This is a genomic window from Paeniglutamicibacter sulfureus, assembly GCF_030512175.1.
Classification (GTDB): domain Bacteria; phylum Actinomycetota; class Actinomycetes; order Actinomycetales; family Micrococcaceae; genus Paeniglutamicibacter; species Paeniglutamicibacter sulfureus.
In genome coordinates, this window is the sequence record NZ_JAULBL010000002.1 from 2,638,438 (window position 1) to 2,868,423 (window position 229,986).

The 229,986-nt window shown below is 66.3% G+C and carries 204 protein-coding genes, 7 tRNA genes and 1 riboswitch (2 of these 212 cut by a window edge); of the genes, 102 read left to right on the forward strand and 109 right to left on the reverse strand.

Features of this window, described 5'->3' with window-relative positions; genetic code table 11:
- The 13 genes from Q2T94_RS18645 to pyrR form a co-directional block, all read right to left on the reverse strand.
- Positions 1-1,839, reverse strand: partial view of a primosomal protein N' family DNA-binding protein gene (locus Q2T94_RS18645; RefSeq protein WP_302266123.1) — the 5' portion only. Its footprint begins 210 nt before the window's first position; the window shows 1,839 of its 2,049 coding nt (coding positions 1-1,839); its start codon is at positions 1,837-1,839; the stop codon falls past the left edge of the window.
- A gap of 167 nt (positions 1,840-2,006) precedes the next feature.
- Positions 2,007-3,212 (reverse strand): methionine adenosyltransferase, encoded by a 1,206-nt coding sequence (metK, locus tag Q2T94_RS18650; protein WP_264268950.1) that lies wholly within the window; start codon positions 3,210-3,212, stop codon positions 2,007-2,009.
- 161 nt (positions 3,213-3,373) lie between these two features.
- Positions 3,374-4,663 (reverse strand): bifunctional phosphopantothenoylcysteine decarboxylase/phosphopantothenate--cysteine ligase CoaBC, encoded by a 1,290-nt coding sequence (gene coaBC, locus Q2T94_RS18655; protein WP_302266124.1) that lies wholly within the window; start codon positions 4,661-4,663, stop codon positions 3,374-3,376.
- A gap of 114 nt (positions 4,664-4,777) precedes the next feature.
- Positions 4,778-5,041: a DNA-directed RNA polymerase subunit omega gene (gene rpoZ / locus Q2T94_RS18660; protein ID WP_217387924.1), complete on the reverse strand. Its 264-nt coding sequence runs from the start codon at positions 5,039-5,041 to the stop codon at positions 4,778-4,780.
- 86 nt (positions 5,042-5,127) lie between these two features.
- Complete coding sequence (gmk, locus tag Q2T94_RS18665; protein ID WP_264268952.1) at positions 5,128-5,706, reverse strand: guanylate kinase; 579 nt, start codon at positions 5,704-5,706, stop codon at positions 5,128-5,130.
- An 11-nt stretch (positions 5,707-5,717) separates the two neighbouring features.
- A complete protein-coding gene (gene mihF / locus Q2T94_RS18670; protein WP_264268953.1) occupies positions 5,718-6,053 on the reverse strand; it encodes an integration host factor, actinobacterial type in 336 nt (111 codons plus the stop codon).
- Between the two features lie 403 nt (positions 6,054-6,456).
- Positions 6,457-7,320, reverse strand: a complete 864-nt coding sequence (pyrF, locus tag Q2T94_RS18675; RefSeq protein WP_302266125.1) for an orotidine-5'-phosphate decarboxylase — start codon at positions 7,318-7,320, stop codon at positions 6,457-6,459.
- Positions 7,313-10,657, reverse strand: coding sequence for a carbamoyl-phosphate synthase large subunit (gene carB, locus Q2T94_RS18680; protein ID WP_302266126.1), 3,345 nt, complete (start codon positions 10,655-10,657; stop codon positions 7,313-7,315). The genes pyrF and carB overlap by 8 nt, the downstream gene beginning before the upstream one ends.
- Positions 10,657-11,850 (reverse strand): glutamine-hydrolyzing carbamoyl-phosphate synthase small subunit, encoded by a 1,194-nt coding sequence (gene carA, locus Q2T94_RS18685; RefSeq protein ID WP_302266127.1) that lies wholly within the window; start codon positions 11,848-11,850, stop codon positions 10,657-10,659. Before carA ends, carB begins: the two co-directional genes overlap by 1 nt.
- Complete coding sequence (locus Q2T94_RS18690) at positions 11,847-12,404, reverse strand: PH-like domain-containing protein (RefSeq protein ID WP_302266128.1); 558 nt, start codon at positions 12,402-12,404, stop codon at positions 11,847-11,849. The genes carA and Q2T94_RS18690 overlap by 4 nt, the downstream gene beginning before the upstream one ends.
- On the reverse strand, positions 12,405-13,739 hold the full coding sequence (locus tag Q2T94_RS18695) for a dihydroorotase (protein ID WP_302266134.1): 1,335 nt from the start codon (positions 13,737-13,739) through the stop codon (positions 12,405-12,407).
- Between the two features lie 31 nt (positions 13,740-13,770).
- A complete protein-coding gene (locus Q2T94_RS18700; protein WP_264268959.1) occupies positions 13,771-14,751 on the reverse strand; it encodes an aspartate carbamoyltransferase catalytic subunit in 981 nt (326 codons plus the stop codon).
- Positions 14,748-15,338 carry a bifunctional pyr operon transcriptional regulator/uracil phosphoribosyltransferase PyrR gene (pyrR, locus tag Q2T94_RS18705; RefSeq protein ID WP_264268960.1) on the reverse strand — a complete coding sequence of 197 codons (591 nt, stop codon included), beginning with the start codon at positions 15,336-15,338 and terminating at the stop codon, positions 14,748-14,750. The genes Q2T94_RS18700 and pyrR overlap by 4 nt, the downstream gene beginning before the upstream one ends.
- A gap of 94 nt (positions 15,339-15,432) precedes the next feature.
- Between pyrR and Q2T94_RS18710 the strand changes: the two genes are divergently transcribed.
- On the forward strand, positions 15,433-16,656 hold the full coding sequence (locus Q2T94_RS18710; protein ID WP_302266135.1) for a PrsW family intramembrane metalloprotease: 1,224 nt from the start codon (positions 15,433-15,435) through the stop codon (positions 16,654-16,656).
- A 120-nt stretch (positions 16,657-16,776) separates the two neighbouring features.
- Here the strand turns inward: Q2T94_RS18710 and Q2T94_RS18715 are convergent, their stop codons facing one another.
- The 17 genes from Q2T94_RS18715 to Q2T94_RS18795 all read right to left on the reverse strand — a co-directional run bounded on the left by Q2T94_RS18715 (position 16,777) and on the right by Q2T94_RS18795 (position 35,282).
- A complete protein-coding gene (locus Q2T94_RS18715; protein ID WP_264268962.1) occupies positions 16,777-16,929 on the reverse strand; it encodes an MFS transporter small subunit in 153 nt (50 codons plus the stop codon).
- Complete coding sequence (locus Q2T94_RS18720; protein ID WP_302266136.1) at positions 16,930-18,327, reverse strand: OFA family MFS transporter; 1,398 nt, start codon at positions 18,325-18,327, stop codon at positions 16,930-16,932.
- A gap of 241 nt (positions 18,328-18,568) precedes the next feature.
- Positions 18,569-18,979 carry a transcription antitermination factor NusB gene (nusB, locus tag Q2T94_RS18725; protein ID WP_264268964.1) on the reverse strand — a complete coding sequence of 137 codons (411 nt, stop codon included), beginning with the start codon at positions 18,977-18,979 and terminating at the stop codon, positions 18,569-18,571.
- Positions 18,979-19,539, reverse strand: coding sequence for an elongation factor P (efp, locus tag Q2T94_RS18730; RefSeq protein WP_264268965.1), 561 nt, complete (start codon positions 19,537-19,539; stop codon positions 18,979-18,981). Before efp ends, nusB begins: the two co-directional genes overlap by 1 nt.
- Before the next feature lie 179 nt (positions 19,540-19,718).
- Complete coding sequence (locus tag Q2T94_RS18735) at positions 19,719-20,390, reverse strand: tetratricopeptide repeat protein (RefSeq protein ID WP_302266138.1); 672 nt, start codon at positions 20,388-20,390, stop codon at positions 19,719-19,721.
- Entirely contained in the window at positions 20,387-21,478 is a 1,092-nt protein-coding gene (aroB, locus tag Q2T94_RS18740) for a 3-dehydroquinate synthase (protein ID WP_264268967.1), read from the reverse strand. Before aroB ends, Q2T94_RS18735 begins: the two co-directional genes overlap by 4 nt.
- A 194-nt stretch (positions 21,479-21,672) precedes the next feature.
- Complete coding sequence (locus tag Q2T94_RS18745; protein ID WP_302266139.1) at positions 21,673-22,215, reverse strand: shikimate kinase; 543 nt, start codon at positions 22,213-22,215, stop codon at positions 21,673-21,675.
- Entirely contained in the window at positions 22,212-23,414 is a 1,203-nt protein-coding gene (aroC, locus tag Q2T94_RS18750) for a chorismate synthase (RefSeq protein ID WP_302266140.1), read from the reverse strand. Before aroC ends, Q2T94_RS18745 begins: the two co-directional genes overlap by 4 nt.
- Positions 23,415-23,446: 32 nt before the next feature.
- Positions 23,447-24,361 carry a shikimate dehydrogenase family protein gene (locus Q2T94_RS18755; protein WP_302266141.1) on the reverse strand — a complete coding sequence of 305 codons (915 nt, stop codon included), beginning with the start codon at positions 24,359-24,361 and terminating at the stop codon, positions 23,447-23,449.
- Positions 24,358-26,466, reverse strand: coding sequence for an endolytic transglycosylase MltG (mltG, locus tag Q2T94_RS18760; RefSeq protein ID WP_302266142.1), 2,109 nt, complete (start codon positions 26,464-26,466; stop codon positions 24,358-24,360). The genes Q2T94_RS18755 and mltG overlap by 4 nt, the downstream gene beginning before the upstream one ends.
- Positions 26,467-26,638: 172 nt before the next feature.
- On the reverse strand, positions 26,639-27,151 hold the full coding sequence (gene ruvX, locus Q2T94_RS18765) for a Holliday junction resolvase RuvX (RefSeq protein WP_302266143.1): 513 nt from the start codon (positions 27,149-27,151) through the stop codon (positions 26,639-26,641).
- A gap of 17 nt (positions 27,152-27,168) precedes the next feature.
- A complete protein-coding gene (gene alaS / locus Q2T94_RS18770; RefSeq protein WP_302266144.1) occupies positions 27,169-29,850 on the reverse strand; it encodes an alanine--tRNA ligase in 2,682 nt (893 codons plus the stop codon).
- 150 nt (positions 29,851-30,000) lie between these two features.
- Entirely contained in the window at positions 30,001-30,234 is a 234-nt protein-coding gene (locus Q2T94_RS18775; RefSeq protein WP_264268974.1) for a hypothetical protein, read from the reverse strand.
- 110 nt (positions 30,235-30,344) lie between these two features.
- On the reverse strand, positions 30,345-30,716 hold the full coding sequence (locus Q2T94_RS18780; protein ID WP_264269198.1) for a DUF948 domain-containing protein: 372 nt from the start codon (positions 30,714-30,716) through the stop codon (positions 30,345-30,347).
- A 158-nt stretch (positions 30,717-30,874) separates the two neighbouring features.
- Entirely contained in the window at positions 30,875-31,501 is a 627-nt protein-coding gene (gene rpsD, locus Q2T94_RS18785) for a 30S ribosomal protein S4 (RefSeq protein WP_264268975.1), read from the reverse strand.
- Between the two features lie 242 nt (positions 31,502-31,743).
- Positions 31,744-33,312, reverse strand: a complete 1,569-nt coding sequence (locus Q2T94_RS18790; protein ID WP_436836840.1) for a replication-associated recombination protein A — start codon at positions 33,310-33,312, stop codon at positions 31,744-31,746.
- 263 nt (positions 33,313-33,575) lie between these two features.
- Positions 33,576-35,282 carry an HNH endonuclease signature motif containing protein gene (locus tag Q2T94_RS18795; RefSeq protein ID WP_302266145.1) on the reverse strand — a complete coding sequence of 569 codons (1,707 nt, stop codon included), beginning with the start codon at positions 35,280-35,282 and terminating at the stop codon, positions 33,576-33,578.
- 190 nt (positions 35,283-35,472) lie between these two features.
- On the opposite strand from Q2T94_RS18795, the gene dtd reads away from it, so the two are divergent.
- Positions 35,473-35,913 carry a D-aminoacyl-tRNA deacylase gene (gene dtd / locus Q2T94_RS18800; protein ID WP_264268977.1) on the forward strand — a complete coding sequence of 147 codons (441 nt, stop codon included), beginning with the start codon at positions 35,473-35,475 and terminating at the stop codon, positions 35,911-35,913.
- Between the two features lie 129 nt (positions 35,914-36,042).
- Here dtd and Q2T94_RS18805 read toward each other — a convergent pair whose 3' ends face one another.
- The 3 genes from Q2T94_RS18805 to hisS form a co-directional block, all read right to left on the reverse strand.
- The gene (locus Q2T94_RS18805; RefSeq protein ID WP_264268978.1) at positions 36,043-36,369 is read right to left on the reverse strand and encodes a PadR family transcriptional regulator; all 327 of its coding nucleotides are present in this window, start codon (positions 36,367-36,369) and stop codon (positions 36,043-36,045) included.
- A 454-nt stretch (positions 36,370-36,823) separates the two neighbouring features.
- A complete protein-coding gene (aspS, locus tag Q2T94_RS18810; protein ID WP_302266146.1) occupies positions 36,824-38,626 on the reverse strand; it encodes an aspartate--tRNA ligase in 1,803 nt (600 codons plus the stop codon).
- 226 nt (positions 38,627-38,852) lie between these two features.
- Positions 38,853-40,199, reverse strand: coding sequence for a histidine--tRNA ligase (gene hisS, locus Q2T94_RS18815; protein WP_302266147.1), 1,347 nt, complete (start codon positions 40,197-40,199; stop codon positions 38,853-38,855).
- A 264-nt stretch (positions 40,200-40,463) separates the two neighbouring features.
- On the opposite strand from hisS, the gene Q2T94_RS18820 reads away from it, so the two are divergent.
- The gene (locus tag Q2T94_RS18820) at positions 40,464-42,116 is read left to right on the forward strand and encodes a DUF349 domain-containing protein (protein WP_302266148.1); all 1,653 of its coding nucleotides are present in this window, start codon (positions 40,464-40,466) and stop codon (positions 42,114-42,116) included.
- 174 nt (positions 42,117-42,290) lie between these two features.
- The gene (locus tag Q2T94_RS18825) at positions 42,291-42,935 is read left to right on the forward strand and encodes a type IV toxin-antitoxin system AbiEi family antitoxin (protein WP_302266149.1); all 645 of its coding nucleotides are present in this window, start codon (positions 42,291-42,293) and stop codon (positions 42,933-42,935) included.
- Positions 42,936-42,959: 24 nt separating this feature from the next.
- Here Q2T94_RS18825 and Q2T94_RS18830 read toward each other — a convergent pair whose 3' ends face one another.
- From Q2T94_RS18830 to Q2T94_RS18875, 10 genes are all read right to left on the reverse strand, one after another.
- A complete protein-coding gene (locus tag Q2T94_RS18830) occupies positions 42,960-45,251 on the reverse strand; it encodes a RelA/SpoT family protein (RefSeq protein WP_302266150.1) in 2,292 nt (763 codons plus the stop codon).
- Between the two features lie 243 nt (positions 45,252-45,494).
- Positions 45,495-46,478, reverse strand: a complete 984-nt coding sequence (gene secF, locus Q2T94_RS18835) for a protein translocase subunit SecF (RefSeq protein WP_264268984.1) — start codon at positions 46,476-46,478, stop codon at positions 45,495-45,497.
- A complete protein-coding gene (gene secD / locus Q2T94_RS18840) occupies positions 46,471-48,204 on the reverse strand; it encodes a protein translocase subunit SecD (RefSeq protein ID WP_264268985.1) in 1,734 nt (577 codons plus the stop codon). The genes secF and secD overlap by 8 nt, the downstream gene beginning before the upstream one ends.
- Before the next feature lie 223 nt (positions 48,205-48,427).
- Positions 48,428-48,883 carry a preprotein translocase subunit YajC gene (gene yajC / locus Q2T94_RS18845; protein WP_302266151.1) on the reverse strand — a complete coding sequence of 152 codons (456 nt, stop codon included), beginning with the start codon at positions 48,881-48,883 and terminating at the stop codon, positions 48,428-48,430.
- 175 nt (positions 48,884-49,058) lie between these two features.
- Positions 49,059-50,117 (reverse strand): Holliday junction branch migration DNA helicase RuvB, encoded by a 1,059-nt coding sequence (ruvB, locus tag Q2T94_RS18850; protein ID WP_302266152.1) that lies wholly within the window; start codon positions 50,115-50,117, stop codon positions 49,059-49,061.
- Positions 50,118-50,126: 9 nt separating this feature from the next.
- Positions 50,127-50,747, reverse strand: coding sequence for a Holliday junction branch migration protein RuvA (gene ruvA, locus Q2T94_RS18855; RefSeq protein ID WP_264268988.1), 621 nt, complete (start codon positions 50,745-50,747; stop codon positions 50,127-50,129).
- A 122-nt stretch (positions 50,748-50,869) separates the two neighbouring features.
- On the reverse strand, positions 50,870-51,478 hold the full coding sequence (gene ruvC, locus Q2T94_RS18860) for a crossover junction endodeoxyribonuclease RuvC (RefSeq protein ID WP_302266153.1): 609 nt from the start codon (positions 51,476-51,478) through the stop codon (positions 50,870-50,872).
- Between the two features lie 9 nt (positions 51,479-51,487).
- Complete coding sequence (locus Q2T94_RS18865; protein ID WP_264268990.1) at positions 51,488-52,243, reverse strand: YebC/PmpR family DNA-binding transcriptional regulator; 756 nt, start codon at positions 52,241-52,243, stop codon at positions 51,488-51,490.
- Positions 52,244-52,245: 2 nt separating this feature from the next.
- Entirely contained in the window at positions 52,246-52,917 is a 672-nt protein-coding gene (gene pdxT, locus Q2T94_RS18870; RefSeq protein ID WP_302266154.1) for a pyridoxal 5'-phosphate synthase glutaminase subunit PdxT, read from the reverse strand.
- A gap of 135 nt (positions 52,918-53,052) precedes the next feature.
- On the reverse strand, positions 53,053-54,315 hold the full coding sequence (locus Q2T94_RS18875) for a CapA family protein (protein ID WP_302266155.1): 1,263 nt from the start codon (positions 54,313-54,315) through the stop codon (positions 53,053-53,055).
- 79 nt (positions 54,316-54,394) lie between these two features.
- Between Q2T94_RS18875 and Q2T94_RS18880 the strand changes: the two genes are divergently transcribed.
- Both Q2T94_RS18880 and Q2T94_RS18885 read left to right on the forward strand, forming a co-directional pair.
- Positions 54,395-56,416, forward strand: coding sequence for a M3 family metallopeptidase (locus tag Q2T94_RS18880; RefSeq protein WP_302266156.1), 2,022 nt, complete (start codon positions 54,395-54,397; stop codon positions 56,414-56,416).
- A complete protein-coding gene (locus tag Q2T94_RS18885) occupies positions 56,413-57,168 on the forward strand; it encodes a GNAT family N-acetyltransferase (RefSeq protein WP_302266157.1) in 756 nt (251 codons plus the stop codon). The genes Q2T94_RS18880 and Q2T94_RS18885 overlap by 4 nt, the downstream gene beginning before the upstream one ends.
- A gap of 1,653 nt (positions 57,169-58,821) precedes the next feature.
- On the opposite strand, the gene Q2T94_RS18890 is transcribed toward Q2T94_RS18885, so the two are convergent.
- The 4 genes from Q2T94_RS18890 to thrS form a co-directional block, all read right to left on the reverse strand.
- Entirely contained in the window at positions 58,822-59,256 is a 435-nt protein-coding gene (locus tag Q2T94_RS18890; protein WP_302266158.1) for a hypothetical protein, read from the reverse strand.
- A 432-nt stretch (positions 59,257-59,688) separates the two neighbouring features.
- Positions 59,689-60,603, reverse strand: a complete 915-nt coding sequence (gene pdxS, locus Q2T94_RS18895; RefSeq protein WP_264268996.1) for a pyridoxal 5'-phosphate synthase lyase subunit PdxS — start codon at positions 60,601-60,603, stop codon at positions 59,689-59,691.
- 292 nt (positions 60,604-60,895) lie between these two features.
- Positions 60,896-61,504 carry an HIT family protein gene (locus Q2T94_RS18900; RefSeq protein WP_264268997.1) on the reverse strand — a complete coding sequence of 203 codons (609 nt, stop codon included), beginning with the start codon at positions 61,502-61,504 and terminating at the stop codon, positions 60,896-60,898.
- A 5-nt stretch (positions 61,505-61,509) separates the two neighbouring features.
- Positions 61,510-63,513 carry a threonine--tRNA ligase gene (gene thrS / locus Q2T94_RS18905; protein WP_302266159.1) on the reverse strand — a complete coding sequence of 668 codons (2,004 nt, stop codon included), beginning with the start codon at positions 63,511-63,513 and terminating at the stop codon, positions 61,510-61,512.
- Between the two features lie 286 nt (positions 63,514-63,799).
- On the opposite strand from thrS, the gene Q2T94_RS18910 reads away from it, so the two are divergent.
- Both Q2T94_RS18910 and Q2T94_RS18915 read left to right on the forward strand, forming a co-directional pair.
- Positions 63,800-64,051: a hypothetical protein gene (locus tag Q2T94_RS18910; protein ID WP_302266160.1), complete on the forward strand. Its 252-nt coding sequence runs from the start codon at positions 63,800-63,802 to the stop codon at positions 64,049-64,051.
- 54 nt (positions 64,052-64,105) lie between these two features.
- Positions 64,106-64,558: a carboxymuconolactone decarboxylase family protein gene (locus tag Q2T94_RS18915; protein ID WP_302266161.1), complete on the forward strand. Its 453-nt coding sequence runs from the start codon at positions 64,106-64,108 to the stop codon at positions 64,556-64,558.
- On the opposite strand, the gene Q2T94_RS18920 is transcribed toward Q2T94_RS18915, so the two are convergent.
- Together Q2T94_RS18920 and Q2T94_RS18925 are read right to left on the reverse strand one after the other, a co-directional pair.
- Positions 64,555-65,205: a LuxR C-terminal-related transcriptional regulator gene (locus Q2T94_RS18920; RefSeq protein WP_302266162.1), complete on the reverse strand. Its 651-nt coding sequence runs from the start codon at positions 65,203-65,205 to the stop codon at positions 64,555-64,557. The genes Q2T94_RS18915 and Q2T94_RS18920 overlap by 4 nt on opposite strands.
- Positions 65,193-67,157 carry a sensor histidine kinase gene (locus tag Q2T94_RS18925; RefSeq protein WP_302266163.1) on the reverse strand — a complete coding sequence of 655 codons (1,965 nt, stop codon included), beginning with the start codon at positions 67,155-67,157 and terminating at the stop codon, positions 65,193-65,195. Before Q2T94_RS18925 ends, Q2T94_RS18920 begins: the two co-directional genes overlap by 13 nt.
- 154 nt (positions 67,158-67,311) lie before the next feature.
- On the opposite strand from Q2T94_RS18925, the gene Q2T94_RS18930 reads away from it, so the two are divergent.
- Positions 67,312-68,052 (forward strand): hypothetical protein, encoded by a 741-nt coding sequence (locus Q2T94_RS18930; protein WP_302266164.1) that lies wholly within the window; start codon positions 67,312-67,314, stop codon positions 68,050-68,052.
- A 163-nt stretch (positions 68,053-68,215) separates the two neighbouring features.
- On the opposite strand, the gene Q2T94_RS18935 is transcribed toward Q2T94_RS18930, so the two are convergent.
- Entirely contained in the window at positions 68,216-68,593 is a 378-nt protein-coding gene (locus Q2T94_RS18935) for a glyoxalase superfamily protein (RefSeq protein WP_302266166.1), read from the reverse strand.
- A gap of 216 nt (positions 68,594-68,809) precedes the next feature.
- Between Q2T94_RS18935 and Q2T94_RS18940 the strand changes: the two genes are divergently transcribed.
- The gene (locus Q2T94_RS18940; RefSeq protein ID WP_302266167.1) at positions 68,810-69,919 is read left to right on the forward strand and encodes an ATP-binding protein; all 1,110 of its coding nucleotides are present in this window, start codon (positions 68,810-68,812) and stop codon (positions 69,917-69,919) included.
- Positions 69,920-69,937: 18 nt separating this feature from the next.
- Here Q2T94_RS18940 and Q2T94_RS18945 read toward each other — a convergent pair whose 3' ends face one another.
- The 3 genes from Q2T94_RS18945 to Q2T94_RS18955 all read right to left on the reverse strand — a co-directional run bounded on the left by Q2T94_RS18945 (position 69,938) and on the right by Q2T94_RS18955 (position 75,589).
- Complete coding sequence (locus Q2T94_RS18945) at positions 69,938-73,510, reverse strand: DNA polymerase III subunit alpha (protein WP_302266168.1); 3,573 nt, start codon at positions 73,508-73,510, stop codon at positions 69,938-69,940.
- Positions 73,511-73,770: 260 nt separating this feature from the next.
- Positions 73,771-75,135, reverse strand: coding sequence for a dihydrolipoyl dehydrogenase family protein (locus Q2T94_RS18950; protein WP_302266169.1), 1,365 nt, complete (start codon positions 75,133-75,135; stop codon positions 73,771-73,773).
- Positions 75,136-75,277: 142 nt separating this feature from the next.
- The gene (locus Q2T94_RS18955; protein WP_217387869.1) at positions 75,278-75,589 is read right to left on the reverse strand and encodes a hypothetical protein; all 312 of its coding nucleotides are present in this window, start codon (positions 75,587-75,589) and stop codon (positions 75,278-75,280) included.
- Between the two features lie 204 nt (positions 75,590-75,793).
- Between Q2T94_RS18955 and Q2T94_RS18960 the strand changes: the two genes are divergently transcribed.
- Positions 75,794-76,234 (forward strand): VOC family protein, encoded by a 441-nt coding sequence (locus Q2T94_RS18960; RefSeq protein WP_302266170.1) that lies wholly within the window; start codon positions 75,794-75,796, stop codon positions 76,232-76,234.
- Positions 76,235-76,279: 45 nt separating this feature from the next.
- Entirely contained in the window at positions 76,280-77,002 is a 723-nt protein-coding gene (locus Q2T94_RS18965; protein WP_302266171.1) for an AAA family ATPase, read from the forward strand.
- A 50-nt stretch (positions 77,003-77,052) separates the two neighbouring features.
- On the opposite strand, the gene Q2T94_RS18970 is transcribed toward Q2T94_RS18965, so the two are convergent.
- Together Q2T94_RS18970 and Q2T94_RS18975 are read right to left on the reverse strand one after the other, a co-directional pair.
- Complete coding sequence (locus tag Q2T94_RS18970; RefSeq protein ID WP_264269010.1) at positions 77,053-77,223, reverse strand: hypothetical protein; 171 nt, start codon at positions 77,221-77,223, stop codon at positions 77,053-77,055.
- Between the two features lie 86 nt (positions 77,224-77,309).
- A complete protein-coding gene (locus Q2T94_RS18975; RefSeq protein WP_367281559.1) occupies positions 77,310-78,044 on the reverse strand; it encodes a DUF1206 domain-containing protein in 735 nt (244 codons plus the stop codon).
- Between the two features lie 221 nt (positions 78,045-78,265).
- On the opposite strand from Q2T94_RS18975, the gene Q2T94_RS18980 reads away from it, so the two are divergent.
- From Q2T94_RS18980 to Q2T94_RS19010, 7 genes are all read left to right on the forward strand, one after another.
- A complete protein-coding gene (locus tag Q2T94_RS18980; RefSeq protein WP_007273072.1) occupies positions 78,266-78,841 on the forward strand; it encodes a hypothetical protein in 576 nt (191 codons plus the stop codon).
- Between the two features lie 72 nt (positions 78,842-78,913).
- Complete coding sequence (locus tag Q2T94_RS18985) at positions 78,914-79,450, forward strand: dihydrofolate reductase family protein (protein WP_007273071.1); 537 nt, start codon at positions 78,914-78,916, stop codon at positions 79,448-79,450.
- Between the two features lie 222 nt (positions 79,451-79,672).
- Positions 79,673-80,014 carry a hypothetical protein gene (locus tag Q2T94_RS18990; protein ID WP_302266172.1) on the forward strand — a complete coding sequence of 114 codons (342 nt, stop codon included), beginning with the start codon at positions 79,673-79,675 and terminating at the stop codon, positions 80,012-80,014.
- Positions 80,011-80,340 carry a transcriptional regulator gene (locus Q2T94_RS18995; RefSeq protein ID WP_007273069.1) on the forward strand — a complete coding sequence of 110 codons (330 nt, stop codon included), beginning with the start codon at positions 80,011-80,013 and terminating at the stop codon, positions 80,338-80,340. The genes Q2T94_RS18990 and Q2T94_RS18995 overlap by 4 nt, the downstream gene beginning before the upstream one ends.
- Before the next feature lie 45 nt (positions 80,341-80,385).
- Entirely contained in the window at positions 80,386-80,688 is a 303-nt protein-coding gene (locus tag Q2T94_RS19000) for a hypothetical protein (RefSeq protein WP_007273068.1), read from the forward strand.
- Between the two features lie 115 nt (positions 80,689-80,803).
- Positions 80,804-81,529: a VIT1/CCC1 transporter family protein gene (locus tag Q2T94_RS19005; RefSeq protein WP_007273067.1), complete on the forward strand. Its 726-nt coding sequence runs from the start codon at positions 80,804-80,806 to the stop codon at positions 81,527-81,529.
- A gap of 176 nt (positions 81,530-81,705) precedes the next feature.
- Positions 81,706-81,912: an MGMT family protein gene (locus Q2T94_RS19010; RefSeq protein WP_436836850.1), complete on the forward strand. Its 207-nt coding sequence runs from the start codon at positions 81,706-81,708 to the stop codon at positions 81,910-81,912.
- Here the strand turns inward: Q2T94_RS19010 and Q2T94_RS19015 are convergent.
- The 4 genes from Q2T94_RS19015 to Q2T94_RS19030 form a co-directional block, all read right to left on the reverse strand.
- Entirely contained in the window at positions 81,909-82,259 is a 351-nt protein-coding gene (locus Q2T94_RS19015; protein ID WP_264270628.1) for a hypothetical protein, read from the reverse strand. The two genes, Q2T94_RS19010 and Q2T94_RS19015, sit on opposite strands and share 4 nt — an antisense overlap.
- Before the next feature lie 127 nt (positions 82,260-82,386).
- The gene (sucB, locus tag Q2T94_RS19020) at positions 82,387-84,150 is read right to left on the reverse strand and encodes a 2-oxoglutarate dehydrogenase, E2 component, dihydrolipoamide succinyltransferase (RefSeq protein WP_302266174.1); all 1,764 of its coding nucleotides are present in this window, start codon (positions 84,148-84,150) and stop codon (positions 82,387-82,389) included.
- Positions 84,151-84,296: 146 nt separating this feature from the next.
- Complete coding sequence (gene lpdA, locus Q2T94_RS19025; RefSeq protein ID WP_264270630.1) at positions 84,297-85,676, reverse strand: dihydrolipoyl dehydrogenase; 1,380 nt, start codon at positions 85,674-85,676, stop codon at positions 84,297-84,299.
- Between the two features lie 303 nt (positions 85,677-85,979).
- Entirely contained in the window at positions 85,980-87,494 is a 1,515-nt protein-coding gene (locus tag Q2T94_RS19030) for a leucyl aminopeptidase (RefSeq protein ID WP_302266176.1), read from the reverse strand.
- Between the two features lie 407 nt (positions 87,495-87,901).
- Here Q2T94_RS19030 and Q2T94_RS19035 point away from each other — a divergent pair, with 407 nt between their 5' ends.
- The 4 genes from Q2T94_RS19035 (at position 87,902) to Q2T94_RS19050 (ending at position 92,976) form a co-directional block, all read left to right on the forward strand.
- A complete protein-coding gene (locus Q2T94_RS19035) occupies positions 87,902-88,837 on the forward strand; it encodes a proteasome assembly chaperone family protein (protein ID WP_302266177.1) in 936 nt (311 codons plus the stop codon).
- Positions 88,837-90,156: an MFS transporter gene (locus Q2T94_RS19040; protein ID WP_264270633.1), complete on the forward strand. Its 1,320-nt coding sequence runs from the start codon at positions 88,837-88,839 to the stop codon at positions 90,154-90,156. Before Q2T94_RS19035 ends, Q2T94_RS19040 begins: the two co-directional genes overlap by 1 nt.
- 144 nt (positions 90,157-90,300) lie before the next feature.
- Positions 90,301-91,458, forward strand: coding sequence for a DUF4192 domain-containing protein (locus tag Q2T94_RS19045; protein ID WP_302266178.1), 1,158 nt, complete (start codon positions 90,301-90,303; stop codon positions 91,456-91,458).
- A gap of 294 nt (positions 91,459-91,752) precedes the next feature.
- Positions 91,753-92,976: an RNA polymerase sigma factor gene (locus tag Q2T94_RS19050; RefSeq protein WP_264270635.1), complete on the forward strand. Its 1,224-nt coding sequence runs from the start codon at positions 91,753-91,755 to the stop codon at positions 92,974-92,976.
- A gap of 198 nt (positions 92,977-93,174) precedes the next feature.
- Here the strand turns inward: Q2T94_RS19050 and Q2T94_RS19055 are convergent, their stop codons facing one another.
- A complete protein-coding gene (locus Q2T94_RS19055; protein WP_264270636.1) occupies positions 93,175-93,399 on the reverse strand; it encodes a DUF7455 domain-containing protein in 225 nt (74 codons plus the stop codon).
- 199 nt (positions 93,400-93,598) lie between these two features.
- Here Q2T94_RS19055 and Q2T94_RS19060 point away from each other — a divergent pair, with 199 nt between their 5' ends.
- Positions 93,599-95,704: a DNA gyrase/topoisomerase IV subunit B gene (locus tag Q2T94_RS19060; protein ID WP_302266179.1), complete on the forward strand. Its 2,106-nt coding sequence runs from the start codon at positions 93,599-93,601 to the stop codon at positions 95,702-95,704.
- 73 nt (positions 95,705-95,777) lie between these two features.
- On the opposite strand, the gene Q2T94_RS19065 is transcribed toward Q2T94_RS19060, so the two are convergent.
- Together Q2T94_RS19065 and Q2T94_RS19070 are read right to left on the reverse strand one after the other, a co-directional pair.
- The gene (locus Q2T94_RS19065; RefSeq protein ID WP_264270638.1) at positions 95,778-96,740 is read right to left on the reverse strand and encodes a M56 family metallopeptidase; all 963 of its coding nucleotides are present in this window, start codon (positions 96,738-96,740) and stop codon (positions 95,778-95,780) included.
- 23 nt (positions 96,741-96,763) lie between these two features.
- Positions 96,764-97,138 (reverse strand): BlaI/MecI/CopY family transcriptional regulator, encoded by a 375-nt coding sequence (locus tag Q2T94_RS19070; protein ID WP_217389836.1) that lies wholly within the window; start codon positions 97,136-97,138, stop codon positions 96,764-96,766.
- A gap of 204 nt (positions 97,139-97,342) precedes the next feature.
- Here Q2T94_RS19070 and Q2T94_RS19075 point away from each other — a divergent pair, with 204 nt between their 5' ends.
- Genes Q2T94_RS19075 through cydC form a run of 3 tightly spaced genes read left to right on the forward strand, consistent with a single transcriptional unit; the run spans position 97,343 to position 103,343 of the window.
- A complete protein-coding gene (locus Q2T94_RS19075; RefSeq protein WP_302266180.1) occupies positions 97,343-98,917 on the forward strand; it encodes a cytochrome ubiquinol oxidase subunit I in 1,575 nt (524 codons plus the stop codon).
- A 29-nt stretch (positions 98,918-98,946) separates the two neighbouring features.
- Positions 98,947-99,969: a cytochrome d ubiquinol oxidase subunit II gene (gene cydB / locus Q2T94_RS19080; protein ID WP_302266181.1), complete on the forward strand. Its 1,023-nt coding sequence runs from the start codon at positions 98,947-98,949 to the stop codon at positions 99,967-99,969.
- A gap of 23 nt (positions 99,970-99,992) precedes the next feature.
- Entirely contained in the window at positions 99,993-103,343 is a 3,351-nt protein-coding gene (gene cydC, locus Q2T94_RS19085; protein WP_302266182.1) for a thiol reductant ABC exporter subunit CydC, read from the forward strand.
- An 88-nt stretch (positions 103,344-103,431) separates the two neighbouring features.
- Here cydC and Q2T94_RS19090 read toward each other — a convergent pair whose 3' ends face one another.
- Together Q2T94_RS19090 and Q2T94_RS19095 are read right to left on the reverse strand one after the other, a co-directional pair.
- Complete coding sequence (locus tag Q2T94_RS19090; RefSeq protein ID WP_302266183.1) at positions 103,432-106,113, reverse strand: Ig-like domain-containing domain; 2,682 nt, start codon at positions 106,111-106,113, stop codon at positions 103,432-103,434.
- A 796-nt stretch (positions 106,114-106,909) separates the two neighbouring features.
- Complete coding sequence (locus Q2T94_RS19095) at positions 106,910-109,567, reverse strand: DNA gyrase/topoisomerase IV subunit A (protein WP_302266184.1); 2,658 nt, start codon at positions 109,565-109,567, stop codon at positions 106,910-106,912.
- Positions 109,568-109,692: 125 nt separating this feature from the next.
- On the opposite strand from Q2T94_RS19095, the gene Q2T94_RS19100 reads away from it, so the two are divergent.
- From Q2T94_RS19100 to Q2T94_RS19110, 3 genes are all read left to right on the forward strand, one after another.
- The gene (locus Q2T94_RS19100; protein ID WP_302266185.1) at positions 109,693-112,395 is read left to right on the forward strand and encodes a bifunctional acetate--CoA ligase family protein/GNAT family N-acetyltransferase; all 2,703 of its coding nucleotides are present in this window, start codon (positions 109,693-109,695) and stop codon (positions 112,393-112,395) included.
- 71 nt (positions 112,396-112,466) lie between these two features.
- Entirely contained in the window at positions 112,467-113,144 is a 678-nt protein-coding gene (locus tag Q2T94_RS19105; RefSeq protein ID WP_302266186.1) for a DUF5998 family protein, read from the forward strand.
- Between the two features lie 24 nt (positions 113,145-113,168).
- Positions 113,169-114,350, forward strand: coding sequence for an alkaline phosphatase family protein (locus Q2T94_RS19110; RefSeq protein ID WP_302266187.1), 1,182 nt, complete (start codon positions 113,169-113,171; stop codon positions 114,348-114,350).
- Positions 114,351-114,434: 84 nt separating this feature from the next.
- Here the strand turns inward: Q2T94_RS19110 and sepH are convergent, their stop codons facing one another.
- Positions 114,435-115,529, reverse strand: a complete 1,095-nt coding sequence (sepH, locus tag Q2T94_RS19115) for a septation protein SepH (RefSeq protein WP_302266188.1) — start codon at positions 115,527-115,529, stop codon at positions 114,435-114,437.
- A gap of 331 nt (positions 115,530-115,860) precedes the next feature.
- Between sepH and Q2T94_RS19120 the strand changes: the two genes are divergently transcribed.
- Positions 115,861-116,169 (forward strand): DUF4193 domain-containing protein, encoded by a 309-nt coding sequence (locus Q2T94_RS19120; RefSeq protein WP_264270648.1) that lies wholly within the window; start codon positions 115,861-115,863, stop codon positions 116,167-116,169.
- A gap of 90 nt (positions 116,170-116,259) precedes the next feature.
- On the opposite strand, the gene Q2T94_RS19125 is transcribed toward Q2T94_RS19120, so the two are convergent.
- On the reverse strand, positions 116,260-116,790 hold the full coding sequence (locus Q2T94_RS19125) for a DUF3093 domain-containing protein (protein WP_367281560.1): 531 nt from the start codon (positions 116,788-116,790) through the stop codon (positions 116,260-116,262).
- Between the two features lie 155 nt (positions 116,791-116,945).
- On the opposite strand from Q2T94_RS19125, the gene dut reads away from it, so the two are divergent.
- Genes dut through Q2T94_RS19145 form a run of 4 tightly spaced genes read left to right on the forward strand, consistent with a single transcriptional unit; the run spans position 116,946 to position 119,440 of the window.
- Positions 116,946-117,416: a dUTP diphosphatase gene (gene dut, locus Q2T94_RS19130; RefSeq protein WP_264270650.1), complete on the forward strand. Its 471-nt coding sequence runs from the start codon at positions 116,946-116,948 to the stop codon at positions 117,414-117,416.
- Positions 117,417-117,464: 48 nt separating this feature from the next.
- Entirely contained in the window at positions 117,465-118,247 is a 783-nt protein-coding gene (locus Q2T94_RS19135) for a DUF3710 domain-containing protein (protein WP_302266189.1), read from the forward strand.
- 22 nt (positions 118,248-118,269) lie between these two features.
- Entirely contained in the window at positions 118,270-118,659 is a 390-nt protein-coding gene (locus tag Q2T94_RS19140; protein WP_302266190.1) for a hypothetical protein, read from the forward strand.
- Positions 118,660-118,714: 55 nt separating this feature from the next.
- The gene (locus tag Q2T94_RS19145; protein WP_302266191.1) at positions 118,715-119,440 is read left to right on the forward strand and encodes a DUF3159 domain-containing protein; all 726 of its coding nucleotides are present in this window, start codon (positions 118,715-118,717) and stop codon (positions 119,438-119,440) included.
- A 116-nt stretch (positions 119,441-119,556) separates the two neighbouring features.
- On the opposite strand, the gene Q2T94_RS19150 is transcribed toward Q2T94_RS19145, so the two are convergent.
- Together Q2T94_RS19150 and Q2T94_RS19155 are read right to left on the reverse strand one after the other, a co-directional pair.
- Complete coding sequence (locus tag Q2T94_RS19150) at positions 119,557-120,225, reverse strand: potassium channel family protein (RefSeq protein WP_302266193.1); 669 nt, start codon at positions 120,223-120,225, stop codon at positions 119,557-119,559.
- Positions 120,225-120,908 carry a potassium channel family protein gene (locus Q2T94_RS19155; protein ID WP_302266194.1) on the reverse strand — a complete coding sequence of 228 codons (684 nt, stop codon included), beginning with the start codon at positions 120,906-120,908 and terminating at the stop codon, positions 120,225-120,227. The genes Q2T94_RS19150 and Q2T94_RS19155 overlap by 1 nt, the downstream gene beginning before the upstream one ends.
- 159 nt (positions 120,909-121,067) lie before the next feature.
- On the opposite strand from Q2T94_RS19155, the gene Q2T94_RS19160 reads away from it, so the two are divergent.
- From Q2T94_RS19160 to Q2T94_RS19175, 4 genes are all read left to right on the forward strand, one after another.
- Positions 121,068-123,116 carry an APC family permease gene (locus tag Q2T94_RS19160; RefSeq protein WP_264270656.1) on the forward strand — a complete coding sequence of 683 codons (2,049 nt, stop codon included), beginning with the start codon at positions 121,068-121,070 and terminating at the stop codon, positions 123,114-123,116.
- On the forward strand, positions 123,113-124,465 hold the full coding sequence (locus Q2T94_RS19165; RefSeq protein ID WP_302266195.1) for a class I SAM-dependent RNA methyltransferase: 1,353 nt from the start codon (positions 123,113-123,115) through the stop codon (positions 124,463-124,465). The genes Q2T94_RS19160 and Q2T94_RS19165 overlap by 4 nt, the downstream gene beginning before the upstream one ends.
- A 180-nt stretch (positions 124,466-124,645) precedes the next feature.
- Complete coding sequence (gene acnA / locus Q2T94_RS19170; RefSeq protein ID WP_302266196.1) at positions 124,646-127,351, forward strand: aconitate hydratase AcnA; 2,706 nt, start codon at positions 124,646-124,648, stop codon at positions 127,349-127,351.
- Between the two features lie 290 nt (positions 127,352-127,641).
- Positions 127,642-128,178, forward strand: coding sequence for a hypothetical protein (locus Q2T94_RS19175; RefSeq protein ID WP_302266197.1), 537 nt, complete (start codon positions 127,642-127,644; stop codon positions 128,176-128,178).
- Between the two features lie 107 nt (positions 128,179-128,285).
- Here Q2T94_RS19175 and Q2T94_RS19180 read toward each other — a convergent pair whose 3' ends face one another.
- On the reverse strand, positions 128,286-128,714 hold the full coding sequence (locus Q2T94_RS19180) for a low molecular weight phosphatase family protein (RefSeq protein ID WP_302266198.1): 429 nt from the start codon (positions 128,712-128,714) through the stop codon (positions 128,286-128,288).
- A 204-nt stretch (positions 128,715-128,918) separates the two neighbouring features.
- Between Q2T94_RS19180 and dxs the strand changes: the two genes are divergently transcribed.
- From dxs to Q2T94_RS19195, 3 genes are read left to right on the forward strand one after another with little or no spacing between them, the layout of a single operon-like run.
- Complete coding sequence (gene dxs, locus Q2T94_RS19185; protein ID WP_302266199.1) at positions 128,919-130,886, forward strand: 1-deoxy-D-xylulose-5-phosphate synthase; 1,968 nt, start codon at positions 128,919-128,921, stop codon at positions 130,884-130,886.
- The gene (locus tag Q2T94_RS19190) at positions 130,883-131,482 is read left to right on the forward strand and encodes a ribonuclease FAU-1 family protein (protein WP_302266200.1); all 600 of its coding nucleotides are present in this window, start codon (positions 130,883-130,885) and stop codon (positions 131,480-131,482) included. Before dxs ends, Q2T94_RS19190 begins: the two co-directional genes overlap by 4 nt.
- A 13-nt stretch (positions 131,483-131,495) precedes the next feature.
- The gene (locus tag Q2T94_RS19195; protein WP_302266201.1) at positions 131,496-132,068 is read left to right on the forward strand and encodes a hypothetical protein; all 573 of its coding nucleotides are present in this window, start codon (positions 131,496-131,498) and stop codon (positions 132,066-132,068) included.
- 76 nt (positions 132,069-132,144) lie between these two features.
- On the opposite strand, the gene Q2T94_RS19200 is transcribed toward Q2T94_RS19195, so the two are convergent.
- On the reverse strand, positions 132,145-132,801 hold the full coding sequence (locus Q2T94_RS19200) for a maleylpyruvate isomerase family mycothiol-dependent enzyme (RefSeq protein WP_302266202.1): 657 nt from the start codon (positions 132,799-132,801) through the stop codon (positions 132,145-132,147).
- 368 nt (positions 132,802-133,169) lie between these two features.
- A complete protein-coding gene (gene argG, locus Q2T94_RS19205; RefSeq protein WP_264270665.1) occupies positions 133,170-134,597 on the reverse strand; it encodes an argininosuccinate synthase in 1,428 nt (475 codons plus the stop codon).
- A 192-nt stretch (positions 134,598-134,789) separates the two neighbouring features.
- On the opposite strand from argG, the gene Q2T94_RS19210 reads away from it, so the two are divergent.
- The 9 genes from Q2T94_RS19210 (at position 134,790) to Q2T94_RS19250 (ending at position 144,081) form a co-directional block, all read left to right on the forward strand.
- Positions 134,790-135,764: an aldo/keto reductase gene (locus Q2T94_RS19210; RefSeq protein ID WP_302266465.1), complete on the forward strand. Its 975-nt coding sequence runs from the start codon at positions 134,790-134,792 to the stop codon at positions 135,762-135,764.
- Positions 135,765-135,767: 3 nt separating this feature from the next.
- Positions 135,768-136,862 (forward strand): nucleoside hydrolase, encoded by a 1,095-nt coding sequence (locus tag Q2T94_RS19215; RefSeq protein WP_264270666.1) that lies wholly within the window; start codon positions 135,768-135,770, stop codon positions 136,860-136,862.
- A gap of 101 nt (positions 136,863-136,963) precedes the next feature.
- Positions 136,964-137,770: an ECF transporter S component gene (locus Q2T94_RS19220; RefSeq protein ID WP_302266203.1), complete on the forward strand. Its 807-nt coding sequence runs from the start codon at positions 136,964-136,966 to the stop codon at positions 137,768-137,770.
- Between the two features lie 10 nt (positions 137,771-137,780).
- Positions 137,781-138,539 (forward strand): energy-coupling factor transporter transmembrane component T family protein, encoded by a 759-nt coding sequence (locus tag Q2T94_RS19225; protein ID WP_264270668.1) that lies wholly within the window; start codon positions 137,781-137,783, stop codon positions 138,537-138,539.
- Positions 138,536-139,993, forward strand: a complete 1,458-nt coding sequence (locus Q2T94_RS19230) for an ATP-binding cassette domain-containing protein (RefSeq protein ID WP_302266204.1) — start codon at positions 138,536-138,538, stop codon at positions 139,991-139,993. Before Q2T94_RS19225 ends, Q2T94_RS19230 begins: the two co-directional genes overlap by 4 nt.
- A gap of 118 nt (positions 139,994-140,111) precedes the next feature.
- Entirely contained in the window at positions 140,112-140,756 is a 645-nt protein-coding gene (locus Q2T94_RS19235) for a DUF6431 domain-containing protein (RefSeq protein ID WP_302263213.1), read from the forward strand.
- A gap of 86 nt (positions 140,757-140,842) precedes the next feature.
- A complete protein-coding gene (locus Q2T94_RS19240; protein WP_302263214.1) occupies positions 140,843-142,360 on the forward strand; it encodes a DDE-type integrase/transposase/recombinase in 1,518 nt (505 codons plus the stop codon).
- Positions 142,357-143,169 (forward strand): ExeA family protein, encoded by an 813-nt coding sequence (locus Q2T94_RS19245; protein WP_302263215.1) that lies wholly within the window; start codon positions 142,357-142,359, stop codon positions 143,167-143,169. Before Q2T94_RS19240 ends, Q2T94_RS19245 begins: the two co-directional genes overlap by 4 nt.
- Positions 143,170-143,424: 255 nt before the next feature.
- Complete coding sequence (locus Q2T94_RS19250; RefSeq protein WP_302266206.1) at positions 143,425-144,081, forward strand: hypothetical protein; 657 nt, start codon at positions 143,425-143,427, stop codon at positions 144,079-144,081.
- 42 nt (positions 144,082-144,123) lie between these two features.
- Here Q2T94_RS19250 and Q2T94_RS19255 read toward each other — a convergent pair whose 3' ends face one another.
- From Q2T94_RS19255 to msrB, 10 genes are all read right to left on the reverse strand, one after another.
- Positions 144,124-144,606, reverse strand: a complete 483-nt coding sequence (locus tag Q2T94_RS19255; RefSeq protein WP_302266207.1) for a Rieske (2Fe-2S) protein — start codon at positions 144,604-144,606, stop codon at positions 144,124-144,126.
- Between the two features lie 93 nt (positions 144,607-144,699).
- Complete coding sequence (locus Q2T94_RS19260) at positions 144,700-145,110, reverse strand: Rieske (2Fe-2S) protein (protein ID WP_302266208.1); 411 nt, start codon at positions 145,108-145,110, stop codon at positions 144,700-144,702.
- Between the two features lie 163 nt (positions 145,111-145,273).
- Entirely contained in the window at positions 145,274-147,406 is a 2,133-nt protein-coding gene (locus Q2T94_RS19265) for a 3-hydroxyacyl-CoA dehydrogenase NAD-binding domain-containing protein (protein ID WP_302266209.1), read from the reverse strand.
- A gap of 4 nt (positions 147,407-147,410) precedes the next feature.
- Positions 147,411-148,649: a thiolase family protein gene (locus Q2T94_RS19270; RefSeq protein ID WP_264270674.1), complete on the reverse strand. Its 1,239-nt coding sequence runs from the start codon at positions 148,647-148,649 to the stop codon at positions 147,411-147,413.
- A 145-nt stretch (positions 148,650-148,794) separates the two neighbouring features.
- Positions 148,795-150,111, reverse strand: coding sequence for an HRDC domain-containing protein (locus Q2T94_RS19275; RefSeq protein WP_264270675.1), 1,317 nt, complete (start codon positions 150,109-150,111; stop codon positions 148,795-148,797).
- 63 nt (positions 150,112-150,174) lie between these two features.
- Complete coding sequence (locus tag Q2T94_RS19280; RefSeq protein WP_302266210.1) at positions 150,175-150,789, reverse strand: DUF3000 domain-containing protein; 615 nt, start codon at positions 150,787-150,789, stop codon at positions 150,175-150,177.
- 106 nt (positions 150,790-150,895) lie between these two features.
- Positions 150,896-151,957, reverse strand: coding sequence for a threonine aldolase family protein (locus Q2T94_RS19285; protein WP_264270677.1), 1,062 nt, complete (start codon positions 151,955-151,957; stop codon positions 150,896-150,898).
- Positions 151,958-151,996: 39 nt separating this feature from the next.
- Complete coding sequence (locus Q2T94_RS19290; RefSeq protein WP_264270678.1) at positions 151,997-152,725, reverse strand: SDR family NAD(P)-dependent oxidoreductase; 729 nt, start codon at positions 152,723-152,725, stop codon at positions 151,997-151,999.
- Positions 152,726-152,766: 41 nt separating this feature from the next.
- Positions 152,767-154,140 carry a DUF6421 family protein gene (locus Q2T94_RS19295; protein ID WP_302266211.1) on the reverse strand — a complete coding sequence of 458 codons (1,374 nt, stop codon included), beginning with the start codon at positions 154,138-154,140 and terminating at the stop codon, positions 152,767-152,769.
- Positions 154,141-154,341: 201 nt separating this feature from the next.
- A complete protein-coding gene (gene msrB, locus Q2T94_RS19300) occupies positions 154,342-154,770 on the reverse strand; it encodes a peptide-methionine (R)-S-oxide reductase MsrB (RefSeq protein WP_302266466.1) in 429 nt (142 codons plus the stop codon).
- 121 nt (positions 154,771-154,891) lie between these two features.
- Here msrB and Q2T94_RS19305 point away from each other — a divergent pair, with 121 nt between their 5' ends.
- The gene (locus Q2T94_RS19305) at positions 154,892-156,145 is read left to right on the forward strand and encodes an alpha/beta hydrolase (protein ID WP_302266212.1); all 1,254 of its coding nucleotides are present in this window, start codon (positions 154,892-154,894) and stop codon (positions 156,143-156,145) included.
- Here the strand turns inward: Q2T94_RS19305 and ybaK are convergent.
- The 3 genes from ybaK to Q2T94_RS19320 form a co-directional block, all read right to left on the reverse strand.
- A complete protein-coding gene (gene ybaK / locus Q2T94_RS19310) occupies positions 156,142-156,648 on the reverse strand; it encodes a Cys-tRNA(Pro) deacylase (protein ID WP_302266213.1) in 507 nt (168 codons plus the stop codon). The genes Q2T94_RS19305 and ybaK overlap by 4 nt on opposite strands.
- 76 nt (positions 156,649-156,724) lie before the next feature.
- Entirely contained in the window at positions 156,725-157,174 is a 450-nt protein-coding gene (locus Q2T94_RS19315) for a SufE family protein (RefSeq protein ID WP_264270682.1), read from the reverse strand.
- Positions 157,171-158,088: a sulfurtransferase gene (locus Q2T94_RS19320; protein WP_264270683.1), complete on the reverse strand. Its 918-nt coding sequence runs from the start codon at positions 158,086-158,088 to the stop codon at positions 157,171-157,173. Before Q2T94_RS19320 ends, Q2T94_RS19315 begins: the two co-directional genes overlap by 4 nt.
- Before the next feature lie 293 nt (positions 158,089-158,381).
- Between Q2T94_RS19320 and Q2T94_RS19325 the strand changes: the two genes are divergently transcribed.
- Together Q2T94_RS19325 and zapE are read left to right on the forward strand one after the other, a co-directional pair.
- Positions 158,382-159,776, forward strand: a complete 1,395-nt coding sequence (locus Q2T94_RS19325) for an IS1380 family transposase (RefSeq protein WP_302265605.1) — start codon at positions 158,382-158,384, stop codon at positions 159,774-159,776.
- Between the two features lie 250 nt (positions 159,777-160,026).
- Positions 160,027-161,064 (forward strand): cell division protein ZapE, encoded by a 1,038-nt coding sequence (gene zapE / locus Q2T94_RS19330; RefSeq protein ID WP_264270684.1) that lies wholly within the window; start codon positions 160,027-160,029, stop codon positions 161,062-161,064.
- Positions 161,065-161,211: 147 nt separating this feature from the next.
- Here zapE and Q2T94_RS19335 read toward each other — a convergent pair whose 3' ends face one another.
- The 8 genes from Q2T94_RS19335 to Q2T94_RS19370 all read right to left on the reverse strand — a co-directional run bounded on the left by Q2T94_RS19335 (position 161,212) and on the right by Q2T94_RS19370 (position 163,840).
- Positions 161,212-162,408: a benzoate/H(+) symporter BenE family transporter gene (locus Q2T94_RS19335; protein WP_436836841.1), complete on the reverse strand. Its 1,197-nt coding sequence runs from the start codon at positions 162,406-162,408 to the stop codon at positions 161,212-161,214.
- Between the two features lie 105 nt (positions 162,409-162,513).
- Positions 162,514-162,735, reverse strand: a complete 222-nt coding sequence (locus tag Q2T94_RS19340; protein WP_264270685.1) for an antitoxin — start codon at positions 162,733-162,735, stop codon at positions 162,514-162,516.
- Positions 162,736-163,096: 361 nt separating this feature from the next.
- Positions 163,097-163,172 (reverse strand) — tRNA-Gly (locus tag Q2T94_RS19345).
- A gap of 34 nt (positions 163,173-163,206) precedes the next feature.
- Positions 163,207-163,278: transfer RNA gene (locus tag Q2T94_RS19350), tRNA-Val, on the reverse strand.
- A 154-nt stretch (positions 163,279-163,432) separates the two neighbouring features.
- A tRNA-Gly gene (locus Q2T94_RS19355) sits at positions 163,433-163,505 on the reverse strand.
- A gap of 34 nt (positions 163,506-163,539) precedes the next feature.
- Positions 163,540-163,611: transfer RNA gene (locus Q2T94_RS19360), tRNA-Val, on the reverse strand.
- A 23-nt stretch (positions 163,612-163,634) separates the two neighbouring features.
- Positions 163,635-163,705, reverse strand: a tRNA-Cys gene (locus Q2T94_RS19365).
- 62 nt (positions 163,706-163,767) lie between these two features.
- Positions 163,768-163,840 (reverse strand) — tRNA-Gly (locus tag Q2T94_RS19370).
- Between the two features lie 209 nt (positions 163,841-164,049).
- Between Q2T94_RS19370 and Q2T94_RS19375 the strand changes: the two genes are divergently transcribed.
- From Q2T94_RS19375 to ribH, 10 genes are all read left to right on the forward strand, one after another.
- Positions 164,050-164,901 (forward strand): PD-(D/E)XK nuclease family protein, encoded by an 852-nt coding sequence (locus Q2T94_RS19375; RefSeq protein ID WP_302266214.1) that lies wholly within the window; start codon positions 164,050-164,052, stop codon positions 164,899-164,901.
- A 118-nt stretch (positions 164,902-165,019) separates the two neighbouring features.
- Complete coding sequence (gene def / locus Q2T94_RS19380) at positions 165,020-165,595, forward strand: peptide deformylase (RefSeq protein WP_264271830.1); 576 nt, start codon at positions 165,020-165,022, stop codon at positions 165,593-165,595.
- The gene (gene fmt / locus Q2T94_RS19385) at positions 165,592-166,530 is read left to right on the forward strand and encodes a methionyl-tRNA formyltransferase (protein WP_302266215.1); all 939 of its coding nucleotides are present in this window, start codon (positions 165,592-165,594) and stop codon (positions 166,528-166,530) included. Before def ends, fmt begins: the two co-directional genes overlap by 4 nt.
- Positions 166,527-168,080 carry an RsmB/NOP family class I SAM-dependent RNA methyltransferase gene (locus Q2T94_RS19390; RefSeq protein ID WP_302266216.1) on the forward strand — a complete coding sequence of 518 codons (1,554 nt, stop codon included), beginning with the start codon at positions 166,527-166,529 and terminating at the stop codon, positions 168,078-168,080. The genes fmt and Q2T94_RS19390 overlap by 4 nt, the downstream gene beginning before the upstream one ends.
- A 50-nt stretch (positions 168,081-168,130) precedes the next feature.
- On the forward strand, positions 168,131-168,802 hold the full coding sequence (gene rpe, locus Q2T94_RS19395; protein ID WP_302266218.1) for a ribulose-phosphate 3-epimerase: 672 nt from the start codon (positions 168,131-168,133) through the stop codon (positions 168,800-168,802).
- Positions 168,803-168,823: 21 nt separating this feature from the next.
- Positions 168,824-168,969: riboswitch (FMN riboswitch) on the forward strand.
- A 154-nt stretch (positions 168,970-169,123) separates the two neighbouring features.
- On the forward strand, positions 169,124-169,825 hold the full coding sequence (pnuC, locus tag Q2T94_RS19400) for a nicotinamide riboside transporter PnuC (RefSeq protein ID WP_264271826.1): 702 nt from the start codon (positions 169,124-169,126) through the stop codon (positions 169,823-169,825).
- Entirely contained in the window at positions 169,825-170,877 is a 1,053-nt protein-coding gene (gene ribD, locus Q2T94_RS19405) for a bifunctional diaminohydroxyphosphoribosylaminopyrimidine deaminase/5-amino-6-(5-phosphoribosylamino)uracil reductase RibD (RefSeq protein ID WP_302266219.1), read from the forward strand. The genes pnuC and ribD overlap by 1 nt, the downstream gene beginning before the upstream one ends.
- An 11-nt stretch (positions 170,878-170,888) precedes the next feature.
- Positions 170,889-171,521 carry a riboflavin synthase gene (locus tag Q2T94_RS19410; RefSeq protein ID WP_302266220.1) on the forward strand — a complete coding sequence of 211 codons (633 nt, stop codon included), beginning with the start codon at positions 170,889-170,891 and terminating at the stop codon, positions 171,519-171,521.
- Positions 171,518-172,801 (forward strand): 3,4-dihydroxy-2-butanone-4-phosphate synthase, encoded by a 1,284-nt coding sequence (ribB, locus tag Q2T94_RS19415; RefSeq protein ID WP_264271823.1) that lies wholly within the window; start codon positions 171,518-171,520, stop codon positions 172,799-172,801. Before Q2T94_RS19410 ends, ribB begins: the two co-directional genes overlap by 4 nt.
- Entirely contained in the window at positions 172,798-173,280 is a 483-nt protein-coding gene (ribH, locus tag Q2T94_RS19420; RefSeq protein ID WP_264271822.1) for a 6,7-dimethyl-8-ribityllumazine synthase, read from the forward strand. The genes ribB and ribH overlap by 4 nt, the downstream gene beginning before the upstream one ends.
- Before the next feature lie 115 nt (positions 173,281-173,395).
- Here ribH and Q2T94_RS19425 read toward each other — a convergent pair whose 3' ends face one another.
- On the reverse strand, positions 173,396-173,689 hold the full coding sequence (locus Q2T94_RS19425; RefSeq protein ID WP_302266222.1) for a hypothetical protein: 294 nt from the start codon (positions 173,687-173,689) through the stop codon (positions 173,396-173,398).
- Positions 173,690-173,894: 205 nt separating this feature from the next.
- Between Q2T94_RS19425 and Q2T94_RS19430 the strand changes: the two genes are divergently transcribed.
- The 5 genes from Q2T94_RS19430 to Q2T94_RS19450 all read left to right on the forward strand — a co-directional run bounded on the left by Q2T94_RS19430 (position 173,895) and on the right by Q2T94_RS19450 (position 177,726).
- Positions 173,895-174,506 carry a DNA methyltransferase gene (locus Q2T94_RS19430; RefSeq protein WP_302266223.1) on the forward strand — a complete coding sequence of 204 codons (612 nt, stop codon included), beginning with the start codon at positions 173,895-173,897 and terminating at the stop codon, positions 174,504-174,506.
- A 417-nt stretch (positions 174,507-174,923) separates the two neighbouring features.
- Positions 174,924-175,187, forward strand: a complete 264-nt coding sequence (locus Q2T94_RS19435) for a phosphoribosyl-ATP diphosphatase (protein WP_264269195.1) — start codon at positions 174,924-174,926, stop codon at positions 175,185-175,187.
- A gap of 110 nt (positions 175,188-175,297) precedes the next feature.
- Positions 175,298-176,146: an ATP phosphoribosyltransferase gene (hisG, locus tag Q2T94_RS19440; RefSeq protein WP_264269194.1), complete on the forward strand. Its 849-nt coding sequence runs from the start codon at positions 175,298-175,300 to the stop codon at positions 176,144-176,146.
- Positions 176,147-176,213: 67 nt separating this feature from the next.
- Entirely contained in the window at positions 176,214-176,984 is a 771-nt protein-coding gene (gene hisF, locus Q2T94_RS19445) for an imidazole glycerol phosphate synthase subunit HisF (RefSeq protein WP_264269193.1), read from the forward strand.
- On the forward strand, positions 176,959-177,726 hold the full coding sequence (locus Q2T94_RS19450) for a GNAT family N-acetyltransferase (protein WP_302266224.1): 768 nt from the start codon (positions 176,959-176,961) through the stop codon (positions 177,724-177,726). Before hisF ends, Q2T94_RS19450 begins: the two co-directional genes overlap by 26 nt.
- Here Q2T94_RS19450 and Q2T94_RS19455 read toward each other — a convergent pair.
- Entirely contained in the window at positions 177,723-178,292 is a 570-nt protein-coding gene (locus Q2T94_RS19455; RefSeq protein WP_302266225.1) for a TetR/AcrR family transcriptional regulator, read from the reverse strand. The genes Q2T94_RS19450 and Q2T94_RS19455 overlap by 4 nt on opposite strands.
- A 160-nt stretch (positions 178,293-178,452) precedes the next feature.
- Here Q2T94_RS19455 and Q2T94_RS19460 point away from each other — a divergent pair, with 160 nt between their 5' ends.
- Positions 178,453-180,456, forward strand: coding sequence for an amidase (locus tag Q2T94_RS19460; RefSeq protein ID WP_302266226.1), 2,004 nt, complete (start codon positions 178,453-178,455; stop codon positions 180,454-180,456).
- 22 nt (positions 180,457-180,478) lie between these two features.
- Here the strand turns inward: Q2T94_RS19460 and Q2T94_RS19465 are convergent, their stop codons facing one another.
- Positions 180,479-181,111 carry a TIGR03085 family metal-binding protein gene (locus Q2T94_RS19465; protein WP_302266227.1) on the reverse strand — a complete coding sequence of 211 codons (633 nt, stop codon included), beginning with the start codon at positions 181,109-181,111 and terminating at the stop codon, positions 180,479-180,481.
- A 38-nt stretch (positions 181,112-181,149) separates the two neighbouring features.
- Positions 181,150-181,539 carry a response regulator transcription factor gene (locus Q2T94_RS20620; protein ID WP_367281568.1) on the reverse strand — a complete coding sequence of 130 codons (390 nt, stop codon included), beginning with the start codon at positions 181,537-181,539 and terminating at the stop codon, positions 181,150-181,152.
- A 218-nt stretch (positions 181,540-181,757) separates the two neighbouring features.
- Between Q2T94_RS20620 and hisI the strand changes: the two genes are divergently transcribed.
- The 11 genes from hisI (at position 181,758) to pyk (ending at position 197,013) form a co-directional block, all read left to right on the forward strand.
- A complete protein-coding gene (gene hisI, locus Q2T94_RS19470) occupies positions 181,758-182,159 on the forward strand; it encodes a phosphoribosyl-AMP cyclohydrolase (protein WP_264269188.1) in 402 nt (133 codons plus the stop codon).
- A gap of 46 nt (positions 182,160-182,205) precedes the next feature.
- Positions 182,206-183,765, forward strand: a complete 1,560-nt coding sequence (locus Q2T94_RS19475; protein WP_302266228.1) for an anthranilate synthase component I — start codon at positions 182,206-182,208, stop codon at positions 183,763-183,765.
- Positions 183,762-184,367, forward strand: coding sequence for a Trp biosynthesis-associated membrane protein (locus Q2T94_RS19480; RefSeq protein ID WP_302266229.1), 606 nt, complete (start codon positions 183,762-183,764; stop codon positions 184,365-184,367). Before Q2T94_RS19475 ends, Q2T94_RS19480 begins: the two co-directional genes overlap by 4 nt.
- A gap of 113 nt (positions 184,368-184,480) precedes the next feature.
- On the forward strand, positions 184,481-184,732 hold the full coding sequence (locus Q2T94_RS19485) for an HGxxPAAW family protein (protein ID WP_302266230.1): 252 nt from the start codon (positions 184,481-184,483) through the stop codon (positions 184,730-184,732).
- Positions 184,733-184,734: 2 nt separating this feature from the next.
- Positions 184,735-185,565 (forward strand): indole-3-glycerol phosphate synthase TrpC, encoded by an 831-nt coding sequence (trpC, locus tag Q2T94_RS19490; RefSeq protein WP_264269184.1) that lies wholly within the window; start codon positions 184,735-184,737, stop codon positions 185,563-185,565.
- Between the two features lie 63 nt (positions 185,566-185,628).
- Positions 185,629-186,909 (forward strand): tryptophan synthase subunit beta, encoded by a 1,281-nt coding sequence (gene trpB / locus Q2T94_RS19495; protein ID WP_264269210.1) that lies wholly within the window; start codon positions 185,629-185,631, stop codon positions 186,907-186,909.
- Complete coding sequence (gene trpA, locus Q2T94_RS19500) at positions 186,906-187,700, forward strand: tryptophan synthase subunit alpha (RefSeq protein ID WP_372342875.1); 795 nt, start codon at positions 186,906-186,908, stop codon at positions 187,698-187,700. The genes trpB and trpA overlap by 4 nt, the downstream gene beginning before the upstream one ends.
- Positions 187,697-188,728, forward strand: coding sequence for a prolipoprotein diacylglyceryl transferase (gene lgt / locus Q2T94_RS19505; protein WP_302266232.1), 1,032 nt, complete (start codon positions 187,697-187,699; stop codon positions 188,726-188,728). The genes trpA and lgt overlap by 4 nt, the downstream gene beginning before the upstream one ends.
- A gap of 646 nt (positions 188,729-189,374) precedes the next feature.
- The gene (gltB, locus tag Q2T94_RS19510; protein WP_302266233.1) at positions 189,375-193,979 is read left to right on the forward strand and encodes a glutamate synthase large subunit; all 4,605 of its coding nucleotides are present in this window, start codon (positions 189,375-189,377) and stop codon (positions 193,977-193,979) included.
- Entirely contained in the window at positions 193,972-195,429 is a 1,458-nt protein-coding gene (locus tag Q2T94_RS19515) for a glutamate synthase subunit beta (RefSeq protein WP_264269180.1), read from the forward strand. Before gltB ends, Q2T94_RS19515 begins: the two co-directional genes overlap by 8 nt.
- A 66-nt stretch (positions 195,430-195,495) precedes the next feature.
- Positions 195,496-197,013 carry a pyruvate kinase gene (pyk, locus tag Q2T94_RS19520; RefSeq protein ID WP_264269179.1) on the forward strand — a complete coding sequence of 506 codons (1,518 nt, stop codon included), beginning with the start codon at positions 195,496-195,498 and terminating at the stop codon, positions 197,011-197,013.
- A gap of 85 nt (positions 197,014-197,098) precedes the next feature.
- Here pyk and Q2T94_RS19525 read toward each other — a convergent pair whose 3' ends face one another.
- Positions 197,099-197,506, reverse strand: coding sequence for a RidA family protein (locus Q2T94_RS19525; protein ID WP_302266234.1), 408 nt, complete (start codon positions 197,504-197,506; stop codon positions 197,099-197,101).
- A gap of 375 nt (positions 197,507-197,881) precedes the next feature.
- Positions 197,882-197,962: transfer RNA gene (locus tag Q2T94_RS19530), tRNA-Leu, on the reverse strand.
- Positions 197,963-198,119: 157 nt separating this feature from the next.
- Between Q2T94_RS19530 and Q2T94_RS19535 the strand changes: the two genes are divergently transcribed.
- The 4 genes from Q2T94_RS19535 to Q2T94_RS19550 all read left to right on the forward strand — a co-directional run bounded on the left by Q2T94_RS19535 (position 198,120) and on the right by Q2T94_RS19550 (position 200,107).
- Positions 198,120-198,740 carry an ANTAR domain-containing response regulator gene (locus Q2T94_RS19535; RefSeq protein WP_264269177.1) on the forward strand — a complete coding sequence of 207 codons (621 nt, stop codon included), beginning with the start codon at positions 198,120-198,122 and terminating at the stop codon, positions 198,738-198,740.
- 180 nt (positions 198,741-198,920) lie between these two features.
- Positions 198,921-199,229, forward strand: a complete 309-nt coding sequence (locus Q2T94_RS20625) for a hypothetical protein (protein ID WP_310287915.1) — start codon at positions 198,921-198,923, stop codon at positions 199,227-199,229.
- 193 nt (positions 199,230-199,422) lie between these two features.
- A complete protein-coding gene (locus Q2T94_RS19545) occupies positions 199,423-199,629 on the forward strand; it encodes an aldose epimerase family protein (RefSeq protein ID WP_302266236.1) in 207 nt (68 codons plus the stop codon).
- Between the two features lie 49 nt (positions 199,630-199,678).
- Positions 199,679-200,107 (forward strand): VOC family protein, encoded by a 429-nt coding sequence (locus tag Q2T94_RS19550; RefSeq protein WP_264269174.1) that lies wholly within the window; start codon positions 199,679-199,681, stop codon positions 200,105-200,107.
- Positions 200,108-200,125: 18 nt separating this feature from the next.
- Here Q2T94_RS19550 and Q2T94_RS19555 read toward each other — a convergent pair whose 3' ends face one another.
- Entirely contained in the window at positions 200,126-200,746 is a 621-nt protein-coding gene (locus Q2T94_RS19555) for an L-threonylcarbamoyladenylate synthase (RefSeq protein WP_302266237.1), read from the reverse strand.
- A 347-nt stretch (positions 200,747-201,093) separates the two neighbouring features.
- Here Q2T94_RS19555 and Q2T94_RS19560 point away from each other — a divergent pair, with 347 nt between their 5' ends.
- From Q2T94_RS19560 to Q2T94_RS19570, 3 genes are all read left to right on the forward strand, one after another.
- The gene (locus Q2T94_RS19560; protein WP_302266238.1) at positions 201,094-202,299 is read left to right on the forward strand and encodes an inorganic phosphate transporter; all 1,206 of its coding nucleotides are present in this window, start codon (positions 201,094-201,096) and stop codon (positions 202,297-202,299) included.
- Complete coding sequence (locus Q2T94_RS19565) at positions 202,299-202,538, forward strand: hypothetical protein (RefSeq protein ID WP_264269171.1); 240 nt, start codon at positions 202,299-202,301, stop codon at positions 202,536-202,538. The genes Q2T94_RS19560 and Q2T94_RS19565 overlap by 1 nt, the downstream gene beginning before the upstream one ends.
- Positions 202,539-202,685: 147 nt before the next feature.
- Positions 202,686-203,249 carry a dihydrofolate reductase family protein gene (locus Q2T94_RS19570; protein ID WP_264269170.1) on the forward strand — a complete coding sequence of 188 codons (564 nt, stop codon included), beginning with the start codon at positions 202,686-202,688 and terminating at the stop codon, positions 203,247-203,249.
- Here the strand turns inward: Q2T94_RS19570 and Q2T94_RS19575 are convergent.
- Positions 203,246-203,815, reverse strand: a complete 570-nt coding sequence (locus Q2T94_RS19575; RefSeq protein WP_302266240.1) for a P-loop NTPase family protein — start codon at positions 203,813-203,815, stop codon at positions 203,246-203,248. The two genes, Q2T94_RS19570 and Q2T94_RS19575, sit on opposite strands and share 4 nt — an antisense overlap.
- Positions 203,808-204,326 (reverse strand): hotdog fold thioesterase, encoded by a 519-nt coding sequence (locus Q2T94_RS19580; protein WP_264269168.1) that lies wholly within the window; start codon positions 204,324-204,326, stop codon positions 203,808-203,810. The genes Q2T94_RS19575 and Q2T94_RS19580 overlap by 8 nt, the downstream gene beginning before the upstream one ends.
- Before the next feature lie 85 nt (positions 204,327-204,411).
- Between Q2T94_RS19580 and polA the strand changes: the two genes are divergently transcribed.
- The 5 genes from polA to rpsA all read left to right on the forward strand — a co-directional run bounded on the left by polA (position 204,412) and on the right by rpsA (position 212,269).
- Positions 204,412-207,042: a DNA polymerase I gene (gene polA, locus Q2T94_RS19585; protein WP_302266468.1), complete on the forward strand. Its 2,631-nt coding sequence runs from the start codon at positions 204,412-204,414 to the stop codon at positions 207,040-207,042.
- Positions 207,042-208,346, forward strand: coding sequence for a GNAT family N-acetyltransferase (locus tag Q2T94_RS19590; protein WP_302266241.1), 1,305 nt, complete (start codon positions 207,042-207,044; stop codon positions 208,344-208,346). Before polA ends, Q2T94_RS19590 begins: the two co-directional genes overlap by 1 nt.
- A gap of 53 nt (positions 208,347-208,399) precedes the next feature.
- Complete coding sequence (locus tag Q2T94_RS19595; RefSeq protein ID WP_302266243.1) at positions 208,400-209,695, forward strand: GNAT family N-acetyltransferase; 1,296 nt, start codon at positions 208,400-208,402, stop codon at positions 209,693-209,695.
- Positions 209,696-209,699: 4 nt separating this feature from the next.
- Positions 209,700-210,620: a polysaccharide deacetylase family protein gene (locus tag Q2T94_RS19600; protein WP_302266244.1), complete on the forward strand. Its 921-nt coding sequence runs from the start codon at positions 209,700-209,702 to the stop codon at positions 210,618-210,620.
- A gap of 182 nt (positions 210,621-210,802) precedes the next feature.
- On the forward strand, positions 210,803-212,269 hold the full coding sequence (rpsA, locus tag Q2T94_RS19605) for a 30S ribosomal protein S1 (protein ID WP_264269164.1): 1,467 nt from the start codon (positions 210,803-210,805) through the stop codon (positions 212,267-212,269).
- Between the two features lie 157 nt (positions 212,270-212,426).
- Here rpsA and Q2T94_RS19610 read toward each other — a convergent pair whose 3' ends face one another.
- The 3 genes from Q2T94_RS19610 to Q2T94_RS19620 all read right to left on the reverse strand — a co-directional run bounded on the left by Q2T94_RS19610 (position 212,427) and on the right by Q2T94_RS19620 (position 214,685).
- Positions 212,427-212,693, reverse strand: a complete 267-nt coding sequence (locus Q2T94_RS19610; protein WP_302266245.1) for a hypothetical protein — start codon at positions 212,691-212,693, stop codon at positions 212,427-212,429.
- Positions 212,686-213,984, reverse strand: a complete 1,299-nt coding sequence (locus tag Q2T94_RS19615) for a S8 family peptidase (RefSeq protein WP_302266246.1) — start codon at positions 213,982-213,984, stop codon at positions 212,686-212,688. The genes Q2T94_RS19610 and Q2T94_RS19615 overlap by 8 nt, the downstream gene beginning before the upstream one ends.
- A gap of 131 nt (positions 213,985-214,115) precedes the next feature.
- Positions 214,116-214,685, reverse strand: coding sequence for an isochorismatase family protein (locus Q2T94_RS19620; RefSeq protein ID WP_264269161.1), 570 nt, complete (start codon positions 214,683-214,685; stop codon positions 214,116-214,118).
- A 106-nt stretch (positions 214,686-214,791) separates the two neighbouring features.
- On the opposite strand from Q2T94_RS19620, the gene Q2T94_RS19625 reads away from it, so the two are divergent.
- Complete coding sequence (locus Q2T94_RS19625; protein WP_302266248.1) at positions 214,792-215,583, forward strand: PIG-L deacetylase family protein; 792 nt, start codon at positions 214,792-214,794, stop codon at positions 215,581-215,583.
- A 30-nt stretch (positions 215,584-215,613) separates the two neighbouring features.
- On the opposite strand, the gene Q2T94_RS19630 is transcribed toward Q2T94_RS19625, so the two are convergent.
- The gene (locus tag Q2T94_RS19630) at positions 215,614-216,753 is read right to left on the reverse strand and encodes a class I SAM-dependent methyltransferase (protein ID WP_302266249.1); all 1,140 of its coding nucleotides are present in this window, start codon (positions 216,751-216,753) and stop codon (positions 215,614-215,616) included.
- Positions 216,750-217,424, reverse strand: a complete 675-nt coding sequence (locus tag Q2T94_RS19635) for a YigZ family protein (RefSeq protein ID WP_302266250.1) — start codon at positions 217,422-217,424, stop codon at positions 216,750-216,752. The genes Q2T94_RS19630 and Q2T94_RS19635 overlap by 4 nt, the downstream gene beginning before the upstream one ends.
- Before the next feature lie 63 nt (positions 217,425-217,487).
- On the opposite strand from Q2T94_RS19635, the gene coaE reads away from it, so the two are divergent.
- The 6 genes from coaE (at position 217,488) to Q2T94_RS19665 (ending at position 223,851) form a co-directional block, all read left to right on the forward strand.
- Complete coding sequence (coaE, locus tag Q2T94_RS19640) at positions 217,488-218,096, forward strand: dephospho-CoA kinase (RefSeq protein ID WP_302266252.1); 609 nt, start codon at positions 217,488-217,490, stop codon at positions 218,094-218,096.
- A complete protein-coding gene (locus tag Q2T94_RS19645; protein WP_302266253.1) occupies positions 218,068-218,439 on the forward strand; it encodes a hypothetical protein in 372 nt (123 codons plus the stop codon). The genes coaE and Q2T94_RS19645 overlap by 29 nt, the downstream gene beginning before the upstream one ends.
- An 8-nt stretch (positions 218,440-218,447) precedes the next feature.
- Entirely contained in the window at positions 218,448-218,909 is a 462-nt protein-coding gene (locus Q2T94_RS19650; RefSeq protein WP_302266255.1) for a hypothetical protein, read from the forward strand.
- Positions 218,910-218,956: 47 nt separating this feature from the next.
- A complete protein-coding gene (gene uvrB / locus Q2T94_RS19655; protein WP_302266257.1) occupies positions 218,957-221,059 on the forward strand; it encodes an excinuclease ABC subunit UvrB in 2,103 nt (700 codons plus the stop codon).
- A 360-nt stretch (positions 221,060-221,419) separates the two neighbouring features.
- Positions 221,420-222,451, forward strand: a complete 1,032-nt coding sequence (locus Q2T94_RS19660) for a TerC family protein (RefSeq protein ID WP_377700379.1) — start codon at positions 221,420-221,422, stop codon at positions 222,449-222,451.
- 86 nt (positions 222,452-222,537) lie between these two features.
- Positions 222,538-223,851, forward strand: coding sequence for an MFS transporter (locus Q2T94_RS19665; protein WP_302266258.1), 1,314 nt, complete (start codon positions 222,538-222,540; stop codon positions 223,849-223,851).
- Here the strand turns inward: Q2T94_RS19665 and Q2T94_RS19670 are convergent.
- Entirely contained in the window at positions 223,848-225,131 is a 1,284-nt protein-coding gene (locus Q2T94_RS19670; protein WP_302266259.1) for an alpha/beta fold hydrolase, read from the reverse strand. The two genes, Q2T94_RS19665 and Q2T94_RS19670, sit on opposite strands and share 4 nt — an antisense overlap.
- Positions 225,128-225,607, reverse strand: a complete 480-nt coding sequence (locus Q2T94_RS19675) for a GNAT family N-acetyltransferase (protein WP_302266260.1) — start codon at positions 225,605-225,607, stop codon at positions 225,128-225,130. Before Q2T94_RS19675 ends, Q2T94_RS19670 begins: the two co-directional genes overlap by 4 nt.
- A 115-nt stretch (positions 225,608-225,722) precedes the next feature.
- Here Q2T94_RS19675 and Q2T94_RS19680 point away from each other — a divergent pair, with 115 nt between their 5' ends.
- Positions 225,723-226,577, forward strand: coding sequence for a metal-dependent hydrolase (locus tag Q2T94_RS19680; protein WP_302266262.1), 855 nt, complete (start codon positions 225,723-225,725; stop codon positions 226,575-226,577).
- 56 nt (positions 226,578-226,633) lie between these two features.
- On the opposite strand, the gene Q2T94_RS19685 is transcribed toward Q2T94_RS19680, so the two are convergent.
- Positions 226,634-229,165, reverse strand: coding sequence for a DEAD/DEAH box helicase (locus Q2T94_RS19685; RefSeq protein WP_302266264.1), 2,532 nt, complete (start codon positions 229,163-229,165; stop codon positions 226,634-226,636).
- A 52-nt stretch (positions 229,166-229,217) separates the two neighbouring features.
- Between Q2T94_RS19685 and Q2T94_RS19690 the strand changes: the two genes are divergently transcribed.
- Positions 229,218-229,986: the 5' portion of a trans-aconitate 2-methyltransferase gene (locus Q2T94_RS19690; RefSeq protein WP_264269148.1), read on the forward strand. It continues 20 nt past the right edge of the window; only the first 769 of its 789 coding nucleotides appear in the window; the start codon lies at positions 229,218-229,220; the stop codon falls past the right edge of the window.

The window sequence follows — 229,986 nt, forward strand, 5'->3', positions numbered from 1 at the left end:
GGCGGTCGCCGCGGGCCCCTTGACCATGGCGGTGCGCACGGCCGGGGGCAGGCCCAGGGTGCGCCGCTCATCGAGTTCGGCCTCCGCGTAGGCCGCGGCGTCGAAGCGCACCAGGGCGCGCATCGGCTCGCCCGGTTCCCCGGCAACCACCACGGTCCCGCCGCCCGGACGGCCGTCGGCCGCATCGCGCCCGCGGGCCAGGTGCGCGGCACCCATCCAGCGGTTGAGTACTTCCTCGCCGGTGCGCAGCCCTTCGCGGGCCATCATCCGGTCCCCGTCCAGCAGCAGCACCGCCGCGTACCCGTCCTGGGCCACCGGCTCGGCACCCGGGGTTGCCACGACCAGCGCCGGGGTCGCAGGCACGGTGTACAGCGGCTTGGCCCCGGTGGCGGCGACTACCTTGACATGGGGAAAGGCGCGGCCCAGTTCCTCGGCGGTGCGGTCCGCGCCGATGGATGCGGCGCGCAGGCGCATGAATCCGCACTCCACGCAGTTCCAGGGGTTTGCCACCAGTCCGCACCAGCCACAGGCCGGCGCCCCGCGGGCATCGTCAAGGGCCAGCGGGCCGTTGCAGGCGGTGCAGCGGGCGGGGGTGCGGCAACGTTCGCAGCGCAGCGCGGGCATGAACCCGGTCCGTGCCACCTGCACCAGCACCGGCCCGTGGGCCAGCGCCGCCTTGGCCTCGCGCCAGGCTGCCGCGGGGAGCCGGGCAGCGTGCAGCAGCGGGTCCCGGTCGGCCTCGAATTCGTCGGAGGCGGCGATGACCCGCGGCGCGTGGGCGCGCAGCAGTTTCCGCTCCGCGACCAGTTCGGCGGCCCAGCCGCTGCGGATCAGCCGCTGCGCCTCGGCGCTTCGCCCGGGAGCAGCAAGCAGCAGGCCGGCGTTCTCGATCCCGCACCGCAGCAGCAGCACCTCGCGTGCGTGGTGGTACGGGGCGCGCGGCTCGGCGTGGGAATTGTCGGCATCGTCCCAGATGATCGCCAGGCCCAGGTCCTTCACCGGGGCGAAGGCGGCATTGCGGGTGCCGACCACCAACCGGGCCTGCCCGCGGGCGACACGCAGGAAGTTGCGGTAGCGGGGGGTCGCGCCGTCCTCGGCGCTGAGTCGGGCGTAGCCGTGGTCGCCGATGCGCTCATCGAGGGTGGCGCAAAGCCGGGTGAGGTCACGGGCGTCGGGGACAACGATGAGCACGCCGCGTCCGGAGGCCAGGGTCAGTTCGGCGGCCTCGAGCAACAGCGCCGGCCAGTCCCCGGGCCTGTTGGGCACCGCCGAGAGCACCGCGCGCGGCGCTCCCCCGGTCCGCAGCGCCTGGGCGTAGTCCGCCCCGCCGTGGTACTCCGAGAGCAAGGCGGCGGAGGGTTCGACGGGCCCGTCCGGCGACGGTTCCTCCGCCGGGGATTCCCCGACGGCGTATTTCTCGGTCTCGACCCTGGCCATGCGGGCAGGGACGGCCGAGCGCAGCACGTCCCAGACCCCGCCGGCATAGCGTTCGGCCACGGCGCGGGCCACTGCAAGCACCGGGGCGGAGAGGACAACCTCCGGTGACACCACGGTGCGCAGCGGCTGCAGCTTGATCCCGGGATCGGAGTGCTCGAGCCTTTCGGCGAGGAGACCCGCCAGTTCCTGCCCGCCAAAGCGAACCTTGACCCGGACCCCGGGTTGTGCCGCCTCGTCGAGCTCGGCCGGCACCAGGTAGTCGAAGGGGCGGTCCAGGTGCGGGACGGGGGAATCGATCACGACCCGGGCGACGGGCAGTTCCTCGGCCATGTTGGGGATGCCGGGCAGCGGGGATGACAGGTCAAAGCCCGCCAACAACGATGGTTGGGCCGAGCGCTCCATGCACCGCACCTCCCCTTTACCCGCCTTGAGAATTACCCTACCGTCGACATCCGGCCACCCTTGGCCAGCCCGGTCGAAACGCGCTTAACCGAAAATCGGGTGCCGCATCGCCTTGCGGGCGCGGCACCCGATTCCCGCAAAACGTCTACGGGCCGGAGAATCGCCCCTTAGGCGTTGAAGTACGCCTTGAGGGCGTCGACGCGGTCCAGGTTTTCCCAGGTGAAGTCGGCCTCCTCACGGCCGAAGTGGCCGTGCGCGGCCGTCTTCTGGTAGATCGGGCGCTTGAGGTCTAGGTCCTCGATGATGCCCAGCGGGCGCAGGTCGAAGATCTCATTGATCGCGGCGGTGATCTTGGCCGGGTCGACGGTCTCGGTGCCGAAGGTCTCCACGTACAGGCCTACCGGGCGAGCCACGCCGATGGCGTAGGCGACCTGGACCTCGACGCGTCGTGCCAGGCCGGCCGCGACCACGTTCTTGGCCACCCAGCGCATGGCGTAGGCGGCCGAGCGGTCGACCTTCGAGGGATCCTTCCCGGAGAAGGCGCCGCCGCCGTGGCGGGCGTAGCCGCCGTAGGTGTCGACGATGATCTTGCGGCCGGTCAACCCGGCATCGCCCACCGGCCCGCCGATGATGAAGGGGCCCGAGGGGTTCAGGATGATGCGGGTCTCGGAGGTGTCAAGCTCCGTGCCGGCAAGCACCGGGTTGACGACCTCTGCCAACAGGCCGTCCTTCAAATCCTCCAGCGAGAACTCGGAGGCGTGCTGGGAAGAGACCACGATGGTCTGCACGGAGACCGGCTGGTCCCCGTCGTAGCCGATGGTGACCTGGGTCTTGCCGTCGGGGCGCAGCAGCGACAGCGTGCCGTCCTTGCGCACCTGGGTGAGCCGCTCGGAGAGGCGGTGCGCCAGGTGGATCGGGGTGGGCATCAGCGTCGCTGTCTCATCCGAGGCGTAGCCGAACATCAGGCCCTGGTCGCCGGCGCCCTGCGCGTCGCGCGGATCCACGGCGGTGCCCTCCCGGACCTCCAGGGAGTTGAACACGCCGTCGGAGATTTCCTGGGACTGCTGCCCGATGGACACCGACACGCCGCAGCGCGCACCGTCGAAGCCGTTGGCCGAGGAGTCGTAGCCGATGTCCAGGATGGTGCGGCGGACGATCTCCGGGATCTCCACATAGCCGTCGGTGGTCACCTCGCCCGCCACGTGCACCAGTCCGGTGGTGGTCAAGGTCTCCACGGCGACCCGGGAGTTGGGGTCCTGGGCCAGCATGGCGTCGAGGATGGCATCGGAGATCTGGTCACAGATCTTGTCCGGGTGGCCCTCCGTAACCGATTCGGAGGTGAAGAGGCGGAGCTGCGGGGATTCTAAAGTCACTGTGCCACTCTACCGGTAACAGCACACGCCGCATCGATCAGCGGATCGTCGAGGTCATGTGGAAGTGGCCACACCGTCATGATGACAATTCGTGGCGCACCGCGGCGCTTCATGACGCCGCGCGGAAGCAAACTTGACTCTTTTCCCGGCCGCCGGGGCCGTCAGTGCCGCCGGGCCGGGGCCAGCGCCCGTCCCACCGCTTCGATGACGGAGGCGGCCACTTCGTCCTTCGACCCGGAGGCGTGCACCGCGGCGGCGCCGTCGGCGAAGAGGATGGTCACCGAGTTCTCGTCTGTCCCGAAGGCCAGGTTCTCCCCCACCTCGTTGACGACGAGCATTTCACAGCCCTTGCGCTTCAGCTTCGCCGCCCCGTACTCGAGCACTCCCGCCTCCGCATCGCCGGTCTCCGCGGCAAAGCCCACGATCAGTTGCGGCAGGTCGCCGGCGCTGCCCGCGGCGGTGCGGTCGGCAACCAGCGTGGCCAGGATGTCCGGGTTGCGCACCAGGGTGATCACCGGGTCGGCGTGGTCGTCGGACTTCTTGATCTTCGAATCCACGTATTGGGCAGGCCGGAAGTCGGCGACAGCTGCGCTCATGATCAGCGCATCCGCGCCTCGGGCGGCCTCGGTGACGGCCACCTGCAGCTGTCGGGCGGTGGAGGCCGTGCTGAGTTCGACGCCGGCAGGAGCCGGCACATCCATGTGGGCGGCGATGAAGCGGACGGTGGCGCCGGCGGCCAGTGCTGCCTTGGCCAGGGCGATGCCCTGCCGGCCCGAGGAGCGGTTGCCCAGGTAGCGCACGGGGTCCAGCGGCTCGCGGGTGCCTCCGGCAGAAATCGCGACGATCTTCCCGGCCAGCGGAGAGGCGGCCCCTGCCGCCAGGTCCACCGCACCCGCCGCGTCGGGCAGGGACGCACCCGGCGTTCCTTCCAGATACGGCCCGAGGGCCGCGAAGATGTCCTCGGGCTCGGGGAACCGGCCGGCACCGGAGTCCTTGCCCGTCAGGCGTCCGACGGCGGGCTCGATCACGTGCACGCCGCGGCTGCGCAGCAGTGCCACGTTGGCGACGGTGGCGGGGTGCTCCCACATTTCGGTGTGCATGGCCGGGGCCATGACCACCGGGGCGCCGGTGGCCAGCAGCGTGCCGGTGAGCAGGTCGTTGGCCATCCCGGCGGCGGCCCGTGCCATGACGTCCGCCGTGGCGGGTGCGATGACCACCAGGTCAGCTTCCTGCCCGAGGCGGACATGGTTGACGGTGTCCACCGCCTCGAAGACGCTGGTGCGCACCGGGCGTCCGCTCAGCGCCTCCCAGGTCGCAAGGCCAACAAATTCGAGCGAGGCCGCCGTGGGGATGACGTCGACCTGGTGGCCGGCCTCTTTAAACAGCCGTAGCAGCAAAGCTGCCTTGTAGGCGGCGATCCCTGCGGATACACCTAGGACAATGCGCTTCACTGCTACCACCGATGCGTTAGTGCGTCGCGCCGGCCCGGGGGTGTGTGGCCCGTTACGGCCGCATCTCCCGGGTGCGCCGGCACCCACGCGTTGTAATCGTTTGCGGCCGAGTGGCTACTCGGCGGCTTCCTCGATCTTCGAGACGTTGAGCATGCCCTCGTTGATTTCGCGCAGGGCGATGGACAACGGCTTTTCGTTCAGGCGGGTGTCGACCAGCGGGCCGACGTACTCGAAGAGGCCTTCGTGCAGCTGTGCGTAGTACGCGTTGATCTGGCGTGCGCGCTTGGCGGAGTTGATCACCAAGGCGTACTTCGAATCGGTGGTGGTCAGCAGCGAGTCGATGGACGGGCTGATGATGCCTTCAAGGTTCGTGTTCACGAAGCCTCCAAATAACTAGATGGTGGATCAAGACGTAAGGGGGTACTGCATCCGCCGGGACGCGGCGGGTCTTGCATAAAAGTTTTTTAGCGTGCGTGCGGGGTCAGCCCCATGAGGGTCACCAGCTCGTTTGCGGCCCGCGAAATGTCGTCGTTGACGATGGTCACGTCAAATTCCGATTCCGCGGCAAGTTCCAGTTTAGCGGTTTCCAGCCGGCGCTGCTGCTCCTCGGGGGTTTCGGTGCCGCGGCCCACAAGTCGGCGCACCAATTCCTCCCAGCTGGGAGGGGCCAGGAACACGAATGTCGCGTCCGGCAAATTCTCTTTCACCTGGCGTGCGCCCTGCAGGTCGATCTCCAGCAGCACCCGCTTCCCCGCGGCCACCGCCTCCTGGACCTTGGTGCGGATGGTGCCGTAGCTGTTCTGGCCGTGCACGACTGCCCACTCGAGCATTTCCCCGTTTTCAACCAGTTCGCCGAACTTCTCCGGACCCACGAAGAAGTAGTGCACACCGTCGACTTCGCCCGGGCGCGGGTTGCGCGTCGTGGCGGAAACCGAGAGCCACACCTGGGGATAGTTGTCGCGAATGTAGGTGGAGATCGTTCCCTTCCCTACGGCCGTGGGACCGGCGAGGACTGTGACCGCGGGGTGGGGGCTAACCGTCATGGTGTGCTTCGTTACTCTTTCGTTTTGGGTGGCGATTGCTGGAAATGATCCACCAATGCGATGCGCTGTTTGCGCCCCAGCCCGCGCAGGCGTCGGCTGGGTGAGATGCCTAGTCTATCGATAAGCGTGTGGGCGCGGATTTCGCCGACGCCGGGGACCGACTCCAGCAGGTCCATGACCCGCAGTCGTCCGATGGCCTCGTCGTGGGGAACCAGGTCCAGAAGTTCATTGATGCCCAGCTTGCCGGCGCCGAACTGGTTCTTGATTTCGGCCCGGCGCGTGCGGGCCGCCAACGCCTTTGCCCGTGCGCGAATACGGTCCTCGTCTGAGAGTTCTCGCAGTACCATGCCTTTTGCCGCCGTTCCATCTATTGGGTCAAGCACCAGGGCAACAAGCCCTGAACTGAAGATAACTAATGATGGGCCTCGATGCAATGGTTAATCGCGCTGTGGCTACCGCAAATGCGTGAACGAGTGGCAAATTCCGGTCGTGGGGCGGGTTACCGGGACACGGGTGTAAGCAAGATCATCCCGCAATCTTCTCCCGGGGTCCGATGCGCGCCCCACATGCACCGATGTGCCACTCGCCCGGCGCCGGGACGGATCAGGCCACGGCCGGGTCTGGCCTGGCCGTTTCGCCCGTCCCCGAGGTGCCCCGAAGTGGACGACAATGCCCCCGGCGCGACCCCCTTGGGGGGTGCGCCGGGGGCATTGACCTGGTACCGATGCCGGTTGCAGGGGCGTCCCGTGGCTAGAGCAGCGAATCCCGGGTTGCCGCGGCGGCGTCGCGCAGGGCTCCGGCGTCGGGACCGGCCTTGAGTACGTCGCGGCTGGAGGTGCCGAGCACCTGCGGCCAGAACGCGCCGAACGACGCCTTCATGTCCGCACCCGTTGCGCCCTGGGCGCCGAGGCCCGGTGCCAGGATCGGGGCGTTGGAGGCGGCCAGGTCGATGCCCAGCTCCTCCAATGCCGCGCCCACGGTGGCGCCGATGACCAGTCCGGTGGACCCGAACGGGGTCGCGCCGGCATTCTCGGCGGCCACCTGTCCGATGATGCCCTTGGCCACGGAGTCGGCGCCGCCGACGTGCTGCACGGACTTGCCTTCCGGGTTGGAGGTCAGGCCCAGGACGAACACGCCGCGGCCGGTGGCCGCAGCGAGGTCAAGGGCGGGGCGCAGCGACTCGTAGCCCAGGTACGGGCTCAGCGTCACGGCATCGGCAGCCAGCGGGCTGCCCTCCCCCAGCCAGGCATCCGCGTAGGCGGCCATGGTGGAGCCGATGTCCCCGCGCTTGGCGTCGGCGATGGACAGGACGTGGCCCTGGGCGCACAGCGCCAGGGTTTCCTCCAGCACCGCCAGGCCGCGCGAGCCGTGGCGTTCGTACAGCGCCACCTGCGGCTTGAGGGCCGCGACGTGCCCGGCCAGGGCCTCGACGACGGAAAGCGAGAAGCTGCGCAGCCCGTGCACGTCATCCCCCAGCCCCCAGGCCGCCAGCAGGCCGGGGTGCGGGTCGATGCCCACGCACAGCGGACCGTGCTCGGCCATGGCAGCCGCAAGCCGCTGCCCGAAGGGGGCGCGGGCGGCAGCCGCGGCCGCCCGCGCTTCGGCGCTAGGCATTCGCGCCATCCCGATTCACCGCGGCCGCCGCGGCGTTGGCCTCGGCAATGCCGGCGGCCTGCAGGGTCTTGGCGTGCTCCTGCAGCGAGGTGACGGTCCACTCGAAGTGGCGCATCGCATCGATCGCTTGGATCGCGGCGCCGAATTCGGCCACCGTGGTGATGATCGGGGTGCCCACCGAGACGGCCGCGGCGCGAATCTCGTAGCCGTCCCCGCGTGCCTCGCCGCCCGAGGGGGTGTTCAGTATCATGGCGATCTCCCCCTCGGTGATCAGGTCGACGATGTTGGACTCGCCCTCGGCCGAACCCTCGCGCACCTTGCGGACCACGGTGGAGGGGATGCCGTTGCGGCGCAGCACCTCGGCGGTGCCGCCGGTGGAGATGATCTCGAACCCGATGTCGGCCAGGTGCTTGACCGGGATCACGATGGAGCGCTTGTCGCGGTTGGCGACCGAGACAAAGACCTTGCCCTTGGTCGGCAGCGGGTTGTTGGCAGCGGCCTGGGACTTGGCGAAGGCCGTGTCGAAGTACTTGTCGATGCCCATGACCTCGCCGGTGGAGCGCATTTCCGGGCCGAGCAGCGAGTCGACGACCTTGCCCTCCGGGGTGCGGAACCGGGCGAAGGGAAGCACTGCTTCCTTCACCGAGACCGGGGCGCCATCGGGCAGGTTGGCGCCGTCGCCGGATTCGGGCAGCATCTTGTGCACCGAGCGCAGGTGCGCGATGGACACGCCGACCCCGATCATCGCCGCGGCCTTGGCCAGCTGCACGCCGGTGGCCTTGGAGGTGAACGGCACGGTGCGGCTGGCGCGCGGGTTGGCCTCAATCACGTAGAGCACGTCGGAAGCCAACGCGAACTGGATGTTGATCAGCCCGCGCACGCCCACGCCCTCGGCGATGGCTCGGGTGGCTTCGACCACGCGGTCGCGCACGTCCCGGCCCAGGGTGATGGGGGGCAACACGCAGGCGGAGTCGCCGGAGTGGATGCCGGCTTCCTCGATGTGCTCCATGATGCCGCCGACGTAGAGGTCCTTGCCGTCAAAGAGGGCGTCGACGTCGATCTCGATGGCGTCCTCGAGGAACCTGTCCACCAGCACCGGGTGGTCGGCCGTGATCTCGGTGGCGTTGGTGATGTAGCGGGCGAGGTTGGCCTCGTCGTACACGATCTCCATGCCGCGCCCGCCGAGCACGTAGCTTGGGCGGACCAGGACCGGGTAGCCGATCTCGTCGGCGATGCGCTTGGCTTCCTCGAAGGAGACGGCGGTGCCGTTCTTCGGGGCGATCAGGCCTCCGGCATCCAGCACGCGCTGGAAGGCGCCGCGGTGCTCGGCCAGGTCGATGGCCTCCGGGGAGGTGCCCAGGATCGGCACGCCGGCGTCTGCCAGTTCCTGCGCGAGCTTCAGCGGGGTCTGCCCGCCGAGCTGGACGAACACGCCCAGCACGCCGCCGGTGGATTCCTCCGCGTGGATGACCTCCAGCACGTCCTCGAGCGTCAGCGGCTCGAAGTACAGGCGGGTGGAGACGTCGTAGTCGGTGGAGACGGTTTCCGGGTTGCAGTTGACCATCACGGTCTCATAGCCGGCATTGCGCAGCGCCATGGTGGCGTGCACGCAGGAGTAGTCGAACTCGATGCCCTGGCCGATGCGGTTGGGGCCCGAGCCCAGGATAATCACGCTGGGCTTCTCGTGCAGCGCGACCTCGGTCTCCTCGTCGTAGGAGGAGTAGTGGTACGGGGTGAAGGCCTCGAACTCGGCCGCGCAGGTGTCAACGGTCTTGAACACCGGCCGGATGCCCAGCGCGTGGCGGATCCCGCGGACCACGGCCTCGGACTTGTTGGTCAGCGTGGCGATCTGCGCGTCGGAGAAGCCGTGGCGCTTGGCTTCGCGCAGCACGTCCTCGTTGAGGTCGGGATTGGAGCGGATCATCGCGGCGGTCTCGTTGATCAGCACCAGCTGGTCCAGGTACCACGGGTCGATCGCCGTCTTCTCGAAGACCTGCTCGATGGACGCCCCGCCCAGCAGGGCGCGCTGCACGTTGTACAGGCGTTCGGTGGAACCCTTGACCGAGTCCTCGAGCAGCTTCTCGATCTCGAAGTCCATCGGCTTGTTGAACGCGATCTCGGACCCCTTCTGCTCCAGGGAGCGCAGGGCCTTCTGCAGGGCCTCGGTGAAGTTGCGGCCGATGGCCATGGCCTCGCCGACGGACTTCATCGTGGTGGTCAGCGTGGCGTCGGCCGCGGGGAACTTCTCGAACGCAAAGCGCGGGACCTTCACCACGACGTAGTCAAGGGCCGGCTCGAAGGCCGCGGGCGTCTTGAGCGTGATGTCGTTCGGGATCTCGTCCAGCGTGTAGCCCAGCGACAGCTTGGTGGCGATCTTGGCGATGGCAAAGCCGGTGGCCTTGGAGGCCAGCGCACTGGAGCGCGAGACGCGCGGGTTCATCTCGATGACCACGATGCGGCCGGTGTCGGGCTCGATGGCGAACTGGATGTTGCAGCCGCCGGTGTCAACGCCCACCTCGCGGATGACAGCGATGGAGATGTCGCGCAGGCGCTGGTACTCGCGGTCGGTCAGCGTCATGGCCGGGGCCACGGTGATCGAGTCGCCGGTGTGCACGCCCACGGGATCGAAGTTCTCGATGGAGCAGATGACCACGACGTTGTCGTTCTTGTCGCGCATCATTTCCAGCTCGTACTCCTTCCAGCCCAGGATCGACTCCTCCAGGAGCACCTCGGTGGTCGGCGAGTACTGCAGGCCGGCGCCGGCGATGCGGCGCAGGTCCTCGGCGTTGTAGGCCATGCCCGAGCCCAGTCCGCCCATGGTGAAGGACGGGCGCACCACCACGGGGTAGTTCAGTTCCTCGACCGCGGCAAAGGCCTCGTCCATGGTGTGCACGATGACGGACTTGGCCGATTCGGCGCCGCAGCGCTCCACGACGCCCTTGAACTTCTCGCGGTCCTCGCCGAGCTCGATGGCCTCGATGTTCGCGCCGATCAGCTCGACGTTGTACTTTTCCAGCACACCTGCCTTGTCCAGGGCGATGGCGGTGTTCAGTGCGGTCTGTCCGCCCAGGGTCGGCAGGATCGCGTCGGGGCGCTCCTTGGCGATGATCTTCTCCACGACCTCCGGGGTGATCGGCTCGACGTAGGTGGCGTCGGCGAACTCCGGGTCGGTCATGATGGTGGCGGGGTTCGAGTTGACCAGGATGACCCGCAGGCCCTCCTCCTTGAGCACCCGCAGCGCCTGGGTGCCGGAGTAGTCGAACTCGGCTGCCTGGCCGATGACGATCGGCCCGGAGCCGATGACCAGGACTGACTTGAGGTCTTCGCGCTTCGGCATTACTTCTCTCCCTGGGTGGATGCGGTGGCGGCGGTGTTCTTGGCCGCGCGCATGTTGGTGATGAACCTGTCGAACAGGTGGCTGGCGTCGTGGGGTCCGGAGGCCGCCTCGGGGTGGTACTGCACCGAGAAGGCGGGGATGTCCAGGCAGGCCAGGCCCTCGACGACGGAGTCGTTGAGCGAGATGTGGGACACCTCGACGCGGCCGAAGCGCTCCAGCGGGGCGTTTGCTGCGCCCTCGCGGGGTGCGTCGACGGCGAAGCCGTGGTTCTGGCTGGTGATTTCCACCTTGCCGGTGGCCTTGTCGAGCACCGGCTGGTTGATGCCGCGGTGGCCGAAGCGCAGCTTGTAGGTGCCGTAGCCCAGGGCGCGGCCCAGGATCTGGTTGCCGAAGCAGATGCCGAAGTACGGGATCTTCGCGTCGAGCACCTGGCGGACCAGTTCCACCTGGGTGGCTGCCGTGGCCGGGTCGCCGGGGCCGTTGGAGATGAACACGCCGTCGGCGCCGAGGGCCGCCACGTCCTCGAAGGTGGCGTTGTGCGGCAGCACGTGGACGCGCACCCCGCGCTCGGCGAAGCGCTGCGGGGTCATCGACTTGATGCCCAGGTCGATCGCGGCGATGGAGAACAGTGGTTCTCCGGCGAAACCGTGGTCCTTGGGCTCGACGGTGTATGCCTCCTTGGTGGAGACCAGTGCGGAGAGGTTCTGTCCCTCCATGGACGGCTGGGCATTCACTGCCGCCACCAGCTCTTCCACGGACGCCTTGGCGGCGTCGCCGGAGAAGATGCCGGACTTCATGGCGCCGCGGTCGCGCAGGTGGCGGGTCAGTGCTCGTGTATCGACCTGCTGGATTCCCACGACGTCGTAGGCCCGCAGTTCCTCGTCCAGGGTGCGCTGGGCGCGCCAGTTCGAGGGGCGGCGCGCGGCGTCGCGGACCACGTAGCCGGCGGCCCAGATGCGGTTCGATTCGGCGTCGTCGTCGTTGACCCCGGTGTTGCCGATGTGCGGGAAGGTCTGCACGATGATCTGGCGGGCGTAGGAGGGGTCGGTGAGGGTCTCCTGGTAGCCGGACATGCCGGTGGAGAAGACCGCTTCGCCCAAGGCGGTGCCGATGGCGCCGTAGCTACGGCCGCGGAAAACCCGTCCGTCTTCGAGCACCAAGAGGGCTTGCTCGGTTCCCTGTACTGCTGTCACTGGTTTTCCTTTGTTTCGGCGGGTGGTTGCGTGTCGTTGGTTCCGGTGCCTGCCAGCGCGGCGATCCGCGCGGCGAGGTCCGGGAGTTCTTGGTGGTAGCGGGGGCGGAAGCCGGTGTCCACGGCCATGGTGCCCAGCATCCAGCTGATGACCAGCAGGCCGTCCTTCTCCACGAATTTCCCTGCCATGCCGCTGGCCCGGGAAACCCCGGTCAGGTCGTGGGCGGGGATGAAGAGGTCGGATGCCCCGCGGCGGGCCAGCAGCACGCCGGCAGCGTGGATGGACAGGTCCGCGTTGGTGCGGATGCCCAGCCGATGCGCGGCGATGCGGTCAAGCCAGTCCCCGGCCGTGGTGGTGCACACGTAGATGCCCTCGGCACTGTCCCCGAGCTGCGCGCCCAGGGCGGGGGCGCCGTCGGCGTCCTCGGGAACCGGGCCCGGCGCCGGCACGGATGCCTGGCGGCGCAGGCGGTTGCGCCAACCCAGCAGGATCAGCGCCACCATCAGCACCACGATCGCCAGGGTGATGACCACGGCTGCGGTGTACTGGCCCATCTAGGCGGCCTCGGTGGGCCGCGGGGTGTTCAAAGCTCCGCGCAGCACCGTGGGGTGGCCGTGGAAGAACACCGCGGTGACCTTGCCCGGGAGCGTGAGTCCCTTGAACGGGGAGTTCCGACCCTTGGTGGCCATCGCGAACGGGTCGACAACCCAGCGCGCGTCGGCATCCACGATGGTGATGTTGGCGGGTTCGCCCACGGCCAGCTCGCGGCCCTGGTCGGCGACGCGGCCGATGGCCGCCGGGGCGGTGGAGGTGATGCGGGCGAAGTCGGCCCAGGTGATCATGCCGGTTTCGATCATGGTGTGCTGCACCACCGAGAGCGCGGTTTCCAGGCCGGTCATGCCCATGGCCGCGGCGGCCCACTCGCATTCCTTGGCCTCGGAGGGGTGCGGTGCGTGGTCGGTGCCGATGACGTCGATGGTGCCGTCGGCCAGTCCGGCGCGCAGCGCCATGACGTCTGCCTCGGCCCGCAGCGGCGGGTTGACCTTGTAGACCGGGTCGTAGCTCTTGACCAGTTCGTCGGTGAGCAGCAGGTGGTGCGGGGTGACCTCGGCGGTGACATTGACCCCGCGGGACTTGGCCCAGCGGATGATTTCCACGGACCCGGCGGTGGAGACGTGGCAGATGTGCAGGCGGGAGCCCACGTGTTCGGCCAACAGCACGTCGCGGGCGATGATCGACTCCTCGGCAACGGCCGGCCAGCCGGCCAGGCCGAGCACGGCGGAGACCTCGCCCTCGTTCATCTGGGCCCCCTCGGTGAGCCGGGGTTCCTGGGCGTGCTGGGCGACGACACCGTCGAAGGCCTTCACGTATTCCAGGGCGCGGCGCATGATCAGCGGGTCGAAGACGCAGATGCCGTCGTCGGAGAAGACGCGGACCTGCGCGCGGGAGTCGGCCATTGCGCCGATTTCCGAGAGTTGGTCACCGGCCAGGCCCACGGTGACAGCACCGACGGGGCGCACATCGACCCAGCCCGAACGCTTGCCCAGCGACCAGACCTGCTCGACGACCCCGGCGGTGTCCGCCACGGGGTTGGAGTTGGCCATGGCGTGCACGGCGGTGAAGCCGCCCAATGCGGCGGCGCGCGTGCCGGTTTCCACGGTCTCGGCGTCCTCGCGGCCGGGTTCGCGCAGGTGCGTGTGCACATCGACCAGGCCCGGCAGGGCGATCTGGCCGGCGGCCTCGATGACCGTGGCGGTGGCGGCCGCTGCGTGCGTTGCGGCGTCGGTGCCGAGGGCGACGATGACGCCGTCCTGGATCAGGATGTCGCTGGCTTCGTGGCCCAGCGGCTTGGCGCCGCGGATGAGATAGGCATTGGTGGTGGTGCTCATGAGGATTGGCTCCCGTTTCTTGACAAGTTCTTTAGAGGCCGGCGGGACGCTGCTGGTCCCCCGATAGCAATAGGTACAGCACGGCCATGCGCACCGCGACGCCGTTGGCCACCTGGGCCAGCACCGTGGAACGCGGCGAGTCGGCGGCCGCCGAGGAGATTTCCAGGCCGCGGTTCATCGGGCCCGGGTGCATGATGATGGTCTCGGTCCCGGGTTGGGCGTCGAGCGCCGCCAGCCGGGCGTCGTCGAAGCCCCAGAGGCGCGAGTATTCGCGGGTGTTGGGGAAGAAGGAATCATGCATCCGCTCGCCCTGCACGCGCAGCATCATCACCGCGTCGACGCCGCCGGCCAGCGTGGCATCCAGGTCGTAGCTGATGGTGCACGGCCAGGCGTGCGAGCCGTGCGGCAGCAGGGTCGGCGGGGCCACCATGGTGACCTCGGCGCCCAGGGTGCGCAGCAGCCAGAGGTTGGAGCGGGCGACCCGGGAGTGCAGGATGTCCCCGACGATGGCGATCTTCATGCCGGCCAGGTCGGCCCCGAGCGAGCCCTCACCGCGGACCTTGGACCAGTGGGCGCGCAGCGTGAACGCGTCGAGCAGTGCCTGGGTGGGGTGTTCGTGGGTGCCGTCCCCGGCGTTGACCACCGGTGCGTCAATCCAGTCGGTGGCGGCCAGGCGGGCCGGGGCCCCGGAGGCGCCGTGGCGGATGACCACCGCGTCCGCGCCGATGGCCTGCAGGGTCTGTGCGGTGTCCTTGAGCGATTCGCCCTTGGAAACCGAGGAGCCCTTCGCGGAGAAGTTGATCACGTCGGCGCTCAGGCGCTTGGCAGCGGCCTCGAAGGAGATGCGGGTGCGGGTGGAGTCCTCGAAGAAGAGGTTGACCACGGTGCGGCCGCGCAGCGCCGGAAGCTTCTTGACCTCGCGGGTGCCCACGGCGGCCATTTCCTCGGCGATGTCAAGGATGCGGATCGCGTCGGCGCGCGAGAGATCAACGGTGGAGAGCAGATGTTTCATGCGTGGGCCTCGATGACGACCTCGTTGTTGTTCTCCCCGTCGACCTCGGAAAGGTGCACGCGCACCTTTTCGGTGGTCGCGGTGGGAAGGTTCTTGCCGACGTGGTCGGCGCGGATGGGAAGTTCACGGTGGCCGCGGTCAACCAGCACCGCCAGGCGGACGATGCGCGGGCGGCCCAGGTCGGCGATGGCGTCCAGCGCGGCGCGGATGGTGCGTCCGGAGTACAGCACGTCATCGACCAGCACCACGACCTTGTCGTCGATGCCGCCGGCCGGAAGGCGCGTGGGCACCGGGGTGCGGGTGGTGGAGTGGCGGAGGTCGTCGCGGTACATCGTCACGTCGAGCTGTCCGGTGATTGCGGCTGCGTCCAGGCCCGGCTCGGTGGCACTGATGCGCTGCGCCAACCGCTGGGCCAGGGGGAAGCCGCGGGAGGGAATGCCCAGGAGCACCAGGTCTGCCGTTCCCTTGTTCGCCTCGATGATTTCGTGGGCGATGCGGGTGATGACCCGATCGATGTCTTCGCTGGAGAGGACAATCCGGGCACTGACGGGCGCCGTGGCACGGGCATGGTTCTGCTCGTTGCTCATGTGCGGCCTCCTTCCCCGCCTCACTGGACGGAATTTAAAGGTTGCTTGCTCCATCAAAATTAGCACAGCGGGTGCTCCACGTAGGATTTGAGACATGCGCGTTACCTCACAGCCCCCGGAGCCCTCCCCCAACCCCGCACTGCACGATCCATGGACCGGCAGCGCCGCCCCGGGCTCCATGCCCTTCCAGCCGCGGCCCGGCGGCGCCCCGCCAACCCGCCCCGGGGGCGTCGTCACGCTGGCCCTGGTGGTGTGCACGGCAGTGCTGTTGGCCGTCGCCTGGTTCCTCTCCGGGGTCTTCGGATCCGGCACGGTGCTGTGGCTCGGCGCCCTGGCGATGGTCCCCCTGGCACTATGCCTGCTGGGGCTGCGCTGGGTGGATCGCTGGGATCCGGAACCGCGCGCACTGTTGGCCCTGGGCCTGTTGTGGGGCGCGGGCGCCTCGGTGGCCGGGTCGCTGCTGGTGGGAGACGTGTTCATGGAGCTGTTCTTCGACCCGGCCGGACGGCTTGGGATGGACCTCTTCGGCGCGGTGGTGCAGGCGCCGATCGTGGAGGAGCTGGCCAAGGGCGCCGGTGTGCTGCTGATCTTCTGGATCAACCGCGCGCATTTCGACGGGCCCATTGACGGGATTGTCTACGGCGGCATTGTCGGCGCCGGCTTCGCGTTCACCGAGAACATCCTCTACTTCGGCTCCAGCTATGCCGAACCCGGGGCGCCGGGCGAACTGGCAACGGTTTTTGTGCTGCGCGGGCTCTTCTCCCCCTTCGCCCACGTGATGTTCACCGCCTGGACGGGTTTTGCCCTGGGGCTGTGCGCCGAACGCGGCAGGCGGGGCAGGTGGCCGCTGTATCTGCTGATGGGCCTTGTCCCGGCGATGATCGGGCACTTCCTCTGGAACGGCGGGGTTGGCATCTTCTTCGCCGACTTCCTAAGCTTCTATTTCCTGTTGCAGGTTCCCCTGTTCATGGCCGCCGTGGTCGCCGTGGTGCTGTTGCAGCGGGCCGAGCGGAAGCTGACGCTGCGGCGCCTTGCCGACTACCGGGATGCCGGGTGGTTCACCGACGCGGAGGTCGAGATGTTTGCCACTCCCGCGGGCCGGCGCCGGGCCAGGCAATGGGCGGCAGGAATCGGCCGGAGCCGCCACATGAAGCAGTTCACCACCACCGCGATGAACCTTGCCGCGGTTCGCCAGCGGATCGTTGCAGGCCACGGCTCCGGAACGGACCTGGCCCGCGAGACTGCGCTGCTGCACCAATCCCACCGGCAACGGGCACAGCTGCTCATCGGCCCATTCTCCGGGTCCGCGGGACGGTAACCGGGGAACGGGAAAGGCGGTGGATGCCCGGGCATCCACCGCCGCCATTTCCCGGGCCCACCCGGCTTCTCCCACGCCTCTGGACGTCCGGCATGCGGCGTCTGGCTATTGGAAGAGTGTCTATTGGAAGAGCTGGCCCACCCGCGAGAGGGTGGTGATCACCCCGTAGGCCAGCGGCACGCCTACCAATAGCCAGCCGAAGACCAGCCGGCCCACGGCCGGGTTCACCGGAACGTCCGCTGCATCGATGTGATCGGGCTGTTGCGTCGGCATCTAGGCTCCCTTGGTGGTGGCGGGGGCGAGTTCTTCGCCCGGCTCGTGGAATTTCGGATCCACCGGCTTGATCAGCGTGGTGGCGATGAAGCCGATGACCAGCAGCACCACCATGGTCAGCAGCACCGGAAGATAGTTGTGGGCACTCATGGTGCCCGGTTTGCCCTGCAGGTCCAGCAGCCCGTTGACGATCAGCGGCCCGGCGATGCCGGCTGCCGACCAGGCGGTGAGCAGGCGCCCGTGGATCGCCCCGACCTGGAAGGTGCCGAAGAGGTCCTTGAGGTAGGCGGGTGCGGTGGCGAAGGAGCCGCCGTAGAAGCTGATGATCACCACCGCCATGGCCACGAAGAGCAGCATCGAGCCGCCCCCGAAGAAGGCGAGCACCACGTAGAAGAGTGCGCCGATGCCGAGGTAGACCATGTAGATGCGCTTGCGGCCGATCACATCCGAGGTGCTGGACCAGATAAAGCGCCCGGCCATGTTGCCGATGGAAAGCATCCCCACGAATCCGGCTGCGACCGCCGCATTGACAGCGGAGTTCCCGTCGACGCCGCGGAAGAAGTCCTGGATCATCGGGGAAGCCTGTTCGAGGATCCCGATGCCGGCGGTGACGTTGAGGAACAGCGCCGTCCAGACCAGCCAGAAGCTGCGCGTCTTGATGGCGTTGGCAGCAGAGACGTGGCCGGTGGTGACCATGGCCGAAGACTTGGTCTTGGAGTCGTCCCAGCCGCGCGGCTTCCAGCCCGGTGCCGGGACGCGGATGTTGGCGACCCCGTACATCATCACCACGAAGTAGACCACGCCCAGGGTCAGGAAGAGCTTGCCGACCGAGGCGCCCGAGGCGATCCAGTCGGCACCGTCGCTGACCGGGTCGAAGCCGTCGAAGGCCTTGAGCAGCGCGGTGGACATGGGCGAGGCGATCAGCGCGCCGCCGCCGAAGCCCATGATCGCCATGCCGGTGGCCATGCCGGGGCGGTCGGGGAACCACTTCATGAGCGTGGAGACCGGAGAGATGTAGCCGATGCCCAGCCCGATGCCGCCGATGACGCCGTAGCCCAGGTAGAGCAGCCAGAGCTGCCCGGTGAAGATGCCGGCCGCGCCGACCAGGAAGCCTGCACCCCAGAAGGAGGCGGCAACGAACATCGACTTGCGCGGTCCGCTGCGCTCCACCCAGGTGCCCATGAAGGCGGCCGAGAGGCCCAGCATCACGATGGCGATGGAGAAGATGACGCCGATGGCGGTTTGCGAGACCTCGAAGTGGCCGATGAGTGCAGATTTGTACACGCTGGTGGCGTAGGCCTGGCCGATGCACAGGTGCACCGCCAGGGCCGCAGGCGGGATCAGCCAGCGGTTGAAGCCCTCAGGTGCGAGGGAACGGGGGCGGTCAAGCCAATTCAATGGTTTCTCCTCTGGACGCGGGGGGTGATGCCGGGGACCGAACCAGGCAGTTGCCGGTTTCCGTGGCCCAAGCACACAGTGTGGCACATTTCACCTCCCCCGTGTCACTGCCCACGCCGTGCGCCCTGCGCTGCAGGTTGTCCGTTGACGCGGCGCATTGCCGCTTAACGGCAGCGGCCGGCGGGATGCCCGATTGCTTCGGGATCCCGCCGGCCGGCGGTGCTGGAGAAGAGTTGCGCGACTAGGCCAGCAGCGTTGGCTTCATCTGCTGGATGCGTCCGAGCAGGCCATTGACGAACTCCGGGGACTCGTCGGTGGACAACTCGCGGACCAGCGCAACGGCCTCGGCCACGGCAACGCCGTCGGGCACGTCGTCGTTGTACAACAACTCCCAGGTGCCGATGCGCAGCGCGGTGCGGTCCACCGTGGGCATGCGTTCCAGGGTCCAGCCCTTGGAGTAGGAGGAAAGGACCTCGTCGATCCTGTCCAGCTCGCTCATGACACCCTCGATGAGGGTGACGGTGTACTCGTTGATGGTGATGTCCGTGGCTTCACGGCGCAAACGCATGGCTGCCAGGGGCGAGACATCGCGTTGTTCGGCTTCGAAAAGGATGTCAAGTGCCCGGCGGCGGGCCTTGGCGCGTGCGCTCACTAGGAGACACGCCCCAGGTAATCGCCGGTGCGGGTGTCAACCTTGACCTTGGTGTTCTGCTCAACGAAGAGCGGCACCTGGATCTCGACACCGGTCTCCAGCGTTGCGGGCTTGGTGCCCGCAGAGGAGCGGTCGCCCTGCAGGCCCGGCTCGGTGTAGGTGATCTCGAGGACGACCGAGGCCGGCAGCTCGATGTAGAGCGGGGAGCCTTCGTGCATGGCGATGGTGGCGGTCTGGCTTTCGAGCATGTAGCCGGCCTGGTCGCCGACGACGGTGCCCGGAACCGTGATCTGGTCGTAGTCGCTCAGGTCCATGAACACGAAGTCTTCGCCGTCCTGGTACAGGTACTGGTAGTCGCGGCGGTCAACGGTCGCGGTCTCGATCTTGGCGCCGGCGTTGTACGTCTTGTCGACGACCTTGCCGGTGAGCACGTTGCGCATCTTGGTGCGCACGAAGGCGCCGCCCTTGCCCGGCTTCACGTGCTGGAAGTCAATGATGGTCCAGAGCTGGCCCTCGATCTTGAGGACCTGTCCGTTCTTGATGTCAGTGGTTGATGCCACGATCTACTCTTCTTCCGTATGTCGCCCGGGGCCCGCAATGCGCACGAGGCGCTGGGCGGACGGAGGTCGCTGCCAGGCGGCGACCTCAGGCGTGTTGTCAAAAATCCAAGATTAAGCTTAGCGCACGACTCGGCGCTGCGGGTTTCCCCGCGGTAGTGATTTTCCGGACGCCGCGCTTCCTAGCCTGCCGCGGGGGGCTGCAGCGCAATCGCTGCGGTGGCCGGTGCCGGGTGCTGGGCAGCTGCATTCACCGCCGCCGGATGCGGGGCATCGGCGCTTCCGGCGGTCTTCGCAGTGTGTTCCAGCACCGATTCCAGGCAGGCGCGCGAGGACTCGATGAGGTGCGCATCGGCATCCGCTGCGGTGCGCAGGTCCAGGGCCTTGCGGAAGCGGTTGGCCGCTGCCAGCACGTCCCCGCTCTCGACGTAGGCGAAGCCCAGGTGCTGCTGCAGGATCGACTCGTGCTCGGTGTCCTTGAACTCGGTCAGCAGTGCGCGCAGCCGGTTCACGGCCCGGGGCGCGTCGCCTGCAGCGCGGGTCAGCGAGGTGTCAAGCACGCGCATGGCGAAGTTCTGCGGGTCGATGAACCGCGTCTCGGCAACCAGTTCGCTCGCGGCGCGCAGCTCGCCCTTGGCCAGCAGCACCACCACCTGGGAACTGGGGTCACCGGTTCGCAGGACTTCCTCGGCAAGCTCGGCGTCGAAGATCTCGTGGCGCATCAGGGTGGGGTTCAGCCGCACCCCGGGGATCCCGGATTCGATGTTTTGCCGCGGGGCGCTGGCCAGTCCGCCCTCGGGCACCTGCAGCAGTGCCTCGGTGTGGGTCAGGTCCATGTGCGTGGCGGTGCTCATTCTGCAATCTCCTGGTAGGCGGCGAACAAGAGGGAGGTGTCCGGGACATCGAGCATGCGCGGGCGGCCGATGCCATCAAGGACCACGAAGCGCAACAGGTCCCCGCGGGTCTTCTTGTCCCGCCGCATCCCGTCGAGCAGGGTCTGCCAGCGGTCCCCGCGGTAGGTGGTGGGCAGGCCCAGGGTCCGGAGGATGGACAGGTGGCGGTCCGCAACCGCGTCGGAGGTGCGTCCCACGCTGCGGCCCAGCTCGGCGGCGAAGGCCATGCCGATGGACACCGCAGCGCCGTGGCGCATCGAGTAGCGTTCGGCCAACTCGATGGCGTGGGCCAGGGTGTGCCCGTAGTTCAGGTATTCGCGCTCCCCGGATTCGCGCAGGTCGTTGGAGACGACCTTGGCCTTCACCGCGATGGCGCGTTCGATGAGTTCGCGCAGGCGCGGGGAGGTGGCGTCGGTGGCGTCGGCCGGGTCTTCCTCGATGAGCTCGAGGATGCGCTCGTCGGCGATGAAGCCGCACTTCACGACCTCGGCCAAGCCGGTGACCAACTCGTTCTTGGGCAGGGTGGACAGCGTGTCCAGGTCCACCAGCACGCCGGCTGGCGGGTGGAAGGCGCCGACGAGGTTCTTGCCCTCGGCGGTGTTGATCCCGGTCTTGCCGCCCACCGCGGCATCGACCATGCCCAGCAGGGAGGTCGGGATGTGGATGACCTTGGTGCCGCGCAGCCAGGTGGCGGCCACGAAGCCGGCCAGGTCGGTGACAGCGCCGCCGCCGACGGCGACGATGGCATCCGAACGGGTGAAGTCGTTCTTGCCCAGCACCTGCCAGCAGAAGGAGGCGACCTCGATGTGCTTGCCCTCTTCGGCGTCGGGGATCTCGGCGCTCATCGCGCCGTAGCCGGCGGCCTCGAGCTCGTCCTTGACGATGTCGCCGGTGGCACGCAGGGCGCGCGGGTGGATGATGAGGACCTTCTTGACACGCTCGCCCAGCAGGCCGGGCAGGCGGCCCAGCAGGCCGTTGCCCACGATCACCTCGTAGTTCTCGGCAGGAGCCGATCCGGTGACCTGAATCGTCGTGGGTGCTGGGTTCATCGTTGGATCCTCCAAAGTGCTGCGTAGCGCGCCGGGGCCGAACTCCGCTTGCGCGGTGCTGCTGCTGGCCTTCGGCGCGAGAGTGAAAACGCGTCACCCCGTCATCGCGGGTGACTGGCTAGCCGTGCTCGGGGCGCGTCGTTGCGTCCGTTGCCAAACTTAAGCGTACGTGTTGAGGCCTGCCAGATGGGGTTTCAGTGTCCGGCATCACGGTAGGCAGTGAGGATGGACTCGGCGATTTCCTCCGTCGTCCGCCCCCTGGTGTCGATGCACATGCTGGCCGTGGCCTCGTAGAGTCCGCGGCGCTGGGCAAAGATCCGGATCCATGATTCCAGCGGGGAGTCGCCGAGCAGCGGCCGGGTCAGGTCGGCCCCGATGCGCGGGGCGACCGTGGCGGCATCGGTGAGCAGGTACACGCTGAATCCCGTGGCGATGACCGCCCGGTTTTGGGCCGAAAGCACTGCGCCTCCCCCGGTGGCCACGACGGCCGGCGCGGCACCCTCGGCCGCGCCGTCGCCACGCCGGGCGGGGCGCACGGCATCGGCCAGTGCCTGGGTCTCGAAGCGGCGGAATCCCGCTTCGCCGTGGGCGGCGAAGATGTCGGGGATCGGGCCGTGGGCGGCGATGACGCGCGCATCGGTGTCGACCAGGGTGCTGCCCAGAAGGCGCGCGAGGATCGCCCCGATGGCACTCTTGCCACTGGCCATCGGCCCGATCAGGAAGATCGGGGTGCTCATGGAAGGCGGACCGACCCCAGGGTCTGCGGGATGGCCCCGAGGTAGTTTTCCAGGTTCCGCTTGACCTCGGTGAGCGAGTCGCCGCCGAACTTTTCCAGCATGGCCTGGGCGAGCACCAGGGCGACCATGGCCTCGGCGACCACGCCGGCGGCCGGGACCGCACAGACATCAGAGCGCTGGTGGTGCGCGGTGGTTGCCTCGCCGGTGGCGGTGTCGATGGTGCGCAGCGCGCGCGGGACGGTGGCGATCGGCTTCATGGCCGCGCGCACGCGCAGCACGTCGCCGATGCTCATGCCGCCCTCGATGCCGCCGGCCTTGTTGCCCGAACGGTCGATGACGCCGTCTACCCCGCGCACGATCTCGTCGTGGGCGGCCGAGCCGCGGCGGGAGGCGGTGAGGAAGCCGTCGCCGACCTCCACGCCCTTGATCGCCTGGATGCCCATGAGGGCACCGGCAAGGCGCGCGTCCAGGCGGCGGTCCCAGTGCACGTAGGAACCCAGGCCCGGGGGCAGGTTGTAGGCCAGCACCTCGACGATGCCGCCGAGGGTCTCGCCCTCCTTGTGGGCGGCGTCGACCTCCGCGACCATGGCCTCGGAGGTGTCCGCGTCAAAGCAGCGCAGCGGATCGGCATCCAGCGCGCGCACGTCGGCCGCGCGCGGCAGCCGGGCACCTTCCGGGGAGGCGACGCTGCCGACCGAGACGGTGTGGGAGACCAGTTCGACGCCCAGCTGGGCCAGGAAGTTCGCGGCCACCGAGCCCAGCGCCACGCGGGCGGCGGTCTCGCGGGCCGAGGCGCGCTCGAGGACCGGACGGGCGTCGTCGAAGCCGTACTTCTGCATGCCGGTGAAGTCGGCATGTCCGGGGCGCGGGCGGGTCAGCGGCGCGTTGCGCGCCATCGAGGCCAGTTCCTCGGGGTCCACCGCGTCGGGGTTCATGACCTTTTCCCACTTGGGCCACTCGGTGTTTCCCACCTCGATGGCCACCGGGCCGCCCTGGGTGATCCCGTGGCGCACCCCTCCCATGAAGGAGACCTGGTCCTGCTCAAACTTCATCCGGGCACCACGGCCGTAGCCCAGGCGCCGGCGCGCGAGGGCATCGCGCACATCCTGTGAAGAGATGGCAATGCCCGCGGGCAGTCCCTCGATAATTCCAACCAATGCGGGGCCGTGTGATTCGCCCGCCGTCAACCAACGCAACATGTACTCCATCCTGCCATGTCCCCGCGCTCCGATTAGGGCCGGGATAGGCCCACTGCGTCGCACATCACATTTGTGACGTGGCGCCAGTCGGCGTCCTGAATTCCTGAAAAGTACTTGACCTGCTCCACGCCCTGGTGCACCAGCATCGACATTCCGGACACGACGGTGCCGCCGGCAGCCTCCCAGGCGGCGGCGATCGCCGAGGGCCACGGGTCGTAGGCGACATCCAGCAATACGGCACCGGGGGCCAGCACGCCTGACCGAACAGGGGTCAGGCCAAGACCCAGCGGGGAGATAAGCGTGTCCGCGGCATTGGCGGGAAGTGTTGAGATGACTGACCCGTAGTCAGCCAGCCGGGCCGCGGCATCTGCAACTTCGACCGTGGCGCAGGCCAAGCCGAGCGTTTCGGCCAGGACCAGTGCGGCGGCGGCGCGCTGCGGGTTGCGGACCACCAGGTCCACGTGGGTGTACCCGAGCAGGGCGCAGGCTTCCAGCGCCGCCAGTGCGGTGTTGCCGGCACCCAGGATCGCGGCGCGGGGATTCTCCCGGGGCGCGTCGTCGCCACGGTGCGCGGGAAGGACATCCTCCATCGCACGCACGATCCCGTCGACGTCGGTGTTGTGCCCGGTCAGCCGAACGGAGCCGGCAAGGTGTTCGACCACCACGGTGTTCAGCGCACCCAGGCGCAGCACGCGCTCCGAGAGCACGTCCAAGTGCGGGATCAGCGCCGCCTTCAGCGGCATGGTGACAGAGACGCCGACCCAGCCGGGCTCCGTGCGCAACCGGGCAGCAAATGACCCGGCTTCCTGCGGGAGCATGTCGATCGCGGTGTAGTCGATGTCCACTCCCAGCGCCCGGTAGGCCGCCGAATGCAGCAGCGGGGAGCGGGAGTGCCCGATCGGGTGGCCGAGCACCGCCGCACGGCACGCGGCCGCGGCGGAACTCACTTGCAAACGTCCGTGTTGGCGGCGCACCAGGCGCGGAATTCATTCTGGTTCACGCGGTGTTCGGCGTAGGTCTTCGCGAACTTCGTCTCTCCGCTGTTGGTGTCCACCGTGACCCAGTAGTAGAAGTCGTTCGGCGTCGGGTGCGCCGCTGCCTTGATGGCCGAGTCTCCCGGGGAACCGATCGGCGTCGGCGGCAGGCCCTTGTGGATGTAGGTGTTGTAGGCGTTGCCCGCATCCTTCTTTTCCGCTTCGGTCATTTGCAGGCTGTACCTGTCCAGCCCGTAGATCACCGTCGAGTCGACCTGAAGCAGGCCGTTGGTCTCGGTGTTGTTGGTGTGCAGGCGGTTCTCCAGTGCCCCGGCCACGGTGCCGTAGTCGTTGGGCCGCGCCTCGGCCTGCAGGATGGAGGCGACTTGCAGCACGTGGTATTGCTGGGCGGCGTCGGTGATTCCGTTGTCAATCAGCGTCTTGGCGGTCGCATCGACCATCGCCTTGAGCACCGTCTTGGAATCGGTATCCAGCGGGAACCGGTATTCACCGGGGTGCAGGTATCCTTCCAGGTTGGGGACATCGGCACTGATGCCGAAGGCCGCGGGGTCCTCGGCGAGTCGCCGCAGTTCGTTGAGCGGCAGGTCGGTGGCCTCGGAAATATCCTCCAGCACCTGGTTCATGCGCGTGTTCTGCTTGATGGCCACGTAAGAGACCTTCGCGGCAGGTTCGCCGATCAGGATCTCGGCTGCTGACAGTGCCGGCATTTCGCGACGCAGCTCGTAGGTGCCCGGGTGGATCTCGCGGCTCTCGGCCTCCACCAGTTGGATGGCCTCGAGGAAGAGCTTGTCGCTGGCCACGATCTCCCGGCTTTCGAGTTCACGGCCGATTTGCTGGGCCCCCCAGCCGGATTTCACCTCGAAGGTGACTGCCTCGCCACCGGGCGCCGGAAAGTCCGGGGGACTCAGCCGGTCCAGGACTCCCTGAAGGAAGATCACGACGCCGAAGATGGCCGCGAAGAAGCCAAGGAGCACCGAGAACACGATCCAGTTGCGGCGGCGGCGGCGGGCCTTGCGGACCTGGGGGTCTGTCGCGGTGGAGGTCAGGAACAGGTTTTGGCGAGCGAACGGCTCGGCGGGGTCGACTGAGTTGTACCCCGGTTGAACGTGCCGGTCCACGGGTGCCTCGTCGACTCCGTCGTGGCGGGATTCGCCGGTGTGGTCGGCCTGCTCGGAGTGGGGTTCCGGATCCTCGTGGGAGGAATCCGCCACGGCGGCGTTTTCCGGCCTGCCCGCTGGCGCGGTCATTGTCGCGCCCATTGTCGCTGGCCGGGTTTCCCTGGCGGCAGGATCCGTTTTCACGACGGGGGGCTTGGAAGGGGGCGGGGGCGGAACCAGGGAATCGGCCGGGGCAGGAACCTTGGCCGGGGATGAATCGGGGACCTCTGCGATGTTCCGGCTCGCGGGCGGCTCCCGCCGCTCGGTTTGGTCAAAGGGCGTGTTCCGGGCGGGGTTGGCCTGATTACGGTCTTCCGCCGGCGGCGCGGCGGCAGCCGAAGCGGGGGTAATGGCACTTCGGGCGGCTGCCGACCTGTCGCGCAGCGGCGCCGCGTTGGCGCGAAGGGTCTGGCGGACGCGTTCTGCGGCGGCGCGCTGGGCCTCGATGGCCTCCTTGCGCGCACGCTGGGCACTCTGGGTCCGTGCCCGTTGGGCGGCGTCAAGAGCCTTGGTCCGCTCCCCCTCGGCCAGCACCCGGGCTTCCTCAAGTACCCGGAGTCGGGTTTCCTCCGCTTGCACCGCGTCCGTGGCCGCCTTGGATTCGGCTTTGGCCTTGGCGGCCTCATCGGCAGTGGTCGCCGCCCGGGATTCCGGATCAGGGGCCGCGCCGTGGTGGTGGGCCGAGCCATGGCGGTCGGGTTCCCGGGAGACGCTTCCGGCACCAGTCCTCGGGCCCGTGGCGGGCTCCGTGGATTTCCGCCGGCCAGTTTCCTGCTCCGGGACGGGGGGCTTTGCCGCACTGCGAGTGCGATCTTCCTCTTCGCGCGCGGCACGTGCTGCACGCCGGGGCGATACCCCGGATTCGCGGCGCGGAGAATCGTTGAACGATTCGTTAGTCATGCGGTATTCTCCCATGCCCGCAGGCAACGTAGTAGCCGAGGGGCGACGCAGGCCCACTTCTTCAGCCGATTGAGATCTCATGCGATCGTAACCCAAAGCGGGGTTTTCGGGCAGTACATCGCGGTCGTCGGGCCTTGCCGGCCCCTGGCCGGGGGCGGCGCCTCGTCCCGGCTCAGTCGTCATCGCCAGTCCCCTGGATGTCGGGCGCCGCCAGCTGCCCCGGAGAGTGCTGGCCGTTGCGGCGCATTTCGAGGACCTGCTGGAGGATCTCCACCGCGGCGACCTGGTCAACGACTGCGCGGTGCTTGCGCCCGTCGAGTCCGGCTTCGTGCAGGGAACGGTGCGCACTGACGGTGGTCAGGCGTTCATCCACCAGTCGCACGTCCACGCTAGAACCGGAACGCATAAGCGCATTCGCCAAATCACGGGCATAATCACGCGCCATCGTGGTGGAAGCGGTTTCCCCGCCCGACATCGAGCGCGGCAGGCCCACAAAGATTTGTGCGGCCTCCCGCTCGGCGGCCAGCTTCACCAGTACGTAGATGTCACTGGACTTCTTCACGTCGCGTTTCAGCGTCTTGACCGGGGTGGCGAGCATCCCGTCGCGGTCGCTGGCCGCGACGCCGACGCGGGCCATGCCCACGTCGACGCCAAGCAGCACCCCGGGACGCGGGGTCGGTGCCAAGGGGCCGGGCGCCGAGGCTATGACAGCTCCTGGATCGAGCGGACCATGGCGTCAAGCGCCTCGGCGATCTTGGCCACGTCCTGGCCGCCACCCTGTGCCACGTCGTCCTTGCCGCCGCCTCCGCCGCCAAGGATCTTGGCCGCGGTGCGCACCAGGGCACCGGCCTTGGCACCCTTGGTGCGGGCCTCGTCGTTGGTTGCGACCAGTACCAGCGGGCGGCCGTTGGCCGCGCCGGCCAGCGCCACGGTGGACGCCTCCGAGCCAAGGCGGTCCCGCAGGTCGAGGGCCAGGGTGCGCAGGGCTTCGGCCGAGGGGACCTCTCCGGCATCGTGGGCCAGGACCTTGATCCCGTTGATCTCCCGTGTCTTGGCCACCAAGGCGCCCGCCTGGGCTGCAAGTTGCGCGCCGCGGAGCTTCTCGATTTCCTTTTCGGCGGTGCGCAGTTTCGCAACCGTGTCGGAAATGCGCTCGTTGAGCTGTGCGGCGGGGACCTTGAACATCGAGGAAAGCTCGGACACCAGGGCGCGCTCGGCAGCACCGTGGCGGAAGGCCTCCATGCCCACCAGTGCCTCGACACGCCGGTTGCCCGAACCCACGGAGGCTTCGCCCAACAGCGTCAGCGTGCCGATCTGCGCGGTCGCACCCACGTGGGTGCCACCGCAAAGCTCACGGCTCCATGCGTCGTTGATTTCCACCATGCGCACGGTATTGCCGTACTTCTCGCCGAACAGGCTCATGGCACCCATGGCGCGGGCCTCGGCCAGCGGCATGACGTTGGTGTTCACCTGGTGGTTGTTGCGGATGGCCAGGTTCACGACCTCTTCGATCTCGTTGCGGGCAGCTGTGGAGAGCGCCTCGGTCCAGGAGAAGTCAAAGCGGAGGTAGCCGGCCTTGTTGAAGGAACCGGACTGCAGGGCGTCGGGGCCCAGGATCTCGTGCAGTGCAGCATGGACCAGGTGGGTGGCGGAGTGCGCCTGTTCCCCGGAGTGGCGGCGTTGGCGGTCGACCTCGGCCAGCACGCTGGCGTTGGCGGGCAGTTCGCCCTCGCGCACGATCGCCTGGTGCACGTTCAGCCCGCGGATCGGGGCCTGCACGTCGAGCACCTCGAGCACGAAGCCGTCTCCGGTGATCAGTCCGACGTCGCCGGCCTGTCCGCCGGCCTCGGCGTAGAACGGGGTCTCGTTGAGAACCAGTTCGATCTGCTGGCCCTGTTCGGCCACCTCCACCAGGGAGCCGTTGTGCACGATGCCGCGCACGGTGGATTCGCTGGTCAGTTCCTCGTAGCCGGTGAAGATGACGTCGCCCGCATCGTGCAGTTGGGTGAAGACGGTCAGGTCGGCGTGGCCGGCCTTCTTTGCCTTGGCGTCCTTCTGCGCGCGGGTGCGCTGTTCGTTCATCAGCTCGCGGAACCTTGGCTCGTCAACGGCCAAGCCCGCCTCGGCGGCGATTTCCAGGGTGAGGTCGATCGGGAAACCGTAGGTGTCGTGCAGTGAAAACGCGTCCTCACCGGAGAGCGAGCCGCCCTTGGACTTGGAGACCTCCAGTGCCTCTTCCAGGCGCGTGGTGCCCGAGGCGATGGTGCGCAGGAAGGCACGCTCCTCGGCGTACGCGATGCGGGCGATGCGCTCGAAGTCGGTTTCGACGATCGGGTAGACGCCCTTCATGGCGTCGCGGGAGACCGGCAGGAGCTCGGGGAGCACCGCGGTTTCCACGCCCATCAGGCGCATGGCGCGAACGGCGCGGCGGATCAGGCGGCGCAGCACGTAGCCGCGGCCTTCGTTGCCCGGGGAGACGCCATCGGAAATCAGCATCAGCGAGGAACGGATGTGGTCGGCGACCATGCGCATGCGCACGTCGTCGGCGTGGTGCGGGTCTGCGGGATCCTCGGTTGAGGTGTATGCCTTGCCCGAGAGCTCAGCTGCCTTGTCGAGCACCGGACGGACCTGGTCGGTCTCGTACATGTTCTCGACGCCCTGCAGGATGAGCGCGAGGCGCTCGAGTCCCAGGCCGGTGTCGATGTTTTTCTTGGGCAGTTCGCCCAGGATCTCGAAGCTGTCCTTGCCGGTGCCCTCGCCGCGCTGGTACTGCATGAACACGAGGTTCCAGATCTCGATGTAGCGGGTATCGTCGGCCTCCGGGCCGCCCTCGATGCCGTACTCGGGTCCGCGGTCATAGAAGATCTCCGAGCAGGGACCGGCGGGGCCTGGCTGGCCGGTGGACCAGTAGTTGTCGGCCTTGCCCATTTTCTGGATGCGCTCTTCAGGGATGCCGATCTTGTCGCGCCAGATTTCCAGCGCCTCGGTGTCCTCGTGGTAGACGGTGATCCACAGCTTCTCGGCAGGCAAGCCGTAGCCGCCGTCCGCGACGGAGCTGGTCAGCAGCTCCCAGGCGTAGGAAATCGCGCCTTCCTTGAAGTAGTCCCCGAAGGAGAAGTTGCCGCACATCTGGAAGAAGGTGCCGTGGCGCACCGTCTTGCCGACCTCTTCGATGTCGCCGGTGCGGATGCACTTCTGCACCGAGGTGGCCCGGCTGAAGGGCGGCTCCTCGCGGGCGGTCAGGTACGGGATGAACGGCACCATGCCGGCGACGGTGAACAGCAACGACGGGTCGGAGGAGACCAGCGAGGCGCTGGGAACCGCGGTGTGGCCCTTCGACTCAAAGTAGTCGACCCACCGGCGTGCAATTTCCTGCGATTTCATCGTTCCTCTTCGATCCCTTCGTGCTTACGGGCGCTGTGCTCGGGTGTGGCGTACACGTGCCGCTCCCCCGGGGCCTATCGGCCGGGGAACCGCGTGGTGCCGGGAACCCCCATGGCGGAGGCGACCGGCACGCGTGCCACGAAAATAAGTCTAGTGGTGGCTTGGGCCGGGTGTTTCATCCAGGCCCAGGGCCTGGCGCAATTCCGTTTCGCGTTCATTCATGCCGGTGCGGAAGGCCTCGGCCAGTTCCTGCAGCGAATCGCCGATGCGCCCAACGGTGCGGTTCAGTCCGTCGGAGCTGGCAAGATCCCTGGCTTGGCCGAGCTTGCGGGCGGTCAGGACGCCGACGCCGATTCCGATGCCGACCCAGAATAGTTTCTTCATCTGCGGTTTCCTCGTTTCGTGGATGGTTGGTTCGTGCCCTGCCTGGTGCTGCTGCATGGCACGTACCGGCAGGCGGCCGCGACCGGTGCCCTCGTTGCCGCGGGCAGGAATCAGCGCGAGCGTCGTCCCTTGCCGCTCGGCTTGGTGTCGAGGACCGAACGGACCCCGGCGGTAAATGCCGCGACCTTGATCAGCGGCCTCCCGACGGTGGCTGCGGTCAAGGAGGACAAGGCGCTGATGTTCGCCGATGCGTCGGAGACGTGCGAGGTGATGCCGTCGACCTTGCGCAGCTGGTCGTTGGTGGTGGCCACGGTACTGGTGACCTCGGTCAGCAGCGGGGTGGTGCCGTCGGAGACGTCCTTCACTGCGGCGCGGAGCTCATCGAACACCTTGCCGAGCTTCCAGATGGGGATGGCAAGCAGTGCCACCAGCACGGCAAAAACGCCTGCCGCGATGAGTCCGGCGATATCCGACCCTGTCATGTGCTTTTCCTCTACGGTTGGTGACATGTGCTTTTCCACCTTACCGAAAGGTTGGCGATAGCACGGAACCGAAACGTCTTGGATAACACGAAGCCCGCGGCGCGTGGCCACGGGCTTCGTGTTGCAAGCTCAATTCGTTGGGCGTGAACCCGACGGATTTAGCGTGCGTAGTACTCGACGACGAGGTTCTCTTCGCAGGTTACGGGAACCTCGGAGCGTTTCGGCTTGCGGACGAGCTTGGCCTGAAGGGCTTCAAGCTTGACGTCCAGGTAGGCCGGAACGGCGGGGAGAACATCGCGGTGGGCGCCTGCAGCGGCGATCTGGAACGGGCCCATCTTTTCGCTACGCTCGTGAACGTGGATCAGCTGACCCTCGGACACGCGGTACGACGGACGGTCCACGCGCTGGCCGTTGACCATAATGTGGCGGTGCACAACCAGCTGACGGGCCTGGGCGATGGTGCGGGCGAAGCCTGCACGCAGAACCAAGGCATCCAGACGCATTTCCAGAAGGGCAACCAGGTTTTCACCGGTCAGGCCCGCAGTGCGCTTGGCTTCTTCGAAGGCACGGGTCATCTGTGCTTCGCGGATGCCATACTGGGCGCGCAAACGCTGCTTTTCGCGAAGACGCACTGCGTAGTCGCTGTCCTGCTTCTTGCGGGCACGGCCGTGCTGGCCCGGACCGTAGGGACGACGCTCCATGTACTTTTCAGCTTTGGGAGTCAGGGCAAGGCCGAGGGCTCGCGAGAGGCGAACCTTGCGGCGGGCACGAGTGTTGTTAGCCACGAGTGTCCTTATCTTTTGTGAGCGGCTGTCATTGGGTCTGGCCTCCATGATGGAGAGTTGTGGGAAGCCGCTTCCCTATTCACTACAACTGCCACATTGCGCACCGTCCGAGACCGGGGTTTCGGATGGTGTGCAGTTGGACAGCTTGCCAGCCAAGGATCAATCCTACCACCGCCGCCAAACCCAACGTTAACCTTCGGAGGGTGGCGGGCATGTGAGATCTGTCCGCTGCCCACGATCGATTACTTGGTCCGGCGGTCCTTGGCCCGGATGATTCCGCGGATGCGTTCAACTCGCTCACCGATGGAACGTTCGGCCCCGTTGGCGGTGGGCTTGTAGTAATCGACCCCCAGCAGGTCATCGGGTGCATATTGCTGGGTGGCCACCGAATGCGGGGCGTCATGCGAATACTGGTAGCCCTTGCCGTGACCCAGCCCTTGGGCGCCGGCATAGTGGGCGTCGCGCAAATGCATGGGCACTCCCCTGCCGCGGCCGGCCCTGACATCCGCGACGGCGGCGTTGATGGCGTTGTAGGCGGCGTTGGACTTCGGAGCCGTGGCAAGGTGCACGACGGCGTGTCCCAGGATGAGCCGGGCCTCGGGCATGCCGATGAGCTGAACGGCCTGGGCCGCGGCGACGGCCGTCTGAAGGGCGCTGGGATCGGCCATGCCGATATCCTCCGACGCGCTGATCATGATGCGCCTGCCGATGAAGCGCGGGTCTTCCCCGGCCTCCAACATCTTTGCCAGGTAGTGCAGGGCCGCATCCACGTCCGAACCGCGGATGGACTTGATGAAGGCACTGATGATGTCGTAGTGCTGGTCCCCCGCCTTGTCGTAGCGCTGCACCGCTGCGTCCATGGCGCGTTCGGTGTGCTCGATGGTGATGATGATCTGGCCAGTGGGACTCAGTCCACCGGCGTCACGGTCTCCGTCGCTGGTCTCGGCTTCCAGGCCACTGGCAGTGTCAGGATCCTGCGGTGCTCCGGGGGGTTCCTCCGCCGGGCCCTTCCCCGGCTGTGCGTCCGAAGGTTCCCCGGCGGATTCCGCCTCCGACTTCTGCGCGGTGCGGCGGGCCAGCAGTCCGTGTGACTCGGCGGCGCTCCAGGCCACTGCGGCGGCGGCCTCAAGGGCGGTCAACGCCCGGCGCGCATCCCCTCCGGCCATGCGCACCAAATGGTCAAGTGCCGCCGGGTCCAGAACCAGCTCGTCGTTGAATCCGCGTTCGTCGGCCAGGGCGCGAGTGATGAGCGCGGCAATGTCACCCTCCACTAGGGGGCGCAGCGTCAGTAGCAATGAGCGCGAGAGCAACGGGGAGACGACGGAGAACGACGGGTTTTCCGTCGTTGCCGCGACAAGTACGACCCAGCGGTTTTCCACCCCCGGCAACAGGGCGTCCTGCTGGGCCTTGTTGAAGCGGTGGATCTCGTCAAGGAACAGGACGGTGGTGAAGCCGCGCAAGTCGCGGTCCTCCAACGCCTGGTCCATGACGCGACGGACGTCCTTGACTCCGGCGGTGATGGCGCTGAGCTCGACGAAACGGCGGCCCGGGGCACGGGCAATCACGTGGGCGATGGTGGTCTTTCCGGTGCCGGGCGGACCCCAGAGGATGATGCTTGAGGGCCCGGAGGGGCCCGGCCCGTCGATGCCTGCCAGTTGGCGCAACGGGGAGCCGGCCTTGAGCAAGTGCTGCTGGCCAACCAGTTCCTCGACCGAGCGCGGGCGCATGCGTACCGCCAAGGGCGCGCGCGGGCGCACATGTTCTTCGTCGTTTTCCTCGTCGTCACCCAAGGCACTGAGCAGATCGTTCACTCCACCAGCCTAGTTCAGCATTGCCGCCGACGATTCCCCGCCCCCGATTAGGGTGGTTTTCCCCCTCGGCGGGGCTTGACGGGACCGTGGATGCATCGGTGCGCCCCAAAGCGTCTGACGGCGCTTCGTCGGCGGTAGGGCCCGGGTGCTGTCACATCAGTCCCAACGGCGGTGCTGGGGACAACCCCACCAGCAGGAAAGACAACACCCGGGAGTTTGGTGCGGCACGACCGGCGTGCCGCCGTCGCGAATCGCTGGCGGCCCTAGTCGAACAGGGGCGCCGTGAATCCGACGGTGCGAAGCTCGGGGTGCCAGTAAAGGTTCCGCTGCGGTGCGCCGCGAGGTTGTCCGTCGATGGCGATGACATAGGGAACACCATCGATCGACTTAAGCGTAATGAGTCCCGCATGCACCTGGACATGGTGGTATTCACACAGGAGTGCCGAATTTCCCACATTGGTTTCGCCGCCTTCGAGCCAGGGTATGACGTGGTGGCATTCGGAGGTCGAGGCGGGCCGCGTGCAGCCGGGCATGATGCACCCGCGATCCCTGATGGCGATGGCCTTGCGCTGGGCCTTGGAGAAGCCGCGGACTTCGCGGCCCAGGTCGAGGACCTCCCCGTTTTCTCCGAGGACAGCCGGCAGGATGTCGCCATTGCAGGCGAGTCTCCTGATGTTGGCCGCGGAGATGGGACGGTTGTGTGCGGTCAATCCCGCTTCTTCACACTGGCCCAGCAGGCTGCGGTAGCCGATCAGGACGCCGATCTTGACTCGCATGCCGCCGGTTTCGCTTATGTCGGTGCCGTTCAATGCTCCGGAGCATGCGGCAACGAGGGCATCGAGGAGCAGCTGCGGGCTGGTGCGTGGGTCCTGTGCCGTCAGGGCCGCGAGCCCCGGGCCTTCCGGGGGAAGTCCGCAGGCCATTCCACTCAGCGGGATGTCCTCGTCCCCGCCATCTGCTGGCACGGCCCACCCCGGTGCGGGTGCGCCCGCCGGGGAAAAGCGCGGGGTCCCGGTGGCGGCCCCACCGGCGGGGGCGGCAGTGTCGTCATCCGGGGCGGACGTGGCGGGACCGGGGTTCGTGGAGGCGGAGTACGGCGGGGCCTTCAGCGAGCGGGGATTGGTCCAAGCCTCGCCAAAGGCGACGATGGTTTCCGAGTCGAGGGGATCGCAGCGCAGCAGGTATTCGTCGCTGCCGTCACGGAATCCCCGGTAGAAGCAGCCCCGCCTGGCGCGGATTTCCTCATCGCTGAGGGGAGTCCCGTTCTCGGCCAGGAAGCTGCCCCAGTCCTGCAGTGCCTTGCCGCACATCTTGGGCTCGCCGTTGCGTGCCTCATGGACCAGGGATTCCTCGATGGCGTTGTTGACCTTGCCGGCGTCGGGCCGCGGCTTGATGCGCGGCTGCATGGAGTCGAGCCGGCCGGCGACGGAAGCGAGGTTGCCGACGTCGGCGCTGCCGTCGGCGGCGGCCCTGGCCAGAATAGGGTAGCTGGGTGCCGCCGAGGGCCCGTCGTCGTTCACTGGTTTGGCCGGGGCCACCAGGAGCTTGGCGCCGGTGATGCGGCGTCGGCCATCGGAACCGGAAATATGCAGGTGCGCCTGCATGTAGGCCAGGATGTTGCGGTGCGGCGCCATCCCGGGGCGCAATTGTTCGGTCGGGATGGCGGCGGTGCCCCTTGCCAGCTCCTCGGGGTGGGCCACGAGTTCGTCGATCTCCTGGGCGATGACAGGTTCAAGTCGGTGAACCTCGGCGGCTGCGGCGCGCTGGACGACCACGAGCTGGCCATAGGCGATGGCGCGGTGGCTGCGCTCGAGCAGGCCCATCATCGCCGCACCGGAGGCCGCATCGAGCGCGACCTGTCCCAGCTGCGCGGTGACCTCGGACAGGGCAAGTGCCGCGGCGGCCATCTTCCGGCCAAGCTCCGCGGTCAACTCCTGCGCCGAAAGTGGTGCAGCTAGAGGTGTGCCCATGTCCACCAGTTTCCGCCTTCCGGCCCGCGCCTGCCCCGGGATCGTCCCGGTTGTGCGGGGAAGTGGGGCGGTGTCCCTGCGTCGCCCGAATGTGCCCGGGCCCGGGCAAAACGGTAGGCTCGCTACGTTCGGCGGCACTTGCGCGGCGAAAGTGCGCCGGGGCGATGGACAACGATGAGAAGGCGGATGAATGAAGGCTGTGTTGCAGGTGGTTTCCCGGGCCTCGGTCGAGGTTGGGGGTTTGGTGGTCGGGAAGATCGACGGACCCGGACTGGTGGTGTTGCTGGGCGTGACCCACGGCGACACCCCGGCCTTGGCGGCCAAGCTCGCGGCCAAGGTGTGGCGTCTGCGCATGCTGGAGAACGAGAAATCGTGCGAGGACCTGGGGGCGCCGTTGCTGGTCATCAGCCAGTTCACGCTGTATGGGGACGTGCGCAAAGGGCGGCGTCCCGGCTGGACCGCTGCGGCTCCCGGCGCGGTGAGCGAGCCATTGTACGAGGAGTTCATGGATCAGCTCCGCAAGCTCGGGGCGCACGTAGAGTCCGGCGTTTTCGGCGCGATGATGGAGGTGTCGCTGGTGAATTCAGGACCGTACACCCTCATCGTCGACACCGACGACCTGCCCGGCTGAGCCGGTCACACCCCACCCGGCACCCTGGTCAATCCTGCTGAAGTACAAGGGGATCCCGGGCATCGGCAACGCGGAGGGCCGGCCGGGCTCGCCGGCACAACTGATGGACATCGACATTGGGGCACGTGATCATTCCCGCAGCACCGCGTCCTGGAAGAAGGCCCATAGTTCGCGTTGGGCGGCCAGGTGGCCACGGCCGGTGCCGGTGAGCGTGTAGACCTTGCGGCCCGGTGCCCCGTCGCCGTCTTCCCAGATGCTGTCCATGAGTCCCGCAGCCTCCAGCTTGACCAGGGCAGGGTACAGCGTCGACCCCTTGATGGGAGAAAACCCGCGCGCTTCGAGCATCCGCTCCAGTGCATAGCCGTGGTTGGGTCCTGCCTCCAGCGCATCGAGCAGGCTCAAGGGCAGCAGCGCCCGTTGCCACGCACCGGGAAACGCCTTGTCGTTGCTCAGCATGACCGCTCCCCCGCCCTGCGGCGTTGTTCGGCACCATGATTCGGGGCGAAACGGCGTGAGGACGCCGGGATCAAGGGGTTCATGTCGTGGCCTTTCTGTGGAGGCGAGGTACCGCCATGACGCACGCCGCCAAAGGACGGACTAAGTCAAAAATTTATCTAGATAATTAATCTTACTAAGGTTGTCCACTTTTCGCACCTGTTTTCCACGCCTTCCTTCACATGTCGTCAGCGCACGGCAAGGATGCGACAGCACAGCAAGCGCCGGGCACAACAAATCGGTCGCCGACAAGGCGACGTTTCCATTCCCAAGACCCCCGCCACGCCCGCCGGATTTGCCCTGGCCTGCCGCTTGACACCCTGCCGCTCCCCCGCGCAAAACCCCGCTGGCAAGCAAGAGGGCGCCCACCGTGATGGTGGACGCCCTCCCGGCAACCGCTTAAGAGCGGTGCGGACTACTTGGCTTCGGCCGAGACAGGCTCGTTGGAGTCGGCCTTCTTGGCCTCCGGCTTCGAGTCGACGCCGGCCTCCTTGCGCTGCTGGGCCGTGATCGGAGCCGGAGCGGACGTGAGCGGATCAAATCCACCACCGGTCTTCGGGAAGGCGATGACGTCGCGGATCGAGTCCGAGCCGGTGAGCAGCTGCAGCACGCGGTCCCAGCCGAAGGCGATTCCTCCGTGCGGCGGGGCGCCGTACTTGAAGCCTTCGAGCAGGAACCCGAACTTCGTCTGTGCCGCTTCCTGGTCAAGGCCCATCATCTTGAACACGCGCTCCTGCAGGTCGCGCTGGTGGATACGGATCGAGCCGCCACCGATTTCGTTGCCGTTGCAGACAATGTCGTAGGCGTAGGAGAGTGCGTTCTCCGGGTCGGTGTCGAAGGTGTCCATGAATTCTGGCTTCGGGGAGGTGAAGGCGTGGTGAACGGCGGTCCAGGCGCCGGACCCGACGGCCACGTCGCCCGAGGCGACAGCTGCAGCGGCAGGCTCGAACATCGGTGCGTCGACGACCCAGACGAATGCCCAGTCGCCTTCCTTGATCAAACCGGTGCGGTGGCCGATTTCCACGCGGGCGGCGCCGAGCAATGCGCGTGCCTCGTTCTTGGAACCGGCGGCGAAGAAGATGCAGTCGCCGGGCTTGGCTCCGGTGGCCTCGGCCAGGCCGGCGCGCTCAACGTCGGTCAGGTTCTTGGCAACGGGGCCGGCAAGTTCGCCGTCCTCCTTGTAGAGCACGTAGGCAAGGCCCTTGGCGCCGCGCTGCTTGGCGAATTCCTGCCAGCCGTCCAGGGTGCGGCGGGGCTGGGAGGCGCCGCCGGGCATGACCACGGCACCGACGTGCGGGGCCTTGAAGACGCCGAACTCGGTGTCCTTGAAGAACTCCGTCATGTCGGTCAGCTCGAGGCCGAAGCGCAGGTCCGGCTTGTCCGAACCGTACTTGGCCATGGCCTCGTGGTAGGTGATGCGGGCGATCGGCGTCGGGATCTCGACGTCGATCAGCTTCCACAGTTCCTTCACCAGGGCCTCGCCCACGGCGATGATGTCGTCCTGCTCGACGAAGGAGGCCTCGATGTCCAGCTGGGTGAACTCCGGCTGGCGGTCCGCGCGGAAGTCCTCGTCGCGGTAGCAGCGGGCGATCTGGTAGTACTTCTCAAAGCCACCGACCTGCAAAAGCTGCTTGAACAGCTGCGGGGACTGCGGCAGGGCGTACCAGGATCCGGGGGCCAGGCGGGCCGGGACCAGGAAGTCGCGGGCGCCCTCGGGGGTGGAACGGGTCAGCGTCGGGGTCTCGATTTCCACGAAGCCGTCGTCATGCAGCAGGTTGCGGGCAATCCGGTTGGCCTCGGAGCGCAGGCGGATGTTGCGGTTCGGGGTGGGACGGCGCAGATCCAGGTAGCGGTGGCGCAGGCGCGCCTCCTCGCCGACCTCGACGTGCTCGTCGATCTGGAACGGCAGCGGCGCGGCGGTGTTCAGCACGACGACGGATTCGGCGATGACTTCGATCTCGCCGGTGGCCAGCGCCGGGTTCTCGTTGCCCTCGGGGCGGCGCTCGACCTTGCCGGTGATCTGCAGGACGAATTCGTTGCGCAGCGGGTGGAAAACCTCTTCCTCGCGCACCACGACCTGGGCGAAGCCCGAGGCGTCGCGCAGGTCAAGGAAGGCGACCCCGCCGTGGTCGCGGCGGCGGGCCACCCAACCGGTGAGGGTGACGGTTTCTCCGATGTGCTCGGCGGTCAAGGTGCCGAGCTGATGAGTGCGTAGCACTGCATTCCTTTCTACAAAGGTGCAAATTTCCGCGTGGGTCTCCGGTCACGGGCGGGCGCCCGCGGCACGGGCGCACCCCCCATGGGGAGCGCGGAATTGGGAAGAATCTATGTGCGAGTTTACCGGCATGCGGTCGGTGGCAACCACGGAACCGGGAAAGGTGTGTGCCGAGTCACGAAAGCGGTGGCAGGCGGCACCCGCTTTCGTGACTCGGCAGAGGGGTTTGCTAGGCCACGGCCGGGGCCGGCGCGCCAACCAGGTTGTTGAGGTCCTCGGCCGCAGGGGTCCACAGGGCCGGGTCCGCCGTTTCCTGGGCACCGGTGCGGATGTCCTTGACCTCGTGGGTGCCCTCGGCGGTGGTGAACCAGACGAAGGGGATGCCGCGCTTGTCCGCGTACTTGATCTGCTTGCCGAACTTCTCCGCCTTGGCGGCAACTTCGCAGGCAATGCCGCGGGAGCGCAGCTCGGCGGCCACGTCCTGGGCATCGTTCCAGGAATCGTCGTTGGCCAGGGTGACATACACGGCGCTGGGCACCGAACGTGCAGCTACGGCGGTGTTCTCGGCGAGCATGCGCGAGACCAGGCGGGTCACGCCGATGGACAGCCCGACGCCCGGGTAGTTCTTCTTGCCGGTGGAGGCCAGGGATTCGTAGCGCCCGCCGGAGCAGATCGAGCCGAGCGATTCGTGGCCGACCAGGACCGTCTCGTAGACGGTGCCGGTGTAGTAGTCCAGGCCGCGGGCGATGGACAGGTCGGCGACGACCTTGCCCGGGGCGCGCAACACGGCTGCCTCGATCACCTGGGTGAGCTCGTCAAGGCCCTCTTCCATCAGCGGGTGGGTGACACCCAGTGCGCGGACCTGCCTGACGAAGGAGACATCTGCGGTGCAGATCTGCGCCAGTGCCAGGGCAGCGGCAGCCTGCTCGTCGTTGGCGCCGAGCTCGGTCTTGAGCAGCTCGGCCACCTTCTCGGCACCGATCTTCTCCAGCTTGTCGATGGAGCGCAACACGCCGGCGGTGTCCTCGAGCCCCAGGCCAAGGTAGAACCCCTCGGCGAGCTTGCGGTTGTTCACGCGCAGGCGGAAGTCCCCGATGGGCAGGGCGGAAAGTGCCTCGGCGATGACCAGGGCCAGTTCCACGTCGTAGCGGAAGGGCAGTTCTCCGTCGCCCACCACGTCGATGTCGGCCTGGGTGAATTCGCGGAATCGGCCGTCCTGCGGGCGTTCGCCGCGCCAGACCTTCTGCATCTGGTAGCGGCGGAACGGGAAGGCCAGGTGTCCGGCGTTTTCCACCACGTAGCGGGCGAAAGGGACGGTCAGGTCGAAGTGCAGGGCCAGCGCGTTGGGGTCGTGCTTGGCGGATTCCTCGGCGGCCAGGCGGGAGAGTCCGTAGACTTCCTTGTCGATCTCGCCCTTGCGCAGCAGTTGTCCGACGGTTTCCACGGCGCGGGTCTCGATGTTGCCGAACCCATGCAGCTCGAAGATCCGACGCAGCGTGTCCAATACATGCTGCTCCACCGCACGCTCCTGCGGGAGCCATTCGGGGAAGCCGGATAGTGAGGCCTTGCGTGCCATGAAGTCTGTACTCCTAGTAAGGGGGAAAACTGGTTGGTTGCCACGGACCGCGGGCCGTCGGTCCGAGGGATTCGGCCATTGGCGGCAGGCACGTAGGGAACCAAGTCTAATGGCGCGCCACTGCGCCGATGGCGAAACGACGCGAATGCGTCAGGGTTTTGCGGCGCAGGAGTACCGGCGGTTGGGACATGGCGGGTAAAGTGGCGGAGACAGTTGTGTCCCGGCGCATAACCGGGGCCGAACCTTAGCGAAAGAGTTTCAGCGGTGACCACCAGTCAGCAATCCGACGACAATCTCCAGCCAGCAGCAGCGGCCGAGGAGCAGCAAACCGAAAGCACGGTAGAGGCAACCCCGGTTGCCGAGCCCGAAGCTGCAGTGGAGGCACCGGAAACGGAAGCCCCGGCAGCGCAGGAAGCACCCGTTGCCGCGGCAACCCCGGTTGCAGAACCCGAAGCGGCAGCGGAGGCACCCGAAACGGAAACCCCGGCAGTTGAGGAAGAAGCGGCCCAGGAAGCACCCGCCGCCGAGGCAACCCCGGCAGCAGCCAAGCCCGCTGCACATGCCGTGCCGACTCCGGCGGCCATGGCCCCGTCCGCGCGCCCATCGGGCAAGCACGCCGCGAAGGTCGCCACCCCCGTGGCCGCTCCCCCGACGTTTACCACCCCGCCGGAGGAAGCCGCCAAGTTCGGCCGTGTTTCCGAGGACGGCCATGTCTTCCTTCTCGTCGATGGCGCCGAGCACCCGGTCGGCCAGTACCCGGATGCCACCGCCGAAGAGGCCCTGGCCTACTTCGTGCGCAAGCACGACGAGGTCGTCTCCTCGCTCATGCTCCTGGAGCAGCGCGTCGCCGCCAAGGCCCCGAGCTCTGACATGAACAAGACCTTGGACCACCTCGCCGCCACGGTGGCCGAGCGTGCCATGGTCGGGGATATCCCGGCACTGGAAGCGCGCATCGAGACCGCCCGCGCCGCCGTCGCCGAACTGGTTGCCACCGAGCGCAAGGCCAATGAGGAGTTGCGCGCCACCGAGCTCGCCGCCCGCGAGGCCATCGTCGCCGAGGCCGAGGCGCTGGCCGCCACGGATCCGACGACCGTGCAGTGGAAGCAAGGCTCCAACCGCATGAACGACCTCTTCGACGCCTGGAAGACCGCCCAGAAGTCAGGCGTTCGCTTGGGACGATCCACCGAGGATTCCTTGTGGAAGCGCTTCCGCGGCGCCCGCACCACCTTCGACCGCCACCGCCGGGCCTACTTCTCGCAGCTCGATGCGACCAACTCCGAGGCCAAGGCCGCCAAGGAAGCATTGATCGCACGCGCCGAGGAACTCTCGCGTTCGACCGACTGGGGACCGACCGCCGGCGAATACCGTCGCCTGATGGACGAGTGGAAGGCCTCCAAGCGCGCTTCGCGCAAGGACGACGACGCCCTGTGGGCACGTTTCCGCGCCGCGCAGGACGTGTTCTTCGAGGCCCGCCAGTCCGCGAACGCCGCCATCGACGAGGAGTTCGGCGCGAACCTCATCGTCAAGGAGGCCCTGCTGGTCGAGGCCAAGGCCCTGTTGCCGATCAAGGACCTGGCCGCGACCAAGAAGTCGCTGGATTCGATCCGTGACCGCTGGGAGGCGGCGGGAAAGGTTCCGCGTGCCGACATGCAGCGCGTGGAGTCCTCGCTGCGTCAAGTCGAAGAGGCCGTTCGCTCGGCCGAGGACGAGCAGTGGCGCCGGTCCAACCCGGAGACCAAGGCACGCTCGAACTCCATGCTGACCCAGCTCGAGGAGGCCATCGCCGGCCTCGAGGAGGACCTGGCCAAGGCAAAGGCCAAGGGCGTCGAGTCCAAGGTCAAGGCCGCCCAGGAAGCCCTGGATGCGCGTCGCCTGTGGCTCGAGACCCTGCAGAAGTCCTCCGCGGACTTCCAGTAACGGCACACACGCACTGCTCCGCCGGGCGGGTACGGTTCCTTCGAACCGCACCCGCCCGGCGGCGTTTAAGCCCCCCCGGAAGCGGATGCCCGCGGCATCGGGGGTGCTCGAAGGTTATCCACAGTTTCCGCCACTCCCCTGCCACCTGGCACCCTCGCCTGTGAGAGTGGGGGAATGGAACGTACAATCCCCCGGAGCGAACCGGCCGAACCACAACTCCTGCAACCGGCCCCGGTCCTCGGCGCCCTGCAAGTCATCCTCGTCGATGCGCCGTTCACCCTCAACGAGCTGCAGGCGCTGAGGCTGCGCGGTTCCCTGCGCGAGATGCTTCCCGGAGCCTACGTCTCCGCCGCCCACCCGGACAATTCAGTGACCCGCGCGCGGGTGGCCGCCGCGGTGGCCGGGGAGCAACTGGTGCCCGGCCGTGCCCTGTGCAAGTGCACGGCGGCATGGGTCTATGGCTGCGCGCCGATGCCGCGCGAACTGGACATCGTGGTGCCGCGCTACCACCGGCCCTGCGCGCCAACGCCGCGGATGGTGCTGCGCCTGAGCGAAGGGGCCATGGACGAAGACCAGATCTGCACGGTGGGAGGCATCGCCGTCACCTCGCCCTTGCGCACGGCGATGGACATTGCCTTCAATTCCGAGCTGCGCGAATCGTTGCCGGTGCTGGCCGCCATCAACGACTCGGCCCGCCTGCGCTGCGGGTACCGGGAGATGTTCGAGCAGATCAACGCGCAGGTGCGCCGGCCGGGTCGGCGCCGCGCGCTGATGGCCATCACCCGCCTGATGGACACGGAGCTGCCCGCGGCGGGCTGAAGCCGTTCGAGCCGGGACCGGCGGCTAGGAGCGGCGGGTCCCGCCAGAGGTGCGGTACACGTCGTACACACCGTCGATCCGGCGCACGGCATTGAGCACGTGGCTGAGGTACTTCGGGTCACCCATCTCGAAGGCAAAGCGGGAGAACGCAACGCGGTCGCGCGAGGTGGAGACGCTGGCGGCCAGGATGTTCACGTGGTTCTCGGAGAGCACACGCGTCACATCGGAGAGCAGCGACTTGCGGTCCAGCGCCTCGACCAGGATCTCCACCAGGAAGACGCTGGACTTCGTCGGCGCCCACTGCACCTCTACCAGCCGGTCGGGCTGTTCCTCGAGCTGCTTGAGGTTCACGCAGTCGGTCCGGTGCACCGACACCCCGGAGCCTCGGGTGACGAACCCGCGGATCGGGTCCGGCGGCACGGGCGTGCAGCAACGTGCCAGCTTGGCCAGCACCTCTCCGGCGCCCGGGACGATGACCCCGGCGTCGGAATCGACCGACCGTCCCGGCACCGCGTAGATGGGGGTTTCCTCCAGCACCTCCGCGACGCCGCCGTTTTCCCCGCCGACCAGTGCGGTGAGGTGCTCGATGACGTTCTGCGCGGAGGTGTGCCCGTCGCCGACTGCCGCATAGAGCGCGGAAATGTCGTGGTGGCGCAGCTCCTGGGCGACGGCGGAAAGCACGTCGTGGGTCATCAGCTTCTGCAGCGGAAGGTTGTTCTTCCGCAGCGCCTTCGTCAGCTGCTCCTTGCCCTTCTCAATGGCTTCCTCGCGGCGCTCCTTGGTGAACCACTGGCGGATCTTGTTTCGCGCGCGGGCGCTCTTGACGAAGCCCTGCCAGTCCTGGGACGGTCCGGCGTTTTCTGCCTTGGAGGTGAAGACCTCCACCATGTCACCGTGGTGGAGCTCGGAATTCAGCGGCACCAGCTTGCCGTTCACACGCGCGCCGATGGTGCGGTGGCCGACGTCGGTGTGCACCGAGTATGCGAAGTCCACCGGCGTGGATCCCACGGGAAGGGACATGATCTGTCCCTTTGGGGTGAAGACGAAGACCTCGGCGGTGTTGATCTCGTAGCGCAACGAGTCCAGGAACTCGTTGGAGTCGGAAGTTTCCTTCTGCCAGTCCATGAGGCTGCGCAGCCAGTCCATGTCCTGTTCCTCGACCGAGCGGCCGTCGGAAGCGGCGCCGTGCTTGTACTTGAAGTGCGCCGCCACACCGTATTCGGCGCGCTGGTGCATGTCGTGGGTGCGGATCTGGATCTCCACCGGCTTGCCGTCGGGCCCGATCACGGTGGTGTGCAGCGACTGGTACAGGTTGAACTTGGGCAGTGCGATGTAGTCCTTGAACCGCCCCGGCAGCGGGGTCCAGCGCGCGTGCATCAACCCCAGCACCGCGTAGCAGTCCTTGACAGTGTCAACGAGCACCCGCACGCCCATCAGGTCGTGGATGTCATCGAAGTCCTTGCCGCGCACGATCATCTTCTGGTAGATCGAGTAGTAGTGCTTGGGCCGGCCGCTGATGGCGGCCTTGAGCCGGGCGGCGGCGATGTCCTCGGCGATGGCGCTGCGCACCGTGCCCAGGTACTTCTCGCGTTCGGGGGTCCGTTCCCCGACCATGCGCACGATCTCCTCGTACACCTTGGGGTGCAGGGCGGCGAAGGACAAGTCCTCAAGTTCCCACTTGACGGTATTCATGCCCAGGCGGTGGGCCAGCGGTGCGAAGATCTCCAGGGTCTCGCGCGACTTCTTGGCGCTGGACTCCGGGGAGACGTAGCGCCAGGTGCGCGCGTTGTGCAGGCGGTCGGCCAGCTTGATCAGCAGCACGCGGATGTCCTTGGACATTGCGATGACCATCTTGCGCACGGTCTCCGCCTGCGCGGCCTCCCCGAACTGCACCTTGTCCAGCTTGGTGACCCCGTCCACCAGCTTGGCGATCTCCTCGCCGAACTCGCGGGTGAGGGTCTCCAGGGAGTAGTCGGTGTCCTCGACGGTGTCGTGCAGCAGGGCCGCGGCAAGGATCGCCCCGTTCATGCCCATTTCCGCCAGGATCGTGGCCACCGCCACGGGGTGGGTGATGTACGGATCACCGCTCTTGCGCTTCTGGCCCTCGTGGCAGCGTTCGGCCACGGCGTAGGCGCGGGCCAGCAGGTCCAGGTCCGCCTTGGGGTTCTGGGCACGCACAGTGCGCAGCAACGGCTCCAGGGTCGGGGGCTGGGCACTGGGCCCGCGTCCGGCCAGGCGGACCAGCCGGGAGATCGTCCCGCGCCTGGGTGCGGGATTCGGGGCCCCTGGCATCATGACACCGTGGTTCTCGGCCATCGGGTGCCTCCTTTTCGATCAGGGTCCGTCGCCGTGGCGCTGGCGCCGCAATAAGTTCACGGGAAGTCGAAACAGGCCCTCGTTCCGGGTGCCGCTGCGGGCAGCGCCGGCGAAGGCCACTCCAACTTCCTCTTGCTAGGTTATAGCACTTCCGGGCCAACGGCGGACGGCGGGGCCACCGGAGTCATCCTCCGGGGGCCCCGCCGTCCAATGCACCGGTTCAACCCGGTGTGCAGGCAAAGACTAGACGTTCGCCAGTCGGCTTGCCTCGATCTTCTTGTTGTGGCGTTCGATCTCCGGTTCGCCGTCGCGCAGCAGCGAGTAGAGCGGAGCCTGGACAAAGAGCGTCGAGAGAGCCGAGACGATGATGCCGATGAACAGCGCCAGCGACAGGTCCTTCAGCGTGCCGGCACCCAGCAGGTAGGAACCGATGAACAGGATCGAGGCCACCGGCAGCACTGCTACCACCGAGGTGTTGATGGAACGCACCAGGGTCTGGTTGATGCCCAGGTTCACGAGTTCCTCGAAGTTGCGCTTGGACTGCCCCTCGAACCCCGCGGTGTTTTCGCGGACCTTGTCGAAGACCACCACGGTGTCATAGAGCGAGTAGCTCAGGATCGTCAGGAAGCCGATGATCGCCGAGGGTGTGACCTCGAAGCCGGAGAGCGAGTAGATCCCGGCGGTGATCACCACGACCTGAAGCAGCCCGATGATGGCCGCGAGCGACATCTTCCAGGTGCGGAAGTAGGCCGCCATGAGCAGCGCCACCAGCACCACGAACACGATGAGGCCGATGATTGCCTGTTTGGAGATGTCCGCGCCCCAGGTGGGGCCGACGAAGGTCGAGGTCACTTCCGCCTTGGTGACGCCGTAGGCGCCGGCCAGTGCCTCGGCGACGTCCAGCGTCTGGTCGTCGGTGAGCTTGTCGGTCTGCACGCGCATGGTGTTCGGGGCGATGTTGGTGACCCGCGGGTGGTGGTCCGGGGCGATCGCCACAACGGCAGACTCGCCGGCGGGCACCTCGGTGTGTTCCACCTTCGAGATGGTGAACTCGGATCCGCCGCGGAACTCGATGCCCAGGTTGAATCCGCCCTTGGCGACGGGGACCAGGATGGCCAGCAGCACCAGGACCGCGGAGAGCACCAGCCAGAGCTTGCGCCGTCCGGTGAACGGGTATGACCGCTTGCCGGTGTAGAGCTCGTTGCCCCATGTTGCGAGATTAGCCATTTGAAGAATCCTTACCGGCTGGTTCGTCCTGCTTGGTGGGCGCCGAGACGCTGGTAGCGGCCTTGCGGCGTTCGGCGATGGTCTGCCGGCGCCCGGCTTCGGAGGCCGCATTGGCGTTCTTCTTGCCGCGCGCCGCCTCGGCCTCGGGGCTGAAGCTGCGGACGCGTCCGGCACCGCGGTACAGCGGCACCGCTCCCAGCAGCGACGGGTCGAGCCCGGAGAGGCGGTGCCCCTCGCCGAAGAACTTGGTCTTGGCCAGCAGCTGCAGGGTCGGGTGGGTGAGCAGGAAGACCACGACGATATCGACAATTGCGGTCAGGCCCAAGGTGAAGGCGAAGCCCCGCACGTTGCCCACGGCAACGATGTACAACACCACCGCGGCCAGGATGTTCACGGCCTTGGAGGCCAGGATGGTCCGCTTGGCGCGTTTCCAGCCGATCTCCACCGCCGAGGTCAGCGGACGTCCGTCGCGCAGTTCGTCGCGGATGCGTTCGAAGTACACGATGAAGGAGTCGGCGATCAGGCCAATAGCCACCACCAGGCCCGCAACGCCTGCCAGCGAGAGCCGGTAGTTCATCGACCAGCCCAGCAGCACCAGCGCCAGATAGGTCAGCAGTCCGGAAACAATCAGCGACACGATGGTCACCATGCCCAGCAGTCGGTACTGGAAGAGCGAGTAGATGGCCACCAGTCCCATGCCGATCAGGCCCGCGATGAGGCCGCTGCGCAGCTGGTCCGAACCCAGGGTCGCGGAGATCTGCTGCTCGGACTGGATGTCGAAGCTGATTGGCAGGGCGCCGAACTTCAGCTGGTCGGCCAGGGCCTTGGAGGACTGCTCGGTGAAGTTGCCGGTGATCTGGGCGCGCCCGTCGGGGATCACCGCGTTTGCAGTCGGGGCGGAGATCACGGTGCCGTCAAGCACGATCGCAAACTGGTTCTGCGCGCCCTGCATGCCAACCAGTCGCTGGGTGACTTCGGCGAACTTCGTCTTGCCCTCGTTGTTGAATTCCAGGTTCACGCCCCACTGGCCGGTGACCGCGCCCTGCTGGCCGCGGACCATGCCGAAGGAGGCATCGGCAATGTCGGCGCCGGGAACCTCGACCGGACCCAGGATGTACTTCTGTCCCATGTCCGGGTCGCAGGAGATCATCGGCTTGGACGGGTCGTGCGATTCCTCGGATCCCTGGCCGAGCTCGGCGGGGCAATCGTAGGCCTCGAACTGCTGGTACAGGGCCGCGTCGATCCAGTTCAGGTCCGAACCGTTCTCCGGCTCGGCGGACGGCTTGGGAAGCTCCGCCTCGGGCAGTCGCTGGTCCTCGGGAACGGCCGTGAAGGGCCCGGCCAGGATGACCGGACGGAACTCCATATTGGCCGAGGCCTGGATCAGTTCGCGGGTGCGGGTGTCCGGGACGCCCGGCATGGAGACCACGACGTTGCGCCCGGACTGGGTGGTGATCTCGGCTTCGGACACACCGGTGCCGTCCACACGCTGGCGGATGATTTCCACCGCCTGGTCCAGTTGCTCCTGCGTTGCCGCGGCACCGCCCTCAACTCGCGGGGCCAAGATCATTTGGGTGCCGCCCTCAAGGTCGAGGGCAAGTTTGGGGGCAAATGCTGCCTTCCCGCTCAGCACGCCGGTAATGAGGATGGCTGCCGAAATAAGGAAGATCACGCCGAGCCACAGCAGGGATTTACGCGCCTGCTTGATCGGACCAGTAGATGACATCGTGGGGCTTTCTGTTGTTCCGTCGCCCTCGCGGGGACGAAGATTCCGCGGAAAACCCGAAGCCGGCCGCAACTCCCCCCTCAGGGGGGTCGGGGCGGCTCCGGGCCGCTTGGTGAAGTTCGGTCGAGGCCGGGTTGCTCACCTGTGGGCCCTTGGCCCACAGAAATCCGGCCACCGTTCACTGCTACGGGGGTGAGGGGGGTGCCCGGGGGGCACGGCCCCCTTAGGCTTTGGGGCCCTTGTCGTCGTTGTTGAGGCGACGCAGGGTCTCTTCGGGGCTTGCGACGTCGGCGGCTTCGGTGTTCCCGGCCTGCTCGGAGGTCAGCGAGGATGCATCGTTCGGGACCTCAACGGCGTCGGCTGCGGCCGCTTCGGGGGCGACAACCTTGGCAACGACCTGGGAGTGCACGGTGACGAAGCTGCCCGGGGATACCTCCAGGACGATCTTGTTTTCATCGGTGTCGATGCTCGAGATGGTGCCGAAGAGACCGAACTGGGTCATCACCTCGGCGCCCGGGGCAAGATTGGAGCGGATTTCCTCCTGCGCCTTGGCCGCCTTCTTACGGCCACGCATCATCATGAAGATCAGCAGGCCAAAGGCGGCGAGCATGATCAACATGGTCGGGTCGAACGGGGCCGCTCCGCCGGCAGCGGGTTGGGCCAAAACGTTTTCGGTCACGAGATAATACCTGTTTCTAAGTCATGGTCAACGGCGCGCACAATCGCAATTGCGCAGCCGGTGGGCTTTTCCATACTATAGGGACTTTCTGGCCAAACCCCGACCGCGCAGGCGTTTTGGCCTGCGAATGTCCTCTGAATCCAGGCTCGCGCCGGCGCGGGGCGTTGGCCGGCACCTATTCCTCGTCGTCAGCGTCGAGCTCGAAGCTGGCCTGCCCGGCAAATACGGCATCGGCGGGCATCCGGAGCCCCAGGTGGCTCCAGGCCTCCGCGGTGGCGATGCGGCCCCGCGGGGTTCGCCCGAGCAAGCCCTCGCGGACCAGGAACGGCTCGGCGACGGTCTCCACCGTCTCGGTCTCCTCGCCGACGGCAATCGCGAGTGTCGAGAGGCCCACCGGTCCCCCGCCGAACTTGGTGCACAGGGCATGGAGCACTGCACGGTCCAGGCGGTCCAGACCGCGGGCGTCGACCTCGTACATGTCCAGGGCGGCGGAGGCTGCGCGGGCGTCGATGCTTTCGAGCCGGTTCACCAGCGCCCAGTCGCGCACCCGGCGCAGCAGCCGGTTGGCGATGCGGGGGGTGCCGCGCGAGCGGGAGGCGATTTCGTAGAACGCCGCCGAGTTGACCTTCAGCGAGAGCATCATCGCCGAGCGGCGCAGCACCAGCTCGAGTTCCTCGACGCTGTAGAACTCCAGGTGGCCGGTGAAGCCGAACCTGTCGCGCAGCGGCCCGGGCAGCAACCCGGCGCGAGTGGTGGCACCGACCAGGGTGAACGGGGGAAGCTCAAGCGGGATCGCCGTCGCGCCGGCACCCTTGCCCACGATGATGTCGACCCGGAAGTCCTCCATGGCCATATAGAGCATTTCCTCGGCCGGGCGGCTCATCCGGTGGATCTCGTCCAGGAACAGCACCTCCCCCTCGGTGAGCGAGGAGAGGATGGCGGCCAGGTCGCCGGCATGCTGGATCGCCGGGCCGGAGCTGATGCGAAGCGGCGCGTTCATCTCGGCGGCAATGATCATCGACAGCGTGGTCTTGCCCAGGCCAGGCGGGCCCGAGAGCAGCACGTGGTCGGCGGTGCGTTCGCGGATCTTGGAGGCCTCGAGCACCAGCGAAAGCTGCTGGCGCACGCGGGCCTGGCCAACGAAGTCGTCCAGGTTCTTGGGGCGCAACGCCGCCTCGAGCACCCGCTCCTCGGGTTCCGAGCCGGCGTCGGTCAACGCACCGGTTTCTGCCATGGCCTACTCCTAGTTTCCCGGCCGGTTGCCACGCCCCAGGGAACGCAGCACCGCCCGCAGGATTTCCGGCACGCTGCCACTTGCAACGATTTGCGGGTCGTTCTTGGTCAGGGCGTCCAGGGCCTTGACCGCATCCTTCTCCGTCCAGCCCAGGCCGGTCAGCGCCTCGAGGACCTGCGGTTCCCAGGACCTGGCGGCCACGGGGCTGCCTGCCGGCACCGGGGCCCCGGTGGGGACGAGCTTGCCGTTGAGTTCCAACACGATGCGCTCGGCGCCCTTGGGTCCGATGCCCGAGACCTTGGTGAAGGCCTTGGTGTCCTTGGTGCTCGCGGCAATGCGGACCTCTTCGGGGGTGTGCACCGAGAGGATCGCCAGCCCGGTGCGCGGCCCGATCCCCGAGACCCCGGTGAGGACCTCGAAGACCTCGCGCTCGTCCCCGCTGGCAAAGCCGAAGAGCGTCATCGAGTCCTCGCGCACCACCATGGAGGTGTGCACCAGCGCTTCGCGGCCCACCTGCAAGGTGGCCAGCGTCTGCGGGGTGGCTTGGATCAGCATGCCGAAGCCGCCGACCTCAATGACCGCGTTGTTCAGGTTGACCTGTTGCGGCACTCCTCGCAGCGTGCTGATCATGTGGGTATTCCTCCGTGGTACCGGGCTGCGCGGTGGTTCCCGGACACGCAAGCCATGCGAATATATCTACGAACAGCTTACAGGTTCGGAGGGCGCCTCCCGCCGAGGCGCCGCCCTCCGGGCTACCGGGCCTTGACCGAACGGGCCTTCGCTTCGGCGGCGATCCATGCTCGTTGGGCCGGGGTCAGGCCCGAAGACCCGCCCGCGGGACGTGATCCCGAGGCGGAGGCGGCGGCGCCGGCGGAGCCGAATGCGGCACCGCGCCAGCCGTGCGTGATGGCCAGGGCAGCGGCGTCCGCGGCGTCGGCGGGCGAGGGAGGCTCGTCAAGGCGCAGGATCTTGGCCACCATCTTGCCCACGGCGTTCTTGTTGGCTCCTCCGGAGCCGGTCACCGCGGCCTTGACCTCGGTGGGGGTGTGCAATGCGACGGGGATGTTGCGTCGTGCCGCGGCAACGATGACAACGCCCGAAGCCTGGGCGGTGCCCATCACGGTGCTGACATTGAGCTGGCTGAAGACCCGCTCGAGGGCCAGCACGTCGGGCTTGTGCTTGTCGAGCCACGCATCGATGCCATCGGCGATGGCCAACAGTCGTTGGTCCAGCGGGGTGCCCGGAGGGGTACCCACCACCGATACATCAATCAGCGTGGCGCGACGGTTGGGCTCGACGTCGACCACGGCCAGACCGCAACGGGTCAGTCCGGGGTCGACGCCAACCACTCTTAAGGGCATGGAAGAGGACTAGTCCTGTTCGAGTTCTGCCATGACCTCGGCACTGATGTCGGCGTTCGAGTAGACGTTCTGGACGTCGTCCAGTTCCTCGAGCGCGTCGGCCAGCTTCAGGAACTTGCGGGCCGAGTCGGCATCCAGTTCCACCTGCATCGAGGGAACGAATTCGATTTCGTCGCTCTCGTAGGCGATGCCGGCTTCCTCGAGTGCCGCAACAATGGCGCGCAGGTCGGTGGGTTCGGAGTGGATCTCGAAGGATTCACCGGCTTCCTTGACCTCGTCGGCACCCGCGTCGAGCACTGCCATCAGCACGTCGTCTTCGGTCAGGCCGTTCTTCGGCAGGCCCACGACGCCCTTTCGGGTGAACATGTAGGCCACGGATCCGGGATCGGCGATCGATCCACCGTTGCGGGTGATTCCCAGGCGGACCTCGGAGGCAGCGCGGTTCTTGTTGTCGGTAAGGCACTCAATGAGCAACGCCGAACCCTGCGGGCCGCGGGCCTCGTAGATGATCTCGGTGTAGTCAATGACCTCACCGGTCAGGCCGGCGCCGCGCTTGATGGCGCGATCGATGTTGTCGCTGGGGACCGAGGTCTTCTTGGCCTTGGATACCGCAAGTTCAAGGCCCGGGTTTCCGGCCATGTCGGCGCCGCCCGCGCGGGCGGCGACCTCGATGTTCTTGATCAGCTTGGCGAAGGACTTGGCACGCCTGCTGTCGAGGATAGCCTTCTTGTGTTTGGTGGTAGCCCATTTGGAGTGGCCGGACATGCTTACGCGTCTCCTCTGATCATTTGGATAAAGAGTTCGTGGATCCGACGCTCTCCGCCCACCTCTGGGTGGAAGGAGGTCGCCAGCAAATTTCCCGAACGTACTGCAACAATTCTATCCACCCGAAGCCCATCCGCGCCCAAGGGCGTGTTTTCGGCGGGGACCTTAGCCAATACCTGCACCTTTTCACCCACGCTTTGGACCCACGGTGCACGGATGAATGCCGCCCGCACCGGTGCTGTCGCCCGGTTCGGGTCCTGGCTTGGGAGGGACTCGAGCCCGCGGATCGCCAGATCCACCTCGAAGGAGTCAACCTGGCGCCCGAAGGCGTTGCGCTTGACCACCATATCGATTCCCCCGAAACTTTGCTGGGGTTCGCCCTTGAGGTTGCTTGTCGGATCGGCGATGGTGTCGGCCAGCATGATCATTCCGGCACACGACCCGTAGACCGGGAACCCGTCAGCGATCCTGGCCTTGAGCACCTCGGCCACGCCGTACATGCGCGAGAGCTTGTCGATCACCGTTGATTCGCCGCCGGGAATGACCAACCCGTCAAGGTCTGCCAGCTCGCGCGGGGACTTCACGGGCAACGCCAGCGCGCCCAGTGAATCGAGTGCGGCCAGGTGTTCGCGTACATCCCCTTGCAGGGCAAGAACCCCAATATGTGGCGCCATCGTGGATCACTTTCTGGTTCGTGGAAATCAATGGTGGGTGGCCGGCGCACCGCGATGGAGCACGTGGACAGCTCAGCGTAAACCCGGGCGGCCTTCCGGCAATATTTTGATGACGTTCTCGGGCGCGTCGGACGGCTACTGTTGTGGCAACGACCACATTTTCGCGCCATCGGTGCGTGCGTTCATGGAGTTCACGGTGTCGGTGGTGCGCTTGAGCGAGGCGCTGTCCTGGCGCTTGGTGGTGCAGGGTTCCCCGTCGGCGGCGGGCAGCGCGCACCACCGCAGCGGGTCCTGCTTCATGATGTGCGGTGCCCACGCCAGCTTCCCGGGACTCCAGCTTTTCCCGGTGCGCACGAATTGCATTTTCACCGTGAGGCCCTCTTGGTTCAGCACCGTCCTGGTTGCGTGCTTGGCCACCGAATTCCCCAGTCCGTAGACGATCCAGGTGCCCTGGTGCTTCTCGATCGGCAGGACCGAGTGCGTGTGGTGGGAGTAGATGAAATCGAATTCCCCGCTGTCGGCCAGCGAGCGATTCAGCGTGATTTGGGATGCGGTGGGCTCGCTGCTGTATTCGGCCCCGTCGTGGAGCGCCGCCATGACGATGTCAGCGCCGGCCGCACGTGCGGCCTTTGCCTTGGAGACCAGCGAGGCCTTGGCGATGTCGTCCACCCGCCACGGAGCATCCTCCGCGACCCCGTTGAGCGAGAAGGTGCCGGCGATGACGGCGACCCTTGCGGTACCGACCTCAACCATCAACGGCTTCGCGGCCTCGGCTGCGCTGCGGTACGAACCGGTGGAGACCAGCCCCGCCGCATCGAGCGCATCCAGGGTCCGTTTGACCCCTGGCACGCCGGCGTCCATGGAGTGGTTGCTGGCGGTGGTGCAGCCGTCGTAGCCGACGTCCTTGAGGGCTGGGATGACCGATGGCGGAACGCTGAACATGGGGTACCCCTTGAACGGCCCGCCCGGGGCGGCGACCGGGGTTTCCAGGTTGCACAGCGCCAGGTCGCTGTCCGCCAGGTACGGTTCGATACCCTCCAGCAGCGGCCCGAAGTCCATGGCACCCTTCCCGTCCTCCTCCGCCTGGTCCCACAAGGCCGGGTGCAGCAGGATGTCGCCGGCCACGGCCACCTCGATGCACTCATCCCCCGGGCAATCAGGGTCCTTCGGGGACGCCGACGCGGCATTGGGCGGGGTCCCCGGCGCGCTCGCAGCTGCGGTTGGCGCAGGCTGTCCGGTGGGAGCGGAGAGGCTTGAAGCCGTCGCCGCGGTGCTTCCGGAGGGCCCCGGCGAAGGCGGCGCGGGGGCGCAGGCACCCAAGGCGGAGACGAGCAGCAACGCCGCGCACAGGGCTGCGCTTCTTCGGACAACGGTGCCGCGCGCGAATCGATGAGACATAGCCAAAAGCCTAACCCTGCGCCGGGTCTTGCGGCGCGGGAAACGGACAGCACCGCGGGCTTATGACAGGGTTAACAGCATGCATAATCCGTTGCTTGAGCGAAGCACCTTGCCGTTTGAATTCCCAGATTATTCAGCCCTGGAAGCTCCCCACTACCTGGACGCGGTCCGGCACGGCGTGGACGGTCAGCTGGAGGAACTCCGGGCCATCGCACAAAACCCCGAGGTACCGACCTTCGAGAACACCTTCGTGGCCATGGAACGCAGCGGCGCGCTGCTGCGCCGGGCCCTGATGGCGTACTGGACGGTGTACTCGGCACACGGCACCGACGAGTTGCGTGAGATCGACCCCGAGCTTCAGGCGCTGGTCTCGGCGCACGAGGATGCCATCCACCTGGACGAGGAACTTTTTGCCCGGTTGGCCTCCCTGGACGCCGCCGGGCTCGCGGGCGAGGATGCCCGGCTGGTCTCCGAGACCCTGCGCACCTTCCGTGCCGCCGGCGCCGAACTTGATGCCGAAAGCAAGGCAGGGCTGCGTGCCCTCAACAGCGAGATCACCGATCTGTCCAGCGAATACTCGCGCAGGCTGCTGGGCGCCATGAACGAGGCAGCCGTGCACTTCGCCGATGCCGCGGAACTGGAAGGGCTCAGCGACGGGGAACTTGCTTCAGTGGCCGATGCAGCCCGGGCCGCCGGCCACGCCGACGGCTACCTGCTGACTTTGGTGCTGCCCACCTCGCAGCCCTTGCTGGAGCGGCTTGTACGTTCCGGTTCCCGCCGCCGCCTTTTTGAGGCTTCGGTGAACCGCGGGCTGGAGGGCGAGAACCGGACCCTTGAGCTGGCCGCCCGGATGGCGTCGCTGCGTTCGACCCGGGCCCGGCTGCTGGGCCACGACACCCATGCGGACGTCGTGCTGCAGGAGGCCACCGCCCCCGACCTGGACGCGGTGCGCCGCCGGCTGGCCGAACTCATCCCCCCGGCCGTAGCCAATGCCCGCGCCGAGGCCGAGGAGCTGGAAAAGCTCTCGGGCGGGCGAATCGAGCCCTGGGACTGGGCCTATTACTCGGCGGCCGTGGCGCGCGAACGCCACGCGCTGGACACCGCGGCGCTGCGCGAATACTTCGAGCTCGATGCGGTGATCGAGCGCGGCGTGTTCGCCGCCGCCACCCGGCTGTACGGGCTGGGCTTCACCGAGCGCTTCGACTTGCCGACCTACCACCCTGACGTGCGCACCTGGGAGGTCTTCAACAAAGACGGGTCGACACTCGGCCTGTTCCTCGGCGACTACTTTGCCCGATCCACCAAGGCCGGCGGCGCCTGGATGAACTCCATCCGCGAATCAGCGTCGCTGTTGGGCGAGCTTCCGGTGGTCACCAACACCCTGAACATTCCCAAGCCGGCGGCGGGCGAGCCTGCCCTGGTGAGCCTGGACGAGGTCAACACGCTTTTCCACGAGTTCGGGCACGCGCTGCACGGGCTCTTTTCCAATGGCGTCTACCCCTCGCTGGCCGGCACCAGCGTCCCGCGGGACTTCGTCGAATACCCCTCGCAGGTCAACGAGATGTGGGCCCTGCACGCCGAGGTGCTGCCAGGCTATGCGGCGCACACCCGCACCGGGGAACCGTTGCCCGAGGGCACGGTCGAGGCGCTGGAGGCCGCTGCCCTGTGGGGCGAGGGCTTTGCCACCACAGAGTACCTCTCCGCCGCCGTCCTGGACCTGGCCTGGCACTCGCTCACGGACGGCGAACTCGTCGAAGATCCGCTCGCATTCGAGCAGCGGGCGCTCACCGAGGCCGGGCTGATCCCGGACTTGGTCCCCTCGCGCTACCGCACCGGGTACTTCAAGCACATTTTCGACGGCGGATACTCGGCCGGGTACTACTCGTACATCTGGTCCGAGGTGCTCGACGCCGACACCGTTGAATGGTTCACCGAGAACGGCGGGCCGAAGCGGGAGAACGGGGAAAGGTTCCGCACGGAGCTGCTCTCGCGCGGCAACACGCGGGACCCGCTGGAGTCCTATGAGGTCTTCCGCGGCCGTCCGGCACTGATCGAACCGTTGCTGCTTCGCCGCGGCCTGGCAAAGGAAATCAAAGCGTGACAACCATTAGTTTTGCCCAGGAGGCGCTCTCCCACTGGCACCAGGCGGTAGCCATTGCCACGGGCGGCAAGCTCTTCACCACCCACGGGTGCTCGTGGGCCTGGCAGCCGGCCCGAGCGCGGCTGGTTTTGCTTTTCCCCGCCCATGCCCAGGAAGCCGGGTTGCGCCCGGGCCTGGCCGAGGGAAGCCGCCTCGGTGCACGCCGGGTGGATGCCTGGGTCAATTCCGGTGCGCCCTCGGGCCCGCTGGAGGCTGCAGGATTCTCCGATGCCGCCCAGATTTCCTGGCATGCCGGGGAACTGGTGGGACCCGAGGAACCCTGGGACGGGCGCGTGCGCCTGGGAACGGACATCCCCGAGGCCGTCGGTCCCGATGCGAATGAACTCCAGGTCGCCAACCTTTGGCGCGATCCGGCCACCGCGGGCCTCAGCGCCGGACACCCGGCGTTGCGCCGTGTAGAACAGGCCACAGCGCGCACCCTCGAGGGTGATCTGGTGGGCCGCGCCTTTGCCCAGCAGGCATTCGGCGGCCAGTTGGCCATCCACGGACTGGCTGTCTCGCCTGCGCACCGTCGGCTTGGCATTGGATCGGCCCTGCTCAACGGGCTGGCCCGCGGCATGGTCAACCCGCTGGGGCTGGACGAGGAATCAAGCATCGAACTCATCGCCGCCGCTTCCCCGCGCTCGGCACCGTTCTTTGAGGCCAACGGCATGCGCCTGTTGGGCCGCGGACGGCACTTGGTGCTGCGCTGAGATGAAGCCTCGAAAGTAGGCGGGGAAGAACGAATAAGCGCCCAGGGAAATACCGCGAACTTTCCCCAACGCTTTCTAAGAGGCGGGAAGCGGCTCCGAACGCAGAGTGGGTGCTGATGTACCGCGGCGGGCTTACCCCTGCCCAGATCGTGAAGCTCGTTGATACGGCAACGTCGACCGTCGGCTAACACATCGGGAATCCACCGTGCAGGATGGCTTCGGGCCGCTTGGTTTTTTCCTTGCAAAGTGCGCCCGGCGGATCAGTAACGGGACCGTGCCGGGGGTCGATGGGTCATCAACCCCGTCCTTGCCCGTAGGGTCGGCGGGCGGCTGCCAAAACGGCAGATCCGTCTGTCTCTGATGGCCACCGCCGGAATCATCCACGGGGTCAGGGCCGACCACGGGGCTTACCCTGGTTGCCCTCGCTCAGGGCACCAGGCGATACTCCTGTGCAGACAGGCCTTGGTCGAAGATTCCCTCCATAATGACCCGGGAGAACCATCCAATGTCGAACTCATACTCATCGCCGGCCGTGAAGGAAGCCGCAACCTCCTCCTGGTTATCGAAGCTGACGCCGCGGTCGACTTAGATATCCCCGCAATTCGACGTGTTGACCAACACCCCTGCCGTCGACGCCGAACCTCTCGAGCCCCCCGAGCTCGTCCGCGGCTCCGCAGACACCACCTCGCACTGAATTGCCTCGACCCCAATTGAGTTCCACAGAGGGATTAACAGAACGCCGGCAGCGCCAAAAATCGTGAAAATTGCAGCGATTTTCCAGAACCACTTGGATCTTTGCCCGCCCGCCTTTTGAGCCGGCCTCTCGCTAGTCATCAATATCTCTCTACTACTCGTTTCACCAACCGCTAGAATGACGGCCAGGCGCTGGCCCGCTGCCTCCCATGACAAATCCCTGGACTCCACCGTTCCAGAGATCCTCGCGTTCCGGGACACCAAGATGCAACTCGGTATTCACCCGACCAACAGCAATGCCTCCAACTCGGTCTGCCCCTTGCTCGGTCAGGAATCGCGTGTCAGCACGAGTGCTGGGCGCTACATCGCGAGGTTGCCGGGACGACAGACGGGCAGGTCTGCGGTCTCCAACGGAATCGGCGGAGACACTGTCAACACGGGAATGCACTACGGCACCACCCCTCGCAAGGACTGGTCGACGCGGGACGCCTTGGGAGCGCTAGCGGGCGGGATTCTCGTCGGTTCGGCGGATCCTCACAGCAACCGGCGACATCGATCCCACTGCCCCGGGCTTCCTGACGACCCCCTGGCCGCGGCGCCCATGGGCCACGAGATGGCGCGGTCGCCGAGCCATGCCGAAACCTGACCGAGACCCAGACCCGCTACGCCGGCACCGGCCGGGTCCTGCGCCACACCGTCCGGGAACGGCCGTGCGTCGACACGAATCACTTCGACCCCGCCACCCAAGTCCAGACTCTGGGCCGACTGACGATCACCCTGGATCCGATGACGACGAAGAGTGAATCTCCTGCTTTCGAGGAACCATGCCTGAGCCTCACCGTGACCCACACCCGATACCCGGGCATCGACCTGATCCTGCGACACGCCATCAAGGAAGGGTCTTGGGGTGAGCCGAGTTACTTCGGTTCAAACCACCGATGCCCGGACCCCAGAATCACTTCACCCCGCAAGGTATCCCCCTTCAACGAGAATCCCCTCCGCAAAAACGAATTGAAAATAGACGCTTACTGCCATCAAGGCCGGCCCAAGGATATATAAGCCAATTCTTGATCCTTTACGCATATGATGAGCGTCAGGTTTCTTGCCTGTTCGCCAAAAAATAACAATGAATATCGGAGACATAACTAACGCAATCGGCATGGGAATTCCACTTCCACTGCGATCATATTTTCCATCGTAAGGCATTCTGGTGTCCAAGGGAACGTTCATAAAAACGAAAATTACAACTAATATGCTTACGACAAAAGAAATGATACAAATAATGTCTACAAATTTCGAGGCCTTCCTTCCAAGTAGTAGATCCTGCTCAGTGAACTCAGTATCCGGATCCGGATCCCGCTTATCCGCACCCGCACCATCATTTTTTGCTACCACGGCTCTACTCCTGTCCGTCTCTCAATAACTTCTCCACCGACAAATTTCGCGCCTTCAACAATAGCGCCCGCGTGGGCTCCACCGTACGCAGCAAAGGAGTGCGTCATCCAATTCGGGTTCGAGCCCAAATTCGGGCCCAAATCGGAAGCGCCCGGGAACCGTGAAAGAAGGTCACACCGGCATCCGAGGTAGCAAGAACGGTCACACCGGACATCCTCGCAGCAGCAGCGTTTCCCACCAAGAATCAAAGTACTCGGCTCGAGTTCGCCGTCGTACTTCAGTGGTGCGATGAGGTAGGCAGGAAGGCCTGTGAACGGTGCATGGGGTGAAATCCTTACTTAAAAGCGAAAGTGGCCGGGCCCGCCGAGACAAAGGTCTCGACAGGCCCGACCACCGGCAAAACCGGATCTACCAACAGGTGAGCGTCAGGTGTTACCAGCCGCGCTCGGCCAGGCGGTGCGGCGCCGGGATGTCGGAGACGTTGATGCCGACCATGGCCTCGCCCAGGCCGCGGGAGATCTTCGCCAACTCGTCCGGGTCGTTGTAGAAGGTGGTGGCCTTGACCACGGCGGCTGCACGCTGTGCCGGGTTGCCGGACTTGAAGATGCCCGAGCCCACGAAGACGCCGTCGGCGCCCAGCTGCATCATCATGGCCGCGTCGGCCGGGGTGGCGATGCCGCCGGCGGTGAAGAGCACGACCGGGAGCTTGCCGGTGGCCGCGATTTCCTTGACCAGCTCGTACGGTGCCTGCAGTTCCTTGGCGGCCACGTAGAGCTCGTCCTTGGGCAGGGCCGCCAGCTTGGCGATCTCGGCGCGGATCTTGCGCATGTGCCCGGTGGCGTTGGAGACGTCGCCGGTGCCGGCCTCGCCCTTGGAGCGGATCATGGCAGCACCTTCGTTGATGCGGCGCAGTGCCTCACCGAGGTTGGTGGCGCCGCAGACGAATGGAACCTTGAAGGGCCACTTGTCGATGTGGTGCTCGTAGTCGGCCGGGGACAGGACCTCGGACTCGTCGATGTAGTCGACACCCAGGGACTGAAGGATCTGCGCCTCGACGAAGTGGCCGATGCGGGCCTTGGCCATGACGGGGATCGACACGGCATCGATGATGCTGTCGATCATGTCCGGGTCGCTCATGCGAGAAACGCCACCCTGGGCGCGGATGTCGGCCGGGACGCGCTCGAGGGCCATGACGGCGACGGCGCCTGCGTCTTCGGCGATGCGGGCCTGTTCGGCAGTGACAACATCCATGATGACGCCGCCCTTGAGCATTTCCGCCATGCCGCGCTTGACGCGGTCGCTACCTACGGTAGTTGCGGGGGTCGAGACGCCTTCGTTTTCAGACACCTTGGTTTCCTTTCAATAAGGTGAGCAGTATGCGAATCATCGTAGGACGGGGACGTAATAAAGACCTCGGTCATGTCGTCACAAATGAATATCAGTAGATAAGTCCCCTATATTTTTCGGACTGCCCGCCTACCAGCAAAACATCGTTTTCCGCTGGATCATAGGGTTTTGTCGGCGGCGCACAGGAATCCCGCCGAGCGCAAGACCAAGTCCACTTAGGGGCGCCCGGGACTTAACTGAATGGACCGCCGCGCACACGCACGGCAGTCCATTCATGGATTTCTATTCGTCTTTAGTCGATCTCAAGCCAACCGGCGGCCAGGTCCTCACGGATGTCGCTCAAGGTGGCGGGGATCGCCTTGGTCTGGGCGATGATCGGGAAGAAGTTCCCGTCCCCAGCCCAGCGCGGCACGACATGCTGGTGCAGGTGTGCGGCGATGCCGGCTCCTCCGGTGACTCCCTGGTTCATGCCCAGGTTGAATCCAGTGGGACGGGAGACGTGGCGCAGCACCCGCATGGACTTTTGCGCCAGGGCCGCCATCTCCGCGGTTTCCTCCTCGGTGATGTCCGTGTAGTCCGGAACGTGCCGGTACGGGCAGATGAGCAGGTGCCCCGGGTTGTAGGGGAAGAGGTTCAGGATCACGTACGCGGTCTTCCCGCGGTGCAGGATCAGCGCATCCTCGTCGCTGCGGGTCGGCCCAACACAGAACGGGCAGGCCTCCTCGCCCTTGTCCCGGTTTTGGCCGGCCTTGATATAGGCCATCCGGTAGGGAGTCCACAGGCGCTGGAAGGAATCGGGCACCCCGGCGATCTCGAAATCGTCGGTGATGGCCGCGTCCTGTTCCTCCTGCGAAATACCGCGCGGTGCTTCGATGGCGTGTTCGCGTGTGGACTCCCCCATGGGTTCTAGGCTTCCCGGTTCTTCACCGCGGCGACAATGCGTGCCACCGCTTCGTCCACCGGCACGCCGTTGTCGGTGCTGCCGTCGCGGAAACGGAAGGACACCGCACCTGCCTCGGCATCCTCGCCGCCGGCGATGAGCACGAACGGGATCTTGTCCTTGGACGCGGTGCGGATCTTCTTCGGGAAACGGTCCGAGGAGATATCGGCCTCGGCGCGGATGCCCGCGGCCTTGAGCTTGTCGATCACATCGAACATGTACTCGTTGAAGGCCTCGGCCACGGGGATGCCCACGACCTGGACCGGCGAGAGCCACGCCGGGAAGGCGCCGGCGTAGTGCTCGGTGAGCACGCCCATGAAGCGCTCCACGGAGCCGAACAGGGCGCGGTGGATCATCACCGGGCGCTGGCGGGTTCCATCGGCGGCCTGGAACTCGAGCTCGAAGCGCTCGGGCAGGTTGAAGTCCAACTGGATGGTGGACATCTGCCAGGTGCGGCCCAGCGCATCCTTGGCCTGCACGGAGATCTTCGGACCGTAGAACGCCGCTCCTCCCGGATCCGGGACCAGTTCCAAGCCGGAGGCCTCGGCGACCTCGGCGAGGGTGCGGGTGGCCTCCTCCCAGATGGCGTCGTCGCCGACGAACTTCTCCGGGTTCTTGGTGGAGAGCTCCAGGTAGAAGTCGTCCAGCCCGTAGTCCTTGAGCAGCCCCAGCACGAAGTTCAGCGTTTCGGTCAGCTCATCCTTCATCTGCTCCTTGGTGCAGTAGATGTGCGCGTCGTCCTGGGTCATGCCGCGCACGCGGGTCAGCCCGTGGACCACGCCGGACTTCTCATAGCGGTAGACCGAACCGAACTCGAACAGGCGCAGCGGCAGTTCGCGGTAGGAGCGTCCGCGAGAGCGGAAGATCAGGTTGTGCATCGGGCAGTTCATCGGCTTGAGGTAGTAGTCCTGGCCGGGCTTGCGCACCGTGCCGTCCTCGTTGAGCTCCGCGTCCACGTGCATCGGGGGGAACATGCCGTCGCGGTACCAGTCCAGGTGCCCGGAGACCTCGTAGAGGTGGCCCTTGGTGATGTGCGGGGTGTAGACGAACTCGTAGCCGGCCTCGACGTGGCGTGCGCGCGAGTAGTCTTCCATTTCCTTGCGGATGATGCCGCCGCGCGGGTGGAACACCGGCAGGCCCGAACCCAGCTCGTCCGGGAAGGAGAAGAGGTCCAGCTCGACGCCGAGCTTGCGGTGGTCGCGGCGCTCGGCCTCGGCGATGCGCTCCTGGTAGGCCTTCAGGGCATCCTTGGTCGGCCAGGCGGTGCCGTAGATGCGCTGCAGCTGCTGGTTGTCCTGGTTGCCCAGCCAGTAGGCGGCCGAGGTGCGGGTCAGCGCGAAGGCATTGGAGATCAGCTTGGTGTTGGGCAGGTGCGGGCCGCGGCACAAATCGCACCAAACCACGTCGCCGGACTTGCGGTCGACGTTGTCGTAGATGGTGATTTCGCCGGCGCCGACCTCGACGTTGACGCCCTCACCGGCGGAATCTGCCTCGTTGGCCTTGTTCAGCAACTCAAGCTTGTACGGCTCGTTGGCCATGGCCTTGCGGGCCTCGTCCTCGGTGACGACGCGGCGGGCGAACTTCTGGTTCTGGTTGACGATCTTAAGCATGATCTTCTCGAGGGTCTTCAAATCCTCGGGAGTGAACGGCTCGGCGACGTCGAAGTCGAAGTAGAAGCCGTCGGTGATGTAGGGACCGATGCCCAGCTTGGCATCCGGGCGCAGCTGCTGCACGGCCTGGGCCATCACGTGCGCGGTGGAGTGGCGCAGGACCTCGAGCCCGGCGGGCGAATCGATGGTCACGCGTTCGACGGCGGTTCCGGCCTCCAGCGGGCGGGCCAAATCGCGAAGCACGCCATCGACGTGCATGACTACTACCTCGCGGTCGTCAAAGTACAGCTCGGCCCCGGTAGTGCCGGCATTCACCTCGCGTTGTTCCCCATCGACGGTCAGTGTGATTTGCTCAAGCACTACGGCTCCTCGTTTCGTGGTTCGGCTTCAGGGCTTGTGGCGTACGGTGGCCACAGCCAGCCACCACCCAGCTTAACCGACGCCCGCGCGTGCCAACCAATCGAAAACCGTGCATGTCATCGTGTCCTGGCAGGGCAGTGCGAGTCGCGGGCCCGCTCCCGATGCACGGGCGGGGCAAGGTTGGGGAGCCAACCTTGGTCAAAACAACCGCTATCCAAGGTTATGGACCTATACCTTGGATAGGAATGCAGTCAGCCAAGGTTAGGGCCTCAACCCTGGCCAACCCTTGCTCGCGGTCGAAACGACCGCGCGGCGCCTGAATCCCAACGAAACAGCCGCCAACTCGGGGATCCAAAAGCTCGTTGATGCGGGAGCGCTCAAATTCGGTGGGCGCGGGAAACCCGTTCAAGCGTGGAGCGCCGCCGACGCCGTAGACGAGGCAGAGGGCCTCGTGCAGCGCATCGGCGAATATCGCGAGGACCTGTTGATGCCCAATGCGCGGGCCCATCTGTCCAAACGCGGGCTGCCGGGTTCCTGAGGCCGGCATTCAGCCCCTCTACTACTTGTCGACAAGCCGGGCTAGCATCTAGTCATGGAACCCAGGGTTAATCTCAGCAAGTCCGATCCTGCTGCGTATGCGGCGCTGCTCGCCATGAACAAGGCCGCCAGCGATTCCGCCGATGCCGCGGGAATCGATCCCAGGCTTCGCGAGCTGCTCAAGGTGCGGGCCTCGCAAATCAATGGCTGCACCTATTGCCTGCGCATGCATACCCGCGACGCCCTGAAACTCGGCGAGAGCACGGACCGCCTCGCCTTGGTCTCAGCGTGGGCCGACTCCGAATACTTCACGGCGGTGGAACGCGCGGCCTTGGCATTGTGCGAGTCCATCACCTTGGTCTCGGTGGACCACGTCCCGCATGGGGTGTACACCATGGCCAGGGCGGTGCTTTCCGACGAACAGATCTCTGCGGTCGCCTGGCTGAGCGCGGCGATCAACATGTTCAACCGGGTTGCGATCACGTCCCGCTACCCGGTCAAGCCCTAGGTGCGTCCCTGCGCCTGCAGGTAGGCGATGACCGCCAGGACCCTGCGGTGGTCCTGCGCGGCCATGGGCAGCTCGAGCTTGGCCAGGATGTTGCCCACATGTGTCTCCACGGTGCGTTCGGTCAGCCACAGGCGCTGGGCAATGCCCAGGTTGGTGCGCCCCTCGGCCATCAGCGCCAGCACCTCGCGCTCGCGCAGGGTCAGGGATTCCACGGTGCGGTTCGTGCGTGCCGCGCCGATGAGTTCGAGAACCAGTTCCGGATCCAGGGCGCTTCCACCCTCCCGCACCCGGCGCAGGGTGTCCAGGAATTCATTCACGTCCAGCACCCGGTCCTTGAGCAGGTAGGCAAAATATCCACCGGGGACCAACCGTGCAGTGTGTTTGGTTTCGATGCGCTGGGACAGCAGCACAATGCCAAGCCGGGGAAACTCGCCGCGCAGCACCACGGCGGCGCGCGCGCCGTCGTCGCTGAGATCCGGCGGCATGCGCACATCGCAGATCAAGACGTCGGGTCCCAGGGCCCTTGTTTGCAACACTGCCGCCTCGGCATCGCCGACGGCCGCGAGCACCTCGTGCCCGGCATCCACCAGCAGGTTCGCAAGCCCCTGGCGAAAGAGCGCGGAGTCCTCGGCAATCACCAGCCGCATGGCAGCACCGCCTCGATGGTGGTGCCGCAACCGCTCTCGCTGCTGACAACCAATTTTCCGCCCAACGCGTTGACCCTGTCGTCCAGCCCGGCAAGTCCTCCACCCGGGGTGCTCCGGGCTCCGCCGCGGCCATCATCACTGACATACAGCCTGATGGCCTGCCCCTCCGACCCCAGTCGCACGGTGATGCGCTGCGCCGCGGCATGCTTGTTCGCATTGTGCACCGCCTCCGCGGCCACGAAGTAGGCCGTCGCGCCAACAACCTCCGGCACATCGGCCAGGTGCCCGTCAATGTGCAGCGACACGGGGGTCGGGGACCTGCCGCTGAGTTGGCGAAGTGCGGTCTCGAGCCCCTCGTCCAGGGCGCTGGGCCTGATGCCGTGGGCAATCTGCCGCAATTCGGCCACCGCGGTGGAAAGCTCGGCGACCGCGGCGTCAAGCTGGGCGGCAAGTGCCCGGGCATCGGCCGGCAGGCGCCGCTGCATGAGCCGAAGTCCCATGCCCAGGGCAACCAGCCGTTGCTGCGCACCGTCGTGCAGGTCTCGCTCGAGGCGCTTGCGTTCGCCGAGCGAGGCCAAGAGCAGGCGCGTGCGGCTGGCATCAACTTCGGCCAGCGCCCCGGAAAGTTCAACCTGCTGCCGCCCCACCTCCAGCATCAGCGCCAGCGCCCTGGTGGCCTCGGCGTTGAACACCCGGCCGCGCCCCGGACCCGGAATGAGGATCCCGGAGACCTTCCCGGACAGGGCCACGGGTATCCCGGAGTCCGCCCCAAGCCGGGAACCGCTCGCATCGCAAAAACCGTCGCCGGACGAGAGGGCATAGCCGATCCGCAGCTGGGGGTCGGCGGTGGCGGCGCGCAGGATCCCCTCGAGGTCCGCAGGCCGTGCCGCATGGGTGAAGACCCGGTTTTCAAACGCCTTCAGGGTCTCGACGAGGCGCTCGTGCTCGGCGTAGACCAGGCGGCCGATCAGGCGTTGGATGCGTGGCCGCAGCGCCATCAGGACCACTGTCCCCGCGGCGGTGCCGGCCACGACCAGTGCCATGGCCGGACGGGACCCAGTCCCGGGCCACCACATCAGCAGCACGGCCAAGGCCACGACGGCACCGAGCACCGCACCCACGCCCATCGCCGAGACCAGCACGCGCCCGGCGTCAAAGAGGTCCTCGTGCAGAATCGCCAGGCCGATGGCAGCGGGGATGAACAGGTACATGGCCGCCAGCCCGAGCATCACGATGGATTCGTTGCGGTTCACCAGGTAGCCGGCCCAGCACAGTAGCAGGGTTGCGGGAATGCCGGTCCCGGCCAGCGCCAGCCAGCGGATCTGGTTTCTTTCGGCGGGATCGGCCCGCCTGAATCGCCTGCCTAGGTCTACGACGCTGAGCACCAGGAGGGCCAGAAAGCCCGGCAACAGGGCGACGGCGGCAATGTCTGCACCGGGCACCGAACCCAGCCCCCGGTGCTGCTGCTGAAATGGATCTCCATAGGGTGCGGGGCTCAAGGCCGCCAAGACCCCGAAGGCCGCGGCGACTGCCGCAAGCCCGGCAGCCAGTCGCCGGGCGGACCGATCACCCAGGATTCCAGAGGGAAACACCAGGAGCATCAGCGCCCACGGCAGGTAGAGCAGCATCCAGGCACCCTGGGCCAAGGAGATCCACAGGCCGTTCACCGGGAGGGCACTGGATGCTTTCGCGGCCGCGAGATAGGTGTCGGTGCAGCCCACGGCGAGGATCACCAGCCCTGCGCAACCCAGGAGCGCGCCCACGCCCTGGCGCGGCAGGCGACGGGTGATGAGGTGCCCCAAGACGAGCGCGGGCAGGGACATGAAGATGCAGAGCCCCAGCCAACGTGCGGCGGGCGCATCCACGCCGGAAGTCAGCGCCCATGCCGCCAACGACAACGACACCGCCGCCAGCGGAAGCACTGCAATCGAAACCGCGCGGGCCCATGCCATGGGCACAGCATAAGCCCGGATCCATGGTTGGGCCCTCCGTGCCAGCACCGAGGTTTTTCAGGTGCCCTCCACGATTCGTGCTGCGCCGCATCCGCCCATGCTGGGGTTGTGGCTGACGAACCCATCGCCGCCCCCTATCAAGGAAGGCAAGACCATGACACGGATGAACGAGGTGCGCGCCGAGTCTTCGTCGCTGGCTGCGGCGCGGGACATGCGCACCTTTTGGCGGATCGCCGCCGCCCTGGTCATTACGCTCGGCCCGCTGGGAATCCTCGTGATCCGAGCCATCATGCCGTACTGGACCACCGATGCCCCGGCGTCGGTGGTGGCCCAGTCCCTGGCCCATGGGTCGACGTTGGACTTCATGGTGTGGTCCGGACTCTTCTTCGCCCCGGCATTGCTGTTGGGCGTTGTGGCGATCGCATATGTGGCCAGGCGGGGATCGCCTGCCTTGGCCACCATTGGCGGCGCGCTCACGTTTGTTGGATGGAGCATGGGTGCGACCACGGTCAACATGGACTACTTGGTCTCGCAATTGGGTGCCAGCGGTTTCGGCCAACCGAGCATTACCGCGATCGGTGTCGCACTCCAAGACAGCACTTTCGCGGCCGTGGGAGGAATCATCTGGCTCATTGGACACATCGGGGGCATGGTGCTGATTGGCATTGCGCTGGGGCGGGCCGGAATCATCAAATGGTGGGCGGCCATTGCCCTGATGGTCTCCCAACCGTTCCATTTCATTGCGGCAGTGGTGATTCCCAGCAGGCTGCTTGACGTGACGCTAGGCTGGGGCCTGACGACCGTGGCGAGTTTCATGGTGAGCCTGGCCGTCCTGCGCATGGGCAACGGCGAATGGGACCTGCCGCCCAGCAAGCGGGTTACCGGCCGACACTAAGTTGGACGCGAAATTGACGGATCGCCCCGGCCTTCACCGTCCTGGTGGGGAATCGGGGCCTTCCTATTGCTGCGGCTCGTTCCTGCGAAACCGCAGTTCCCGCTCCGTCCCTCGAAGAACCCGCAACAAGGGCCTGACCGGCAATTTGCTGCCGGTTGAGTGGCTATCCGTTCGGCCGCTGCGGCAGGTATTGCACCGCCCACTTGTTCCCGTCCGGATCGGCAAAGTGAACGAAATGCCCCCACGGCTGGATGTCGATGTCGCTGACATCCACGCCGTTGGCCTTGAGCTGGTCGTGGGCGACCTGGATGTCGCTGACCACCATCTGCAGGCTGGGTGCGGTCCCGGGCGCCGCATCGCTCAGTCCCTCGCCAATGGTGATCGAGCAGGCTGACCCCGGCGGGGTCAGCTGGACGAAGCGGATCGACTCGGTGGGCCGCTCGTCGTAGTCGGCGTTGAACCCGACCTTGTTCACGTAAAAATCCTTGGCGCGGTCCACATCGGACACGGGGACAAACACAAGCTCCAGTTTCCAATCCATGCTGCACACGCTAACGCCGCCACGAAACCCGTGTAAAGGGGTTGTGGGACTCACCGAACCCGTGCGCGGCGAAGCACTCGATGGCAACGTCGCGCAACCGGGCCCATTGGGTCAGATCCTCGCTGCCCGGTTGTATGGCACGCCTGGCTGCGTTATGAATAGATGTGTAAAGTGTGAATAAATAGAATTCATACCATTTCACCGGCAGGAGATCCGATGCCAAGCTTGCAAAACCCGTTCCGGCCGACCTTCGGCAGGACTCCCCCGGAGCTGATTGACCGAAACGACACCTTGGAAGAGTTCGAATACGGTCTGCGCATCCGATCCGGCGTCCTGGGTTTGCTGAGCATCATCACCGGGGCCCGCGGCGTGGGGAAGACCGTCATGCTCAACGAGGCGCAGGGGCTGGCGCAGGAGCAGGGCTGGGCCGTCATCTCCGAGACTTCCACCGCAGGCTTCCTGGCAAGGATCGCAGACTCCGCACTCCTCATCGATGAGGAATTGGGTGACGGCCCGCCACCCAGGAAAATTCTTGCGTTCTCGGCCGCCGGCTTCGGGGTCACCACGCAGCTTCCCCGGGAGCGCCAGGTCGAGTTCCGCAATCTCGGTGCGAAGCTCTTGCATCGCCTGGATGAAAATGGCACCGGGCTGTTGATCACGCTGGATGAAATCCAGGACGCCGACCGCAGTGAATTGCTGCAGCTGGCCGCCGTCATCCAGCACTGGGTGCGGGACGGGCTGCCCATCAGCTTCGTTTGCGCCGGCCTGCCGGCTGCGATCTCCGACATCCTCAACGAAGGCGTGGCGACCTTCCTTCGCAGGGCCGACAAGATCGACCTGCACTCCGTCGAGGTTCGGGATGTCAGGGATTCCTACGCGCGGCAATTCTCGGCGGCCGGGATCCGGTTTCCCGACGGGTTCCTGGAAGAGGCGGCCGAGGCGAGCTTCGGCTACCCGTTCCTCATCCAGCTGATCGGCTACTTCCTGTGGAAGGAAGCCGAACGGGGTGGGGGCGCGGTTGACCGGGAATCAGCGGACAAGGCAGTTGCCGCGGCCCTGAAGCGAAACATCCGCATGGTTGTCGGCCCGGCCATCTCCAAGGCCTCCGACCGGGACATGGACTATCTCCGGGCGATGTCCCGCGACAACGGCCCGTCCAGCACCGCCGCGGTGGCCCAGCGCATGAAGGCCTCGCTGCAATTGGCCGCCAACTACCGCGCCCGCCTCATTGAGGCCGGGCTGATCGAACCGGCCGGACGCGGCGAAGTCAGGTACTCGATTCCTGGATTGCGCGAACACCTGCGCAACGGGGAACGTCTCGGCTAACCAATAACCCCGGCGCAATCAGGCACCCAGATAGCCGCGGGTGTCCAGGTCCTCGGCGGCCATGCGTTGGGCCAACGACATCCCGGTGTGCTTCACGGCAGGCCCGGCGGCGGAGGACCCGAAGTCCTCGTTGCGCGCCCTGGCGGGGTCGGCCAGGTAGCCCGGAGCCGGCAGCGTGCCCTTTTCCGACAGGTCCCAGGCATCGAGCGCCTGCAGGCTGATGCCGCGGGGCCCGGTGCGGCGGGTGAGCCCGTGGATCAGCAGCAGCCGGGTGGAGAAGAGCAGCGGGCCGCAACGCCGCTGGGCCTCGTGGAAGAACGTTGCATCGACGCAGCCGGTGCCGTCGTCCACCGAGATGAACACGACCCGTCGCCCGCCGCGCATCGGCGGGGTCTGCGTGGCCACCCGCACCCCGGCCACCAGGACCTCGGTGCCGTTGCGCATGCCCAGCAGGTCCTGCGCGCGCGAGACGCCCAGGGAGTCCAGCAGCGGGGCGTGGGATTCCATCAGGTGCGCACTGACATCGATGGACATCAGGTCCAGCTCGGTGCGCACCACCTCGCCCAAGGGCGTGTGCGCCGCCCCGATCGCCATGTTGGAAAGCTCCACGTCCCCCAGCGGCAGGGCAAGCTGCCCGGGAATCGGCCGGTAGCGCTGCGGCAGGGTCTTTCCCGGTCCGGCACGCAGGTGCTCAACCAGGTCGGCACGGTTCCCGCGCCCGACATCGGCCTGCAGCGAATCGAAGGCGCCCAGCGCGGCAAAGTGGTTCAGCGAGGTGCGGGTGAGCCCGGAGCGGGCCCGCACGTCGGCGATCGAGTCGTAGGGCTGTCCGGCCGCCACCCGGGAAACCTCGCGTTCGGAGACCCCGCGGATCCCGCGCAGGGAGATCCTGATGCCGAATCGTCCCGGGGGCGCCGCCCCCACGGCCCGCGGCACCACCGGCAGCGCCGCCGGAGGCAGCAGCCCGTCGAGCCTTTCCACCTTGTAGCCGGGCGCGGAGCGGTTGATGTCCAGCGGCAGGATTTCGATGCCCATGCGCCGGGCCTCGGCCACCAGCAGGCGCTTGGGGTACATGCCGGGGTCGTGTTCCCAGATGCCGGCCAGGAAGGCCTCGGGGTGGTGGGCCTTGAGCCAGGCCGAGTGGTAGGTGGGCACGGCGAAGGCCGCCCCGTGGGCCTTGCAGAACCCGAAGGACCCGAAGGCCGCCAGCGTGTGCCAGACCTCGTCGATGACTTCCAGGGAATAGCCGCGCCCCAGGGCCCGGGAGCGGAAGAGGGACTCCACCGCCGGCTCCGCCTTCGGGTTGCCCAGCAGCCTGCGGTAGACATCGGCCTTGGCCAGCCCGCAGCCGGTCATCACGTGGAAGATCCGCAGCACCTGTTCGTGGAAGACGGTGACCCCGTGGGTCTCGGCGAGCGCGGGTGCCAAATCCGGGTGGGGGTATTTTTCGGGTGCGAATCCGTGGCGGTTTTCCAGGTAGGGCTTGACCATGTTGGATTTCATGGGTCCGGGGCGGAAGAGGGAGATGTCGATGATGAGGTCGTTGAATTCCCTGGGCGCGAGCTTGCCGATGAGTTCGCGCTGTCCGGGTGATTCGATCTGGAAGCAGCCCAGGGTGTGGGTGGAGCGGATGAGTTCGAAGGTGGGTTCGTCGTCCAGTGGGACCAGGGCGAGGTCGATGGCGCCGTTGGGCAGGATGTAGTCGGGGATTTCCCCGGGCTTGGCTCCCTGGTGTCCCCCCGCCTTGGCGACTGCCTGTGCGTCGGGGTGGAGGCGCTGGATTTCCTCCAGGGCGTAGGTGATGGCCGATTGCATGCGCACCCCCAGCACGTCGAGCTTGAGCATGCCCATGGGGTCCATGTCGTGCTTGTCGAATTGGCTCATGGGCAGCCCGATCCCGCTGGGTTCCACGGGGGTTCGTTCGAGCAGGTGCGCGTCGGAGAGGATGACCCCGCAGGGGTGCATGGAGATGTGGCGGGGCAGCCTGTCGAGGCGTTCGGTGAGGTCCACGAGCAGGTCGAGCTGTTTTTCGGTGCCGAGGCGGTCGGCGAAGGGGGCGAGTTCGGGTTTTTCCTCCAGGGCTTCGCGGAAGGACGAGGCGGAGAAGCGCCAGAGCTGCTTGGCGATCACGTCGATGTCTTCCTCCTCCATGCCAAGGGCCTGGCCGGCGTCGCGTACAGCCCCCCTGGCGCGGTAGCCGTTTTGCATGCTCATGAGGCTGACGCGTCGGTGCCCGAAGCGGTCGAAGATCTTTTGGTAGATGTTGTGGCGTTGGGCGGATTCGACGTCGATGTCGATGTCGGGCAGGGTGGCGCGGTCGCGGGAGAGGAAGCGTTCGAAGAGCAGGTCGTGGGCCAGGGGGTTCACCTGGCTGATGCCGATGAGGTAGTTGACCAGTGAGGAGGCGCCGGACCCTCGGGCGGCGGAGCGTATCCCCATCCCGGTGATCATGGAGCTGACTTCCGCGACGGTGAGGAAGTAGGGGGCGAAGCCGAGGTCGGAGATGGTGGACAGTTCGGCCTGGAGTCGGTGGCGCAGCGCGGGGTCGTTGGCATCGGCGGGGAGCAGCCGGGTGATTCCGGCTTCCGCGCGGGCGGCGAGTTCGCTGTCGGGTTCGGCGGTGATGCCGATGATGTGTGCCTCGGGGACCACGGGGATTCCCCATCCGGTGTCGGGGACCGGGTCGATCCGTGCCCAGTCGGCGAGCGCGGCGGTGTTGCGCAGCAGGGTGGCAGCCAGGGTGGAGTCGGAGGCGTAGCGGGCGATTTCGGTGGCGAGGTGGTGCATGTGCCCGGCGGGCTTGAGCCAGCCCTGCCCGTTGGGTTGGATGTCGTTGAGGGTTTCCAGGGAGCTCAGCGCCCGCGCGGAGTCCAGGACGTCGGCGGTTGCAGCCCCGTCGGGGTCCGTGTAACGCACGGCGTTGGTGAGGATGGGGGCGATGTCAGCGGAGGCGGCGCAGCGCAGCATGCGGATGGCGTGTGCGGTGCTGAGCCTGTCCCCTGGGTTGTTCAGGTGGGTGGTGATCTCCACCCGCAGTGCCTCGGGTCCCAGCAGGCTGCGCCAGGTGTGCAGGGCGGTGCGTGCCTGGGAGTAGTGGCGGTGTCCGGTGGCCAGGCCGATGTCGGAGCCCGGCCCCAGCAGGATGGTCAGCAGCACCTCCCCCTGCGGGCCCAGTGCATGGGTGGCCAGTTCCTCGCGGGTGATGCCGATGTGGCCTTGGGGCGCAGCCGTGGCCGGGGCTTTTTGGTGTGCTGCGGTGACCAGGCGGCAGAGTGCCGCGTACCCTGCGCCGTTGTCATGCCCCCTGGCCAGGGCGACGATGCGTCCGGCCGTGCGCATGGGCAGGGGCTTGCCGTGGGCGGCCCGGGGCGGTGCGGGTTCAAGGATGGCAAGGTCCACCCCGAGGATGGGGTCGATTCCGTGCTCGATGCAGGCCTTGAGGTGCTTGACGCTTCCGTAGAGTCCGTCGCGGTCGGTGATGGCCAGGGCGTCCGCCCCGTCGGCGAGCGCCGCGGCGACAAGGTTCTCGGGCCAGGAAACCCCGTAGTGTGCGCTGAAGGCCGAGGCGACGTGCAGGTGGGTGAAGCCCATGCCGGTGTGCCCTCCTTGCCTGTTCCCGCTCCTCCACCTTTGTTCCATGCGCCCCGAGAGGGGGCCTGGCTGTGTTTGGGCTTGGGGTCCGGGTGGGCACCGCGCCCGCTGGAGGGATGACACCATCATATTAGAACGTGTGTTCGATTCAAGTCCCGGAACGACCCCACTGCGCAATCACGGTGGACAGGCAACCAAATCCCGCCACTGACCTGTGGCGGGATTATTCCGGTGAGAATGCCCACCCCGGTCCCCGGGGGCTAGATCCCCTCGCCGGCCCCGAGCCTGTCGAGGGCCACCAGATAGGCCTCGGAATAGCTGGGGAACTGCGGCACCGCGTCGCGCAGGACCCTCAGCGGGGTCTCGCCCCTGATGGCCATGGACGCCTGGTGGATCCATTCGCTGGCCTGCGGGGCAATGGCCCAGGCTCCGACCAGGACCCTGCGATGCCGATCCACCAGGATGCCAAGGTCACCGTGCGGGTCTTGTTCGTAGGTCCAAGGCCGGGCGATCGTCTCGGGCAGGTTGACCTGGATGGACACCGCGTCGATCCCGCGCCCCTCGGCCTGTTCGCGGGTGAGGCCGACGGCGGCGATTTCCGGGGCGGCGAACACCACGCGCGGGATCCCGTCATAGCTCGCGTTTCGGTCCCTGCCCAGGATGCAGTCGGCGACGATGCGCCCCTGGTACTTGGCCACGTGGGTGAAGGGCATGATCCCGGTGACGTCCCCGATGGCCCAGAGCCCCTCTGCCGCCCAGCAATGCTCGTCCACCCGCACGTTGCCGCGGCCATCGAGGGTCGCCCCCGCCCTGGCCACATCCAGGCCCTCGGTGCGCGGGGTGCGCCCGGTGGCGAAGATGACGGCGTCGGCCACGACCTCTCCGCCTTCGCGCAACGCCAGGATGCTGCTTCCATCGTCCCCGCGCCGCCCGACGGCCACGGAGCTGTTGGCCATGACCTTGACCCCGCGCTCGCGCAGGTACCCTTCGGCGAGCGCGGAGACCTCGGGCTCCTCGCGGCCCAGCAGCCGTGCGCTGCGATTCAGCACGGTGACCTCTACCCCGAATCCGGACAGGAAGAACGCCGTTTCCAGGGCCACTGCGCTTCCGCCCACGATGGCCACCGAGTGGGGCAGCGTGTCGAGCGTATAGACCTCGCGGTTGGTCCAGGCGGTGATGTCGCCGATCCCGGGGAAGTCGGGAATTGAGGGCGAGGTCCCGGTGGCGATGATGATGTGGTGTGCCAGGTATTGTTCCCCGTTGGCCACCACGTGCCCGGGACCCGAGATGGAGGCTTTCCCGCGCACCACCGTTGCCCCGCGCCGGGCGTACCCCTCGGCTTGGGCGCTGTCATCGAGGTGTCGAGCCATGTAGTCGCGGTAGTCCCTGGCCTTCTCCCAGTCCAGGGTGCTCGAGGAGGCACCCGCGGCGCCGTCGGCCTCGATGTTCACCTCAGGTCCACGCAGGATCGTCTTGGAGGGAATGCAGGCCCAGTAGGCGCATTCCCCGCCAATGAGTTCGGATTCGAAGACCACGACCTTCTTGCCGGCGGTCAGCAGCCGATCGGCAACGACCTCGCCCCCGGGGCCCATGCCGATGATTGCCGCATCGAATACTTCTTCCATCTGAGCACTCCCGTGGTTAGGTTCCTCGCGGCCGTCATCCAGGCGCCTGCTCCCTAGCCTTGCACCTCGCCCCTCCAACAACCAGAGTCCACGGCCGCGAACCCGGTGACCGGCGCGGGGTCTTGTGGTCCGATCCTTCGCACTAGGCGCTCTCCCGGTAGGCCTCGGGCATGCGAATGATGCGCCAACGGCCGGTCTCAACCTGCCGGGAAACCTCAAAGGTGCGCAGCGGCCCCACGCCGGCGAGCTTGACCTGCAATTGCCAGACCTCGTAGTCCACGAGTCCCGGCCCGCGTCCGCGTTCGGCGCGCAATTCCTCGGTCCACCATTTGCGCCGCTCGAACCAGCGCACCGGCTCGGCCGCCAGCTTGTATTCCCGACCCTGCCAGCGCAGGCGAATCGGCACCCCCGCCGGCGTGCAGTCAACTTCGATCGACTGGGTAAAGATTCCCATTCGCTCGCCACCTTCCCCTCGCACAAACGTGCCCGTTGCCGCCACACCCCGAAGAGGTGGACGGCGGCAGCGGGCCGCACCCATGCACTGAACCATTTTATTAGAAACTTTGTTCTATACAAGAGGAGACTAGAACGCATGTACGACGATTTGTTGTTTCGGTGCCCTATTGCCCGGGTCTCACGTGGGCCTATGCTGGGGAGCATGACTTCAAGCACGCCTCCGGCCATCACTGCGCTCACCCTTGGCGTGCGCGACGTCCAGCGCTCACGCGACTTCTACGTCACGGGCCTGGGCTTCCGCGAAATCAACTACATCCCCGGCGAGATCCTGTTCGTCCAGGCGGGGTACGGGCTGATGCTCGCACTGTGGAACGTCGAATCCATGCCCGGTGAATACGGGGAAGTCGGGCACGGCCCGTTGGCCTCGCCGCTATCCGTGGGGCACAACAGCGCAAGCGTCGAGGAGGTCAACGAGCTCTACGCCAGGGCACTTGCCGCCGGCGCGACCTCGATCGGCGCACCGACCCTCCGGGAGTGGGGCGGCACCAGCGCCTGCGTGGCCGACCCCGACGGGTTCCGCTGGGACTTTGTGCACAACCCGTCCTTCGCCATCGACGACGACGGGACCGTCACCGGTGTCTAGCCGGCACCGATGCACCCCCCTCATCGCTGGAAATTCCGGCCGCCCGTGAGACTCTCCAACCTGCCGATCCGCCGCATCGCCGAAGACGGGCTTTCCCCCGCGCCCCGCGACCAATGGCCCCACACCCTCCCGCCGGTGCGCCAGCTTCTCGACCAGGGTCTGGACTTCGGTCCGGCCACCATATTCGTGGGCGAAAACGGCTCGGGAAAGTCAACCCTGGTGGAGGCCGTCGCCCTCGGCTACGGACTCTCGCCCGAGGGCGGCTCCACCGGCGCACAGCACAGCACCCGGGTCACGGAATCGGGCCTGGAGCGGCACCTGCAGCTGGTCAGGAACGTCGGCGCGAGCCGGCGCGGCTACTTTCTTCGCGCCGAAACCATGCACGGGCTTTACACCTACTTGGAAGACAATCCCTCCACGCGGCGCAAGGACCCGGAATTCCACACCATGAGCCACGGCGAGTCGTTCCTCGAGCTCATGGTGGACAGGTTTCGCGAGGGCGGTCTGTGGGTGTTGGACGAGCCCGAGTCGGCACTCTCGTTCTCCGGATCCCTGGCCCTGGTGGGCATCCTGAAGGACCTGATCGCCGAGGGAAATTCCCAGGTCGTCATGTCCACGCATTCGCCGCTGCTGGCGGCCCTGCCAGGAGCAGACATTTATGAAGTCGGCCCATGGGGATTGCGTGCCGGCGAATGGGAAAGCCTCGATCTGGTCGCCAATTGGCGATCCTTCATGAACATGCCCGGACGCTACCTGCGGCACTTATAGAAAAGGGGTGCAGGGCACTTGGCCCTGCACCCCGGAAAAGCAATCGGCGGTTACTGCTCGGAATCGCCCTCGGTCCGGTCCGGGTCGAAGTCGGTCGGCAACGCCCCGCCTTCACTCTTCCACTTGGAGAGCTGCTTCTCGCTCACCATCCGTTCGTCGGTGTTGGGTGTCAGGTTGTTCTCAAACTCTTCATTTTCAGCGTTCGGTGTGTCTGCACTCATGTGGCCCACGCTATCGCCTTTCGCCGGGTTTCCACAGCATCGGTTTCCGATAGGGCATGTCCCCGCGGACAAACCGGGGCAAGGCCTCAGTCCATCTTCGCCAAACGCGACTTGAAGATTAGGAAGATCCCATAGCATCCCAGCCCGAACCCGATGAAGGCGAGCACGTAGACCCCGAAGGGCTGCGCCCGCACCGACTTGAGCGCGCCATCCAGCCCCGTGGACTCCTCCGGGTTCGCCTGCAACGTCGCCACGATGAACAAGAGCCCGAGCAGGAAAAGCGCAATGCCCTTCGCCACGTAGCCAACAACACCCACGACCTCGGTGACCCTGCGCAAGGTTCCTGAAGCGGGCAGCTCCACCTGCTTGGTGAAGGACTTCATGAGGCCCCTGACGACAAACACGATTCCGGTGATGGCAATGCCGGCGCCCACGGCCATCAGGAGCAGCGGACCGCCGGGCATCTGCATGACCTGGGCCGAGGCATCACTGGTGGATTCACCGCTGTCCTTGCGGTTGCCCAGGGCAAAGGAGGCAAAGCTCGCGGCCAAGGCAAGGAATACGACTCCCCGCCCGGCGGCAGCCAGCTTCTTGCCCATTCGTTTTTTTGCCGGCGCGTTCCGGTAGCCAAAGACCACACCGCTGGCTTCCCACAAACCCAATGCAAGGCACGCGGACGCGCCGATCCAGAGCAAGGCGTACCCTGCAGGCTGGGCGGCAAGCTGCGCAAGCGCCCCATCCTGGTCGGCTTCCCCGGATTCCCCGAAGGCCAACTGGATGGCGATGACCCCGATCAGCAGGTGCAAGATGCCACTGACCACGAAACCGGCTCTCGCGACCGCTACAAAGGCCCGGGAATTCGAGGCCTGTTCGGTCGCGTCAACGGCACCCTGAATGTTTTTTTTGATGGTTTTCCCCCTTCATGCGAAACCGTCCAAGAAGCTTTCCGGTAATAACCACATCCTGCCATCCTTGCAGGCAACCGCATACGCATCTGCACCCCGGCTAAGCGCCAGAGCTTTGGCAGTGTTACTCTTTGGGCATGGTGGTACGCCGTTTGGAAAGCCTTGGTCTGATTATCGGACCCTTGCTGTTCGCCCTGTCACCGCTCTTCTGGATCGACGGACACTATGGAGTGACCGGCGGGCTTCTCATTGCCATAGCCGCCGTGCCCTGGGTGTACGGACTCATTGGGGAATACAACGCCCTCCGCCCCCGGTTTCCCCTTCTGTCGGGGCTATGGATGCTTCTGGTGCTGATCGGCATGTTCGGCACCGTCGCGTTCGGGCTGCAAGGCGTGTTTGAGAGTGTGTTCGGTATCACCGAGTTTCGCTCGCTAGCTACTTTCGACATCTACCCACTCCCGGTGGCTATTGTGCTGATTCTGGCCGGACCGCTCTTTCCGGTCGCGCTTTTGTCCTTGGGCGCAATGCATTGGTGGACCGGGCTCACGCCCCGCTGGAGCGCTGTGTTGTTGGTATTTGCGGCGGCTGCGTTCCCGGTTGCGCGGATATCTCGATCTGTCCCAGTTGCGTTCATCGCTGACCTCGTCATGCTCGCAGCCTTCTGTGTGGTCGCCTGGTTTGCCTGGCATCGAAGGGACGAGGAATCCATATAACTTGCGGCTTGCGCTCAATGATGCAGAACTCTGACCCTGATTTCCAGAACATCGCAAGAAAGGTGCGCTCCCATGACCACCCACTTCTATACTGCTTCAAGCCTCGACGGGTTCATCGCCACCCCCGAGCATTCCCTTGAGTGGCTGTTCAAGCAGGACTTCGATTTCGAAGGCCCCATGGCATACCCAGAGTTCGTGAAAGGAATTGGCGCTCTCTTCATGGGTGCTTCCACGTATGAGTGGCTACTGAGCAACCAAGATGAGTGGGGCTACGAGCAGCCGGTCTGGGTATTCACTCATCGCGACCTGCCCGTTCCAGAAGGCGCAGATATCCGCTTTGTTCAGGGTTCAGTGACGCAGGCTCACGCAGAGGCCGTCCTAGCTGCGCAGGGAAAAGATATTTGGGTGGTGGGCGGTGGCGACCTTGCTGGCCAGTTCGCAGATGCTGAGCTACTCGACGAAGTCTGGGTACAGTTCGCGCCGGTAACACTTGGTTCCGGCCAGCCTCTCCTTCCGCGAAATCTGCAACTCGAAATCATTGACCACGCTCGCAATCGCGATTTCATTTGCATTCGATACCGGGTACTCCGAGAGACGCCTCACCCGTAGATCTTGAAATCCGCCGCAGACTCGCGCGCAGGCAGGAAGTGATCCACAGAATCGATCACTTGACAGACTGGAAAGTGATAGCTTAATCTTTCCAACATGGAAAGTAATGAGATTCAACAACAGCTCCGCGAGGCCGAGCGGGCAGCCGCCGCGCCCCATATCGCTCTCCCCAGGTCCCCCTGGTGGCACACTCTCCTGATCAGCCTCACGGGTCCAGCCCTCGTGCTGCTCGTGACGCAAACGCAGGGATTGTTTTCCGAGCGCACCCCTTTGGGGTCTATCCCGACCCTTACGATCGTGCTCATTGCACTTGTCGTGATCCTCGACCAAAGAAAACGCCGCGGCGTCACCCCAAAGGGCAAGGCTCCCCAAGAAATCCGCCGAGTTTTCAACTGGTACTTACTCGGCACGATCATACTCATAGCAGGCGTCTTCGCGCTGGCCGTCACGAGTTCACTCTGGGTAAGCATTCCGGTAAGTTTCGTGGCATGCCTGGGTGGGCTGACCTGGTTCGGCATCGCCTACGAGCGGGCTGCCGATCGTGTACGGGTTCGACTGGCATGATTTCCGACCTCGACCCGGTCATTCACGCGCCCAAACGGCTCGCGCTTATGGCACTGCTTGCCCACGCTCAAGACGCAGATTTCGGGTTTGTGCGCGATGCATTGGGGGTCAGCGATTCCGACCTCTCCAAGCAGGCCACTGCTCTGACTGAGGCCAGCTACATCACGGTCGCCAAGGCGGGCCGCGGGCGAGGCGGCACGACCACATTTCGAATCACCAAGCAAGGTCGCACCGCGTACGAAAAACATCGGGCCGCACTAGAAGCCTTGCTCGCGGGGAGCAATTTCAGCGTCTCGTCTGACAGCACTGTAGCTAAGGAGTCGTAGCCAGACGGCATGGCACTCATCAGGCCTCCCGAATAAGCTTCAACCATGACCGATTCACAACCACAGAACGCATCCGGCTCAGTTTCTCCGAGGATCGGCCTGCCCGGTATCGCCGCAATCTTCTTTACGCTCACGCCGATCCTCTTGATTCTCGGCTGGATGATCTTCATGGGCACCTCAAGCCGTGATTTCTTCTCCGGAGCCCCCTTTCAAGCCATGCTCGGAACGTTTTTGATCTTGATCGGCCTATTGTGCCTGTTCTCTGCGCTTCTGCTTGTGGGAGTTCGTGTCATCGCCCAACAGCACCTCAACGTGCTCGTTCAGCTCAGCAGCCCCCGCCCGGAGTAACAAACTGGGCCATTCACGGAGGAAATCTTCGTCGTGACGCAGTCGATTTGCGCGGCCCGACCACCTTCAAAAACGGGTTCTCACGCATCGAGAATGATTGCTAACGTTGCCTCACGTGAAGGAAATCAACATCGCAAACCCACACGAGTACGACCACACTCACTCGTCCTCCGCCGGGTCTGGGTGGCTTCGCGCTTCGGTGTTCGGTGCGATGGACGGCCTCGTCTCAAACACCGGCCTCATTTCAGGTATTGCCGCAGCAGGCGCTTCCCCTGGCATTATCGCGATCACCGGTATCTCGGGCCTCATCTCTGGCGCGATCTCAATGGCGCTTGGCGAATACACCTCCGTGCGGACGCAGAACGAGCAGCTTCAAGTTGAGATCGACACCGAGCGCGACGCCCTCACTCGCAATCCAGAAGGCGAGGAGGCCGAACTCTCGATCATGTTCGAGTCGCTCGGCATGCACCCTAGTACAGCTCGCGATGCCGCTTCACAGGTGCACGCGAACACCGAACAGGCGCTCAGAGTGCACCTCGCGCACGAACTTGGCTTGAGCCCCGACGAAAAGCAATCGCCGAGGGTGGCGGCAATCGCATCTCTTGTCTCCTTTAGCGTGGGTGCGATTATCCCGGTCCTTCCGTTCCTGATCGGCTTCGGAACCCTCGGGTGGGGGCTCCTCTTCGGCGGAGTGGGTCTTCTCGCTGCGGGCTTCGCTGCCGCAAAGTTCACTGACCGCAACCCCTTCGCGAGCGCGGGCCGCCAGCTGCTCTTCGGCGGCATCGCCGTCGCGGCCACCTATGGCATTGGTACGCTCCTCGGGGTCTCACAACTCGGTTAATCGGCGAAGATCGAGCCCACACTCTTCAGCAGCGCCCAATTGGCTTGGTGATCCTCAAAATCACGCGATCCTCGCAATTCGAATCTCTGCTGTGGCCGTAGGCTTAACGCATGCCAAGCCCGGAGTTCGTCGACGCAGTGCTCGACGTCATCAGGCGCATCCCGCCAGGGCGCGTCATGACATACGGTGACATTGCGCACGCACTTGGGTCCAACGCTCCGCGGGCAGTCGGTCGAGTGCTCGCCTACTACGGCCACGCCGTCACCTGGTGGCGAGTCGTGCCGGCGAGTGGACTGCCACCGCAGGGACACAGTCGTCTCCCGATGACACACCGCCACTGTTCTCCGGCGCGGGGCCGGGTGAAACTTCGCGCGAGCGTTTAGACCCAGAGGGTGGCCACCGCCATGGCAATCAGTGCGGTGCCGCCGGTGCCGTGGGCCAGGCCGGTCGGAACCTCGAGGCCCTTCTTGATCTTCCGACGGCCCAGGAGGGCTGCGACGAAGACGCCGACGGCCAGCAGGAGCTTGACGGCGATCTTGGCATGGTTGACCTGTCCGTCACCCATTTCGGCCAGTCCGACCAACAGCAGGCCGGTGACCAGCTGGGCGATTGCGCCATACCACTGCCAGATGTTCACGGTCGGGGTCTTGAACGTGGCGAGCCAGCCGCCGACGATCGCGGCTGCACCCAAAACGTGCAGAAATATGAGGATTGCATGCAAAAAGGTCATGCCAGCAAGCCTAATGGAAACTGCACACCACAATGAATTCGTCCCGGCAATGGTGGTCGAGAACATAGCAAAGGGGACGGTCACCGCCCAAGGGCAGTGGCCGTCCCCTTTCACAGGCTACCTGGGGTTAGAGGCCCAGATCGGCTTCGAAAGCGCCTTCCTCAAGGCGTGCCTTCAGCGTCTGCAGGAAGCGACCTGCATCGGCACCGTCGACCAAACGGTGGTCGTAGGTCAGCGACAGGTACATCATGTGGCGGATGGCGATGGTGTCGTCGCCGTCGACGCCGGTCACCACAACCGCACGCTTCACGATGGAACCGGTTCCCAGGATGGCAACCTGCGGCTGGTTGATGATCGGGGTGTCGAAGAGCGCGCCGACCGAACCGATGTTCGTGATCGAGAACGTTCCGCCGGACAGTTCGTCCGGACCGATCTTGTTGTCGCGGGTGCGCTTTGCCACGTCGGCGATCTTGCCGGCCAAGCCGGCAAGGTTCAGGTCACCGGCGTTGGAGATGACCGGAACCAGCAGGCCCTTGTCGGTGTCCACCGCAATCGCCAGGTGCTCGGCGTTGTGGTAGGTGATCTCCTGCTTGGACTCGTCGTACTCGGCGTTTAGCTTCGGGTGCTGCTTCAAGGCCTCGGCCACGGCCTTGGCGATGAACGGCAGGAAGGTGAGCTTGGAGCCGTTGACGGCAGCGAACTCGTTCTTGGCGGCGTTGCGCAGCTTGGCGACGCGGGTCATGTCGACCTCGTGGACCTGGGTCAGCTGGGTGGAGGTTTCCAGCGACTCGCGCATGCGGCGAGCGATGACCTGGCGGATGCGCGGGGCCTTGGCGACGGTGCCGCGCAGCGAGGACGCGACAACCCCTGCCGCTGCCTTGGCAGCAGGCGCAGCGGCGGGAGCCGTGGAAGCAGCCGCGGCCGGGGCGCTCTTTGCGGCGGCAGCCGCATCGATGACGTCCTGCTTGCGGATGCGTCCGCCGACACCGGTGCCGGTGACGGTCGCCAGGTCGACGTTGTTCTGGTTGGCCAAGCGGCGAACCAGGGGGGTCACGTAACCGTCGTTGCCTGCGGCCTCAGCGGCCGGAGCCGGAGCGGCGGCCGGAGCAGCAGGAGCCTCTGCGGGGGCGGGTGCTTCAGCAGGGGTTGCAGGGGCCGGGGCCGGAGCGGCTGCCGGTGCAGCAGGAGCTTCAGCGGGGGCCGGTGCTTCAGCCGGGGTTGCGGCGGCCGGAGCCGGAGCGGCCTCGGCCGGGGCTGCAGGTGCTGCTGCTCCCGCTGCGCCGACGATGGCCAGGACGGCGCCGACCTCAACGGTCTCGTCTTCCGCAACGCGGATTTCCAACAGGGTGCCGGCGACCGGGGAAGGAACCTCGGTGTCGACCTTGTCGGTGGAAACCTCGAGCAGGGGCTCGTCAACGGCAACCTCTTCGCCAACGGCCTTGAGCCAGCGGGTGACGGTACCTTCGGTGACCGACTCGCCCAGGGCCGGGAGGGTGATCTCGGTGCCCGATGCGCCGGCAGCCGGTGCTGCAGGTGCCTCGGCGGGGGACGGTGCGGCGGCTGGCGCTTCCGGTGTTGCAGCGGGTGCCTCGGCAGGTGCGGCGGGAGCCTCGGCGGCCGGTGCAGCCTCTGCGGGTGCCGAGCCGGAACCCGAACCATCGCCGATGCGAACCAGTGCGGCTCCAACTTCGGCGGTCTCGTCCTCGGCCACGAGGATCTCTTCGATGACGCCGGCGACCGGCGAAGGGATTTCGGTGTCAACCTTGTCGGTCGAGACCTCCAGCAACGGCTCGTCGACCTCGACGCGGTCGCCGACCTGCTTGAGCCAGCGCGTAACGGTGCCTTCGGTGACGCTTTCACCCAGGGCGGGCAAGTTCACGGTTTCAGACATCTTGTTCCCGTTCTCCTATTAACTAAAAAATTGTGTGCGAGAGATCCGCGGTTTCCCGCACATCCCGTGGGAGGTCAGTGCCTCCGAGCTTAGTGCACCGGGCATGCGTTCCGCGGGGGAACGCATGCCCGGTGAAGCAAATGTGACTAACCGTGCAGTGGCTTGCCGGCCAGGGCCATGGCGGCCTCGCCGAGCGATTCGTTCTGCGTCGGGTGTGCGTGGATGAGCTGTGCGACATCCTCCGGGTAGGCTTCCCAGTTCACGATGAGCTGTGCCTCGCCGATCTGCTCGCCGATGCGCCCGCCGATGCCGTGGACGCCCACGATGGGGCCGTTCTTCACGCGCACCATCTTGATCAAGCCGGAGGTGCCCAGGATCGAGGACTTGCCGTTGCCGGCCAGGTTGTACTCGGTGGTCTCGATCTGGTCGTCACCGAACTTCTTCTTTGCTGCGGGCTCGGAGTAGCCGACCGAAGCGATTTCCGGTTCGCAGAAGGTGACCTTCGGGATGTTGATGTCCTCGACGACAACCGGCTTCAGGCCGGCGATCTCCTCGGCGACGAAGATGCCGTGCTGGTAGCCGCGGTGGGCCAGCTGCACGCCCGGGACGATGTCGCCGATGGCGTAGATGTTGCCCACGCCGGTGTGGCAGCGCTCATTGATGAGCACGAAGCCACGGTCCATCGGGATGCCCTGCTCTTCGTAGCCCAGGCCCTCGGTGACCGGGCCACGGCCCACGGCCACCAGGACGATCTCGGCTTCGAGGGTCTTGCCGTCGGCCAGGGAGACCTTGACGCCGTTGGCGTCCTGCTCGACCTTTTCGAAGAAGACGCCGGTGTTGAACTTGATGCCGCGCTTCTTGAAGGCACGCTCCAGGTTCTTGATGATCGCCGGGTCCTCGTTGGGGACCAGCGAGGGCAGGCCCTCGACGATGGTCACCTCGACGCCGAAGGACTTCCACACCGAGGCGAACTCGACGCCGATGACGCCGCCGCCGAGCACAATGGCGCTCTTGGGCAGGGTGTCCATGTTCAGGGCCTCGGTGCTGGTGAGCACGCGACCGCCGATTTCGATGCCCATGGTCTTGGAGGTGGAACCCGTGGCGAGGATGATGTTCTTGCCCTTGTACGCCACTCCGTCAACGTCGACGGTGTCCTGGGAAACCAGGCGGCCGTTGCCTTCGATGACGGTGACCTTCTTCATCTTCAGCAGCCCCGTCAGGCCCTTGTGCTTGCCGGCGACGATGCCGTCCTTGTAGCTGCGCACTGCACCCAGGTCGATGGAATCGAGGGTGGTGTTGATGCCGTACTTCGCGCCTTCGCGAGCGTTCTCGGCCAATTCGGCGGAGTGCAGGTACGCCTTGGTGGGGATGCAACCGGTGTGCAGGCAGGTGCCACCGAGCTTGGCCTTTTCAATCAAGCCAACGGTGAAGCCCAGCTGGACGGCGCGCAATGCTGCCGAATAGCCTGCGGAACCGCCGCCGAGAATGAGGATGTCGAATTCTTGCGTTGCTGCCGATTCGGCCACGTGAACGCTCCCTCGTTATGAGTAGTGGCCGACGTTGTGGTCGGCCAGTGGGTCTATGGGGTGTACGTGCGGACCCCGTGCAGGGCTCGCGCAAATACGGTGATGCTAGTGATCTATCAGGATTACCTTATCCCCCTGATACGCGCTCGGCCACATACGGTGAGGCAGATTGCGCACGCCTGTGACCGGTCGCACAGCGGCGGGGGCTTTTCGGTGCGGCCCAGGAACCGCCGGGGCCGTCCAGGCGCGCATATCTACTACAGGGGGTAGAAATACGTGCCTGGCGGGCGGAGCTCCCGGGGGTTATTTCGCGGAGGCCATTTCCTCGGCCAGTGCCACCAGCGTGCGCACCGAGGATCCGGTGCCGTTCTTGTGGGTGTAGCCGTAGGCGGCCTGCTCGTTGAAGGCGGGGCCGGCGATGTCCATGTGTGCCCAGGGGATCTTGGTCCCGTTGGCCTCGCCCACGAACTCGTTGAGGAACACCGCGGCGGTCATCATCCCGCCCATGCGCTCACCGATATTGGCCAGGTCGGCGACCTGCGAATCGATGGTGGGGCGCAGTTCCTCGGGCATCGGCATGGCCCAGGCGGTCTCGCCGGCCTTCTCGGCGGCGGAGACCACGGCGTTGCGCAGCGCCTCGTCGCCCATGACTCCGGCGGTGCGCAGGCCTAGGGCAACCATTTGCGCCCCGGTCAGCGTGGCGACGTCGATCAGTGCGTCGGGCTTCTCGGCGCTGGCGGCCACAAGTCCGTCGGCCATCACCAGGCGGCCCTCGGCGTCGGTGTTCAGCACCTCGACGGTCTTGCCGCCGAGCATGGTGATCACGTCGCCCGGACGGGTCGAGGCGCCGCCGGGCATGTTCTCGGCCAGACAGAGCCAGCCGGTGACGGTGATCGGCAGGCCCAACTCCGCAATCGCGACGATCGCCTGGAAAATGGTGGCTGCCCCGGCCATGTCGCACTTCATGGCGTGCATTCCTGCGGCCGGCTTGATCGAGATGCCGCCGGTGTCGAAGGTGATGCCCTTGCCCACCAGGGCCAGGTGCTTGCCCGCCTTGGCCGGTGCGTATTGGATCTTGACCATGCGCGGCTTGCGATCGGATCCGCCGCCGACGCCCATCAGGCCGCCGTAGCCGTCTTTTTCCAGCTTTTTCTCGTCGAGGATCATGACCTTCAGCGGCAGGCCCTTGGTGGAGTCCTTGACCTCCTGCGCGAAGGAAGCCGGGTACAGCACGTTGGGTGCGACGTTGACCAGGTCGCGGGTGGCCCGCACGGCGCGCCCCAGGATTGCGGCGCGCTTCAGTGCGGCCGGCAGGTCCGGGTCGGCCGACGCGGCAGTGGCAATGACTGCCTCGGTCAGCGGCAGCTTGGCGGCCGGCGTGGAGCGGTGGCTGTTGAAGTGGTAGGCGCCCAGGGCCACGCCTTCGGCCACCGCGGCTGCCTGTTCGGGGGTGGCGGCCGGCAGGGCGAAGACCACCGTCGAGAGACCTGCGAGCTGGCGTGCCGCCGAGCCCGCGCCGCGGCGCAGCGCCTCGGTGGTCAGTGTGGATTCCTCGTGGGACCCGAGGCCGGCGAGTACCAGGATCCGGGCCTTGGTCTCGTCGCCGGCCGGAAGGCGGACCAGCTCGTCGGCCGCACCGGTGACGTTCAAGGCCGACAGCGAGGCCTGGAGGGAGTCGGTGACCTTGGCGCTGAAGGGCGAGGCCACCAGGACGGGACCATCGGTGCCCTTGACGACACCGAGAACCAGGGCGTCCGCGCCCAGGCGCTTGATGTCGGTCGAAACGGCGGTCAGCTTGAGATCGATGGAGTTGATCACGGAACGATTCCTCTTCATTGGATTCTGTGCATGCATGTCAGGTGCCCATGCGTCGAAGGAGGCGGGACGGCTGCCGCGTACCGGGGTCCCCGGGACGCAAAAGCCGATCGGCCTTTAGCGATCGTATCGCTGAGACCGATGCCACAGCGCATTCGTCGGCCAATCGGCCTAGAATTGGATGCGGGCCACGGGAAGAAATCGCCGTCAGTTGGGGTTGACCCCCAGTAGTAGGCGACCGAAAGAACCCCGACTGGGTTCATCCGGCCCGCACCATGTCCCTGGTTTCCCTGTCGTTGGCATTGCACCGAATCGGTCGTGCCCGGGGGCCGGAGGCCACCTTGAGCCAGAGCCAAGGCGATGGTGTGGCCGGTGAAACCCAGCGATGCAACCCGAAAGGAGCAGCGGCAATGCTTGACCCACAATCCTTGGTCAGGTTCGAAGACCTCGACCTGGACGCACCCGAGCTACAGGGCCTTGACCTGCTCATCGGCCTTCGCGGCCACGCAGATGCCGGCCATGCGCTGGCCCAGGTGCGCTCCGAGCTGCTGGACTCGCTGGAACCGAAGCTTATCGCCTCGTTCGATACCGACCAGCTGGTCAACTACCGCGAGCGACGCCCCCAGATTTCCTTCCTCGGCGACCACTTCGCTGCCTACCAGGCCCCGCGCCTGGAGCTTTACCGCCTGACCGATGGCCTGGAGCGCGACTTCCTGTTCCTGACGGGAACCGAACCGGATCTGGCCTGGGAACGGGTCACCGCCGCGATCGTCGCCTTGGTCGAAGCGTTCAATATCCGATTGTCCGTTTCCTTTGACGCGGTGCCGATGCCGGTTCCGCACACCCGCCCGCTCGGTGTCACCGCACACGGCAACCGCAAGGACCTGATTGACGGGATCTCCACCTGGACCCCGACGGCGGAGCTGCCGGCGAGCCTGGCCAGCCTCATCGAGGTACGCCTGATTGAAGCCGGCAGGGACGCGGTGGGTTATTCCATCCATGTGCCGCACTACCTCTCCGAGGCCGAGTACCCGCAGGTTGCCGTGGGCGTCCTGGAATATGTCGGCGCCGCCATGGAGCTGGGCCTGCCGACCGACCGCCTGCGCGAGGCGGGGCGCAACCTCGAATCGCAGATCGCCGAACAGGTTGCGGCAACGCCCGACGTCGCCAGGATGGTCGAAAACTTCGAGGAACGCTTTGACCAGCACGTGCCGGATATCGAGCGCCGCTCGCTGCTGGTCACGCCCGATGCCGAGGTCCCCGGCGGCGAGGAACTTGCCCTGGCCGTGGAGGCCTTCCTGTCCGGCTTCCCCGAACAAGGTGGCACGGCCGCCAAGGACTCCTAGTGGCCAAGGCCGAACACCACGACTCCGTCCGCTCGTGGGTGGTGTGGATAGTCAGCATCACGGCCTACCTCATCGCAGTGACCCAACGCACCAGTTTCGGTGTGGCCGGCCTGGAGGCCACCGACCGCTTTGACGCGTCGGCCTCGATCCTTGCCACCTTCTCCGTGGTGCAGCTGGTTGTCTACGCCGGGTTGCAGATTCCCGTCGGCATCCTCGTGGACAGATGGGGACCCCGGGCCATGATCACCGGGGGAGCGGCACTGATGATGGTCGGCCAGCTCCTGCTGGCGATGGCGGATTCCGTCGGTGCCGGCCTGGTCGGACGGTTCTTCGTCGGTGCCGGCGATGCGATGACCTTTGTCTCGGTCATCCGGCTGCTGCCGATCTGGTTCTCCGGATACCGGATTCCGATGCTCACCCAAGCCACCGGCATGGTGGGCCAACTGGGGCAGCTGCTCTCACTGATCCCGTTTGTTGCCCTGCTGCACGCGTGGAGCTGGACCCCGGCCTTCCTTTCCCTGGCGGCGCTGTCCGTGCTGGGCTTTGTCCTGGCCCTGGTGCTCATCAGCAACGGACCGCTCAGCAACGAGGTTCCACCGGCCCCCGCCCGGGCGCGCGTGCTGCTTTCCAATGCGTGGCGGGAACCGGGGACCCGGCTGGGCTTCTGGACGCACTTCACCACCCAGTTCACGACCAACGTCTTCCTGCTGACCTGGGGCTATCCCTTCCTGGTTTCCGGGCAGGGCGTCAGTCCGGCCACGGCTTCGGGCTTGCTCTCCATTTTCGTCTTGGTTGCCCTGGTGGCCGGTCCCGTCCTTGGTTCGGCCGTGGCGCGCCATCCGCATCGACGGTCGGCGATCGCCTTCAACGTCATTGGGGCGATCGCCCTGAGCTGGCTGGTCGTGCTGCTTTGGCCGGGACAAGCGCCGATGTGGCTTCTGGTTGTCCTGATCGTATGCGTTGCATTGGGCGGGCCGGCCTCCATGATCGCCTTTGATTTTGCCCGCACCTTCAACCCGTCGCACGTGATCGGCACGGCCACCGGAATCGTCAACGTCGGGGGATTCCTGGCCGCGCTCGTCACGGTGTACGTGGTGGGCTGGCTGCTTGACCTCCAGCAGAAGGCTGCGGGTTCCGGTGCCGAGCTCTACTCCCTTGATGCGTTCAGGTGGGCGCTTTCCTTCCAGTTCCTGGTGCTTTTCGGTGGCGTGATCGGCATGGTCATCACCCGCAACAAGGCTCGCCGCAACATGGCCGCGCGTGGCGATTACACCCCGCGGTCCGCTCGGGGGCTGTCCGGGCGCACCGAAATCGAATAGCGCGCCCTCTGGGCGCACGACTTTCTGCCGGCACCACTGATCCGCACACGGGGCGAGACCCGGCGCGATTCCAAGGGCGCGCGTATCCACAGGCATCCGGACGTCTCCTGCCGCCGCTGTTGACCGGGGCGCAGCATGGGGTGCATGACTACTACACCTTCAGCGTCGAATTTTTCCCTGGCCAGCCCCGAAGAGGTCTTGGCATACATTCCCCACGCCTTGGGCTTTTACCCCCGTAATGCGGTGGTCTTGCTGATCATGCAGGGCAAGGGCCTTGCCGCCACCCTGCGGGTTGACCTGCCGGCGGCGGAAGGCTCGAGCGACTTGGTAGCCCAGTGGGCCGACCAGCTGGTTCAGCTGGTGCACAAGGTACCCGATGCCACCGCAGTCTTTGCCGCCGTCTACACCGGACAAGCCCCCACCGGGAACCATGACTCCCTGCCCAGGCACGAACTCGTGGAGCGGCTCGCGCCTGAGCTCGTTCGCTCGGGAATCCAGGTGCGCGATGCCTGGTTCGTGGGCACCATTCGCTGGCACAGCTACTTCTGCCTCAGCGAAAACTGCTGCCCCAGCGAAGGCTTCGACCTGCCGGACCTCGCGCTGACCGAGACCCACCTGAGGATGGTTGTCGCCGGGTCGGCACCCGAGGACCAACTCTGGGACGGCACAGGGATTGCCGAATGGGAGAACAAGAATGAAGTGCGGACGAACCTGGATATCCTGGCCGCGGAGTTCTCCGGATCCGTCCCGCGGGAGTCGCTGATCAAGGACTGGGCCCGGCTGCTGGATGAGGATCCGGTCGTCGCCGAGCGTTGCCTGCGAACGGACGACGTGTTGTGTGCGTCGTTGCTGCTTTCCCTCAACGACCGCATGATTCGGGACATCCTGCCCTATCTGGCGGGCCGGGGCACGCTTCAGGCGTTCGAGGCGCTGAAGGAAGTCTCGCGAGGGGTCGAATTCGGGCCCGCATCACAGGACTTCTCCGATTTCCTGCTGGGAACCGCGGCGTGCACGCCCGAGTGGGACCGGCTCGAACGCTTGTGGTACTTTTGCCGCGACCTGCTTGGTGTCGCGGAACGCGAGGAGACGTCCGCGTTGCTGTGCCTGCTCGGTTGGGTGAACTGGGCCAAGGGCAAGGGGAGCTCGGCCCTGAAACTCTTTGGGACGGCGTTGGCAAATGATCCGGACTACCGGCTGGCGCAACTCATGGCCAAACTGCTGGAATCGGGTGAGATGCCCTCGTGGGTGGCCGATCCGGCGCGCGCCTGGCGGCTGCGCTTGGAAGGACGGCTCAGTGCATGACGCAGGAGGGAAACCCGGTGGAAGATATTTCACCGGCACACGCGCCCGATGAATCTGCGTGACCCCGAAACGTGAGACACTGTTAACCAACAGACCCGGTTGGGTTCGTGTTCCATGGCTATCAAGCCGGCACCATCGAGTTGGTTCGATGGGAACAAATGGCGGGAAAAAGGCGTTCCACTTACTGGACCCTGAATCCCGACTCGTCGTTAATCGGCGGGACGCGGACTTGACAGGGTCATAGTGGTGTTACCGGTAGGTGGCATCGCGGACGAACCGTGAGAAAGGTATTTCGTGTCTTCTGAGACGACCACCAATGGCCAGGCAGCAGATGCTGCCGCCGATCCGCAGGATGCAACTACGGATAAGGCTGCTGCCGTGCCGGCTGCCGACAAGGCCGCCACCGCGAAGAAGCCTGCTGCAAAGCGGGCTCCTGCAAAGTCCCGTGCCAAGGCCGATGAGGACGTAGAGTCCGAAGAAGCTGAAACCGACGCCGACGATGCCGAGCAAACCCCGAAGGCACCGGCCGTCGACGAGAACTCCAAGGGCTTTGTCCTCACTTCCGACGAAGACGATGCCCCGCAGCAGCAGGTCATGGTTGCCGGAGCCACTGCCGACCCGGTCAAGGACTACCTGAAGCAGATCGGCAAGGTTGCCCTGCTGAACGCCGAGCAGGAAGTCGACCTTGCCTTGCGCATCGAGGCAGGCCTTTTCGCCCACGAGAAGCTTAACGCCGACGAGGGCAAGATGGACAAGCGCCTGCGCTGGGACTACGAGCAGATCGTGCACGACGGCAAGATCGCCAAGAACCACCTGCTCGAGGCCAACCTTCGCCTCGTGGTGTCACTGGCCAAGCGCTACACCGGTCGCGGCATGCTCTTCCTTGACTTGATCCAGGAAGGAAACCTGGGCCTGATCCGTGCAGTTGAGAAGTTCGACTACACCAAGGGCTTCAAGTTCTCCACCTACGCCACCTGGTGGATCCGCCAGGCGATCACCCGAGCCATGGCGGACCAGGCCCGCACCATCCGTATCCCGGTGCACATGGTGGAGGTCATCAACAAGCTGGCTCGCGTGCAACGCCAGATGCTTCAGGACCTCGGCCGCGAACCCACTCCGGAAGAGCTCGCCAAGGAACTGGACATGACCCCCGAAAAGGTCGTCGAGGTCCAGAAGTACGGTCGCGAGCCGATCTCACTGCACACCCCGCTGGGTGAAGACGGCGACTCCGAGTTCGGTGACCTCATCGAGGACTCCGAAGCCGTGGTCCCTGCCGATGCCGTGTCCTTCACCCTGCTGCAGGAACAGCTTCACTCGGTTCTCGATACGCTCTCCGAGCGCGAAGCCGGCGTTGTTGCCATGCGTTTCGGCCTGACCGACGGCCAGCCCAAGACCCTTGACGAAATCGGCAAGGTCTACGGCGTGACACGCGAACGCATCCGCCAGATCGAATCCAAGACGATGTCCAAGCTTCGTCACCCCTCCCGTTCCCAGGTCCTGCGCGACTACCTGGACTAGGAGTTCGGCCTCAGGGCCCGATGCAGGTGCCGGTGTTTTCCCCAGCTAGTCAGGGGTCGACACCGGCACTTTGTGTCTTAAGCAGCGGGTCGTCATTGGCCTGGCGCATCCGGGAGGTCCCGCCAAACGACAGCGGGACCCCGGCATCAAGCCAGGGTCCCGCCCAAAGGTCATCTCAGCATGTGGCTGGCGACTCTTTTAGTCCTCGTCGTCGAAAACGGGCTTCTCGTAGAGACGCGCCGTTTCGTCTTGCCATTCGTTGGTCAAGGGGCGCAGCTTTCCTTCTACCGCGCGAGCGTGGTGTCCGCAGAAGAATAGCTCACCACCGGAGGTCTCCAATACCGCACGCACAAAAGCCTGTGCACCGCACCGGTCGCAACGATCAAGGGCATTCAGCTCTCGGGTTACTGCGGTCGTTGTCATGATGACCTCCTTCATTCGATGTGTACTCAATACAACCAGCAATAGGGCTATTTTCTTCGTGAAAATACGATCTTTCGCTCACCGCGTAGCACGTCAGGGGGTGAGCTGCCGCTCACTGGCGGCACGCATCAGCGAAATGGCGGGCCCAGAGACTATTGTGGTTAGCGTCGTTCCGACGTTTTTGAGGAGTTCAATAACCGTGGCCAAAAGCACTGACTACAACGCCCGACACCTATCCGTCCTGGAAGGGCTCGAGGCGGTACGCAAACGTCCGGGCATGTACATCGGTTCCACCGATTCGCGTGGACTCATGCACTGTCTTTGGGAAATCATCGACAACTCCGTCGATGAGGCACTGGCGGGCCACGGCCAATCGATCAAGGTCTTCCTGCACGCCGACGGCTCAGTGGAAATCCACGACGACGGCCGCGGCGTTCCGGTGGACATCGAACCAAAGACCGGGCTCTCGGGCGTCGAAGTGGTCTTCACCAAGCTCCATGCCGGCGGCAAGTTCGGCGGCGGCTCCTACACCGCCTCCGGCGGCCTGCATGGTGTGGGTGCGTCCGTGGTCAACGCGCTTTCTTCCCGTCTCGACGTTGAGGTGGACCGTGGTGGCAAGACCTATGGGATGCAGTTTCGCCGCGGCGAGCCCGGAAGATTTGCCGATACGGGCAAGCCCAAGCCCGACTCCAACTTCGAACCCTTCTCCACGGCCTCGGTGCTTGACGTGGTGGGCAAGGCCAAGCGAGGAGTCACCGGCACCCGCGTGCGCTATTGGGCCGATCGACAGATCTTCACGCCCGATGCCAAGTTCTCCTACACCGAATTGCAGGCACGCGCCCGCCAGACATCGTTCCTGGTGCCGGGACTGAAGATCACACTGCGCGACGAGCGCGGCCTGGTCGGCACCCTGGGGGAGGATGGCCCATATGAAGAGGTCTTCCACCACGACGGCGGGATCTCCGAGTTCGTTGAATACCTGGCCAACGATGCGGCCGTCACCGATATCTGGCGTTTCCACGGCTCGGGAACGTTTAAGGAATCGGTGCCGGTGATCGATGATTCGGGCCACAGCCGGATCACCGAGGTGGAGCGCGCCTGTGAGGTGGACATCGCCTTGCGCTGGGGGATTGGTTACGAGACGAACCTGCGTTCCTTCGTCAACATCATTTCCACACCCAAGGGCGGAACACACCAAACCGGCTTCGAGCAGGCCCTGCTCAAGACCTTCCGCAAGGTCATCGAGGCCAACTCCCGCAAGCTCAAGGCCGGGAACGACAAGATCGAGAAAGACGATGTCGGTGCCGGGCTGACTGCGGTCCTGACGGTGCGCCTGGCCGAACCCCAGTTCGAGGGCCAAACCAAGGAAATCCTCGGCACCTCGGCGGTGCGCTTGATCGTTGCCAAGGTGGTCGAGAAGAGCCTCACGGACAAGCTGAACTCCACGGCCAAGGGCGACAAGACCCAGGCTGCAATGCTGCTGGAAAAAGTGGTCAGCGAAATGAAGTCGCGCATCTCGGCGCGTGTCCACAAGGAGACCCAGCGACGCAAGAATGCCCTGGAAACTTCCTCGCTCCCCACCAAGTTGGCGGACTGCCGCAGCACCGACACGGACAGGACCGAGCTCTTCATCGTCGAGGGTGACAGCGCCCTGGGAACCGCCCGCCTGGCGCGCTCCTCGGACTTCCAGGCGCTGCTGCCGATTCGAGGCAAGATCCTGAACGTGCAAAAGGCCTCGGTTGCCGACATGCTTTCCAATGCGGAGTGTGCCGCGCTGATCCAGGTGGTCGGGGCGGGCTCAGGCCGAAGCTTCGACATCGAGGCCGCACGCTATGGCAAGGTCGTGTTGATGACCGATGCCGATGTCGACGGCGCGCACATCCGCACCCTGTTGCTGACGCTGTTCTTCCGCTACATGCGGCCCATGGTTGAACAGGGCAGGGTCTATGCGGCAGTGCCACCGTTGCACCGCGTGGAGGTCATCACCCACGGCTCCAAGGACAACGAGATGGTCTACACGTACTCGGAGAACGAGCTTCACGAGGTATTGGCCGCCCTGGAAAAGGATGGCAAGCGCTACAAGGAACCTATACAGCGCTACAAGGGCCTGGGTGAGATGGATGCCGACCAGTTGGCCGAGACCACCATGGATCCGCGGCACCGCACCTTGCGCCGGGTGGGGCTGGAACATGCCGAATCGGCCGAGCGCGTCTTTGACTTGCTGATGGGTTCGGATGTGGCACCGCGCAAGGAATTCATCATTTCAGGAGCCGAGCTCCTTGAACGTGACAGGATCGACGCATAACGGGAAAACAATGGCCGGCCGGTGCCCTCGTAGGCGCCGACCGGCCATTTCCATGTTCGAACACGGAGCTGGATCAGCTGAAGAGCCCCGGGGCCACCAACATTGTGGTGGGCAGTGCCAGCAACAGCAACGCGGCCGTAAGAATCAGGGAGCGCACCATGGTCGACAACGGTGGCTGCGGTCTCAACAGCCGCCGCAGGCGATGCGACGAAAGCTCTTCGGTCGGTGCGCCGCCGGTGCCTGCGGTCGGCAGGGCAGCCGGCCCCCGCTCGGCCGGTTCGCCCAGTGCTCCCGTGGCGACTGTCAGTAAGGCGCGGAGCAAAACGGGGGCGGTCACTACCCTAAGGGCCGCGTCATCGGCGAGCATCTCAACCAACTCCTGGACGGCGGCCAGCGAGTGCTTGGCCGTTGGCAACCACGGCAGGGCATCGTTCCAGGAGGCGAAGGCCAGCAGGAGAAGGTCGTGGCGTTGCTCCAGGTGGGCCTTTTCATGGGCCAGGACTGCTTGCAGTTCATCCTCGTTCAATCGCTGGACCAGGCCACGCGAAAGCACGGTAACGGACCCGGCGAAGCTAGGAAGGCAATAGGCAATGGGGGTCTCGTGGTCCAGCACCAGGGTTCCGGGATTGGCGGTGGATTTCTGGCTGAGCAGTGAAAGGATGTGCCTGTGCCGTGCGCGCTGGCGGGTGATGCGCCAGGTGGCCCGGATCAAGGTGAGCACCAAATGGATTCCCAGCAGTGCTGCCGTGCTCAGGGCAAAGATGTGGATGGTTCCCGGGGAGGCGACGTCCGCATCGCCGAGGACGAGCCTTGCCCCGCCTTCCAGCGCACCCAGGAGTGAGTTTCCAAGTGGCTCAAGGCCCCAAAAGAGCATCGCGCCGATCATGGACAGTCCACCTGCCAGGGCGATGGCTTGCCAAACCACCATCGCAGTAAAGGGGGATCGGGCCGTCCATTGGGCGCGCGAAAGGGCGACGGGTACGGGCCATGCCAAAAGAATGGCCAGTCCAGCCAGGAGATAAGACGTCAGCAGCACGTTGGTAACCGTGCCGGTCGTCGCTAGGCGTTACGTGGTGTATCGAGGAGCAGGCGCAATGACTGTGCTTCCTCGGCGGAGATGCCGCCGATGAAGCGGGCCAATACGGCTTCGCGATCCAGCACGGTACCCAGGGCTTCGTTCATCAAGGACACGGTGTGGTCCTCGCGGCTCGTCACCGACGTGTAGCGATGCGGACGGATGTCGCGCTCACGCGCCACCAAGCCCTTCTTTTCCAGTCGGGCCAACACCGTCAGGACGGTGGTCACGGCAAGTTCCTTGCCCTCCACGTCGCCGGGTGCTGCGAGCTGGTCGCGAAGTTCATTGGCCGTGAGCGGGGATTCGGCATCCCAAAGGAGTTCCATTACTGCGCGTTCAAGGTCGCCAAGAGTGGCCAATCTCATTTCCTTACAAAGTGTTCCAGGCCCCGTGTAGCTAACGCAGAGGCCAGCGGGAAGTGTGTTGAGTGCTTCCCGCTGGATCCAGTTTACCGCGTTGGGGCCAAATGTTCTACAGTGGGTAGAAAGGAAGTTCTACGGATCGTAGAACTCGGGGTGCGGGGCCGAAGCAACGCCGCGAATTACTGCACTGAAGGGTTTGGCATGGATGCACTGGAAATTGCCAGATGGCAATTTGGGATCACCACCGTTTATCACTTCTTGATGGTTCCCTTGACGATCGGCCTGGGGCTCACGGTCGCGGTGATGCAAACCGCGTGGCACCGAACCGGCAAGGAAGAATACCTGCGCATGACCAAGTTCTGGGGAAAGCTTTTCCTCATCAACTTCATCATGGGAGTGGCCACCGGCATCGTCCAGGAATTCCAGTTCGGCATGGCCTGGAGCGAATACAGCCGCTTCGTCGGAGACGTCTTTGGTGCACCGCTGGCCATGGAGGCGTTGCTGGCGTTCTTCCTTGAATCCGTCCTCCTGGGGCTATGGATCTTCGGCTGGGACCGGCTGCCCAAGCGCCTCCACCTGGCCACGATCTGGATTGCCTCGCTGGCCAGTATCTTTTCGGCCTACTTCATCCTGGTGGCCAACTCCTGGATGCAGCATCCCGTCGGCACCGAAATCGTCGACGGCCGCGCCACCATGGTCGATGCCTGGGCAGTCTTCACTAACAACACCGCCCTGGTCACGTTCCCGCACACCATCTTCGGGGCGTTTGCCGTCGCCGGCGGATTCCTGTTGGGCATCTCCTGGTACCACCTCCACAAACGCCGCCAGTCGGGCATTGACACCATGGACGCCTCGGGCAAGGTCTTGGTGGGGGAGTCTGCAACCTTGGGGAAAAACCGCGACAAGGTCGACTACCAGGTCTGGATCAAGTCGCTGCGCATTGGCGCCGTCGTGGCGATGGTTGCGTTCATGGGTGTTGCCCTCTCCGGCCACGCCCAAGCCCAACTGATGATCCAGCAACAGCCGATGAAGATGGCAGCCGCGGAAGCGGCATGCCATGACGGCACGGGGTTCTCCCTGTTGTCGGTGGGCGACCTTCGGGGCGGCGGCGCAACCACCTGCGACGACGTCGTCGGCGTCTTCGAAATTCCGGGCTTGCTCTCCTTCCTCGCCCACGACAACTTCACGACCGAGGTCAAGGGGGTAAACACCCTCCTGCCCGAGTACCAGGAAAAGTACGGAACCCACCTTCCGGACAACCCGATCTACGGTGATCGCGCCGGAACCGAGATCAACTACCTTCCGGTCATGGAGGTCACCTACTGGGGCTTCCGCCTGATGATCACCCTGGGCGGACTCTCCGCGGTTGCCGCGGCGGTGGCCCTGTGGCTGACCCGCAAGGGAACTGTGCCTCACAGCAAATGGATCTCCAGGCTCGCCGTCCTGGGAATCCTGGCACCTTTTGGCGGAAACGCCGCGGGATGGATCTTCACCGAAATGGGTCGCCAGCCTTTCGTGGTGGCACCCAACCCTAGCTTCCAAGGCATCGACCAGGTCTTCATGTACACCGCGGCTGCCGTCTCTCCGGGGGTGAGTGCGGGGGAGATGCTCTTCTCGTTGATCTCCCTGACCTCCATCTACGCATTCCTGCTGGTGGTCGAGGTCGTTCTGCTGACCCGTTACGTCCGTGGCGGGATCGGTTCGGCCATGCCCGAGCTCGATGGGCACCCCGATGACCAGGACAAGGACACCGACGTGCTGTCCTTCGCCTACTGACCGCCGACTTAAGAGTTAGGACTGTACAAGTGGATTACCTGCCCACACTGTGGTTCATCCTGATAGCCGTGCTCTGGGGCGGCTACCTGTTCCTTGAAGGTTTCGACCTGGGCGTGGGGATGCTCATGAAGACCTTCGCCAAGAACGAGAAGCAGCGCCGCGTGCTGCTGAACACCGTCGGCCCGGTCTGGGACGGCAACGAGGTCTGGCTGATCACCGCCGGGGCCGCGACCTTTGCAGCGTTCCCCTACTGGTACGCCTCGCTTTTCTCAGCCCTCTATGTCCCATTGACCTTGGTGCTCGTGGCCCTGATTTTCCGGGCAGTGGCCTTCGAATACCGCGGCAAGGCACACACCCATGCCGTGCGAAAGGCCTGGGACTGGGCCATCTTCCTGGGCTCCTTTGTCGCCGCTTTCGGCGTCGGGGCGATGCTGGCGCTGAGCACCACCGGACTTCCGCTGAACGCCAACGGCGACCGCGTGGGCGGGCCCTTTGCCTGGTTCAACATATACGCGGTCCTCGGCGGGCTCGCCGTCGTGGCATTCTGCCTGATTCACGCGTTGGCCTTCCTCGGCCTCAAAACGGACGGGGACATCCGCACCCGGGCGGCACGGCTCGTGGCCCGCTGGCTTCCCGTGGCCTTGCTGCCCATGGCCGCATGGGCGGTTGCGGTGGTGCTGCTGAACCACAGCATGGCCGCCGTGGCACCGCTGGGCCTGGCCGTATGCGCCCTGCTGTTCGCCTGGTTCCAGGCGAGCAAAAACCACGAGGGCCTGGTTTTCATCGGGTTGGGCATCTTCCTGCTGGCGGGGGTCGCGGCAATTTTCACCGCCGCATATCCCAACGTCCTGCCCTCCACCATTGACGCTGCCTTCAACCTGACGGTGTCCAACGCATCCTCGACCCCCTACACCCTCAGGCTCATGAGCATCGTGGCGGCTTTCGGCCTGCCCATGGTCCTGGCCTACCAGGCCTGGACCTACTGGGTGTTCCGCAAGCGGGTCACCGAGGTCCACATTCCCGAGGCACACACCGTGACCTCGATCGTCTGACCGGCACGAGGAGAAACCCCACCATGAAACCCGTTCTTCCCGCCGGGACCGGTTCCAGGAAGGTCCTGGCCCTGTTGGCCGGACTCGCCGCATTCAAGGCCGGTGGCCTGGTCCTGGTTGCCGACGCCCTGGCCACTGCCATCAGCCAACTGGCTGCCGGCTCGCCACTCGATGTCCAGCGGCTGCTGGTGCTTGGCCTGGGCGGAACGATCCTTCGGGCAGCGGCGGTGTGGGGCACCGAGTTCGCGGCACACCGGGCCGGGCTCGGGGCCAAGGAGCAGCTACGCTCCCGGCTGCTGGCCGCCGGGCTGGACGGGAGGGTTGCCGGTGCCGACCCCGGAAACGGGGCGCTGGCGGCACTGGCCAGCCGCGGGCTGGACGGGCTGGACAACTACTACACCAAGTACTTGCCCGCGCTGGTATCCGCCATGGTCATCCCGGTCCTGGTCGGCGCCAGGATCCTGGCCGCTGACTGGATTTCCGCCCTTGTCGTCGTCCTTACGGTCCCGCTCATTCCGGTGTTCATGATCCTGATTGGACTGCATACCCAGGATCGGGTCCAGGCCGCGGCCGCCGGGTTGGACAGGCTTTCGAACCAGCTGCTGGAACTGGCCCAGGGGCTTCCCGCCCTCATTGGGCTGCGCCGGGCGGAGGGCAAGGGCAGGGCCCTGGCCAAGGTCTCCGAGGACTACCGCGAGTCCAGCATGAAGACGCTGCGCACGGCATTTCTCTCCGGGCTGGCCCTCGAACTCATCGCCACCATCTCGGTGGCGGTGGTCGCCGTCTTCATCGGCGTGCGCCTGGTCTACGGACATATGGGCCTGGAAGCCGGGTTGATTGCCCTGATCCTGGCCCCTGAATGCTACCTGCCGCTGCGTGCGCTGGGGGCGGCCTTCCACTCCTCGGAGAATGGGGTCCAGGCCCTTGAACGCACAGAGGGATTCATAGGCGCCACTGCATCGGACGGGCCGGATTCCGGGCTCCGGACACCGTCCGGGACCTCGCCCGTGTTGTCCATCAAGGGCCTTTCGGTCAGTTATGCCCGGCGGTCCGAGCCGGTGGTTTCCGGGCTGGACCTGCAGCTGGATGCCGGCGCGGTGCGCGTGCTGGATGCTGCAAGCGGCAGCGGAAAAACCACGCTTCTGCAGGCGGTGCTCGGCCAGCTCGGGCAGGAGTCCGAGATCGGCGGCGAGATTGGCGTGGACCTGTCCCGCGCGGCGTTCATCTCCCAGCACCCCCGGTTCACCGAGTCCACCGTGTCAGGCGAGATCCGGCTGCACGCCGGCGCAGGACTGTCCGGGGAAATGCTTCGGGCGGTCCTGGAAGAGGCGAACATCGAGCACCTGGCGCAGCGGAACCTGGTGGACTGCAGCCCCGGCGAGCTGCGCCGCCTGGCCGTGGCGCGGGTGCTCGCCAAGGTGGCCGCCGACCCCGGAGTCAATCTGGTGCTGGCCGACGAACCGACAGCGCACCTGGACGAGGAGTCCGCCGTCCGCATCCGCCTGGCAATGCGCCGACTGCGCGGTCAATGCGCACTGCTGGTGGCCACCCACGACAGGGCCCTGGCCACGATGCTGCAGGACCCGGACGCTGCCGCGCGACCGGCGGCCGAAGACCACGGACCCGCGCAACCCCCGCTCTTGGCCGCTGTTCCCGCACACCCTGCTCCAGTGCGCGAACCCCGGGCTGCGCTCCCGGGCCCGGGTGCCGCGCACTGGCGGCTGCTGGGCTCCATGCCGTGGTTCCGCAACGGCATGCTCCCGGGTCTCGTGCTGGCCGCGGCCGCGGCGATCTTCGGAGCAGGGCTGACCGGGATCTCCGGCTGGCTCATCGTCACCGCGAGCCACCAACCCCCGATGCTGCACCTGATGGTCGCCATCGTGGGCGTGCGCACCTTCGGCATCGGCCGCGCGGTCCTGCGCTACGCCGAGCAATTGCGCGTGCACGACGCCGTCATGGGCTTCGCCTCCACCCTGCGGCAACGCCTATGGGATGCGCTGGTAGCACGGCCACATGGCTGGGGCCGGCTGACCCGTTCGGGTGCTGCACTGGGTCACCTGGTGGCCGAGGTCGACGAGGTGCGCGACGCAGTGCCCCGGGTCCTGGTGCCGCCGGTCGCGGGAATCGCAACCTGGGTTGCCGTGACCGTGGGAATCGGCTTCTGGGCCCCGGCGGCGTTGCCGCTGGCGCTGGGGTTGGGGCTCGCTGCCTTTGTGCTGTTGCCGGCGGCCGTGCTTGCGGTGGAAAGGCGCAGCACCATACACACCAGCCGGCACCGCATGTGGCTTGCTTTCCGGGTGCCCACGCTGTTGGGTGCGGCGGGGGACCTGCGTGCCAACCGGGTCGGCCCGCGGGCCCTGTCGGAGTTCACCGCGGCCGACGCGAGCGCAACCAGGTTGCTGCGTGCCGCGGCCCGTGGCGCCGGTGTCGCCCAGGGCGGGGCGGTGCTGCTTTCCTCGCTGGCCGCGGTGCTGGCGGTGGTCCTGGTGGGGACCGGGGGAGAAGCGGCGGCAGTGGCCGCGCTGCTGCTCCTGGCCCTGGGCGAGCCGATCGCCAACACCTCCATGTCCATCCAGCAATTGCCGCAACTCGATGACGTGTTGCGCCGCGTCTGGGCCACTGCCGGCGGCACGGGCCACACCCCGGAACCCGCCGGCGTCGCGGAGGTGCAGACCGCGGAGGTGCAGACCGCGGAACTGGGACTGCGGCTGCACGCTGCCGACATCGGCTGGGCCGCGGGGGAGCCGGTTGTTCAAGGTCTCGACCTTGAAGTGAATCCGGGCGAATGGGTCGCGATCACCGGCCCCTCGGGCTCGGGAAAGTCGACGCTGCTGGCGGCCATGCTGGGTGCCCTGAAGCCCCTGTCCGGTGCCCTGCAGGCCAGGCGGGGTGATGGGGATTGGATGCCCATTGGTGCCGCTGACCTGGCCCGGGTGGCCTGGTGCCCGCAGGAAGCCCACCTCTTCGATTCCTCCGTGCGCTCCAACCTCGGGCTAGGCAGGGACGCCGAAGACCAGCCCTCCGACGCCGAACTGCGGGCGGTGCTGGCCAAGGTCGGGCTGGAATCGTGGTTGGGAACGCTGCCCGCGGGCCTGGATGAGCGCATCGGTTCCGGGGGCCACCAGCTTTCCGGCGGCCAGCGCCAACGCCTGGCCGTGGCCCGTGCCCTGGCCGCAAGGGCACGGGTGCTGCTGCTGGATGAACCAACCGCACACCTGGGCGCGGACGAATCGGTGGCATTGGTCGCCGATCTCCGCGCCGGTTTGGCGGGCGAAGCGGTGCTGCTGGTGACCCACGACGGAGCCGTTGCGGCACTGGCTGACAGGGTCCATGAACTGGATTCGGCCTCGCTTCAGGTGCCGGCCGCGGTCTAACTCTGGGAAGCGGAAAACGTGCCGGAGGCCAGGTTGCGCGATGCGCAGCCTGGCCTCCGGCCTGTTGTGCTAGGACTTCATGGTGTCGTTAGCGGGCTCCCGTCGTGAAGGACCATGTGGTGGCCGTGAGCGCGTTGCCGCGGGCATCCTTGATGCCGTTGGAGAGCCGAACCGTGTAGCGGCTTCCCGCAGCCAGGCTGGCTTTGGGATTCAGCGTGGCGGTGCGGGTCGTGGCGTTGTAGCTGACCACTGCCCCGACCGTTGCGCCGGCCCGGTTTGTCAACTTCACCGTGGTGGTGTTGATGCCGGAGACAGGCTCGCTGAACTTCGCCGTGACATTGGTGGCACGAGCCACGTTGGTGGCGTTGACTGCCGGGCTGCGCCCGATGACCTTCGGTGCCGGATCGGTGGTGAACGCCCACGTCGTGGCCGTCAGCGGGTTGCCGCGGACATCCTTGATGCCGCTGGAAAGCCGCACCGTGTACCGGGTTCCCAAGGCCAGGCTGGACGTCGGATTCAGCGTGGCGGTGCGCGTGGTGGCGTTGTAGCTCACTGCAGCCGCCACCTTGGCGCCGGTGGGGGAGGTCAGCCACAGGTTGGTGGTGTTGACCCCGGAGACCGCCTCGCTGAACTTCACGGTGACATTGGTGGTGCGTGCCACGTTGGTGGCATTGGCCGCCGGTGTCCGTCCGGTGATGGTCGGCAGCGGATCGGTGGTGAAGGACCACGTGGTGGCCGTCAGCGGGTTGCTGCGGGCGTCCTTGATGCCGTTGGAGAGCCGAACCGTGTAACGGGTGCCCGCGGCCAGTGTGGCCGAGGGGTTCAACGTGGCCGTGCGCGTGGTGGCGTTGTAGGTCACCGCTGCCGCTACGTTGGTTCCCGCCGGGTTCGTCAGCCGCACCGTGGTGGTGTTGATGCCGGTGACGGCTTCGCTGAACTTCACCGCCACATTGGTGGTGCGTGCCACGTTGGTGGCATTGGCCGCCGGCGTCCGACCCGTGACGGTCGGCAGCGGATCGGTGGTGAAGGACCACGTTGTGGCCGGCAGTGCGTTGCCCCGGGGGTCCTTGATGCCCGCGCCCAGCGAGACCGTGTAACGGGTGCCGGCGGCCAGGGTGGCCGTCGGGTTCAGCCTTGCCAGGCGCGTTGCCGCGTCAAAGGTGACAACTGCCGACACCGCGGCACCGGTCGAGGTGGTCAACCGCATATTGGTGGCATTGACCCCGGTCATGACCTCGCTGAACCTTACGTCCACGTTGCCGGTGCGTGCCACGTTGGTGGCATTCACCGCCGGTGTCCGGCCGGTGATCACCGGTGCCGCATCCGTGGTGAAGGTCCACGCAGTGGCCGGAAGCAGACTGCCGCTCGCATCGTGGATGGCGTTGGACAGAGACACCTTGTAAGTGGTGCCCAGAGCCAGGTTGGCCGTCGGATCTAGGGTTGCCGTGCGGGTCGCTGCGTCATAGGAAATGGTGGCCGGGACTGCGGTCCCTGCGGCCGTTGCCAGTGTCACGGTGGTTGCATCGATCCCGAGAACGTCTTCGCTGAATGTCGCCGAGACAGTGTTCCCGAGGGGGATGTCCACAGCGTTGGCAACGGGTGTCCGCGCCGTGACGGCCGGTGCCACATCGGTGGTGAACGACCACGAAACCGGTGCCAGGGCGTTGGCGCTCGCATCCTGGATGCCGGCGGTCAGCGACATCGTGTAGACGGTGTTATTGGCCAGGCTTGCCGACGGATCGACGGTAACGGTGCGGGTTGCCGCGTCATAGCTGATGGTCGATGCGACCACCGTGCCGTCCGCATGCGTCAGGCGCACATTGTTCGGGTTGAATCCGGCGACGGACTCGCTGAACGACGCGGTGATGTTCGCCGCCACGGGAATGCCGGTGGCGGCGGCGGCCGGGGCCTGGGCGGTCATCAAGGGAGCCGTCACGTCGTTGGGATTGAGCGGCGGTTCCGTTCCGTCGCTGGAAATCTTCCCTTGGAGACCAAACAGATTAGTGGACAGGTTCACTCCTCCGCCGGTGACCGAGAAGGCGTTTGTGCCAAAGGGGCTGCCGGTCACGGTGTGCTCCGCGTCGGGGTTCCCGAGGTAGCCGTCCGGCGCTGCCGGGGCCTGGGCTGGATCCCACTTCAGGAATGGGCCGATATTGCTCTTGAGCGGCGTGGTGAAGTTTTCTACGGCAGGGGAAATGTCTTCAACGAGTTTGCCGTCCCCGGCTGCATCGGTATCGAGGGTCAGGCTGCCGTAGGGATGAGTGAACGTCAACGTCGTGTTGGCGGGTCCGTCCTTGACCACCACGCGTTGTCGGCCGAAAACGACCTGGTCTCCGGCCTGGACGGCGTTGGCGAAGGCCGCCTCGAGTCCAAGGACCAAAACGGCGCTTCCCCCGCCGGGGAATTCCAATTCGCTGGACGCCAGCATGTAGAAGGCTTCGTCCGGGAAATTGTCGGGGAAGGTAATCGGTGCCTCTGCGTTCGGGACGTCACCGGGAAGGAATCCGCACAGGGGATTCAAGGCGTCAAGACATAGCTCAAGGCGGGTGCCGGCACTGTCCTGGTAGAAACTGGGAAAACCAGTATCCGTGTTGACGGGACCCACGGCCACGATTCCCCCGGGGTTCTTGACGATGACCTGGGTTGCCGCCTGGGCGGGGGTATGCATGCCCAGTGCCAGAAGCCCGATCGTCGTAATCGCAATTCTTCTTTGCAGGTTTCTTGGCGCCGCAGTGTGCTGCCCCGAGCTCCTGAGTTCGTTGGATTTCATGTTGACTCCTCAGCCGATCCGAAAGATATGGCAACTGTGCGTGTAACACCTTAGGGAAACCTTGGGCCCGTCACGCCACAAATAAGCGTGTCAAGTGTGGTTTTCGCGAACGCCAAGGAATGGGGCACCGGGAGGCCGGAAACGCTGTTTTTCATGCGTCCAAGGCCGAGACGGTGTTGCCGGCCACCGCAGTGGAGACCACGGGGATCGAGCTTGTTTGGACCCGGTGGGACAGTCGCACGGATATCCGTTATCCGGGCATTCGCAACGGTCACGCCTTCACGGCCCGACAAGAGGGGCGGTGGCGGGGAGAGACATCCTGGATGACGAAGATGAGCAGGGGGCGAGTGCAAGCGGCAGTGGCCTTTCTTGGTCACAGGCCAGGGCCGTCGAAGACCAATCTCTCCGCTGGTGCCATATCGCCCGATCATGGGAACCCGCCGGGGATCGCACGCGAGGTTTCCGGCTTGGGGAAACCGTGACGCTCGCGTGCGCCGCACCGTCGGTGCCATTCCGTGCCCGGGATTCGCTGGGTGGGGGGAGAATCCTCGAATCCCGGACCGGACGGTTTTCCTGAAGGCCTTGGGTATGGGCCCGCGGGCCTCGAATCTGTTCGAAGCCCCATGTCAACCGTGAAGGAATCCTTGCAGCCAAACCCTATGAAAAGGTATTGGTCTCGTGCCCGGTCGGCGTCGCGGGGTTGCCGGACACGGAAAAGGGGAGGTCGTGGGCCGTCGCCACGGTGGGCGACGGTCCACGACCTCCCCCAGTCGCTGTTGTGCGCGGGGCCCGGAGCCTATTCCTCCAGCAACGAGTCCTGGATGGCAACCCGGCGGGAGGACTCGACCTCGACCACCCCGGAATCGGCAAAGGGCTTGCTGTCCTCGGTGGGCGCGGCCAGCGGCGCGCGCGTGGAGCTGCCGGGCAGCGGCAATCCTCCGTTTGGCGAGAGCGCGGCCTCCGCCGGGGACGCATCGGTCGCCGGGGTGCCGCCGAGCAAGTCGACGCCCTGCGCCAGGGGGACACCGGAGCCGTCGCGCTTGGCGTACTCGGTGGGCAGCGCACGCACCACGCCGGCGGCGGAGGATGCCCGGGCAGGACCTGCCCCGGCATAGGCAAGCTCCAGATGGTCCTCGCCCTTCAGGAAGCGGTGCGCCCGCACCCCGCCGGTTGCCCTGCCCTTGGCCGGGTACTCGGCGAAGTCCGTGACCTTCACCGAATGCGAGGCGGTGCCGGGCAGGGTGTTGGATCCGGTGGCAATCGAGACGAAGACGGGTGCCTGCGCGGCTGCCTCGACGACGCCGAAGAAGATCACGCTGTCATCGGAAGCCAGCTTGATGCCGGCCATGCCGCCGGCGGTGCGGCCCTGGGGGCGCACGGCGGAGGCCGCAAAGCGCAGCAGCTGGGCGCCGCGGGTGGCGAAGACCAGGTCCGCGTCGTCGGGTCCCACAGCGGCGCCCACCACGGTGTCGCCATCCTTGAGCGTGATGGCTTCCCATTCGTCGCGGTTCAACGGGTAGTCGGGGCTCAGCCGCTTGACGACGCCGTTCGCGGTGCCAAGTGCCACCACCGCATCCAGCGGAACCAGCGCGACCATCTTCTCGCCCTTGGCCAGCTGGGCGAATTCGGCCACCTTCACCCCGCCGGTCAGCTGCGGGAAGCCGTGGGCCGGGGGCAGCAGCGGCAGGTCCACGACCTGCAGGCGCAGCATCCGCCCGGCCGAGGTGATCCCGCCGATTTCGCCGCGGGCGCTGGTCGCCACCACGGAGGCGAGCACATCGTGCTTCACCCGCGCTCCGGCACCGTCCAACGGGTCGGCCGATCCGGTGCGGGCCACCTGCCCGGTGGCCGAAAGCAACACCCGGCACGGATCGTCGGCGATCTCCAGGCTCATCGGCGCCGCCTTGCCGGTGCCCACCGCCGCGGGCATCGAGGTGCCCTTCAGCGGGGATCCCGACTCGGACTCCAGCAGCACCGTGCGGCGCGGGGTGGCGAACTTCTCGGCCATGTCGGCCAGCTCGCCGGAGACCAGCTCGCGCAGCAATTCATCGGAGTCCAGGATCGCCCGCAACTCATCGATGGCCGCGCGCAGCTCCTCGGCCTCCTTCTCCAGTTCAATCCGGGAGAACTTGGTCAGCTGGCGCAGCCGCAGTTCCAGGATGTGGTTGGCCTGCAACTCGGACAGGTCGTAGATCGTCATCAAGCGCTCGCGCGCCTGGGCCGTTTCGTCCGAGGACCGGATGATGGCGATGACCTCGTCGATGTCGACGATCGCAATGAGCAGGCCCTCGACCAGGTGCAACCGGTCAAGCTTCTTCGCCAGCCGGTGCTCGGTGCGCCGGCGAACCACCAGCAGGCGGTGCTCGACGTAGACGGTGAGCAGCTCCAGCAGTCCCATGGTGCGCGGCTGGCCCTCGACCAGGGCGACGTTGTTGATGCCGAAGGAATCCTCCATCGGCGTGAACTTGTACAGCTGGGACAACACCGCGTTGGGGTTGAAGCCGTTCTTCAGCTCGATGACCAGGCGCAGGCCGTGGTTGCGGTCGGTGAGGTCGACCACGTCGGCGATGCCGGTGAGCTTCTTGGAATTGACCGCGTCCTTGATCTTCTCGATGACCTTTTCCGGACCGACCATGTAGGGCAGCTCGGTGACCACCAGGCCCTGCCGGCGGGCGGTGATCTGTTCCAGCTCCACCTTGGCCCGGGTCTTGAAGGTTCCGCGGCCGGCCCGGTAGGCGTCACGGATGCCGTCGAGTCCCACGATCTTGCCGCCGGTGGGCATGTCGGGGCCCGGGATGAACTTCGTGATGGCCGCCAGGTCGGCGTCCGGGTGGGCGATCAGGTGCCGGGCGGCGGCGATGACCTCGCCGAGGTTGTGCGGGGCCATGTTGGTGGCCATGCCCACGGCGATGCCGGTGGTGCCGTTGACCAGGAGGTTCGGGAAGGCCGCGGGCAAGACCGAGGGTTGCATGAACTGGTTGTCGTAGTTCGGGACGAAGTCCACGACGTCCTCGTCCAGGTTCGCCGTCATCGCCACCGCGGAGGCCCCCAGCCGGGCCTCGGTGTAGCGGGGAGCCGCGGGACCGTCATCCAGCGAGCCGAAGTTTCCGTGTCCGTCGATCAGCGGCAGGCGCAGCGCGAAGCCTTGGCTCATGCGCACCATCGCGTCGTAGATCGCTGTGTCGCCGTGCGGGTGCAGCTTGCCCATGACCTCGCCGACCACCCGGGCGCTCTTGACATGTCCCTTTTCCGGGCGCAGGCCCATCTCGGACATCATGAACAAGATGCGTCGCTGCACCGGCTTGAGTCCGTCGCGGGCATCGGGCAGGGCGCGGGAGTAGATCACCGAGTAGGCGTACTCCAGGAAGGATCCCTCCATTTCCTTGGTCACATCGATGTCTACGATGTGCTCCACGAAGTCCGCGGGCAGTGGTTCGGGCTTTTTGCGCGCCATATTTGGTGTGAATCCTCGATTCGGTACTGATGCCTGTCCTTGGGCAAGGGCAGGTTTCATCTCTAGCTGCGGTCCCGGCGCGTCGATTCAAGTGCTCTTCGGACGCCGACCGCTAGGCTAAGCCTATGGTGGATGGTCGTAAACCCGGTGAATATCCGTCCCATTGGGAAGCAGACGTTGTCCTGCGCAACGGATCCACGGCACATCTACGCCCGATTCAACCAAGCGACGCCGACAATTTGCAAAAAATGCACCGCGGGCAATCCGAAGCCTCGGTCTACATGCGCTATTTTACGTACAAATCCTCCCTCACCGCCAAAGAGCTCAAGCGCTTCACCGAGGTCGACCACGTCAACAGGGTGGCCTTCGTCGTGATCCGGGGCGAGGACATTATCGGTGTGGGGCGTTATGACCGGCTTGATGACCCCACCGACGCGGAGGTGGCCTTCAACATCTCCGATGCCTACCAGGGCATGGGCGTGGGCTCGATCCTGTTGGAGCACTTGGCCGCGGCCGCACGCGAAAACGACATTGAGAGTTTCTCCGCGGAGGTCCTTCCCGAAAACCGGAAGATGCTCACGGTCTTCGCCGAGGCCGGCTATGCGGTCAAGCGGCACTTCGACGAGGGCGTGGTGATGCTCGAATTCCCGATCGACCCCACGGAAAAGTCCCGCGCCGTGATGGAATCGCGCGAACACCGCGCCGAGGCCAAGTCGTTGGCCGGGCTGCTGGCCCCCGGATCCATCGCGGTCATCGGAGCCAGCCGCGAATGGGGCACCGTCGGGCACACGCTGCTGCACAACATCATCGAGGGCGGGTTCACCGGTGCCGTCTACGGCGTGAACCCGCAGGCCTTCGAGCTCGGCGGCATGCGCAGCTACGCCGCGCTGGCCGAGATCCCGGGTCCCGTCGACCTGGCCGTCATTGCCGTCCCGCAGGACCAGATCCACCAGGTCATCACGCAGTGCGCCCATGCCGGGGTCAAGGGGCTGCTGATCGCCACGGGAGGCTTCGAAGCGGACGGCGAGGCTGGACTGTCCCGCCAGCGCGAACTGGTCCGGCTGGCGCGGGCCAACGGGATGCGCGTGATCGGCCCCGCATCCCTGGGCCTGGTGAACACCGACCCCGCGACCTCCATGAACGCCTCCCTCGCCCCCGGCATGCCCCAGCAGGGAACCTTGGGGCTTTTTAGCCAATCCGCCGCCATCGGGGTGCTGCTCTACGCGGCCTCCGTGCGCCGCGGCGTCGGGGTGTCCTCCATTGTTTCGGCGGGCAACCGGGCGGATGTCTCGGGAAACGACGCCATGCAGTTCTGGGAAGACGATCCCGCCACCCGCGCAGTGGGCCTGTACCTCGAGTCTTTCGGCAACCCGCGCAAGTTCTCCCGCATCGCCCGCCGACTCTCGCACTCGAAGCCCGTGATCGTGGCCAAGTCCGATGTCATGGGGCTGCGGCTGCCGCCGGGCCACGCGGTGCGCACCACCCAGGCGCCCACGGCGGCGGTGGACGCGATGCTGCGCCAATCCGGGGTGATCCGGGTGCGCACCAACGAGGAATTAATGGAAATCGCGCAGGTGGTGGCTGCCCAGCCGCTGCCGGCCGGTCCAGGGATCGCGGTGTTGTCCAACTCCGCGGCGTTGGCCTCCGTGGTCGCCGACGCCGCCGAGCAGAACCACCTCGATGTGGTTGCCTCGGATGCTGGGGTGCACCTGGGGGATGGCCAGTCCCGGGCGCTGCGGCGGCTTGCCGCGGCCCTGGCCACGGCGCTGGAAAACACCGAAGTGCATTGCGGGATCGTCACCTTGCTGCCGGAGCCGGGGCTTTCCAACCAGGCGCTGGCCCGGTGCATCCGCGAGGCGGCAGTTGAGGCGGGCAAGCCCGTGGTGGCAGTGTTCACCGGCCTCATGGATCCCGTGGCCACTGTCGACGGGCTGCTGGATGCCGGGACCCACCCGGATGGCGGCAACTACGGACTGCCCTGCTATTCCAGCCCCGGGGTCGCCGTCAACGCCCTGGCGGCGGTCGTCCACTATGCGCGCTGGGTCGCCCGGGAACAGGGAGAGGTCATCGAGCCGCCGGGCATCGACGTGCCTGCCGCCGCCGACTTCATCGAGCAGGCCCTGGACACCGTGGAGGGCGTGGACCTGCTGCACCTGTCAAAGGGACAGGCGGCCGAACTTTTGGGCCACTACGGGATCGGGGTGCTTGAATCCTCGGGCTTCGAAACCGCCGACGAGGCGGTTGCCGCTGCCGGACGGCTGGGCTGGCCGGTTGCGCTCAAGGCCCGCGACGAGCACCTGCGCCACCGGCTGGACCTCGGCGGGGTCAGGCTGAATATCACCGACGAGGCCTCGCTGCGCTCCAATATCGGGCACATGCGCGAGATCCTGGCGACGTATGCGGCGAAGGACCTCGAGGTCCAATCCATGGCCCCGGCAGGGCAGGGCTGCGTGGTCAGGGCCGTCGAGGACCCGTTGCTGGGCCCGGTGGTGTCCTTCGGCCTGGCTGGCGACGCGGTGAACCTGCTCGACGACTGGGCGCACGGCACCCCGCCGCTGACAAACACCGACCTTTCGGACCTGGTGGCTGCCCCGCGGGCCTCCGCCCGACTGCGCGGCTACCAGGGACTTCCCGCAGTGGACCTGGGTGCACTGGAAGACCTGTTGAACCGCGTGGCCACCCTTAAGGACAACCACCCGGAGGTGTCCCTGCTGGAAATCAACCCGGTCATGGCCACCGCCAACGGCACGACGGTGCTGGCGGTCGAGATCTGGCTGGGCAACCCGGAGCAGCGCACCGATTCCGCACGCCGGGCCATGAGCCACTGAGCCGGCATCGCGGCAGCGGCGTACACCACACCCAGACCTCCCGGTTCGTCCCCTTGGGTAGACTGGTAGGCATGACCCCCCTTTCTTCGGCCACGGGCCCCGACCTGCAAGCTGACCTCGACCGTGCCGGGTTCTACCCGAAAATGGTTGCCGACATCATCGACGAGGCACTCGATGGGCGGGAGACCGGCGCGCACCTGGTGCATCTGGAGACCCACTTCGACCAGCACGAGGTCCACCGGCACATCACCGTTTTGGTGCTGGCCGAGGACGTGCTGCTGGTGGCCCACGTCGATGACCAGCAGCTGGACGAGAAGGGCAAGGAAGTCATGGCCCAGGTCTCCACCGAGCTGGTCCAGCTCTCCAAGGTCACCACCGTGGCCACCAGTTACGTCTACCACCAGCCGCAGAACTACAGCACCGGCGACATGGTCAAGGAATTGACCCTGGGCATCGCCTGGGCCGGTGCCCAGCGGATCGACCTGGCCCCGGCCGGTTGCGCCGACCCCGCTTGCGACGCCGACCACGGCTACACCGGCACCTCCCAGCAGGAGGACCTCGTGCTACGCGTGAGCGCCGAGGCCGACGGCGTCAATGCCGTGACCGCCGCCCGCGGCTTCGCAAAGTCAATGCGCCGTGCATCGGCCCCTCGCGGCGCCGATGCGTCCCGCCCCGGGGCCGCGGCACCCGCCGCCGAGGTGCGCGGACGCGTCGGCTCGCGCTTCGGCCGAAACACCCACCAGGGCTAAGGCCACAAGGGAGAACACCGCCTCGTGGCAACCAGCACCCGCAGAACCCCTGCCACCGCCTTGCCGGCGGCCCCTCCGTATGGAAGCAAGACGATCGCCGAGTTGCTGCCCAGCGCGGCGGCGGCACTGGGAGTCAAGGGCTTCGAGAACGCCCTGGGGCTTCCGACGGCCAACCGCATCTGTGTGGTGATGGTCGACGGCTTGGGCAAGGCCCTGCTCAAGGCCCGCGGGGGACATGCCCCGTTCCTGCGCAAGCTCATGGAAACCTCGCAGACCCTGCACGCTTCCTTCCCCTCCACAACCGCCGCCTCGCTGACCTCCATGGGCACCGGCCTGCCGCCGGGGCAGCACGGGGTCGTGGGCTACGACGCGGTAGACCCCGAACGCCGCCGCGTCGTGAACCAGTTGGGCGGCTGGCCCAAGGACCTGGACCCGCTGTCCTGGCAGCCGCACCGGACGGTGTTCGAACAGGTGGCGGCGGCCGGGGTGCACACCGCCACGGTGTCCCTGTCCCAATTCAGGGATTCGGCCCTGACCAAGGCAGCACTGCGCGGCCCCGAATTCACCGCGGCGGAGTCCCCGCACGCACGGGTGCGCGCCACCTGCGAGATCCTCGCGGCCAATCCCCGCTCCCTGGTGTACTGCTATTTCAACGAGCTGGACAAGGCAGGGCACCGGCACGGCAAGGCATCGGCACAATGGGGAAACGCGCTGGAGGACCTGGACTCGGTCATGCGCACCCTGGCCGCACGGGTCCCGGCCGGCACGTTGCTGCTGCTGACGGCTGACCACGGCATGGTCGACGTGGACGAGAAATGGCGGATCGACTACTCCGAGTTCCCTGAGCTGGTGGACGGGGTCGAACTGACCTCCGGCGAGCCGCGAGGGGCACAACTGCATTTCCACGCCCAGACCCCGCCGGCCCAGAGGGAGGCGGTGGCCGAGGCATGGCGGGAACGCTTTGGGTCCAAGGCCTGGGTGCTCGGCCGCGACGAGGCCATCGACCTGGGCCTGTTCGGGCCGGTGGATGACCGGGTGCGCGAACGCATCGGGGACCTGCTCATCCTGTCCGCGGAAGACATTGCCTTCCTCGACGGGCGGAGGGTGAAGCCCGCCGCATTCACGATGATCGGGCAGCACGGCTCGCTGACCCGCGCCGAGTGCGAGGTTCCGCTGCTGACCCTGGCGCGCCCGGCCGGGAAATAGCACCCAACAGCAAAGGTCCGGTTTTTGGCATCAAATCCTTGCCAAAAACCGGACCTTTTCCGTGGGTGCAGCGCCTACGTGGAGTCAGTCGTTGTTGTTGCGCCGGCCGAAGACGATCTCGTCCCAGCTGGGCACCGAGGAACGCTTGGCCTTTTTCTTGCCACCGGCCTCATCGTCGTGGGCACCGGCTTCCGAACCCTCTGCCGATTCCCCCTTGTCAGGAGTTTCCGGGCGAAGGCTCGGCACCAGGGAAATGGTCGTGGTTCTTGAGCTGACGCCGTCATAGAGTCGGGGCAGGCCGTCGTCCTGCGGCGCGGGGCCAGCCAGACGCGGGTCGTCCTCCGGGTGAGGGGAGCGTGAAAGCATGGCGGCCAGCGCGTCGTCGCCCTCTTCGTCGAGTCCCAGGCGCTGCCCGCGGCGGGCGCTGAGCGCGTCAAGGAGCTGTTCCGAGTCGGCCACGGCTGCCTCAAAGTCGACGTCGTCCCCGTCGGCCTCGACGTCGAAGGGGTCGTCGGCGACGGCCGTCAGTCGGCGGGCACCCACCGGCGCGTCGAGCGGTTCCAGTTCGCTCAGGACCTGGGCCCAGCGATTGGCGTTCTGCAGCGATTTGCGGTTCGGGTGGAACGACCAGCGCGCGACGGATTCCTCGGAACCGGCGTCCAAGGCGATGCTGGCGTCGGATTCGGGCAAATCGAAGGTTGCCACGACCTCCCAGGAACCATCTGCCTCGCGCCAGGCGTCCCAGGCCAGGGATTCGGTGTCTATGCCCATCGAGTGGATGCGATAGGCGACCATTTCGCCGAGGTTGGCCGGTTCCTCGCCGAAGATGCTGCGGTAGCCGTCATGGGTCTGCGGGGCGGAAACCTCCACATTGCGCGCCTGGGAGGCAATGTATTCGCGTTCGGCCAGCACCGGACCCTCGTAGCGCATGATGCGCTCCAAGGACATGCCGGAAACGGCCGCCACGTCCTCTGCCGTGGCGCCGGAACGGATCCGGGCCTGGATGTCGCGGGGCGACAACGGCGCGGCTTGCGCCTCCGAACGATCGGCCCGGGCTGCTCGAGTCAATGCACTTCGCAGCGCTTCATCGACGGGCAGCACAAAACTGTTCCCGTCGTCGCTGCTCAGGTGCAGGCTCTCACTGTTCTCGTGGATTCCCACCAGTCGGAGTTGACGCATGACTATCCTCCACAAACCGTCGTGTTGTGACTAAAACTTTGCCACCTGCGCGGGCAAATACCTAAGAGGTGCCTTGGTGTGGCGCGGACCGGCTTCATGATTATTCCCACCAAGCCCGAAAACGCGCGTAAAAACGGGTAAAAAATCCCGTCTTTGGACCCGAAGGTGCAATGATGAACAGTCGGTTCCCGACCGGGCACAAAAAAGCATGATTCTGCGTTGAAGCATAAGCGCATGAATTTGCGTGGATTGACCCGAGGGACCGGAACCGGTCCCGGGACGACCCAAGACGAACAACAGCTTGAACCAAGCGGAGTGTGAAGCAGCAATTATGGCAACCGACTACGATGCACCTCGGAAGCATGCCGAAGACGATGAGAAGCCCGAGGCCCTGCCCGAGCTGAAGGCCCAGCGCAGCACGAACACCAACGCCTCGAATCTCATCGATGAAGACGAGGCGGCCCTGGCCGACAGCTATGAGCTGCCGGGTGCCGACCTGTCGGGCGAAGAACTCGCGGTCATGGTGATGCCGGCGCAGGCGGACGAGTTCACCTGTGCGTCCTGTTTCCTGGTGCGGCACCGTTCGCAGATCGCCCTGCAGAAGGACGGCCTGCTCTACTGCACCGACTGCGAGGGCTAGCCACAACACAACGCCCGCCACCCTCGCCAATCCCCGCACAAGCGGGAGCAGGGGGATGGCGGGCGTTTTTGTGCCTCGGTGGATTGGCGCCTAGGCGGTGCCGGATTCCTCCGCGGCATCGGGGGAGTTGCCATCCTGCGCCTCGGGGTTCTCCACGGGCTCGCGGTACTGCACCATGACGCCGCCCAGGGCGGCGGTGAGTTCCTCGGGACGGCGGGTCGAAGCCAGCCAGTACGGGGTGGAGTCGCGCTCGTCGGTGATCTGGATGCGCACCACCGGGTCGATCCAGCCGCGGATGCACATGAAGGCGATGCCGTTCAGGCCCGGACCGCGCTGGTGGTAGGCCGCCGCGCCGCGGTAGCCGGTGACATCGCCAACGAATTCACGTTCAATGGTGGCACGTCCCACGGTCAGCGTTTCGTCGCGGACCTCGATCTTCGGGGTGCTCATGACCAGGGCGAAGGAGATCAGGCCCAGGGCGACGACGCCGGCCACGACTCCCCAGCCCAGGCCCACCGGGATGAACGCGATGGCGGCGGTGGCGCCAAGGCCCAGCGTCACGACCCAGATCCACCACGCGGGCCACAGCTTTTCGCTGAAGTGGACGGGGGCAGGTTGCATCGGTGAAGGGTTCTCGGCCATACCCTCAAGCATAGGCGGTTGGGAGTCCGTACCCGGCCAGCGCCGGCGCGCCCGAGGGACTAGAGTTAATGGGAAACAGCAGTGGCCGTGCCGTGGCCAGAACCCAATCTTGAACCCCTTGGAGTGGAAAATAGATGTCCGAATCGAGAGTCGATATCGCCCTGAAAATGCTTGATCCGGACCTTCCGGCACCAAGCTATGCGCACGAGGGCGATGCGGGAGCAGATCTGTGTGCCCGCGAGGACGTGACGCTGGAGCCGGGACAACGGGCGCTGGTTCCCACCGGCGTCTCCCTGGCGCTGCCCCTGGGCTACGTCGGGTTGATCCACCCGCGTTCCGGCCTGGCCACCAAGCACGGCCTGACCGTGGTCAATGCGCCGGGGACCGTGGATGCCGGGTACCGTGGTGAGTTGAAGGTCACGTTGTTGAACACGGATGCAACCACCCCGATCGTGCTCAAGCGCGGGGACCGCATCGCCCAGCTAGTGATCCAGAAGGTCGAGCGGGCCCACTTCATCCAGGTCCAAGATCTTGACGACTCCTCGCGCGGCGCCGGCGGCTTTGGCTCCACCGGTGGTTTCGAAACCGCAAACAGCAGCCACTAGGGCCGGCCAGCGAAATCTCACGGTCGATACAGCAAGAGAGCAACTTCAATGATTTTCAAGCGTAAGAAGAAGGCCGTCGCCGAGGCGCAGCCCGAACAGACCATCGCCGGACTCAATGCCGCGGCCGCCAGCGGGACCGGGGAACCGGCGGGGGAAAAGCCTGCCAAGGCTCCAGAGGCGGAGGCCGCAGCGCAGGACGCGCCGGCGGCAACCCCGGAACGCGCGGGCGGGCCCTTTGACGGTGATGACATCGAGGACCACGAGGGCTTCCTCGACCTGGGAGCCTTGCTGATCAAGCCGGTCCCCGGCCTGCAACTTCGCCTCGAGGTCGAGGAATCCACGCAGCGCGTCATCGCCGTGGCACTGGAGATCGGTGGTTCGCGCATGCAGCTGCAGGTCTTCGCCGCACCCAAGTCCGATGAGCTGTGGCCAGGCATCTCCACTCAGATCGCCACCGGCATCGCCGACCAGGGCGGGGAAACGGAAATGGTTCCCGGCCGCTTCGGCAACGAATTGCTGGCCCGGGTTCCGCAGACAGCTCCCGACGGACGCCAAGGCCATGTGGCGCTGCGCTTTCTGGGCATCGACGGTCCGCGCTGGTTCCTCCGCGCGGTCATCGGCGGTTCGGCGCTGACGGATGCGGCCGAATCCAAGATCATGGAGGACACCCTGGCACAGGTCGTGGTGGTGCGCGGCGACACGCCGATGCCGCCGACCGAGTTGCTGTCCCTGACGGTGCCCTCCGGTGCACTGGCCCGTCCGGATGAAACCGGCGAGGCCCCCGGCACCGAGCGTCCCGAACGTGGCCCGGAAATCACCCAGATCGGCTGATTCGTTGCCCAAGGACAAAGCGGTGAAGGCCACCTGGTCGCAGCGACCGGAAGTCGCGGACGTCCGTGAGCCGGGCGAGCAGGGACCCACGGGCGTCCAGCCCCTGGCGTCCCTGGCCGAGCTTCCGGTACGCGGGCGCATCGCGCACCGCGGCTACGTAGAATCCATCACGATCCTTCCCCTGGCGCAGGCCCCGGCCTTCTCCGCGACGGTCGTTGACCACCCGGCGCCGCCCGGTGGCCGCCGAAGCGCGGTGCCGCACCTGCGGCTGGTGTTCCTGGGCCAGCGCCGGGTACCGGGACTCGTGGCAGGCTCCCGGATCAAATACGAAGGCATGGTTGCACCGCTTGATTCGGTGCCCACGGTCTTCAACCCCCGCTACGAGATCCTGCCCGAGCGCAGCTCCCGCTAGCGGTGCGCACCGCCCCCCATTCACCCTCGAGTCTTCCCAAGGACAACGGACCGCCATGAGCGAGCACAACGAACAGCAGCCCCAGCCCGAGGACGATGCGCCCGGTGCCGAGGACATGGCCCGGCGAATCGGCGCCAATTCCGGCATCGAACGCCGCGAGGACGGGCAGATCGACGTGCTCAAGACCATTGGCGGGGTGCGCGGACTCGTCGAGTCGTTGCTGCCGGGACTGGTTTTCCTGGTCATCTTCACCCTGTGGCAGCAGCTGAACACCGCGCTGATTGCCTCGGTGACCGTGGCCCTGGTGTTCACCGTGGTGCGCCTGGTGCGCCGCGGCTCCCTCACCCAGGCGCTGACCGGCCTGGCGGGCGTGGCCATCTGCGCCATCTTCTCCAGGGTCACCGGGGAGGCCAAGGACTACTACGTCCCCGGCTTCTACACGAACCTCGCCTACGGGGCGGCGTTGGTCATTTCGATCATGGTCCGCTGGCCCCTGATGGGCGTGATCTTCGGATTCATCCGCTCGGAACAAACGCATTGGCGGGAAAACAAGCTGCGCGCCAGGCAATACGCCTGGGCGACCTGGATCGTGGTGGCGGTATTTGCCGCGCGTTTGGCCGTCCAATTCCCGCTGTACCTGGCCGACAACGTCCCGGCCCTGGGCGCGGCGCGCCTGGCCATGGGTGTGCCGCTCTATGCTGCGGCGCTGTGGGTTGCCTGGATGATCTCGCGGCCGCAGAAGGCGCCGGCCGGCCAACCGACACCGGACACCATCGCCTAGCCTGGCGGGCCCCGGCTACGCGATTCGCACGCAGTCCAGTGCACCTGGCGTCCATGCCGGGACGGCGCTGGGCCGTCCCGGGGAGTGGACCGCGGTTGGCGGGGTTCGCGCCGAGGCTATTGCTCGCCGGTGGTGCGCAGCACGGTGCGCAACTCGTCCTCAGCCACAATCGTGGTCACGAAGAACAACTCGTCCCCGCCCTCGATGACATCATCCTGGCTGGGCGCCAGCGGGATGTCATCGCGCAGGATCGCCACCACCGTGGCCTCGTTGGGCCACGCCACCGAGCCCAGGGTGCGCCCGATCAGCGCCGAATCGTGCGGGACGGTGAACTCCACCATCGAAACCACGCCCGATTGCAGGGTCATCAGGCGCACCAGGTCGCCGATCTCCACCGCCTCCTCGACCAGGGCCGTCATCAGCCGCGGGGTGCTCACCGCGACGTCGACGCCCCAGGCGTCGTCGAACATCCAGTCGTTCTTCGGGTTGTTCACCCGGCCGACGGTGCGTCCGACGCCGAATTCGCTCTTGGCCAGCAGCGATACGACCAGGTTCACCTTGTCGTCTCCCGTGGCCGAGACAACCACGTCGACTTCTTCGAGCTTGGCTTCCTTGAGCACAGAGAGTTCGCAGGCGTCGCCGAAGAGCCAGCGGGCGCCCTGCACCCCGGCCCGCGAAACCACCTCGGGCTTCTCGTCGATGAGCAGCACCTCGTGCCCGTGGCTGATCAATTCCTTGGCAATGGAGCTGCCCACGGACCCTGCTCCGGCAATCATGACCTTCATTACGTGTTTTGCTCCGTGATTGGTTTGGGGGCGACCGAGAGGACCTTCTCGATGTCCTTGTCGGCGTGGACGGGCATCATCGCGTGCACGATGTCGCCCTGCTGCAGCCGCATGCCGGGAACCGGCAGCACGCCCTCGCCAAAGCGCGAGAGGTAGGCGATGCGGATCGGGGCGGCGGCCTCGAGCTCCTCGAGCCCGTAACCGTACCAGCCCTCGTGGATGTTCACCTCGCCGAGGATCAACCGGCCGGAGGCCTCGCGGAAGTCGCCGTGAAGCGAATGTTCGGGCAGGATCCGGCGCAAGACCTGGTCAGAGCTCCAGCGCACCGCAGCCACCGTGGGGATGCCAAGGCGCTGGTAGATCTCCGCCCGCCCCGGGTCGTAGATGCGGGCCACCACGTGCGGGACGTGATAGGTCTCGCGGGCCACCCGGGTGGCCAGGATATTGGAGTTGTCGCCGCTGGAGACCGCGGCAAAGGCGTAGGCCTCCGCGATCTTCGCCCGTTCCAGGGTTTCGCGGTCGAATCCGACGCCGGAGACCTTGAGTCCGGAGAAGCTGCGGCGCAGGCGGCGGAATGCGCGGTCGTCCTGGTCGATGATCGCCACCGAGTGCCCGGCGTCGTCAAGCGTGTGGGCCAGGGTCACGCCCACCCGTCCGCAACCCATGATGACGAAGTGCGCCATGATCCATCCTTCTTGTTCCCGCCGAGGTGCCTGCGGTCCTCCGTGGCACGGTTCATTCCCCAGTGTTTCACGGTTAGGGCCCCCGATGCGGGATTCTTCACGTCGCCCGCGACGGTGTGGTGTATGACAGGTGCGGGCAAAGGGGGCTAGCTTTGGATCGTGCTTTCATTCCTTGACGCGTTGAAACGGATCCTGGTGGGGCGCCCCTTCAGGACCGAGCGCCTGAAGGAGGCCCCGCTGCGCAAGCGCCTTGCGCTGCCCATCTTTTCGGCCTCTGCTCTCTCCTCAATTGCCTATGCACCTGACGAGGTGATCCTCACCCTCGCGCTGGCGGGGCTGGGAGCCATGGCTTTCTCGCCCTCGGTGGGTCTTGCCGTCATGGTCGTGATGCTTGTCATCATCGCCTCCTACCGCCAGTCCGTGAAGGCCTACCCCTCGGGCGGCGGCGACTACGAGATCGCCTCGGTGAACCTGGGCCCACGGGCCGGGACCACGGTGGCAGCTGCCCTCCTGGTCGACTTCGTGCTCACCGTGGCGGTGTCCATTTCCTCCGCCTCGCACTACGTCATCGCCGCATTCCCGGCGTTGGACGGAAGCCAGGCATGGTTCGCCACCGCCGGGGTCGTGGTGCTGACGGTGCTGAACCTGCGCGGGCGGGGCCGGTCCAAGATGGGCACCGCTGCACCCGTTTACTTGTTCATCGGCGTGGTCCTCGTGATGCTCGCAGCCGGCGGGATCCTTGCTGCCACCGGCACGCTGGGGACCGCCCCCAGTGCCGGCTTCGAGGTGGTTCCCGACCCCGACTATCCGCACGGGCTCACCGGCCTGGCCGGGGTGCTGCTGGTGCTGCGCGCGTTCTCCACGGGATCCGCCGCGCTCACCGGGGTCGAGGTCCCGATCTCCAACGTCCACAAGCTTGCGGCCCCCAAGGCCCGCAATTCGGCTGCGGTGTTGCTGCTGCTGGGCCTATTCGCCGGCGCATTGACCCTGGGGACCATGTACCTGGCGCGGGCAGTGCAGGTCCGCGTGGTGGAGGATCCCGCCACCGGCCTGCGCCTGGACGGCGGTCCGATCCCTGCCGACTACATCCAGCATCCGGTCCTCGGCCAAGTGGCGGAGGCCATCTTCGGCGGCGCGTCCATCGGCTTCTACCTGGTGCTGGCGGTGACGGTTGCGGTGCTGCTGATAGCCGCGCACACGGCCTTCAATTCCTTCCCCAACCTGGCCTCGCACCTGGCCACCGACGGCTACCTGCCGCGCCAGCTGCGCACCCGCGGGGACAGGCTCGGCTTCTCCAACGGCATCCTGGCCCTGGCCATCGCCGCCATCGCGTTGATCTGGGTGTTCGACGCCCACGTTCCGACCTTGATCCAGCTCTACGTGGTGGGCGTCTTCGTGTCCTTCACGCTGAGCCAGCTCGGCATGATCCGGCACTGGGGCCGCGAACTGGCCCAGACCCCGGACAAGCGCGTGCGCGCCCGCATCCACCGCTCCAGGCTGCTGAACCTCGCGGGCTTCGCGCTCACCGCCGCTGTGCTGCTCATCGTGCTGGGCACCCGGCTGGTTCACGGCGCCTGGCTGGCGGTGCTGGGCATCGCCGTGCTGTTCGCGATGATGGATTCGCTGCACCGCCACTACGTGCAGGTGGACAGGGAACTTGCCATTGGCGAGGACGAATCGGCCACCGCCCTGCCTGCCCGCGTGCACGCACTGGTGCTGGTCTCCACGCTGCGCAAGCCGGTGCTGCGTGCGGTGGCCTTCGCCCGCGCCGCGCGTCCCTCGAAACTCGATGCCATCGTGGTGGACGCCGACTCGGAGCGCACCGAGGCGACGCTGGCCCGGTGGGAGGCCCTGGGCATCCCGGTGCCGATCACGGTGCTTGCCTCCCCGTACCGGGAAATCGCCCCGCCACTGATTGAGCACATCCGCTCGATCAAGCGCGATTCACCGCGCGACCTGATCGTCGTCTACATCCCCGAATACGTGGTGGGCCGCTGGTGGGAGCAACTGGTGCACAACCAGACCGCCATGCGCATCAAGAACCGCCTGCATTACGAGCCCGGGGTCGTGGTGGCCTCGGTGCCGTGGCGCCTGGCCTCCTCCGACGCCTCCATGGACCTGGGCCCCACCGAGGAAGCCTCGGCAGGCGCCAAGCCCATGCCGCATCCAGCGGCACCCCAGATCTCCAATCCGAAAGACAAGCCATGAGCACGCACGAAAACATCCTGAAGGTGCGCCTCGACGCACCGGCCCACGGCGGCCACACTGTCGCCCGACACGAGGGCCGGGTGATCTTCGTGCGCCACGGCATTCCCGGCGAACTGGTTTCGGTCGCCGTGCGCGATGACGGCGAAAAGGCCCGCTTCTGGCGCGGCGACGTCGTCGAGGTCCACGAGGCCTCCGCGGACCGGGTACCGCATTTCTGGACCCAGGCCGACTCCCTGCACGCGGCCCCGCGCGGCGTCCTGCCGGTGGGCGGCGCGGAATTCGGGCATATCGCACTGGACGCCCAGCGCCGGATCAAGGGCCAGATCTTCGTCGAGCAAATGCAGCGACTGGGCGGCATCGACGTGGCCGAACACGGCTTCACCGCGGTGCGCGCGCCCGAGGGGGAATCCGCCGACGGGCTGGGCTGGCGCACGCGCACGGCCTTCGCAGTGGACGCCAAGGGCCGCCTGGCCATGAGCGCCTTCCGCTCCAACGACCTGGTGCCGGTCAAGGAAATGCCGCTGGCACACCCGAAGATCAACGAGCTGGCGCTCTGGGAGCTGCCGCTGGCAGGCATCAGCCGCATCGAGGTTGCCGTCGGATCCGGCGACGATGGCGGGGTTCTGGTGCTCTTCATCGAGGACGGAACCGTAGCCGGGGCAGCGGGCCGCGCGGCCAAGCGCCTGCCCGAGGGGACCAGCGCCGCGGCACTGACCCAGGTCGGAGGATCGGCTGCCGACGGGCGCGGTGCCCTGCAGCGCTTGCGCGGGCGGACGTGGCTTTCCGAATCGGTGGCGGGCCACGACTACCGCATCACCGGCGAAGGTTTCTGGCAGATCCACCGGTTGGCCCCCGCCACCCTGGTGGAGCGCGTGATGAGCCAGTTGGCGCCGGGCTACGGGACGCGCATCGCGGACCTCTACGCCGGGGCAGGTCTCTTCAGCGCACCGCTGGCCAAGGCCGTGGGCGACGACGGCATGCTGCTGTCCATTGAGGGAGCCCCGGGAACCAGCAAGGACGCCCTGAAGAACCTGCGTGAATTCCCCCAGGCGATCATTTCCCAGGGGCGCGTTGAAAAGACCTTGTCCAGGGAATTGAATACGCGCAAGGCCAAGCTGGATTCGATTGTGCTCGATCCGCCGCGCACCGGTGCCGGCAAGACCGCCGTTTCCGCGATGGTGCGTTCGGGTGCCAAGAAGATTTCCTACGTTTCGTGCGATCCTGCATCGTTTGCCCGTGACACTGCGGATCTCCTGGCTTCGGGGTTCCGCTTGGAAGAGGTTGATGTCATTGACCTTTATCCGCACACTCACCACATGGAAACCGTGGGACTGTTTGTCCGCCACTAGGCGTTGATATGACTCCGTCCGGCCCGAAAATGTCGGGATGGCGGGGTTTCAAGGGTGGCGGGGGATAGACTGTTTATAGCTCTGCCGCTAATAAAACACAGGTAAACTCAGTTAGGATCGCCTAACTGGATTTCCTTGTGGGCGTGCAACGAAGATGTAATTCCGGCGAGAGGAGTCCCCGTGAGCAATGTGGACAGTTTTGGTGCCAAGGGCGTATTGGACGTCAAGGGCAACGAATATGAAATTTACCGGCTGAACGCAGTCGAAGGTGCGCAAAGCCTTCCGTACAGCCTCAAGGTTCTGTTGGAGAACCTGCTTCGCACCGAAGATGGCGCGAACATCACCGCAGAACACGTCAAGGCCGTAGGCCAGTGGGATGCAAACGCAGAACCGAACACCGAAATCCAGTTCACCCCTGCACGCGTCTTGATGCAGGACTTCACCGGTGTTCCTTGCATCGTTGACCTCGCCACCATGCGCGAGGCAGTCAAGGAACTTGGCGGAGACCCGACTCGGGTGAACCCGTTGGCTCCTGCCGAAATGGTCATCGACCACTCCGTGCAGATCGACGTCGCCGGCAACGCCGGTGCCCTCGAGCGCAACATGGAAATCGAATACCAGCGCAACGGGGAGCGTTACCAGTTCCTGCGTTGGGGCCAGACCGCATTTGATGACTTCAAGGTGGTTCCCCCGGGAACCGGCATCGTGCACCAGGTCAACATCGAGTTCCTGGCTCGCACCGTGATGACCCGCGAAGTCAACGGCGTGCTTCGTGCATACCCCGACACCTGCGTCGGCACCGACTCCCACACCACCATGGTTAACGGCATGGGCGTGCTGGGCTGGGGCGTTGGCGGCATTGAGGCCGAGGCAGCAATGCTCGGCCAGCCTGTCTCCATGCTGATCCCGCGCGTCGTGGGCTTCAAGCTCAACGGATCGATCCCCGCCGGTGCCACGGCAACCGACGTTGTGCTGACCATCACCGAGATGCTGCGCAAGCACGGTGTTGTCGGCAAGTTCGTCGAGTTCTACGGCCAGGGCGTCGCCGAGGTGCCGCTGGCAAACCGCGCGACCATCGGCAACATGTCCCCGGAGTTCGGTTCCACCGCGGCCATGTTCCCGATCGACGACGTCACCCTGGACTACCTGCGCCTGACCGGCCGCTCCGAGGAGAACGTGGACCTCGTCGAGGCCTACGCCAAGGAGCAGGGCCTGTGGCACGACCCGAGCCGCGAGATCCGCTTCTCCGAGTTCCTCGAACTCGATCTCTCGACGGTGGTTCCCTCCATCGCCGGACCGAAGCGTCCGCAGGACCGCATCGAGCTTTCCAGCGCGAAGGAACAGTTCCGCAAGGACATCCACAACTACGCAGCTGGTGCAGCCGACGAACTGAACATCGGTCGCCCCTCGACGTCCGTAGAGGTCACCAAGGCCGACGGAACCAGCTTCTCCATCGACCACGGTCTGGTCTCGATCGCTTCGATCACCTCCTGCACCAACACCTCCAACCCCTCGGTCATGCTTGCCGCAGCCCTGCTGGCACGCAAGGCAGTGGAAAAGGGTCTGGTGTCCAAGCCATGGGTCAAGACTTCCGTCGCCCCGGGCTCCAAGGTCGTCACCGAGTACTACGAAAAGTCCGGCCTCATGCCGTACCTGGAGAAGCTTGGCTTCTTCGTCGTGGGCTACGGCTGCGCAACCTGCATCGGCAACTCCGGCCCGCTGGACGCTGAGATCTCCGAGGCCATTCAGGCTCACGACCTCTCCGCAACCGCAGTGCTCTCGGGTAACCGCAACTTCGAAGGCCGCATCAACCCGGACGTGAAGATGAACTACTTGGCTTCCCCGCCATTGGTCATCGCTTACGCCCTGGCCGGCACCATGGACTTCGACTTCGAAACCGATTCCCTGGGCACCGACACGGACGGCAACGAGGTGTTCCTCAAGGACATCTGGCCGTCCCCGACCGAGGTTCAGGCAACGATGGATTCCTCCATCGATGAAGGCATGTTCGCCAAGGGCTACGACGGTGTCTTCGACGGCGACGATCGCTGGAAGGCACTCGACACCCCGGCGGGCAACACCTTCGAGTGGGTCGAGGATTCGACCTACGTCCGGAAGCCCCCGTACTTCGAGGGCATGACCGCAACCCCGGCACCGGTGGAGAACATCTCCGGCGCCCGCGTGCTGCTGAAGCTGGGCGATTCGGTCACCACCGACCACATCTCCCCGGCCGGTTCCTTCAAGTCCGACTCGCCGGCTGGCCAGTACCTGCTGGCCCACGGCGTGGACCGCAAGGACTTCAACTCCTACGGCTCGCGCCGTGGCAACCACGAGGTCATGATCCGCGGCACGTTCGCGAACATCCGCATCCGCAACCAGGTCCTGGACAACGTCGAGGGTGGCTTCACCCGCGACTTCACCCAGGAAGGGGCTCCGCAGGCCTACGTCTACGACGCTGCTCAGAACTACAAGGAAGCCGGCACCCCGCTGGTCATCCTGGGCGGCAAGGAATACGGATCGGGCTCCTCGCGCGACTGGGCAGCCAAGGGCACCGCGTTGCTGGGCGTCAAGGCCGTCATCACCGAGTCGTTCGAGCGCATCCACCGCTCGAACCTCATCGGCATGGGCGTGCTTCCGCTGCAGTTCCCGGTCGGCGAAAACGCCGAGACCCTGGGCCTGACCGGCACCGAGACCTTCTCCGTCGAGGGAGTGACCGAACTCAACAACGGCACCACCCCAAAGACCCTGAAGGTCACCGCCGTGGCGGAAGACGGCAAGACCGTCTCCTTCGATGCCGTCCTGCGCATCGACACCCCGGGCGAAGCAGATTACTACCGCAACGGTGGCATCCTGCAGTACGTCCTGCGTCAGATCTCCGCGAACTAATCTAGTTAGCGAAGATACACGCTCGCAAGGGCGGGCCGACCCGGAGAAGTCCGGGTCGGCCCGCCCTTGCGGCGTTAATGCAGCGGGGTTGGATTTTCGAGACGCACGCCCGGGGGATGCGGCCGATGGAAGAATTCGTCCTGGGGCTGGCTAGCGTGTGAATGCCATGCAGAATTCGTCTGTATCGGGACACCGCGACGAGCTGCTGTGGCATATCCATGGCAACCAATCTGGTTTTGGGCTTTACTGGTTCTACACCCATTGTTGCCATTGGAACGAGGTCGAAAATCATGGATTCAGGCCAACTGGTGTGGACCATCGTCATAATCGTTGTCGTACTGGTAGTCCTTGGACTAGTGCTCTTCTTTGGCCAACGACGTAAGAAGGAAAAGGACCACGAGCGGGCGGAAACCCTCCGCCAGTCGGCGGCCGAGGAGCAGCTCAAAGCCCGGGAGAGCGAAGCGAAGTCTGCCAGGGCTGCAGCGGACGCGAAGCAGGCCCAGGTTGACGCCGAACGCCTCCAGAAAGAAGCCCGCAACCAGAATGCCGAAGCCCAGTCAGCACGGACCAATGCACAGGAGCAGGCCAACAAGGCCAGGGCGCTTGATCCGAACGCCGAAGCCAGGGGCACCCGGGAGGATGACGCGTCCGAGGCCGGACGGGAACCGCTTAGAACGAACGCCGAAACCAGGGGTACCCGGGATGGTGATGCCTCCGAGGCCGGACGGGAACCGCTTAGAGATCCCGATCAGCCGACGCAGTCAAATCCCTCCGGCGGAACCGAAAACGGTGGGCGCCATCGGGGCGAGGGTGTCACCGGGCACTGACACGGCAGCCGGCTCCGCCCTGCATGCGTGACAAGACGTTGGTCTGTGACAAAGCGTGCAGGCGGGAACACCGATGCGGCGCCGGTGGTCATCCGGGCTACAGGGGATTAACCTGAAGTCGTTCCGAGATCATCGTTCAACATCGCAACCCGTGCTGCGATGTCATCACGCAGGAATTCCATGCGCTCGCGCTCGGTGCTCAGCTCCGCGGGCGCTTCGGCGGGAACCCAGCGCTCCATCGCGACCCCCTCGAGGACGGGGACCTGTGCCTCGCCCACGATGACGACCCGGTCCGCGGCACGCAGCACTTCCTCGGTCAATGCGGTCGGCACCTCTGCGCGCATGTCGGCGCCGACTTCTTCCACCACGGAGGCGGCCAGTTCATTGATGTGGTGGGCCGGAATGAGTCCGGCTGATTTCACCGCAATGGAATCTCCTGCGGCCTGGCGCAGTAGCGCCGCGGCGATTTGCGACTTCCCGCCATTGGTGTTGCAGACGAAGAGTACCGAGGGGGTCTGGGGGCTCGAAGTGCTCATGGGGCTGTGGATCCTAGGGCTTGGCGGGGGATGACGTAGGGCAGGGTTTGCCCGCAACTTGATCCTACGCAAGGGTGGCTTCCTTGATCCAGCGCCTGCCGATGGTGGGACGGGACACTGTGGCGTGCACCGCCATGGTGCCCGGCGGCAAGGGACGAGCGGTAAGATTGAACGGGTATTTGCCACTGCGAAAGGACTGCCTCCGTGCCACTGCTTCCGACCATCAAGGAACCGCGGGACCTTCGTGGCCTGGACGCGGCTAAAATGCACCAGCTGGCCAAGGAAATCCGGTCATTCCTGATCAAGAACGTTGCCCGCACCGGGGGACACCTGGGCCCCAACCTCGGCGTGGTCGAGCTGACGCTGGGCATCCACCGGGCCTTCGATTCACCCACCGACTCCATCATCTTTGACACCGGACACCAGTCCTACGTCCACAAGCTGCTGACCGGGCGCCAGGACTTCTCGACGCTGCGCCAGCAGGGCGGGCTCTCCGGGTATCCCGAACGCGCCGAATCGGTGCACGACATCGTAGAGTCCTCCCACGCCTCCTCCTCGCTGTCCTGGGCCGACGGGATCTCCCGGGCCCGCAAGCTCACCGGGGAAGCCGACCGCTACGTTGTCGCCCTGGTCGGCGACGGCGCCCTGACCGGCGGCATGGCTTGGGAAGCGGTCAATAACATCGCCGCCGACAAGGATCGCCGCGTGGTCATCGTGGTCAACGACAACGGCCGCTCCTACGCCCCGACCATTGGCGGACTCGCCGACCAGTTGGCCGGCCTGCGCCAGCGCCTGGACATGTTCCGCACGCACCCGGCCTACGAAAACACCATGGACAGGCTCAAGAGCCGCCTGAAGGATTCAGGCCCCGTGGGCCAGTTCACCTACAAGTCCCTGCATGCCACCAAGAAGGGCATCAAGGACTGGTGGGCACCCCAGGGCCTGTTCGAGGACCTGGGCATGAAGTACATCGGCCCCATCGACGGGCACAACCAGACGGCCGTCGACCAAGCTCTGCAGCAGGCCCGCAACTACGGCGGACCGGTCATCGTGCACGCGCTGACGGAAAAGGGCCGCGGCTATGCACCGGCCCGCGCCGACGAGGCCGACCAGTTCCACGCGGTGGGCGTCATCGACCCGCAGACCGGCGAACCCGTATCCAAGGCCTCTGCCCGTTCCTGGACTTCGGTCTTCGGCGAGGAAATCGCCGACATCGCCGACGAACGAAGCGACATCGTTGCCATCACCGGCGCGATGCTGCAGCCGGTGGGCCTGAAGACCATGTCCGAACGCCACCCCGAACGGGTGCTGGACGTGGGCATCGCCGAACAGCACGCGATGACCTCCGCCGCGGGCCTGGCCTTCGGCGGACTGCACCCGGTGGTGTGCGTCTATGCGACGTTCCTGAACCGGGCGTTCGACCAGCTGCTCATGGACGTGGCCCTGCACAAGGCCGGGGTCACCGTGGTGCTGGACCGCGCCGGGGTCACCGGGCCCGACGGACCCAGCCACCACGGCATGTGGGACATGGCCCTGATGCAGATCATTCCCAACCTCCACCTGGCAGCCCCGCGCGATGCGGTGCGGCTGCGCGAGGAACTGCGCGAGGCCGTGGCCATCAAGGACGCGCCCTCGGTGGTCCGATTCTCCAAGGGCAGCGTGGGCCCGGAAATTGTCGCCATCCAGCGCCTGCACGACGGCGTGGACGTGCTCGCCAAGCTCGGAAGCGGCGAGGAACGCGACGTGCTCATCGTTTCGGTCGGCGCCATGAGCGAACTGTGCCTGGATGTCGCCGCCCGGCTCAACGCCCAGGGCATCACGGTCACCGTGGTCGATCCGCGCTGGGTGCTTCCGGTGCCGCGCTCCATCATCGGCCTGGCTGCGCGCCACCGCATCGTGGTGTGCGTCGAGGACGGCGTCCGCGCCGGCGGCGTGGGTTCGCGTATCCGTCAGGAAATGCGCGCGGCGGGCGTCGACACGGCACTGAACGAGGTGGGCCTGCCCACCGAGTTCCTGGCCCACGGCACCCGCGACGAGGTCTTGGAACGAGTGGGACTCACCGCCGACCGGATCGCCAACGACACCTTGGCCCAGGTGCTGGGCACCAAGGTCCCCTTCGCCCGACCGCTGCCCGGAGCAGAGATGCCCACCGGACAGATTCCCCAGCTGTGAACGCAGCAGCACCGGTGCCCGCGGGCCTGCCGCGGGACCCTGCCGGTGCCGACCCCGGGGACCTGGTGGTGGCCAGGGCCTGGAAATACGACGGGCACCCGCACTGGGTGGTGCCCGGGCGCTACCTCGGCGCCGACGACCACGGCCATTGGATCTACCAGCCCGCCGGCTCGCTGGTATCGCGTCCCGGCCACGGACACTGGGCCGACACCGATGCGGTCTGCCTGGTGCCCCGTGCCGGGCAATGGCTGGGCACGTTCTACGACGACCGCGCCGAGGACTTCCGCGTTTACCTTGACCTGTCGACCCAGATCGGTTGGCGCAAACTGGCCCGCGGCGGCTGGGAAGCCAACTCCGTGGACATGGACCTCGACGTCATAGACTCGCGCTCACGCGGCATCTTCCTCGACGACGAGGACGAATTCGCCGAGCACAGCGCATCCATGGGCTACCCGCAGGAGCTGGTGTCGTGCATCAGCGACGAGGCCAGCCGCCTGCTCGGCTCGCTCGGCGGGGCACACGCCCCCTTTGACGGCACCGCGACCGGATGGCTCGCACGCGGCCGTACGGCATTTTCAGACTCATCATCCCGCTAAGGAGCACCACCGCATGTCAATAGTCCGCACCTACCGCCGCGACGAAGACGGAACCCTGTACTTCCGAGAGGCCTGGTTCTCCACCTACGAGGGCGAAGAACTCGGCCAGTTCGTGGTGAACCACGGTACCGTGGGCCACCAGTCCAAGACCGAGACCGCCAAGGACGTCACACCCGCGACGGCCGAGGGGCTGTTGGACGCGTTCTCCGAGGCCTGCCAGGAAGACGGCTTCGTGCCGCTGGCCGAGGAAGACCAGGGTTGGGTCATCGTGCAGTACGCGCTGAAGACCGCCGTGGGTACCGACCGCGACAAGTACCTGGAATCCACCGCCAAGGAAGCCCTGGTAGGGCACCTGGCCTGGCGCGGCCTGGGCACCGTGGAGTCCTCGGACTACGCCCCGCGCAAGCTGAACATCCGCGTCCTGTCCCCGGAGCCCAAGAAGGCCGTGGCGGCCATCAAGACCTGCCTGCGCGAGGCCAAGCTGGACTTCACCAAGCTTTCCATCGCCACCGCACCGTTCGAGGCGCCGGAGAAGGCCAGGCAGGCATTCCCGCTTCCGGCCAAGGCACCGTTCACCTTGGACTAGCACCATGGGCACAATGCCCGGCAACGATTCATCGTTGCCGGGCATTGTGCTGTCCAGGTCAGGTCCAATGGCAGGATCAGCTGTCCGTAGCCGCCGTGCATCGGGCCAGCAGCGCTTCGGCACCCGCACCGTCCAGCTGCCCGCAATAGGCTCCGCGTCCGGCCATTGCCATCACCAGCGCCATCGTTGTGCCTCTGGCCAGTGGGCCCGCTCCCGTGGCAAAAGGACCGTCGGTAGCCTCGAGCCGCAAACCGGCAATGTTCGTCTTGCTAGAAACCGTGAAATCCCGTTGGGCCAGGAAAACCGCGAGAGCGGTGGCGGCCTCCGGATCGACCTCGTGTTCGATCCCCAAGGGTTCGCGGACGTCCTGGCCGTGGATGAGGACTTCGCCCAACCACGCCTCGACCGGACCGAATGTCGAGGTGGTGCTGGTGAGGATCGCGCGAAAGCGTGCCAATGTTTCGGCAGGTGTTGCCCCGCGGTACTCTGACAGGCGCCTGTCATTGTGCAGGTCGAAATTGAACCTGGCACCCAGTACGCTGGCCATCCAGCGAGCCGGGCCCACACTTGCCGCGGCACTCAGGTGTGCCACGACCTCTTCCACGCTCCACCGCCCGCACAACGAGGTCGTAGCCCACTGTTTGTCCTCGAGCCCGTCGAGGTCGCGGGCCAGGGCGGTGCGCTCGGCGTGCGCCCACGACCAGAGCCGGGCGCGTGGGATGTTTTTCGACAAGGTTTCTCCGAATAATGTAGGCAACGTGGCGTGGTCGAGAAGTCTAGCAAGCCGGCACGGACCGGTGCTGCGAACCCGGGCACCTTGGCAGTCGTCAACGCATCCGGCGGCCTGCACGGAGCGACATTCAACGACGCTGACCTGCTCGAAGACGGGGGAGTCCTGGAATCCCCAACACCCGGAGACGATCCTGAGTTGCCTCCACACGATCCTGCAGGAGGAATGGGAGCACCACCGCTTTGCGGTGCGCGACCTCGATGCCATCGATTCCAGGTCATGAAAAAGGGCGGGGCGCCCTCGCCGGTTTCCCGGCAAGGGGCGCCCCGCCCCAAATGTGGCGGCCTTAAGGGCACACCGGTGATGCGCTGCTAGTCGGTGCCCGAATCAAACGCGGCACGCTCGAGGGCGCGATCGGAAGCCAATTCGTCGGCGTCGACCGCCTCGGCGTCAACGATTGCCGATGCGCCGCCGGCTTCAAGCTTGCCGACCAGCTTCACGGTCTTTTCGCCGAGCAGGCCCTGGTTGGCGTACTGCTCCAGGCGCGAGCGGGAATCGGCGATGTCCAGGTTGCGCATGGTCAGCTGGCCGATGCGGTCCAGCGGGCCGAACGCGGAGTCGCCAACGCGCTCCATGGACAGCTTGTCCGGGTGGTAGCTGAGGTTCGGTCCCGTGGTGTCCAGCACCGTGTAGTCGTCGCCGCGGCGCAGGCGCACGGTGACGGTGCCGGTGACGGCGGAGCCGACCCAGCGCTGCAGGGACTCGCGCAGCATCAGGGCCTGCGGGTCCAGCCAACGGCCTTCGTACATCAGGCGGCCCAGGCGGCGGCCCTCTGCGTGGTAGTTGGCCACGGTGTCTTCGTTGTGGATCGCATTGAGCAGGCGCTCGTAGGTGATGTGCAGCAGCGCCATGGCCGGGGCCTCGTAGATGCCGCGGGACTTCGCCTCGATGATGCGGTTTTCGATCTGGTCGCTCATGCCCAGGCCGTGACGGCCACCGATCTTGTTGGCCTCGTCGACCAGCGCAACGGCATTCTCGAAACGAACGCCGTTGATGGCGACCGGACGGCCGGCCTCGAAGGTCACGGAGACGTCCTCGGTCTTGACCTCGACCGACTCGTCCCAGTAGCGCACGCCCATGATCGGCTGGACCGATTCCAGCGAGGTGTTCAGCAGTTCGAGGGTCTTGGCCTCGTGGGTGGCGCCCCAGATGTTGGCGTCGGTGGAGTAGGCCTTTTCGGCGGAGTCGCGGTACGGGAAGTCGCGCTCGACAAGCCATTCGCTCATTTCCGAGCGGCCGCCGAGCTCCTGCACGAAGGCCGGGTCAAGCCACGGCTTGTAGATGCGCAGCTTCGGGTTGGAGAGCAGGCCGTAGCGGTAGAACCGCTCGATGTCGTTGCCCTTGTAGGTGGAGCCGTCGCCCCACACGTCCACGCCGTCTTCGCGCATGGCGCGCACCAGCAGGGTGCCGGTGACGGCACGGCCCAGCGGGGTGGTGTTGAAGTAGGCCTTGCCGCCGGAGCGGATGTGGAAGGCGCCGCAGGCCAGGGCGACGAGGCCCTCTTCGACCAGGGCGGGCTTGCAGTCGACCAGGCGGGCGGCCTCTGCACCGTATTCCAGGGCGCGGCCCGGAACGGCGTCGATGTTCGGCTCATCGTATTGGCCGAGGTCTCCGGTGTACGTGTAAGGGATGGCACCCTTTTCACGCATCCAGGCAACGGCGACGGAAGTATCAAGGCCACCGGAGAACGCGATACCTACGCGTTCGCCAACGGGCAGGGAGGTGAGGACTTTAGACATAACCCCCATCTTAAGGGTTCATGGGCGTTTACCGTGAACCCACGCCGCCTCGGCCGCGACACACTGTGCCGCCCGGCATGGTGCATGCTTGAATGCTTAGGCGGGCACAGCAACCCGCCTCCATGCCTTCCGCGCACGCGCGGGGCATTGGCCAAGGGATGACCGGTGAAAGGACTAATGCGCATGGGCACCATGGAATACCGTCGATTGGGAGCATCCGGACTGGTGGTTTCGGCCGTCGGGCTAGGGTGCAACAACCTGGGCAGGACAGGCACCGCGACCGAGGAACAGGCCGGCACCGACGCCGTCATCAACGCCGCCCTTGAGTCGGGAATCACATTCTTTGACGTCGCGGACACCTACGGCAGGGAGCCCGGGCTGTCCGAGACCATGCTCGGCAAGGCACTGGGGCAGCGGCGCGACGAGGTGGTCATTGGCACCAAGTTCGGCATGGACATGGGCGGCGCCAACGGCAACGACTTCGGTGCCCGCGGCTCGCGGCGCTACATCGTGCGGGCAGTCGAGGCATCGCTGCGGCGGCTCGGCACGGACTACATCGACCTCTACCAATTCCACACCCCGGATCAGCTCACGCCCATTGGGGAGACCCTTGCCGCGCTAGACGACCTGGTGACAGCCGGCAAAGTGCGCTACATCGGGCACTCGAACCGCGCCGGGTGGCAGATCGCCGAGGCCGAGTTCACCGCACGCGCCGCCGGCGGGGCACGCTTCGTCTCCACGCAGAACCACTACAACCTGCTCGATCGGCGTGCCGAGCTCGAGGTGGCACCGGCTGCGGAGGCGTACTCGCTGGGCCTGCTGCCCTACTTCCCGCTGGCCAACGGGCTGTTGACCGGCAAGTACTCCGGCGGCTCCGCCCCGGAAGGCTCCAGGCTGACCCACGCCCGACGGCACCTGATGGACACCGCCGACTTCGGCCAGCTGGGCGACTTCGGTGAGTTCGCCGCCGCCCGCGGACTGACCGAGCTTCAGGTCGCCTTCTCCTGGCTCGCCTCCCGGCCTTCGGTCGCCAGCGTCATCGCCGGGGCCACCCGCCCCGAACAGGTGAAGCAGAACGCCGCTTCCGCCGGTTGGAAGCCAGGCACCGAGGACCTTGCCGAGCTGGACGCGATCTTCCCGGCCGTGCCCAAGATCGCGCTCTTCTAGCCAATGGACACGCCCCGCATCCGGATCCTGCTGGACAACGACACCGGAATCGACGACGCCCTCGCGCTGGCCTACCTCGCCGCCTGCGGCCACGTTGAAATCGTGGCGGTCACCGCGACGCCCGGGAACGTCGACGCCGACCAGGTCGCTGCCAACAACCGGGCGCTGTTGGCGTTGTGCGGGCAGCCGCAGGTACCGGTGCTCATCGGCGCGCGGGCCCCCCTGCAGGTGCCGCTGACCACCACCCCGGAAACCCATGGCCCGCAAGGGGTCGGCTATGCGACGCTGCCGGATCCCGGACCCGCCGCCGGCCATGGAATAGACGCTGTCGAATACTGGATCGAGGCAGCCCGCGCCAACCCCGGGGAACTCACTGCCCTGCTGAGCGCCCCGCTGACCAACTTCGCGCTCGCGCTGCGCCGGGAACCACGGCTTCCCTGGTTGTTGGGCCGGGTGGTGATCATGGGCGGGGCCTTCTACCACCAGGGAAACACCACCCCGACCGCGGAGTGGAACACCCACGTGGACCCGCACGCCGCCGCCGAGGTCTACGCCGCCTACACCGCGGCCGCCCAGGCGGGTCTCGACGTCCAGAAGTTGCCGATCGTATGCTCGCTGGATTCCACCGAGCGCTTCGAGATGCAGCCCGGCTTGCTCACCGACCTGGCCGCCGCGGCGGGCTGCGCCGAACCCGAGCAGGTGCTTGCCGGGGACCCGGAAGGCACGCGCAGCACCGCCTCGAACCCGTTGGTGCGCTATCTTTCCGACGCGCTGCGTTTCTACTTCGAATTCCACCGCCACTACGACCAGGGCTACATCGCCCACGTACACGACTACTTTGCCGCCGGGATCGCCGCCGGCACGCTCGAGTACCGCAGCGCCGGCGCCACCGTGGATGTCGAAACCGTATCCCCGTTGTTGACGGGAACCACCGTTGCTGACTTCCGCGCGCTCTGGGGAAAGCCCGCCAACGCCCGCGTCGTGTCCTGGAACGATCCGGCGGCGGGGTTTGCCGAACTCGTTTCCCGCCTCGGTGCCCTCGCCCGGCGGCTGGACGGGGCTCCCCAAGGGGAACCGGGCCCGGGCCAAATCGGCTAGAATCATTCACCGGGCCGAGGTGACATAGGCCCCCGCTCCCGCCCAGCTGCGCCACCGGTCTTCACCGGCTGCGCCCCCAGCACCCGAGGAATGCCCCCATCATGTCACCGAACCTGACCCTGCCCGAGAAAGCCGCAGGGCACGCCCTGCGCGGCCGGATCCTTGCCGCCGCCGGAGTGCTCCTGCTGGCCGGCACCTACACCGTCCTGGTCCTGACCCAGCCGGCCGGCCTCGTCGACGGCCTCGGCCAAGGGGTTGCCCTGGCCACCTTCGCGGCCTACCTGGCAGCCGCGCTCCTGCTGCTCGCGGCCGTGCTGCCCGAGCTGCCGGTCTCCACGCTCACCCTGATCCCCGTGGCACTTGGGCTGAACATCGTGCTGGGCCAGTTTGTCGGCTCCGTGATGATCCCGCTTTACCTGGACTCGCTGGGCACGGTGCTCGTCGGCTTCCTGGCCGGCCGCCGCGCCGGGGCAGCCACCGGCGTGCTCGGCACGCTTATCTGGTCGTTGTTCAACCCGACGGTGCTGCCCTTCGCCGCGGGGGCCGCGCTGGTCGGCTTCCTGGCCGGCACCGCCGCCCGCTTCGGTGCGCTGCGCCGCCCTTATCTGGCGCCGGTGGCCGGGCTCTTGGCCGGGGTCCTGGTGGGCGTTCTCTCCGCACCCGTCGCCGCCTTCGTCTTCGGCGGGACCTCCGGGGTGGGCACCGGCGCGCTGGTCGCCGCATTCCGCTCGATGGGGGACTCGCTGCTGGGCGCCGTGACCAAGCAGGCGCTGATCTCCGATCCCGGGGACAAGGCCATCGTCTTCCTGCTCGCCGCGCTGCTGGTGTATGCGCTGCCCGGGCGGCTGAGTGCAGGCTTCGCCTTCGTGCGCCGTCATCGGGTACTCGGCCGCCGCGCCTCGCGCTAGGAAGCTGCCAGTGCCCCGGACCGCACCATTGCATCCCTTCACGGTGCTCGCCCTCGCGGCGGCAGTCGTGGCCACCACCACGGCGGCCGGCCGTTGGTGGCTCAGCGCCTCGGTGCTGCTGGGCTGCGTGCTGCTGGCGATGTGGGCGCGCCGTGGGCGGAGGCTGGCAGGGCTCGCTGCCGCCATCCTGCTGCCGGCCTGGGGCTCCCAGCTGCTGATCCACGGGCTCATCGACCGTACCGGAAGCCATGTGCTGGCCGTTGCCGGCCCGCTCAGGATCACCATCGAGGGGCTGGCCACCGCCGGGCAGCTGGGGCTGCGCACCGCCGTGCTGGTGGTCGCCGGGCTGCTGTGCACGCTGCTCATCGACAGGCACGACCTCGTCGCCGCCGTCGATCTCTCCGGTGCCCCTCCGCAACTGGGCTACCTGGTGGCCGCCACGCTTTCCCTGCTGCCCCGCCTGGCCGAACGCCAGCGCGCCATCGGGCAAGCGCAGGCGCTGCGAGGGGCGGCCGCCGGTGCCGGGCCGGTTGGCTGGTGGCGCCGGATCCGCTTGTGCTCGGTGCCGCTGGTGCTTTTCGCCCTGCAGGACGCAGCCGACCGCTCCGCCCACCTGGCCGCGCGCGGCTTCCCGGCTGCGGGGCCGCACACCCGCCTGCGTTCGGTTCCTGACTCGGCCGCCCAGGCCCGACTGCGCCGGGCAGCGCTTGCCTGCATCATCATCGGCCCCCTGGCGGTCCTGGCCCCGGAATGGATGGCCGCCGCATGACCGCGACCCGCAACGCAATGCTCGAGCTGGAATTGGAACGCTTCCGTTACTCCGGGGCCGAGCACGACACGCTTGCCGGCATGTGCCTGTCCCTGGCGCCGGGATCGCTGACGGCAATCGTGGGGGACTCAGGCTCCGGCAAGTCAACGCTTGGTGCTGTGCTTGCGGGGATGTTGCCCCGCCACGACGGCGACGACATGGTAGGGCGCATCACCCTCGCCGGGCAGGAGATCCGCCACGGTGCCGGCGCCGACCCGCGCATCGATCCGGTGGGGTGGGCCCGCCACGTCGGAATGCTGCCCCAGGATGCCCGGCACTACCTCTCCGGGGTACGCGAAACCGTGGAGGAGGAACTGGCCCTGGGACTGGAGAACGCCGGGGTGCCGCGCGCAGACATGCGCCTGGGCATCGCCGCGCTGGCCCGGAAACTGGGAATCGGTTCCCTGCTGCCCCGTGATTCGGGGAAGCTCTCCGGCGGGCAGGAACGCCTCGTGGCCCTGGCCGCGCTCGCCCTGGGCGCCGCGCCGGTGCTGGTCCTTGACGAACCGCTGGCCGGGCTGGATGCCTCGGCGGCGAGCCAGGTCTCGGCCCTGCTGGGTCACCTGCGCTCCGAGGGGACAGCGCTGGTGCTGCTCACCCGCAGCCTCGATGGGTTGGCGGCCGGTGCAGACCGGGTGCTGTCGCTGCGCGCCGGCAGCACCAGCCCGGTAGAGGGCGCCGATATGGCCGGCAGCGTGCCTGCACCACCACCGGCTCGCCGGAATCCGCGCGCTGACGGGGCCTTACTGCTCGAGTTCGCCGGCACGGAGCTCGGCTACGCGGGATCCTCCGACCCCGTGGTGGCTTCACTTGACCTGCAGGTGAGGGCCGGTGAATGCGTCGCGCTGGCCGGGCCGAACGGGGCGGGCAAGACCACGGTGCTCAAGGCAGCGGCCGGGTTGCTGCGCCCCGGCGCCGGACGGGTCGTTGACCATGTGCGCCCCGGCGGGTCCATCGGGCTCTTGCTGCAGAACCCCTCCGACCAGCTCTTCGAACGGACGGTCCGCCGCGAGGTCTCCTTCGGCCTGCCCAAACGCGGTCCCCAGGCGGCGCGGGTACCGGAGGTGCTGGCCACCCTGGGGCTGGCCGCCGAGGCGGAAACCCACCCCTACGAGTTGCCCGCCTCCGCCCGGCGCCTCGTGGCCCTGGCCACCGTGCTGGTGCGCGATCCGAGCGTGCTGTTGCTCGATGAGCCGACCGAGGCGCTGGACGCGGAAGGGATGGCGCGGCTGCACGGTGCGATCGGGAAGGTGCTGGACCGCGGCGGGGCCGTGCTCTTCTCCACCCATGACGAGGCGTTCATGGCTGCCACCGCGCACCGCGTCCACAGAATGGAACCTGCCCGGGTGTTGAGCGTCGCGTTGTTTGGGGATGAGCCGTCGAGTTCGGTGCCGATGCAAGGTTTCGACTTGTAGGTCTTGATCTTCGGTTATTGGCGGCGGCAAGCTGACGATAACCAAACTTAAGGCAAACGACCCAGCGCCAGATTTCGAAGGCTGCGCCGGGTCGTTCTAACGCGAAAGAGTCGCGCTAATGATCACGGTAAGTTATGCGCCCGCCGCTGTCGAATCTGATCTGCGTGGCGGCCTCCTTTCATGCCCCGAATGCGCCGGGGCATTGCGTCCGTGGGGCCATGCACGGGAACGACGGATCCGCATGGGAACCGCGGGGCCGTCCGTGTCGGTGTTTTGCCCGTTGCGGGCCCGGTGCACCGGATGCCGGATGACTCATGTGCTGTTGCCGGTTGTTCTGGCGGCACGGAAGGCTGATGAGGCTTTGGTGATCGCCGCAGCCATCGAAGCCAAGGCCCTCGAGGGGCTCGGCCACCGCTCCATCGCGGATCGGGTGGGCCGGCCGGTGAGCACGGTGCGTGGTTGGCTGCGGTCTTTCGGCTCTTCCGCCGCGTCCCTGTGTTCTTGGTTTCGGTCTCTGCTGCTCCGGGACGCGTCGGATGCCGCGTCGCTCTGGCCGCAGTCCGCCCGTGGAATTCTTGCCCAGGCCTTGGGGGTTCTGTTGGCCTATGCCCGGGTGGTGGGCGAGCGTTTTGCGGTCCCGGAAGCCAGTGCGGTTCCTTGGCATGCTGCCGCGTTGGCCAGCGCCGGGCCGTGGGTGTTCAGCGGCACCTGGTGGGTGAAAAGGCTTGCAACACCAATTGGCCCTGATAGGGCGGGGTGTTGATGGGCGAAAGTGGGCAACAAGCATGACCTGCGCCCCGGTGCAGGTGGTGCCGATAAATACCGTTTCCCTGAAAGGACACCGCCTTGATGCCACTTGCCCTGATCCCGGAACAGCGTCCGGAAACCTTCGTTGCAGCCGACCCTCCACCGGCAACACCGGCACCGTCCTCGGCTCCGGTGAAAGGACCGGTGAAACGCAGCGAACGCGCCGAGCAGATCGCCCTGTTCCGCTACCAGCTCATCCGGGAAGCAGCCGATGACCAGCTCGGTGCCAAGGCCCGAGGTGTCATGGTGCGCGCACTGGCCATCCAATACCATCCCTGGCCTTTCGGGGGCACCAAGCGGTTCTCCCGGGAAAGTATCGATCGCTGGATCAAGGCCTGGAAGAAGGACGGCTTTGACGGGTTGAAGCCAACCCAACGCGCCCAAGGCCCGATCACCGAGCCCCGGGTGCTGCTGCTGGCCGAGACCTTGAAGCGGGAGAAGCCTCACCGCACTGCCGCCCAAATCAAAAGGATCATCGCCACCACGCTGGGCGATGCACCCTCGGAAACGACGCTGCTGCGCCACTTCCGGTCCCTGGACATTTCCACCGGCGTTCCCGGGGCCGCCACCGGCCGCTTCGAAACCGAGGAATCCAACGAAATCTGGGTGGGAGATGCCCTGCATGGGCCGCGGATCGAGGGACGCAAAACCTATTTGTTCGCGTTCCTCGATGACCATTCCCGGATGGTGGTCGCCTCCCGGTGGGCCTTCGCCGAGGACACCGTCCGCCTGGCCGCGGTGCTGCGTCCGGCCCTGCAAACCCACGGAATACCACGTCAGGTCTATGTCGACAACGGCAGTGCCTTTGCTGACAAGGCACTTCAGCGGGTCACGGCGAAGCTGGGGATCAGGTTGGTTCATTCGGCCCCCTACCGCCCGCAGGGAAGGGGCAAAATTGAGCGGTTCTTCAATACCGTGACCCAGCAATTCCTGGGTGAAATCACCGTCACCAACCAGCCCTCGCTTCCGGGCACCGGGCAGGGATCGGAGATCTCCACCCTGCAAGAACTGAACGCGCTCTTCACCTCCTGGGTGCAGGTTCTCTATCACCGCACCATCCACTCCACCACCGGGCAAACACCGCTTGAGCGCTGGGATGCCAGCTGGGTCAAACGCACCCCGGTACGCAAATCCCCGGACCAGGTCAGTGAGGCATTCCTCTGGTCCGAGAAACGTAAGGTCACCAAGACTGCCACGATCTCCCTGCTGGGCAACACCTACCAGGTGGACCCGGTGCTGGCAGGAACCCGGGTCGAACTCATCTATGATCCCTTCGACCTGGCCGCCCCCATCGCCGTGCACTCCCACCTGGGAGTCCCGGCCGGAACCGCGACCCTGCTTCAGATTCGTCGGCACGTGCACCCGAAGGCCAAGAATGCGGCCGCCGACCGGGACGCCGGAGCCCAAAACGTTTCCACCGGTATCGATTACCTGCGCCTGCTCGAGGACCAACACAAACACACCATGAGCGGGGCTCCGATCAGCTTCGAGAAACTCGCCACCCCGTCCAGAAACACCGACACCGCCAAAGCGCACCACCGCCAGGAGAACACGCCGTGAGCATCACGTCACTGCAAAGCCATTACGGTTTTTCCCGCATGCCCTTCAGCGCGGACATCCCGCCCCAGGCGCTGCATCCGCACCCCGGGCACCGCGAGGCGATCGCCCGGATCCACTGGTGCATCGGCCAACGCCAAATGGGTGTGATCACCGGGGAGGTCGGTGCCGGGAAAACCGTCGCGGTGCGCGCGGCACTGGCCGGGCTCGAGGCCTCCCGCCACCAGGTCATCTATCTTCCGGACCCGACCATCACCATGCGCGGCATCCATGCCACCATCGTTTCGGCCCTGGGCGGCCAGCCATCCTTCTATTCCGGGGTACTGGCCACCCAAACCGCGGCACTGCTGGCCGGGGAGCTGGACGAGCGTTCCCGCCTGCCGGTCGTGGTCATCGACGAGGCGCACCTTTTGAGCAACACCGAGCTGGAATCCCTGCGCATGCTCACCAACACGGCCCTTGATACCGGGTCCCACTTCGCATTGCTGCTCATTGGGCAACCCACGCTGCGCAGGCGCCTGAAGATGGCCGTCCTGGCCGCGCTGGACCAGCGCATCGGCACCCGTTTCACCCTCACCGGCATGAACCTTGCCGACACAGCCAGCTATATCAAAGCGCATCTCGGTTTTGCGGGCAGATCGGACACGCTGTTCTCCGAGGATGCCGTTACCGCCATCCACCAGGCCTCCCGGGGTTACCCGCGAGCGGTGAACAACCTCGCCGTCTCCGCGTTGATCGCCACCTACGCCGGCAACAAGACCATCGTCGACCAGGCCGCGGCGCAATCCGCGATCACCGAAAACAGCGAATAGGAGCCCGGCACCGACGACGACCACGCCGTCAGCAAGACAACGAATGCCCTGCCGAAACCCCTCGGCAGGGCATTTCCATGGGCGGCTCGTCGTCAAACCCGGTGACGCGAAGATCGTCAAACAACGCGACGGTCAACACCCGGGCCGCCCGGGCATAGCAGGGAAAATGGGTCCCGGAACCACGCATCGGCTCGTTGGGACTGCCGGGGCCGGTAGTGTGGGATTTCTTGGGGGCCAACGAGCCATGGGAGAAACATGCCAGAGGATTTTGAGCGGTGGGATGTGCTGGTCCGCGACCAGCAGCGGATCGGGGTGCTCTACCGGAACCTTGAATCCAACGTGTTGCTGACCCGCGTCCTGGTGGAGGAGGGCGTCCAACCCTATCGGGCAGAGTCGCGCGTGCGGTTTGACCCGGGCTCCGACGCCTGGGAGCTGAGCTGGTTCCGCGACCTAACCATGGACCAGGCCCGGCTCATGCGCCGGGAGACGCAGGATCCGCCCGCGGAGTCCATGCCGAGCTTTGCTGACATCCTGATGTTGCAGCGGGCCATTCGGGATCCCGGGAACCCGGTGGAGTATGTGCGCCTGAACGAGTCCGGCCAGGAGATACACGGCCCCCTCGTCCCTCGGCGCGCGGAACCCAATGCGCGGATCCAGCAGGTGGGCCCGCCCGAAGAACTCCCCATCCCGTTGGGTGGCGTACTTTCGGCCCGGCGTTTCGAGGCCTGGGCCGACGGACTGTTGGTTGCCACCCACTGGGTCAACGATGCGAACGAGCTGGTGTGCACCCGCTGGGGAGCGAACATCACGGCCTTCGGCGTGCCCGGGGCACCCAGCGAGGCCGGCTGGCTCTCGCTAGCGGGGCTCGATGAGGGAACCATCGGGTTCATGACCCACGGTTTCGATGCCTAGTCTCGGATGCCCGGCCGCCGAAAGACCCAACCAAGGCGCAGCCTAGACGTAGATGAGGACGTCGTCGCCCTTGATTTCCGCGGCAAAGCGCTCCAGCGCGCCGCGGGCGGGACCGGCGACGGCCTTGCCGTCCTCGGGTTGGAAGAAGGAGCCGTGGCAGGAGGAGTAGAACGCCTCGTCATCGTTGGGCGACTTCGCGCCGACCGCACATCCCTGGTGGGTGCAGATTGCCGAGTAGGCCAGGACGGATTTTTGGTTCGGGCGGAACAGCAGGAAGCCTGCCTGCCTACCCGCTGCCTCGCACTGGGTGAGGACCGCTTCAACCGACAGGCGAGTACCCACGGCCAATTCGGCGGTGGTCGCCACCACGGTGCCAGTGCCGACGGGCTCAGGAGGGGCGGAGGGCACGTTGTTCGGTGCCGCCGAGGAACCGTCGCCGCAGGCGGCCAGGGCCAGGGTGGCACCGGCCGCCACGGTGGTGCCACCAAAGGCGCGACGCGTGATGGGGGAAGAAAGCGAAGTCATGATTCCCATCATTCCATGCACGTGCGCAGGCAGGATCGAAGTGGCGGTGCGATGTCACTTACAACCCCTGCCGAGGCCCGGCAGGCTTCCGGATCAGAGGAAGATCTTGACCTTGTCGCCCTCGATCGCAGCCGGAAAGCGCTTCAGCGAAGCGTCGGCCGGGCCCTGGGCGACCGAGCCATCGGCTTTCGAGAACTTGGAGCCGTGGCACGGGCACTCGAAGGTTTCGCCGCTGCCGCTGCCGACCTTGCATCCCTGGTGCGTGCACACGGAGGTGTACGCGAGGACGGTTGCCTCGTCTGGGCGGTAAAGCAGGTATCCGCTTCCGTTGACGGTGACCGAGGCGGTACCGTCCACCGGCAAACGGGAGACATCGATGGCGTCCGTACCGGTGCCGGTGGCTTCCGGGAGATCCTGGGGCTTATCGTCGGACCCGCACGACACCAAGGTCACCGCGGCGCTGGAAACCAGCGCGGCGCCAATGACACTTCTGCGGGTGGGCACAAGCGTGATCTTTTCTTTCATAAGCAAAGTGTCGCGCACAATCGCGCCAAGGTCGATGGAAGGGAGCAGGAATTTTTTGCCCCCGACCACCGGGGACGCCGCGGGCGGGGCAACGGTTCGATCCGTTGCCCCGCCCGCGTCACGCCGACTTCCGGGCCAAACCTCAATCCTGGTGGAACTTCCGGCCGTTGACCCGCTCGGAGGCGCCCACCTGGTCGAGGTACGGGGTGATGCCACCCAAGTGCATGGGCCAGCCGGCTCCCATGACCATGCACAGGTCGATGTCCTGGGGGCCGGCGACCACGCCCTCGTCGAGCATCAGCCCGATTTCCCGGGCCAGTGCGTCCTGCGTGCGCACCAGCAGGTCCGCTGCGGTGCTCGGGCTGTTGCCGAATTCCAGCAACCGAAGCGTGGACTCCGGGATTTCCGCTCCGCCGTCCGCCGTGGGTGTCCAGAGCGAGGTGATGCCGTGGGAAATGAGCACCTGCTGGTTTTTCGAGACGTGGAAGCGCTCGCCGAAGGCCGCGTGCAGTGATTCGGAGACGTGGTGGGCCACCGGGATCCCGACCATTGCCAGCAGCGTGAACGGGGTCATTGGCAGGCCCATCGGACGCAGTGCGCCGTCGGCGGTGGCCGCATCGGTCCCGTCGTCAAAGGCCTGGGCGATCTCGCCCATCAGGCGCAGCAGGATGCGGTTCACCACGAAGGCGGCCTCGTCCTTGACCAGCACGCTGGTCTTGCGCAGCGCCTTGCCGACGGCGAACGCGGTGGCCAGTGCCACCTCTCCGGTCCGTTCGGCCCGCACGATCTCCAGCAGCGGCATCAGCGCGACGGGGTTGAAGAAGTGGAAGCCGACCAGGCGCTCGGGATTCTTCAGGTCCCGGCCCATCTCGGTGACCGAGAGCGAGGAGGTGTTGGTGGCCAGGATGCACTCGGGGGAGACGACTGCCTCGACCTCGGCAAAGACCTGCTTCTTGACGGCCAATTCCTCAAAGACCGCCTCGATCACGAAATCGGCGTCCGCGAAGGCCTCCTTGGACACCGCGCCGGTGACCAGGGCCTTGGTGCGGTTGGCGGCATCGCCTGAGATCCTGCCCTTGGCCAGCTGCTTGTCGACCTCGCCGTGGATGTGGGCCAGGCCCTTGTCCACTCGCGCCTGGTCGATGTCGGTGATGACCACCGGCACCTTGAGGTTCTTGGCGAAGAGCAGGGCCAGCTGCCCAGCCATGAGCCCGGCGCCAACGACGCCGACCTTGGTGACGGGCCGCGCCAGCTTGGCGTCAGGGGCTCCGGCGGGGCGCTTGGAACGCTTCTGGACCAGGTCAAGGAATGCGTACACGGTGTTGTGGAAGGCGTTGGTCTGCATCAGTTCGGTCAGGGCCGCGATTTCCAGTGCTGCGGATTCCTTCTGGGTGATGGAGGCGCCGGCCTCGAAGACCTCGAGCACCTTGGCCGGCGCCGGGGCCGCGTTGGAGGTCTTGGCCTCCACGAAGGCCCGGGCCTTGGCCGCGGCGGCGGCCCAGCGCGCGGCAATGGCCGGGTTGCCGTTCGGTTCCACCGCATTCGGGCGCTGCACCGTGGTCCCGCCGCCGAGCACGCCGTCGGCCCAGAGGAGGGATTGCTCCAGGAAATCGGCAGGCTCGAACAAGGCGTCGGCAATGCCGAGCTTCGCGGCCGCGGTTCCGTCCAGTGAGCGGTTGTTGTTCAGCGGGTTTTCGATCATGACCGTCATGGCGGCCTCTGGCCCGGTGAGCCGCGGAAGCCGGTAGACCCCGCCCCAGCCCGGGACCAGCCCGATGAAGGCCTCGGGCAGCCCGATGCCGTTGGCTCCGGTGGAGACGGTGCGGTAGGTGCAGGCCAGGGCGATTTCCAGTCCGCCGCCCAGTGCCACGCCGTTGATGAACGCGAAAGTCGGTACCCCCAGGTCCGCGAGCAGGTCGTAGGCTGCGTGGCCCAGTTCCGCCATGGCGCGGCCGTGCACCGGTTCGGTGAGGTTCTTGACCCCGGAGAGGTCGGCGCCGGCGACCAGGAAGTGCGGCTTTCCGGTGACGGCCAGGGCCTGGATCTCCCCGGCGGCGGCCCGGCGCTTTTGCTCGGTGAGCGTGGCGTGCAGTTCCAGCAGGGTGTTGGGACCCAGGGTGGTTGGCTTGGTGTGGTCGAAACCGTTGTCAAGGGTCAACAGCGCCATCCTGTGGCCGCCGGGCAGCTGGACGTCCTCCACGAGCGAGTGGGTGATGATCTCGTGGGGGACCAGCGAGGCAAGGGAAGCGAAATTTTCAATGGTGCTCTGGCTCATGGCCTTAGGCGTCCTTTCCGTAGTCTGCGTGGTGCGGGTTTTCCCAGATCACTGTGCCACCCATGCCCAACCCGATGCACATGGTGGTCAGGCCGTAGCGCACCGTGGGATCCTGCCCGAATTGGCGGGCCAGCTGGGTCATCAAGCGCACGCCCGAGGAGGCCAGCGGGTGTCCCACGGCGATGGCGCCGCCGTAGCGGTTCACCCGCGGATCGGTGTCCTCGATGCCGTAGTGGTCAAGGAACGAAAGAACCTGGACCGCGAAGGCCTCGTTGATCTCAAAGAGCCCGATGTCGTCGATGGAAAGGCCTGCCTGGGCCAGGGCCTTCTCGGTGGCCGGGACCGGGCCGATGCCCATGACCGAGGGTTCGACACCGGCAAAGGCGTAGGCAACCAGGCGCATCTTGACGTTCAGGCCCAGTTCCGCCGCGGCCTCGGCGCTGGCCAGCACCGCGGCGGTGGCCCCGTCGTTCAGGCCCGCGGCGTTGCCGGCGGTGACCCGCCCGTGGGCGCGGAAGGGGGTGCGCAGCTCGGCCAGCGACTCGAGCGTGGTGCCCGGACGGGGCGGCTCGTCGGAGGTGTGCAGCTTGAAGCCCTCACCGGGGCGGCGCGCCGCGACCGGGACCAGATCCGGCTGGATGTCCCCGGCCGCGTAGGCCGTGGCGAGTTTTTGTTGGGAGGCCGCCGCGTAGGCATCGGCGCGATCCTTGGTGATGGCGGGGAAGCGGTCGTGCAGGTTCTCGGCGGTGTTGCCCATGTTCAGGGCCGCAGGGTCGACGATGCGTTCGGCCAGGAAGCGGGGATTCGGGTCGGCTCCGGCGCCCATGGGGTGGTTGCCCATGTGCTCGACGCCGCCGGCGATGACCACGTCGTAGGCGCCGAAGGCGATGGAGCCGGCCGTGGAGGTCACCGCCGTCATCGCCCCGGCGCACATCCTGTCGATGGCGAAACCGGGCACCGAGCGGGGCAGGCCGGCCAGCAGCGCGGCGGTGCGCCCGATGGTCAGGCCCTGGTCCCCGGTCTGCGTGGTGGCGGCGATTGCCACCTCGTCGATGCGCTCGGGTGGCAGTGAGGGGTTGCGGCGCACCAGCTCGCGGATGCACTTAACCACGAGGTCGTCGGCGCGGGTGCCGTGGTAGATGCCCTTGTCTCCGGCCTTGCCGAAGGGGGTGCGGACGCCGTCGACGAAGACGACGTCGCGGACCTGCCGCGCATTGCGCGTGTTCACTGGCTGGGGGCTCACCGGTACTCCTTGTGATCGGGATGGGGATGTGATCCACCCCATACGCTACTGGTGAGTAACTTAGAGTGCAAGCCGTGCGCTCCCGGGCAAGGAAAAGGCCGGGCAGGTTCCCCCGATTTGTCGAGGGAACCTGCCCGGCCCTTCATCAGCGCTTGGCCAACTCGTCCGGATCCAGCAGCGCCACGGTGAGCACCGGTCCCACCAGCTCGATCTGCCACTCGCGGGCGCCCAGGCCCCGCAGCGTCGCCGACACGGTGTCCGGATCGATCTCCGCCGGCGGGCTCCAGCACAGCCGGCGCAGCGTGTCGGGGGTGAGTAGGTTCTCGGTGGGGATGTTCAGTGACTCGGCGGTGCGGGCCACCCGCGCGCGGGCCGTCTGCAGCCGCGCGGCGGCCACCGGGTCCTTGTCGGCCCAGACCTTGGGCGGCGGGGGCGAGTTCGACGGCACCTGGTTGGGCGGCAGGTCGCTGGTCGCGGCCGCGTCCTGCAGGGCGCGCAGCCACTTGGGGGCGTCCTTGGCGGCCGAGCGTCCGTGGAAGCCGGGGGTCTTCAGCAGCGCGGGAACGCTCTTGGGCATGGCTTTGGCTGCGGCGACCAGCGCGGAATCCGGGATCAGCCGGCCCGGGGCCACGTCGCGGGTCTGGGCCAGGGATTCGCGGGTCTCCCACAGGGCGCGCACTGCGGCCAGGGTCCGGCGGTCGCGGATCTGGTGCAGGCCGGAGGTGCGGCGCCACGGGTCCACGCGAGGTGGTGCCGGGGGGGCCTTGCGCACCGCCTCGAACTCCTCCTCGGCGAACCCTAGCTTGCCGTCGGCCTGCAGGATCTTGATCAATTCTTCGCGCAACCGGTCAAGGACCTCGACGTCCAGCGCCGCGTAGCGCAGCCACGGCTCGGGCAGCGGGCGGGTCGACCAATCGGCGGCCGAATGTTCCTTGGCCAGCCGCAGCCCCAGCAGGGATTCCACCGCGGGGCCCAATCCCACGCGCGGCAACCCCGCGATGCGGGCTGCAAGTTCGGTGTCAAAGAGTCGTGCCGGGTCCATGCCCAGCTCGCGCAGGCAGGGCAGGTCCTGCGAGGCTGCATGCAGGATCCAGGTCTCGTCGCCGATGGCCTCCTGGATCGGGTCCAGGTTTTCGAAGGGCACCGGGTCGATGAGCCAGCTGCCCGAACCTTCGCGGCGCAGCTGGACCAGGAAGGCCCGCTGGCCGTAGCGGAAGCCGGAGGCCCGCTCGGCGTCAACGGAGACCGGGCCGGTGCCTGCGGCAATGGCGCGCGCGGCGCGGCGCAGGCCGGGCTCAGTGGTGACGACCTCGGGAACACCGTCGCGCGGGGTGTCCAGCAAGACGGGTTCGGGGAGCACCTCCTGCGGCGCTTCGTCGGTTTCCGGGGCGTGCGCCGGGGCGGACGGATCGTCCTCCACGGTGCTGTGGCTGGGGTTCGAGGCATGGGGGGTGCTGGTCATGGTCTATCGATTCTAGTACCGATTGCCCCGGGACCTGGTTTGACGGGCCGCGGGCGGATGGATCTAGGAGAGCCTGCGGTGCGGAAGCGCCGTGACGCCGCTGGGCAGCGGGGGCAGGCCGGCAAAGGTGCAGACCATGTCCGCCCAGGCCTCAAGGTGGGTGGAGATGTGGTGGTCGCCGGGGGTCCAGGAAGCGCGCAGTTCGATGTCGATGGTTTCACTGCGGTCCTCCAGGGTGCCGTAGCTCTCCGACAGCACGCGGGTCGCGGTGCCGCCGGCCTGTCGGTAGTCGGCGCCGGATTCGTTCAGTGCATCCAGCAGCCAGGTCCAGGCCACCGAGCCCAGCATGGCGTCGTTGCCCATTTCCGAATCCATGCGGGCCCTGATGTAGGTCACGATGCGGAAGGTGCCGTCCCAGAGGGCTGAACCGGCCGGATCGTGCAAGAGCACGAAGCGCCCGGTGGCCAGTTCCTCGGCGTGCACCGGTGCCGACTGGTCCGTCCTGCGCGGGACGCGTTCGAGGACATCGGCGGACAAGGCCAGGGCGTAGGGCGCCAGGCGGGCCGGTGCGGGAATTTCCTGGAGCTGGATCTCGCGCCGGCAGCTGGCACGGCGAACTGCGGCCAGGGCTTCGAGGAAGGCCGGCGGCACTGCTTGGACTGGTCCGTTTGAACTCACATGGCCACTCTAAAGTGTGGCCGTCGCCATGCCGCCTGCGGCACGCCGGGGGAGCGGGACCGCGTTGCGCCCCGCCCTCCGGCGTCCGGTGGGGGACCACACCCCCCTAGTTGGCGGCAAGTTCCTCCGAGAGGGCCGCGACGAAGGAATCGACGTCCGCCTCGGTGGTGTCGAAGGAGCACATCCAGCGCACCTGGCCCGCGGCGCGGTTCCAGTCGTAGAAGCGGAAGCGCTCGCGCAACCTGTCGGCAACGGCATTGGGCAGCTCGGCAAACACGCCGTTGGATTGCGTCGGGTAGACCAGCTCCACGCCGTCGGTTGCCTCGACCGCCGCCGAAAGCCTGGCGGCCATCGCGTTGGCGTGCGCGGCCGAGGTCAGCCAGAGGTCGGAGCCGTAGAGCGCCAGCAGCTGGGCGGAGATGAAGCGCATCTTCGAGGCCAGTTGCATGTTCATCTTGCGCAGGTACTTCATCGACTCGGCAGGACCCTCCGAGAGCGTCACGATGCCCTCGCCGAACATGATGCCGTTCTTGGTGCCGCCCAGGGTCAGGATGTCGATTCCGGTGCCCGTGGTCATCTCGCCGAGTCCCACCCCCAGCGCGGCTGCGGCATTGGAAATGCGTGCCCCGTCCATGTGCACGCGCATGCCCAGCGAGTGGGCGTGGTCGGTGATGGCCCGCAATTCCTCCAGGCTGTACAGGGTGCCCGTCTCGGTGGACTGGGTCAGCGAGACGGCCAGCGGCTGGGCTCGGTGCTCGTCCCCCCAGCCCCACGCCTCCATGTCGATCAATTCGGGGGTGAGCTTGCCGTCGGTGGACGGCACGGAGAGCAGCTTCATGCCGCCCATGCGCTCCGGGGCGCCGTTCTCATCGACGTTGATGTGGGCGGTGGCGGCACAGATGACCGCTCCCCAGCGCGGCAGCAGGGACTGCAGCGCGATGACGTTGGCGCCGGTGCCGTTGAACACCGGGAAGACGGTGGCGCCCTCGCCGAAGTGCCCGGCGACGACGGAACCAAGTTCCTCGGTGTACTGGTCATCGCCGTAGGAGACCTGGTGCCCGCCGTTGGCCTGGGTCAGGGCCGAAAGGACCTCGGGGTGGACACCGGAGTAGTTGTCCGAGGCGAAGCCGCGCACAGAGGAATCATGAATCGAAGTAGTCACTGGCATTGCGTCCTAACAAGGGGATTGTGTGGGGGGGGGGGGGAGTTAGCGGGTGGGCAGGTGGATGCGCGCACCGTTGAGCGTGGCTGCCTCGCCGGAGAAAAGCTCAACTGCAGCGGCGCCCAGGGCCGCGACGTCGGTGTGTCCGGCGGTGTTGCGCTCCGGGTGCGCCGCGCGGGCCTGGGCGTCGGTGAACGCCTTGATGACCCAGATGGCGGCAGCGGCGCGCTGGGGAACCGGGTTGTCCTTGTTCCCGGCCTGCGCCGTGCGCAGCTCGGCGGCCACCGCGCGCATCCAGGCCTCGGCCCCGGCCTTGGCCGTGGTGTAGTTGGCATTGGAGCCGGCCGGCGCATCGACGGCGGTGGCCGAGACGATGGCCACGCGGCCGCGGCGCGAGGCCACCAGGTCGTCGCGGAAGACCCTGGTGGTGTTGCGCAGCGTGGTCACGACCTGCGTGTGCAGGAATTCGTAGTCGTCGTCGCTTTGCCCGGCCAGGCCCTTGCCGCCGCGCCAGCCGCCGACCAGGTGCAGCAACCCGTCGACGGGACCGCGCTCCACGTCGATGAGCTGGCGCAGCTCGGTCACCGCAGCGTGGTTGGCCAGATCGACTTCGTAGCGCCCGTGCACGAAGGGCAGCCGTTCGGCAAGCCTTTCGGCATTGGAACCTGCCGCCAGCACCGTGGCGCCGGCGGCGCACAGTGCATGGGCAGCCGCGACACCCGAGGCGGAGGTGGCCCCGGCAATGAGTACCTTCAAATCAGTGAGGTCAGCCATGGAAGCGAGTCTAGCCTTTGCTGGTGATTTCGGCGGCGGGATCAGATGGACGAGGTGCCGGTGATGCCGATGGTGGAGTCGATGACCGGGCGCAATTTCTTGGCCAGGGCCTCGTAGAACATCGAGTGCGGGAACTCGTCGTCGAGGACCTGGTTGGTCATCTCGCGCAGCGGCGAGGAAAGCGGCAGTGCGTCGGCTCCCTTGGCCCACACCGAGCCCGGGTGCGGGACCAAGGTCGCGGAGACCAGCTCGTAGGCGGCCAGCCAGTGGGCGATCTTCGGGCGGTCGATCGAGCGCCAGTACAGCTCGTCGATGGCGTCTCCCAGGGCCGAGACCACCTCCGGGACCTGGTCCCAGTCGATGGACAGCTTGGTGTCGGTCCAGTGCAGCACGTGGTGCTGGTGCATCCAGGCGAAGAGCAGTTGGCCGCCCACGGCGTCGTAGTTGCGGGTGCGGGTGCCGGTCATGGCGAAGCGGAAGATCCGGTCGAAAATCACCGCGTACTGCACCAGCCTGGCACGGTGCCGAGTGGTGGGGTCGGCCGAGGTGTCGTGCTGGATCTTCACGCATTCACGGAACGCGGTGAGGTCGCAGCGCAGCTCTTCGAGCGAGTAGAGGAAGTAGGGCATGCGCTGCTTGATCATGAACGGGTCGAAGGGCAGGTCCCCGCGCATGTGGGTGCGGTCGTGGATCAGGTCCCACATCACGAAGGTTTCCTCGGTGAGGGCCTGGTCCTCGAGCATTTCGGCGGCATCCGCCGGCAGCTCCAGGTTGGTGATCTGTGCGGCGGATTTCAGCACGCGGCGGAAGCGGGCCGCCTCGCGGTCCTGGAAGATCGCGCCCCAGGTGAAGGCGGGCGTTTCGCGGATGGCGACGGACTCGGGGAAGAGCACCGCGGAATTGGTGTCGTAGCCCGGGGTGAAATCCAGGAAGCGCAGTGGGACAAAGAGCTTGTTGGAGTAGTCCCCGGCTTCAAGCCCGGCGATGAACTCGGGCCAGATGACCTCGACGAGGACCGCCTCGAGCAGCCTGTCGGTGGATCCGTTTTGCGTGTACATCGGGAAAAGCACCACATGGCGCAATCCATCCTCGCGCGCCAGCTGCGGGGCGAAGGCGCGCAGCGAGTCAAGGAAGTCGGGAATGCCAAAGCCCGAGGCACTCCAGGTGGCCAGGTCGGAGACGAGTCCCTCAAGGTAGGCAGCGTCGTGCGGGAATTGCGGGGCCAATGCGTGCAGCGATTCGGCGATGGTCGCAGCCAAGGCCGCGGCGCGCGGCTTGTCGGCGGCCTCCGGCACCGAGCCGTCCTGCCCCTGGAGGCCCTGGAACTCGGTGGCCGCGGCCTTCAGCGCCAACCACGGCGCGGAATTGACGAGCTCTGAGTTGGACAGCGGCTTGGGAAGAGTTGCCTGTGACATGGTGGGAGACCCCTTTCGGTACGGCTGGATGCGCCGCGCGGATGCTGCGGACCTTAGCTTGGTTCCAGCGTACTGAGGGGTCGTGGTTACTGATTGAAAAACGGTGTGAGCATTAGCAACGCTGTCGCATGTGCCATGCCGTGCTCACCAAGGCATGTGTGCAGGGAATGCTCGGCCCCGGGGATCCGGACATGTCGCCGGCTAGCTCGTCTTGAGCCGCAGCGAGACCGAATTCATGCAATAGCGCTGGTCGGTGGGGGTATTGAAGCCCTCACCCTCAAAGACGTGGCCCAGGTGCGAATCGCAGGCAGCACAACGCACCTCGATGCGGACCATGCCCATCGTGGAGTCGCGGATGTAGCGCACCCGGTCCTCGGCCAGTGGGGCGAAGAACGACGGCCACCCGCAGCCGGCATCGAACTTGGCGTTGGAGGTGAAGAGTTCATGGCCGCAGGCGCGGCATTCGTAGACACCCTCGGTGGTGGTGTCCCAGTACTCGCCGGTGTAGGGACGCTCGGTCCCGGCCTTGCGCAAGACCTGGTATTCCTCCGGGGTCAATTCGGTGCGCCACTGCTCCTCGGTCTTGGTGACGCCTGGGGTGGGGGTGCTGGATTCTTCTGGGGGCTGGATTTCACTCACACAACGCACAACACCGGCATGGTCCTGCCCATTCCCGGCACGATGCCGACCAGTCAATTCCCTGCGTGCCAAAACCACTGGGTGGAGGCTTTTATTTGCAATGATGGTAGGCATGAAGGAACAACATTCCCCGATGCCCCCGCGCGCCCGATCCGCAGGCAAGGGCCTGAGCTGGGCGCTGCTGGGTGTGGGCATTGGCGCGGCGGCGGGATCGGTGTTTGCCGGCAGCGTTTCGGCGCTGGCCGCCTACTTTGCCCGCCGCGTGGTGACGCCCGACGCGGAGCCGGACCAGAGCCTGGAGATCCTGGCATTGGTGCGCACCGCGGAGGGCAGCGACGTGATCCTCTCGGCGAACAAGGATTCCACGGCCCCGGGACGATACTCGCTGTTCTTCTCCGCGGACACCGGTCATGCACGCCTGGGTGAGCCCAAGGGCTACCGCCTGGGTGACGGCACCGTGACCCGGGCGGTGGAAAAAATCTACTTCGGAGACCTGTCCGCCGCGGCCCGCGGACGGTTCTCCGGAATCGTCTACGATTCCCCCGAGGATCTTGACGTTGACTACGACGAGGTCGAGATCCCCATTCTGGGCGGTATGGCCCCGGCATGGTTCGTCCAAGGCAACTCCGAGGCGGACACCTGGGCGATCTGCGTCCACGGCCGCGGCGCCAACCGCAAGGAGGGACTGCGCGCGATCCCGACGCTGCAGCGGCTTGGACTCAGCGCGCTGCTGGTCTCCTACCGCAACGACGGGGTGGCCCCGGCCGCAGTTGACGGTCGCTACGGGCTGGGGGCCACCGAATGGCCCGACATCGAGGCTGCCATCGACTACGCGATTGCCCGGGGTGCGAAGGAAATCCTGCTCTTTGGCTGGTCCATGGGAGGGGCCATTGCCTTGCAGGTGGCGGACAGGTCGCGGCACGCACGCAGGATCGGCGCGCTGGTGCTCGACGGGCCGGTGATCAACTGGATCGACGTGCTCTCGCACCAGGCCAAGCGCAACCGCATCCCCGAGGCAGTGGGCAGGTTCGGCCAATGGCTGCTGGTCAACAAGGCGGGACGCTGGATCACCGGGCTTGCGGCGCCCCTGGATTTGAAGATCCTGAACTGGGTCGAGCGGCACGACCAGCTGCGCCTGCCCACCCTGATCCTGCACAGCGAGGACGACGACTTCGTCCCCATCGGCCCCTCCGAACAGCTGGCGGAGCTGAACCCGGACATGGTGGGGCTGCGGCGCTTCAGCCGGGCGGGCCACACCCGCGAGTGGAACGTCGATCCGCAGCGCTGGGAGGCGGAGGTTGCCTCCTTCGTCCGGTCCGTGTTGGACGCCCCCCGCCCGGGGGGCTGGGCAGCCACGGAAGGCTAGTGGGAAATTGCGGCGATCTCTGCCTCGGTGAGACGCTGCAGGTCCGCCGGAGCCAGCTCGAGGTCAAGCCCGCGATGCCCGCCGGAGACATAGACGGTCTCATGGGCCAACGCGCTGGCATCAAGCAGCGTGCGAGAACGGTTGCGCTGGGCCAGCGGCGAAATGCCGCCCACCACGTATCCGGTGCGGCGCTCTGCCACCGCCGGGTCGGCCATTTCCACCTTCTTCAGCCCCAGGGCCACGGCCATGGCCTTGAGGTCCAGCGACCGGTCGACCGGGACAATCCCGACCACCAACGCCGCGGGCCCCGGTTCCCCGGTGGACACCAACAAGGTCTTGAACACCCGGGACGCCGGGACGCCGATGGCCTCCGCGGCTTCCATCCCGTAGTTCTCCACGGACGGGTCGTGGACGTATGAGTGCACCGTGTAGGGGACCGACTCGCGGTCCAGCAGCGTGGTCGCGGGCGTGCCGGTCGAGTGTGTGTTCTTTTTCTTGGACATGGCTTTCCCCATCCTCCGTTAACCGCGTTTGGGCGTCGGCACGTGCCGACGCCCAAACTTCTTCGATCGTTTCGGCCTACGAGCCGGCAGCGGCAACCCGCTCGCTGACCTGTCGCTTGATACGGGCAAGCATGGCACTCATGCCACGCAAACGCAACGGTGTCAGGGCACGGGTCAACCCCAGCTGCTGCGGCATGTCGTCGGGGACGGCCAGCACCTCGGCGGCCGGCAGACCGTCGAGCCCCTGGTGCAGGACGGAGGCGAACCCGCGGGTGGTCGGCGCCTGCGGGGGAGCGGAGAAGAACAGTGATACCCGGTGCTCGCCGGCGGGCTCGACCTCGATGTTCAGGAACAGCGGGGTCTGGCACTCAACGACCTGCTCCAGCAGGTCGGGGTGTTCGGCCAGGCGTGGGGGCAGCTCGGGGAGTTCCTCGGAGAAGTCCAGCAGCATCTCCAAGCGCTCGGGCTCGGTGACGGACTGGAAATCCTCGACGATCTCGGCCAGGGCCTGTGGCAATTCGCTCATGCTGCCACGCCCCCGTATCCCGCAGGCACGGCACCGGGCTCGATGCCCTTGACGATGGGCACGCGCACGGCATTGCCCCATTCGGTCCAGGAACCGTCGTAGTTGCGGACGTTCTCGAAGCCGAGCAGGAACTGCAGGGCAAACCAGGTGTGGCTGGAGCGCTCGCCGATGCGGCAGTAGGTGATGATGTCGTCACCGGAGGCCAGCCCGGCCTCGCCGAGGTAGATCGCCTCGAGCTCGGCGCGGGACTTGAACGTGCCGTTCTCCTGGGCGGCGCGGGCCCAGGGCACCGAAGCTGCCGTGGGGATGTGCCCGCCACGCAGCGTGCCCTCCTCGGGGTAGGCAGGCATGTGGGTGCGCTCGCCGGTGAACTCCTCGGTGGAGCGGACATCGATCATGGGCTTGCCGAAGTGCCCCAGCACCTCGGGCAGGAACGCGCGGATGACGGTGTCGTCGCGCTCGATGACCGGGTAGCTGCCCGGGATGACCGACGGCTTCTCGCGAGTGGTCTCCCGGCCCTCGGCGATCCACTTGTCGCGGCCGCCGTCGAGCAGGCGGACATCTTCGTGCCCGAAGAGGGTGAACACCCACAGGGCGTAGGCGGCCCACCAGTTGGACTTGTCCCCGTAGATGACCACCGTGGTGTCGCGGCTGATGCCCTTGGACGCCATCAGCGCGGCGAAGCGCTCGCCATCGACGTAATCGCGGGTGTCTTCGTCGTTGAGCTCGGAGTGCCAATCGATCTTCACCGCATTCGGGATGTGGCCCGTGTCGTAGAGCAGGATGTCCTCGTTGGATTCGACAACCACCAGGCCCTCGGTGGAAAGGTTGGCGGCCAGCCAGTCGGTGGACACCAGTCGTTCGGGATGGGCGTAGTCGGCGAATGACGGATTGGAGTCGATGGGAAGGCTCATGCTGAATTGACCTCGCAACAAAAAATCGTGGGATGGTGTTTCTCCAAGCCTAGCGATCCGGGGCGTCACCGGCGGTGAAACAGGGTCATTCGACGCCATATTTCGCTCCAAGCGTCGGCGTTTGTGCCACCGGCAGCGAGGCGGTGGCACACGCGAACGAGCCCCGTTTTAGCCTTGATCCACCGATGAGATTTGGGACCTGCTCGGCGTTTTAACCACGAAATGCCCGTCATATCAGGGAAAATTGAACTTGCGACAGTAACAACATTCCTGAAATGAAGGGCATCTCGTAGATGCAAGTTTCCCACAAACCCTCCGCCGTGTCAGTTTCCTTCGACGAATCGAACCTCGTGTCCGCCGCCGGGTTGCTGCCGGCCATGGTCCTGGCCCGGGACTCGGGCCTGCATGAACTGGCCGACCAGTGGCTCAGCGTGCCCACCGACAAAGGTGCCAACGCCGGGTTAAAGATTGCTTCTCTCGTGGCCGGGATGGTGGCCGGCGCCGACTCCATTGACGATATGGCCCTGTTGCGGCACGGGGCCATGAAAAAGGTCTTCACCGCCTGCTACGCCCCCTCCACCCTGGGGTCCTTCCTGCGCTCCTTCACCTTCGGGCACGTGCGCCAGCTCGATGCCGTGGCCTCCAGGTTCCTGGTGGGCCTGAACCGCAAGGCCCCGCTGCTGGGAAACCCCGGGGAGAACGAGTTCATCTTCCTTGACGTCGATGACACCATCATCGAGGTCCACGGATACCAGAAGCAGGGCTCGGGCTACGGATATTCCGGGGTGCGCGGGCTCAACGCCTTGCTGGCCACAGCATCCACGAAGGACGCGGTGCCGTTCATTGCCGCCCAACGCCTGCGCAAGGGCGCAGCCAACTCCGCCCGCGGAGCCAAGAAGTTCGTCACCGAGGCACTGGGCACGCTCACACGTTGCCAGCCCGGATCGAAGGTGTTGTGCCGTTTCGACTCGGCCTACTACGGCCACGGGCCGGTATCGGCGGCCATGAAGGCGGGCGCGCAGGTCTCGGTGACGGTGCGCATGGACCCGGCCGTGAAGCGGGCGATCGCCACGATCCCGGAGACTGCCTGGGAGACCATCCACTACACCGATGCGATCCTTGACGAATCCACCGGGGTCTTGGTCTCCAGCGCCGAGGTCGCCGAAACCGGCTTCACCGCGTTCACCTCCCGCAAGAAAGCCGAACGGGTTCCCGGGCGCCTGGTCGTGCGCCGGATCCCGGAACTGAACCCGAAGAAGGCCGCCGGGCAAGGCACCCTCTTTGACACCCACCGTTTCCACGCGTTCTTCACCACCGTGGATTCCGGCGTCCTGGACACTGTCGCTGCGGACAAGACCCACCGCCAACACGCGGTCATCGAGCAGGTCAACGCGGATTTGAAGGACAGCGCACTGGCCCATATGCCCTCCGGGCACTTCGGCGCCAATAGTGCATGGCTGGTGGCCGCGGCCATCGCCTACAACCTCACCCGCGCCGCCGGGATCCTGGCCGGCGGCACCTTCGCCAACGCCAGGAGCGCAACGGTCCGGCGCAAGCTCATCCAGGTTCCGGCGCGCATCGCGCGCAGCGCCAGGAAAACCAGGCTCCGGCTTCCGCTGGATTGGCCCTGGGAAACCGAGTGGGAACGGCTCTTCACTTCCGCGCACGCCCCACCCCAAATCGCCTAGAACCGTTCACCGAGCCCTCTGCGGCGCAACCAGGAAACCATCGTGGAACACCCGCCGACAGCGAGGCCGGCACCCTTCCCGTGCCCAAAAACGAAACCGCCCCCGTCCGTCGCCAGCAGACGACGACCGGGGGCGGATCGGTGGATCAAGGTTTAGTGGTTGTCGATTCTGTGGGCGTAAAATGGCGGGGGCGTGTCTTCGCGCTGCGCACGCACACCATCATTCGAAGATTTAAGGACCGTTCCGCCGTATGGCCACGATTACGCATCTTTCCCAACGGACCCCCACGGTCTCCATCGACGACCTGCTCGCAGGTTTCCACCCGTCCTACCGCTTTGGCGAGGTGTCGTTTGACACCTACCGGCCGGACCCGGCCTGGCCCACCCAGGCCGAGGCGGTCACCAAGCTCAAGCACTTTGCCTCGACCATCGGCAATTCCAAGGGCGGCTTCCTGGGCAAGCTCTTTGGCAAGAAGAAGGTCGAGAAGTCGGGGATGTACCTGGACGGCGGCTTCGGCGTGGGCAAGACCCACCTGTTGGCTTCGCTGTGGCACCTGGCCCCGGGCAGGAAGGCGTTCGGCACCTTCGTGGAGTACACGAACCTCGTCGGGGCCCTGTCCTTCCGTCAGACCGTAGAGGTGCTGAGCACCTACTCGCTGGTCTGCATCGATGAATTCGAGCTCGATGATCCGGGGGACACAGTGCTGATGTCCCGGTTGATGCGCGAGCTTTCCGACGCCGGCGTGAAAATCGCAGCGACGTCCAACACGCTTCCGGGCGCACTGGGCGAGGGCCGTTTTGCCGCCGTGGACTTCCAGCGCGAGATCAAGGTGCTCTCCGAACAGTTCGACGTCCACCGCGTGGACGGCGTTGACTTCCGCCACCGCGGGCTCCCCGACGCCCCGGTACCGCTGGAAGACGCGGGCATCCAGGAGTTCGCCGTCGAGCGCTATGGGGACAAGACTTTCGCCGTTGACGAGTTCGCGGACCTGATTGGGCACATGTCCAAGGTCCACCCCAGCCGGTACCGTGCCTTGCTGGCCGAGACCGACGTGCTGGTGCTGCACAATGTCGAAACCATCACCGAGCAGGCGGTGGCGCTGCGCTTCGTGGTACTGGCCGATCGCCTGTACGACAAGGACGTGCCGATCATTGCCTCCGGCAAGCCGTTCAGTGAGTTGTTCACCCCGGAAATGATGGCCGGCGGATACCAGAAGAAGTACTTCCGTGCCGTTTCGCGCCTCACCGCCCTGGCCCGCGAAGGCCAGACGGGGGAACCGGCGCTGTAACCTCAACGCACGAAGGCCGTGATGGCCGCCGTCCGCAACCACCTCGTTTTCCGAGATGGAAGCGGGGACGGGCCTCACGGCCTTTTTCGTGCGCCAAGGGGGTAGGCAAACCCAAGTTGCCCACCCGCGGGTTGGAACTGTGCTGGGTCAGTGGCGTTTGCGCTCGATGAGCAGGCGAAGGGTCAATCCGGCGACCAGCGCCCAGAATGCCCCGCCGATTCCTGCGAAGCTCAGGCCCGAACCGGCAATGAGGAACGCGACCAGGGAACTCATTCGGCTGGAGGGATCGGACAAAGCGGAGGACGCGGAGGCGCCGAGGGTTGCCAGCAACGCCAGGCCCGCCGCGGCTTCCAGCAGGCCCTCGGGGCTCGCGGTGGCCAGTGCCGTGATTGCGGCAGACGCCAATCCGAGCAGGATGTAGAAGCCGCCGGAGGAAACTGCCGCGATCCACCGCCTGGAGCGGTCTTCCCCAGCCTCGTCTCCGGCGGCGAGGGCGGCGGAAATCGCCGCAAGGTTGATGGCATGCCCGCCGAGGAACGCTGCCGCCGAGCTGCCGAGTCCGGTGGCCAACATGGAGGCGCGCCACGGTGTTTCATAGTTGAAACTGGCCAGTACCGCCACGCCCGGAACGTTCTGCGAGGCCATGGTGACAACGAAGAGCGGCAGGGTGATTGCGGTGAAGGCCGCGAGGCTGAATGCCGGTGCGGTGAATTCGAGACTCGGCAGCAACTGTCCCATCACTCCCGCGGCGTCGGCCCCTCCCATGGAAAAGCCTGCGATGCCCAAGGCCGCGGCCATCGCGGCCGGAACCGCCCAGCGGGGACTGAAGCGCAGGAAGAGCAACCAGACCACGATAACCGGGGCGACATGCAACGGGATAGTGGACAACGCCACGAAGGGCGCCAGGCAGAGTTTGAGCAGTACTCCGGCCAGCATGGCTTGGGCCAGGGGGACGGGGATCGCTGCAAGCGTCCGGCCCAGCCAGGGGATGGCCCCGGTGGCGGCAATCAGCACTCCGGTCATGATGAAGGCACCGACCGCTTCGTTCCAGCCGAAGTTCACTGCTGCCGCTCCGGCCAGCAACGCTGCACCGGGTGTCGACCATGCGGTGGTGATGGGTCGCTTGGTGAACCACGCCAGGCCAACTGCGCAGATGGCCAGTGCAATGGTGAGGGCGAAAAGCCCGGAGGCGGCCTGGGCATCAGTCGCCCCGACGGCCTTGAGTCCTGTCAGCACCACGGCAAACGACGAGGTGTATCCGACCAGCGCGGTGACAAGACCGGCCATGATCGGCTGTGCGAATGTCGATCGCCGTGGAGCGCTGGGGATGGCGTTGGAGGTCAAATCATTTCTTTCCGTGCAAACGACAGGTGCCGGTTCCGCCTCACGGCGGTACCGGCACCCGTTTGTCGTGCCTAGGGCAAGAGTCCTAGTGAACCAGGCAGGAACCTAGACGGTCGGCGTGCCGCCGTCTTCCTTGTTGAGGAGGCCCTTTGCGCCATCCTGAACCTTGTCGACGTGCTCGGAGAACTTTCCCCCGGTCTTTTCGTCGATGAAGTTGCCGGCGTTGTCGATGGCACCGCCGATCTTGTCCGAGTTTTCGTGAATCAACTCGGCCGCTTTCTCCTTCAGTCCTTCGGCCTTGCCCTTCAGCTCGTCAAAAATAGACAAAAGGCACCTCCTCTCAGTAATGGGGGCCCGAAAAGCCCCGTCTAGGAATCATCCTATGCTCAGTCGCGATCGAATCAAGGGAATTTGGATGAATTTCTTCTCCGATGCGACTCTGACTTGTATGTACATATTGGCAGCTGTGACAGCGCTGCCATCAGTGGTATCGCAGGAGTAGGCCCGGATTCCGCGATCTGAACCGAAACCCGGGGCACCGTTGGGCGTTGGGGGCCAACGGCGCCGGGGGATTGTTCGGCCCGTAAATCGCGCCTCGGCCCGTAATTCGCGCCTTGGTCCGGGCCTGGAACACGAGGCGTTAAACAAGTAGATCGTGTGATTTGGAGTAATCACACGATCTACTATTTGGAGTGGACAACGAGGTTCGAACTCGCGACCTCAACCTTGGCAAGGTTGCGCTCTACCAGCTGAGCTATGTCCACATGAACAATCAATACCTAAAGTATAGACTCTTCGTGGGCGATACTGGGTTCGAACCAGTGACCTCTTCCGTGTCAGGGAAGCGCGCTACCGCTGCGCCAATCGCCCATAAGGGGGATGCTGCACCTGAACTATAGCTTGGATTCGCGATCTGCAAAATGGCAATCCAACTTTTCATGCGGGTGCTGCGTGTTCTTACCCGGGGGTAAAAGAACAAAGAACAAGGCCTCTCTTCGAAAAGGAATTGAGGCCCGATCTTCAGAGTGGACAACGAGGTTCGAACTCGCGACCTCGACCTTGGCAAGGTCGCGCTCTACCAGCTGAGCTATGTCCACGTGAAAAACCAACACACCAGGTGTGGATTCTTCGTGGGCGATACTGGGTTCGAACCAGTGACCTCTTCCGTGTCAGGGAAGCGCGCTACCGCTGCGCCAATCGCCCATACTGCTTGCAATGTTCCTACGAGGTGGGGACGGGATTCGAACCCGCGTAAACGGCTTTGCAGGCCGGTGCCTCGCCTCTCGGCCACCCCACCATAACCACTTGGTAAAATACCTTGTGGTTAGGTCGGCAAGCCGACCCGGTGATTCAAATGCGAGTGGACAACGAGGTTCGAACTCGCGACCTCGACCTTGGCAAGGTCGCGCTCTACCAGCTGAGCTATGTCCACATGAAAGAATCGCAATCCGCCCGGAATGTTTCGTTCCGTTTGGCTGCGTTCCAACGAGTAAAAACTCTATACGACGTTTCACCAAAGTTCCAAATCGACGCATTCCCGCGCCGACATGCGGCAAAGATCCTTGTGATCCCGCGGTTTTTGACTGGCCCGGAAACGCCCGAAAACGGCAAAACGTCCCCTGGACGTGGAAAAATCTTCCTATGACTTCACCAGCGTTGGCCCAACAGACCTCTTTTGGGCGCATGTATGCCAGAAAAATCGGCGCCCTTCCGGAGGTTCCATCCATCACCACTGTCATCGGGCAGGAAAAAATGGACATGGACGGTTGGATAGGTCACATGGCGGCCACGGCCGTGGTCCAGGATGCCAGGCTGGGCGAGTCCGTCGGGAATTCCGCGAAGCTCAAGGCGCTGGCGCGCCAGGCATCCACGGCGGCTGCGGAATATCGTGACTTGGCCGCGGCCCGCGGGGACCGGGTGCACCAATACTGCGAGCAAATAGCATTGCGCGCCATGGGAAAGCCGCACCAGGCGGCCCAGGCCCGTGAAGCGCTCATCGCCAACAACGAAGAAGCCTTTGCCGGGCGCTTCGACGAGTGGTGGGAGACCTACCAGGTGCAACCACTTGCTGCGGAGGTGACTGTCTGGAACTCGAGCATCGGGTACGCCGGCACCCTTGACCTGGTTGCCACCATTGGCGGTCGGCTTTGCCTGATCGACTACAAGACCCGTGGCACCAGTCGCGACGGCCGGGTCAAGCCACTTGACCCCAAGGTGGTCATGCAGTTGGCTGCAGGGGCAAAAGCCGAGGAAATGGTCATCGACCCAGCCGCCGGTACCTGGGAACCGTGGAAATACTCACAAGACCCGATGCTGTTGGGCGTGGCAATTGGCGAAACCGAAGTCCAGACCGTGATGGCCAATCCTGAGGTCCTGCCCGCGTACTGGTCGAAGTTCTGGTCGCTTCGCCAGGTATGGGGAGCCACCCAGAAGGTCGGTGATGCAGGGATGCCCCTGCGCGAGGTGGGCCCGCCACCGCCACCTGCGGCATGAGGCGGTCGGTAGACTGGTGGGCAGGGGATAGGCGCGCAGCATTGGCTTGGCCGCGCCCGTCCGCCTCCATCCACAGCACATTGCCGGAACCCAGCCGGCCGAAGGGAGACCGGACCGCATGGCCGTCTTAGGCATTCGCATCGTTGGCGACCCAATCCTCCGCACCCGCGCAGACGAGGTCACCGAATTCGGGCCCGAACTGCGCAAGCTCGTCGCAGACATGGACGAAACCATGGAAAACGTCGAGGGTGCAGGCCTCGCCGCACCCCAGGTGGGAGTCTCGCTTCGGGTCTTCACCTACCAAATCGGCGGGAACCGCGGGCACCTGATCAACCCGGTGCTGGAATTCGGCGAGGAATTCCAGGACGACGTGACAGAAGGCTGCCTGTCCATCCCCGGACTCGGCTACCCGGTGCGCCGCCGCCAATGGACCCGGGCCACCGGGGTTGACGTTGATGGCAACCCCGTGGTCGTGGAAGGCGAGGGATTCCTCGCCCGCTGCCTGCAACACGAGACCGACCACCTCGACGGAATCCTCTACATCGACCGGCTTGAGGGCGAACTGAAGAAGGACGCCTTCCGCAAGCTGCGCGACTCCAGCTACAACTCGGTTGCCGCAAACACTGTGACCAAGCGCAGCTCGGCGCTGGGATCCAGCTTTGGCGCCGGTTCGAGCTTCGGGAACCTGGCATGAGGGTCCTGTTCGCCGGGACCCCGCAGGTCGCCGTTGCCTCCCTCGACCAGCTCGTGAAAGACGGGTTCGACGTGGTTGCCGTGCTCACCCGCGAAGACGCCCCGGTGGGGCGCAAGCGCATCATGACCCCGTCCCCTGTCGCCGCACGGGCCGCGGAGCTCGGTATCGACATCATCCATGCCAACCGGATCGACGAGCCAACCCAGGAGCGCCTGGCGGCCCTTGACCTGGATATCGCCGCAATCGTCGCCTATGGGGGACTCGTGCCGGAAAAGGCGCTGACGATCCCGCGCCTTGGTTGGATCAACCTGCACTTTTCGTTGCTCCCCGCCTGGCGGGGCGCGGCCCCCGTGCAGCACTCGATCATGGCAGGGGACGACATCACCGGTGCCGTGACCTTCCAGCTCGAAAAGGGACTGGACACGGGCCCCGTCTTCGGCACGCTCACCGAAACCATCGATGTTGCCGACACGGCCGGCGAGTTGCTGGGCCGCCTGGCAATCTCCGGTGCCGTGTTGCTCTCGCAGACCCTTTCAGGCCTTGAGGCCGGCAAACTCGTGGGTGTCGAGCAGCAGGGGGACACCTCCTACGCGCATAAGCTCACGCTCGCTGACGGACAGGTTGACTGGTCGCTTCCGGCCCTGGTGATTCGCCGCCGCATCAACGGAACCAGCCCGGATCCCGGGGCCTGGACCGAACTCGATGGCCAGCGTTTCAAACTCGGGACCCTGGTTCCGCAGGCCGATGTCACGGATCTGGCACCCGGCGAGGTTCGCATCGAACCGGGCAAGAAACCGCGAGTGCTGGTGGGGACGGGCTCGTACGCCGTTGAACTTGGCCTGGTGCAACCACCGGGCAAAAAAATGATGAATGCAGCAGATTGGGCGCGGGGCATTCTCGCGTCCGGAACCGTGGATGGGGTGAAATTCGCATGAGCGAATTCGGACAGGGACGTTCCGACCGTCCGCGACGCAGCGAACCGAACCGCGGCGGAGGCCAGGAACGCCGCAGCGACGCCGGCCGCACCCGCAACCGCGGGGGATCCGGACCACGCCAGTTCAGTGCCTCCGCACCCTCGGCCCGCAATCGCAGGGCCGACCAGGCCCGGCTGACCGCCTTCGAGGTGCTGCGGGCCGTGGCCGAAAACGACGCCTACGCCAACCTGGTGCTCCCGGCCCGGATCCGCGAACACCGCCTGGATCGGCGCGATGCCGGATTCGCCACAGAACTGACCTACGGTGCCTTGCGCGGGCAGGGCCTGTACGACGCGATCCTGGCCCGTTGCGTCGACCGCCCCCTGGACCAGTTGGACCCGGCTGTCCTTGACGCGTTGCGCCTGGGCGCCCATCAGCTGCTGGCCATGCGCGTGCCAAGCCACGCGGCACTCGACGAAACCGTGTCGCTGGCCCGCATGGTGATCGGCGCCGGCGCGTCCGGCCTGATCAACGCAGTGCTGCGCAAGGTCTCGCTGAAGGACCTGGAGACCTGGAGCGAGGAACTGGTCGCCGGGATCGCCGATGAAAATGCCGCAGCCGCCCTGGTGCATTCCCACCCCGAATGGATCGTTCGCGCCCTGCGCCAGGCGCTGGTGGCCCACGGCCGCGACGCCGCCGAAATCACCGACCTGCTGGTCGCCGACAACCTGGCCCCGGTCGTCAACCTCGTGGCACTGCCCGGCGTCGGTTCGCTGGACGAGGCGCTCGACGCGGGCGCCGAACCCGGAACCCTCGTGGCCGATTCGGCCTATTACCAAGGTGGGGACATCGCCCGGCTTTCCTCCGTGCGCGCGGGCAGCACCCGTGTCCAGGACGCCGGTTCCCAGCTGGTCGCCCGCGCCCTGGCCCAGGTGGCGCTGCCCGAGGACGGCGATGACACCTACTGGCTGGACCTCTGCGCCGGCCCCGGCGGCAAGGCCGCATTGCTGGCAGCCCTGGCTGCCGAACAGGGCGCGAAGCTGACCGCCAACGAACCCGCCCAACACCGTGCCGAACTGGTGAACAACGCCTTGGTGGCCATCGACCCCGAGACCTGGATGATCTCGGTTCGCGACGGCCGCGAATACGGCGAAAGCGAATACGCCGGGGGCTATGACCGGATCATGGTCGATGCGCCGTGCTCGGGCCTGGGCGCGCTGCGCCGCCGCCCCGAGTCCCGGTGGCGCAAGAGCCCCCGCGACGTCGCCGAGCTGACGATCCTGCAGGGCGAGCTCCTGGACGCGGCGCTCAGCGCGGTGCGCGTGGGCGGCGTGGTCGCCTACGTGACCTGCTCGCCGCACCCGGCCGAAACCGTTGCGGTGGTCGATGACCTGCTGTCCCGGAACAAGAATGCCAGGCTGCTGGACACCGGGGCGGCACTGGAATCCGCAGCCCTGCCGGGACTCGCATCGGCCGCCCGCCCCGTGGGCGAGGGAAGCACCATCCAGCTGTGGCCGCACATCCACCGCACCGATGCCATGTTCATGGCGCTGTTCACCCGCACCGCCTAAACCCGCCGGTCCACCCAGTCGGACCGGCGGCCAGCAGCCAGAAGGAAACCATGCGTACCTGCCAGATCAATCCGTCGATCCTCTCGGCGGACTTCACCAACCTCGAACGCGAACTCTCGCGGATCCACACCGCCGACGCCGTCCATGTCGATGTCATGGATAACCACTTCGTGCCCAACCTGACCATCGGCTTGCCGGTGGTTCAGCGATTGAACGAGGTCAGTGAGCTGCCGCTGGACGTGCACCTGATGATCAGCGACGTGGATCGGTGGGGACCGGGCTACGCCGAGGCCGGCGCCGCCTCGGTCACCTTCCATGCCGAGGCCTCGGCCGCCCCGATCAAGCTGGCCCGGGACCTGCGCGCCGCCGGTGCCAAATCCTCGATGGCGCTGCGCCCGGCCACGCCGATCGAGCCCTACCTGGACATGCTCCCGGAGCTGGACATGGTGCTGCTGATGACGGTCGAGCCGGGCTTTGGCGGACAGGCCTTCCTGGACATCGTGTTGCCGAAGATCCGCAGGGCCCGAAAGGCCATTGACGGGACCGGCCTGCCCATCGCACTGCAGGTCGATGGCGGGGTCACCCGCGAAACGATCCTGCGGGCGGCCGAGGCCGGGGCCGACGTCTTCGTGGCCGGTTCTTCGGTTTACGGAACAGCGGATCCCGCCGAGGCAGTAGTCACATTGCGAAATCTCGCAGCCAGGACACCCGTTTCCATGTAATACTATGGGCTACAACTACACAACGTGCTCCGGGGTCGGTGTAAGTCCGAACCGGCGGTCAAAGTCCGCGACCCAAGCCAAAAAGATCCCTCCGGGGATCTTGAAGCCTGGTTGAACTGGTGAAATTCCGGTACCGACAGTTAAAGTCTGGATGGGAGAAGCACGTACACGCAACACCAGCGCTCTCGCGAGTGCGCAAGGCACGGCCAGGTGGGAATCCACGAGATTTCCCTGGTTCCGGATCCTTCGCCAGCGGGTCGGCCGCAAAGGTGGAACCGTCGTATCGAACCCCCGGAGCCATCGCGGCTTGACAGGAGGACGATGGATTTTCTGCGGTGGCTCATTGAAGCTTTCAATTCTTACATCACAGTAGGCAGCAGCGCACTGCTGGTGCGCGAAGTGGTGGGCAACGTCTTCGGACTTGCCTCTGCCCTGGGCGGCATCCGCCGCAAGGTCTGGGCGTGGCCCGTTGGCATCGTCGGCAACATCCTGCTCCTGACGGTTTTCTTGGGCAGCATCTTCGGTAACGACCAAACAGCCAACCTGCTCGGCCAGGCCGGACGCCAGATCATGTTCATCGCCGTGTCCTTCTATGGCTGGAAGCGCTGGAAATCCAGCCGCGAATCCGGCGGAAGTGCGGTCACCCCGCGCTGGGCCACCGGCACGGAACGCCTCTCGCTCGCTGCAATCATGATCATCGGCACCGTCGCACTGACCCCGCTCTTTGGCGCACTGGGATCCTACGCACCTGTCTGGGCCGATGCCTGGACCTTCGTCGGCTCCTTGCTGGCCACCTACGGCATGGCCAAGGGACTGGTGGAGTTCTGGCTGATCTGGGTCCTTGTCGATGTAGTCGGGGTTCCGCTGCTCTTCGGCGCCGGTTACTACGCCAGTGCGTTCATGTACCTCTTTTACGGGTGCTTCACGCTGGTCGGGTTCTTCATTTGGTGGAAGGCCAAGAACGACGCCAAGCCCAGCATCCAAACCGAGATGCCCGACCCGACGGTGCAGGTGCACAGCTGATGCAACCCTCACGAACACTGGCCGCCATGCGGCTTTCCCTCGAGCTGGCCCGCCGCGGCACCCGCGGAGCCAACCCCCTGGTCGGGGCCGTCATCATCGACCCGGACGGCACGATCCTGGCCACCGGTTACCATCGCGGCGCCGGCACCCCGCACGCCGAAGCCGACGCACTGAACCGCCTGGGCTCCATCGACCCGGCCGCGGCACGCGCCGCGACCATGCTGGTCACCCTCGAGCCCTGCAACCACACCGGCCGCACCGGCCCATGCTCCCGCGCCATCATCGACGCCGGAATCGGCAACGTGATCTTCGCTGTCGCCGACGGCGGCGCGGTGGCCGGCGGGGGAGCCGAGACGCTGCGTGCGGCCGGAGTCAACGTGGAACAGGGGTTGCTGGAGGACCAGGCTGCCGAGCTGAACCACCGTTGGTTCGCGGCCCGCGCCGCCGGCCGGCCCTTCACCACGTTGCACCTGGCCCAAACCCTTGACGGACGGATCGCCGCCAAGGACGGAACCAGCCAATGGATCACCTCGCCGCGCTCGCTGCTCCACGCCCATGAGGTACGTGCCCGCGTGGGCGCCATCGTCGTGGGTACCGGCACCGTCATGGCCGATGACCCGCGGCTGAACGCACGCGACGAACACGGCGAGCCCTTCGCCTCCCAGCCCCGACGCATCGTCATGGGGCAACGGGACATTCCCGGGGACGCAGCACTGAAGGCCGACGGCAACTGGGATCAGGTCCGCACCCGCGACCCTCACGAGGTCCTGGCACGGATCGCATCCCGGGACATCGGACACGTGCTCATCGAAGGCGGTGCGTCGGTGGCCACCGCGTTCCTGGCGGCGGATCTGGTCGACGAGATCTTCCTCTACCAGGCACCGATCTTCCTGGGATCCGGGCGTGGAAGCGTGGGGGAGCTGGGAATCGACACCCTTGCCTCCGCCCGGCGTTTCCGCCTGGACGCCGTCGACGGGGACGCGGTGCGCATCCTGGGCCCCGACACCCTTACACATCTTGAACCCATGCCAACCGGCACCGGCACACCCTAAGGAATCGAAGCATGTTCACCGGAATCATCAGCGGCATGGGCCGCATCGAAGCAATGGACGCGACACCGGAATCCGACTCTGTCGTCTTGCGCATCAGCGCGCCGAACCACACCGATAACCTGGAACTGGGCGGGTCCATCGCCGTCAACGGCGTCTGCCTGACCGCCACGTCCATCGCCGGGGACATCCTGTCCCTGGACGTCATGGGCGAGACCCTGCGCCACACGACCATCGGCGACCTCGCCCAGGGCGAGGGCATCAACCTCGAGCGCTGCGTGCAGGCCGGCGGCCGGCTTGACGGGCACGTCGTGCAGGGCCACGTCGACGGTGTCGGGCACCTCCTGGAGCACGAATCGCTCGGTGCCTGGGACCGCTTCCGCTTCTCCATCCCCTTCGAACTGGCCAGATACGTGGCAAAGAAGGGTTCGATCGCGATCGACGGGATCTCGCTGACCGTCACCGAGGTCTCGGAGGCCCGCGAAAAAGAGCAGTGGTTCGAAGTCGGGATCATCCCCACCACCCTGCGCGAAACCACCCTGGGCCAACGCGTTCCCGGTTCCGCGGTCAACCTGGAAGTCGATGTCATGGCCAAGTACGCCGAACGCCTTGCCTCATTCAACAACATCGAAAGCAGTGCATCATGATCACCGATACCATTCGCCTGGACTCCATTGACGCCGCGATCAGCGCCATGGCAGCAGGCCAGGCCGTCGTGGTCGTCGACGACGCTGACCGCGAAAACGAGGGCGACATCATCTTCGCCGCCGAGTTCGCCACCCCGGAGCTCATGGGCTGGACCATCCGCCATTCCTCGGGCGTCGTGTGCACTCCGATGGACGGTGACCGCGCCGACGCGATGGGCCTGCCGCCCATGGTGGAAAACAACCAGGACGCCAAGGGCACCGCGTACACCGTCTCCTGCGACGCCGCACACGGGGTCAGCACCGGAATCAGCGCCGCCGACCGCGCCCTGACGTCCCGCATCCTGGCCGATCCGGCCTCCGGCCCCGAGCTGATCACCCGCCCGGGCCACATCTTCCCGCTGCGCGCGGTCGACGGCGGGGTGCTGGTGCGCCGCGGTCACACCGAGGCCAGCGTCGATTTGTGCAAGGCCGCGGGCCTAGAGCCCGTCGGGGTCATCGCCGAGATCGTCCACGACGACGGATCGATGATGCGTCTGCCCGCGCTGCGCGAATTCGCGGACCTGTGGAACATCCCGCTGATCAGCATCGAGGACCTGGCCGCCTGGCGGGCCACCATGGACGCCGAGCCGGCAGTGGGCACCAGTGCCGCCGCGGTGCAGGGCGGTCCGGAGGTCAAGGTCCCCACCCCGCACGGCGAGTTCCTCGTCCGCGCCTGGCGCGAACGCGTCAGCGGCACCGAGCACCTTTCGCTCAGTGCCACGGGTCCCGACGGCACCATGCCGGCCGAGCCGCTGGTGCGCGTGCATTCGGAGTGCCTCACCGGCGACGTGTTCGGTTCCTACCGTTGCGACTGCGGCGAGCAACTGGCCGCCGGGCTGGAGGCCATCAACGAATACGGCGGGGTGCTGGTCTACCTGCGCGGCCACGAGGGCCGCGGCATCGGGCTGGCCAACAAGATCCGTGCCTACGCGCTGCAGGACGGCGGTGCCGATACCGTGGCCGCCAACGAGCAACTGGGCCTGCCGGTCGACGCGCGAAACTACGATGCCGCCGCGGCCATCCTCCATGCCCTGTCCATCCGCCGGGTCCGGTTGATCACCAACAACCCGCTGAAGGAAGAGTGGCTGGAGCAGGCCGGGATCGCCGTTTCCGAGCGCGTGCCCACCCGGATTGCGGCGCGTCCCGAAAACCTTGAGTACCTGCGCACCAAGCAAAACCTGATGAACCATTCATTGCAATTGCCATCCATCGAAAACACCAACCCAGGAGTCAAATCATGAGCGGACACGGAGCACCCCTCGTCGGGGCCGGCGAATTGGCAGCGGCAGGCAAAGCCGGAATGCGGGCCGTCATCGTTGCGGCCAGCTGGCACACCCAGATCATGGACGGCCTGCTGGACGGCGCCCTGCGCGCCGCCGCCGATGCCGGGATCAGCACCCCCGAGGTCATCCGCGTTCCGGGCACCTTCGAGCTCCCGGTGGCCGCGGCACGCCTGGCCCACGCCTATGACACCGTCATCGCGCTGGGCGTGGTCATCCGCGGCGGCACCCCGCACTTCGACTTCGTTTGCCAGGGAGCGACCATGGGCCTGACCGACGTTACGGTGCGCACCGGCGTTCCCGTGGGCTTCGGGGTCTTGACCTGTGACAACGAGGAGCAGGCCATTGCCCGTGCCGGCCTGGAAGGCTCTGTCGAAGACAAGGGCTACGAGGCCATGAGCGCGGGCCTGCAGACAGCCGTCGCACTGGCGCGCCGCTAGCAAATTCGGCGAGCCGCCACCGCGCTGCCGCCCGCACCACCGGTACCCGCTTCCAGGAAGCGAAGCCGGGGGAGCGGGCGGCGCTGTTCCATGTTCCATTGATTGCACGATTGCCTCATTCAGAGGGTCGGCCTTCGCCGAGCCGGCCGCCCAGGTGCGAGGTCGCCCCGTCTGCGTCCGTCTCCCGCGAGATGGCTTCAGCAGGTGCGTCGAACACGGCCAAGGGCCGGACGCCGACGGCAAACTTGACGTCGAGACGGGCCGCCCCGTGCGGGCGGAAGGCGAGGTAAGAAATGCCGGTGCTTTGCCCGATGTGCTTGGCGATGCCGTCCACACCAACAACGTCTTGTCCCTCGGCGAATATCCCGTCCTGGGGGCCGGCACCCGAGCGGCCCCGTGTAATGGGCAACAAGCCGCCTCGGCGTTCGGGCTTCGGTGAGGCGGGGGGAAGCGGCAAGGTCCTCTCCACGGCCGGTAGACTTCGCCTGATGAAAGATCGTGGAAAAGTGTCGACCGGGAGCTCCCCCATCTCGTCCCCCTTGGATTCACGACTAACCGCCTTGCACGCCACGTTTCTGGCCGAGCGTCCGCCGGGGGCCGACGAAGATGTACACATGCTCCCGGCCATCGTGGATCATGTCATTGAACGGTGCAGCGCCTCGGGCGCCTTGGTGTTCGACCCATTCGCAGGGTTCGGCACCACCATTAAGCGGGCAGTTGCACTGGGACGGGAAGCCCTCGGTATTGAGCTGCTACCCGAGCGGGCGGAGTACCTGCGGGATCAGGTGCCCGGCGCGCGCATCATCGAGGGAGACGCAAGGGAGCTGCTCAGGCTTGTCCGCGGAATTACGACGCCCGAAACCGACGCGGGTGTCGATCTCATTCTCACCTCTCCGCCATATATGACCGCCGAGAACCATGACGCCGACCCCCTCACTGCCTACGAGGAAGACAACGGGGACTACGGCCGCTACCTGGACGAGCTCGGGCTGGTCGCAGCCCAGTGTGCGCGCACCGTTGTGCCCGGCGGCTTCGTGGTGTGGAATGTGGCCGACATTCTCCACATGGACCGCACCACCCACTTGATCCGCGATTGCACCCGCGTGCTCGCGCAGCACCTCACCCCTGTGGGGACAACCGAGATTGTGTGGGATCGCTACCCCCACGATTTGGTGTCCGACGCGTTACTGGTATTCCAACGGCCTCCTATTGAGCGGCGCGCTTAGCCAGACCGGATTGTCCGGACGGACAAACCACAGGTCCTGACGCAGCAATCGTGTCGTGATGCCCCATTGTTGCGCTCGGTCCGCCCTGCGGTGGCTTCCATGAAACCGAAGCCGCCACCGGCCACGTGAGGGGAGGGCATGAAGGTGTGCGTGAAACCCCGATTGTTCGGCAACAGCCCCAGTCGACATCAGTAGTCCGATGCCCCCCCGCACTGCAGCCCGGCATCGTGGGAAGCGATCTCGAAAAGTGCACTTTCCCGCCGTGACGGCGAGCATCGTCAGTGGTCGTGGTGCACTATGGCGGCACGCCCGCGACCTGTGCCAGGGCCGCGTCATGTTGAGCCGAGCGGGGGAGTGCTTCGTCACATTGGGGGTGCGGTAGTGAATGCGGCCAACGGGCCAAGATACCCTGACTATGTGAAAACTTTTGACACCCTCTTCGCCGAGCTCTCCGAGAAGGCCAAGACCCGCCCCGAAGGTTCGCGTACGATCGCCGAACTGGATTCCGGCGTGCACGGCATCGGAAAGAAGGTCGTGGAGGAAGCCGCCGAAGTGTGGATGGCTGCCGAGTACGAGACCAACGAGGCCGCCGCCGAAGAAATCTCCCAGTTGCTTTATCACCTTCAGGTGATGATGCTGGCCAAGGGCCTGACTCTGCAGGACGTTTACAAGCATCTCTAGCCGCCGCTTTCGGGACGCCCTGTCCTCCCGTGCCGCGGTGGCCAACAGGCACCATTTGTTGTCCTACATGCCGTAATACCCCCCCCAGAGCCTGAAAAGAGAACCGCATCATGTTGCGAGTAGCCCTTCCCAACAAGGGAGCCCTGTCCGAAATCGCCTCGACCATGTTGTTGGAGGCCGGATACGTCCAGCGCCGCGACAACCGCGAACTGGTCATGGTCGACCCCGACAACGACGTGGAATTCTTCTACCTCCGTCCCCGTGACATCGCCGTGTACGTCGGCGGCGGCATCCTCGATGTTGGCATCACCGGACGAGACCTTTACCTGGACGCCGAGGTCAACGACCACGTCGACGAGGTCCTGCCGCTGGGTATCGGTGCCTCCACTTTCCGCTTCGCCGGCCCCGCCGGGACCTTCACAACCCAGCAGGAGCTCCAGGGCAAGCGCATCGCGACCAGCTACGACGCGCTGCTGCGCCAGTACCTGGAAACCAACAACATCGCCGCCGACGTGGTCCGCCTCGATGGTGCAGTCGAGTCCTCCGTGCGTCTCGGCGTGGCCGACGCCATCGCCGACGTCGTGGAGACCGGCAACACGCTCAAGGCAGCCGGCATGGCGGTCTTCGGCGATCCCATCCTGCAGTCCGAGGCAGTGCTCATCGGTCGCACCGGCCGCACCCCCGCCGGGCTCGAAGTCCTCAAGCGCCGGCTCACCGGCGTGCTGGTGGCCCGCCGCTACGTCATGCTCGACTACGACGTGCGCCGGGACCTGGTCGACGAGGCCACCCGGCTCACCCCGGGACTCGAGTCGCCGACGGTTTCCCCGCTGCAGGACTCGGACTGGGTCGCCGTGCGCGCCATGGTCAAGAAGAGCCACACCAACAACATCATGGATGAGCTGTACAACATCGGCGCCCGCGCCATTCTTGTCACCAACATCCACGCCTGCCGCATCTAGCGCCCGGCCCGCATCCCGGGCCCCGGAACATTTCCCCTTCATTGCTTTTCTAGGAGTTGATCCCCTCATGGCCGTTGCGATCCGCGTGATCCCATGCCTCGACGTCGATGCCGGACGAGTCGTCAAGGGAGTGAACTTCGAGGGGCTCCGGGATGCCGGGGACCCGGTGGAACTGGCCAAGCGCTACAACGCCGCCGGTGCCGATGAAATCACGTTCCTCGATGTGACGGCCTCCTCGGCCAAGCGCGAAACCACTTATGACGTGGTGGCCCACACGGCGGAGGAAATTTTCATCCCGCTGACCGTCGGCGGTGGAGTGCGCGCCGCCGAGGACGTCGATCGCCTGCTGCGTGCCGGCGCGGACAAGGCCTCGATCAACACGGCTGCCGTCGACCGCCCCGAGGTCATCAACGAAATCACCCAGCGCTTCGGATCCCAGGTGCTGGTGCTCTCGCTCGATGCCCGGCGCACCACGAACCCTGACGTCGAATCCGGTTTTGAGGTCACGACCCACGGAGGACGCACCGGCACCGGCCGCTGTGCCGTGGCCTGGGCCAGGGAAGCCGCCGAACGGGGCGTGGGGGAAATCCTGCTGAACTCGATTGACGCCGACGGCACCAAGGACGGCTTCGACCTTGAGATGATCCGCGCGGTCCGCGCGGCCGTCACCGTGCCGCTGATTGCCTCCGGCGGCGCCGGGGCACCGGAGCACTTCCCGCCGGCAATTGCCGCCGGCGCCGACGCGGTGCTTGCCGCCTCGATCTTCCACTTCGGCCCGGACGACATGATCAAGCAGGTCAAGGACGCCATCCGTGAAGCCGGTTTCCCGGTTCGCTAGTCCTGCGTCACTGGACGCCGTGATGTCCCGGGGCTGGCGGGCACTTGAGGAGGAAGACCTCTCCGGGTGGGTGTGCCGCTTTTCCTCGGGTGTCACCCGCCGGGCCAACTCGGTGCTTCCGTTGTTCGGTCCGCCCAATACCAATGGCGCAATCGACGAGGTCGAAGCCGCCTATCGGCGCCGCGGGCTGCCGCCGGTCTTCCAGATCAGCCCCGATTCCCTGCCGCAGGACCTGGACTCGATGCTTGGTGCCCGCGGTTACTCACTTGATTCCCCGACCCTGATGCAGGTGCTGAAACGCGAGGACTATGCGCGGGCCGTTGTCGGCGAGCCCGACCCGGGGATCGTCCTCCAGGATGCACCCTCCGAGGCATGGCTGAAGGCCCTGTGGGAATCCGAGGGACCGCATTCGCCCGCCGCACAGGCTGCCAGCGTCCGGATCCTGGGCAATACACCCTCCGTCTACGCCTCACTGGTCATTGAGGGGAGTATCCATGCCATTGCGCGCATGGCCTTGGTGGAAGACCTGGGCGGCATCTATGCCGTGGCCACCCGCGAGGAATCGCGTTCCCGGGGATACGGCCGGGCCGTGATGCGGGCCCTGGTGGCCGAGGCGGCCCGCCGGGATCTGGCAGGCCTCTGGCTGCAGGTCGTCGAGGGGAACTCGATCGCCGCCGGACTCTATGCATCCCTGGGATTTGAAACGGTGTCGCGCTACCACTACCGCCAGTTGCCGGCCTAGGCCGTCGCCGGCAGGAGTGCCTCCAACCCCCGTTCGAGGGCCGCACGTGCCGCAGCGGTGTCCAGCTGGTTCGATAGCCAGCGGCCGGAAATGCCTTCGACCAGGGCAGTGAGCAAAAGTGCCGTATCCCGGCATTGCCCGGTCCCCGCCCCGGTGTGCAGCTTGACCAGTTCCGCGACGTGGTTCTGCCACGCCGCAGTGGACGTGGCCAGATGCCCGGCCAGCGGCGGCTCGAAGACCGCGATTGCCCTGATCTCGTTCCACACGATCGACTTGGCGCGCACCGATTCGTCGTCCTGGATCTCGGCCAGCAGCAAATCCCGCAGCAAGCCGCGGGACCTGCCCCCACCGGCCGTTTGTTCCCCGCGTTGGGCCAGCGAGTCCGCGTTCACGTACTCCAGGGTGGCCGCCAGCAGTCCATCCCTGTCGGTGAAATGGTAGTAAACCAGCCCCGTGGACACGCCGGCCTGTTTGCAGACGTCTTGCACGCGCATCCCGCGGACCCCGTCACGGGCGATGCAGATGCTGCACGCCTCGAGTATCCGCTGCCTGGTGTCATTGGCCATGGCCGGTGCCGCATCTTTCCCTTGGTGACCCGGGGTCTTCCCGAACCGTTGACCACACGCTATCTTTAACTGAATATCCAGTCAATTTTTTGTGTGCTCCTCCCCGTCGGACATCTCGATCGCGCAGGGCCGGAGCACCCCTTGTGAAGGGAACCCGATCATGGCCCTGCCGTTCAGCATCCACGAAGCCTCCATCGAGGGCGTCCTGCGTGCGCTCGATGACGGCACCGTCACCGCCGTCGAACTGATCGCCGCCCACCTTGCCCGGGTGGGACGCTTCGACAGGTCCACGGTGTGCCTCAACGCCATGGCTATGCTGAACCCCAACGCCTTCTCCGAGGCCGCGGAATCCGACCGCCGCCGCAGTGCCGGCCGGGGCGGTTCCCTTGAGGGGGTGCCATTTACCGTCAAGGACAGCTACATGGTCGCCGGGCTCACCGTGGCTGCCGGTTCGCCGGCATTCAAGGACCTGGTGGCCAAGCACGACGCTTTCACTGTCGCACGCATCCGCGAGGCCGGGGGAGTGCTGGTGGGCAAGACGAACATGCCGCCCATGGCCGACGGCGGCATGCAGCGCGGTGTCTACGGGCGCGCCGAAAGTCCCTACAACGCCGACTACCTGGCGGCTGCCTACGCCTCGGGGTCCTCCAACGGATCGGGCGTCGCCACCGCGGCCAGCATGGGGGTCTTCGGCATGGGAGAGGAAACCGTCTCCTCGGGCCGCAGCCCGGCCTCCAACAACGGCCTGTGCGCCTATACCCCCTCGCGCGGTGTCATCTCCATCCGCGGCAACTGGCCGCTCTTTCCCACCCGCGACGTCGTGGTCCCGCATACCAGGAGCATGGATGACATGTTCCGGCTGCTGGACGTGATCGTCGCCGACGATCCGGAAACCACGGGAGACTTCTGGCGCCACCAAAAAGCGGTGCCTCTGCCCGCTGCCTCGGCCATCCGGCCCGGGAGCTACGCGGAGCTGGCCGATCCGCAGGCCCTGTCCGGCAAGCGCTTCGGCGTGCCCCGCATGTATTTGGGCCAGGACCCGAGATTCCCGGTCAACCCGCGCCCCAGCGTCCTGGAACTCTGGGACGCCGCACGCTCCCGCCTGGAGGACCTGGGTGCCACCGTCGTCGATGTCGACTTCCCGCTGATCGAAAAGTACGAGGGGAAGACCCCGGGTGGCGAACAACTCGGTGCGCTGGGCATCCTGCCCGAGGGGTGGATGGAGATGGAATTCAATGAGCTCCTCGCCCATGGATGGGACACGTTCCTGCGGGAAAACAACGACCCCGCGCTGAACAGGCTGGCCGATGTCGAGCATCTGCAGATCTTCCCGGCCCCTGTCGGATCGCTCCCAGACCGCTATGAAGAGGTCGAGGACTATGAAAACCGCTACCGCGACGTGGTGAAGATGGCCGCCGACGGGCTGCCGGACCCAGCCACGCTGCCCGGATTCCCGGACGGGCTCAAGGCACTGGAAAAGCTGCGCAAGGAGCTCTTCGAAAATTGGCTCGCCGAGCATCGGCTCGACGGTGTCGTCTTCCCTGCCAACGCCGATGTCGGGGCAGCGGATGCGGACACCAACCCGGAATCGGCGGACAGGGCCTGGGAGAACGGTGTCTTCTTTTCCAATGGGAACTACGCCCTGCGTCATCTCGGCATCCCCTCGGTCACCGTGGCCATGGGGCTGATGCAAGACACCGGCATGCCGGTGGGACTGACCTTTGCCGGCCCCGCCTATTCCGACAACGCGATCATGGGCTGGGGGTGGGCGTTCGAGGACGCCGGCACCTTGCGCCCGGTTCCGTCGCTGGCGCCCGAGCTTGAAGGGGACCGCCACCGGGCAGCTTTCCGGGGACGGCCAGGCGCGCAACCGCCGGAAACTTCCATTCAGGGTCGCCTCGATTCCGGAAACCGCATAGGGGGCACCCTGCGGCTGCTGCTGGAGGGTGAAATCCGTGCGGCGGCGGACGCGGTGATTCGGCTGACGGTCAACGGCGAGCCGACCACGGTGATGCGCACGGGCAGCACCTGGAATGCCACGGCAATCCTCCCGGCGGCAGGGGAGCCGGCGGCCACTGGATCAAACCCGGCGGGCAGGATCCTTGCCGTTGTGCACGTGGTGGAAGGCCGGGGAATGGCGGCGGGAGACTTCGTGGAGGTCTAGTCCCGACTGCCCAAAGTGGTGGCTAGAGCGAGACCGTGAGCAGGGCGATGGCCTCTGCTGCACCCTCGAACGTCACCAGTGCTTCCTCGCGGCGTCCCGAGGCGTGCAGCAGGAGTTCGCCCGGGCGACCGGTGATGGCCACCGAGGTGCTGGCCTTGCGGGCCACGTGGCGTTGCCCGTCGGGGCGGACCAGGATGATACCGACATCCACGCCGCGGTAGTAGTGCGCGGCCCGGCGCACCAAGTCCTCCCACAGGAGATCCTCGTACTTGGCGTCAAGCGCACGGGGGACCCAGCGGTCGGATGCGCGGCGCACATCCTCGGTATGGATGAAGAACTCGGAGAGGTTCGCCGAATGGTCCACCCGCGGGTTGGACAGGGGCGAAAACCTGGGGGCGCCGCGCAAGAATTCGTTGACGAGGCTGGCGTAGGCGTCGCGGTCCCCGGCCACGTCCGCACGCCGGTCCAGCTCGGCCTCCATGCGGTGCGCCAGTGGTTTGATGACCAGTCCCGCAGCAAGCAGGGACTGCTCCCGAATGATCAGGTGCGCGGCGAGGTGGCGGGTCTGCCATCCGGCGCACAATGTGGGAGCCGTCGGCCCTGCTGCCAGCAGGACTTCGGCCAATACTTCACGCGAGGCTGGGACGAAATGCATCACTTCGAAACTAACACGTTCGGGGGCGCATGGAGCTTCTATTTCGCTCCGCGCCCAAGCCGCGTCAGAACGGTCCGCCGCGAATGGACCATTAAGCACGGCATTGGTGTCGAGTGCCACGCTCCCGGCGTCGGGACGCAGGAGGAGTGCCTGCCCATTGTCCTCCATGGCGCGGGGACCGGGCCCGGGCGTGACGCGCGGGTGAACACGAGTGGACGAGACGGCAGGTGCAGGCCCGACCCGAGTCCCACGCCAGGCTTGCGCTGGATTCCCGCGACGTGGTTCTTGACCGTGCCCGGTGACAGGAAGAGCGTCTCGGCGATCTCCGCTGTGGTCCTCGCCCGGGCGACGAGGCAGGCGGTTTCGTCCTCTACCTGGCCACCGCAGGCGCGCTCGGAGCCTTGCCCACCCTCGGGCTGGTGCAGCACCGGGGGAGGTCTCTCCCCGCTGGATGATCGGCATGCGGGGCCGGCGGGTTCCGACCCCCTGCGTAGGCCCAACGGCTGAGCTCCCGGATGCGCGGTGAGGCCAACAGGCGTGAATCGCGCCTTAGGCCGTGGCGGTGAAGACCGACGGCTGGCCGGGGCCGGGGGCGCAAACGTGTTTCGGGACGGGTTTCACCGCCCGTGGCACTAGACTGGTACTGATGTCGCAGAACCCAGCCTTCGCCGCCCCCGCCTCCGTTGACGGGAAACTGTCCGCCCAGATTTCCGCCGCCCTGAAGAAGGACGAGGCCGGGCTTGTCGCGGCCATTGTCCAGCAACATGGCAGCGGCGAGGTGCTGATGCTCGGATGGATGGACGAGGAGGCGCTGCGTCGCACCCTGACCACCGGGAGGGTGACCTTCTGGTCCCGGTCCCGCAACGAATACTGGCGCAAGGGCGACACCTCCGGCCACTCCCAGCTGGTCCGCTCAGTGGCACTTGACTGCGACGGCGACGCCTTGCTGGTCATCGTCGACCAGATCGGGGCGGCCTGCCACACCGGGACGCGCACCTGCTTCGACGGACGCGAACTGCCCGCCGTCGTGGGCCGACGCGTTTCCTGACCTTTCCACCCGCTCCATCCGCACACGCAAGGACCATTCTTCGCTTATGCAAGCTCTCGGCGCCCTGACACCCACCCGCGAGGAATTCCGCGCCCTCGCCGCGGATCGCCGCGTCATTCCCGTGACCATGAGGGTGCTGGCCGACGCACTGACACCCATTTCCGTCTACCGCCGGCTGGCCGGCGGACGCCCCGGCACCTTCCTGATGGAATCGGCCGCGGCCGGGGGAGTGTGGTCCCGCTATTCCTTCATCGGCGTGAATTCCCCCGCGACCCTGACCACCCTTGACGGCCTGGCCCACTGGCAGGGCACACCGCCGGCGGGCATGCCCAGCGAAGGCAACCCGGTCGAGGTCCTGCGCGACACCGTCCGCGCCCTGCGCACCGAACCCCTGGACGGCCTGCCGCCGCTGACCAGCGGCATGGTCGGCTTCATCGGGTGGGAGGCGGTGCGCCACTGGGAGAAGCTGCCCAACCCGCCGGCGGACGACCTGCACCTGCCCGAACTTGCCATGAACCTTGTCGGCGACATGGCAGTGCACGACAACACCGACGGCACGCTGACGCTCATCGCCAACGCCATCAACTTCAACGGCACCGCCGACGGCGTCGACGGCGCCTACGACCACGCGGTACAGCGCCTCTCCGGGATGCTTGACGCGCTTGGCGAGGCTGCGGAAAACCCCGTCTCGGTCCTTTCCGGAACCGATGTGCCGGCCGATACGCTGATGAACGCCGTCACCCACTCCTGGGACGAGGACTCCTACCGCCGCGCGGTGTTGCGCGGCAAGGAGGCCATCGTCGAGGGCGAGGTCTTCCAGGTCGTGATCTCGCGCCGCTTCGAGCTGGAGACCCACGCCGATCCGCTGGATGTCTACCGGATCCTGCGTGGCACCAACCCCAGCCCGTACATGTACCTCTTCACGCTGCAGGACGCCCACGGCAAGGCGTATTCCATCGTTGGCTCCTCGCCCGAGGCCCTGGTCACGGTCAACGACGACCACGTGGTCACCCACCCGATCGCCGGCTCGCGCCCGCGCGGGGACAACTACGAGGACGACCTGCAGCACGAGAAGAACCTGTTGGCCGACGAAAAGGAACGCGCCGAGCACCTGATGCTGGTGGACCTCTCGCGCAACGACCTTTCCAAGGTCTGCGTGCCCGGTTCGGTCGAGGTCACCCAGTTCATGGAGGTCGAGCGCTTCAGCCACATCATGCACCTGGTCTCCAACGTGGTCGGCAAGCTGAATCCGGGCACCGACGGCTACGACGTGCTCGCCGCGACCTTCCCCGCGGGGACCCTCTCGGGGGCGCCCAAGCCGCGGGCGCTGTCGCTGCTCGATGAACTCGAGCCCTACCGCCGCGGCATCTACGGCGGCGTGGTCGGCTACCTGGACTTCACCGGGGACATGGACATGGCCATCGCCATCCGCTCCGCGCTGATCAAGGGCAACCGGGCGTACGTGCAGGCCGGCGGCGGCATCGTCGCGGACTCCGACCTCGACGCCGAGGCCTTGGAAACCATCAACAAGTCGGCAGCCCCCCTGCGGGCCGTCTGGGCCGCAGGGACCATGGCGCCGGCACAAGTGGACGGCACCCAGGCATGAGCGAGGAAACCAAACCGCGCAGGGGATCCAAGCGCAACGTCATGCTCCTGGGCCTTTTCGGCGCGGTCCTCGCGCTGGCCACCAGCACCCGGACCTGGATCAACGTCCAGCCGGAGGTGGGCTCGGTAAGGATTCCGCTCATCGAAGTGGCGGGTTCCGATGCCGCGGCCGCCGTGGCGGCACTGGCGGTGGTGGCCCTGGCCGGCTCGCTGGCGGCAATGATCGCCGGCAAGGTGGCCCGCTGGATCATCGCAGCGATCCTGTTGCTGGTCGGCGGAGGAATCATCGCCTCGGCAGTCTCGGTGCTTGCCGACCCGGTGCTCGCTGCAACGACCAAGGTCGGGGAAGCCACCGGGCTGAACGCCTCCGGCGGCGCCTACGACGTGACCTTCTGGCCCTGGGCCGCTGCGCTGGCCGGCGCGGTTCTCGTGGCCGACGCGGTGCTGCTGGCTGTGGCCGGACGACACTGGGCCGGATCCCGCAAATATTCCCGCGACGCCGCAGCAACGGCCGCGGGGCGTCCGGGCGCAGCGTCAAATGGCCCAATCGACGAGATCTCCGGCTGGGACTCGCTGTCCCGCGGGGACGATCCCACCGGTTAACGCGCACACGACGCAACATGGCATGCCATCGCTGCAAAGAATGGCAGAATGGAAGCCAAGAGATTTATCGGGAAAAATCCCGATTCGCACGAGGTGAGTAGGAGTATCCCACCATGGCTAACGCCAACACCCAGATCGATCCAATGCACGCCGAGGAAATCGGACACGGCAACTCCAAGGCCGCATGGTCAATGGTCTTCGTCATGTTGATCGGCTTCGTCGTCGGCTGCATCGCCTTCGCCGGACACAACCCGACCTTCGTCTACGTTGGCTGCGCCATCGTGGTCCTCGGCCTGATCGTCGGCTGGGCCATGAAGAAGGCCGGCTTCGGCGTCAACGGTTCCAGGTCCGGCGACTCGCACTAGCCGTGAGTGTACTGACAGATATCATCGCGGGCGTTCAGATCGATCTGGACGCCCGTCGGTCCATCATCGGCCAGGAGCAAATCGAGGCGGCGGCCGCGGCGGCCGTTCCCGCGCTCGACGCCTACGCTGCCCTGGGCGGACACCTTGACGCGTCCCAACGCGGAAACACGCTGCACGTGATCTCCGAGGTGAAGCGAAAGTCGCCCTCCAAGGGCGCCCTTGCAGACATCGGCGAGCCAGCCGAACTGGCCGCCTCCTACGAGGCCGGCGGTGCCTCCGTGATCTCGGTGCTGACCGAGGAGCGCCGCTTCGGCGGATCTCTGGCCGACTTCGACGCCGTGCGCGCCGCGGTGGAGATCCCGCTGCTGCGCAAGGACTTCACCGTCGATCCCTACCAGATCTTCGAGGCCCGCGCCCACGGCGCCGACCTGGTGTTGCTGATCGTGGCGGCCCTGGATGACGCGCAATTGCGCGAGTTCCTGGACCTGACCCATGCCCTGGGCATGAACGCCCTGGTCGAGACGCACACCGAGGAAGAAATCGCCCGTGCCGTGAAGCTCGGGTCAAAGATCATCGGCGTGAACGTGCGCAACCTCAAGACGTTGGACGTGGACCGCGAGAACTTCTCCCGGCTTGCCGCCCACATCCCCTCCGGCGTCGTCATTGTGGCCGAATCCGGCGTGCGCGACGTTGCCGACGTCGAGCACTATGCAAGCCACGGAGCAGACGCGATCCTGGTGGGAGAGGCGCTGGTCAAGGACAACGACCCGCGCGCGGCGATCGAGCGCTTCATTGCCTCCGGGACCGCCGCCAAGCCAGCCCGCGCCAGCTGACACACCCCCCACACACCCCTCGAAGAATTCCTGAGCAAGAGAAGGATGCGCCAGATGAACCCGATGACAGGTGACCAGGACACGGGCGAAAGCCAGTCCGAGTCCGCCCCCTCCCACTCGCTGCGGCATGCCGCGGGCCCGTACTTTGGCGCCTATGGCGGACGCTGGATGCCCGAGTCGCTGATTGCCGCCATGGACGAGCTCAACGAGACGTTCGAGGCAGCCAAGGCCGACCCGGAATTCATTGCCCAGGTCAAGGACCTGAACAAGAACTACACGGGCCGTCCCTCCCTGCTCACCGAGGCCAAGCGCTTCTCCGAAGCCGCGGGCGGAGTGCGAGTCTTCCTCAAGCGCGAGGACCTGAACCACACCGGCAGCCACAAGATCAACAACGTCCTCGGCCAGGCCCTGCTGGCCAAGCGCATGGGCAAGACCCGCATCATTGCCGAGACCGGAGCGGGCCAGCACGGCGTTGCCTCGGCCACCGCAGCTGCCCTCATGGGCCTGGAATGCGTGGTCTACATGGGCGCGGAGGACACCCGCCGGCAGGCGCTGAACGTGGCGCGCATGCGGCTGCTCGGTGCCACCGTCATTCCGGTGACGGCAGGCTCGCAGACGCTCAAGGACGCCATCAACGAGGCCCTGCGCGACTGGGTCGCCAACGTGCACAACACCCATTACCTGCTGGGCACCGTCGCCGGCGGACACCCGTTCCCCGCCATGGTCCGCTACTTCCACGAGGTCATCGGCGAGGAAGCCCGCGAGCAGATCATCGCCCAGGCCGGACGCCTGCCCGACGCCGTGGCTGCCTGCATCGGCGGCGGTTCCAACGCCATCGGCCTTTTCCACGGCTTCCTGGATGACCCCTCGGTGGAGCTTTACGGCTTCGAGGCCGGCGGCGACGGCGTCGACACCGGCCGCCACGCAGCGGCCATCACGCTGGGCCTGCCGGGCGTGCTGCACGGTGCCAAGAGCTACCTGATGCAGGACGACGACGGCCAGACCGTCGATTCCCACTCCATCTCCGCCGGCCTTGACTACCCGAGTGTCGGCCCGGAGCACGCCTACCTGGCGGACATCGGACGCGTGAACTACGAGCCGGTCACCGACACCGAGGCCATGGACGCCTTCTCGCTGCTCTGCCGCACCGAGGGCATCATCCCGGCCATCGAGTCCTCCCACGCCCTGGCCGGCGTGCTGAGGATCGCGCAGCGCAAGATCGCCGCCGGCGCGGTGCCGAAGGAAACCATCATCATCGCCAACCTTTCGGGCCGCGGCGACAAGGACGTGGGAACCGCAGCGGAATGGTTCAACCTCATCGACACCGAAAAGGACGCCAAGTGAGCCCCGTATCCAAGAGTGCCGCGGCGATCGCCGCAGCCCGCGCCGAAGGCCGCCCGGCGCTGATCTGCTACCTGCCCGCCGGCTTCCCCGACGTGCAGGGCACCATTGACGCAGCCGTCGCGATGGCCGAGAACGGCGCCGACATCATCGAGGTCGGCATCCCGTACTCGGACCCCGTCATGGACGGTTCCGTCATCCAGGCCGCCACCGTGCAATCCCTGGCCCAGGGCTTCAAGGTCGCCCAGGTCTTCGACATCGTCAAGGGCATCACCTCCCGCTGTTCGGCCACCGTCATGATCATGACGTACTGGAACCCTGTGCTGCGCATGGGCGTGGACGAGTTCTCCCGCCGCCTGGCAGAGGCCGGCGGCGCCGGGCTGATCACCCCGGACCTGGTTCCGGACGAGGCAGCCGAATGGATGGAGGCCTCCGACAAGTACGGACTTGACCGCGTCTTCCTGGTCGCACCGTCCTCCACCGAGGCCCGCATGAAGGCCACCGTGGAAGCCAGCCGAGGCTTCGTCTACTGCGTCTCCGTCATGGGCGTCACCGGCGCCCGCGCCGAGGTCTCCGACGCCGCAGCGGCAGTGGTCACCGCGGCCCACGCCGCCGGCGCCGAAAACGCCTGCGTCGGGCTCGGCGTCTCGCAGCGCAAGCACGTCGAAGAGATCGGGGCCTACTCCGACGGAGTCATCGTGGGCACTGCACTGGTTGCAGCCCTGCGCGACGGGGGAGTGAAGGCGGTAGCCGAGCTCACCGCGGAACTCAGCGGTCGGACAGTGAAGGCATGATGCAGCTGGCTGTGGCGGGAACCAACGTGCTCGCCTCGATCCCGAGCCCTCCGGCGGAGTTCTCGAAGTTCTCCCTCGGCCCGTTGACCATCCACGCCTACGCCATCTGCATCATGTTAGGCATCATCGCCGCCATGTGGATCACCGCCCGCCGCTGGCGTGCCAAGGGCGGACCGGAGGACGTGGTCTGGGACATCTGCATCTGGGCGATCCCCTTCGGGATCGTGGGCGGGCGGCTGTACCACGTGCTGGTCACCGATCCCGACTACTACTTCGGCTTCAACGGGCAGAGTGCGCATCTGGCCGAGATCCCGCAGATCTGGGCCGGCGGCCTGGGCATCATGGGGGCCATCAGCCTCGGCACCGTCGGTGCACTGATCGCCTGCCGCCGTGCCGGAGTGCGCCTCTCGGCGTTCCTGGACGCGGCTGCTCCCGGCGTGCTGCTCGCCCAGGCCTTCGGGCGCTGGGGTAACTGGTTCAACCAGGAGCTCTTCGGTGCGCCCACCACGTTGCCGTGGGGCCTGGAAATTGATCCGAACAGCTTCAACTTCCCCCCGGGAATCCCGGCCGGAACGCTGTTCCATCCCACGTTCCTCTACGAATCACTGTGGAACGTGGCGGGGGTCCTGCTGCTGATTGCACTGGATCGCAAGTTCAAGCTCCGCCGCGGGGCCATGTTCTGGTCCTACCTCATCTGGTATGGCATCGGCCGCATCATCATGGAAACCATGCGCATCGACGCCGCAGACACCATTTACATCCTGGGCATCGGGTTGCGCGTGCACATGTGGCTGGCCATTGCCATGGTTGTCCTGGGCGCCACCGGACTGGTCTTCGTGTTCCGCAAGCTGCGCCCGCAGCCAGACCCCGGTGTCTATCTTCCGGGCCGCGAGCCCAAGGCCGAGGTGACGGAATCCGCCAAGCCCGCAGATGCCGCCAAGCCAACGGACGCCGCGAAGCCAGCCGATCACGAGAACGGCAGCGCCAGGGACACCGGCGAGGCCGGCCCCGAAACGGGAAACAAGTAGCACTTCGGCACCCGCCGAATCCCGATCCGCGATAACCAAGCCAAGACCGGTCCCCTCCTTCCCATCCGGAAGGAGGGGACCGGTCTTTTCCGTCCGGGCGCCTGGCCACCCCGAAGGGCACCACTCGGCGTCGAAGCCCGGAGCCGGGTTCGCCGGGAGGTCCTTGTCCGGTGTTCCCGTCGGAAAGGACCCCGTCGCGAGGACATCCAACCCTTGATACCTGCAGTGGAGACGAGGAAGATGAAGGGATTCATATCGCATTGAGACGAAACTTTGCGGAAACTTTATTAATCCAAGTCAGCAACGGTTTGGTAGCAGGTACGAAAACTGTTGGAAACATAAGTGGGTGCAAATCCGAAACATGCCGGTGCTACTCTTTTTTCACCGTGGCAGCAGTGACGGGCGCGGAATACCCAGACTCCGCCACCCATGCTGTCGGCGACCACAATGATGTGGAAGCACCCAGTTCGCGCTCCACCCACCAGGGGAGCGCGCGGATGACGTCCACGTATCGCAGGTGTCACCCCCCACCCCACCGCACGGCCCCCGATTCGGGGTGCCGATTAGCGAGCCCCCTAGCCTTTCCTCGGCCAGCGTCGCCCGAAGATCCAGAACCTCTGCCCACACACCGAGAAAGGGACCACTCATGAGCATGACCGGAGTCCAACTTAATGCCTCACCGCATCCAGGCGAGGAGGTTTTCTCGCCCTACACCCGGTTTGCCGATGTACCGGAAGCCCAAGGGCTCTATGACCCGGCAAACGAAAAAGACGCGTGTGGTCTGGCGGTCATCGCCACGCTGACGCAGGAGGCCACCCACGAGATCGTGGAGCAGGCCCTCGAGGCGCTGCGCCGCCTCGAACACCGCGGCGCCGTGGGTGCCGATGCAGGCACCGGCGACGGTGCAGGCATCCTCACGCAGATCCCCGACGCATTCTTCCGCGCCGTCACCGGCATCGACCTGCCCGCGCCCGGCCGCTACGCCGCCGGCACCGCGTTCCTCCCCCAGGAACCGGCACAGCGCGCCGCCGCAGTCACCGCCCTCGAAGAGCTTGCCGCCGAGGAAGGCCTGTCCGTGCTCGGCTGGCGCGACGTCCCGGTGAACACCGAGGCCATCGGCGCCACCGCCCTGGGCTGCATGCCGCATTTCTCCCAGCTCTTCCTGGGTGCCGCCCAGGAGCAGGACAAGGACCTTGACGCCCGGGTCTTCCGCATCCGCAAGCGCGCACAAAACAAGTTCGGCGTGTATTTCCCGTCGCTCTCCTCGGCCACCATGGTCTACAAGGGCATGCTCTCCACCGAGCAGCTCACCGAGTTCTACCCGGACCTGGGCGATACCCGCTTCGCCTCGCGTCTCGGGATCGTCCACTCGCGCTTTTCCACCAATACCTTCCCCTCCTGGCCGCTGGCCCAGCCCTTCCGCACCATCGCCCACAACGGCGAGATCAACACGGTGAAGGGCAACCGCAACTGGATGCGAGCCCGCCAGTCGCAGCTCGCCTCGTCCCTGCTGGGCGAGGTCCCCGAGGAACTCTTCCCCATTTGCAGCCCCGGCGCCTCCGACTCCGCATCCTTCGACGAGGTCGCCGAACTGCTCATGCTCTCCGGGCGCCCCGTCGCCCAGGCCATCATGATGATGATCCCGGAGGCGTGGGAAAACCACGCAGCCATGGATGCCGACCGCCGCGCCTTCTACGAGTACAACTCGATGCTCATGGAGCCCTGGGACGGGCCCGCAGCCGTGTCCTTCACCGACGGCAAGCAGGTCGGAGCAGTGCTTGACCGCAACGGCTTGCGTCCGGCACGCTACTGGGTCACCACCGACGGACTGGTGGTGTTGGCCAGCGAGGTCGGCGTCATCGACCTTGATCCGGCGCTCATCGCCGCCAAGGGCCGAGTCGCCCCGGGCAAGATGTTCCTGGTGGACACCGAAGCCGGGCGCATCATCACGGATGACGAAATCAAGTCGCAGGTTGCTGCCTCGGCGCCGTGGGCCCAGTGGGTCAACGAAAACAAGATCAGCCTGACCGACCTGCCGGACCTGGAGCACGTCAAGCACAACTCCGCCTCCGTGCAGATCCGCCAGCGCACCTTCGGCTACACCACCGAGGAGCTGCGGATCCTGTTGGCCCCCATGGCCTCCGCCGGCGCCGAGCCGCTGGGCGCCATGGGCTCCGACACCCCCGTCGCGGTTCTCTCGGACCGCTCCCGGCTGCTCTTCGACTACTTCACCCAGTCCTTCGCCCAGGTCACCAATCCGCCGCTGGACTCGATCCGCGAGGAGCTTGTCACCTCGCTGGGCACCAGCATTGGCCCGGACGGAAACCTGCTGGCCACCGGCAAGATCGATGCCCAGCAGGTGTCCCTTGACTACCCGGTGATCACCAACGACGACCTGGCCAAGATCGCGAACATCCGCGATGCCAACGGCGGCAAGGTCGCGTTGCGCGTCCGCGGTCTCTACCGTCCCGAGGGCGGCGAGTCCGAGCTGCGCTCCCGCCTGCAGGAAATCTGCGAAAAGGTCTCCGCCGCCATCAACCGCGGCGTGAAGTTCATTGTCCTTTCGGACAGGGACTCCAATGCCCAGTGGGCGCCGATCCCGTCGCTGCTGCTCACCTCCGCGGTGCACCACCACCTGCTCAAGAGCGCCAACCGCACCAAGACCTCCCTGGTCATCGAGGCCGGCGACGTACGCGAGGTGCACCACATTGCCGTGCTCGTGGGCTACGGCGCCTCCGCCATCAACCCCTACCTGGCCCTGGAATCGGTCGAGGAAATGGCCCTGCAGGGCGAACTCGGCACCGTGACCCCGGCCAAGGCGCAGACCAACCTGATCAAGGCGCTGGGCAAGGGCCTGCTGAAGATCATGAGCAAGATGGGCATCTCCACCGTCGCCTCCTACTGCGGTGCCCAGACCTTCGAGGCGCTGGGTCTGTCCCAGCGCGTGGTCGACCAGTACTTCACCGGCACCTCCTCACAGCTCGGAGGCGTGGGCCTTGACGTCATCGCCACCGAAACCGCGATGCGCCATGCCGGTGCCTACCCCAGCGATCTGAACCCCGAGCCGCACCGCGTGCTGGAAACCGGCGGCGAATACCAGTGGCGCCGCGAGGGCCCGCCGCACCTCTTCAACCCCGAAACGGTCTTTAGGCTGCAGCATGCAACCCGCGAACGCCGCTACGACATCTTCAAGAAGTACACCCAGGGCGTCGACGACCAGGCCAAGGGCCTGATGACGCTGCGCGGGCTGCTGGACTTCAAGCTGGACGATCGCACGCCCATCGACATCGATGCCGTGGAGCCCGTCTCCGAGATCGTCAAGCGTTTCGCGACCGGTGCGATGAGCTACGGCTCGATTTCCGCCGAGGCGCACGAGACCTTGGCCATTGCGATGAACCGCCTGGGCGGAAAGTCCAACACCGGCGAGGGCGGCGAGGACGTGGATCGGCTGCTGGACCCCGAGCGCCGCAGCGCTGTCAAGCAGATCGCCTCCGGCCGCTTCGGCGTGACCAGCATGTACCTCACGCATGCCGATGACCTGCAGATCAAGATGGCGCAGGGTGCCAAGCCCGGCGAGGGCGGCCAGCTCATGGCGCAGAAGGTCTACCCCTGGGTGGCCCGCACGCGTCACTCGACCCCGGGCGTCGGGCTGATTTCCCCGCCGCCGCACCACGACATCTATTCGATCGAGGACCTGGCCCAGCTGATCCACGACGCGAAGTGCTCCAACCCGGGTGCCCGCGTCCACGTGAAGCTGGTCTCCGAGGTCGGCATCGGCACCGTCGCGGCCGGCGTCACCAAGGCCAAGGCCGACGTGGTGCTGGTTTCCGGCCACGACGGCGGCACCGGTGCCTCCCCGCTGAACTCGCTGAAGCATGCGGGCGTGCCCTGGGAGCTCGGCCTGGCCGAGACCCAGCAGACGCTGATGCTCAACGGGTTGCGCGAACGTGTGACCGTCCAGGTCGACGGCCAGCTGAAAACCGGCCGGGACGTCGTCATCGCCGCCCTGCTGGGAGCAGAGGAATTCGGCTTTGCCACCGCACCGCTGGTGGTTGCCGGCTGCATCATGATGCGCGTCTGCCACCTGGACACCTGCCCGGTGGGCGTTGCCACGCAGAACCCGGAACTGCGCCAGCGCTTCACCGGCCAGGCCGACCACGTGGTGAACTTCTTCGAGTTCCTCGCCCAGGAAGTCCGCGAGCTGCTGGCGGAACTCGGTTTCGCGAGCCTCGAGGAAGCCATCGGCCAGGCCGAGCTGCTGGACACCCGCGCCGCCGTGGGCCACTGGAAGACCCAGGGCCTGCACCTGGAGCGGATCTTCGACACCGCCGGTTCCAAGGAAGGTGCGCCGCGCAGGCGCACCGGGTCCCAGGACCACGGCCTGGACAAGCACTTCGACAACCAGCTCATCGCCGCGGCCGCCCCTGCCCTGGAGCGCCGCGAGCACGTTGTTCTTGACCTCCCAATCAAGAACACCGACCGCTCGGTGGGCACCATGCTGGGCCACCACGTCACCCGCACCTTCGGGATCGACGAGCTGGCACCGGGCACCATCAAGGTGACGCTGCGCGGGCATGCCGGCCAGTCGCTGGGCGCCTTCCTGCCCGCCGGCGTGGAACTGCACCTGGTCGGCGACTCCAACGACTACGTCGGCAAGGGCCTTTCCGGCGGACGGATCACCGTCCAGGCGGATGCGCGCAGCGCATTCAACCCCGCGGAGCAAGTCATTGCCGGAAACGTCATCGGCTACGGCGCCACCAGCGGCGAGCTGTTCATCGGCGGCATGGTGGGCGAACGCTTCTGCGTGCGCAACTCCGGCGCCACCGCGGTGGTCGAGGGCATCGGCGACCACGGCTGCGAGTACATGACCGGTGGAACCGCGCTGATCCTTGGCGCCACCGGGCGCAACTTCGCCGCCGGCATGTCCGGCGGCGTGGCCTACGTCCTGGACCTGGACGTGGCGGCGCTGAACCCGCTCGCCGTAGCCAACGACGACCTGCTCCTGTCCGGTCCGGACGAAGCCGATCTGGCGTTGATCAAGGACCTGCTGACGCAGCAGGTGGAGTACACCGGTTCGGCGCTGGCAGCCAGCCTGCTGGCCGACTGGCCGGTGGCCGCCGCCCGCATCACCAAGGTGCTGCCGCGCGATTACGCAGCCGTCTCACAGGCACGCAACGATGCCGCCAATGAAGGATTCGACCCGGATTCAGCAACTGTCTGGAACCGGATTCTGGAGGTGACCCGTGGCTAATCCACGTGGATTCTTAGAGGTACGCGAACGGACAACCCCGCCCAAGCGCCCCGTGTCCGTGCGCATCATGGACTACAAGGAAGTCACCGAGCGGCAAAACGCCACGGTGCTTACCGCGCAGGCCGGACGGTGCATGGATTGCGGCATCGCGTTCTGCCACAACGGCTGCCCGCTGGGCAACCTCATCCCGGAATGGAACTCCCTGGTCCACCAGGGCCGGATGGACGATGCGGCCGAGCGCCTGCACGCCACCAACAACTTCCCGGAATTCACCGGTCGGCTGTGCCCGGCACCCTGCGAGTCCTCCTGCGTGCTGGGAATCAACCAGCCGGCCGTAACAATCAAGCAGGTCGAGGTCGAAATCGCCGACACCCTGATTGCCTCGGGCGGACTGGACCCGGTCCTTGCCGTGCGCCACACCGACATGCGCATTGCCGTGGTCGGTTCCGGCCCCGCCGGCCTGGCAGCTGCCCAACAGCTGACCCGCGCCGGGCACACCGTCGCGGTGTACGAGCGTGATACGAAGATCGGGGGACTGCTGCGCTACGGCATCCCCGACTTCAAGATGGGCAAGGACGTCCTGGAGACCCGCCTGGCCCAGATGGAGGCCGAGGGAACGGTGTTCCGCACCGGGGTTTCCGTGGGCACGGACATTGAGTTCGAGCAGCTGAACCGGCTCTACGACGCGGTCATCGTGGCCACCGGTGCAACCGTTCCGCGGGACCTTCCGGTTCCGGGACGCGAGCTTTCGGGGGTCCACTTCGCCATGGACTACCTCGTGGATTCCAACGAGGTGGTTGCGGGCGAACGCGATACCCTGCGCATCGACGCCAAGGGCAAGCACGTGGTCATCCTCGGCGGCGGCGACACCGGGGCGGACTGCCTGGGCACCGCCATACGCCAGGGCGCCGCTTCCGTGACCACCCTTGCCATCGGGGCCCAGCCCTCGACCGAGCGCCCGGGGCACCAGCCCTGGCCCATGTCTCCGACCCTGTTCGAGGTCCAGTCGGCGCACGAGGAAGGCGGTGAGCGGTCATACTTGGCCGCCACGGTCAACTTCACGGGAGAGCACGGAAGCGTGATGGGTGTTACAGTGGCAGAGACCGAATTTATTGACGGTCAGCGCCTTCCGAAGCCGGGCACGGAGCGGGTCATACCCGCCGACCTCGTCTTCCTGGCACTCGGGTTCACCGGACCCGAGACTGCCGGTCTCATGGAACAGGCCAACACCGAGTTTGATGACCGGGGCAGCGTCGCCCGCGATGGTTACTACATGACCAACACCCCCGGGGTGTTCGTGGCTGGCGACGCCGGACGCGGACAATCCCTGATTGTGTGGGCCATTGCCGAGGGACGATCCTGTGCCGCGGCGGTGGACAAATACCTGATGGGCGAAACCCGCCTTCCAGCCCCCGTTGCACCAACGGATCGGGCTATCAGCATGTTGTGAGACGGATGCACCTCTTATGCGGTGTTTTCCCGACCTGAGGAATGGAAAGGCAGATAGGCTAACCGTATGAGACGCGCAAAGATTGTGGCCACTTGGGGCCCGGCGATCGGCACCTACGACAAGACATTGGCAGTGCTCAAGGCGGGTGTTGACGTCGCACGCTTGAACATGAGCCACGGCGACCACTCGATGCATGCCGAGAACCTCGGCAACGTGCGGGCAGCGGCTGAGGAGCTCGGCCGGCCGGTCGGCATCTTTGCCGACCTCCAGGGCCCCAAGATCCGGCTGGGCCGATTCGTGGGCGACGCCAAGCACATGCTGCACGTGGGGGACACCTTCACCATCGTGATCGCCGACGTGCTGGGCGACGGAACCTTCTGCTCCACGACGTTCAAGGGCCTGCCCGAGGACGTCAACGTCGGCGACATCCTCCTGATCAACGACGGCAAGGTCGCCCTGCGCGCCACCGCCGTCGATGACGAGAAGGTCGTCACCGAGGTCGTCGTGGGAGGGGAGGTGTCAAACAACAAGGGCATCAACCTCCCCGGGGTCGCTGTCAACGTTCCCGCCTTGAGCGAGAAGGACGAGGACGACCTGCGCTGGGCCATCCGGGCCGGCGTCGACATGGTCGCCCTGTCCTTCGTGCGCAACGCCTCGGACATCCAGCGCGTGCACGAGATCATGGACGAGGAAGGCCGTCGCCTTCCGGTGATCGCGAAGGTCGAGAAGCCGCAGGCTGTCGACGCGATCGAGGAAATCATCGACGCCTTCGATGCGATCATGGTTGCCCGTGGCGACCTGGGTGTGGAGCTTCCCCTCGAGGAGGTCCCGCTGGTGCAGAAGCGAGCCATTGAACTGGCCCGCCGCTGGGCCAAGCCGGTCATCGTTGCCACCCAGGTGCTCGAATCCATGATCGAGTCCCCGACGCCCACCCGCGCCGAGGCCTCCGACTGCGCCAACGCCGTCCTCGACGGCGCCGATGCGGTCATGCTTTCGGGGGAGACCAGCGTGGGCGAATACCCCATCGAAACCGTCGAGACCATGGCGCGGATCATTTCCTCCACGGAAACGCACGGTCTGGACCGCATCCCGCGCCTGGGCTCAAAGCCCAAGACGCGCGGCGGTGCGATCACCCGCGCCGCCGTGGAGATCGCCGACCAGCTGGATGCCAAGTACATCGTGGCGTTCACCCAGTCCGGCGACTCGGCCCGACGCCTGTCCCGGTTGCGCCCCAAGCGCCCGGTGCTGGCGTTTACGCCGCTGCCACAGACCTACAACATCATGACCCTGATGTGGGGCATCCAGCCGCGTCTGGTCGAGTACGCGGACCACACCGACAAGATGACCGCACAGGTCGACCGCGCACTGCTGGCCGAAGGGCTTGCCGAGATCAACGACATTGTCTGCATCGCGGCCGGTTCCCCTCCAGGCCAGGCGGGCTCCACCAACTCGCTGCGCATCCACAAGGTCGGCGACCTCGCAGATGCAGGCCAGCTCGGTGACGGCAAGCCGATGCCGGCACGCGAGAAGGTCGGGCCGTGGGACTCCGAGAACGTAGCGGGCCCCGAAGCCATCTCCATCTAGTCCTGGCAAGCCAAGGCCGGATTTTCATCGCGGTTCCCGTTGGGGGATCGAGGTGGGAGTCCGGCCTTCGTGCTTTGCGCCCGTATCAGTCCAGCACGGCGGCGACCGCCTCGATTTCCACGAGCTGGTGGTCGTATCCGAGGACGGTGGTGCCCATCAGGGTGCTGGGAACGTCGTGGTTTCCAAATGCGGCACGAACGACCTCCCAAGCCGCCACGAGGTCCTTTTGCGTTGATGAGGCAACCAGCACGCGCGTGGAGATGACATCGGGCAGGCCTGCTCCGGCCGCTTCCAAGGCGATTTTCAAGTTCTCGATGCATTTGGCCGCCTGGGCCGCGTAGTCCCCGATTCCGGCGGTGCTTCCATCCTGATTGAGCGGGCAAGAACCTGCCAGGAAAATCAGTCGTGCATTGGCCGGCGCCGTCGAGGCGTAGGCATATTGCGCAACATTGCTGAGCTGCTGGGAGCGAATCAAGGTGACTGCGCTGGGCATCGCGGTCCTATCTGTGTGTGGGGGCGAATTGGGCGTGAACGATTCAAGCCTAACCATTGGGTGTTTCGCCGTGACAGCCTGATCCTCGATGCGTCGTTTGGCCTCGAGCGCTCCTGGCCGCGGCAGGTTTCGATCTGCGGTCGCAGGACACGTCTCCAGCAGGCTCCACATGCGTCCCGAGGAGCACCGCCGTGACGGACACCTTGGGCGACGTGTTCACGCATGGCTCCGGAGCCATGCGGCGAAAGGGGAAAATGCTTTTGGGATTGCATTTTTCCTGAACTCCCGGCAGGAACGGGGGCGTTGGGGGTGCCGGGCCCGGACAAAAGAAAAAGACCCCGATCCCTTATGAAATAAGGGATCGGGGTCGTTTTGTGCCCGAGGTGGGACTCGAACCCACACACCTTTCGATACTGCATTTTGAGTGCAGCGCGTCTACCATTCCGCCACTCGGGCGGGCACAATTCGAAGCAGCGAGAATAAGCGTAACCGATAATTGCTTTGCGCTGAAATCCTCGCGTCCTTGCGGTTATCCACTGTACATGCAGATAGGCTTAACGACGAAACCGAGTACTGATGATGCCCCCGGTCACGCCGGGATTGAAGGAGCACGATGAGCGACCTGCCCGAAGTTACCCGAATTGCGGCCGAGCCCAACACCGGCGCGCCCCGCCGCGTCATCGTAGCCGAGGACGAGACCCTGATCCGCTTGGACATTGTCGAGATCCTGCGCGGAGAGGGATATGAGGTGGTTGCCGAGGCTGACAACGGCGAAAAGGCCATCGAGCTGGCTCGGGAGCACAAGCCGGACCTGGTGCTGATGGACGTCAAGATGCCGGTCATGGATGGCATCACCGCTGCCGAGACCATCGTCAAGGAACGCATTGCCCCGGTGGTGCTGTTGACCGCCTTCAGCCAAAAGGAGCTGGTGGAACGTGCCCGCGAGGCAGGTGCCATGGCCTACGTCGTCAAGCCGTTCACCCCGGCCGACCTGGTCCCCGCCATCGAGATCGCGATTTCCCGCCACGAGGAAATACGCGCCCTTGAAAAGGAAGTCGGAGACCTCACCGAGCAGTTCGCGACCCGCAAGCTGGTCGAACGCGCCAAGAGCCTGCTGACGACCAAGATGGGTCTGACCGAGCCGGAGGCATTCCGCTGGATCCAGAAAACCTCGATGGATCGCCGCCTGTCCATGCGTGAAGTAGCAGAGACCGTCATCGACCAGGTCAAGTAGCCGTACCCAAGAGACGCACCATACGGGGCCGCGGGAACCACTTGATGGTTCCCGCGGCCCCGTCTTCGTTCCACCCCCCCTGGACGCCGAAATCAGGTTGCATCGATCGGCCGCACCCCAGAGGCAATGGCAGCAAGCTGTCACGATGAAAGGGCGACCGTGCCAAACCCGGATTCGCCGATGGGTGAACGATTCGAACTCTCCGGCGCCATTGACGGCAACAGCCAGCGGGCCGCGGTGAACCAGGTTGGTGCGTCGCTGCGCAGGCTGGTCGTCAACGGGGTTGAACTCGTCCAGGGCTATCCGCAGGAAATCGCGGCCCCTCGGCTGCCGGCATTGCGCTGGTTCCTTGGCCCCACCGGGTGGCCGGGGGTGCATGGTCCTACCGGGTCCATGATGAGCAGCTTGCGATCGCGGAGCCAGCCCGCGGCAACGCCATTCATGGCCTATTGCGGCATCGCAGCTATCGTCAGATCGAACGCACCATAGGCAGCGTGCTGCTGGCGGCGGATATTTCGCCTGCGCCGGGGTACCCCTTCGAACTGGCCACGTCGGTGCACTAAGAGTTGCTGGCAACCGGACTCCAGGTCACCCACACCCGTGGACCGGGCTGCGCTTCGAAGCCGACGGAAGCAGCAAGCACGGCCTGCAGTCACCCGACGGGAGCCGGGTGGAACTGCACATGGACGCGAATTTCAAGTTCATCCAGGTGTTCACCGCCCCGGCGTTCCCGGGTACCGGGGGACCGGTGCGTGCCGTCGCCCTGGGGCCGATGACCGCGCCGGCAAATGCCTTCAACAACGGGATGGGCCTGCGCTGGCTGGCTCCGGGCGAGACCTGGGAAGCCTCGTGGGGGATTGTGCACAGGTCCCCGCAGTCCTTCCGATGAATAATGGACTCGAGAACAGTTAAACCGCGTGGAAGGAAACCGAAACCTGATGAAAACCCAAGGTGTAGTCCTGAGCCTAGCCGTGACGGATGCCGGGCGTTCGCTGGCCTTTTACCGCGACGTTGTGGGTATTGAGGGCGCGAAGCCGGCCATGGGCATGGTTTGCCTGGAAATGCCGGGGATGACGATCTTTTTGGCCGAGACCGAGGCGTTCACGAAGTACTCGCGTGAAGCCATGCGCACGCCGTTGCTTCCCGTTCCTGCCACCGACGCCTTCCTTAGCTGTGCCATCAGCACCGTGGCAGAGGTCGACGACATCCTTGCCGCCGTTGCCGGATCGGCCGGGAAGGCATTCGCTCCCCATGAGATTAAGCACGTCAATGGCCGGATGCAGTATGTTGGCACCTTTGCCGATCCCGACGGCCACCTCTGGCAGTTGGTTTGCAATCTCACCGATGTGCACGGGAATGCCGTCTAGCGACGCCCGGACTCCTCGTTATTCGAAGCGAGAGGGATCGCCCAGTCCCACGCGGGCAATGACGGCCTCGCCGCTGGAGTAGTCGACCACGGTGGTCGGCTCGATGCCGCATTCCCCCGAATCAATGACGCCTTCGACCACATGGTCCAGCGCTTCCTTGATTTCCCATCCCTGCGTCATCGGATCCTCATCGCCCGGAAGCAACAGCGTGCTGGAGAGAATTGGCTCGCCGAGTTCCTCCAGCAAGGCGCGCACCACCGGATTATCGGGGATGCGCACGCCAATCGTTTTTTTCTTGGCATGCATGAGGCGCCGCGGCACCTCCTTGGTCGCCGGGAGGATGAATGTGTAGCTGCCCGGGGTGACCGCCTTGATGTTGCGGAACACCTGGTTGTTTACCTCCACGTACTGGCCCAGCTGGGCAAAGTCCTTGCAGACCAGCGTGAAGTGGTGCTTGTCGCCGACCTGGCGAATCATCCGGATCCGGTCCAGCGCCGCGTGGTTGCCGATCTGGGCACCCAATGCATAGCAGGAATCGGTCGGGTAGGCGATCAGCCCGCCATCGCGTATCAGGTCCACGGCCTGCGCAATCGCACGTGGCTGCGGGTTATCGGGGTGTACGTCAAAGAATCTGGCCATTGAACGAGCTTACGGCTCCGCGCCGATTCGCGCACCAAAACACCTGAACCATCTCCATCGCTCTCCTCCATTGCAAGTGTGGGCCCGAAGTCTCCGTGCCTACCTGGCCGGGACGGGCTGTCCGTGAAGTCGCTCACGTTGAAGCGGCGGTGCCCCCGCGCAGTGCCTAACCACGGGCGGCTGAGGTGTGCCGAGCCCCTCCCCGGGAAATTGACTAGATCGGAGCAGGCCATATGATGAATCTGCGACTTAGGTGAACGGAACCCCAACATTGGGTAAACAATGCGGGACTTCGGAGTAGCCAGCGCGACTCGGCCCTCGCCCGCAATCCCACGATTGGTTTATACATGGATCTGACGCTTATCGTCGTCCTGGTCATTGCACTTGCCCTGTTCTTTGATTTCACCAACGGCTTCCACGACACCGCGAATGCGATGGCCACGCCGATCGCAACCGGTGCAATCAAGCCCAAGGCCGCGGTCGCGCTGGCCGCGGTCCTCAACCTTGTTGGTGCTTTCCTTTCAACAGAAGTCGCCAAGACCATCTCCGGTGGCATCATCAAGGAAGGCGGGGAGACCGGCGTGCAAATCATGCCGGCCATGATCTTCGCCGGCCTGATGGGCGCCGTCGTCTGGAACATGGTCACCTGGCTGCTGGGTCTCCCGTCCAGCTCCTCCCACGCACTCTTTGGCGGACTGATCGGTGCAGCGATCGTCGGTGCCGGCTTCGGTGCCATTGACTACAACGTGCTGATGTCCAAGGTTTTGCTCCCGGCACTGGTCGCCCCCGTGATCGCGGGAACCTCGGCGTATCTGTGCACCAAGCTTGCCTACTCGGTGACCAAGCGCCAATCCGGCCTGGCGTCCCCCAAGCGCGGCGGATTCCGCTACGGACAGATCTTCTCCTCCTCGCTCGTGGCATTGGCACACGGCACCAACGACGCCCAGAAGACCATGGGTGTCATCACCCTGACCCTGGTGGCCTCGGGCCTGCAGGATGCGGGCACCGGCCCGCACTTCTGGGTCATCGCGACCTGTGCACTGGCCATCGCTCTGGGCACCTACATGGGCGGCTGGCGCATTATCCGCACCATGGGTTCGGGCCTGACCGACGTCAAGCCAGCCCAGGGGTTTGCCGCCGAGACCTCCACCGCCGCAGCCATCCTGACTTCCTCGCACCTGGGCTTCGCCCTGTCGACGACGCAGGTCGCCTCCGGATCCGTGATCGGTTCCGGGCTGGGCCGCAAGGGAGCGGAAGTCCGTTGGGGAACAGCTGGACGCATCGCGGTGGGCTGGCTCTTCACACTCCCCGCGGCCGGGATCATCGGCGCCGCTGCTGCCGGGCTTGCCCACTTCGGCACCGGCGGACTGGTCATTGTGACCGTTTTGGGAGTTGGCTCCCTGTTGGTGATCTGGGTCCTTTCGCGCCGTGAACTCGTGGGCCACCACAACGCGATCAGCGATGTGGATGTCTCCGGCGCGGCAGTGAACATCCCCACCAAGAAGGAGCGTCGCAAGATGGAGCGCGCCAAGATCAAGCAGGAGGTCAAGTAGTGGCAATTCAGTGGGATGCATTCCTGATCGTCGCGGTCATCACGTGGGCCTCTGCGCTTTTCATCGTCGGCGCCTACTCGTTGGGCGTGCGCATGCTCGCCGTGGGCGAGGACGCCCAACGCTCCGCCATGCCGGCCAGGCTTGCGGCCTACGGCTGCTTTGCGCTGTGCGGCCTGGTCGTCATCTTCGGCATCGTTCTCATCGTGCCCTCGCTCAGCGCAAGGATCCTCGGCGCCTAGGCAAAGCCGCATCGCACTTTCGCCCTCCCGGAACCAATGATCCGAGAGGGCGAAAGCCGTTTAAGCCACCTGACTCGGCTTCCGGACCACGCCGACCCGGTGCGGATTCCTACTGCGGCGGGCCGTGGCGTGGTTAGGATGGGCACCATGACGCAATTTAGGTATTTCGTGGCGGCCTCGACGGATGGCTACATCGCCGATGAAAACGAACGACTCGACTGGCTCATGGACTTTGACGGATTCGCCGGGCAAGCCGAAAGCTACGATGCATTCATGCAGGAGATCGGCGCAATCGCCATGGGGGCGGACACCTATTCCTGGATGCTCAACGAAGTGCGCGACAAGTGGCCCTACCAGGGGCTTCCGGTGTGGGTCTTCGCTCACCGGGAACTGGCTGCGTTCCCGGGCGCGGACCTGACCTTTGTGCGCGGGGACGTGACCGAATGGGCCGGGGACATCGCACGCAGTGCCAACGGGAAGGACGTCTGGGTGGTGGGCGGCGGCTCGCTGGCCGGGCAATTCGTTGACGAGGGGCTCCTCGACGAGATATTGCTCTACTCCATGCCCGTCCTGCTCGGTGGCGGGCGCCCGCTCTTTGCCATGCGTGGCACCGCCAAGCTCGATCCCACGTACACGCGTGAGTATCCGGGCGGGATTCGCGAGACCAGGTTCATGGTGAAAAAAACCCCGGGCCAGGACCGCGAATACTAGGACCGCAACCCACTCGCGCGTGCCTCCAGCTCGGCCAGCCACCGCATGGTCTCCCGGGGACGGGAGAATCGTTTGACGCGTTCGGCGCCCAGCGCGGTTTCCAACTCGCGCATCTGCCGGCGCTTCGGACCGAAGCTCTTGAGGTGCCAAAGCACGATGGAGTCCCGGTCTAGCATCCTTCTCCAGGTCTCAACGTTCCCGTTGCACACCGATTCCCGGTGCTTGATCCGCTTCACTGTTCGCACCAGAAGCCGATACAGCGACAGGGCGCGGGGATAATCGAGGCATACGACGAGGTCGGAGCGGCCGATGATGTCCTGGCGATAAGGCCCGTATGCCGAATCGAAGATCCACTGCGGGGCGTTGGCAGCCTTCAGCGCGAGAGCCTTCTGCTCCGACTGGTCTCGCTGCACCCAGCCCGGCAGCCACCCGAACTCGTCATCCACGTAATGCACCGGCATCCGCAGGATGCGTCCAAGGTCCCGGGCGAGCGTGGTTTTGCCGCTTCCGGTGGCTCCGTGGCAGAGAATGCGTTGCGGAGCCTGGCCCCCCGCTTGATCAGCCATCAAGCAGCATGTTGGTGATGCGGGAGGTGCACAGCCGCCTTCCCGCATCATCGCTGATGATGATTTCATGGGTGGTCAGCGTGCGCCCCAGGTGGATCGGTGTGCAGACCCCGGTCACCAGGCCGGTGACCCCTGCCCTGTGGTGGGTGGCGGAAATATCCACACCGACCGGTTTCTTTTCGCCCTTGCCGTGTACCGCCGCGGCGAAGGAACCAAGGGTCTCGGCCAAGGCCACCGAGGCGCCTCCGTGAAGGATGCCTGCGACCTGCTGGTTGCCTTCCACCGGCATGGTGGCAACCACGCGGTCGCGAGTGATCTCCGTAAAATGGATGCCCAGCTTCTCCACCAGGGTCCCCACGCCGTGGCTGGCAAGCATCGGCCACATCGCCTCGGGTACCCCGTGTTCGAAGAGCTGACGGGCAAAGGGATTGACCGGGTGCGCCCCGTTGGCGGCAAAGGTGCCAGATGTCTCGATGGCCGCTGCGTTGTCTTGAGTGAATTTATTGCCCATGCCAACTAGGCTGGCACCTGTGAGCGAATCAACCAAACTTGTGGCAACCGAACCCCAGCGCCTGCTCGTCATTGACGGGCACTCCATGGCCTTCCGTGCCTTCTACGCCCTGCCGGCCGAAAACTTTTCCACCGACACCGGGCAGCACACCAACGCGGTGCATGGCTTCGTGTCGATGCTGCTGACGATGATCCGCCAGCAGAAGCCCACCCACGTGGCCGTGGCGTTCGACTTGGACACCCCCACATTCCGCTCACTGGAGTACACCGAATACAAGGGCGGGCGCAACAAGACGCCCGAAGAATTCCACGGGCAGATCGACCTGATCCAAAAGGTCATGGAAGCCATGAACATCCCCACCATCACCATGGACGGCTACGAGGCCGATGACATCATCGCCACCCTCGCCGCACAGGGCGAAGCCGCCGGCCTGGACGTGCTGGTGGTCTCCGGTGACCGTGACGCCTTCCAGCTGATCACCGAAAAGACCCTGGTGCTTTACCCCAAGAAGGGGATCTCCGACATCCCGCCGATGGACGGGGACGCCGTCGAGGCGAAGTACTTCGTACGTCCCGAACAGTATTCGGACCTCGCGGCCCTGGTCGGCGAAACCGCCGACAACCTCCCGGGGGTGCCCGGGGTGGGACCGAAGACCGCCGCCAAGTGGATCAATCTTTACGGCGGGCTGCCGGGCATCCTGGAAAACATCGATGCCATCAAGGGCAAGGTCGGCGACTCGCTGCGCGAACACGTGGAAAACGTCACCCGCAACCGCCGCCTGAACCACCTGCTGCGCGACCTCGAGCTGCCGGTTGCCCTCGAGGCCATGATCCTGGATCGACCCAACCGCGAGGCCGTCGAAGAACTTTTTGACGCGCTGCAGTTCAACACCCTGCGCAAGCGCCTCTTCGACCTTTTCGGTGATGATCCGCAGGATGCCGCCGAGGAAGCCGAGATCCCCGCCCACGAGATGCTCGGCGGCGCAGCCGCGCTCGAGGCATGGTTCGCCGCTCACGGCGCGCAGCTGCTGGGCGTGCACGCGGCCACCGTCGGGGGCGTCGGCGGCACCGACGTGGTCGGGCTGGCGTTCGCCTCCAAGGACGCCACCGCCTACGTCTCCCTCGAGGAAATTGACGGGGAAACAGAGCAGGCACTGGCCAAGGTGCTGTCCTCGGTCAGCCACTCCAAGGCCGTGCACGACTTCAAGGGCACCTACAAGATGCTCAAGAACCGCGGCCTTGAGCTGGCGGGAGTCACCGACGACACCATGATCACCGCCTACCTGATCCAGCCCGACCGCCGTAGCCACGACCTGCCGGACATCGCCCAGCAGCACCTGCGCATCTCGCTGGACGATTCCAAGGCACCGGCCAGCGGCCAGCTGGCCTTGGACTTCGAGGGCCCGGATCTTGCCACCCCGGCGGTCCGCGCCGCCCACGCGGTGCGCGAGTTGAGCCAGCACCTGGCCGGCATGCTCGTGGAGCGCGGGGGAGATGCCCTGCTCAAGGAGCTGGAGATGCCGCTGTCGTTGATCCTGGCACGCATGGAAATGTCCGGCATCGCCATCGACACCGCCAAGCTCGACGGGCTCTACGAAGACTTCACCGTGACCATCAACCGGGCCACCGAAGAGGCCTACGGGGCCATCGGCCACGAGGTCAACCTCTCCAGCCCCAAGCAGCTGCAAGTTGTCCTCTTCGAGGAACTCGACCTTCCCAAGACCAAGAAGATCAAGACCGGCTTCACCACCGACGCCGAGTCCCTGCAGGACCTCCTGGTCAAGACCGGGCACCCGTTCCTTGTCGCGTTGATGGCCTACCGCGACGCGACCAAGCTGCGCCAGACCGTCGAGGGCCTGCGCAAGGCCGTTGCTTCCGACGGCCGCATCCACACCACTTACGCACAGACCGTCGCTGCCACCGGGCGCCTGTCATCGCTGAACCCGAACCTGCAGAATATCCCGGTCCGCTCCGAGGAGGGCCGGCGCATCCGCGAGGTCTTCGTGGTGGGCGAGGGCTACGAGACGCTGCTGACTGCCGACTACTCGCAGATCGAAATGCGCATCATGGCGCACCTCTCCGAGGACGAGGGCCTGATCCAGGCCTACCAGGACGGCGAGGACCTGCACCGCTTCGTCGGCTCGCACGTCTTCAACGTCGAACCTGCCGATGTCACCAACGAAATGCGCTCCAAGGTCAAGGCCATGAGCTACGGCTTGGCCTACGGCTTGAGCTCCTTCGGGCTGTCCAAGCAGCTGAAGATCTCCGTCGACGAGGCGCGCACGCTGATGAAGGACTATTTCTCGCGCTTCGGCGCGGTGCGCGACTACCTGCGCGCCGTGGTGGACCAGGCCCGCAAGGACGGCTACACCGAGACCATCTTCGGGCGCCGCCGCTACCTGCCGGAGCTGGCCAGCGACAACCGCCAGCTGCGCGACATCGCCGAGCGCGCGGCGCTGAACGCCCCGATCCAGGGCTCGGCCGCCGACATCATCAAGCGTGCGATGCTCGGCGTCGAGGAAGGCCTGGCCGAAGCCGGCCTGAAATCCCGCATGCTGCTGCAGGTCCATGACGAACTCGTCCTCGAGGTCGCCGCCGGCGAACTGGAAAAAGTCGAAAAGATCGTGCGGGAAAGGATGGGCGCCGCCGCGGAGCTCAAGGTGCCCCTGGATGTGCACGTGGGCATCGGCACGTCCTGGCAGGACGCCGGGCACTGATGCTCACCCGGCAGCTGCGCATCGAGGAGGTCCCGCTGGCCCGCGACGCCCACACCGGCGCCGCGTCCGGCGGGTATGCCGCCTGGCTGAACACGGGCCGGGAGGGGTTCCACCAGCAGCCCGCCACCGCGGACCAGGTGGAACAGATGTTCCAAGCCCACGAGGTCGATGCGCGGGTGCTCACCGGGGTCTACGACGATTCCCTGCCCGCCGATTGGGTGGACCCGCTGGTGCCGGTGGCCACCTACGCCAGTTTCGCCAAGACGCTGAACGTCGGGGCGTCCCTGGTCCCCGCGCACCTGGTCACCATGGTCACGGTGCGTCCCACGCACCGCCGCCGCGGCATCCTGCGTGAACTGATGACCGGGGACCTCGCCCGGGCCAAGGCCGCGGGTTACCCCGTGGCCGCGCTGACCGCGTCCGAGGCGACGATCTACGGCAGGTTCGGCTTCGGCCGGGTCACCGAGCAGCAAACCCTGCACCTGGATGTGCGCGGGGACGTGCGCTTCCACGCAGCGGCCAGCGGATCGGTGCTGCAGGTTCCGCCGCATGTGCTGGGCACGGTTGCCGGGCCCGTCTTCGAGGCGTTCCACGCATCCCGCCGCGGCTCGGTCGGACGCCAGGAAGCCTATCTCCGCCATGCCACTGCACGCTGGGGCCAGGAGGGGCCGGACCCGGATCCGAAGCTGCGTGCCGCCGTGTACCTGGATCCGGCGGGGGAGATCCAGGGATACGTGACGTATGTGTTTGCCGGCTGGGATTCCAAGCCTTTGACGCTGAACGTCCGTGACCTGGTGGCCACCACCGAGGTGGCCCGGCGCGAGATCTTCCGTTTCCTGTCCAGCGTCGATTTGATCGAGCGCATCAGCCATCCATTCGCCGCCGCAGACGACCCGCTGGGCTGGGCGCTGGAGGACCCCTCGCGGGTCAGCTACACCGGACGCGAACACTGCCTGTGGGTGCGGGTGCTGGATGTCCCCGCGGCTTTCGCCGCGCGGGAGTACCGCGGATCCGGGACCTTCACGTTGCGCGTCGCCGACCCGCAGGGCCTGGTTGCCGGGTCCTACGCCTTTGCGATCCGCGACGGGCGGGCGAAGGTCACCGAACTGGACGAGGACGGACCGGCCGACTTCTCCTGCGGTGCAGTTGCCCTGGGCCCGCTGCTGCTCGGCGCCTGCGGGATCGGGGACCTGGTCTCCGCCGGTCTGCTGGAACCCGCCGAACGCGCCCTGCCGGCAGAACCTGCCGCATTGTCCGAACTGCTGGACCTGCCGGGCGTACCCCACGCCATCAACGGTTTCTAGCTCCACGCCAACGCCTGCCCTGCCCCCGACACCAGGAAGCAAACGCCACGATCATGAGTGAAGATGCCGCGATTCGCATTGAAAGATTCGAGCCCGAGCTTGTCGACGGTGCACCGTCCGCTGCGACCGTCGAATTCCTGAAGGCGGTCAGCCGCGGATTCCATGAATCCCAATTGGATGCCGACGAGTTGAAGATCCTGGCGGGGCTGGAAATCGCCGACAACACCACGTTCACCGCCGTCTACGACGACTCTGCGGTGCAGCCCTCGCTGCACGCAGCGGCTCCCGTCGCCACCTACGCTGCCTTTCCCGGAACGCTGAACATCGGCGGGGGAAACCTGATGCCGGTGCACCAGATCACCTCGGTCACCGTCAGTCCCACGCACCGTCGCCGTGGCCTGTTGCGCCGGATGATCACCCTTGACCTGTCCACGGCCCGCGAGCAGGGCGCGGTGTTTGCGGCGCTGACCGCCTCCGAAGCCACCATCTACGGCCGCTTCGGCTTCGGCCGCGCCACCCAGCGTGCCCGCTACACGCTCAAGACCCGGCAGGGCGCGTCGCTGCGCGTCGAGCCTGAAGGCAGCGTCGTTGCCGTTGCCCCGGAGGAGCTGAAGAAGTACGCCCCTGCCATCTTTGCCGCGGCACACGCCCACACCCTTGGTTCCATCAGCGCCACCCAGTTCGACGTGGGCCAGGCCGCTGGCCAGTGGGAGGACTACGACTCGCTCAAGCCGGTCAAGAACCTGCGCGCAGCCCTGCACCTGGACGCGGAAGGCAAGCCCGACGGATTCATGAGCTACCAGTTTTCCGGGTGGAAGGTCGACCCGCCCACCATGGAAATCGGCCAGATGTGCACCGCATCGGGTGCCGCCCGCCGTGAGCTGGTTGCCTACCTCGGCGCCCACGACCTGGTGGAAAAGATCGCCGGGCGCGGACCCGTCGATGACGTGTTGCCGACAGCGCTGGAAAACGCGCGTGCCTACAAGGCCACCGCGCTCGGGGACCACCTGTGGCTGCGGATCCTGGACCTGGAGACCGCGCTGGAGGCGCGCACCTACGCCGGCGACGGGCACATCCGGCTGCGCGTGCACGATTCCCTGGGCATGGCCGATGGAACCTGGGAACTGCGCGTCGAGGAATTGACGGCCGACGTGCGCCGGCTCCCGGACGACGGTGAACCGGATGTGAGCGTGGATGTCCGCGACCTTGCCTCGCTTTACCTCGGCGGGTTCAGCGCTGCGCACCTGGCCCAGGCCGGTGTGCTCAAGATCCATGTTCCCGGTGCCGTCCGGACCCTCGATTCCCTGTTCGCCACCTCCACGATTCCCTACTGCCAGGCGGATTTCTAGATATATGACCAACCTGGCTTCCAACGACCCCCAAGTGGGTCGCCGCACCATGCTCGCCGCCCTTGTCGGGATGGGCACTTCCATGCTGGCCTCATGCGCCGTTGACCCGGAGTCCCTGCCCGGAACCGGCCCCGCGCCTACTGCTTCCCCCTCCGCTTCGGCGCCCGGACCGGCCCCGACCCCGGCGCCGAGCGCTCCCATGGCCGTGCCCAGCCGGAGAGCGATGGTTTCCGCCTTTGCGGGGAAACCGGCGGGCTCGTTCGGGCTGGAGGCCCAGGGCATCCAACTTGATCTTCCCGCTGCGGCGCGCGGCGCTGCCCTCACCTTCGACGCTTGCGGGGGACTCCATGGCGAAGGCTACGACGCCAGGCTGATCAAGGAGCTGCGTGCGCATCGCACTCCCGCCACGCTTTTCGTCAATCGCCGGTGGGCCGCAGCCAACATATCGCTGATGCGCGAACTCGCTGCGGACCCACTCTTTGAGATAGCCAACCACGGCACCTCGCACGCGCCTCTGGGCAGCAGGGGCCAGGCCGCATACGGAATCCGCGGTACCGCCTCCATCGCCGAAGCATACGACGAGGTCATGGGCAATCAGCACTATCTGGCCGACACCTTCGGGATCCAGGCCAGGTTCTTCCGTTCCGGCACCGCCCACATGGACGTCTTGGGTGCCGCCATGTGCAGGGAACTGAGCCTTGTCCCGATGAACTTCACCGTCAATCTGGATGCCGGCGCAACGTTCCCCGCTTCCGGCGTCGCGGCGCAAACTGCCTTGTTGGGAGCCCGTGACGTGGGGATCGGCCATTTCAACCGCCCGTCCTCCGGTACTGCGGCGGGCGTTGCCAAGGCCCTTCCGCGCCTACTGGATTCCCTGGAATCCAGTAAATTGCGCCTCATGAAGCTTTCCGAGGCCTTCGCCTGACACGGGACCGGGACGACTTGACAAGAACGTCGGTTCCCGTTTTGACCCTGCGGGTCCGGGGGAATAGACTGAGGGGGCGTGTTTCGGCTACTGCCGTGCCCGCACCCATTCTAAATTCGGAATATGCCGGGACTTCCGGCTGACCGACTCACCCAGACTATCCACATCGGAGTCCCTACTACATGACCATCACCTCCAACGAGAAGACCAGTGCCCCGGTCGTTGCAATCAACGACATTGGCTCTGCTGAAGACTTCCTCGCTGCCGTCGACGCCACCATCAAGTACTTCAACGATGGCGACCTCGTCGAAGGCATCGTCGTCAAGGTTGACCGCGACGAAGTTCTGCTCGACATCGGTTACAAGACCGAAGGTGTCATTCCTTCCCGCGAACTTTCCATCAAGCACGATGTTGACCCGGGCGACGTTGTCGCCGTCGGTGACAACGTCGAGGCCCTCGTCCTCACCAAGGAGGACAAGGAAGGTCGTTTGATCCTGTCCAAGAAGCGTGCTCAGTACGAGCGTGCCTGGGGCGATATCGAAAAGATCAAGGAAGAAGACGGCGTCGTTACCGGCACCGTCATCGAGGTGGTCAAGGGCGGCCTTATCCTCGACATCGGCCTGCGCGGCTTCCTGCCGGCATCGCTCGTCGAAATGCGCCGTGTGCGCGATCTGGCTCCGTACATCGGCCAGGAAATCGAAGCCAAGATCATCGAGCTGGACAAGAACCGCAACAACGTTGTTCTTTCCCGCCGTGCCTGGCTCGAGCAGACCCAGTCCGAGGTTCGCTCCACGTTCCTCAACAAGCTGGAAAAGGGCCAGGTTCGTCCCGGCGTCGTTTCCTCCATCGTCAACTTCGGTGCATTCGTGGACCTTGGCGGCGTAGACGGCCTCGTCCACGTTTCCGAGCTGTCCTGGAAGCACATCGACCACCCGTCCGAGGTTGTCGAAGTTGGCCAGGAAGTCACCGTCGAGGTTCTCGAGGTCGACCTGGACCGCGAGCGTGTTTCGCTCTCGCTCAAGGCCACCCAGGAAGATCCGTGGCAGACCTTCGCCCGCACCCACGCCCTCGGGCAGGTTGTTCCGGGTAAGGTCACCAAGCTTGTTCCGTTCGGTGCATTCGTGCGCGTCGAAGACGGAATCGAAGGCCTCGTGCACATCTCCGAGCTGGCCGTGCGCCACGTGGAGCTTGCAGAGCAGGTCGTCTCCGTTGGCGACGAACTGTTCGTCAAGGTCATCGACATCGATCTCGAGCGTCGCCGCATCTCGCTGTCCCTCAAGCAGGCCAACGAGGGCGTCGATCCGGAAGGTGCCGAATTCGATCCGGCTCTCTACGGCATGGCCGCAGAGTACGACGAAGAGGGCAACTACAAGTACCCGGAGGGCTTCGATCCGGAGACCAACGAGTGGCTCGAAGGCTTCGAGACCCAGCGTTCGGCTTGGGAGCAGCAGTACGCTGACGCCCAGACCCGCTGGGAAGCCCACAAGAAGCAGGTTGCACAGCACCTTGCCGACGACGCTGCAGCAGAATCGGCTCCGGCCGAGTCCGCTTCCTCGTCCTACTCCTCGGATGCTCCGGCAACCGAGGCAGGTACCCTGGCTTCCGACGAGGCCCTCGCCGCACTGCGCGAGAAGCTTGCCGGTTCCTAAGGAACGAACTTTTGATGGATCACTGATCCACCTGAAGTAGACGACAAGAACCCCCGCTCCAGCAATGGAGCGGGGGTTCTTGCAATTTTTCGGTGGCGTGGGCGGTGTGGCCCCGGAGGTCGCGGATTCGCCCGGGGCGTCTCCAAGCCCTCCTGCGCTACTGGATGTCGCTATCCGGCGGGTTGATGCGGAACCGCCGTTCCGGGTCGACGGATTGAACGCCTTCCACCCCGGCCAGCGTCGTGCGCTTGGCTTCCTCGGCCCGGCCGATAATCTGGCCGAGGGTGCCGAGCACCCTCTCGACCGTCATGCCTGCCGATTCGAGCTGCCCGGTGACTTCCTCCACCCGGCCCAGGTACTGGCTCTGCACGGTGACGATGTAGCCGACGGTTTCCGCGGGCTGTTGCCCCGGGTCATCACCCATGGCCGTAAAAGCTTTCAGATGCGTCATCCTCCGAAGGTTCACTGGACACCGGTTCGGACACCGGTTCGGGCACCGGCGCAGATGCCTGCTCCCGGATCGGTGGCGGAGCTTGCGCCAGGCCCGCCCCGACGTCGACGGAGAATTGTTCGAGCCGTTCGGACTCTTGGACGAGTTCCGCCCAGAGTTCCCTGCCCCGGTAACCGGTGGCCTCGGACAGGAGCGCCGCAACGCCGGCAACATGCGGGGTAGCCATCGACGTGCCGCTGATGGTGTTGTAGCGCTGGGCACCGGGCCAGGAGGAATAGACCTTCACTCCGGGGCCGGAGACATCGACCTGGCCCCCTCGGCCCGGCAACGTGCGGGCGGAGAAGTCGGCGACGAGCAGGTTTTCGTCAAGTGCGGCGACGGACAGGATATAGGGGCTGTTGGCCGGTGCGCCGACGAATCCCGGGTTGCCCGCCGACCGACGGGCGTTGTTGCCGGCCGCGGCGACGATGAGGGTCCCGCGCTCCAGGGCACGGTGGCCGGCGGCGACATAGGGCGGGTGGACCTCCCGCACGTCGGCACCCAGCGACATGGAGATGATGTGGCAGTCGTTTTGCAGGGCCCAGTCGATGCCGGCGAGGATCCCGGTATCGGAACCCGAACCCTCGTTGCTGAGCACCTTGCCGGCGAAGATGGAGGCCTCCGGGGCCACGCCGTAGGCCCTGGCTCCCGGCAACGGGCGCGGTCCGCAGGCCGTGCCGATGCAGTGGGTGCCGTGGCCGTGCCCGTCGTGGGAATCCTCGCCCTCGATGAAGGACATGGTGGTGACGTCGCGTCCGGCGAAATCCGGGTGCGCGGCGTCAAAACCGGTGTCCAGCACCGCAACGCGAATCCCCCGCCCGGTGTAGCCGGACTCCCGGGCACGTACCGCCTGCAGGCCCCAGGTCAGCTCGTCGTTGTCTGCGAAGGGCGGTCCCGCAGCAATGCCCGGCTCCGGGGCCGGGCTCGAGAGGATGTGGTACATCAGTTCCGGGACGATCCTCAGCGGCATGTTCCGCGAATCACAGCGGGCCTGCAGTTCACCGAGCTGGGCTGATTCCCCGCCCACGACAGCCACCCCGAGGCGCGGGAAGTAGGTGTCCAGCGAGAAGCCCTCCCGTTCCAGCATGGTCGGCACCTCCTCCTGGAGCGTGCGGGCGCCGAACCTCTCCCCGGCGGAGGGGTGGGGGTCGGCAAAGACGACCACGTACCGTCCGGGGACGGGAGTGGCGGCGTTGGCTGTGGGGGATTCGTCGGAAATGAACAAGGCTTGCTCCTCTATGCGGGGTGCGTTGCCGTCCGGCGGTGGCCGTCACGACAACCCTGGGTTGGATCTCCTGCGTGACAAGTTTCTAGCACCCTACAGCCCGGAAGGGGGCCTTGGGTAGGGCGAACGGTTCAGTCGTTCAACACCACGGGGCGGAACCCGACCTCCTCTGAGCGTTCCAGCGAGAAATCCTGGTTGGGGTAGTCCAGCGAGGCAAAGTAGGCGTTGGTGTGTGCGATGATCTGGTCCCCTGTCAGGCTCTGGCCCTCGAAGGTCGACGCCCCCGTCGTGTGGGCATCGCGCACCACCGTGACGTCGTAGCCCATGGCCGCCGCGCGTCCGGCCGTGGTGCGCAGGGAATAATCCGACTGCGCGCCGCAGACCACCAGTCGCCCCACGTCCCCGGCGATCAGGGAGGCGTGCAGCCCGGTGCCGGTGAAGGCATCGCGGTACGACTTGTGGATCCGGTGCTCCCCGTCCAGCGGCTCCAGTGCGGCGACCATCCGCCAGGGCGTCGAGTGGCGCTCGAATTCGCGTTCATCCTGCACCCAGTACACGGGGGTGCCGGTGTCGCGGGCCCGGGCCAGGAGGTCCTGGATGCGCGAGATGACCTTCTTGGGGTGCACGCAGTATTCCATCACGCCGTTTTGCATGTTGATGATGACCAGTGCGGTTTTCGTTCCTTCAAGTGACTCGTCCATGGAAGCAGTATTGCACCCCCTGGCGGACGCGGGTGACGGCGCGCCCGCGGAAGGGCCGTGCCCGCCGCACTGTTGCGCGGTGTCGGCCGGGACTAGAATTTGCCCCATGAACGAGCCGCATACCATCGCGGTCGTCGTTGCCCATCCCGACGACGATGCGTATGGTTGCGCGGGTTCCATTGCCATGCACGAACACGACCCCGGATTCCGGTTTGTGCTGGTGCTGGCGACCGACGGGGCTGCCGGCCAAATCTCGGCCGGCGTGCCGGTGACCCCGGGAACCCTCGGCGCCTGGCGGCGGGAGGAAAGTGCCAACGCGTGGCGTGCCCACGGCACCATCCCGGTGCGCCATGAATGGCTGGGCTACGACGACGGGCGTCTGGCGGAGGTCGACTTCGAGGAACTGGTTGCGCGGGTCCGCACGATCCTGTTGCAGGAACGGCCGCAGGTGGTGGCGACCTTCGGTCCGGACGGGATCACCGGGCATCGCGACCACATCGCCATCGGGGCCGCCACCGACGAGGCGTTCAGGCGTGCCCGCGAGGTTCCGGGGCCCGGACTGCGGCGCCTGGTCCATGGCGCCATCCGCGCCTCGGTCTTTGAACGGTGGAACACGGTGCGCCGGCGCACCGGTGCCGTGGTGTGGGATCCGACGATCGAATACCACCTGCGCCCGGTCCCGGACGAGTCCATCGACATCGAGGTCGACACCTCCACGGTGTCCTGGCGCGTGGTCGCCGGGCTGCTGGAACACCGCAGCCAGCGGGACGTGCTGATGGACCCGGGAGTGACAGTCGGCCGGTGGCAGCGCGTGGTTTCGCGCGAGCCCTCGGTCATGGCCTGGCCGAGCCGCGCCGCCGGCGAACCTCTGCTCACGGACCTCTTCCAGGGGCTCTGAACCCCCCGCGTTCGCGGCCCGGACGGAGCGCTACCTCTTCGTCGACGCCGTCACGGTGAACTTCGGGTTCCGCGCGACTTGGCGGGTGGGTCCCACCAGCTTTTCCAGTTGCCCGCGGTAGCCCAGGTGCGAATTCCAGACGCACCACAGCTCCCCGCCGGGTGCCAGCACCCGTCCGGCATCGGCAATCAGCTTCAGGGCGATCCCCGCATGCACGGTGTTGCCCATGTGGAAAGGCGGGTTCAGGACCACGAAGGACTCGGAGGCGTCTGGCAGCGAGGCCAAGGCGTCGTCCTGCACCGCGGTGATCCGGTGGGCGAGGTCGTTGGCGGCCGCGGTGGCGCGCGTGGAGGCCACGGCCGAGGCCGAGTGGTCGGAGGCACGCACCGTGAGGCCCGGATGCCCCAAGGCCAAAAACGCGGCAATGGTCCCGTTGCCGCAGCCCAGGTCCACGGCATGCTGCGCGTCGCCCGGTAGCGACAGGTGCTCGAGCAGGAAGCGGGTCCCGGGATCCAGCTTGGCTCCGCCAAAGGTCTGCGCGTAGGCGCGCACTTGCAGCGGTTCGGGCAACCCCAGGTCGTGGCCGGCCCGCAGCGGAAAGCGCGCTGCGGGGCGCTGGGCCACCGGGCGGACGGCGGTGGCGGTGAGCACCCGGGATTTCTGGCGTCCCAGCGAGGCGGTGACCGAGGCGAAGTAGCGGCCCAGCACCTCGTTCATCGACAGGCTCATGTGCTTGATGCGCCCGGCGGCCATCACCGTGACGTCGGGCCCGGCGTGTTCTGCGACGAACGCCAGCATTTCCTCCAGCGCGTCCAGCGACCGGGGCAATGCCACCAACACCAGGGCGGCGCCTTCAAGCAGCTCGCGGCCCAGGGGCAGGTGCCGGTATTCACCGGTGAGTTCCGGCAGCAGGGTGTGGGCATTGGCGTCGATGGCGCGGACGCCGGTGAGTGCGTCCTGGTGCCCGCGCAGCCCGCGCACCCCGGCCTCCAGCGCCCCGAGGACCAGCGCGCCGTAGTGGTCGTTCAGGACCACCACCCGGCCTGGCTCGCCCGGCCATCCGGCCTCGGCCGCCAGATCCAGCAGCAGCCTGTCCGCTGCATCGACGGCCAGCAGGTTCTCCGCCTCCACGTCGGGCCAGCGGCGCAACTTCTCGAAGTCAAGGCTCATCGGACATCCACCCATTCGGTTCCAAGGTTTGTTGCGGTGCTGGCCCCGGCACTGAGGCTGGCCAACCGGTCGGCGAATGCCGCGAGGACCGGTGCCTGGTCATTGAGCGCCACCCGCAGCGTGGCAAGCCGTGGCCCGTACTCGGTGCCCAGGACCTGGATGCCGGCGGCGCGCAGGTCGTTTTCCAGCCGGCCTGCAGCGGCGTAGTCCGCATCGACGCCCAGGATCCGCAGGCGTTCGCGGCGCAGCAGCGGGGCAGCGTCCAGCGCCGTGGACACCGACTCGGAATAGGCGCGCACCAAACCTCCGGCGCCCAGCAGGATCCCGCCGAAGTAGCGCACCACCACTGCGGCAATGTCGGAGAGGTCGGTGGTCCCGGGCGCGGTCTCCCGCTTGGCCAGCGCGTCGAGCATCGGGATGCCGGCGGTGCCCGATGGCTCGCCGTCGTCGTTGCTGCGCATCGCGGTGCGGTCCGGGCCCAGGATGAAGGCGCTGCAATGGTGGCGTGCGTCGAAGTGCTTCTTGCGCAACTCGGCGACCAGGGCGCGGGCAGCTGCCTCGGAATCGACCCGGCGCAGGTAGGTGATGAAGCGCGAGCGCTTGATCTCCAGCTCGGCGGCGAAGTCGCCGTCCACCGTCGTGTAGGCCGTCGCCACCGAATCATTGTCCATTACCTGATCAGTCTAGTGTTTTGCGCCTCCGCGTGCCCGCCGCGCCTCGGTATGCTGGGACACATGCTCAATGTGGGACTCACCGGCGGGATAGCCGCCGGAAAATCGGCAGTCGCCCGGCAGCTCGCCGAACTCGGCGCCGTGCTCATCGACGCCGACGCCATCGCCCGCTCCGTGGTGAACCCCGGAAGCCCGGGCCTGGCGGAGGTCGCCGAGGCCTTCGGCCCCGGAATGCTCACGGAAGCCGGCGAGCTGAACCGCCCGGCATTGGGGGCGCTGATCTTTGCCGACGCGACCGCCAGGGAAAAACTGAACTCCATCGTCCACCCGCGCGTGCGGGCCGAGGCCGCCCGGCAACGCGCCGCGGCGCCGGCGGACGCGGTCATCGTCCAAGACATCCCGCTGCTGGTGGAAACCGGGCAGGGGAGCGACTTCGATCTGGTCATCGTTGTCGCAGCGCCGTTGGACGAACGCCTGCGCCGCATGGTCGAGGACCGCGGAATGGACGAGGCAGATGCCCGCGCCCGGATTGACGCGCAGGCCACCGACGCGCAGCGCGCGGCCGTCGCCGACATCGTCATCAACAACTCCGGCACGCTTGCGCAGCTGCGCCAACAAGTCACAGAGATCTGGGAGAAGAACATTGCCCCATCCACCAGCCGTGCCCGCTGAGCACCCTGCGGACCCCGGGAACGACGGGAACTCGCGGGCCCGGGCGGAACTTGCGGCGCTGCTGGCCGCCGAATCCGCCAAGGCCCGCACCGAAATGCGCGTCGTCCGCGGACTCTGGGCCTTGGCGTTCATCGCCCTGGCCGGTGCCTTGGTGCTCTGGCTCTTCTTCGGCGGGCGCGAGCAGTTCGTCTCCCGGGACTCCGGCTACGACGCGCAGGTGCTGCTCCCGGCCTGGCTGGCCCTTGCCGGGCTCCTCTCCGCCACCGGAGCCACCATCGTGTTCATGATCCGGTTGATGCGCGGCGCGCTGGGCAACATCGTGGAGCGGCAGGCCCGCAAGTGAGGACCTCGATGGTCGCCGAATCCTTCCTGAGGCACGCACCTGCCGACGGCTCGGCCCCGCAGCTTCTCAGCATCCAGCGTGACCCCGAACGCGCAGCGACCCTGGAAGGCACCATCGGGTCGGTCCAGCTGCGCTACCACTCGCTGCAGCTGGTCCCCGTCGACCTTGTCGACGACCTGCCCGGGATCTGGCATGCCCTGCTGGAAGCCGTCGAGGGCTATCTGGCCGACGGGAGCTCGGAGGTTCCCTACCCGTCCATCGATGCGAACATCCTCCTGACGGGAACCGGGAGCATCGCCAAGTTCACCGTCGGGAAGGTGCGCCACATCGTGGATGCCGGCGAGCTGGTCGAGGGCATCCTGGGCGGGGCGGCCGACTACTTCGGCTTCGCCTCCGGCGCGCAGGACGCGCCGATCGCCCGCATCGGCCGGCTGCGTACAAAGGTCGCCGCTGCCGGCCTTTCAGCCTGAGGCGAGCGCGCGGGCAAAGCGGGGGTGCCAGGGCGTAGCCTAGATGCATGAGTCTTGCGCAGCAGATCAACCGCGTCGTCGCCCCCTTCGAGGTCATCAGCGAGTTCAAGCCCGCCGGAGACCAGCCAACCGCCATCAAGGAGCTGTCCACCCGCATCAACGCCGGGGAAAAGGACGTGGTCCTGCTGGGTGCCACCGGCACCGGCAAGTCCGCGACCACCGCCTGGCTCATCGAGCAGGTGCAGCGGCCCACGCTGGTGATGGTGCAGAACAAGACCCTCGCCGCGCAGCTGGCCAACGAGTTCCGCGAGCTGCTGCCCAACAACGCCGTGGAGTACTTCGTCTCCTACTACGACTACTACCAGCCCGAGGCCTACGTCCCGCAGACCGACACCTTCATCGAGAAGGACTCCTCGATCAACGAGGAGGTCGAGCGGCTGCGCCACTCGGCCACCAACGCGCTGCTGACCCGGCGCGACGTCATCGTGGTCGCCACGGTCTCCTGCATCTACGGACTGGGCACCCCGGAGGAATACGTCGCCGGCATGGTCACCCTGAAAAAGGGCATGGAACTGAACCGCGATACGCTGCTGCGCAAGTTCGTCTCCATGCAATACGCCCGCAACGACATGGACTTCCACCGCGGCACCTTCCGGGTACGCGGGGACACCGTGGAGATCATCCCGATGTACGAGGAGCAGGCGCTGCGCATCGAGTTCTTCGGCGACGAGATCGAGTCGATCCACACGCTGCACCCGGTCACCGGCGAGGTGATCCGCGAGGAAAACGAGATGTACGTGTTCCCCGCCAGCCACTATGTCGCCGGCGCCGAGAGGATGAGCCGGGCCGTCAAGGACATCGAGGACGAGCTGCAGCAGCGCCTGTCCACCCTGGAGAACCAGAACAAGTTGGTGGAAGCCCAGCGGCTGCGCATGCGCACCACCTACGACCTGGAGATGATGGAGCAGATGGGCTTCTGCAACGGCATCGAGAATTACTCCCGGCACATCGACAACCGTGCCCCGGGCACCGCCCCGCACTGCCTCATCGACTACTTTCCCGATGATTTCCTGCTGGTCATCGACGAATCCCACGTCACCGTCCCGCAGATCGGCGCGATGTACGAGGGCGATATGTCGCGCAAGCGCACCCTGGTCGAGCACGGCTTCCGCCTGCCCTCCGCGATGGACAACCGCCCGCTGAAGTGGGACGAGTTCCTGGAGCGCATCGGGCAGACCGTCTACCTCTCGGCGACCCCGGGCAAGTACGAGCTCGGCAAGGCAGACGGCGTGGTCCAGCAGATCATCCGGCCCACGGGCCTGATCGACCCCGAAATCATCGTCAAGCCCACCAAGGGCCAGATCGACGACCTGCTCGACGAGATCCGCGCCCGGGTCGAACGCAACGAGCGCATCCTGGTCACCACGCTGACCAAGCGGATGGCCGAGGACCTCACCGACTACTTCACCGAGCACGGGGTGCGGGTCCAGTACCTGCACTCGGACGTGGACACGCTGCGCCGCGTGGAGTTGCTGCGCGAGCTGCGCATGGGCCTGTTCGACGTGCTGGTCGGCATCAACCTGCTGCGCGAGGGTCTTGACCTGCCAGAGGTTTCGCTCGTGGCGATCCTGGATGCCGACAAGCAGGGCTTCCTGCGCTCGGCCACCTCGCTGATCCAGACCATCGGGCGCGCCGCGCGAAACGTCGACGGCCAGGTGCACATGTATGCGGACAAGATCACCGACGCCATGGCCCAGGCCATCGAGGAGACCAACCGGCGCCGCGAGGTGCAGCAGAAGTACAACAAGGACCATGGCGTGGACCCGCAGCCGCTGCGCAAGAAGATCGCCGACATCACCGATTCGTTGGCCCGAGAGGACGCCGACACCCAGGAACTGCTGAACAACCAGCGCCTGGCCAAGACCGCCAAGCGCTCCAGTGCCGGCACCAATAAGGCCCACGAGACGGTGCGGGCCGACGGGCTGGCTGCGGCGCCGGCGGAGAACCTGGTGGACATGATCGAGCAAATGACCGAGCAAATGCACGCGGCCGCCGCGGAGCTGCACTTCGAGGTCGCCGCCCGGCTGCGCGACGAGGTCTCCGAACTGAAGAAGGAATTGCGCCAGATGAAGAACGCGGGCCACGCGTAGGTCAGCCAGCCGATCCTTCCGGCGGCAATGCCGCGCGGATCAATAATTTCAGGCCAGGTCATACTCGCGGTACGCGTGCCCGTCGAGGGCATGTATGACGATATGGGCCGGATGCGTTGTCGCTTCCTCATGGGCAGCCTTTACTGCCTCTTTGGCCTGGTCATTCACGTGCCTGAAACTTGTTTGCGTTAGACTGGTCCAAGCGTAGGGGAGTATCCCAATTGTGCTGTGATCGTCAACACGCGGGGCAATGATGCCCCGCCGGGCGCAGCGGCCGACCCAATCTGAACGGGCGGCGGAGAGACTTGCGGTAGTTCCACGTACCCCGTTTTGAAAGGCCCCACATTGGGAAACCACGGCTTGTCACTGCAGTTTGAGATTATTTCTCTTTCCGCATTGTGCATCATTCTTCTGCTTGACCTGCTTTATGTGGTCAAGAAACCACACGAACCCTCGATGAAGGAATCCGGCCTGTGGGTCGGTTTCTATGTCACCCTGGCCCTGATCTTCGGCGCCGTTGTCTGGTGGCAGGCGGGCCCGGACATCGGCCAGCAATTCATTGCCGGCTGGGTCACCGAATACTCGCTGAGCATCGACAACCTCTTCGTGTTCATCATCATCATGGCCCGCTTCTCGGTTCCGCGTAAATACCAGCAGGAAGTGTTGATGTTCGGCATCATCATCGCCCTGATCCTGCGCGGCATCTTCATCATTCTCGGTGCAGCTGTCATCGAAAACTACTCGTGGGTCTTCTACATCTTCGGTGCGTTCCTGCTCTGGACCGCCTGGAAGCAGGCCACCGACAAGGGCGAGGACGAGTCCGAGGGCGCCAACAACGGCCTGGTCTACAAGATGACCAAGAACCTGCCGATCTCCAAGGAATACGACGGCAACAAGCTGCGCACCGTCGTCGACGGCAAGAAGATGTTCACCCCGATGGTCATGGTCTTCGTGACGATCGGCATGACCGACCTGCTCTTCGCCGTGGACTCGATCCCGGCCATCTTCGGCCTGACCCAGTCGCCGTTCATCGTCTTCACGGCGAACCTGTTCGCGCTGATGGGCCTGCGCCAGCTGTACTTCCTGCTCGGTGGCCTGATGGACCGCTTGATCTACCTCAAGCACGCGCTGTCGATCATCCTGGCCTTCATCGGCGTCAAGCTGGTCTTCCACGCGATGCACGTTAACGAGCTCTCCTTCATCAACGGTGGCCGTCACATCGAGTGGGTGCCGGATATCTCGATCACCGTCTCGCTGGTGGTCATCCTGGGCACCATCGTGATTGCCACGGTTGCCTCGCTGCTTTCCCCGGCCGGCCGCCGCGCCGCCGAGGAGCACAAGGCAGCAAAGGCAGAACAGGCAATAGAGGACGCCAACAACGACTCCAAGTAGTCGCCAGGCGCAGGCGGGGTCTGTTTCCTTCGGGAAGCGGGCCCCGCAGCTCTTTAACCCCCGCGTACGTTGCTAGACTGCCGAGGGTGACTGTATCCCGGAAAACCCTGCTCATCCCCGAGTCAACGCGCACCAGGGCGCAGCGCCGCGTGGTCTTCACGCTTTCCGCCTCCCAGCTGCTGTCCGGCGTGGGAAACGGCGCGGGGCTGGCCATCGGGTCGCTCATGGCCGTGGAGCTGACCGGGTCCAACGCCTTCGCCGGTGCGGCCACCACCGCGATCTCTGTCGCGGGCGCGCTCAGCGCCCTGCCGCTGGCGGCCCTCGCGGTGAAGCGCGGCCGCCGCGTGGCGCTGTCCTTCGGCTACTTCCTGGCCGGGCTGGGCGCCGTCGGCATGATGCTGGCCCCGGTGCTGGAGAGCTTCGCTGTGCTGATGCTCGGGGCTGCGCTGCTGGGCGTGGGGTCCGCGGCAAACCTGCAGGCCCGCTTTGCCGCCACCGACCTTGCCGAAGACGCCACCCGCGGTCGCGATCTGGGTCTGGTGGTCTGGGCCATCACGATCGGAGCGGTTGCCGGCCCGAACCTCATTGGACCGGGAGCAGTGCTGGGCCAGGGCCTGGGGCTGCCGCCGATGAGCGGGCCGTTCCTCTTCTCGCTTGCCGGAATGGTCCTGGCCATCCTGGTGCTGAACATCGGGCTGCGCCCGGACCCCATCGACCTGGCCCGCGCCTGGGAGGCCGCCGACGGCATTGCCCCGCACCCGCCGGCGGTGGGCCGCCGACGCGGATCGCTGGCCACCGGGCTGGTGGCGGTGCGGGAATCGCCGGGGGCGGCCCTGGGCATCTCCACCATCGTGGTGGCGCACCTGGTGATGGTGGGCGTCATGTCGATGACCCCGGTGCACCTCAAGGATCTTGCCGCCATCCCGGGGCACGAAATGCACGGGGGCACCGCCGACATCCTGGTGGTCATCGGGTTCGTGATCTCGCTCCACATCGCCGGCATGTATGCGCTCTCCCCGCTCGTCGGCTCACTGGCCGATAGGATCGGGCAGCCGCGGATGATGCTGGCGGGCCAGGGCGTGCTGGTGGCGGCGGTGCTGGTCGCCGGGCTGGGTGCCGACTCGCGGGCAGCGGTCACCACCGGCCTGGTGCTGCTGGGCCTGGGCTGGTCCATGTGCACCGTTTCCGGCTCCGCGTTCCTGGCCTCGCGGGTGGAGCGCGGACGCCGCGTGCTGGTCCAGGGTGTTTCCGACACCCTCATGGGTGCCGCCGGGGCATTGGGCGCCGCCGGTTCCGGATTGTTGCTGGCGTGGCTGGGCTACGCCGGGCTCGGCTACCTGTGCCTGGGCTTCATCCTGCTGGTTGCCGTCTTCTGCGTGCGCGAGGTTGCGCGGGCCTAGGAATCCGCGTTGCTCATTTCCAGCAGCTTCGCGAAGATCATCGAGCCGTCGTCGCCGATTCCGTCGTGGTGGAATTCGTCGGTTTCCCACACGCGCATGTTGCCCACCGCGGCGGCGGTCTCCATCGACAGGTCCCTGTCCACGTACACGTCGTGCGTGTAGACGGCGGCAGCGACCGGCACGGTGTTGGCAGCCAAGACCTCCGGGTCGTAGAGTCGGCCCCAGTCCTCGTGTTCGGCCAGGATCCGCGCGGTTTCCTCCAGCGGGCGCAGCACCGGGTCGGAGTCGAAGTACCAGCTGTACACCATTTCTCCGGTCAGCAGCGGGGACGCCGCGTCGGGGGAGAAGGCCGGGAATTCCCCGAGCACGCGTTCGGCGGCCCAGTTGGTGGCTGCGCCCTGTCCGTAGATCGACTCGTGCAGCAGCGCATAGAGCGGGTTCGTGGTGCGGTCGGCCTGCTCGGCCACGGCGGCCAGGAAGGTGTCCGAGAGCCGCTTGCCGCCGGGGGTGTCGATGAAGGCGCCCTCCAGGACATGGTGCAGGGAGTGCACCCGGGTGTTGCCGCCCAGGAACTGGCCGAGCATCTGCACCAGCGGCACGGTCAGGGCCCGCCCGTTGGGCAGGTGCTCCTCGGTGGCGCGCAGGTGCGCGACGACCTCGTCCAGGACCAGGCGGTCTTGCGGGTACCAGCCGAAGTATTCCTCGTTGCGCGCGGCCATCCGTGCGTACGTGGCGCGGTAGACGGTGTCCGCGTCGGCGGTGAGCGAGGCCAGCCCGCCGGTGACCAGGCAGCGGTCAAGGGCCGTGGGGGCCAGGGACAGGTAGGTCAGCGTGCAGAAGCCGCCGTAGCTTTGGCCGAAGGTGCTCCAGGAGGAGATCCCCAGGGCGCGGCGGATCGCCTCGGCGTCGTGCACGATCGCATCGGCGCGGAAGTGGGTGAGGTAGGCGGCCCGGGCCGCCGCGTCCCCGCGCAGCGGCAGGGACTGGCGGTTGGCCGGGGTGCTCAGGCCGGTGCCGCGCTGGTCCAGCAGCAGGATCCGGAAGGTCTTGGCGGCCTCCGCCATCCAGCCGGTGAGCGAGGCGGGGCGCGGGGACTTGCCGCCGGGCCCGCCCTGCAGGAAGAGCAGCCACGGCATCGCCGAGGGGTCCTCGTGCTTGGTGGAGGTGATTTCGCGGGCGAACACCGTGAGGGTCTCGCCCTCGGGCCGGGAGTGGTCAAGCGGCAGCTCGAAGTAGTGCTCGGTGCTGCGCATGCCGCGGAAGACGTGGGTGGTGCTCATTTCCGGTTCCCCAATGCAGCCAGCGCCGCTCCCTCGAGCCGGCGCACCGTCCAGCCGTCCATCGATCCGGCGCCCAGCGAGTCGTAGAAGCCGATGGCCGGTTCATTCCAGTCCAGCACGCTCCACTCCACGCGGCGGTAGCCGCGCTCCACCGCGATCTGCGCCAGGGAGGCCAGCAACGCCTTGCCGTGTCCGGCGCCGCGGGCACGCTCGCGCACGTACAGGTCCTCCAGGTGGATCCCGTGCGTGCCCTCCCACGTCGAATACGTCAGGTACCACAGGGCGAAGCCCAGGACGGTGCCGTGCTCCTCGACCACGTGCGCATGGACCTTCGGGTCGGCTCCGAAGAGGTGGGCGAGGAGATCGGCCTCGGTGTTTTTCACCGCGTCGGGCTCGCGCTCAAAGATGGCCAATTCGTGGATGAGATCCAGGATGGCGGCGGCGTCGGAGGGCTGTGCCGGGCGAATCGAATGCATGTGACCAAGCCTACCGGCAGCGTTTGCGTGCCGTGAATCCAACGCGTGGGTGCGGGCCCCTAAGGTTGGGGGCGATCGACACGCAAGAACAAAAGCAAGGACGGCACCAAGCAATATGATGGGCGGCCACCACGCGGCCACCGGCGCAGCAGCCTGGATCGCGTTGACCACGAATTTCAAGCTCCCCACCGGGAGCCTCCCCGAGCACCTTCCCTGGCTGCCCGACGCCATCCCGCTGGGCTTCGGCCTGCTGGAGCAGTCCCCGATTGCCGGGGTCGCGGGGGCGATGGTCTGTGCCGGGGCGGCGCTGCTGCCCGACGCGGACCATCGCCGGGCCACCATCGCGCACTCGCTGCCGCCGGTGTCCAACGCGATCTGCGCGGGCATCGGCGAGGTGTCCGGCGGCCACCGCAACGGCACGCACTCGTTGCTGGGCATTGCCGCATTCACGTTCATGGCGTGGGTGCTGGGCATGTGGACAGTGGATTCCACCCGCTTCGGGTTGGTCTATCCGGGTGCCGGGTTGCTGGCGGTGCTGCTGGTGTCCTTCGCGTTGAAGGCGTTGAAGTTCATTCCCGACACCATGGCGAAGCTGCCGTGGCTCCTCTCGGTGCCGGCCGGCATCTTCGTGGCGGTGTTCTCGCCGGACGAGCAGAATTGGCTGGTGCTTGCGGTGGCAGTGGGCTGCGCGGTGCACATTGCAGGTGACATGCTCACCGTTGGCGGCTGCAACCTGATCTGGCCGGTGCGGATCCGTTCCCCGCGTTTCATCCGCCGCGTTCCGCTGCTCAAGGACGTGTGGAAGCCGGGTGGTCGCATAGCCATTCCCGTGCTGGGGCGGGCCGGTTCGGTGCGCGAGTGGCTGCTCTGCGTGCCGGTCTCCGCATACGCGCTGGCCGGGCTGGTGGTGCCGGTGGTGCTGTTGGCCCACAACCAGGTGCTGCCGCTGACCAAGTTGCTGGGCTTTTAGCGCAAAGGAAATGCGCCCGCCGGAATGATCCGGCGGGCGCATTTGCAGGGGCCGTCCTAGTCCTGGCGCCCCACGCCTGTCACCGTGATGACCGGGTAGCCGGCCTCGTCGGAGTCGGCCAGGTTCACCGTGGCGTCGATGCCCCAGTCGTGGTGGTTGGCCGGATCGGCGAAGACCTGCCGCACCTTCCATGACTCCTTGGACGGGGTGATCAGCAGAAGGTTGGGGCCACGGCCACCGGGGCCGTCGTCGATGTCCTCATGTTCCTCGAAGTACGCGTCCATGGCATCGGCCCAGGCATCGGCACCGAAGCCGCTGTGCCCGTCCAGCTCGCCCAGGGCACCGTCCTGCTCGTCGGCGAAGAGCTTCACGCGGCGGAACATTTCGTTGCGCACCATCACGCGGAAGGCGCGCTCGTTGGAGGTCAGGCGCTCGGGGGCCGGCGGGATGATCTCGGCGTCGGGCTCGTGCAGCACGCCGTTGGCCAGTTCCTCCCATTCGTCCAGCAGCGAGGAGTCGATCTGGCGGATCAGTTCCCCGAGCCATTCGATGAGGTCCGAGAGGTCCTCGCGCAGCGCGTCCTGCGGCACGGTCTGGCGCAGCGCCTTGAAGGCGTCGGTGAGGTAGCGCAGCAGCACGCCCTCGGAGCGGGCCAGCGAGTAGAACTGCACGTATTCGCTGAAGCTCATGGCGCGTTCGTACATGTCGCGGACCACCGACTTGGGGGCGACCTCGAAGTCGCCGAGCCACGGGGCGCCGGCGCGGTACTGCTCAAACGCGTTGCCCAGCACCTCGGCCAGCGGCTGCGGGTAGCTGACCTCCTCGAGCGCGGCCATGCGGTCGTTGTACTCCATGCCCTCGGCCTTCATCGCGGCGATCGCCTCGCCGCGGGCCTTCTTCTCCTGGGCCGAGAGCACCTGGCGCGGCTTTTCCAGCGTCGCCTCGATGACCGAGACCACATCCAGCGCATAGCCGGGGGACTCGGCGTCGAAAAGCTCAAGGGCCGCCAGCGCGAAGGGGGACAACGGCTGGTTCAGCGCGAAGTTCTCCTGCAGGTGCACCGTGAGGGCCAGCATGTTGCCGTGCCTGTCGGGGTGCTCGAGGCGCTCGACGACGCCGGTGGCCAGCAGCTCGCGCAAGATGCCCAGCGCCTTGCGCTGCAGCGCGCGCTGGCGCACCGGCGGCTCGTGGTTCTCGGTGAGCAGCCGGCGGGCCGCGGCAAAGGAATCGCCCTCGCGCGCCAGCAGGTTCAACAGGATCGAGTGGGTCACCGCGAACGAGGAATTCAGCGTCTCGGGGGTGGAGGCGATGATCCGTTCGTAGGTCTTCTCGCCCCAGGTCACGAAGCCCTGCGGCGGCTTCTTCTTGGTCACCTGGCGCAGCTTCTTGGAGTCGTCGCCGAACTTCGCCAACGCCTTCTCCATGGCCTTCTTGTTCTCGATGGAGTGCTCGGGGGCCTGCACGACGACGGTCCCGGCGGTGTCGAACCCGGCGCGGCCCGCGCGTCCGGCGATCTGATGGAATTCGCGGGCGTTCAGGATGCGCGTGCGCACCCCGTCGTACTTGGACAGCGCGGTGATCAACACCGTGCGGATGGGCACGTTGATGCCAACGCCCAGGGTGTCGGTGCCGCAGATGACCTTGAGCAGGCCGGCCTGGGCCAGCTGCTCGACCAACCGGCGGTACTTGGGCAGCATGCCGGCATGGTGCACGCCGATGCCGTGGCGGACCAGCCGGTTCAGCGTCTTGCCGAAGCCCGGGGCGAACCGGAATCCGGCGATCAGCTCGGAGATCCGGTCCTTTTCCTCGCGGGTGCACACGTTGATGCTCATCAACCCGCTGGCCCGGTCGATGGCCTCCAGTTGGCTGAAGTGCACCACGTAGATCGGCACCTGCTTGGTGCCCAGCAACTCCTCGATGGCTTCCTGCACCGGGTCCTGCGAGTAGTAGTAGTGCAGGGGGATGGGGCGTTCGGCGTGCGCCACGGTGGTGGTGGCGCGCCCGGTGCGCAGCGTGAGTTCGTCCTCGAACCGGGTGACGTCGCCGAGGGTCGCGCTCATCAGCAGGAACTGAGCCTGCGGGAGTTCCAGCAGCGGGACCTGCCAGGCCCAACCGCGCTGCGGGTCGGCATAGAAGTGGAACTCGTCCATGACCACCGGACCCAGGTCGGCGTTCTTGCCTTCGCGCAGCGCAATGTTCGCCAGGATCTCGGCGGTGCAACAGATGATGGGTGCATCCTGGTTCACCGAGGAGTCACCGGTGACCATGCCGACGTTCTCCGCGCCGAAGATCTTGCAGAGGTCAAAGAACTTTTCCGAGACCAGCGCCTTGATCGGCGCCGTGTAGTAGCTGCGTTCCCCGCGGGCCAGTGCATGGAAGTGCGCGGCGACCGCCACCAGGGACTTGCCTGAACCCGTGGGTGTGGCCAGGATGACGTTGTTGCCTGCCACGAACTCCATGACGGCCTCGTCCTGCGCCGGGTACAGCCCGATGCCGCGGTCCTCCACCCACTTCACGAAGGCTTCATAGGTTGATTCGGCGGTGGCACCGCGCGGGGGAGTGTTGGGCAGCAACTCGGTAAGTTTCATGATGTGTCCAAGACTATCGGTTTACGTGGACCTTTCCGCCTACGCTGTGGTTATGAAATGGGACCCGAACAAGTACGTGCAGTTCGCAGATCACCGAGATCGTCCGTTTTACGATCTGACGGCCCGCATCACCGCCGCGACACCGCAACTGGTGGTGGACATGGGGTGCGGTCCCGGACCGCTGACGCATTCCCTGGCCGAGCGCTGGCCGGACGCCCGCGTGGTGGGCCTGGACTCGTCGGTGGAAATGATCGATCAGGCGCGCTCCAAGCACCATGCGGAATACCTCTCCTTTGAATTCGCCGATGCGAGGCAGTGGACGCCAGAGCCAGATACCGACGTACTTGTCTCCAACGCCATGCTCCAATGGATTCCCGAACACCGGCAGTTGATCGCCCGCTGGCTGGAGGCGTTGGCGCCGGGGGCGTGGTTTGCCGCGCAGGTCCCGGGCAACTTCCATTCGCCGTCGCACGCGCTGATGAGGCAGCTCGCGGAATCGGAGCGCTGGGCGCCGCAACTGTCCGGCGTGCTGCGGCAGGACGACGCGTCGGGGGAACCCTCCGACTACCTGAAGATCCTGCTGGATGCCGGGTTTGAACCCGATGTCTGGGAGACCACCTATGGGCAGATCCTCTCTGGACCGGACCCGGTGCTGGAGTGGGTCCGCGGAACCGCGCTGCGCCCGGTCCTGGCCCGGCTCAGCGCGACAGACGCCGCCGACTTCGAGGCCCAGTACGGAGCCTTGGTGAGCGAGGCCTATCCGGCCGTTGACGACCACGGCGGCGGGACCGTCACGCTCTTTCCCTTCCGTCGCATCTTCA

Excerpts from the sequence above, each read along its gene's own strand:
- gmk (WP_264268952.1), bottom strand. The coding sequence starts at position 5,706 with ATGACGGTTAGCCCCCACCCCGCGGTCACAGTCCTCGCCGGTCCCACG.
- mihF (WP_264268953.1), bottom strand. The coding sequence starts at position 6,053 with ATGGTACTGCGAGAACTCTCAGACGAGGACCGTATTCGCGCACGGGCA.
- pyrF (WP_302266125.1), bottom strand. The coding sequence starts at position 7,320 with ATGCCTAGCGCCGAAGCGCGGGCGGCCGCGGCTGCCGCCCGCGCCCCC.
- carB (WP_302266126.1), bottom strand. The coding sequence starts at position 10,657 with ATGCCGAAGCGCGAAGACCTCAAGTCAGTCCTGGTCATCGGCTCCGGG.
- Q2T94_RS18690 (WP_302266128.1), bottom strand. The coding sequence starts at position 12,404 with ATGGGCCAGTACACCGCAGCCGTGGTCATCACCCTGGCGATCGTGGTG.
- Q2T94_RS18695 (WP_302266134.1), bottom strand. The coding sequence starts at position 13,739 with ATGAGCACCACCACCAATGCCTATCTCATCCGCGGCGCCAAGCCGCTG.
- Q2T94_RS18700 (WP_264268959.1), bottom strand. The coding sequence starts at position 14,751 with ATGAAACATCTGCTCTCCACCGTTGATCTCTCGCGCGCCGACGCGATC.
- pyrR (WP_264268960.1), bottom strand. The coding sequence starts at position 15,338 with ATGAGCAACGAGCAGAACCATGCCCGTGCCACGGCGCCCGTCAGTGCC.
- Q2T94_RS18710 (WP_302266135.1), top strand. The coding sequence starts at position 15,433 with ATGCGCGTTACCTCACAGCCCCCGGAGCCCTCCCCCAACCCCGCACTG.
- Q2T94_RS18715 (WP_264268962.1), bottom strand. The coding sequence starts at position 16,929 with ATGCCGACGCAACAGCCCGATCACATCGATGCAGCGGACGTTCCGGTG.
- Q2T94_RS18735 (WP_302266138.1), bottom strand. The coding sequence starts at position 20,390 with ATGAGCACCGCCACGCACATGGACCTGACCCACACCGAGGCACTGCTG.
- aroB (WP_264268967.1), bottom strand. The coding sequence starts at position 21,478 with ATGAACCCAGCACCCACGACGATTCAGGTCACCGGATCGGCTCCTGCC.
- Q2T94_RS18745 (WP_302266139.1), bottom strand. The coding sequence starts at position 22,215 with ATGAGCACCCCGATCTTCCTGATCGGGCCGATGGCCAGTGGCAAGAGT.
- aroC (WP_302266140.1), bottom strand. The coding sequence starts at position 23,414 with ATGTTGCGTTGGTTGACGGCGGGCGAATCACACGGCCCCGCATTGGTT.
- mltG (WP_302266142.1), bottom strand. The coding sequence starts at position 26,466 with ATGACTAACGAATCGTTCAACGATTCTCCGCGCCGCGAATCCGGGGTA.
- alaS (WP_302266144.1), bottom strand. The coding sequence starts at position 29,850 with ATGAAATCGCAGGAAATTGCACGCCGGTGGGTCGACTACTTTGAGTCG.
- Q2T94_RS18775 (WP_264268974.1), bottom strand. The coding sequence starts at position 30,234 with ATGAAGAAACTATTCTGGGTCGGCATCGGAATCGGCGTCGGCGTCCTG.
- Q2T94_RS18780 (WP_264269198.1), bottom strand. The coding sequence starts at position 30,716 with ATGACAGGGTCGGATATCGCCGGACTCATCGCGGCAGGCGTTTTTGCC.
- Q2T94_RS18795 (WP_302266145.1), bottom strand. The coding sequence starts at position 35,282 with ATGGGCACACCTCTAGCTGCACCACTTTCGGCGCAGGAGTTGACCGCG.
- dtd (WP_264268977.1), top strand. The coding sequence starts at position 35,473 with ATGAAGGCTGTGTTGCAGGTGGTTTCCCGGGCCTCGGTCGAGGTTGGG.
- Q2T94_RS18805 (WP_264268978.1), bottom strand. The coding sequence starts at position 36,369 with ATGCTGAGCAACGACAAGGCGTTTCCCGGTGCGTGGCAACGGGCGCTG.
- hisS (WP_302266147.1), bottom strand. The coding sequence starts at position 40,199 with ATGGCACGCAAGGCCTCACTATCCGGCTTCCCCGAATGGCTCCCGCAG.
- Q2T94_RS18825 (WP_302266149.1), top strand. The coding sequence starts at position 42,291 with ATGGAACGTACAATCCCCCGGAGCGAACCGGCCGAACCACAACTCCTG.
- Q2T94_RS18830 (WP_302266150.1), bottom strand. The coding sequence starts at position 45,251 with ATGGCCGAGAACCACGGTGTCATGATGCCAGGGGCCCCGAATCCCGCA.
- secF (WP_264268984.1), bottom strand. The coding sequence starts at position 46,478 with ATGGCTAATCTCGCAACATGGGGCAACGAGCTCTACACCGGCAAGCGG.
- secD (WP_264268985.1), bottom strand. The coding sequence starts at position 48,204 with ATGTCATCTACTGGTCCGATCAAGCAGGCGCGTAAATCCCTGCTGTGG.
- ruvB (WP_302266152.1), bottom strand. The coding sequence starts at position 50,117 with ATGGCAGAAACCGGTGCGTTGACCGACGCCGGCTCGGAACCCGAGGAG.
- ruvA (WP_264268988.1), bottom strand. The coding sequence starts at position 50,747 with ATGATCAGCACGCTGCGAGGAGTGCCGCAACAGGTCAACCTGAACAAC.
- ruvC (WP_302266153.1), bottom strand. The coding sequence starts at position 51,478 with ATGCCCTTAAGAGTGGTTGGCGTCGACCCCGGACTGACCCGTTGCGGT.
- Q2T94_RS18865 (WP_264268990.1), bottom strand. The coding sequence starts at position 52,243 with ATGTCCGGCCACTCCAAATGGGCTACCACCAAACACAAGAAGGCTATC.
- pdxT (WP_302266154.1), bottom strand. The coding sequence starts at position 52,917 with ATGGCGCCACATATTGGGGTTCTTGCCCTGCAAGGGGATGTACGCGAA.
- Q2T94_RS18875 (WP_302266155.1), bottom strand. The coding sequence starts at position 54,315 with ATGTCTCATCGATTCGCGCGCGGCACCGTTGTCCGAAGAAGCGCAGCC.
- Q2T94_RS18880 (WP_302266156.1), top strand. The coding sequence starts at position 54,395 with ATGCATAATCCGTTGCTTGAGCGAAGCACCTTGCCGTTTGAATTCCCA.
- Q2T94_RS18900 (WP_264268997.1), bottom strand. The coding sequence starts at position 61,504 with ATGGGGGAGTCCACACGCGAACACGCCATCGAAGCACCGCGCGGTATT.
- Q2T94_RS18915 (WP_302266161.1), top strand. The coding sequence starts at position 64,106 with ATGGAACCCAGGGTTAATCTCAGCAAGTCCGATCCTGCTGCGTATGCG.
- Q2T94_RS18920 (WP_302266162.1), bottom strand. The coding sequence starts at position 65,205 with ATGCGGCTGGTGATTGCCGAGGACTCCGCGCTCTTTCGCCAGGGGCTT.
- Q2T94_RS18925 (WP_302266163.1), bottom strand. The coding sequence starts at position 67,157 with ATGGCATGGGCCCGCGCGGTTTCGATTGCAGTGCTTCCGCTGGCGGCG.
- Q2T94_RS18930 (WP_302266164.1), top strand. The coding sequence starts at position 67,312 with ATGACACGGATGAACGAGGTGCGCGCCGAGTCTTCGTCGCTGGCTGCG.
- Q2T94_RS18935 (WP_302266166.1), bottom strand. The coding sequence starts at position 68,593 with ATGGATTGGAAACTGGAGCTTGTGTTTGTCCCCGTGTCCGATGTGGAC.
- Q2T94_RS18940 (WP_302266167.1), top strand. The coding sequence starts at position 68,810 with ATGCCAAGCTTGCAAAACCCGTTCCGGCCGACCTTCGGCAGGACTCCC.
- Q2T94_RS18945 (WP_302266168.1), bottom strand. The coding sequence starts at position 73,510 with ATGGGCTTCACCCACCTGCACGTCGCCTCGGCCTTCAGCGCACACTAC.
- Q2T94_RS18950 (WP_302266169.1), bottom strand. The coding sequence starts at position 75,135 with ATGGAAGAAGTATTCGATGCGGCAATCATCGGCATGGGCCCCGGGGGC.
- Q2T94_RS18955 (WP_217387869.1), bottom strand. The coding sequence starts at position 75,589 with ATGGGAATCTTTACCCAGTCGATCGAAGTTGACTGCACGCCGGCGGGG.
- Q2T94_RS18960 (WP_302266170.1), top strand. The coding sequence starts at position 75,794 with ATGACTTCAAGCACGCCTCCGGCCATCACTGCGCTCACCCTTGGCGTG.
- Q2T94_RS18970 (WP_264269010.1), bottom strand. The coding sequence starts at position 77,223 with ATGAGTGCAGACACACCGAACGCTGAAAATGAAGAGTTTGAGAACAAC.
- Q2T94_RS18980 (WP_007273072.1), top strand. The coding sequence starts at position 78,266 with ATGGTGGTACGCCGTTTGGAAAGCCTTGGTCTGATTATCGGACCCTTG.
- Q2T94_RS18985 (WP_007273071.1), top strand. The coding sequence starts at position 78,914 with ATGACCACCCACTTCTATACTGCTTCAAGCCTCGACGGGTTCATCGCC.
- Q2T94_RS18995 (WP_007273069.1), top strand. The coding sequence starts at position 80,011 with ATGATTTCCGACCTCGACCCGGTCATTCACGCGCCCAAACGGCTCGCG.
- Q2T94_RS19000 (WP_007273068.1), top strand. The coding sequence starts at position 80,386 with ATGACCGATTCACAACCACAGAACGCATCCGGCTCAGTTTCTCCGAGG.
- Q2T94_RS19010 (WP_436836850.1), top strand. The coding sequence starts at position 81,706 with ATGACATACGGTGACATTGCGCACGCACTTGGGTCCAACGCTCCGCGG.
- Q2T94_RS19015 (WP_264270628.1), bottom strand. The coding sequence starts at position 82,259 with ATGACCTTTTTGCATGCAATCCTCATATTTCTGCACGTTTTGGGTGCA.
- sucB (WP_302266174.1), bottom strand. The coding sequence starts at position 84,150 with ATGTCTGAAACCGTGAACTTGCCCGCCCTGGGTGAAAGCGTCACCGAA.
- Q2T94_RS19035 (WP_302266177.1), top strand. The coding sequence starts at position 87,902 with ATGCTTGACCCACAATCCTTGGTCAGGTTCGAAGACCTCGACCTGGAC.
- Q2T94_RS19045 (WP_302266178.1), top strand. The coding sequence starts at position 90,301 with ATGACTACTACACCTTCAGCGTCGAATTTTTCCCTGGCCAGCCCCGAA.
- Q2T94_RS19055 (WP_264270636.1), bottom strand. The coding sequence starts at position 93,399 with ATGACAACGACCGCAGTAACCCGAGAGCTGAATGCCCTTGATCGTTGC.
- Q2T94_RS19075 (WP_302266180.1), top strand. The coding sequence starts at position 97,343 with ATGGATGCACTGGAAATTGCCAGATGGCAATTTGGGATCACCACCGTT.
- cydC (WP_302266182.1), top strand. The coding sequence starts at position 99,993 with ATGAAACCCGTTCTTCCCGCCGGGACCGGTTCCAGGAAGGTCCTGGCC.
- Q2T94_RS19090 (WP_302266183.1), bottom strand. The coding sequence starts at position 106,113 with ATGAAATCCAACGAACTCAGGAGCTCGGGGCAGCACACTGCGGCGCCA.
- Q2T94_RS19095 (WP_302266184.1), bottom strand. The coding sequence starts at position 109,567 with ATGGCGCGCAAAAAGCCCGAACCACTGCCCGCGGACTTCGTGGAGCAC.
- Q2T94_RS19100 (WP_302266185.1), top strand. The coding sequence starts at position 109,693 with ATGGTGGATGGTCGTAAACCCGGTGAATATCCGTCCCATTGGGAAGCA.
- Q2T94_RS19105 (WP_302266186.1), top strand. The coding sequence starts at position 112,467 with ATGACCCCCCTTTCTTCGGCCACGGGCCCCGACCTGCAAGCTGACCTC.
- sepH (WP_302266188.1), bottom strand. The coding sequence starts at position 115,529 with ATGCGTCAACTCCGACTGGTGGGAATCCACGAGAACAGTGAGAGCCTG.
- Q2T94_RS19120 (WP_264270648.1), top strand. The coding sequence starts at position 115,861 with ATGGCAACCGACTACGATGCACCTCGGAAGCATGCCGAAGACGATGAG.
- Q2T94_RS19125 (WP_367281560.1), bottom strand. The coding sequence starts at position 116,790 with ATGCAACCTGCCCCCGTCCACTTCAGCGAAAAGCTGTGGCCCGCGTGG.
- dut (WP_264270650.1), top strand. The coding sequence starts at position 116,946 with ATGTCCGAATCGAGAGTCGATATCGCCCTGAAAATGCTTGATCCGGAC.
- Q2T94_RS19135 (WP_302266189.1), top strand. The coding sequence starts at position 117,465 with ATGATTTTCAAGCGTAAGAAGAAGGCCGTCGCCGAGGCGCAGCCCGAA.
- Q2T94_RS19145 (WP_302266191.1), top strand. The coding sequence starts at position 118,715 with ATGAGCGAGCACAACGAACAGCAGCCCCAGCCCGAGGACGATGCGCCC.
- Q2T94_RS19150 (WP_302266193.1), bottom strand. The coding sequence starts at position 120,225 with ATGAAGGTCATGATTGCCGGAGCAGGGTCCGTGGGCAGCTCCATTGCC.
- Q2T94_RS19155 (WP_302266194.1), bottom strand. The coding sequence starts at position 120,908 with ATGGCGCACTTCGTCATCATGGGTTGCGGACGGGTGGGCGTGACCCTG.
- Q2T94_RS19165 (WP_302266195.1), top strand. The coding sequence starts at position 123,113 with ATGAGCACGCACGAAAACATCCTGAAGGTGCGCCTCGACGCACCGGCC.
- Q2T94_RS19175 (WP_302266197.1), top strand. The coding sequence starts at position 127,642 with ATGGATTCAGGCCAACTGGTGTGGACCATCGTCATAATCGTTGTCGTA.
- Q2T94_RS19180 (WP_302266198.1), bottom strand. The coding sequence starts at position 128,714 with ATGAGCACTTCGAGCCCCCAGACCCCCTCGGTACTCTTCGTCTGCAAC.
- Q2T94_RS19195 (WP_302266201.1), top strand. The coding sequence starts at position 131,496 with ATGTCAATAGTCCGCACCTACCGCCGCGACGAAGACGGAACCCTGTAC.
- argG (WP_264270665.1), bottom strand. The coding sequence starts at position 134,597 with ATGTCTAAAGTCCTCACCTCCCTGCCCGTTGGCGAACGCGTAGGTATC.
- Q2T94_RS19210 (WP_302266465.1), top strand. The coding sequence starts at position 134,790 with ATGGAATACCGTCGATTGGGAGCATCCGGACTGGTGGTTTCGGCCGTC.
- Q2T94_RS19215 (WP_264270666.1), top strand. The coding sequence starts at position 135,768 with ATGGACACGCCCCGCATCCGGATCCTGCTGGACAACGACACCGGAATC.
- Q2T94_RS19220 (WP_302266203.1), top strand. The coding sequence starts at position 136,964 with ATGTCACCGAACCTGACCCTGCCCGAGAAAGCCGCAGGGCACGCCCTG.
- Q2T94_RS19230 (WP_302266204.1), top strand. The coding sequence starts at position 138,536 with ATGACCGCGACCCGCAACGCAATGCTCGAGCTGGAATTGGAACGCTTC.
- Q2T94_RS19235 (WP_302263213.1), top strand. The coding sequence starts at position 140,112 with ATGATCACGGTAAGTTATGCGCCCGCCGCTGTCGAATCTGATCTGCGT.
- Q2T94_RS19240 (WP_302263214.1), top strand. The coding sequence starts at position 140,843 with ATGCCACTTGCCCTGATCCCGGAACAGCGTCCGGAAACCTTCGTTGCA.
- Q2T94_RS19250 (WP_302266206.1), top strand. The coding sequence starts at position 143,425 with ATGCCAGAGGATTTTGAGCGGTGGGATGTGCTGGTCCGCGACCAGCAG.
- Q2T94_RS19255 (WP_302266207.1), bottom strand. The coding sequence starts at position 144,606 with ATGACTTCGCTTTCTTCCCCCATCACGCGTCGCGCCTTTGGTGGCACC.
- Q2T94_RS19265 (WP_302266209.1), bottom strand. The coding sequence starts at position 147,406 with ATGAGCCAGAGCACCATTGAAAATTTCGCTTCCCTTGCCTCGCTGGTC.
- Q2T94_RS19275 (WP_264270675.1), bottom strand. The coding sequence starts at position 150,111 with ATGACCAGCACCCCCCATGCCTCGAACCCCAGCCACAGCACCGTGGAG.
- Q2T94_RS19285 (WP_264270677.1), bottom strand. The coding sequence starts at position 151,957 with ATGCCAGTGACTACTTCGATTCATGATTCCTCTGTGCGCGGCTTCGCC.
- Q2T94_RS19290 (WP_264270678.1), bottom strand. The coding sequence starts at position 152,725 with ATGGCTGACCTCACTGATTTGAAGGTACTCATTGCCGGGGCCACCTCC.
- Q2T94_RS19295 (WP_302266211.1), bottom strand. The coding sequence starts at position 154,140 with ATGTCACAGGCAACTCTTCCCAAGCCGCTGTCCAACTCAGAGCTCGTC.
- Q2T94_RS19305 (WP_302266212.1), top strand. The coding sequence starts at position 154,892 with ATGAAGGAACAACATTCCCCGATGCCCCCGCGCGCCCGATCCGCAGGC.
- ybaK (WP_302266213.1), bottom strand. The coding sequence starts at position 156,648 with ATGTCCAAGAAAAAGAACACACACTCGACCGGCACGCCCGCGACCACG.
- Q2T94_RS19315 (WP_264270682.1), bottom strand. The coding sequence starts at position 157,174 with ATGAGCGAATTGCCACAGGCCCTGGCCGAGATCGTCGAGGATTTCCAG.
- Q2T94_RS19320 (WP_264270683.1), bottom strand. The coding sequence starts at position 158,088 with ATGAGCCTTCCCATCGACTCCAATCCGTCATTCGCCGACTACGCCCAT.
- Q2T94_RS19325 (WP_302265605.1), top strand. The coding sequence starts at position 158,382 with ATGCAAGTTTCCCACAAACCCTCCGCCGTGTCAGTTTCCTTCGACGAA.
- zapE (WP_264270684.1), top strand. The coding sequence starts at position 160,027 with ATGGCCACGATTACGCATCTTTCCCAACGGACCCCCACGGTCTCCATC.
- Q2T94_RS19375 (WP_302266214.1), top strand. The coding sequence starts at position 164,050 with ATGACTTCACCAGCGTTGGCCCAACAGACCTCTTTTGGGCGCATGTAT.
- def (WP_264271830.1), top strand. The coding sequence starts at position 165,020 with ATGGCCGTCTTAGGCATTCGCATCGTTGGCGACCCAATCCTCCGCACC.
- fmt (WP_302266215.1), top strand. The coding sequence starts at position 165,592 with ATGAGGGTCCTGTTCGCCGGGACCCCGCAGGTCGCCGTTGCCTCCCTC.
- Q2T94_RS19390 (WP_302266216.1), top strand. The coding sequence starts at position 166,527 with ATGAGCGAATTCGGACAGGGACGTTCCGACCGTCCGCGACGCAGCGAA.
- rpe (WP_302266218.1), top strand. The coding sequence starts at position 168,131 with ATGCGTACCTGCCAGATCAATCCGTCGATCCTCTCGGCGGACTTCACC.
- pnuC (WP_264271826.1), top strand. The coding sequence starts at position 169,124 with ATGGATTTTCTGCGGTGGCTCATTGAAGCTTTCAATTCTTACATCACA.
- ribD (WP_302266219.1), top strand. The coding sequence starts at position 169,825 with ATGCAACCCTCACGAACACTGGCCGCCATGCGGCTTTCCCTCGAGCTG.
- Q2T94_RS19410 (WP_302266220.1), top strand. The coding sequence starts at position 170,889 with ATGTTCACCGGAATCATCAGCGGCATGGGCCGCATCGAAGCAATGGAC.
- ribB (WP_264271823.1), top strand. The coding sequence starts at position 171,518 with ATGATCACCGATACCATTCGCCTGGACTCCATTGACGCCGCGATCAGC.
- ribH (WP_264271822.1), top strand. The coding sequence starts at position 172,798 with ATGAGCGGACACGGAGCACCCCTCGTCGGGGCCGGCGAATTGGCAGCG.
- Q2T94_RS19430 (WP_302266223.1), top strand. The coding sequence starts at position 173,895 with ATGCTCCCGGCCATCGTGGATCATGTCATTGAACGGTGCAGCGCCTCG.
- hisG (WP_264269194.1), top strand. The coding sequence starts at position 175,298 with ATGTTGCGAGTAGCCCTTCCCAACAAGGGAGCCCTGTCCGAAATCGCC.
- hisF (WP_264269193.1), top strand. The coding sequence starts at position 176,214 with ATGGCCGTTGCGATCCGCGTGATCCCATGCCTCGACGTCGATGCCGGA.
- Q2T94_RS19455 (WP_302266225.1), bottom strand. The coding sequence starts at position 178,292 with ATGGCCAATGACACCAGGCAGCGGATACTCGAGGCGTGCAGCATCTGC.
- Q2T94_RS19460 (WP_302266226.1), top strand. The coding sequence starts at position 178,453 with ATGGCCCTGCCGTTCAGCATCCACGAAGCCTCCATCGAGGGCGTCCTG.
- Q2T94_RS19465 (WP_302266227.1), bottom strand. The coding sequence starts at position 181,111 with ATGCATTTCGTCCCAGCCTCGCGTGAAGTATTGGCCGAAGTCCTGCTG.
- hisI (WP_264269188.1), top strand. The coding sequence starts at position 181,758 with ATGTCGCAGAACCCAGCCTTCGCCGCCCCCGCCTCCGTTGACGGGAAA.
- Q2T94_RS19475 (WP_302266228.1), top strand. The coding sequence starts at position 182,206 with ATGCAAGCTCTCGGCGCCCTGACACCCACCCGCGAGGAATTCCGCGCC.
- Q2T94_RS19480 (WP_302266229.1), top strand. The coding sequence starts at position 183,762 with ATGAGCGAGGAAACCAAACCGCGCAGGGGATCCAAGCGCAACGTCATG.
- Q2T94_RS19485 (WP_302266230.1), top strand. The coding sequence starts at position 184,481 with ATGGCTAACGCCAACACCCAGATCGATCCAATGCACGCCGAGGAAATC.
- trpB (WP_264269210.1), top strand. The coding sequence starts at position 185,629 with ATGACAGGTGACCAGGACACGGGCGAAAGCCAGTCCGAGTCCGCCCCC.
- lgt (WP_302266232.1), top strand. The coding sequence starts at position 187,697 with ATGATGCAGCTGGCTGTGGCGGGAACCAACGTGCTCGCCTCGATCCCG.
- gltB (WP_302266233.1), top strand. The coding sequence starts at position 189,375 with ATGAGCATGACCGGAGTCCAACTTAATGCCTCACCGCATCCAGGCGAG.
- pyk (WP_264269179.1), top strand. The coding sequence starts at position 195,496 with ATGAGACGCGCAAAGATTGTGGCCACTTGGGGCCCGGCGATCGGCACC.
- Q2T94_RS19525 (WP_302266234.1), bottom strand. The coding sequence starts at position 197,506 with ATGCCCAGCGCAGTCACCTTGATTCGCTCCCAGCAGCTCAGCAATGTT.
- Q2T94_RS19535 (WP_264269177.1), top strand. The coding sequence starts at position 198,120 with ATGAGCGACCTGCCCGAAGTTACCCGAATTGCGGCCGAGCCCAACACC.
- Q2T94_RS20625 (WP_310287915.1), top strand. The coding sequence starts at position 198,921 with ATGGGTGAACGATTCGAACTCTCCGGCGCCATTGACGGCAACAGCCAG.
- Q2T94_RS19545 (WP_302266236.1), top strand. The coding sequence starts at position 199,423 with ATGGACGCGAATTTCAAGTTCATCCAGGTGTTCACCGCCCCGGCGTTC.
- Q2T94_RS19550 (WP_264269174.1), top strand. The coding sequence starts at position 199,679 with ATGAAAACCCAAGGTGTAGTCCTGAGCCTAGCCGTGACGGATGCCGGG.
- Q2T94_RS19555 (WP_302266237.1), bottom strand. The coding sequence starts at position 200,746 with ATGGCCAGATTCTTTGACGTACACCCCGATAACCCGCAGCCACGTGCG.
- Q2T94_RS19560 (WP_302266238.1), top strand. The coding sequence starts at position 201,094 with ATGGATCTGACGCTTATCGTCGTCCTGGTCATTGCACTTGCCCTGTTC.
- Q2T94_RS19570 (WP_264269170.1), top strand. The coding sequence starts at position 202,686 with ATGACGCAATTTAGGTATTTCGTGGCGGCCTCGACGGATGGCTACATC.
- Q2T94_RS19575 (WP_302266240.1), bottom strand. The coding sequence starts at position 203,815 with ATGGCTGATCAAGCGGGGGGCCAGGCTCCGCAACGCATTCTCTGCCAC.
- Q2T94_RS19580 (WP_264269168.1), bottom strand. The coding sequence starts at position 204,326 with ATGGGCAATAAATTCACTCAAGACAACGCAGCGGCCATCGAGACATCT.
- polA (WP_302266468.1), top strand. The coding sequence starts at position 204,412 with ATGGCCTTCCGTGCCTTCTACGCCCTGCCGGCCGAAAACTTTTCCACC.
- Q2T94_RS19590 (WP_302266241.1), top strand. The coding sequence starts at position 207,042 with ATGCTCACCCGGCAGCTGCGCATCGAGGAGGTCCCGCTGGCCCGCGAC.
- Q2T94_RS19595 (WP_302266243.1), top strand. The coding sequence starts at position 208,400 with ATGAGTGAAGATGCCGCGATTCGCATTGAAAGATTCGAGCCCGAGCTT.
- Q2T94_RS19600 (WP_302266244.1), top strand. The coding sequence starts at position 209,700 with ATGACCAACCTGGCTTCCAACGACCCCCAAGTGGGTCGCCGCACCATG.
- rpsA (WP_264269164.1), top strand. The coding sequence starts at position 210,803 with ATGACCATCACCTCCAACGAGAAGACCAGTGCCCCGGTCGTTGCAATC.
- Q2T94_RS19610 (WP_302266245.1), bottom strand. The coding sequence starts at position 212,693 with ATGGGTGATGACCCGGGGCAACAGCCCGCGGAAACCGTCGGCTACATC.
- Q2T94_RS19620 (WP_264269161.1), bottom strand. The coding sequence starts at position 214,685 with ATGGACGAGTCACTTGAAGGAACGAAAACCGCACTGGTCATCATCAAC.
- Q2T94_RS19625 (WP_302266248.1), top strand. The coding sequence starts at position 214,792 with ATGAACGAGCCGCATACCATCGCGGTCGTCGTTGCCCATCCCGACGAC.
- Q2T94_RS19630 (WP_302266249.1), bottom strand. The coding sequence starts at position 216,753 with ATGAGCCTTGACTTCGAGAAGTTGCGCCGCTGGCCCGACGTGGAGGCG.
- Q2T94_RS19635 (WP_302266250.1), bottom strand. The coding sequence starts at position 217,424 with ATGGACAATGATTCGGTGGCGACGGCCTACACGACGGTGGACGGCGAC.
- coaE (WP_302266252.1), top strand. The coding sequence starts at position 217,488 with ATGCTCAATGTGGGACTCACCGGCGGGATAGCCGCCGGAAAATCGGCA.
- Q2T94_RS19650 (WP_302266255.1), top strand. The coding sequence starts at position 218,448 with ATGGTCGCCGAATCCTTCCTGAGGCACGCACCTGCCGACGGCTCGGCC.
- uvrB (WP_302266257.1), top strand. The coding sequence starts at position 218,957 with ATGAGTCTTGCGCAGCAGATCAACCGCGTCGTCGCCCCCTTCGAGGTC.
- Q2T94_RS19670 (WP_302266259.1), bottom strand. The coding sequence starts at position 225,131 with ATGAGCACCACCCACGTCTTCCGCGGCATGCGCAGCACCGAGCACTAC.
- Q2T94_RS19675 (WP_302266260.1), bottom strand. The coding sequence starts at position 225,607 with ATGCATTCGATTCGCCCGGCACAGCCCTCCGACGCCGCCGCCATCCTG.
- Q2T94_RS19680 (WP_302266262.1), top strand. The coding sequence starts at position 225,723 with ATGATGGGCGGCCACCACGCGGCCACCGGCGCAGCAGCCTGGATCGCG.
- Q2T94_RS19685 (WP_302266264.1), bottom strand. The coding sequence starts at position 229,165 with ATGAAACTTACCGAGTTGCTGCCCAACACTCCCCCGCGCGGTGCCACC.